Annotated in this window: 232 protein-coding genes, 6 tRNA genes, 1 rRNA gene and 1 pseudogene (1 of these 240 cut by a window edge); 97 read left to right on the top strand and 143 right to left on the bottom strand. The window is 43.4% G+C overall.

The annotated features are described in order from the left end of the window. Positions 1-384, top strand: partial view of a DNA polymerase II gene (locus tag KEJ24_05010; GenBank protein MBS7647175.1) — the end only. The gene continues 2,013 nt to the left of window position 1, outside the view; the window shows 384 of its 2,397 coding nt (coding positions 2,014-2,397); the start codon falls outside the window, past its left edge; the stop codon is at positions 382-384. Here the strand turns inward: KEJ24_05010 and KEJ24_05005 are convergent. From KEJ24_05005 to cofE (KEJ24_04970), 8 genes are all read right to left on the bottom strand, one after another. Then, entirely contained in the window at positions 381-1,535 is a 1,155-nt protein-coding gene (locus KEJ24_05005; protein ID MBS7647174.1) for a DNA primase, read from the bottom strand. The two genes, KEJ24_05010 and KEJ24_05005, sit on opposite strands and share 4 nt — an antisense overlap. A 161-nt stretch (positions 1,536-1,696) precedes the next feature. Further along, positions 1,697-1,915 carry a hypothetical protein gene (locus KEJ24_05000; protein ID MBS7647173.1) on the bottom strand — a complete coding sequence of 73 codons (219 nt, stop codon included), beginning with the start codon at positions 1,913-1,915 and terminating at the stop codon, positions 1,697-1,699. A 104-nt stretch (positions 1,916-2,019) separates the two neighbouring features. Then, positions 2,020-2,436 (bottom strand): toprim domain-containing protein, encoded by a 417-nt coding sequence (locus KEJ24_04995; protein MBS7647172.1) that lies wholly within the window; start codon positions 2,434-2,436, stop codon positions 2,020-2,022. A 5-nt stretch (positions 2,437-2,441) separates the two neighbouring features. Beyond that, positions 2,442-3,518 (bottom strand): tyrosine--tRNA ligase, encoded by a 1,077-nt coding sequence (locus tag KEJ24_04990; GenBank protein MBS7647171.1) that lies wholly within the window; start codon positions 3,516-3,518, stop codon positions 2,442-2,444. A 354-nt stretch (positions 3,519-3,872) separates the two neighbouring features. Next, positions 3,873-4,802 (bottom strand): deoxyhypusine synthase, encoded by a 930-nt coding sequence (locus KEJ24_04985; protein MBS7647170.1) that lies wholly within the window; start codon positions 4,800-4,802, stop codon positions 3,873-3,875. Positions 4,803-4,818: 16 nt separating this feature from the next. Next, positions 4,819-5,862: a deoxyhypusine synthase gene (locus KEJ24_04980; protein ID MBS7647169.1), complete on the bottom strand. Its 1,044-nt coding sequence runs from the start codon at positions 5,860-5,862 to the stop codon at positions 4,819-4,821. A gap of 100 nt (positions 5,863-5,962) precedes the next feature. Next, positions 5,963-6,940, bottom strand: a complete 978-nt coding sequence (locus KEJ24_04975) for an MBL fold metallo-hydrolase (protein MBS7647168.1) — start codon at positions 6,938-6,940, stop codon at positions 5,963-5,965. 11 nt (positions 6,941-6,951) lie between these two features. Continuing rightward, positions 6,952-7,710 (bottom strand): coenzyme F420-0:L-glutamate ligase, encoded by a 759-nt coding sequence (gene cofE, locus KEJ24_04970; protein ID MBS7647167.1) that lies wholly within the window; start codon positions 7,708-7,710, stop codon positions 6,952-6,954. 157 nt (positions 7,711-7,867) lie between these two features. Between cofE (KEJ24_04970) and KEJ24_04965 the strand changes: the two genes are divergently transcribed. Beyond that, positions 7,868-8,596 carry a hypothetical protein gene (locus tag KEJ24_04965; GenBank protein MBS7647166.1) on the top strand — a complete coding sequence of 243 codons (729 nt, stop codon included), beginning with the start codon at positions 7,868-7,870 and terminating at the stop codon, positions 8,594-8,596. A gap of 69 nt (positions 8,597-8,665) precedes the next feature. Here the strand turns inward: KEJ24_04965 and KEJ24_04960 are convergent, their stop codons facing one another. The 12 genes from KEJ24_04960 to KEJ24_04905 form a co-directional block, all read right to left on the bottom strand. After that, on the bottom strand, positions 8,666-8,860 hold the full coding sequence (locus tag KEJ24_04960) for a 50S ribosomal protein L38e (protein MBS7647165.1): 195 nt from the start codon (positions 8,858-8,860) through the stop codon (positions 8,666-8,668). A 43-nt stretch (positions 8,861-8,903) separates the two neighbouring features. After that, entirely contained in the window at positions 8,904-10,088 is a 1,185-nt protein-coding gene (locus KEJ24_04955) for a carbohydrate kinase family protein (protein ID MBS7647164.1), read from the bottom strand. Continuing rightward, positions 10,081-10,890, bottom strand: a complete 810-nt coding sequence (locus KEJ24_04950) for a prepilin peptidase (protein ID MBS7647163.1) — start codon at positions 10,888-10,890, stop codon at positions 10,081-10,083. Before KEJ24_04950 ends, KEJ24_04955 begins: the two co-directional genes overlap by 8 nt. 111 nt (positions 10,891-11,001) lie before the next feature. Then, positions 11,002-11,433, bottom strand: a complete 432-nt coding sequence (locus KEJ24_04945; protein MBS7647162.1) for a hypothetical protein — start codon at positions 11,431-11,433, stop codon at positions 11,002-11,004. 80 nt (positions 11,434-11,513) lie between these two features. Continuing rightward, entirely contained in the window at positions 11,514-13,967 is a 2,454-nt protein-coding gene (locus KEJ24_04940; GenBank protein MBS7647161.1) for a hypothetical protein, read from the bottom strand. Further along, the gene (locus KEJ24_04935; protein ID MBS7647160.1) at positions 13,945-15,258 is read right to left on the bottom strand and encodes a hypothetical protein; all 1,314 of its coding nucleotides are present in this window, start codon (positions 15,256-15,258) and stop codon (positions 13,945-13,947) included. The genes KEJ24_04940 and KEJ24_04935 overlap by 23 nt, the downstream gene beginning before the upstream one ends. Beyond that, positions 15,258-16,475 carry a hypothetical protein gene (locus KEJ24_04930; GenBank protein MBS7647159.1) on the bottom strand — a complete coding sequence of 406 codons (1,218 nt, stop codon included), beginning with the start codon at positions 16,473-16,475 and terminating at the stop codon, positions 15,258-15,260. The genes KEJ24_04935 and KEJ24_04930 overlap by 1 nt, the downstream gene beginning before the upstream one ends. Positions 16,476-16,482: 7 nt before the next feature. Continuing rightward, entirely contained in the window at positions 16,483-16,965 is a 483-nt protein-coding gene (locus tag KEJ24_04925) for a hypothetical protein (protein MBS7647158.1), read from the bottom strand. 12 nt (positions 16,966-16,977) lie between these two features. Beyond that, positions 16,978-17,829 (bottom strand): hypothetical protein, encoded by an 852-nt coding sequence (locus tag KEJ24_04920; GenBank protein MBS7647157.1) that lies wholly within the window; start codon positions 17,827-17,829, stop codon positions 16,978-16,980. A gap of 13 nt (positions 17,830-17,842) precedes the next feature. Continuing rightward, on the bottom strand, positions 17,843-19,546 hold the full coding sequence (locus tag KEJ24_04915; protein ID MBS7647156.1) for a type II secretion system F family protein: 1,704 nt from the start codon (positions 19,544-19,546) through the stop codon (positions 17,843-17,845). Next, positions 19,524-21,152, bottom strand: coding sequence for a type II/IV secretion system ATPase subunit (locus KEJ24_04910; protein MBS7647155.1), 1,629 nt, complete (start codon positions 21,150-21,152; stop codon positions 19,524-19,526). Before KEJ24_04910 ends, KEJ24_04915 begins: the two co-directional genes overlap by 23 nt. Before the next feature lie 76 nt (positions 21,153-21,228). Next, a complete protein-coding gene (locus KEJ24_04905) occupies positions 21,229-23,886 on the bottom strand; it encodes a PKD domain-containing protein (GenBank protein MBS7647154.1) in 2,658 nt (885 codons plus the stop codon). Positions 23,887-24,059: 173 nt separating this feature from the next. Between KEJ24_04905 and cofE (KEJ24_04900) the strand changes: the two genes are divergently transcribed. Beyond that, complete coding sequence (gene cofE, locus KEJ24_04900; GenBank protein ID MBS7647153.1) at positions 24,060-24,833, top strand: coenzyme F420-0:L-glutamate ligase; 774 nt, start codon at positions 24,060-24,062, stop codon at positions 24,831-24,833. Here the strand turns inward: cofE (KEJ24_04900) and KEJ24_04895 are convergent, their stop codons facing one another. Then, on the bottom strand, positions 24,834-25,475 hold the full coding sequence (locus KEJ24_04895; GenBank protein ID MBS7647152.1) for an MBL fold metallo-hydrolase: 642 nt from the start codon (positions 25,473-25,475) through the stop codon (positions 24,834-24,836). 115 nt (positions 25,476-25,590) lie between these two features. On the opposite strand from KEJ24_04895, the gene KEJ24_04890 reads away from it, so the two are divergent. Further along, positions 25,591-25,785, top strand: coding sequence for a hypothetical protein (locus KEJ24_04890; GenBank protein ID MBS7647151.1), 195 nt, complete (start codon positions 25,591-25,593; stop codon positions 25,783-25,785). Positions 25,786-25,825: 40 nt separating this feature from the next. On the opposite strand, the gene KEJ24_04885 is transcribed toward KEJ24_04890, so the two are convergent. Further along, positions 25,826-27,241 carry a hypothetical protein gene (locus KEJ24_04885; protein ID MBS7647150.1) on the bottom strand — a complete coding sequence of 472 codons (1,416 nt, stop codon included), beginning with the start codon at positions 27,239-27,241 and terminating at the stop codon, positions 25,826-25,828. 41 nt (positions 27,242-27,282) lie between these two features. Continuing rightward, positions 27,283-29,592 (bottom strand): hypothetical protein, encoded by a 2,310-nt coding sequence (locus KEJ24_04880; GenBank protein ID MBS7647149.1) that lies wholly within the window; start codon positions 29,590-29,592, stop codon positions 27,283-27,285. 156 nt (positions 29,593-29,748) lie between these two features. Between KEJ24_04880 and KEJ24_04875 the strand changes: the two genes are divergently transcribed. Beyond that, entirely contained in the window at positions 29,749-30,876 is a 1,128-nt protein-coding gene (locus KEJ24_04875; protein MBS7647148.1) for a site-2 protease family protein, read from the top strand. A gap of 86 nt (positions 30,877-30,962) precedes the next feature. Next, a complete protein-coding gene (locus KEJ24_04870; protein MBS7647147.1) occupies positions 30,963-31,193 on the top strand; it encodes a hypothetical protein in 231 nt (76 codons plus the stop codon). A gap of 19 nt (positions 31,194-31,212) precedes the next feature. Here KEJ24_04870 and KEJ24_04865 read toward each other — a convergent pair whose 3' ends face one another. Beyond that, a complete protein-coding gene (locus KEJ24_04865; GenBank protein MBS7647146.1) occupies positions 31,213-31,464 on the bottom strand; it encodes a hypothetical protein in 252 nt (83 codons plus the stop codon). 393 nt (positions 31,465-31,857) lie between these two features. Here KEJ24_04865 and KEJ24_04860 point away from each other — a divergent pair, with 393 nt between their 5' ends. From KEJ24_04860 to KEJ24_04825, 8 genes are all read left to right on the top strand, one after another. Next, positions 31,858-32,361, top strand: a complete 504-nt coding sequence (locus KEJ24_04860) for an Lrp/AsnC family transcriptional regulator (GenBank protein MBS7647145.1) — start codon at positions 31,858-31,860, stop codon at positions 32,359-32,361. A gap of 55 nt (positions 32,362-32,416) precedes the next feature. Next, on the top strand, positions 32,417-33,775 hold the full coding sequence (locus KEJ24_04855) for an NAD(P)/FAD-dependent oxidoreductase (GenBank protein ID MBS7647144.1): 1,359 nt from the start codon (positions 32,417-32,419) through the stop codon (positions 33,773-33,775). 6 nt (positions 33,776-33,781) lie between these two features. Then, positions 33,782-34,462, top strand: coding sequence for a TIGR00289 family protein (locus tag KEJ24_04850; protein MBS7647143.1), 681 nt, complete (start codon positions 33,782-33,784; stop codon positions 34,460-34,462). Between the two features lie 122 nt (positions 34,463-34,584). Then, the gene (locus KEJ24_04845; GenBank protein ID MBS7647142.1) at positions 34,585-35,160 is read left to right on the top strand and encodes a 50S ribosomal protein L15e; all 576 of its coding nucleotides are present in this window, start codon (positions 34,585-34,587) and stop codon (positions 35,158-35,160) included. A 5-nt stretch (positions 35,161-35,165) separates the two neighbouring features. Then, positions 35,166-35,444, top strand: coding sequence for a ribosomal protein L13e (locus KEJ24_04840; GenBank protein MBS7647141.1), 279 nt, complete (start codon positions 35,166-35,168; stop codon positions 35,442-35,444). Positions 35,445-35,453: 9 nt separating this feature from the next. Continuing rightward, positions 35,454-35,900 carry a hypothetical protein gene (locus KEJ24_04835; protein MBS7647140.1) on the top strand — a complete coding sequence of 149 codons (447 nt, stop codon included), beginning with the start codon at positions 35,454-35,456 and terminating at the stop codon, positions 35,898-35,900. Continuing rightward, on the top strand, positions 35,897-36,634 hold the full coding sequence (locus tag KEJ24_04830) for a hypothetical protein (protein ID MBS7647139.1): 738 nt from the start codon (positions 35,897-35,899) through the stop codon (positions 36,632-36,634). Before KEJ24_04835 ends, KEJ24_04830 begins: the two co-directional genes overlap by 4 nt. Continuing rightward, positions 36,631-36,960, top strand: a complete 330-nt coding sequence (locus tag KEJ24_04825) for an Rpp14/Pop5 family protein (GenBank protein ID MBS7647138.1) — start codon at positions 36,631-36,633, stop codon at positions 36,958-36,960. The genes KEJ24_04830 and KEJ24_04825 overlap by 4 nt, the downstream gene beginning before the upstream one ends. A gap of 153 nt (positions 36,961-37,113) precedes the next feature. Here the strand turns inward: KEJ24_04825 and KEJ24_04820 are convergent, their stop codons facing one another. Next, complete coding sequence (locus KEJ24_04820; GenBank protein ID MBS7647137.1) at positions 37,114-37,800, bottom strand: rhomboid family intramembrane serine protease; 687 nt, start codon at positions 37,798-37,800, stop codon at positions 37,114-37,116. Between the two features lie 71 nt (positions 37,801-37,871). Next, positions 37,872-38,237 carry a hypothetical protein gene (locus tag KEJ24_04815; protein ID MBS7647136.1) on the bottom strand — a complete coding sequence of 122 codons (366 nt, stop codon included), beginning with the start codon at positions 38,235-38,237 and terminating at the stop codon, positions 37,872-37,874. A gap of 239 nt (positions 38,238-38,476) precedes the next feature. On the opposite strand from KEJ24_04815, the gene KEJ24_04810 reads away from it, so the two are divergent. Together KEJ24_04810 and KEJ24_04805 are read left to right on the top strand one after the other, a co-directional pair. Continuing rightward, on the top strand, positions 38,477-40,108 hold the full coding sequence (locus KEJ24_04810; GenBank protein ID MBS7647135.1) for a TCP-1/cpn60 chaperonin family protein: 1,632 nt from the start codon (positions 38,477-38,479) through the stop codon (positions 40,106-40,108). 39 nt (positions 40,109-40,147) lie between these two features. Beyond that, entirely contained in the window at positions 40,148-40,405 is a 258-nt protein-coding gene (locus KEJ24_04805) for a DNA-directed RNA polymerase subunit K (protein MBS7647134.1), read from the top strand. Here the strand turns inward: KEJ24_04805 and KEJ24_04800 are convergent. From KEJ24_04800 to KEJ24_04785, 4 genes are read right to left on the bottom strand one after another with little or no spacing between them, the layout of a single operon-like run. Next, on the bottom strand, positions 40,402-40,887 hold the full coding sequence (locus KEJ24_04800; protein ID MBS7647133.1) for a Mut7-C RNAse domain-containing protein: 486 nt from the start codon (positions 40,885-40,887) through the stop codon (positions 40,402-40,404). The two genes, KEJ24_04805 and KEJ24_04800, sit on opposite strands and share 4 nt — an antisense overlap. Further along, positions 40,884-42,233, bottom strand: coding sequence for a dihydroorotase family protein (locus tag KEJ24_04795; GenBank protein ID MBS7647132.1), 1,350 nt, complete (start codon positions 42,231-42,233; stop codon positions 40,884-40,886). The genes KEJ24_04800 and KEJ24_04795 overlap by 4 nt, the downstream gene beginning before the upstream one ends. Positions 42,234-42,290: 57 nt before the next feature. Beyond that, on the bottom strand, positions 42,291-43,694 hold the full coding sequence (locus KEJ24_04790) for a DUF402 domain-containing protein (protein MBS7647131.1): 1,404 nt from the start codon (positions 43,692-43,694) through the stop codon (positions 42,291-42,293). A 3-nt stretch (positions 43,695-43,697) separates the two neighbouring features. Further along, positions 43,698-44,735 (bottom strand): RNA 3'-terminal phosphate cyclase, encoded by a 1,038-nt coding sequence (locus KEJ24_04785; protein ID MBS7647130.1) that lies wholly within the window; start codon positions 44,733-44,735, stop codon positions 43,698-43,700. A 96-nt stretch (positions 44,736-44,831) separates the two neighbouring features. On the opposite strand from KEJ24_04785, the gene KEJ24_04780 reads away from it, so the two are divergent. Then, positions 44,832-45,239, top strand: coding sequence for a hypothetical protein (locus KEJ24_04780; protein MBS7647129.1), 408 nt, complete (start codon positions 44,832-44,834; stop codon positions 45,237-45,239). A 12-nt stretch (positions 45,240-45,251) separates the two neighbouring features. Here KEJ24_04780 and KEJ24_04775 read toward each other — a convergent pair whose 3' ends face one another. Beyond that, positions 45,252-45,527: an acylphosphatase gene (locus tag KEJ24_04775; protein MBS7647128.1), complete on the bottom strand. Its 276-nt coding sequence runs from the start codon at positions 45,525-45,527 to the stop codon at positions 45,252-45,254. Positions 45,528-45,684: 157 nt separating this feature from the next. On the opposite strand from KEJ24_04775, the gene KEJ24_04770 reads away from it, so the two are divergent. Continuing rightward, complete coding sequence (locus KEJ24_04770) at positions 45,685-46,014, top strand: hypothetical protein (protein ID MBS7647127.1); 330 nt, start codon at positions 45,685-45,687, stop codon at positions 46,012-46,014. Here KEJ24_04770 and KEJ24_04765 read toward each other — a convergent pair. Genes KEJ24_04765 through KEJ24_04755 form a run of 3 tightly spaced genes read right to left on the bottom strand, consistent with a single transcriptional unit; the run spans position 45,998 to position 48,030 of the window. Then, a complete protein-coding gene (locus KEJ24_04765; protein ID MBS7647126.1) occupies positions 45,998-46,309 on the bottom strand; it encodes an arcadin 1 in 312 nt (103 codons plus the stop codon). The two genes, KEJ24_04770 and KEJ24_04765, sit on opposite strands and share 17 nt — an antisense overlap. Before the next feature lie 56 nt (positions 46,310-46,365). After that, positions 46,366-47,565 carry a GMP synthase gene (locus KEJ24_04760; protein ID MBS7647125.1) on the bottom strand — a complete coding sequence of 400 codons (1,200 nt, stop codon included), beginning with the start codon at positions 47,563-47,565 and terminating at the stop codon, positions 46,366-46,368. A gap of 3 nt (positions 47,566-47,568) precedes the next feature. After that, positions 47,569-48,030, bottom strand: a complete 462-nt coding sequence (locus KEJ24_04755) for a hypothetical protein (protein MBS7647124.1) — start codon at positions 48,028-48,030, stop codon at positions 47,569-47,571. A 281-nt stretch (positions 48,031-48,311) separates the two neighbouring features. Between KEJ24_04755 and KEJ24_04750 the strand changes: the two genes are divergently transcribed. Together KEJ24_04750 and KEJ24_04745 are read left to right on the top strand one after the other, a co-directional pair. Further along, the gene (locus tag KEJ24_04750; GenBank protein ID MBS7647123.1) at positions 48,312-48,665 is read left to right on the top strand and encodes a hypothetical protein; all 354 of its coding nucleotides are present in this window, start codon (positions 48,312-48,314) and stop codon (positions 48,663-48,665) included. Positions 48,666-48,718: 53 nt separating this feature from the next. Continuing rightward, positions 48,719-48,871, top strand: a complete 153-nt coding sequence (locus KEJ24_04745; GenBank protein MBS7647122.1) for a ribbon-helix-helix protein, CopG family — start codon at positions 48,719-48,721, stop codon at positions 48,869-48,871. Positions 48,872-48,873: 2 nt separating this feature from the next. On the opposite strand, the gene KEJ24_04740 is transcribed toward KEJ24_04745, so the two are convergent. Next, positions 48,874-49,671 (bottom strand): orotidine 5'-phosphate decarboxylase, encoded by a 798-nt coding sequence (locus KEJ24_04740; GenBank protein ID MBS7647121.1) that lies wholly within the window; start codon positions 49,669-49,671, stop codon positions 48,874-48,876. Positions 49,672-49,682: 11 nt separating this feature from the next. Next, positions 49,683-50,384 carry a hypothetical protein gene (locus tag KEJ24_04735; GenBank protein MBS7647120.1) on the bottom strand — a complete coding sequence of 234 codons (702 nt, stop codon included), beginning with the start codon at positions 50,382-50,384 and terminating at the stop codon, positions 49,683-49,685. A 26-nt stretch (positions 50,385-50,410) separates the two neighbouring features. On the opposite strand from KEJ24_04735, the gene KEJ24_04730 reads away from it, so the two are divergent. Next, positions 50,411-51,343 carry a DMT family transporter gene (locus KEJ24_04730; GenBank protein MBS7647119.1) on the top strand — a complete coding sequence of 311 codons (933 nt, stop codon included), beginning with the start codon at positions 50,411-50,413 and terminating at the stop codon, positions 51,341-51,343. Between the two features lie 73 nt (positions 51,344-51,416). On the opposite strand, the gene KEJ24_04725 is transcribed toward KEJ24_04730, so the two are convergent. Together KEJ24_04725 and KEJ24_04720 are read right to left on the bottom strand one after the other, a co-directional pair. Continuing rightward, entirely contained in the window at positions 51,417-52,265 is an 849-nt protein-coding gene (locus KEJ24_04725) for a carboxypeptidase regulatory-like domain-containing protein (protein MBS7647118.1), read from the bottom strand. Between the two features lie 2 nt (positions 52,266-52,267). Further along, the gene (locus KEJ24_04720; GenBank protein ID MBS7647117.1) at positions 52,268-54,829 is read right to left on the bottom strand and encodes a molybdopterin-dependent oxidoreductase; all 2,562 of its coding nucleotides are present in this window, start codon (positions 54,827-54,829) and stop codon (positions 52,268-52,270) included. A 198-nt stretch (positions 54,830-55,027) separates the two neighbouring features. Between KEJ24_04720 and KEJ24_04715 the strand changes: the two genes are divergently transcribed. Then, the gene (locus KEJ24_04715) at positions 55,028-55,495 is read left to right on the top strand and encodes a RidA family protein (GenBank protein ID MBS7647116.1); all 468 of its coding nucleotides are present in this window, start codon (positions 55,028-55,030) and stop codon (positions 55,493-55,495) included. Positions 55,496-55,710: 215 nt separating this feature from the next. Here the strand turns inward: KEJ24_04715 and KEJ24_04710 are convergent, their stop codons facing one another. Continuing rightward, positions 55,711-56,547, bottom strand: coding sequence for a cyclase family protein (locus tag KEJ24_04710; protein MBS7647115.1), 837 nt, complete (start codon positions 56,545-56,547; stop codon positions 55,711-55,713). A 344-nt stretch (positions 56,548-56,891) separates the two neighbouring features. On the opposite strand from KEJ24_04710, the gene KEJ24_04705 reads away from it, so the two are divergent. Then, positions 56,892-57,659: a helix-turn-helix domain-containing protein gene (locus KEJ24_04705; GenBank protein MBS7647114.1), complete on the top strand. Its 768-nt coding sequence runs from the start codon at positions 56,892-56,894 to the stop codon at positions 57,657-57,659. Positions 57,660-57,688: 29 nt separating this feature from the next. Beyond that, on the top strand, positions 57,689-58,603 hold the full coding sequence (locus KEJ24_04700) for a DUF72 domain-containing protein (GenBank protein ID MBS7647113.1): 915 nt from the start codon (positions 57,689-57,691) through the stop codon (positions 58,601-58,603). Between the two features lie 3 nt (positions 58,604-58,606). On the opposite strand, the gene KEJ24_04695 is transcribed toward KEJ24_04700, so the two are convergent. The 3 genes from KEJ24_04695 to KEJ24_04685 form a co-directional block, all read right to left on the bottom strand. Then, the gene (locus tag KEJ24_04695; protein MBS7647112.1) at positions 58,607-59,206 is read right to left on the bottom strand and encodes a uracil-DNA glycosylase; all 600 of its coding nucleotides are present in this window, start codon (positions 59,204-59,206) and stop codon (positions 58,607-58,609) included. Positions 59,207-59,292: 86 nt separating this feature from the next. Further along, the gene (locus KEJ24_04690; protein MBS7647111.1) at positions 59,293-59,472 is read right to left on the bottom strand and encodes an NAD(P)-dependent oxidoreductase; all 180 of its coding nucleotides are present in this window, start codon (positions 59,470-59,472) and stop codon (positions 59,293-59,295) included. Continuing rightward, complete coding sequence (locus KEJ24_04685) at positions 59,472-59,939, bottom strand: NAD(P)-dependent oxidoreductase (GenBank protein ID MBS7647110.1); 468 nt, start codon at positions 59,937-59,939, stop codon at positions 59,472-59,474. The genes KEJ24_04690 and KEJ24_04685 overlap by 1 nt, the downstream gene beginning before the upstream one ends. A 315-nt stretch (positions 59,940-60,254) precedes the next feature. Between KEJ24_04685 and KEJ24_04680 the strand changes: the two genes are divergently transcribed. Beyond that, the gene (locus KEJ24_04680) at positions 60,255-60,857 is read left to right on the top strand and encodes a CDP-alcohol phosphatidyltransferase family protein (protein MBS7647109.1); all 603 of its coding nucleotides are present in this window, start codon (positions 60,255-60,257) and stop codon (positions 60,855-60,857) included. On the opposite strand, the gene KEJ24_04675 is transcribed toward KEJ24_04680, so the two are convergent. Together KEJ24_04675 and KEJ24_04670 are read right to left on the bottom strand one after the other, a co-directional pair. After that, positions 60,854-61,144: a 30S ribosomal protein S26e gene (locus tag KEJ24_04675; protein ID MBS7647108.1), complete on the bottom strand. Its 291-nt coding sequence runs from the start codon at positions 61,142-61,144 to the stop codon at positions 60,854-60,856. The genes KEJ24_04680 and KEJ24_04675 overlap by 4 nt on opposite strands. Positions 61,145-61,193: 49 nt before the next feature. Next, on the bottom strand, positions 61,194-62,084 hold the full coding sequence (locus KEJ24_04670) for a DUF4438 domain-containing protein (protein MBS7647107.1): 891 nt from the start codon (positions 62,082-62,084) through the stop codon (positions 61,194-61,196). Positions 62,085-62,253: 169 nt separating this feature from the next. Here KEJ24_04670 and KEJ24_04665 point away from each other — a divergent pair, with 169 nt between their 5' ends. From KEJ24_04665 to KEJ24_04650, 4 genes are read left to right on the top strand one after another with little or no spacing between them, the layout of a single operon-like run. After that, on the top strand, positions 62,254-62,856 hold the full coding sequence (locus KEJ24_04665) for a CBS domain-containing protein (protein MBS7647106.1): 603 nt from the start codon (positions 62,254-62,256) through the stop codon (positions 62,854-62,856). 13 nt (positions 62,857-62,869) lie between these two features. Continuing rightward, on the top strand, positions 62,870-63,655 hold the full coding sequence (locus tag KEJ24_04660; GenBank protein ID MBS7647105.1) for a CBS domain-containing protein: 786 nt from the start codon (positions 62,870-62,872) through the stop codon (positions 63,653-63,655). A 16-nt stretch (positions 63,656-63,671) separates the two neighbouring features. Beyond that, positions 63,672-64,580, top strand: coding sequence for a CBS domain-containing protein (locus KEJ24_04655; GenBank protein MBS7647104.1), 909 nt, complete (start codon positions 63,672-63,674; stop codon positions 64,578-64,580). Positions 64,581-64,600: 20 nt separating this feature from the next. Beyond that, positions 64,601-65,671 carry a class I SAM-dependent methyltransferase family protein gene (locus KEJ24_04650; protein ID MBS7647103.1) on the top strand — a complete coding sequence of 357 codons (1,071 nt, stop codon included), beginning with the start codon at positions 64,601-64,603 and terminating at the stop codon, positions 65,669-65,671. Here the strand turns inward: KEJ24_04650 and KEJ24_04645 are convergent. After that, entirely contained in the window at positions 65,668-66,093 is a 426-nt protein-coding gene (locus KEJ24_04645; GenBank protein MBS7647102.1) for a DUF371 domain-containing protein, read from the bottom strand. The genes KEJ24_04650 and KEJ24_04645 overlap by 4 nt on opposite strands. Positions 66,094-66,166: 73 nt before the next feature. Beyond that, positions 66,167-67,132, bottom strand: a complete 966-nt coding sequence (locus KEJ24_04640) for a helix-turn-helix domain-containing protein (protein MBS7647101.1) — start codon at positions 67,130-67,132, stop codon at positions 66,167-66,169. Between the two features lie 135 nt (positions 67,133-67,267). On the opposite strand from KEJ24_04640, the gene KEJ24_04635 reads away from it, so the two are divergent. The 4 genes and pseudogenes from KEJ24_04635 (at position 67,268) to KEJ24_04620 (ending at position 72,216) form a co-directional block, all read left to right on the top strand. Beyond that, positions 67,268-68,248, top strand: coding sequence for a hypothetical protein (locus tag KEJ24_04635; GenBank protein ID MBS7647100.1), 981 nt, complete (start codon positions 67,268-67,270; stop codon positions 68,246-68,248). Between the two features lie 2 nt (positions 68,249-68,250). Continuing rightward, positions 68,251-69,405: a hypothetical protein gene (locus tag KEJ24_04630; protein MBS7647099.1), complete on the top strand. Its 1,155-nt coding sequence runs from the start codon at positions 68,251-68,253 to the stop codon at positions 69,403-69,405. A 196-nt stretch (positions 69,406-69,601) separates the two neighbouring features. Continuing rightward, the gene (gene glmS, locus KEJ24_04625; GenBank protein ID MBS7647098.1) at positions 69,602-71,431 is read left to right on the top strand and encodes a glutamine--fructose-6-phosphate transaminase (isomerizing); all 1,830 of its coding nucleotides are present in this window, start codon (positions 69,602-69,604) and stop codon (positions 71,429-71,431) included. Between the two features lie 39 nt (positions 71,432-71,470). Further along, positions 71,471-72,216: pseudogene (locus KEJ24_04620) on the top strand (protein-L-isoaspartate(D-aspartate) O-methyltransferase). Between the two features lie 46 nt (positions 72,217-72,262). Here KEJ24_04620 and KEJ24_04615 read toward each other — a convergent pair. From KEJ24_04615 to KEJ24_04585, 7 genes are all read right to left on the bottom strand, one after another. Beyond that, positions 72,263-73,915 carry a hypothetical protein gene (locus KEJ24_04615; protein ID MBS7647097.1) on the bottom strand — a complete coding sequence of 551 codons (1,653 nt, stop codon included), beginning with the start codon at positions 73,913-73,915 and terminating at the stop codon, positions 72,263-72,265. A 1-nt stretch (position 73,916) separates the two neighbouring features. Beyond that, positions 73,917-74,648, bottom strand: a complete 732-nt coding sequence (locus KEJ24_04610; GenBank protein ID MBS7647096.1) for an ABC transporter ATP-binding protein — start codon at positions 74,646-74,648, stop codon at positions 73,917-73,919. A gap of 241 nt (positions 74,649-74,889) precedes the next feature. Continuing rightward, positions 74,890-75,924 carry a flap endonuclease-1 gene (gene fen / locus KEJ24_04605; GenBank protein ID MBS7647095.1) on the bottom strand — a complete coding sequence of 345 codons (1,035 nt, stop codon included), beginning with the start codon at positions 75,922-75,924 and terminating at the stop codon, positions 74,890-74,892. Between the two features lie 52 nt (positions 75,925-75,976). Continuing rightward, entirely contained in the window at positions 75,977-76,639 is a 663-nt protein-coding gene (locus KEJ24_04600) for an amino acid ABC transporter permease (protein MBS7647094.1), read from the bottom strand. Beyond that, a complete protein-coding gene (locus KEJ24_04595; protein ID MBS7647093.1) occupies positions 76,640-77,377 on the bottom strand; it encodes an amino acid ABC transporter ATP-binding protein in 738 nt (245 codons plus the stop codon). Between the two features lie 11 nt (positions 77,378-77,388). Next, positions 77,389-78,051, bottom strand: a complete 663-nt coding sequence (locus KEJ24_04590; GenBank protein ID MBS7647092.1) for an ABC transporter permease subunit — start codon at positions 78,049-78,051, stop codon at positions 77,389-77,391. Positions 78,052-78,069: 18 nt separating this feature from the next. Then, a complete protein-coding gene (locus KEJ24_04585; protein MBS7647091.1) occupies positions 78,070-78,900 on the bottom strand; it encodes a transporter substrate-binding domain-containing protein in 831 nt (276 codons plus the stop codon). Positions 78,901-79,055: 155 nt separating this feature from the next. Between KEJ24_04585 and KEJ24_04580 the strand changes: the two genes are divergently transcribed. The 7 genes from KEJ24_04580 to truD all read left to right on the top strand — a co-directional run bounded on the left by KEJ24_04580 (position 79,056) and on the right by truD (position 85,097). Continuing rightward, positions 79,056-79,244, top strand: coding sequence for a DUF1610 domain-containing protein (locus KEJ24_04580; GenBank protein ID MBS7647090.1), 189 nt, complete (start codon positions 79,056-79,058; stop codon positions 79,242-79,244). Between the two features lie 19 nt (positions 79,245-79,263). Beyond that, on the top strand, positions 79,264-79,539 hold the full coding sequence (locus KEJ24_04575) for an elongation factor 1-beta (GenBank protein MBS7647089.1): 276 nt from the start codon (positions 79,264-79,266) through the stop codon (positions 79,537-79,539). Between the two features lie 70 nt (positions 79,540-79,609). Next, entirely contained in the window at positions 79,610-81,793 is a 2,184-nt protein-coding gene (locus KEJ24_04570) for a CDC48 family AAA ATPase (GenBank protein MBS7647088.1), read from the top strand. Between the two features lie 9 nt (positions 81,794-81,802). Then, positions 81,803-82,030, top strand: coding sequence for a hypothetical protein (locus KEJ24_04565; protein MBS7647087.1), 228 nt, complete (start codon positions 81,803-81,805; stop codon positions 82,028-82,030). Positions 82,031-82,061: 31 nt separating this feature from the next. After that, a complete protein-coding gene (locus tag KEJ24_04560; protein MBS7647086.1) occupies positions 82,062-83,282 on the top strand; it encodes an NAD(P)/FAD-dependent oxidoreductase in 1,221 nt (406 codons plus the stop codon). A gap of 57 nt (positions 83,283-83,339) precedes the next feature. Further along, complete coding sequence (gene pth2, locus KEJ24_04555) at positions 83,340-83,705, top strand: peptidyl-tRNA hydrolase Pth2 (GenBank protein MBS7647085.1); 366 nt, start codon at positions 83,340-83,342, stop codon at positions 83,703-83,705. A 21-nt stretch (positions 83,706-83,726) separates the two neighbouring features. Then, positions 83,727-85,097, top strand: a complete 1,371-nt coding sequence (gene truD, locus KEJ24_04550) for a tRNA pseudouridine(13) synthase TruD (protein MBS7647084.1) — start codon at positions 83,727-83,729, stop codon at positions 85,095-85,097. On the opposite strand, the gene KEJ24_04545 is transcribed toward truD, so the two are convergent. Then, positions 85,081-86,274 (bottom strand): DHH family phosphoesterase, encoded by a 1,194-nt coding sequence (locus KEJ24_04545; GenBank protein MBS7647083.1) that lies wholly within the window; start codon positions 86,272-86,274, stop codon positions 85,081-85,083. The two genes, truD and KEJ24_04545, sit on opposite strands and share 17 nt — an antisense overlap. A gap of 391 nt (positions 86,275-86,665) precedes the next feature. On the opposite strand from KEJ24_04545, the gene KEJ24_04540 reads away from it, so the two are divergent. From KEJ24_04540 to KEJ24_04525, 4 genes are all read left to right on the top strand, one after another. Further along, on the top strand, positions 86,666-87,874 hold the full coding sequence (locus KEJ24_04540) for a methionine adenosyltransferase (GenBank protein MBS7647082.1): 1,209 nt from the start codon (positions 86,666-86,668) through the stop codon (positions 87,872-87,874). A 29-nt stretch (positions 87,875-87,903) separates the two neighbouring features. Next, entirely contained in the window at positions 87,904-88,161 is a 258-nt protein-coding gene (locus KEJ24_04535) for a hypothetical protein (protein ID MBS7647081.1), read from the top strand. 101 nt (positions 88,162-88,262) lie between these two features. Continuing rightward, the gene (locus tag KEJ24_04530; GenBank protein ID MBS7647080.1) at positions 88,263-88,646 is read left to right on the top strand and encodes a hypothetical protein; all 384 of its coding nucleotides are present in this window, start codon (positions 88,263-88,265) and stop codon (positions 88,644-88,646) included. Positions 88,647-88,725: 79 nt separating this feature from the next. Continuing rightward, the gene (locus tag KEJ24_04525) at positions 88,726-89,355 is read left to right on the top strand and encodes a DUF4443 domain-containing protein (protein MBS7647079.1); all 630 of its coding nucleotides are present in this window, start codon (positions 88,726-88,728) and stop codon (positions 89,353-89,355) included. 3 nt (positions 89,356-89,358) lie between these two features. On the opposite strand, the gene KEJ24_04520 is transcribed toward KEJ24_04525, so the two are convergent. The 8 genes from KEJ24_04520 to KEJ24_04485 form a co-directional block, all read right to left on the bottom strand. Then, positions 89,359-90,120, bottom strand: coding sequence for an ATP/GTP-binding protein (locus tag KEJ24_04520; protein ID MBS7647078.1), 762 nt, complete (start codon positions 90,118-90,120; stop codon positions 89,359-89,361). Between the two features lie 72 nt (positions 90,121-90,192). Then, positions 90,193-91,185, bottom strand: a complete 993-nt coding sequence (locus tag KEJ24_04515) for an Ig-like domain repeat protein (GenBank protein MBS7647077.1) — start codon at positions 91,183-91,185, stop codon at positions 90,193-90,195. A 265-nt stretch (positions 91,186-91,450) separates the two neighbouring features. Then, positions 91,451-92,311 (bottom strand): nicotinamide mononucleotide deamidase-related protein, encoded by an 861-nt coding sequence (locus tag KEJ24_04510; protein MBS7647076.1) that lies wholly within the window; start codon positions 92,309-92,311, stop codon positions 91,451-91,453. Positions 92,312-92,399: 88 nt separating this feature from the next. Beyond that, a complete protein-coding gene (locus tag KEJ24_04505; protein MBS7647075.1) occupies positions 92,400-92,618 on the bottom strand; it encodes a hypothetical protein in 219 nt (72 codons plus the stop codon). Between the two features lie 56 nt (positions 92,619-92,674). Then, entirely contained in the window at positions 92,675-93,766 is a 1,092-nt protein-coding gene (locus KEJ24_04500) for a radical SAM protein (protein MBS7647074.1), read from the bottom strand. A 31-nt stretch (positions 93,767-93,797) separates the two neighbouring features. Next, positions 93,798-94,847: an AmmeMemoRadiSam system radical SAM enzyme gene (gene amrS / locus KEJ24_04495; protein ID MBS7647073.1), complete on the bottom strand. Its 1,050-nt coding sequence runs from the start codon at positions 94,845-94,847 to the stop codon at positions 93,798-93,800. Positions 94,848-94,989: 142 nt separating this feature from the next. After that, positions 94,990-95,565 carry a hypothetical protein gene (locus KEJ24_04490; protein ID MBS7647072.1) on the bottom strand — a complete coding sequence of 192 codons (576 nt, stop codon included), beginning with the start codon at positions 95,563-95,565 and terminating at the stop codon, positions 94,990-94,992. A 435-nt stretch (positions 95,566-96,000) separates the two neighbouring features. Continuing rightward, positions 96,001-96,645 (bottom strand): PAC2 family protein, encoded by a 645-nt coding sequence (locus KEJ24_04485; protein ID MBS7647071.1) that lies wholly within the window; start codon positions 96,643-96,645, stop codon positions 96,001-96,003. Between the two features lie 98 nt (positions 96,646-96,743). On the opposite strand from KEJ24_04485, the gene KEJ24_04480 reads away from it, so the two are divergent. Beyond that, positions 96,744-96,822 (top strand) — tRNA-Met (locus KEJ24_04480). A gap of 73 nt (positions 96,823-96,895) precedes the next feature. On the opposite strand, the gene KEJ24_04475 is transcribed toward KEJ24_04480, so the two are convergent. Both KEJ24_04475 and KEJ24_04470 read right to left on the bottom strand, forming a co-directional pair. Beyond that, positions 96,896-99,529 carry a S8 family serine peptidase gene (locus KEJ24_04475; GenBank protein MBS7647070.1) on the bottom strand — a complete coding sequence of 878 codons (2,634 nt, stop codon included), beginning with the start codon at positions 99,527-99,529 and terminating at the stop codon, positions 96,896-96,898. A 91-nt stretch (positions 99,530-99,620) separates the two neighbouring features. After that, a complete protein-coding gene (locus tag KEJ24_04470; GenBank protein MBS7647069.1) occupies positions 99,621-99,851 on the bottom strand; it encodes a hypothetical protein in 231 nt (76 codons plus the stop codon). 163 nt (positions 99,852-100,014) lie between these two features. Here KEJ24_04470 and KEJ24_04465 point away from each other — a divergent pair, with 163 nt between their 5' ends. Further along, the gene (locus KEJ24_04465) at positions 100,015-101,550 is read left to right on the top strand and encodes a radical SAM protein (GenBank protein MBS7647068.1); all 1,536 of its coding nucleotides are present in this window, start codon (positions 100,015-100,017) and stop codon (positions 101,548-101,550) included. Here KEJ24_04465 and KEJ24_04460 read toward each other — a convergent pair. From KEJ24_04460 to rpl7ae, 3 genes are read right to left on the bottom strand one after another with little or no spacing between them, the layout of a single operon-like run. After that, positions 101,547-101,744 (bottom strand): 50S ribosomal protein L24e, encoded by a 198-nt coding sequence (locus KEJ24_04460; protein ID MBS7647067.1) that lies wholly within the window; start codon positions 101,742-101,744, stop codon positions 101,547-101,549. The genes KEJ24_04465 and KEJ24_04460 overlap by 4 nt on opposite strands. A 33-nt stretch (positions 101,745-101,777) precedes the next feature. After that, positions 101,778-102,011: a 30S ribosomal protein S28e gene (locus KEJ24_04455; GenBank protein MBS7647066.1), complete on the bottom strand. Its 234-nt coding sequence runs from the start codon at positions 102,009-102,011 to the stop codon at positions 101,778-101,780. Beyond that, a complete protein-coding gene (gene rpl7ae, locus KEJ24_04450) occupies positions 102,008-102,388 on the bottom strand; it encodes a 50S ribosomal protein L7Ae (protein ID MBS7647065.1) in 381 nt (126 codons plus the stop codon). Before rpl7ae ends, KEJ24_04455 begins: the two co-directional genes overlap by 4 nt. Positions 102,389-102,544: 156 nt before the next feature. On the opposite strand from rpl7ae, the gene KEJ24_04445 reads away from it, so the two are divergent. From KEJ24_04445 to KEJ24_04430, 4 genes are all read left to right on the top strand, one after another. Next, entirely contained in the window at positions 102,545-102,787 is a 243-nt protein-coding gene (locus KEJ24_04445; protein ID MBS7647064.1) for a hypothetical protein, read from the top strand. Beyond that, the gene (locus KEJ24_04440; GenBank protein ID MBS7647063.1) at positions 102,788-103,747 is read left to right on the top strand and encodes a transcription initiation factor IIB; all 960 of its coding nucleotides are present in this window, start codon (positions 102,788-102,790) and stop codon (positions 103,745-103,747) included. 116 nt (positions 103,748-103,863) lie between these two features. After that, positions 103,864-104,274, top strand: coding sequence for a hypothetical protein (locus KEJ24_04435; GenBank protein ID MBS7647062.1), 411 nt, complete (start codon positions 103,864-103,866; stop codon positions 104,272-104,274). A gap of 77 nt (positions 104,275-104,351) precedes the next feature. Beyond that, positions 104,352-105,089 carry a DUF116 domain-containing protein gene (locus tag KEJ24_04430; protein MBS7647061.1) on the top strand — a complete coding sequence of 246 codons (738 nt, stop codon included), beginning with the start codon at positions 104,352-104,354 and terminating at the stop codon, positions 105,087-105,089. Between the two features lie 213 nt (positions 105,090-105,302). Here the strand turns inward: KEJ24_04430 and KEJ24_04425 are convergent, their stop codons facing one another. The 3 genes from KEJ24_04425 to sucC are packed head-to-tail and all read right to left on the bottom strand — an operon-like array spanning position 105,303 to position 107,568. Further along, a complete protein-coding gene (locus KEJ24_04425) occupies positions 105,303-105,464 on the bottom strand; it encodes a 50S ribosomal protein L40e (GenBank protein MBS7647060.1) in 162 nt (53 codons plus the stop codon). 38 nt (positions 105,465-105,502) lie between these two features. Further along, a complete protein-coding gene (gene sucD, locus KEJ24_04420) occupies positions 105,503-106,414 on the bottom strand; it encodes a succinate--CoA ligase subunit alpha (GenBank protein MBS7647059.1) in 912 nt (303 codons plus the stop codon). Beyond that, entirely contained in the window at positions 106,405-107,568 is a 1,164-nt protein-coding gene (gene sucC, locus KEJ24_04415) for an ADP-forming succinate--CoA ligase subunit beta (protein ID MBS7647058.1), read from the bottom strand. Before sucC ends, sucD begins: the two co-directional genes overlap by 10 nt. A 250-nt stretch (positions 107,569-107,818) precedes the next feature. Between sucC and albA the strand changes: the two genes are divergently transcribed. The 9 genes from albA to KEJ24_04370 all read left to right on the top strand — a co-directional run bounded on the left by albA (position 107,819) and on the right by KEJ24_04370 (position 117,070). Continuing rightward, positions 107,819-108,097 carry a DNA-binding protein Alba gene (gene albA, locus KEJ24_04410; protein ID MBS7647057.1) on the top strand — a complete coding sequence of 93 codons (279 nt, stop codon included), beginning with the start codon at positions 107,819-107,821 and terminating at the stop codon, positions 108,095-108,097. A 73-nt stretch (positions 108,098-108,170) separates the two neighbouring features. After that, a complete protein-coding gene (locus tag KEJ24_04405; GenBank protein MBS7647056.1) occupies positions 108,171-108,680 on the top strand; it encodes a hypothetical protein in 510 nt (169 codons plus the stop codon). Positions 108,681-108,700: 20 nt separating this feature from the next. After that, positions 108,701-110,020, top strand: coding sequence for an aspartate--tRNA(Asn) ligase (gene aspS / locus KEJ24_04400; protein MBS7647055.1), 1,320 nt, complete (start codon positions 108,701-108,703; stop codon positions 110,018-110,020). Positions 110,021-110,197: 177 nt separating this feature from the next. After that, complete coding sequence (locus KEJ24_04395; GenBank protein ID MBS7647054.1) at positions 110,198-111,706, top strand: amidophosphoribosyltransferase; 1,509 nt, start codon at positions 110,198-110,200, stop codon at positions 111,704-111,706. A gap of 45 nt (positions 111,707-111,751) precedes the next feature. Then, complete coding sequence (locus KEJ24_04390; protein MBS7647053.1) at positions 111,752-113,164, top strand: hypothetical protein; 1,413 nt, start codon at positions 111,752-111,754, stop codon at positions 113,162-113,164. A gap of 104 nt (positions 113,165-113,268) precedes the next feature. Next, the gene (locus KEJ24_04385) at positions 113,269-114,246 is read left to right on the top strand and encodes an HAD hydrolase family protein (GenBank protein ID MBS7647052.1); all 978 of its coding nucleotides are present in this window, start codon (positions 113,269-113,271) and stop codon (positions 114,244-114,246) included. Continuing rightward, positions 114,247-115,218, top strand: a complete 972-nt coding sequence (locus KEJ24_04380) for a hypothetical protein (protein MBS7647051.1) — start codon at positions 114,247-114,249, stop codon at positions 115,216-115,218. 20 nt (positions 115,219-115,238) lie between these two features. Beyond that, positions 115,239-116,156: a formylmethanofuran--tetrahydromethanopterin N-formyltransferase gene (locus KEJ24_04375; protein ID MBS7647050.1), complete on the top strand. Its 918-nt coding sequence runs from the start codon at positions 115,239-115,241 to the stop codon at positions 116,154-116,156. Then, positions 116,153-117,070, top strand: a complete 918-nt coding sequence (locus KEJ24_04370; protein MBS7647049.1) for a carbohydrate kinase family protein — start codon at positions 116,153-116,155, stop codon at positions 117,068-117,070. The genes KEJ24_04375 and KEJ24_04370 overlap by 4 nt, the downstream gene beginning before the upstream one ends. Here the strand turns inward: KEJ24_04370 and purQ are convergent. The 7 genes from purQ to KEJ24_04335 all read right to left on the bottom strand — a co-directional run bounded on the left by purQ (position 117,053) and on the right by KEJ24_04335 (position 124,240). After that, entirely contained in the window at positions 117,053-117,856 is an 804-nt protein-coding gene (purQ, locus tag KEJ24_04365; GenBank protein MBS7647048.1) for a phosphoribosylformylglycinamidine synthase subunit PurQ, read from the bottom strand. The genes KEJ24_04370 and purQ overlap by 18 nt on opposite strands. Positions 117,857-117,874: 18 nt before the next feature. Further along, a complete protein-coding gene (gene purL / locus KEJ24_04360; protein ID MBS7647047.1) occupies positions 117,875-120,253 on the bottom strand; it encodes a phosphoribosylformylglycinamidine synthase subunit PurL in 2,379 nt (792 codons plus the stop codon). After that, positions 120,250-120,501, bottom strand: a complete 252-nt coding sequence (gene purS, locus KEJ24_04355) for a phosphoribosylformylglycinamidine synthase subunit PurS (protein MBS7647046.1) — start codon at positions 120,499-120,501, stop codon at positions 120,250-120,252. The genes purL and purS overlap by 4 nt, the downstream gene beginning before the upstream one ends. Before the next feature lie 59 nt (positions 120,502-120,560). Further along, on the bottom strand, positions 120,561-121,640 hold the full coding sequence (gene purM, locus KEJ24_04350; GenBank protein ID MBS7647045.1) for a phosphoribosylformylglycinamidine cyclo-ligase: 1,080 nt from the start codon (positions 121,638-121,640) through the stop codon (positions 120,561-120,563). A 100-nt stretch (positions 121,641-121,740) separates the two neighbouring features. Beyond that, complete coding sequence (locus KEJ24_04345; GenBank protein MBS7647044.1) at positions 121,741-122,283, bottom strand: 2-oxoacid:acceptor oxidoreductase family protein; 543 nt, start codon at positions 122,281-122,283, stop codon at positions 121,741-121,743. Beyond that, positions 122,276-123,100, bottom strand: a complete 825-nt coding sequence (locus KEJ24_04340) for a 2-oxoacid:ferredoxin oxidoreductase subunit beta (protein MBS7647043.1) — start codon at positions 123,098-123,100, stop codon at positions 122,276-122,278. Before KEJ24_04340 ends, KEJ24_04345 begins: the two co-directional genes overlap by 8 nt. A 3-nt stretch (positions 123,101-123,103) precedes the next feature. Next, positions 123,104-124,240: a 2-oxoacid:acceptor oxidoreductase subunit alpha gene (locus KEJ24_04335; protein MBS7647042.1), complete on the bottom strand. Its 1,137-nt coding sequence runs from the start codon at positions 124,238-124,240 to the stop codon at positions 123,104-123,106. Positions 124,241-124,316: 76 nt separating this feature from the next. Between KEJ24_04335 and KEJ24_04330 the strand changes: the two genes are divergently transcribed. After that, positions 124,317-124,392, top strand: a tRNA-Gly gene (locus KEJ24_04330). Positions 124,393-124,526: 134 nt separating this feature from the next. Here KEJ24_04330 and KEJ24_04325 read toward each other — a convergent pair. Continuing rightward, the gene (locus tag KEJ24_04325; protein MBS7647041.1) at positions 124,527-126,179 is read right to left on the bottom strand and encodes a TCP-1/cpn60 chaperonin family protein; all 1,653 of its coding nucleotides are present in this window, start codon (positions 126,177-126,179) and stop codon (positions 124,527-124,529) included. A gap of 365 nt (positions 126,180-126,544) precedes the next feature. Between KEJ24_04325 and KEJ24_04320 the strand changes: the two genes are divergently transcribed. Together KEJ24_04320 and KEJ24_04315 are read left to right on the top strand one after the other, a co-directional pair. After that, a complete protein-coding gene (locus KEJ24_04320; protein MBS7647040.1) occupies positions 126,545-126,838 on the top strand; it encodes a MoaD family protein in 294 nt (97 codons plus the stop codon). A gap of 104 nt (positions 126,839-126,942) precedes the next feature. After that, positions 126,943-128,058: a radical SAM protein gene (locus KEJ24_04315; GenBank protein MBS7647039.1), complete on the top strand. Its 1,116-nt coding sequence runs from the start codon at positions 126,943-126,945 to the stop codon at positions 128,056-128,058. Positions 128,059-128,075: 17 nt separating this feature from the next. Here the strand turns inward: KEJ24_04315 and KEJ24_04310 are convergent, their stop codons facing one another. Then, complete coding sequence (locus tag KEJ24_04310) at positions 128,076-129,071, bottom strand: hypothetical protein (protein MBS7647038.1); 996 nt, start codon at positions 129,069-129,071, stop codon at positions 128,076-128,078. 340 nt (positions 129,072-129,411) lie between these two features. On the opposite strand from KEJ24_04310, the gene KEJ24_04305 reads away from it, so the two are divergent. Further along, the gene (locus KEJ24_04305) at positions 129,412-130,347 is read left to right on the top strand and encodes a hypothetical protein (protein ID MBS7647037.1); all 936 of its coding nucleotides are present in this window, start codon (positions 129,412-129,414) and stop codon (positions 130,345-130,347) included. 333 nt (positions 130,348-130,680) lie between these two features. Here the strand turns inward: KEJ24_04305 and KEJ24_04300 are convergent. The 3 genes from KEJ24_04300 to KEJ24_04290 form a co-directional block, all read right to left on the bottom strand. Continuing rightward, positions 130,681-130,755 (bottom strand) — tRNA-Glu (locus tag KEJ24_04300). Positions 130,756-131,046: 291 nt separating this feature from the next. Beyond that, on the bottom strand, positions 131,047-132,192 hold the full coding sequence (locus KEJ24_04295; protein ID MBS7647036.1) for a CoA transferase: 1,146 nt from the start codon (positions 132,190-132,192) through the stop codon (positions 131,047-131,049). Between the two features lie 76 nt (positions 132,193-132,268). After that, entirely contained in the window at positions 132,269-133,066 is a 798-nt protein-coding gene (locus tag KEJ24_04290; protein MBS7647035.1) for an enoyl-CoA hydratase/isomerase family protein, read from the bottom strand. Positions 133,067-133,270: 204 nt separating this feature from the next. On the opposite strand from KEJ24_04290, the gene KEJ24_04285 reads away from it, so the two are divergent. Then, entirely contained in the window at positions 133,271-133,684 is a 414-nt protein-coding gene (locus KEJ24_04285) for a Zn-ribbon domain-containing OB-fold protein (GenBank protein MBS7647034.1), read from the top strand. A 1-nt stretch (position 133,685) separates the two neighbouring features. After that, positions 133,686-134,918 carry a hypothetical protein gene (locus tag KEJ24_04280; protein ID MBS7647033.1) on the top strand — a complete coding sequence of 411 codons (1,233 nt, stop codon included), beginning with the start codon at positions 133,686-133,688 and terminating at the stop codon, positions 134,916-134,918. A 110-nt stretch (positions 134,919-135,028) separates the two neighbouring features. On the opposite strand, the gene KEJ24_04275 is transcribed toward KEJ24_04280, so the two are convergent. The 9 genes from KEJ24_04275 to KEJ24_04235 all read right to left on the bottom strand — a co-directional run bounded on the left by KEJ24_04275 (position 135,029) and on the right by KEJ24_04235 (position 144,177). Further along, the gene (locus KEJ24_04275) at positions 135,029-135,799 is read right to left on the bottom strand and encodes a glucose 1-dehydrogenase (GenBank protein ID MBS7647032.1); all 771 of its coding nucleotides are present in this window, start codon (positions 135,797-135,799) and stop codon (positions 135,029-135,031) included. Positions 135,800-135,811: 12 nt separating this feature from the next. Continuing rightward, positions 135,812-136,678 (bottom strand): cyclase family protein, encoded by an 867-nt coding sequence (locus KEJ24_04270; protein ID MBS7647031.1) that lies wholly within the window; start codon positions 136,676-136,678, stop codon positions 135,812-135,814. Between the two features lie 200 nt (positions 136,679-136,878). Then, a complete protein-coding gene (locus KEJ24_04265; protein MBS7647030.1) occupies positions 136,879-137,724 on the bottom strand; it encodes a carboxypeptidase regulatory-like domain-containing protein in 846 nt (281 codons plus the stop codon). A gap of 6 nt (positions 137,725-137,730) precedes the next feature. Next, positions 137,731-140,430, bottom strand: coding sequence for a molybdopterin-dependent oxidoreductase (locus KEJ24_04260; protein ID MBS7647029.1), 2,700 nt, complete (start codon positions 140,428-140,430; stop codon positions 137,731-137,733). 124 nt (positions 140,431-140,554) lie between these two features. Further along, positions 140,555-141,256: a molecular chaperone TorD family protein gene (locus tag KEJ24_04255; GenBank protein ID MBS7647028.1), complete on the bottom strand. Its 702-nt coding sequence runs from the start codon at positions 141,254-141,256 to the stop codon at positions 140,555-140,557. After that, complete coding sequence (locus tag KEJ24_04250; protein ID MBS7647027.1) at positions 141,241-142,302, bottom strand: succinylglutamate desuccinylase/aspartoacylase family protein; 1,062 nt, start codon at positions 142,300-142,302, stop codon at positions 141,241-141,243. The genes KEJ24_04255 and KEJ24_04250 overlap by 16 nt, the downstream gene beginning before the upstream one ends. 84 nt (positions 142,303-142,386) lie before the next feature. Next, positions 142,387-142,833 (bottom strand): DUF1284 domain-containing protein, encoded by a 447-nt coding sequence (locus tag KEJ24_04245; protein ID MBS7647026.1) that lies wholly within the window; start codon positions 142,831-142,833, stop codon positions 142,387-142,389. Positions 142,834-142,852: 19 nt separating this feature from the next. After that, positions 142,853-143,704, bottom strand: coding sequence for a CoB--CoM heterodisulfide reductase iron-sulfur subunit B family protein (locus KEJ24_04240; GenBank protein ID MBS7647025.1), 852 nt, complete (start codon positions 143,702-143,704; stop codon positions 142,853-142,855). Next, positions 143,701-144,177 carry a (Fe-S)-binding protein gene (locus tag KEJ24_04235; protein MBS7647024.1) on the bottom strand — a complete coding sequence of 159 codons (477 nt, stop codon included), beginning with the start codon at positions 144,175-144,177 and terminating at the stop codon, positions 143,701-143,703. Before KEJ24_04235 ends, KEJ24_04240 begins: the two co-directional genes overlap by 4 nt. Before the next feature lie 96 nt (positions 144,178-144,273). Here KEJ24_04235 and KEJ24_04230 point away from each other — a divergent pair, with 96 nt between their 5' ends. Together KEJ24_04230 and KEJ24_04225 are read left to right on the top strand one after the other, a co-directional pair. After that, positions 144,274-146,373, top strand: a complete 2,100-nt coding sequence (locus tag KEJ24_04230) for a molybdopterin-dependent oxidoreductase (GenBank protein MBS7647023.1) — start codon at positions 144,274-144,276, stop codon at positions 146,371-146,373. Continuing rightward, the gene (locus tag KEJ24_04225) at positions 146,373-146,897 is read left to right on the top strand and encodes a 4Fe-4S dicluster domain-containing protein (GenBank protein MBS7647022.1); all 525 of its coding nucleotides are present in this window, start codon (positions 146,373-146,375) and stop codon (positions 146,895-146,897) included. The genes KEJ24_04230 and KEJ24_04225 overlap by 1 nt, the downstream gene beginning before the upstream one ends. Here KEJ24_04225 and KEJ24_04220 read toward each other — a convergent pair. Beyond that, the gene (locus KEJ24_04220) at positions 146,889-147,719 is read right to left on the bottom strand and encodes a methyltransferase domain-containing protein (protein ID MBS7647021.1); all 831 of its coding nucleotides are present in this window, start codon (positions 147,717-147,719) and stop codon (positions 146,889-146,891) included. The two genes, KEJ24_04225 and KEJ24_04220, sit on opposite strands and share 9 nt — an antisense overlap. Then, positions 147,716-150,067: an FAD-dependent oxidoreductase gene (locus KEJ24_04215; GenBank protein MBS7647020.1), complete on the bottom strand. Its 2,352-nt coding sequence runs from the start codon at positions 150,065-150,067 to the stop codon at positions 147,716-147,718. Before KEJ24_04215 ends, KEJ24_04220 begins: the two co-directional genes overlap by 4 nt. Before the next feature lie 199 nt (positions 150,068-150,266). On the opposite strand from KEJ24_04215, the gene KEJ24_04210 reads away from it, so the two are divergent. Further along, entirely contained in the window at positions 150,267-151,169 is a 903-nt protein-coding gene (locus tag KEJ24_04210; protein MBS7647019.1) for a 4Fe-4S binding protein, read from the top strand. Positions 151,170-151,192: 23 nt separating this feature from the next. Here KEJ24_04210 and KEJ24_04205 read toward each other — a convergent pair whose 3' ends face one another. From KEJ24_04205 to KEJ24_04180, 6 genes are all read right to left on the bottom strand, one after another. Next, the gene (locus tag KEJ24_04205) at positions 151,193-151,540 is read right to left on the bottom strand and encodes an oxidoreductase (GenBank protein MBS7647018.1); all 348 of its coding nucleotides are present in this window, start codon (positions 151,538-151,540) and stop codon (positions 151,193-151,195) included. Positions 151,541-151,543: 3 nt separating this feature from the next. After that, complete coding sequence (locus KEJ24_04200; GenBank protein ID MBS7647017.1) at positions 151,544-154,006, bottom strand: molybdopterin-dependent oxidoreductase; 2,463 nt, start codon at positions 154,004-154,006, stop codon at positions 151,544-151,546. A 76-nt stretch (positions 154,007-154,082) separates the two neighbouring features. After that, positions 154,083-154,937, bottom strand: a complete 855-nt coding sequence (locus KEJ24_04195) for a carboxypeptidase regulatory-like domain-containing protein (protein MBS7647016.1) — start codon at positions 154,935-154,937, stop codon at positions 154,083-154,085. Between the two features lie 5 nt (positions 154,938-154,942). Then, the gene (locus KEJ24_04190) at positions 154,943-157,519 is read right to left on the bottom strand and encodes a molybdopterin-dependent oxidoreductase (protein ID MBS7647015.1); all 2,577 of its coding nucleotides are present in this window, start codon (positions 157,517-157,519) and stop codon (positions 154,943-154,945) included. 69 nt (positions 157,520-157,588) lie between these two features. Next, positions 157,589-158,194: a hypothetical protein gene (locus KEJ24_04185; GenBank protein MBS7647014.1), complete on the bottom strand. Its 606-nt coding sequence runs from the start codon at positions 158,192-158,194 to the stop codon at positions 157,589-157,591. A 199-nt stretch (positions 158,195-158,393) separates the two neighbouring features. Then, on the bottom strand, positions 158,394-159,860 hold the full coding sequence (locus KEJ24_04180) for an ABC transporter substrate-binding protein (GenBank protein ID MBS7647013.1): 1,467 nt from the start codon (positions 159,858-159,860) through the stop codon (positions 158,394-158,396). A 161-nt stretch (positions 159,861-160,021) separates the two neighbouring features. Here KEJ24_04180 and KEJ24_04175 point away from each other — a divergent pair, with 161 nt between their 5' ends. From KEJ24_04175 to KEJ24_04160, 4 genes are read left to right on the top strand one after another with little or no spacing between them, the layout of a single operon-like run. Then, the gene (locus KEJ24_04175) at positions 160,022-160,903 is read left to right on the top strand and encodes a branched-chain amino acid ABC transporter permease (protein MBS7647012.1); all 882 of its coding nucleotides are present in this window, start codon (positions 160,022-160,024) and stop codon (positions 160,901-160,903) included. Between the two features lie 4 nt (positions 160,904-160,907). Then, complete coding sequence (locus KEJ24_04170; GenBank protein MBS7647011.1) at positions 160,908-161,912, top strand: branched-chain amino acid ABC transporter permease; 1,005 nt, start codon at positions 160,908-160,910, stop codon at positions 161,910-161,912. A 10-nt stretch (positions 161,913-161,922) separates the two neighbouring features. Beyond that, entirely contained in the window at positions 161,923-162,645 is a 723-nt protein-coding gene (locus KEJ24_04165; protein MBS7647010.1) for an ABC transporter ATP-binding protein, read from the top strand. Between the two features lie 9 nt (positions 162,646-162,654). After that, positions 162,655-163,362, top strand: coding sequence for an ABC transporter ATP-binding protein (locus KEJ24_04160; protein ID MBS7647009.1), 708 nt, complete (start codon positions 162,655-162,657; stop codon positions 163,360-163,362). A gap of 13 nt (positions 163,363-163,375) precedes the next feature. Here KEJ24_04160 and KEJ24_04155 read toward each other — a convergent pair whose 3' ends face one another. The 3 genes from KEJ24_04155 to KEJ24_04145 are packed head-to-tail and all read right to left on the bottom strand — an operon-like array spanning position 163,376 to position 166,306. After that, positions 163,376-164,446 (bottom strand): molybdenum cofactor guanylyltransferase, encoded by a 1,071-nt coding sequence (locus KEJ24_04155; GenBank protein ID MBS7647008.1) that lies wholly within the window; start codon positions 164,444-164,446, stop codon positions 163,376-163,378. Between the two features lie 11 nt (positions 164,447-164,457). Further along, positions 164,458-165,009, bottom strand: coding sequence for a molybdopterin-guanine dinucleotide biosynthesis protein B (gene mobB / locus KEJ24_04150; protein MBS7647007.1), 552 nt, complete (start codon positions 165,007-165,009; stop codon positions 164,458-164,460). A gap of 19 nt (positions 165,010-165,028) precedes the next feature. Further along, entirely contained in the window at positions 165,029-166,306 is a 1,278-nt protein-coding gene (locus KEJ24_04145) for a molybdopterin molybdotransferase MoeA (GenBank protein ID MBS7647006.1), read from the bottom strand. Positions 166,307-166,378: 72 nt separating this feature from the next. On the opposite strand from KEJ24_04145, the gene mobB (KEJ24_04140) reads away from it, so the two are divergent. Next, positions 166,379-167,149, top strand: coding sequence for a molybdopterin-guanine dinucleotide biosynthesis protein B (mobB, locus tag KEJ24_04140; protein ID MBS7647005.1), 771 nt, complete (start codon positions 166,379-166,381; stop codon positions 167,147-167,149). Here mobB (KEJ24_04140) and KEJ24_04135 read toward each other — a convergent pair. Genes KEJ24_04135 through KEJ24_04120 form a run of 4 tightly spaced genes read right to left on the bottom strand, consistent with a single transcriptional unit; the run spans position 167,136 to position 170,614 of the window. Then, positions 167,136-167,930, bottom strand: coding sequence for an ABC transporter ATP-binding protein (locus KEJ24_04135; GenBank protein MBS7647004.1), 795 nt, complete (start codon positions 167,928-167,930; stop codon positions 167,136-167,138). The two genes, mobB (KEJ24_04140) and KEJ24_04135, sit on opposite strands and share 14 nt — an antisense overlap. Further along, positions 167,923-168,945, bottom strand: a complete 1,023-nt coding sequence (locus tag KEJ24_04130; GenBank protein ID MBS7647003.1) for an iron ABC transporter permease — start codon at positions 168,943-168,945, stop codon at positions 167,923-167,925. Before KEJ24_04130 ends, KEJ24_04135 begins: the two co-directional genes overlap by 8 nt. Next, the gene (locus KEJ24_04125; protein MBS7647002.1) at positions 168,917-170,014 is read right to left on the bottom strand and encodes an ABC transporter substrate-binding protein; all 1,098 of its coding nucleotides are present in this window, start codon (positions 170,012-170,014) and stop codon (positions 168,917-168,919) included. Before KEJ24_04125 ends, KEJ24_04130 begins: the two co-directional genes overlap by 29 nt. A gap of 15 nt (positions 170,015-170,029) precedes the next feature. Next, complete coding sequence (locus KEJ24_04120) at positions 170,030-170,614, bottom strand: hypothetical protein (protein ID MBS7647001.1); 585 nt, start codon at positions 170,612-170,614, stop codon at positions 170,030-170,032. Positions 170,615-170,731: 117 nt separating this feature from the next. On the opposite strand from KEJ24_04120, the gene KEJ24_04115 reads away from it, so the two are divergent. Next, positions 170,732-171,520 (top strand): DUF364 domain-containing protein, encoded by a 789-nt coding sequence (locus KEJ24_04115; GenBank protein ID MBS7647000.1) that lies wholly within the window; start codon positions 170,732-170,734, stop codon positions 171,518-171,520. 2 nt (positions 171,521-171,522) lie between these two features. Here the strand turns inward: KEJ24_04115 and KEJ24_04110 are convergent, their stop codons facing one another. Continuing rightward, complete coding sequence (locus KEJ24_04110; protein ID MBS7646999.1) at positions 171,523-171,882, bottom strand: LysR family transcriptional regulator; 360 nt, start codon at positions 171,880-171,882, stop codon at positions 171,523-171,525. Between the two features lie 129 nt (positions 171,883-172,011). Between KEJ24_04110 and KEJ24_04105 the strand changes: the two genes are divergently transcribed. Further along, positions 172,012-172,284 carry a hypothetical protein gene (locus tag KEJ24_04105; GenBank protein ID MBS7646998.1) on the top strand — a complete coding sequence of 91 codons (273 nt, stop codon included), beginning with the start codon at positions 172,012-172,014 and terminating at the stop codon, positions 172,282-172,284. Here the strand turns inward: KEJ24_04105 and KEJ24_04100 are convergent. Then, the gene (locus KEJ24_04100; protein ID MBS7646997.1) at positions 172,256-173,653 is read right to left on the bottom strand and encodes a radical SAM protein; all 1,398 of its coding nucleotides are present in this window, start codon (positions 173,651-173,653) and stop codon (positions 172,256-172,258) included. The genes KEJ24_04105 and KEJ24_04100 overlap by 29 nt on opposite strands. Positions 173,654-173,959: 306 nt before the next feature. Between KEJ24_04100 and KEJ24_04095 the strand changes: the two genes are divergently transcribed. From KEJ24_04095 to KEJ24_04085, 3 genes are all read left to right on the top strand, one after another. After that, entirely contained in the window at positions 173,960-176,521 is a 2,562-nt protein-coding gene (locus KEJ24_04095; GenBank protein MBS7646996.1) for a molybdopterin-dependent oxidoreductase, read from the top strand. Between the two features lie 161 nt (positions 176,522-176,682). Next, a complete protein-coding gene (locus tag KEJ24_04090) occupies positions 176,683-178,842 on the top strand; it encodes a molybdopterin-dependent oxidoreductase (GenBank protein MBS7646995.1) in 2,160 nt (719 codons plus the stop codon). Between the two features lie 2 nt (positions 178,843-178,844). Next, positions 178,845-179,309 (top strand): 4Fe-4S binding protein, encoded by a 465-nt coding sequence (locus tag KEJ24_04085; protein MBS7646994.1) that lies wholly within the window; start codon positions 178,845-178,847, stop codon positions 179,307-179,309. Positions 179,310-179,603: 294 nt separating this feature from the next. On the opposite strand, the gene KEJ24_04080 is transcribed toward KEJ24_04085, so the two are convergent. From KEJ24_04080 to KEJ24_04070, 3 genes are all read right to left on the bottom strand, one after another. Beyond that, entirely contained in the window at positions 179,604-180,689 is a 1,086-nt protein-coding gene (locus KEJ24_04080) for a (Fe-S)-binding protein (protein ID MBS7646993.1), read from the bottom strand. 70 nt (positions 180,690-180,759) lie between these two features. Further along, the gene (locus KEJ24_04075; GenBank protein MBS7646992.1) at positions 180,760-181,956 is read right to left on the bottom strand and encodes a U32 family peptidase; all 1,197 of its coding nucleotides are present in this window, start codon (positions 181,954-181,956) and stop codon (positions 180,760-180,762) included. Between the two features lie 404 nt (positions 181,957-182,360). Further along, entirely contained in the window at positions 182,361-182,780 is a 420-nt protein-coding gene (locus KEJ24_04070) for a CBS domain-containing protein (protein MBS7646991.1), read from the bottom strand. A 442-nt stretch (positions 182,781-183,222) separates the two neighbouring features. Between KEJ24_04070 and KEJ24_04065 the strand changes: the two genes are divergently transcribed. After that, complete coding sequence (locus tag KEJ24_04065) at positions 183,223-184,425, top strand: isopropylmalate synthase (protein MBS7646990.1); 1,203 nt, start codon at positions 183,223-183,225, stop codon at positions 184,423-184,425. Between the two features lie 11 nt (positions 184,426-184,436). Here the strand turns inward: KEJ24_04065 and KEJ24_04060 are convergent, their stop codons facing one another. The 3 genes from KEJ24_04060 to KEJ24_04050 form a co-directional block, all read right to left on the bottom strand. Then, complete coding sequence (locus tag KEJ24_04060) at positions 184,437-184,964, bottom strand: 3-isopropylmalate dehydratase (protein ID MBS7646989.1); 528 nt, start codon at positions 184,962-184,964, stop codon at positions 184,437-184,439. A gap of 7 nt (positions 184,965-184,971) precedes the next feature. After that, positions 184,972-186,180: a 3-isopropylmalate dehydratase large subunit gene (locus KEJ24_04055; GenBank protein ID MBS7646988.1), complete on the bottom strand. Its 1,209-nt coding sequence runs from the start codon at positions 186,178-186,180 to the stop codon at positions 184,972-184,974. A gap of 83 nt (positions 186,181-186,263) precedes the next feature. After that, positions 186,264-187,502, bottom strand: coding sequence for an NADP-dependent isocitrate dehydrogenase (locus KEJ24_04050; protein ID MBS7646987.1), 1,239 nt, complete (start codon positions 187,500-187,502; stop codon positions 186,264-186,266). Between the two features lie 362 nt (positions 187,503-187,864). Between KEJ24_04050 and KEJ24_04045 the strand changes: the two genes are divergently transcribed. Continuing rightward, positions 187,865-188,101, top strand: a complete 237-nt coding sequence (locus KEJ24_04045) for a hypothetical protein (GenBank protein ID MBS7646986.1) — start codon at positions 187,865-187,867, stop codon at positions 188,099-188,101. A gap of 89 nt (positions 188,102-188,190) precedes the next feature. On the opposite strand, the gene KEJ24_04040 is transcribed toward KEJ24_04045, so the two are convergent. From KEJ24_04040 to KEJ24_04025, 4 genes are all read right to left on the bottom strand, one after another. Continuing rightward, positions 188,191-188,871, bottom strand: coding sequence for a hypothetical protein (locus KEJ24_04040; GenBank protein MBS7646985.1), 681 nt, complete (start codon positions 188,869-188,871; stop codon positions 188,191-188,193). Between the two features lie 13 nt (positions 188,872-188,884). Next, the gene (locus KEJ24_04035) at positions 188,885-190,717 is read right to left on the bottom strand and encodes a hypothetical protein (protein MBS7646984.1); all 1,833 of its coding nucleotides are present in this window, start codon (positions 190,715-190,717) and stop codon (positions 188,885-188,887) included. Positions 190,718-190,852: 135 nt separating this feature from the next. Next, a complete protein-coding gene (locus tag KEJ24_04030) occupies positions 190,853-192,514 on the bottom strand; it encodes a phenylalanine--tRNA ligase subunit beta (GenBank protein MBS7646983.1) in 1,662 nt (553 codons plus the stop codon). After that, positions 192,505-194,013: a phenylalanine--tRNA ligase subunit alpha gene (locus KEJ24_04025; protein ID MBS7646982.1), complete on the bottom strand. Its 1,509-nt coding sequence runs from the start codon at positions 194,011-194,013 to the stop codon at positions 192,505-192,507. The genes KEJ24_04030 and KEJ24_04025 overlap by 10 nt, the downstream gene beginning before the upstream one ends. Positions 194,014-194,300: 287 nt before the next feature. Between KEJ24_04025 and KEJ24_04020 the strand changes: the two genes are divergently transcribed. Further along, positions 194,301-195,407, top strand: coding sequence for a tryptophan--tRNA ligase (locus KEJ24_04020; protein ID MBS7646981.1), 1,107 nt, complete (start codon positions 194,301-194,303; stop codon positions 195,405-195,407). Positions 195,408-195,424: 17 nt separating this feature from the next. Next, positions 195,425-195,991 (top strand): flavin reductase family protein, encoded by a 567-nt coding sequence (locus tag KEJ24_04015; GenBank protein ID MBS7646980.1) that lies wholly within the window; start codon positions 195,425-195,427, stop codon positions 195,989-195,991. Positions 195,992-196,007: 16 nt separating this feature from the next. Here the strand turns inward: KEJ24_04015 and KEJ24_04010 are convergent, their stop codons facing one another. Then, the gene (locus KEJ24_04010) at positions 196,008-196,679 is read right to left on the bottom strand and encodes a metal-dependent hydrolase (protein ID MBS7646979.1); all 672 of its coding nucleotides are present in this window, start codon (positions 196,677-196,679) and stop codon (positions 196,008-196,010) included. Between the two features lie 80 nt (positions 196,680-196,759). Between KEJ24_04010 and map the strand changes: the two genes are divergently transcribed. After that, positions 196,760-197,656 (top strand): type II methionyl aminopeptidase, encoded by an 897-nt coding sequence (gene map / locus KEJ24_04005; protein ID MBS7646978.1) that lies wholly within the window; start codon positions 196,760-196,762, stop codon positions 197,654-197,656. On the opposite strand, the gene KEJ24_04000 is transcribed toward map, so the two are convergent. The 5 genes from KEJ24_04000 to rrf all read right to left on the bottom strand — a co-directional run bounded on the left by KEJ24_04000 (position 197,648) and on the right by rrf (position 200,312). After that, complete coding sequence (locus KEJ24_04000) at positions 197,648-198,073, bottom strand: hypothetical protein (protein MBS7646977.1); 426 nt, start codon at positions 198,071-198,073, stop codon at positions 197,648-197,650. The genes map and KEJ24_04000 overlap by 9 nt on opposite strands. Positions 198,074-198,091: 18 nt before the next feature. Further along, the gene (locus tag KEJ24_03995) at positions 198,092-199,231 is read right to left on the bottom strand and encodes a DUF1512 domain-containing protein (protein MBS7646976.1); all 1,140 of its coding nucleotides are present in this window, start codon (positions 199,229-199,231) and stop codon (positions 198,092-198,094) included. Positions 199,232-199,274: 43 nt separating this feature from the next. Next, on the bottom strand, positions 199,275-199,511 hold the full coding sequence (locus tag KEJ24_03990) for a sulfite exporter TauE/SafE family protein (protein MBS7646975.1): 237 nt from the start codon (positions 199,509-199,511) through the stop codon (positions 199,275-199,277). Continuing rightward, positions 199,456-200,088: a sulfite exporter TauE/SafE family protein gene (locus KEJ24_03985; GenBank protein MBS7646974.1), complete on the bottom strand. Its 633-nt coding sequence runs from the start codon at positions 200,086-200,088 to the stop codon at positions 199,456-199,458. The genes KEJ24_03990 and KEJ24_03985 overlap by 56 nt, the downstream gene beginning before the upstream one ends. A 104-nt stretch (positions 200,089-200,192) precedes the next feature. Next, positions 200,193-200,312: ribosomal RNA gene (rrf, locus tag KEJ24_03980) — 5S ribosomal RNA — on the bottom strand. Between the two features lie 110 nt (positions 200,313-200,422). Here rrf and KEJ24_03975 point away from each other — a divergent pair. From KEJ24_03975 to KEJ24_03960, 4 genes are all read left to right on the top strand, one after another. Then, a tRNA-Trp gene (locus KEJ24_03975) sits at positions 200,423-200,595 on the top strand. Positions 200,596-200,813: 218 nt separating this feature from the next. Beyond that, positions 200,814-201,104: a hypothetical protein gene (locus KEJ24_03970; protein MBS7646973.1), complete on the top strand. Its 291-nt coding sequence runs from the start codon at positions 200,814-200,816 to the stop codon at positions 201,102-201,104. Further along, complete coding sequence (locus KEJ24_03965; GenBank protein MBS7646972.1) at positions 201,086-201,286, top strand: DUF2283 domain-containing protein; 201 nt, start codon at positions 201,086-201,088, stop codon at positions 201,284-201,286. Before KEJ24_03970 ends, KEJ24_03965 begins: the two co-directional genes overlap by 19 nt. A 98-nt stretch (positions 201,287-201,384) precedes the next feature. Continuing rightward, positions 201,385-202,149: a coenzyme F420-0:L-glutamate ligase gene (locus KEJ24_03960; GenBank protein MBS7646971.1), complete on the top strand. Its 765-nt coding sequence runs from the start codon at positions 201,385-201,387 to the stop codon at positions 202,147-202,149. 4 nt (positions 202,150-202,153) lie between these two features. On the opposite strand, the gene KEJ24_03955 is transcribed toward KEJ24_03960, so the two are convergent. From KEJ24_03955 to KEJ24_03940, 4 genes are all read right to left on the bottom strand, one after another. Then, positions 202,154-202,864, bottom strand: coding sequence for a hypothetical protein (locus KEJ24_03955; protein ID MBS7646970.1), 711 nt, complete (start codon positions 202,862-202,864; stop codon positions 202,154-202,156). A 116-nt stretch (positions 202,865-202,980) separates the two neighbouring features. After that, positions 202,981-203,235 (bottom strand): TRAM domain-containing protein, encoded by a 255-nt coding sequence (locus KEJ24_03950; protein MBS7646969.1) that lies wholly within the window; start codon positions 203,233-203,235, stop codon positions 202,981-202,983. Positions 203,236-203,275: 40 nt separating this feature from the next. Continuing rightward, entirely contained in the window at positions 203,276-203,566 is a 291-nt protein-coding gene (locus KEJ24_03945) for a DNA-binding protein (GenBank protein ID MBS7646968.1), read from the bottom strand. A 21-nt stretch (positions 203,567-203,587) separates the two neighbouring features. Continuing rightward, complete coding sequence (locus KEJ24_03940) at positions 203,588-203,773, bottom strand: TRAM domain-containing protein (protein MBS7646967.1); 186 nt, start codon at positions 203,771-203,773, stop codon at positions 203,588-203,590. A gap of 320 nt (positions 203,774-204,093) precedes the next feature. On the opposite strand from KEJ24_03940, the gene KEJ24_03935 reads away from it, so the two are divergent. The 3 genes from KEJ24_03935 to KEJ24_03925 are packed head-to-tail and all read left to right on the top strand — an operon-like array spanning position 204,094 to position 209,268. Then, the gene (locus KEJ24_03935; GenBank protein ID MBS7646966.1) at positions 204,094-204,798 is read left to right on the top strand and encodes an ABC transporter ATP-binding protein; all 705 of its coding nucleotides are present in this window, start codon (positions 204,094-204,096) and stop codon (positions 204,796-204,798) included. Positions 204,799-204,825: 27 nt separating this feature from the next. Beyond that, complete coding sequence (locus KEJ24_03930; GenBank protein ID MBS7646965.1) at positions 204,826-208,050, top strand: hypothetical protein; 3,225 nt, start codon at positions 204,826-204,828, stop codon at positions 208,048-208,050. Between the two features lie 15 nt (positions 208,051-208,065). Continuing rightward, on the top strand, positions 208,066-209,268 hold the full coding sequence (locus tag KEJ24_03925) for an ABC transporter permease (protein ID MBS7646964.1): 1,203 nt from the start codon (positions 208,066-208,068) through the stop codon (positions 209,266-209,268). Positions 209,269-209,287: 19 nt separating this feature from the next. On the opposite strand, the gene KEJ24_03920 is transcribed toward KEJ24_03925, so the two are convergent. The 3 genes from KEJ24_03920 to KEJ24_03910 are packed head-to-tail and all read right to left on the bottom strand — an operon-like array spanning position 209,288 to position 213,193. Continuing rightward, the gene (locus KEJ24_03920) at positions 209,288-210,433 is read right to left on the bottom strand and encodes a hypothetical protein (protein ID MBS7646963.1); all 1,146 of its coding nucleotides are present in this window, start codon (positions 210,431-210,433) and stop codon (positions 209,288-209,290) included. Positions 210,434-210,478: 45 nt separating this feature from the next. Beyond that, positions 210,479-211,987 carry a hydroxymethylglutaryl-CoA synthase gene (locus KEJ24_03915; GenBank protein MBS7646962.1) on the bottom strand — a complete coding sequence of 503 codons (1,509 nt, stop codon included), beginning with the start codon at positions 211,985-211,987 and terminating at the stop codon, positions 210,479-210,481. Continuing rightward, positions 211,988-213,193, bottom strand: a complete 1,206-nt coding sequence (locus tag KEJ24_03910) for a hypothetical protein (protein ID MBS7646961.1) — start codon at positions 213,191-213,193, stop codon at positions 211,988-211,990. Between the two features lie 91 nt (positions 213,194-213,284). Between KEJ24_03910 and KEJ24_03905 the strand changes: the two genes are divergently transcribed. Then, entirely contained in the window at positions 213,285-213,599 is a 315-nt protein-coding gene (locus KEJ24_03905) for a TIGR04076 family protein (protein MBS7646960.1), read from the top strand. Positions 213,600-213,650: 51 nt separating this feature from the next. Here KEJ24_03905 and KEJ24_03900 read toward each other — a convergent pair whose 3' ends face one another. Beyond that, on the bottom strand, positions 213,651-214,388 hold the full coding sequence (locus KEJ24_03900) for an HAD family hydrolase (protein ID MBS7646959.1): 738 nt from the start codon (positions 214,386-214,388) through the stop codon (positions 213,651-213,653). A gap of 116 nt (positions 214,389-214,504) precedes the next feature. Between KEJ24_03900 and KEJ24_03895 the strand changes: the two genes are divergently transcribed. Then, positions 214,505-214,924, top strand: a complete 420-nt coding sequence (locus KEJ24_03895; protein MBS7646958.1) for a hypothetical protein — start codon at positions 214,505-214,507, stop codon at positions 214,922-214,924. Here KEJ24_03895 and KEJ24_03890 read toward each other — a convergent pair. Together KEJ24_03890 and hypA are read right to left on the bottom strand one after the other, a co-directional pair. After that, on the bottom strand, positions 214,905-215,642 hold the full coding sequence (locus KEJ24_03890; GenBank protein MBS7646957.1) for a P-loop NTPase: 738 nt from the start codon (positions 215,640-215,642) through the stop codon (positions 214,905-214,907). The genes KEJ24_03895 and KEJ24_03890 overlap by 20 nt on opposite strands. Position 215,643: 1 nt before the next feature. Next, a complete protein-coding gene (gene hypA, locus KEJ24_03885) occupies positions 215,644-216,042 on the bottom strand; it encodes a hydrogenase nickel incorporation protein HypA (protein MBS7646956.1) in 399 nt (132 codons plus the stop codon). Positions 216,043-216,349: 307 nt separating this feature from the next. Between hypA and KEJ24_03880 the strand changes: the two genes are divergently transcribed. Together KEJ24_03880 and KEJ24_03875 are read left to right on the top strand one after the other, a co-directional pair. After that, entirely contained in the window at positions 216,350-217,174 is an 825-nt protein-coding gene (locus KEJ24_03880) for a DUF362 domain-containing protein (GenBank protein MBS7646955.1), read from the top strand. Between the two features lie 72 nt (positions 217,175-217,246). Then, positions 217,247-218,662 carry an MATE family efflux transporter gene (locus KEJ24_03875; GenBank protein MBS7646954.1) on the top strand — a complete coding sequence of 472 codons (1,416 nt, stop codon included), beginning with the start codon at positions 217,247-217,249 and terminating at the stop codon, positions 218,660-218,662. Positions 218,663-218,886: 224 nt separating this feature from the next. Here KEJ24_03875 and KEJ24_03870 read toward each other — a convergent pair whose 3' ends face one another. The 8 genes from KEJ24_03870 to KEJ24_03835 form a co-directional block, all read right to left on the bottom strand. Then, complete coding sequence (locus KEJ24_03870) at positions 218,887-220,323, bottom strand: acetyl-CoA decarbonylase/synthase complex subunit gamma (GenBank protein ID MBS7646953.1); 1,437 nt, start codon at positions 220,321-220,323, stop codon at positions 218,887-218,889. Between the two features lie 25 nt (positions 220,324-220,348). Beyond that, positions 220,349-221,560: a CO dehydrogenase/acetyl-CoA synthase subunit delta gene (gene cdhD / locus KEJ24_03865; protein ID MBS7646952.1), complete on the bottom strand. Its 1,212-nt coding sequence runs from the start codon at positions 221,558-221,560 to the stop codon at positions 220,349-220,351. Positions 221,561-221,575: 15 nt separating this feature from the next. Then, on the bottom strand, positions 221,576-222,991 hold the full coding sequence (cdhC, locus tag KEJ24_03860; protein MBS7646951.1) for a CO dehydrogenase/CO-methylating acetyl-CoA synthase complex subunit beta: 1,416 nt from the start codon (positions 222,989-222,991) through the stop codon (positions 221,576-221,578). A 23-nt stretch (positions 222,992-223,014) separates the two neighbouring features. After that, positions 223,015-223,551 (bottom strand): CO dehydrogenase/acetyl-CoA synthase complex subunit epsilon, encoded by a 537-nt coding sequence (cdhB, locus tag KEJ24_03855; protein ID MBS7646950.1) that lies wholly within the window; start codon positions 223,549-223,551, stop codon positions 223,015-223,017. A 9-nt stretch (positions 223,552-223,560) separates the two neighbouring features. Further along, positions 223,561-225,873, bottom strand: coding sequence for a CO dehydrogenase/acetyl-CoA synthase complex subunit epsilon (cdhA, locus tag KEJ24_03850; GenBank protein ID MBS7646949.1), 2,313 nt, complete (start codon positions 225,871-225,873; stop codon positions 223,561-223,563). Positions 225,874-226,007: 134 nt separating this feature from the next. Then, on the bottom strand, positions 226,008-226,778 hold the full coding sequence (locus KEJ24_03845) for an AAA family ATPase (protein MBS7646948.1): 771 nt from the start codon (positions 226,776-226,778) through the stop codon (positions 226,008-226,010). 68 nt (positions 226,779-226,846) lie between these two features. Continuing rightward, entirely contained in the window at positions 226,847-227,626 is a 780-nt protein-coding gene (locus KEJ24_03840) for a P-loop NTPase (protein MBS7646947.1), read from the bottom strand. Positions 227,627-227,736: 110 nt separating this feature from the next. Further along, a tRNA-Arg gene (locus KEJ24_03835) sits at positions 227,737-227,811 on the bottom strand. Positions 227,812-227,898: 87 nt separating this feature from the next. Between KEJ24_03835 and KEJ24_03830 the strand changes: the two genes are divergently transcribed. From KEJ24_03830 to KEJ24_03820, 3 genes are all read left to right on the top strand, one after another. Beyond that, a tRNA-Leu gene (locus KEJ24_03830) sits at positions 227,899-228,018 on the top strand. Between the two features lie 54 nt (positions 228,019-228,072). Next, positions 228,073-228,612, top strand: a complete 540-nt coding sequence (locus KEJ24_03825; GenBank protein ID MBS7646946.1) for a hypothetical protein — start codon at positions 228,073-228,075, stop codon at positions 228,610-228,612. Beyond that, positions 228,594-229,550, top strand: a complete 957-nt coding sequence (locus KEJ24_03820; protein ID MBS7646945.1) for a tyrosine-type recombinase/integrase — start codon at positions 228,594-228,596, stop codon at positions 229,548-229,550. Before KEJ24_03825 ends, KEJ24_03820 begins: the two co-directional genes overlap by 19 nt. Before the next feature lie 457 nt (positions 229,551-230,007). Here the strand turns inward: KEJ24_03820 and KEJ24_03815 are convergent. After that, a partial coding sequence (locus tag KEJ24_03815) for an aldehyde ferredoxin oxidoreductase C-terminal domain-containing protein (GenBank protein ID MBS7646944.1) occupies positions 230,008-230,686 on the bottom strand: 679 nt, incomplete at its 5' end.

The raw sequence follows: 230,686 nt of genomic DNA, 5'->3' as shown, positions 1-230,686 counted from the left end.
CAAGAGCTTAGACAGAAGCGTGTTCCATACCGAGACCTAATAATATGGAAAACCTTAACCAAGCCTATTGGGGAATATGAGGTAAGAGCACCTCACGTGGCGGCTGCGAAGATGTTAATAGAGAAAGGTTGGGAGCTCGCCATGGGTGACAAAGTCGGCTATGTCGTGGTCGCTGGAACTGGACGGCTTTATGAGCGGGTTAAGCCATACATGTTCGCCAGCTACGACGAAGTGGACGTGGAATATTATGTAACTAACCAAGTTGTACCAGCTGCCGCTAGAGTTCTTGAGTGCTTTGGCATAACAGAGGAAGATTTATTGAAAGCTAAGGCAAGCGAAGAAGAGGAGGGAGAAAGAAAGCTTACAGACTTTTTTGGAGGCTAATCTTCTATAATTTCTGAGAATGTAGTCAACTGCACGTTTAACGGCGGTTTTACGGCCTCTGAAATGCGGGAGGCTATTATGGTTTTTATGTTTTTCTCACCGGCTATATCTACTATTCGCTGGGTTATTATGCCGTCAAAGACAACGGTGTCCACACCACTGACATGTTGAAGTTTTTCAGCTAATTGACTTACTGGTAACCGCTCTATCGGCTCCAGTTTCTCGTTTAAGAGGACAGCTTCCAAAGTGCCTTCCAAACTTTTTGCCAACTGAACTATTTCCCTTGGAACCTCTATTCGGCGTTTTTCTCTTCTGGACGGTTTGAAAAGCTCTTCTACGGGAACCTTTGCAGCAAGGGCTTCGAAAATTTCTTTGCAATTAAGCTCTTCAACCTCTTTTCCTCTGGGCGCACGTGCAACATATTTTACATCAGTTACTTGCAACAGTTCTTTGAGAATCAAATCTCCGCCTCGATCGCCATCAAGGAAAGCTGTCGCCTCTTTTTCCCGGCATAGCTTTTTTATGGTTTCGGGAACTTTGGCGCCTTCAAGAGCTATTACATTGTGGATTCCACATCGCATTAGATTGATAACGTCAGCTCTGCCTTCAACAATAATTATTTCTTTTGCACTGCCCACCTCTGGACCGGCCGAAAGCTCTTCCGGCCCGTATTTTTCCACTTTTGCCACTTTCAAAGTTTCAGCTAACTCTTTAAAGATTTCATCCACGGTCGGCATTGATTCAATAGTCCACTGGTGAAGAATCTCCTTAGCCCTGTCAATTATGGCTTTTCGTCTGGCTTCACGTACATCCTCAATTTTTTCAAGCGTCACCTTTGCGGAGCATGGGCCCACCCGGTTTATGCTTTCTATGCTTGCCGCCAAAAGAGCGGTTGAAACGCGATCTAAACTCGTTGGAATGATTATCGTGCCTGTCGTCCGGTCATTTTTGGACTGAAGTTCAATTTCTATTCTACCGATACGTCCAGACTTTTGAAGTTCCCTTAGGTCTAATTCTGGTCCGAATAGGCCTTCTGTCTGGCCGAAAACTGCACCTATAACGTCTGGTTTTTCAACTACCCCTTCAATTTCGAATTTTGCACGGATTACATACTTTACGGTGAGGGTTTGTGATGATCCCGTAAGCGTCACCTCCTTTACATCCAGTTTTTATTGTATTAGGTTAGTTTGATTGTGTGATGAGAGAACCGTACTCTCAACGCTCAGAATACTAAAACGCTGTCGATATATATTACCTTTATGAAATTAGTTTTATTACCGAAACCCATTCTGGCTTGGGTTTAGGCTTTGTATTATGGATGCAGCGGCGAAGTTATCTCTCGCTGAGTTTGATTAAGCAGCGTGTCAGTTTGGTTCAGTATGAAGCTTTCTATTTTTCTTATCCTGTCTGTGTAGGGTAGGTTAGAAGTTTGCAGAGTTTGCTCGAAAATTGAAATTGCATATTCCACCACCACACATGCAAGCACGGTGGCTGATACTACTAACAGTAAGGTGGCTACTGTAGCTTGCATGCCAGCTTTCTCCTTTCTCACTAAAAACTGGCGTTGGTTTGCACTCATATAGGTTATTCCAATTCTGTATCTATTTTGTTTCCTGAATTGTGGGCAAGATCTTTTTAAGGAATGCCGGCTTTGCCTTTTAATGTTCTCATGTAGGTGGCTAAGCCTTCAACATCCTTGACTTCTCTGCCCGTCAAACTTAAAAGTTTAAGCCAATAATGGACGTTTACTTTTACGCCAGTTTTTTCTATGTGGTTTTTCAATTGTTCTGTTAGTCGTTTGCCTTCTCTGTCGAAATCTAACATCAGCAGGATTTCATCAGCGTTCAAGTTTTCGATTTCCGAAACTACATTCATGAGGGTTTTTAGGCCTCTCTTAGCGAATATTATTTTGCCGCCTATTCCTAAGATTTTTAGAGCTTCAGCATCCTTTTTCCCTTCTACGAGGATGGGTTTCCCGTTTTTGTTTTCTTCTGCCAACTGCTCTAGAATTTGTTGGATTTGTTCAGCTTTATCTCTTAGATGAGTGGACAAGACTTTTACCTTGTTAATTCTGCCTTTTTAACAACCTCTAGGCTTTCGCGGGCTTCCTTATCCGTTTCAAAGTATCGCCTTACGGGTTCCAGTATGCGGGCTAGTTCTGTAGCTACAGCGTTTTTCAAGTCTTGCGGATGAAGTTGACCAGCCTCATAGGCTTTTTCAAGCGCGTCATAATTTTCAAAGGTTATCGTGCCACCAAATTTGGATGGACGTTCTACAGTAAAGGTTTTTGTCTCATGGAAAATAATGTATTTGGCTATTTCTAAAACAGGGTTCATTTCCGTCTGTCTTTCCGGACACCACGCCTTTTTTAGTTTGGCTCGGATTTGTTCCTCAGTGTCATGGATGAATATAGCCGTCCATGGTTTGGATTTGCTCATTTTGCTAGCAATAACTTGCTCAAGCTTGTCTTTTGTTGAGAGTTTAACTGGTTCCGTTAAGCCCATTAGCAGATGATGATGCACCGCCACTGGTTTTTTCCAGCCCATTTTTGGAAAGATTTCACGTGCCAACACATGGGCTTTGCGTTGGTCCATACCACCGTGGGGAATGTCAGCACCTATGATTTTTATGTCCACGGCTTGCATAGGCGGGTAAAAATACTGCGACAAGTCAAGCTTCTCAGTTTCGCTTCGCCCCATTATTGTGAGACAACGCAAGGTGCGGCTTAGAGTCATATGTTTTGCAAACTTTAGCAGGTTCCGCCAATACTCATCGTTGTTATGATAAAGTTCCGAGCCAACAACAATCTTTACACCTGGACAGAAGAACTGGAAAGCTTTCGCATAATATTTTGTGGCTTGAAGAATTTTATCCCAGTCTCCGCCGAACTTGTTGTTTATGAAGCTGTGCCAGTCTGCCAAATAAACTTGACAGCGGACGCCAGCCTTTAGAAAATCGTTTATCTTAAAACCAGCCATGACAAGATTTCCAAGATGTAACAAACCGGAAATCTCAAAACCTATATAGTGTCCAGGATGCTCGTTGGTTTCTAGAAGCTCCCTTAGCTCGTTTTCGACAAGAATCTCTTCTGTCGGCGGACGTTTGATTAGTTCAATTTTGGTTTCTACGTCCAAGACTGGTCAAGCCGTCTATTTTATGCAAAAGCAAAACTTAAAGGTTGTTTCGCGGGCGCCCTTTTTGTCTCCCACGTTACCTATCACTTAACTTCATTGTGGAGCCATGCGCTCCCCTTAGTTAAGCTCTCTCCGGCGTGGGAAGTTTTTGGGCGCCCGCGCCCGCCGGTGTCCCATGCTTGGGTAAACCCGCCTTCACAGCAACAAGCACTTGAACTGCTTGCCGCTCGGTTGGGTCCGTCGGCATGGATTTGTCCCGGCGGGATTCACAGAAGGCTCGTATGAAAGAGTCATCGCCAAAGTAATTTGAGGCTTTTGCGGAATTAAACGTTGCTATCCAAAACTGGCATGTTTTTAACTGCAAAGTCTTTCAAGAAGTGCTGCAAACAATAACGGCAAAGCAATGGTAGCGTCTGCCTCTACAGTTACAGTTTTTGCTTTTTCACGTATTTTACCCCATGATATAGCTTCTCTTGGACGAGCCCCAGAGAGGCTTCCATCATATTCAACGGCCGTTGTTATGTAAACTGCATAGTCTAATCCTTTCTTGAAAAGGTTCCACCACAGAACGTGATGTTTTGATATACCCCCGCCTATTATTAGGGCTCCGGATTTTTCGGCTTGCCAAACCATGTCGTTTAGAAGCTGCTCGTCTTTTAACACGTTTATTTTCAAGTCCTTATGGTCTTGGCTGAAGAGCCAAAGCTGATAGCCTACTGCGCCGTCGGTTATACCAGGCACTATGACGGGTATATTGTTTTTCCAGCACCAGTACAAGATTGAGTTTTCGTTTAAGCGTTTTCCGATTTCCCAACAAAGTTCGTAGGTAGCAAGATCCTGCCTGCCCTCAGCATAGATGCTATTCAAAAATTTCATCATTTTTTCTTCGATTATTTCGCCGTAACTTTCGTTCGGCACCAGTACGTTGCCTATTCGGCTTACGCCTCGTCTGTGAAGTTCTCCGTCGTTCATGTAGAAGTCGCCTTGAAAATAGTCGCGGTAACATCTTGCCAAATCATGATCCAAAGTGCCGCATGTCGTGACTACCACATGAAACCATTTACGCTTAACCATGTCGCGAATTATGCCACGAGTGCCTGTGGCAACAATGCACGCGGGGAAAGAAAGAAAGTTAAGGATGTTCTTTTCCTTCAGCATGTTTTCAACGATGTCAACGGCGATGGCGAGGTTTTTGGCTGTAAAGCCTCCGCTTTCAAGCATCTGCCGCACAAGTGTATCGGCGGATACACTCTTCGAAAGTTCGAAGTCCTTTACTTTTTCCATGTTGTTGCGCCGAAGTTTACTTTAAATCCTTAAACAGCCAAGAGAGGTCTGGAACTTTCGCTCTTTTTTCAACCTTCTCAGCCAAGGCATGAACGACTATTGGCAAAGCTATAGTCGCGTCACAGTAACATTGCACATTGCGTCCTCCTTTGGCTTCTTTGCCCCAGCTGATGGCTTCTTCAAAAGTACATCCGGACAAACCGCCCCAATGCGGTGCGTCTGTAGTGATCTGTATGGCGTACTTATGCGGGTAGACTCTTTCATATTTTCTGGATTCTGTTAGGCTTCTGCCAACAGTTGTAAGCTGGATAAAGTCCTTTGGAACACCACCGCCAATATATATCACGCCGCTTTCAGGCGCCGCCTTGGCTTTTATATCCACAAGTTGTTCAAAATCCCGCATTTGATCTATGGTTATGTCGAAATTGCCTTCACTTTTCCTGTTAAGCAGATAGGCTATACCGTAGCCGCTGTCAACTATTGCAGGACAGAAGACTGGCACTTTGTTCTCGTAGGCTGTTGCAACTATGCTTTTAATCCCCATTTGGGAAAGTTCTTTTCCAAATAGGTGAAGGAACTCAGCTGAGGAATATTTACAGTTTGGATTCAATTTTTTCATGAAATTGGCAATGAGGCGCTCCATTTGACGGTATTCAAGCTCGTCGGCAAAAACATCATAAAACCTGTCAATCTTGTACTTTAAAAGCTGATCATCGTCGACCATGTGGTGGCCTTGCCAGTACGTGCCCCCCATAGCCTCTAAAATGTCTTCTGAAATATTTGCGCCCGTGGAAACAATTGCGTCTATAAAGCGGTGTTCAATAAGCCAGTTAACAATCTTCCATTGACCAGTGGTGCTCATGGAGCCTGCAAACCCGAAAAAGATTACAACATTATCTTTAAGCATTTCTTCCCAGACTTCGACAATTTCGCCAAGTTTTCTGCCTTGAAAACCTGTTTTAGCCATTTCTGCAAGCAACTCCGAAATTTTTTTAGGAGTTTTAACCTCTATTGGCTCAAGCTTCCTTTTAAAGAAAGGAGTTTGCCTTTTCTCCCTAATCACCGCCTTTCAACTCCACAACTTTGGGATGCATATTTTCAAAAACCTCACTTTTAAATCTTTAGTTTTTTGAAAGACGCAAATGAATTTTACATCAAAGTTAGAGAACGTAGAGGTTTCCAACACTGTTCCATACGAAGGCCTTCGGCATGGCTTTAGCGATGGCGAAGGCAGCCTTCCAGCCTGTGCAGTGCATTGGCACAACAATGCTAGGGTCAAACTGTTTCAGCACCTCAACGGTTTGGCCTATTCGATCTTCACATCCCCTTCCAGACAAGTGGAAACCGCCAATTATTGCATAAATTTTTGACGCGTTAGTTATTTGTTTCGCATATAAAATTGTGTTGATGATTCCAGCGTGGGCGCAGCCGGACACTACAACAAGCCCTTTGCCTTTCACATTTACAGCCAGCGCACGGTCGTCCCAAATCCATGGGTCGGGCTGCCAGACACCGTTTACAAGAGCGCGTTGCTGCATAAAGCCTTTTTCAAATTCTGTCTTACGGGGAATCTCGCCGGTAACTAGTATTGTATTTTCTGCCAACAAATAGGGATGTTTTGTTTTTACGAAAACGGCTGGCTTCACTTGACTTTCAGATGGAAAAGCCGGGTGTTGCCTTATACTGCCATCTTCGCTTACTACACCGCGAGTTTTAAACATGTCATCATGTACTATTATTGGTAAACACTTCTTGCCAACAGCTTTGATGAAGCTTAGCAAGCCGCCACAGTGATCATAGTGGCCATGCGATAAAACTATAGTCTCAACATCTTTGAGGTTTAAGCCCATGCCTTCAGCGTTTAAAATAGCGCCACTAGGGCTTACGCCAGTGTCAAAAAGAACAGTATAAGAATCGCCGTTGCGGAAAACTTTAACAAGCATGGACAAGCCATGCTCCGCTATTGGGAGACGTAAATTTTTGTCAACCCATTCTTTACCCATGCGCTTTTCAATCCAGCTTCTTACATTTTGAACTTCTTCTCTTTCAATGGATGACGTGAGATCCACACAGTTGTCCATTAGACAGATTATCTCTAAACGGTCAACACCTTCAAGTTTAACAACATCCTCACTCACATGACATTCCCTCAAAAGAACAGATCTTTCTCTCTTGGTCTAATTAGCTCCGTTGCCCTAGCGTCTTCCGACTTTATGAACTTGTATCCGCGTATTATCGCTGCCGGAACTCCTTCATTCGCTTGGCCTATCACGAGCTCAGCTGCTGAAGCCAACTCGTCCGCTACAGCGGTCTGTTTAACTCGCAAGACATAACCGAACAAATCTTTTTCGCCTCTCCGGTCTCTTATAGGCTTTAAGCCGGAAACGCCTATCGCAACATTTATTTCGCCTTCCCGTAAAGGACGGCCATGTGTGTCAGAAATTATCACAGCCACATCGCAGCCAGTTAACCTTTTAATGTCTAATCTAATTTTTTTGGCTGAAGCATCAGGGTCTTCTGGCAAAAGCGCCACATAGTTTTCCCCTGGCACGTTTGATTTATCTACACCGGAATTGGCGCAAACAAAACCATGTCGTGTTTCAGTTATTATTTTGCCATCAGCCATCCGCCGGATGCTTTTGGCTTCTCTTAGAACAACTTCAACCAAAGCTGGTTCTTTGCCGTAAGGTTCAGCTATATTTCTCGCAAAAGCTGATGGTACAACCTCGTTCAAGTTCACGATTCGTCCTTCAGCCCTAGACACAACCACATGAGTAATCACTATTATATCGCCGTCCTGTATGGGGGTGCCTTGTTTTTCTGCAGCCCTGCACACCAGTTCGGCAATGTTGTCTCCAACCTTAACAATGGGTATGCCTTTAATTCCAATTATTTGAATGATATCCATGGTCTTAAACCTTTTAAAGACTATTATTGCAGATATGAGGTTTCTAACGATTTCGCTATTGAAAACTTTCGACACGCATTAATAATCATGATTTTCCGCAATATGTATGCAAAACTTTTATTTTAAACAACACGCCTCTCTTAAGGCGAGATGATGTTTGATGAAAATATTGCATGAATTTGTTCCAACCCGCAAATTTTTGAAGTTAGCTGAAGAAGTTAAAGACCTTGTTGACGGATGGAACATAACAGACAGCGCCGCCGGTATGCCAGCGCCCAGCGGAACAGCAATAGGTTGTGTACTTAAAAGCAAATATCCAGACAAGATAGTGATACCAATCTTTATATTACATTACAAGGGCCCCGTGGAGGTTGGAGGCTTAGCTCTAGCCGCAGACGCTGTTGGCCTCGACGGACTTGTCCTAACAATGGGAGACATACCAAAATATGGCGAACCAATAAAAATGCTTAAGTCCTCTGAGGAAGCCAGAGACTTTCTGCGTAACACAATACGCTTGAAAAACGTTAAGCTGGGATGTTTGCTCACAGCCCGCAAAACCGTTGAAGACACATTAGCCCGCGTCAAAGAGCCATGGGACTTCGTCTTCTTTATGCGACTTGAAGACAAAACCTTCCAAATGCTGGAGCAAGTAGCCAAAGAATGTAAACGACTAAACAAGCCAATTTACACATACTTCCTCATTGGGACGCCGAAAAACGCTGAAATGGTCAAAATGATAGGCTGGCCAACCACAGCCACAATGGAAAAAGTCGAAGAAGTTGCCAGCAAACTTGATGGATTAGTGGATGGCGTAATAGCCACATGCGCCGGAGACTATGAAGGCGACAAAGAACTTTTGAGAAAACTACAAAAGTTTAGAAGCTAAACGCTCACCCCCTTTCTTCTATTTCACCAAAAGTGTCAAAACGACTTAACTTTTAAATTAAAGAAGCAATTATATTTCGCGGATTTCGCATAAAAGCCTTTTAATAACTTCTTCAGCTTTCGAAGGCTCAACTTTTAACGTGTACAGCATTTTTGGCGTACGAAGTTTCAATTTCACAATGTCTTTTAGTCGTTTAACTGCACAGTACTCAGCTTTCTCACTGATTTCCACAAATTTGTCTAAATCAAAGATTTCTGTTGGCATGACGCATCCCTAAACTTTGTTTCGCTTTTTCTAGAGGGGGAGGCTAACTTTTATCTGTTTTGGTCTTCCATTTCCCTTTAAGCTTGTCGCAGAACCTTATAAGCTGTTTACGAGTAGGATGTTCTCCTTTCGAATTTGAAATGTAGTAAGCAGCTGTAGCGTTTGCCAACGTTAACCTGACAGCATCTGGAAGGTTGTAAGCATCACCAACGATGTTTCCAGCGTTCCAAGCGTCACCAGCTCCCGTAGCCCTTGAAACTAACACGTTAAAAGCTGGAACGATCGTGTAACTTTTTCTCGTGAAAGATGCTGAGAGGCTGGTGGTGTGCAAGTCTATCCTCGCACTTAAATGGTCAGCCAATATTTTGGCGGATTCCAACGCCAACTCTTCAAAGCTAAGCGTTTGTTCAAGGCTTTTTACATTTGAGCTTAAACATGAAGCATAAAAGACTGCTTCGTTCTCGTTTAAGCTTAAAATGTCCACCAGATTCGCCTGCAAAACCATCTTTATCAAGCTTAATGCTTTCTCCTTGTTTGGAGTCGGATCGGCTGAATCAAAATAGGTTTTGCCCCTGCCCTTTGACTTGGCATATTGGAAAACTGTTTGAGCAAGCTCTGTTCCAAAATTTTTTGTTCCAGCCCAATTGAAAACACATACGTAGTCAGCTTTTTGAATTACTTCAAAGTCGTCGCCAGCTAGATTCTGCGGCCCAAAATCTGCCAGTGAGCCGACATCTCTTAGCATAACGTTGGTCTTTCCATCGGCTGCTTGGAATTCTAGAGCGGTTGTTATGGACGGCTTTTCCACGATCTTTACATGGGATAGACTGATTTTTGGCGATTTAAGGTAAGACTTTATGAGTTGCAATCCTAACTTGTCAGTACATATTATTGGCGTAACTTTCACTCCTAGACGAGCCAGAGCTGAAGCAACATTTACAGCATTTCCGCCTCTAAAATCCTTTTGAATTATTCCATCTATACTCCCGCCCTTACGCTCTATGACGTTTGCAACAGACCTTGAGAAAGCTTCCAAATTGAAGTTTAAACTGACAAATCGGTCAAGGAAAAAGTCAGGCATAACAACAACAGCTATCTCCCTTTCGATGTCCAGCCTTTTTAAAAAGTCTTTGACTTCGTTCAGATATTCATCCAACAAACCCGTCGCATCCTCCATTAAACAGACTAGAAAAGTTGGCAAATTAAAATTTTGGAACTTTTCAGCCAAGAAGAAAACGAACCATATTCCAAACCATGTCGCCGTATAGTATGGCGATTATAAGCCCAGCTGTCATATAAATGAGCATGGGCAATCCTGGAGAAGCCCAAACCTTTTCCTGGATTTCTCCACTTTGAAAGGCTTCCTCCAGCCTTTCAACTATGGCGTTTCTGCTTTCATCCTTCGGAAAAATCACAAGTTTCCTTCTGACGCCATCGTCGGTTTTCTCAACGTCCTCTAAAGGGTAGATATGCCATTTCTCCTTAACTTTCCAGATTGAAATTTTGTAGCCTGTTAAGAGCACCAAAATTTTCTTGCCGAAGGATTCGCTTTTCTGTCCGCCTTCAAATAAGGCTTTGTCTGTTCTCAAGCGCCACACCAGGTTATGGAAGAGAATATAGATGGCTGTTAACGCAGCGAGTACTACAGCATTGCTGAAAACCGTCAACGGAAAAAACATTTGCATAAAAGGCGAAATTTCGCAGGAAAACGGCCAAAAAAGCCCTTGCGGATAGAAGGGAAAAGCCAGAGCCAAACACATCAGAGCCTTTGCGTCTGCGCCGCCAAAACCGCCTGCATAGAATAGAATTATGGCGAAGACTGCGGTTAAACCGAAACATAAACCGAAAAGGGGTAAAGTGGGAAAATCAAAGAGGAAAAGTTCAGCAAAGGTTAAAGCGAAAGCAGGTGGAGCGAGAAGAATCCAGACGCTATTAGCGACTTCACGGGTTTTATAGTCGCTCCAAGAAGCGTAGAGAAAAGCACCAAGGGTTAAGCAAACCTTCGCAGCCTCAATGAACACTTGCACCACCAAATCACCACTTAGGTCCCGTACAGTAATGTCATTCCATTCACGCTTTTAAAGCAAAAATAAAAACAGATAGACAGAAATTGACTAAGTTCTAGACCATTACTTAAAGGCTTATGGAGCCTTTCTGCTGAACTCCAATGGAGCACCAGTCTTTGGAACAACCTTGAAGTAGTAGGTCGTTCCACTTGTCCACTCCTGGGTTACGTTAATTGTTAATGTTCCACCATTCGCAGGAACAACGCTGTTTTCTGCGTCATGAGTTGCTGGTTGGAGGTTGTTCGCCGAATCGCCAATATACACCTTATCTATCCTAGCGTCCGCGGTTCCAGCATTTCTAACATACAATACTATGGTTTTGTTGTTTGGCCAGCCCACGCTGTCGAGAGTGAGCAGTACGCTTCCCTGTTGTTGGGCGCTACTCATGTATGTCATTATCCAAGCATATGTTACGACAATAGCTGCTACGGCGATAACAATTAACAGGAGGGTTGCAAGTATCGGGGATATACCACTCCTAGACTTTAACAGAGTTCTGGAGTTCATGACAGCCACCTTTCACGCCAGTTTAGGAGATTTGGCGATCGCTTATTTAACCCATATGAACTTGAAATACACATTTGAAATCAGCCTCCAGGGGTAACGCTTACAACTGGTGGATATTCCACGAGAACCCACAAACCCTTTGGGACACCGTTTAACGTTGTATAGATCGGCAAGGTGCGATCGAAGGTTACCACGGCGCCGTACCAGCAGATATCCAATGGATGAACATGGTTTATCACTGGCGGTCGTTCGTGACTTACTGGGAGAAGTTCAATCGTTCTTTCGGTGGTGGAATTTATTACTTTGAGTGCGCCTCTTAATGTTTCGTTATCGAAGGAGTATAGCATTTTGTTAGCTTCGTCCGTGAACATTATTCCAAAACCCTTTAGGGAAGATTCTAGTTGTGCCCAGCGGTGTTGCCAGCATGAAGCTGAAAAGTTGTAGAAGAATCCGCTTCCACTCACCCTTGGATAGCCTGTTGGAAGCGTGCCATTTTCAGTTAAAGCAGAAAACGTGCCGGAGGCAGTTATTCTGATTAGGCGAATTTGCGTTATGGTTCTTGGTTGGTCCGTGGAGTTCAGGAATATTAGGCGTAGTTGGTAAGTGTAGTAGGTGGCGTTAGCTGGCAATGTAATAACGACATGCGCATAAATGTTATAACATGTACCGTTTCTGTCAGCACCACCAAAACCGTATGTGGTTCCCCATTCTGGCTCACCCTGCACAATATCTCTTACAACACCGTTATACAGCGTCCATCCCCACTCTGGATTGGTAGTGTCCTCCTCGTCATTTATACGCATTAAGTCCGCGGTGCTTGTAATGCTTCCCACGGTTGCATCAACGTGGAAGCCTGAAGAACCAAAACGTAACGTAAGTATTCCGTTGCTGAATGTTGGAGGATTATCTTTGAAATACCGATTAGTATAAGCATATGGTGTCTGTTTAGCTGCGTCGCTTCCATTCCACCATATGGTAACTTTCGAAACTTTTGGGTTTACTAGGAAAACTAGCATATTTCTGCTGCTGAAAATGCTTGCATTATTTGTTAAGCCAAGTGGAACACGGTAATCTGAAGCCCAGTCCTCCACTTGGAAGGGTACTTCTTGGTCTACGCCATTTATGGTTTGATTTACGCGTATTGCCTTAACCGGGATCGGTGGTATAGGCTTAGCTTGCGTTATCAGTTGCAAATGTTCGCCTAACCAGCGTATTGTTCCATTTTGCAGCACTTCAACAGTAATGGGCGAAAAATCTTCAGCACTTATTATAATTGTTTTAGTTGCCACAACTGTGACGTAGTCAACATAGGCGTGCTCGTCCCTTTCTAGATGAGCGTACCAGCGGATTCTAAAGTTAGGCTTGAAATATTGGCTGTCTGTAATTGTTTGTTTATAATTGAGCCACTGGTTTTCTGTGGAACTTGCACCCAAGTCAGCAATGGTTATCCATGCACTGCCATTATAGTATTGAAGTAGAAAATCTCCCGCATCGCATCCCTCATCTCTATACCAAAAATCCACATAAATCATATTAACGCCATAACAATTAAGTCCCGGTGTCGTTAAATACCCTGAAGCGCTTCCACCGTTTGGGCCATCAAAATCCGCCGACCATCCACCATCATGTGCCTGATCGTTTTCTTTTGCCCACCTCCCAGTTTCAGTCCATCCAGAGGGGGGCCAAGTGCCCTCAAAAGATTCGCGGTCGATGAGCGACTCGTTTACTGTTCTTGTTATTGCCCCAATTGAGGAATAGATTGTGGAATTCCATGTTAAAGTTAGCGTGTAGCGGCTAAAGGATGAGGCTACGACAACTATGCCTCTAGAATCTTCTACTTGCACCACATATGAATATTCATCTACTCCTAAGGGGATATCAACCGCATATGTGCCGTCTGAAAACACTGTAGGTTCAGCGCTGGGGCTTACTGTCACCCATGTTAAATTTGAAAATTGGTAGAGGTAGAATTTGAAACTGCTTTTTCCGAGATTTATGATTGGTTCAGCACTTTCATCAGCAGTAACGCGCATGTATGCTTTACCCTCATTGGTTCCAAGGACATCCACGTTTAGCTTGCATGATGATGTGTAGTTTATTCCATATATTTCAAGACCAGCCAAATCGTATTGCACCGTGATGTGTCCTTCGCTGTAGCTTTGACGTGCAAACCAAAAAGTCTGTAAATTCAAATTTTTCAAACTAAATGATGCAGCCCGTTCAGGATGCATTCTTGCAATGTACTCTAAACCGCTCATCAAATATTTGTAAGCTGCCTTGTAGGCGTACTCTCTATCACCAGTAACCTGCAATATGGAGCCATAATAGCCTACCGTAAACCCGAGAATCTGTTTTAAAGCAAGGTTTGTTTCATCTATGGCGCTTAAAACTTGGGGCTGCTCCTCCATAGGAAGGTTGCGAATAGTCGAGTAAGTAACAATAACCGTGGCTATAAGCACAACAGCGACAAGCAGAGCCGCAATAAGCGAGAACTGCCCACGCTTATCCATCTTAAGTTCCTCCCACTTGCCCAAGCTGCAAAACCACAAGCTTAGAAGCACCAGCAACATTAAACTCGGAACGGTAAAGCCTAGGCTGATAATATGAAAGAAGCCCAATAGCAGTCAATCGAATATCTGGAGTTCGAGTTAAACCCAAAGCTAATAACGATCCTTCAATCTTTGCACCATTTTTATGGTTGTATATAGCGCCTGGATAACATCCATCTTTTTCATTGAATATAAGTAGGCCAACGACTAGATTAGGGTATACATCTAGTTTAGATTTCTGTATTGCTCTAGTGGAAGTTTGGTAAGGTGAAGGATATATCCCGTAGTAGTTACAACGTTCTAAAACTTGCGGTGAAAGGCTAACAACTCCAACTGACTTGTAGATATCGCTGGAATAACTTGCATCATAACTTATATTGTTTAATCCTTGGAGAAATGCGTACATCCCGGGCTGTCTGACATCCTTCATTCCATAGATTCCCCAGTTATTTTTACTGTCTTTAAGGGCTATCGTGTTCGAAACATAGTAAAACGGATAACCCACTATGCTGACCCAAGTCCAATTATAACGGCGGACTTGCTGTCCTAAAAAGTAACAGTAGTAGGCATAATTATTATTGGAATAGGGCGCCGTACAATACTGTGAGGGGATAGGTACAGCCTCTCCGAAAGTGTTTATGAGCACAGCATTCATGACAGTTTCATCTTTTAGAGATTGATTATTTAATATCTGAGCGAACTGTGCTGTGTTTTGCACTATTACTGTTTTTGTGAAGTATGGTGAGAGAAGCTTGTATAAGTCTTCTGCCAGGCTGTGGGCTGTGTAACCTGTAATCCACCATCCGCGGGCGTCGCTGCAGTTTAATATGTATAAGGTTATTCCGCTGCCGCTGCGTTCACCAATCTTTTCTGGAATAACTTTGAAAGTGACGTTTGAAGAAGCAACTAGGTAGGAAGCAGCTTCGGACTTTATGCCTAAACTTTCAGCGTTCGAAAACGATTTGTATGGTACATAAATGGTTCCTTCGCTTCCACTTTGTACATCATAGACCGTTAAGTTGTAGACGATGTTTGGAGGTAATAATGCAGAAAGCGCTGTTTGAAGCATAGCCCAAGATGGGTCGTCTCTAGGCTTAAACACTGTCACACTCAAATTATAATCAGCATCTAAAGATTGTAATGTTGTTAAAGCTAATCTTTTAAGATTCACGGGCGAAACCCGACGTGGTATGGGTAGAACAGCGTAAAAAGAAGCTATGATGAATGCCCCGGTGATTATGATTATTACGAGAAACACTTCAATAGTGCGCATCATTAGCCCATCACCCCGTAGCCTTCAAGGCTCCATAAAGCAAGCTTAGCTTGATAAGCAACATTGCCCACTATAACCTGCCTAATATCGGTGGCAACCCATTCTTTACTTAAGGGGTCCTCGCCAAAAACCACTGGAAACGCCATGGAACTTACCCCCCAAGGCATTAAAGCAACGCCCGCGTTACTTCTTTCATCTTGATATGCTACTACTAAAATTCCAGCCTCAAAGGTTGGAATCGTCAAGTTTGCGCACTCACCTAAACTTAACTCTCCAACTGAATCTTCGATGGTTAACAGGCGAAGCGAAAAATCTTGGCTCAACATCATAAACGTCGCGTTAAAGTACACATGGGACGCTCCAAATCCGTATATGTCATAGCTGTGAGCGAGAACAATCCTCCTCTCTGAAATACTTTCTACAAGGGGAATAGCATGGCTGCCAGCTCTTATACGCTGATAATAACCTACCCCCACCAATCCGCCAAAACGGGCATACGCTATGAATGCATACGATTCGTTTACGCCTACATTCTGGAAACTCAGAGTACATATGCCATTATTGTCTGTATGTGAACTATTAGTTAAAGTATGATATGATGGAAAGTCTCCAGTGGTTCTAACCATTATAAGCATACTGCTTACCGTGGCATTTGCAAAGGGAATACCATTTCCAGTAACCTTCAAACTCATAACGAGCGGGCTTCCAGCATTATCTTCACTTATAGAAACATCAACAACTGGTGTTAAGGTAAGTTGAAAGCCATAAGTATTGTTGATTCCAAGCAATTTTGCCACAGAAGAATAATTTAACGTCTCAACAGAAGATACAAATAAGAAGCTGCCAAATCCGACGGTAACATTGCTGTAGTAATGACTGGTAATTTCATAAAGAAACTGTTTCCCTCTTGATGACTCTAAACGCATTAAAGAGAAGGGGCTAAGCCGGTATTGACTGAATTCTGGATCTTGCAAGCCAAAGATTGTTGGGGAGTAGCCAAGCTTCCCCCATTCCACTGGACGATTTCCTTCATATTCTAATGGATACCCAGGATTAAGCAATATATTGTCAAGGAGATCGCTGCATTTTGTTGCAAGGGCTCTGTTACGCTGGTAGAGCACAGCCGTTTGAATAGTTTGATTAAAAAGACTTATAAAAATCAGCATTGCACCCAAGAAAACGGTCATGGCGATTAAATGATCTATCGTTGAGCCCGCCATGACTAGATCACGCCCCGAAGCGTAGGAGGATTGTTTTGTTTTGAAGTTTTTGGGCAATTATGCAAGCGTCTGGAGAGTTGCTTATGAAAGTGGATTCTTGCCAGACAACGTTTGGCCCCAAGAGAACAGTTGTTGTTACGGTTGTTCCCGTTTCTTTTAGTCGAAGTGTTATGGTTAGAATTTTGCTGGAGTTTATTGATGAGTCTAGAACTGCTTTTAACGTCGCGTTTCCAGTGTAGGGAAGGTTCTCTATCAATGGCGGCACGTCAGGTTTCTGGATCATGCTGCCAGTCGTTATAGTCTTATGGTTTAGTGTGAAGTAGACTTGTTGGATGACGCTCCCAAGGTGGCTTGCGGCCTCCTGAAGTGTAAGGGTTCTTCGCGAGTCCACCCATACGTTCATAAGCCAGCTTGCCGTTAATGGGAATAGGATAATCTGCATTATTAGAATGGGAAGCATTATAACATATTCAATGGTTATATGCGCCAAAGCAACCACCTCCTAACCATGTAGTCCAAGCGAAACCACCACTCTTGCGGTGTAAAACTCTATTATTGAGCCGTCTGGGACATCAAAAATTTCGGTGATATTTTCAAACCTAAAGAAATCCTCGCTGAACCCTCCTTTTTGAAAGCTTTCCCTTGGAAAGTTGACAGTTATCTTCACAGCATTACATACTCGAGTTTTAACCGAAACCGATGTGCCAGCGAGAGTTACCGACTGGGAAAGCCTAGGATGATTTCCTGAAACAAGAATGGGTAAAAAGAATCTGAAGTACTTTGTCGTGCCCAAAGTTGAATTTAAGACTCTTATACATGGCGCAACGACAATTCTAATGTAGTTACCATCACCCATAGGCAACTTTTCAACAATAAAGACATGGCATGTTGGCGCTGACGTACCTTTTTGCATGAAGCAACCGTTTGATGGAAACACCCTCTCGTGATAGTTATTGCCCATAGTGTAGCTGCTTATAGGCACATTAAACAACAAGATGCCAGTGGTGAAGTTTTCAAAAAACCTGTAGCTTGTTCCATCATGAATGTAAACGCTATAAGTTAATGTGTCATTTTCAAACTTTACGTGTCCATACTTGCTTGCATAACGAATTGTTTGGGTGCGTCCAGGTATCCATGCCACGTCGTCTATTTGGAGGGCTACTGTTTGCATGAATTGTTTCATGGCGCTGAACTCGTTTTCAGTCATTCTTGCACTTAGGAAGTTATTTGCAAAGACTATTGTGACAAGCAAAAGCACTACTATGGCACCTGTTAGTATGACTGTAGATATTGCTGGGCTTACACCCTTGCTATTATTCTTCAACTTTGTACATGCCGGATTTTTAATTTTCAAGATTTTACCCCCTTTATGCGCCAAACTTCACGAACATGGGCACTAGTTTGGCGGCTAAAACAGCGATGATAACGAGGATTGCAGCGTGTTTGAAGCCTGCTGCAATGGATTCCTCACTTATTTTTCCAGCCACTATGCCTATTAAGTAGCTGTGGAAAATGGCGGATGTGACAAAAGTTGTTATCATGGGACCTAAATCCTTCTTTTGTCCTGTTTCAGCTACGCCTAACGTGCCGGAGGTGAAGCCGATCATCATCACGGTTGTTGCCACAAGAAGAATGGCAGCGAAGTACGGCATCATTATGTAGGGGCGGACAGCCATCTTCTTCTCTTTTTCAACTTCTTGGGTTAGGTTGTTGAATCTGGCAAGCGACTCGATCATGGCTATGGTGCCGCCGCCCACGTCTATCGTTTCTACAAGGAGGAACATGACAAGCTGAGTCATCCAGCTTTTAACCCGCTTAACAAAGTCCATGATCACTTTTCTAACCGGGACGCCCCATGAAATTTCGGAGCTTATTTTGCGAAGTTCCTTGCTGAACTCGCCGTAGTCGCGGTTTGCAAGGCTTTCAATACATTTTTCCGGAGATAAACCTGTTTTTCTAACTTCTGTTAAGTCTCTTAGGAAGCTGGTTATGCCTTGTTCCAAGCTGGCTTTTTTGCTGCTTACTTTCTGGTGTACAATGGCGGCTGGAAAAGTGGCTACGAACAGCGCCAAAGCGATTGCTACGGGCAAATCAACTATGCTTTGAAGTTGGCTGAAAAATGGCAGCGGTATATAGCCAAAAAAGTTTGTCAGCAGTAGCAGCAGCATTATGCCGAAAACGCTTGAAATTCCAAAGGCTTTGTACGGCCGCATTTCTACAACGGGTGTTTTAGGCTGCATGCTGTGAGCCAAATAAACAAACATTAACGAAAGCATAGGTGTAAAAATATATGTGTATAAGATTATGCCTGAATACATGGAAATGCCAACACTGTATATGGATTCAACACTGAACAAAATGTAGAAGCAAAGCGACATCAAAACCATGACTATTATGAAAGTTTCAAGAAGCATGCCAAGCCTTTCCGCTGCAGCCTTAACCCGCAAAGCCCTTGTTTTAAAAATGTCTTCAGCCTTCCTCTCCAAAAAGTGGCCTATGTCTCCGCCGATTATGACTGTTGAAGCATAGCCGGCAAGGAAATCCCGGAAAATGTCTAGGGGATTTCTTTTAGCAGCATTTTCTATGGCTGTAAGCGGGTCTATGCCGAAAATCTCCACGTCTTTTATTATTTCTCTTGCCTCGGCCCGCATGGCTGGCATAAGCTCTACTTCCGCCAGCCGTTTGAAGCTTGTGTATGGGGCTATTCCTCCAGAAGCCATAACGCTGATGTAGGCGGCGGCAAATGGCATCTCCCTTTCAAGGTTGGCGGCTCTTTCTCCAGCCCTCGACAACGGAATTAGGAAGAAGCCTATCATGACGTAGATTGGGAGGGGGACCAGAAAAACAAACGGTATAAAGCCGTAAAAATACAGCAGAATTATGGAAAGAATGGAGACCGGAGCAGTTAAAACTGCTAGGAAAAGCATTAATGAAACGTAGGTTTCGGGATAGATTTTGATTTTCGCTCTTTCCAAATAGTCCTTAAACTCAACTACATGTTTGAGAAAAAAGGGAGCTACCCGTCCGAAAATGCGGAAGGACCAGGCTTCAAGCGCTTCCAGCAACGGCAATAGCCTTCACCTCCCCTCCAGCGAGAACTTTCTCGTAAATCTGCTTTGGCCTTGCATAGTATTCTGCAATTATTGCAGCTACGTCGCGGTAGCTTCTTATATTGCGCTCTCTCATCCATCGGAGGATTTGTTTGCGTCTCTCGATTTCTTCAAGCAAGTCCTTTTTGCTGACGCCCAAGCGTTCTGAAATGTTGGCAAGCATTATGCTCTTGTTTAAAGCTGGAATATGTTCGTCTTTGGCTGGGTGCCATTTGAAAACCGTTCGGTAATCCTCGTAGTCAGCTATTTCGTTAACGTTCATCACACGTCGGTAGGCTTTTTTCTCACCGCCTTTCATTAAGTGAACACGCTGAACAGATAGAACAATGTTCATTAAAGGAATGTAGGCTGGCGCTATGTCCATGGGTTTTTGCGTTAAACGTTTCACTGCAGAATCCAAGTTTTCAGCGTGCATTGTACACATGCCACCGTGGCCTGTGGCTAATGCTTGAAAAAGCACGTAGGCTTCTTGTCCACGCACCTCGCCGACTATCAGTATGTCGGGACGATGTCTCATCGAGGTTTTTACGAGATCGAAGAGAGTGACTTCGCCGACACTGCTTCCGCCTAGGCCGTAGCTTTGCCGTGCTATTAATGAAACCCAGTTTTCGTGGGGGAGGTTAAGCTCCGCCGTTTCCTCTATAGTTATTATTTTGCTTCCAGGCTTGATTAAGCATGCCAAAGCGTTTAGGGCTGTTGTTTTTCCGGCGGCGGTTCCGCCCAAAACCATTACTGAGGCCCTGTTTTCTAGGCACATCCAGAAATACGCGGCCATTTCTTCGGAGAATGTTCCCAAGTTTATCAGGTCTATTATAGAGTATGGATCTTCTCTGAACTTTCGTATTGTGAAGGCTGTTCCGAAGGGTGTTACTTCTCGCCTATAGCAAACGGCCAGCCTATGTTTTCCTGGCAGTGAAGCGTCCACTATGGGAAAGGCTGAGCTTACGTGTTTTCCAGCCATGTGTACAAGCTTTACAACCATGTTGTCAAGCTCTTCATCTGTTTCGAATTCAAGGTTTGTTTCGATGCTTTCGTAGGTTCTGTGCCAAACGTAGACGGGTTTGTTTACACCGTCACATGAAATGTCTTCAATGTTCGGATCCCTCATCAGCGGGTCGATTCTACCAAAGCCCACAAGGTCTCTTTCAGCGTGATAGAGGATTTTGTACCATGAAACATCTGGAAGCCAACCTAGGCTTATGCGATATTTATCAACGATTTTTTTGGCTTCCTCGGCGAAGAACTTTCTAGGATCTTTTATCTCCTCCTTGGGAGACTCTATTTCGGCTAAAAGGATTTCTAGTATGCGGTTGTAGACACTTCTTTCAAGCGGATCCAGTTGTAGCTCATCCAATATGTACTTGTATTCGCCCGTCTTTGGGTTTTGAACTATAGCTACATGAGCGAAGGGTTCGTAGAGAGGATAACGCTCAACAACTTTGAAACCTTTTGGCAAGGGTTTCGGCGGAGGTGGCGGGATGGCTAAATGTTTAGGCTTTCCAATGTTGAATTTTATTCTTATTTTCTTAAGTTTCGAAAGCTTGCTCTTAAGTTGCAGCTTGGGCATCTTTCTCCCGTATTTCTGTTATATATTTATACACGTGGGTTATTAAATATTACGTCTTACGAAATCTTCCAAGTTTTTATTCCGTCTCCTCCACTTCCTCGCCAACCGAGATTGTGATGACTCCAAGCTTAACAAGCACCACAAACATTATTGCAAGCACCACTGGAATCAACACCAACAATAGAGTCGTCCAAGGAATGCCGCCAGCCTCTGGGATTACTTGCAAGCCTATTTGCTCAACCTTTTCAATGTATCCGGATTTCGCTGCGCTCACGCTAATAATTACAGAGATAGATTCATGTGTTTCTGGAGCCCAAAATGTAAAGTCACAGCGGCCCTCTTGATCAGTTGAAGCTGACGTCTCAGCGAACATTCCACCACTGGCCTCCACTCTAACGGTGGCGTTCGCCACCGGCCGGCCGTCACATTTGACATAAACTGTTATGCTAACCTGTTCTCTAGAAGCTACAGAATAGGTGTTTGGAAGAATGGCTATTGACAGGTTTCCAGGTTTAACCGTTAACAGCGTAAAGCCTGCAGCGCTGGCGTAGCCGAGCTTTGAAGCGATAGCTGTTATTGTTATGCTTGTTTCTTGCAGTGCTGGGGGTGCCCTAAAAGTGAATGTTGCGTTTCCACGGGCGTCTGTCACCATTGTTGCTGTGAAGAATTCGCCGTGATCCGCTGAGATGGTAACGCTTACGTTTTCAACTGGAAATCCCTCATGTTTAACGTTGACCGTTACATTTACAGTTTCTTCCGAAATTATCGTTTCTTTCTCGGCAATAACTTGCAGTGAGAAAAGCTTTGGTCTAACAGTTATAACGGTTTGTCCTTCCCCATCCAAGTAGCCGGTCTTGGATGCGTGCGCTGTGATTGCTATGTTTGTTTCATTGGATACTGGTGGAGCTTTGAAGGTGAACACTGCCTCACCCTTTGAATCTGTCAATTTCTCAGTTTCAACAAATTCTCCTCCACCAGCTGATGATATGGTAACTAGCGCCTCTGGAACAGGAATTCCGCTCCATTTTACTTGGACATTTACCGTTGAATATTCTTCCGACTGAACTGTTTGAGGGGCTGCATAGGCGTTAACTGTCAATGGCGGAATGACTTTTAAATAGACAAAGCTTGAGCCGTCCGCGTAGCCCTCCATGGAAGCCCTTGCAATAATGCGAATTTCAGTTATATCCGTAACGTTCGGAGCGTGAAAAATCGCCGTGAGACGGCCAGACGAATCGGTTAAATTACTTGACGGTGAAACCCTGCCCCCTTTAACCGAGAAAAATGTGACGTTTGCACCTTCCACCGGCCCGTTATTATTTGATACGTAAACTGTTATCGGAATTTCTTCGTTACTGTGAACAGTGGATCTGTCCGGAGTTAACTTTACATTTAGAGATGGTAGATTGACAACGTAAACTGTTGCAGAGGCCGTTTGGCTTATGTCTCCAAAGTCATCCATAACTCTTAAGCTTGCATGATATTCTCCGGTACTGCTGTATTTGTGAATGAAAAGCGACAAAGTTGTCCAATCGCTATTGCTTCCATCTCCAAAGTCGTAGAAGTACTGGTCAACTCGCCCATCATCATGAGAAAAGGAGCCGATAAACGTGACTTCTTGGCCAGAAGCCACTACAGTTTTATCTGTCCACAACACCGCTTTAGGTGGAGAGTTTGTATAATCTATTGGAGCGGTTAGGAAGAATAGGAAGTCTAGGTTAACTCCGTTGCCGCCTACAGGGTTTCCTTTTCCAAGCGGATTTAACGTCGCATGGTATGGTCCACTCCTGTCGCCCCAATAATTCTTGGAGGCGTCTACAGTAGCGTTGGACGAAATATCCATGCCTAAACTGTTGTCATAAATGTCGTTGAATCGTATTACGTGGTCTTGACCTTGCTCATAAAAAGCACCTATGGCATTATTGTAAATATAGTTGCGCGTTATGAAGGTGGCAACATCGGTTGAAACGTGAAAACCGTAGAGGTTTGAATATATCCTGTTGTTTATGATTGAAATGCTACCTCCATAATTCATGGTTATGGATACACCGTCATTTTTGTTTGAAAAGATGTTGTTCTGATACACGGTTACACTGGATGTTGACAGATTACCGGTTAAAACTATGCCATCCTCATTCAATGTCAAATCGTTTCCGTGTATGGTTACATCTCCACCAGAAACAGTTATACCTGCTTCGTTGTTTCGTATAACATTTTGTTCTACGGTGATTGAGCCTTTCAACACTTCAATTCCATTTTTGAGGTTAAGTTGGATAACGCTTTTCCGAAGTGTTACCGTGCCGCCATTCACGGTTATGCCGTTTGTTCCATACTCCACAACACAATACTCTAAAAGTGATGAAGATTGCCATGTTCCGTTAAACAGCAGTGTTCCCCAATCTCCAGTTTTGGAATCGTCTTTGTTGGACGTAAATCTTACCCATTTATCATCAGTTCCCTTTGCAACCAGCTTTCCATTAACTATGAGCGAGAAAGGTCCGCCAAACTTTATTTCGACTCCCGGTTCTATAGTTAAAGTGACCCCTTCGCGAACAGTGACATTTTTAGAAACAACAAATGGACTGTCTACAAGGGTCCAAACGGTGTCTATCCCGATTTCGCCTTCTACATATGTTGCTTTTGCGATTGGAAACAGGTTCCTGAGGGGGCAACAAAGAAGACTAAAGGCCAGAGTAAGTAGAATGATTAAAACGTTTATCTTCCTTTTTGTCATGCGGATGCATCCGTCCAGACTTGGCTAAACTATCCTTCCGTTAAAGCTTGTTTAAAGGTTATGAATTTCGAATTAAACTTGAAAATATCGACGCTCAATCTTTTTAAAGAAGGAGATGTGAGGTAACTGTTTTAGCTTGAAAACTTCCATTAGGAAAGAAATGGTGTAAAACGTTGAAGAGTTTCACTGCCATAGCCCTTGAAAATTTTCCCCTAATAAAGCCGGGGGATAACCTTGCAAAAATAATTGTAGAGACCGCTGGGAAAAATGGTGTAAAAATAGAAGACGGTGACGTGATAGTTGTTGCCCAAAAAGTTTTCTCGAAGGCGGAGGGGCGCGTTGTAAGACTTCAAGACATCAATCCATCAGAAAAAGCTGAAGAGATAGCGAAAAAAACTGGCAGAAACCCAAAGTTTGTGGAACTGGTTTTAAGGGAGACGCGGAAACTCTTGAAGGTTTCAGCTGAAACATTGCTTGTAGAAGACAAGCGTGGGCTAGTTTGCATAAACGCGGGGATAGACAAGTCAAACATTGAAGGTTTTGACGCTTATGCGCTTCTCCCCGAAAATCCTGACGCTTCAGCTGAAAGATGCCGTGAAGAAATAAAGCGTTTAACTGGCAAGGATGTGGCGGTAGTTATATGCGACACTTACAGTCGCCCCTTTAGGCGTGGACAAGTGAACTTCGCAATCGGTGTTTCAGGAGTTAAACCACTCAAAGACTATAGAGGAAAACAAGATCTTTTTGGCTATATTTTGAAAGTTAAGAATGTAGCCGTCGTCGACGAAATTGCAGCTGCAGCTGAACTTCTCATGGGACAAGCCACAGAAGCTACACCGGTCGTGGTTTTCAAGGGTCTACAAAACCTCGTGGAATACTGTGAAAAATCAAGTATTAGAGGACTGCAGATTACACGTGAAGAAGATCTTTTTAGGGACGCTTTATAGTTACAGCCAGTCCAGGTTTAGAAATGGGTTGTTCCATTTTTCTTCGCCAATTGTTGTCGCCGGCCCGTGTCCAGGATACACAACTAAAAAGTCGGGGAGACTTACCAGTTTTTCAAGGGAACGCCTCATTTCTTTGTCTGAGCTTTGCGGCAAGTCTGTTCTTCCTATCGAACCAGCGAAAAGAGTATCTCCTGTGAAAACTTCTTTTTCGCCTAGCAGAGATATGCTTCCCGGGCTGTGTCCCGGAGTGTGTAGGACTTTTAAGGATGATTTCCCAAAGTTTACGGTATCTCCGTCTTTGAGGAGTTTGTCCGCCGGTGGCGAGAAGGCTTTAAAGCCGAAGTATCTTGCCATGGCTCTGCCGACAGTTTCAAACATGAAGTTTTCCTTTTCATGAACAAGAATTGGAATGTTAAATTTCTCTTTAACTATGCCGTTCCCGCAAACATGATCTGGATGACCATGAGTGTTCACAATAAACTTTAATTTTAATGCGTTCTCCTCAACAAACCTGAAGATTTCAGCTGCTTCGGAGTTTTTCTCGAAGCCTGGATCAATTATTATTGCTTCTCTTGTTTCTGGACAAGCGGCTATGTAACAGTTTGTGTAAAGTTTTCCAACCGTGAATGTTTTAATTTTCATCGTGGCCCTCTCAAGCAGCTTAACTTTGATACCCTAGAGATAAAAGAATATTTTGGTTTAAGCAGCAACCTATAAATTGTTAGTTTGGCTTTCTCCTTTTAGGAGATTGGAGAGCTTGAAGTTGGAGGAGGTTTTGGCTTCTTCAGCCCAGATAACTTACTGTCCAAAATGCGGCTCCCGAGAAGGCTTTTGGCTTGGCTTTAAACGTGAACATGTTTATGTTCAATGCAAAGGCTGCGGCACATGCTTTGAACTCCGCCAAACCTACCCGATAGGCAACAAGAAGAAAAGAAAATTTTTCGGGAAATAAAATGGATTGTTCAAATTGAGACTTGAGAAAAAGAAGAGGGTTATGAGCTATTTCTTTTCCTCTTTTTTGCAAGAGCGGTTATCAACGTGATTGCTGACAGCAGGGCTATTAACACGGATTTTTGATATTCAGGCACTATATGAGATTGGAAGTAGACTCCTGCTGTTGGAGTTTGGACTTTGTTGTCCGCAGCGTCCACAGCTTCAATGTAGTAATAAAGTTTTGTGCAGACAGGTAGCTGGCTTGAGGGGATGGTTGCTTCGTATTGGTTTGAGGTGGTTTTTGTCATTTCTATTGATTGCCATTGCTGTGTTGTAGTGTTGTAGTATATTTTTACAGTTTTTATTGGATTTGCATCTGTTACGTTTACACGGATCGTTATATTTTGGCCGGGTTCTATGTCAACTATTTGGTTCGGCTGCACAATTGCACCTGGTGGATTTTGATACGGGTTTGAAACAGTTGGAGCTTCGTTGTCGACTATTACAGCGTCTGCTTGGACGACTGTTGCATTTAAGTTGTAAATGTTTGAAAGCACCACGCGTAGGTTGTAGTTTCCGTCGGCTGTTCCAGCGGGTATTGTTATTTCATCGGTTCTTTGGACATCTTGTCCACCTAATAGCTCAGTTACAGTTTTAGAAGCTATGGTGTGGGTTGCATTGTAAACTGCTAATGTTACATTTTTGGGGTTTTCTTCGGTGTAATTGTATGTTACTTGGATGGTTTTTCCGGATTGAATATATAATGGGTTTGCAAATGTCGGGTTGATGATTGTTACTGTTGGCGGAATAATTTCAGCCACCGTGAAGCCCCATGTTTTGGATGCGTTGTTTCCAGCCAAATCTTCAACAAATACACTTACATTGTATAGCCCGATGCTTAATGGGCTTGTTTGGCAGTAAAGCATTCCAGTTTCAGCGTCGTAGGTTGGTGTTAATTCGGTTTCGTTTAATGTTAGTTTTATCGTCTCATTAACTAGCGCAAAGTCTTCTATTAACGTGACATTAATCCACACAGGCTGGTTTGATGGAAGTTTTTCGTTCGGCTGCGGCGACACTATTTCAATTGTCGGCGGGGTTGTATCAATAACTGTTAAGTTTAGTGTAAGAAAGGTTCCTTGGTGGAAAGTTATTCTTGTAACGTTAACGTTTTTAACCCAAAGGTCTATCTTCACACCGTCGGAAGATGCGGCGGCTCCCAATACAAAATAGCCGTTTGAATCTGTTATCGACCTATTCTGCGGATCTTTTACATTGATCACTGTTGTACCTTCTTTTGCATAGACAGCAAATCCCGCTGGAACTGTTTTGTTTGTACCATCTACTCTACGAACCAGCACATAACCGTCTATTGTCATGGGGATTGGTGGCACTTGAGACTTAGCCAACGAAATAAAAAGAGTTACAGCTAACAATGCTGTTAGGGCAACCGTTATAAACTTTAGGGGTTTCTTCATATCTTTGCCTCCATATTTGGAAAGGGTAAAGAAAAGTGGGGCTATGGTGAGATTGGCGGGATCAAGTCTTGGTCTTGGTAGAGGTATATCCAGAAGGCCTGCCCTGGATACAGTGTATCAGCAGACCCTGATTTAGTGTCAATCATGGTCCAGCTTTGCGTTGCCGCATTCCACACGTAAAGCCATCGGAAGTAGCTTCCCGGTTCAAGGCTTTCCAGATACTCGTCTGCAGCCATGTCGGTTGTTTCGGTGAATCCTGCAAGACACCATCCTGCTGGCAGATGGTACGTGGTTGGCAGGGCCGGCGGTTCTGGTGTTGGCAAGCCTTGCACTATTAGGACGTCGTAGGCTTTCATGTGGATCCAGTAGCCTTTCCCATCGGTCATGGTGGTTGGGTTCATGATCCATGATTTAGCCGTGTTATCAAAGTTGTAGGTGACTGTTACTCCATCTTCTCCCTGCTTTAGTATCAGCGAGTAAATGTCAGATGCCGCCGTGCTGTTTGGAATCAGAGGGAGTGAAATCAGATTCCATCCTGAGTAGAGCTCAACTGGATGCCATGTGCCCTTTGGAACTGAAATTACCGTGGAGACTGCTGAACCCACGTTAGAGCCGTAGTCCACAGCCGCGATAGTTATGTTTGCAGCTTTGCCAGCATAGCTCTCCAAATTGAGGACTAGGAAGCCGGAAAATGTTCGATGATCGCCTACATTGGTTAATGTTGATGCCTTAAGTTCCATAAGAGTTACTGTTACAGGGGTTCCATTAATGTAAACTTTGAAACCTAAAACTCCAACGTTATCTGTTGCCGTCAAAGCCTTTACTATTGCTCCGCCGCAGATTGGCTGAACCGTAAACGTTGGAGCGGACGGTTTTACTTGGTCTCTTTTGATTTCCCATGTTCTCGTGAAATTGTTTTTGGTTGGCGTGGCACTGTCAACTAGGGTTATTTTGAGAATCACATAGTTGGAGCCAGTCACATTAAGGGCTGGATTTGTGGCAGTTTCGTTACTAAAATCATAGCGTGTCGAGTTAAGGTAGATATAGCCAGTTATGGGTATGGCGGGGTTATAGAATGCAGCTTTAACTCGTATATGTGTTGTGTTTGCTCCCATCCAGTATACGCCGGAAACGTATGGCAGTTCGCCATCACCTTGATCTAGAACTTTAATGTATACCGGCTTTGGTGCAGTGTTGTCGATTGTAGTTGTTCTCTCCTCTGACTTGGTACGCCCAGAAGCATCCACAGCAGTTATCTTTACAACAAGTTTGCCGTCTGGAATTGCTGTTTTGTTGGCAAAAGCGAATTGGTATATGGAGTGGTTGGCGCCCATTGTGTAGACCACACGCTCGAATCTTGTATCATTAATGGTCAAAGTTATTCCATACTTTGTTATGTTTAGGTCGTCTTTCACCGTCCCATTTATCCATATTCTCTTCCCAGCGCCGACACTATAATAACCACCAGATGGAGGCTGGCTTATTGCGATAGTTGGAGGGTCTCCGTCAACGGTTACGGGGAGGTTGCGGGTTCCGAGAGGAGTTCCACTTATATCCCAAGCTGCGACAGTCCAATTAACGGGATCCGCAGTTGACGATTGTGTGGTCATGTTGACTAATATCCAGACGTATTCGCCTATCAGTAGGTTTGGACCTGAAAGCTTAAAGGTTTTAGCAGATGCGTCGTGGATTGCTGACCACGGTCTGCTGCCGCCATAATTCACTATAGCGTTAAAAGTCCACCCGTCTGGATAAGTTATGTTAACCACTCCGAGACCGGTACTCGAGGCTAGGTTCTTAACTGTTACATTGAAATTGTAGCTTTTGCCGCCCTGAACAAGGGATGGTGTTATTGTGGCGGCGAATTGAGGGTTAAAGGTTACGGTAAGCCAAATTGTGTTGTTAGCACTTGCAGTAGTCTCACTAAATGTGTCTACACCAAACTTGACGGTTATCGGTGGAGTAGCCGACCACTGCACAGTGACCTCAAATCTAGTCCATTGATTTGCTACCAAATCTGGGACATTGCTACCCGCCCCTATGGAGAAGTTGTAAGAATTTGTCCCACTTACCCACGAGCAGGTCCAGTTACCTGTGTCATTTAAGGCACGTGCGCTTATCCGAGTAAAGCCTGTCGGTAGAATTATGCTTGTTTTATTTATAGATTCAGCCTTACATGTTACGTTAAATGTAAGTTTGACTGTTGGAACAGTGGTTGTTGTGGGTGTGACTGTTGCTGTGTGTTGTGGATCGGGGCTACCGCTCACGATGCCTTGATATGCAACTACTAGCAGTGTTGATATTATTAATAGGCTGGTCATGACTAATGGTGCTAATTTTTTCTTATTCATTTTGTTTCACGCTCAGATGGTTTGTGCGATGTTTTGTTATTAAAAAGTTTTTAGGGGTTCAGAATCCGAACCTGAAAACGACGATCACCATCCAATAAACTTTTCTATCACGAAACATTTACTAAAACAGTCACAACCTCAAAGGAAAATAAAGCCATGACCGAAGAAACAAACATAACAACTCAAGCAGAGTTTGAAAAACTAAAGGAAACGGTTTCCATGCACTTCCAGATAGAGGATGCCCTATTAGAACACAGTGTTCCAACCTTCTATTTAAAACAGCCCCAGGAAACAAAACAGTCCTTTCTGCGCTTGCTCAAAACTTTGGAACCAATGGGTTTAATGGCAGTTCTGCGAAAAATCGACGGAAGAATCATCTTAAAGATTTTGCAGAAACCGCCATCCAAGCCGAGTAATGTTCTCGTTAATTGGTTGCTTCTGTTCGCAACCATAGGAACAACATTTGTAACTGGATACATTTTATCCGAAGGACTTATTGACCCGCTGGTCGGCGGATTAACCTTCACCATAGCCATAATGGCGGTTCTTGGACTGCATGAAATTGGACACAAATTGACAGCTACCAAAGAGGGAGTGGAGGCTACACCACCATACTTTATACCCGGGCCGCCACCATTAGGCTACTTTGCGGGTATAGGAACTTTCGGAGCAGTGATAATGCAGAAGTCGCTTCCACCGAACAAAGACTCGCTCTTCGACATCGGCGTAAGCGGTCCAATATTTGGCTTCATAGTATCTGCCATAGTTACAGTTATCGGGTTACACTTTTCAGTTTACGATTGGGTTCCGCGAGAAACCTCAACTCTTCCAGCATTACTTTTTTTCAGAATAGCCCTGCTTTTTGTAAAACCACAACCTCCAATGCAGAATCAGCCTGGACCAGACTATATTCAAGTAATCAAATTGCATCCAGTGGCTTTTGCTGGATGGGTAGGCCTATTTGTCACAATGCTTAATTTGATGCCAGCAGCCATGCTTGATGGAGGCCACGTTGCCAGATCCCTTTTCGGCGAGAAAACCCGTGCTGTTTTAACAGTTCTTTCGATAGCATTCCTAGCCTTCGTAAGCCTACCAATGGCCATTTTTGTCATGTTTATGTCCATGTTTAGACACCCAGGCCCCCTTGACGATGTCTCAGAACTCTCCGGGAGTAGAAAGCTTTTGGTGATCATTCTAGTGGCAATTTTCGTTCTCTCCTCATTTCTGTTTGACTTAGTGTACGAGTTAATTATCTTTCTCAAAGAGTTTTTCTTGGGATTGTAGTTTTGTTCTTCAATTGTACAGTAATGTTTATTAAATATCAATATGCTGGAAACATATGGACATAAACAAACACCCAAGTGAAAACTTTGAAAGGAACACCCATCCTACTGGTTTTCTTCATAATTTTCTTAGCAGCGTCGCTTCTAATCCCGACGCCTATGTTTCCAGGAAACATCTTTTGCAGCTTAATCGGAAACTTTGCAACTGAACATCGAGAGTGGATCGGCGCAGTTTTCAACGCTGCCTTCTATGGGGTTATATTATGGCTTGTTTTTGTTACTGTAAGCCGAAAATTTGAAAGAGAAAATAGTTTCTAAAAGCTGCCAATTTTGCAGGCTAAATTATGGTTTGTTGTTGCAGGAAACCAACCAGCCTTATGGTGCTGCCACATTTCTTGCACTGTAGAACAAGCTCCGCCAACTCTGTTCCTACAACTTTCGTGTCCACTATCTCGTATATTTCATCACTTTCATCGTCTGGAGATATTATCACCCCACATTTGGGGCATCGAAATGCACCGTCTCCATCAATTTTTGTCAAGTCAATTAGGTAAACCGCCGTTTTTTTGGCGGCAACTCTTTTCATCATCAGCCCTTACGCCTTCCTTTTTGGCTTTACGTTCCCCACTTCACCCATAAATATAATTAACAATTATGAATCACTAATCTAGATTGCAAATAAATACTTTAACACAATTTTGTCATAGAAATGATATTCCAGCAGCCTTTGGGAATGGAACGACGTTCAAAACGCTTTCAAATCCGCAAATAAACCTGTTAGTCTTTAAAATGCCCAAGCACCCTTCTGATTCTGAGAATCTTCTCGGAACTTTTGGGGTTTCGCTGCATCTGAAACGTCTGTAGCGTGGCAACCTCGGTAGGTTTAAATTTATACAGTCAGTAATTATTAAATTTTTCATTTAAATTATGCACTTTCTCAAATGGATAACTATTTAAGCTTGAGTTTCTGTAATTTTTACACATGGAAGCTAAACTTGACGAAAAGGACTTAGCCATATTAGCGTTGCTGCAAGAAAATTGCCGCATGACAGCTAGAGAAATAGCCCAAAAAATAGGCTCGCCTATAACGACGGTTTTCGCAAAAATGAAACGGATGGAGCAGCAAGACATAATAAAGGAGTATAGGGCAATCCTAAACCATAAAAAACTGGATTTCGGAGTAACAGCATTCATTTTGGCGTCCTTCTCCTACAGAACAGACAAGGAAGAGGCACCTTTATCCCAGAGGGCTATTGCAGAGCAAATATCAAAGTTTCCAGAAGTTCAAGAAGTTCACATAATATCTGGGGATTGGGATATCCTAATAAAAGTCAAGGAGAAGGATGTAGATGCCGTTGGAAAGTTTGTGGTGGATAAACTCCGCACAGTTAAAGGCATAGAGAAAACTTTGACTTGCATGGTTTTTGACACTTTAAAGGAGACAACCGCTATACCAATATCATTGAGAGGACTTAAGAAGAAGTAAAAGTTTAGTACTAGGCGAAAAGTTGTAAAATCAAACCGGAAAGGGAGACTTGCAAATGAGGTACGACGTCGTAGTCGTAGGCGCCGGGACAGCTGGCTGTTTAGCCGCAAAAACAGCAGCCGAGGCCGGATTAAAAGTTTGCATAATTGAAAGAAAAAGCCAAAGAGAAATAGGTGAAAAAATCTGCGGGGATGCCCTAGGTGAGCATCATCTAAAGGCTTTAGGTTTGACGCCGCCCCAACATGGCGAACTTGAAAAACAAATAGAGGGGGTCAAAATTTACTCGCCTGACTTAGAAACCGTTTTCACTGTTAAACACGAAGATTTTTCTGGTTACTTGCTGAATAGACGACTTTTCGGGCAATGGCTTTTGAAGTTGGCGATGGATGAAGGCGCAACACTGTATGACTCCACTCAGTGTCTTGAACCAGTAATTGAGAAAGGCTACGTGATTGGAGTCTCGGCAAAAAACATGAAGACTGGTGAAAAACTTCGATTTGAAGGAAAAACCATTGTGGATGCAAGCGGTTTCTTAGCGGTTATAAGACGAAAGCTTCCAAGGGAAATGATGATAGAGAACGAAATTTTAAAAGAGGATGTTGAGGCTTGCTATAGGGAGATAAGGCAGTTAAAGCAGGAAACCACGGACAAAAGCTATTGTGAAATCTACCTTAATCAGAAAGTGACACCAGGAGGCTATACTTGGATTTTCTACAAAGGCAGCGCAAAAGTAAACGCTGGTTTAGGCATCTGCATGCGGGGTGACTTTCCACATCCAAAAAAACAGTTTTATGATTACGTTTTAACCAAACCCATTTTTGAAGAGTCGCTGTTACTGCATGCTGGCGCGTGGTATGATCCTACTCGTAGACCGTTGGACAACATGGTTGGAAACGGCGTAATAATAACAGGAGACGCAGCATGTCTTGTAAATCCAATTCATGGCGGTGGTATAGGGCCATCCATGTTGAGCGGTTATTTGGCTGGAAAAACCATAGTTGAAGCCTTAGGAAAGGGCGACGTTAGCCAAAACAGTTTGTGGTCATACAACCTTAAGTATATGGAGAATTACGGGACTAAGCAGGCTGGGCTTGATGTTTTCAGGCTGCTGCTGTTAACATGCAAGGATGAGGATCTAAACTATGGCATGAAATATCAATTGCTAACAGAAGAGGACGTTTTAAGGGCTGGTCTAGGCGAAGACTTTAGCCTCAAAATAACGGAAACAGCCAAACGGGTGTTTAAAGGGATCAGGCGCATCGGTTTCTTAAACAAGTTAAGGATCACCGTAAACCTCATGAACAAAGTTAAGGCCCACTATAGGAGTTATCCAAAAACGCCGAAGGATTTTGAAAAGTGGCGTCTAAAAACTGAGGCGCTGTTTAACGAGGCAAAGTCAAAACTTTTAGAGTAGAAAATCATGCGAGTAGCAGTTTTAGCCACTGGTGGAAAAGACTCCACCCTCGCCCTCTACAGGGTTCTGAAAGGCGGCTATGAGGTAAAATATCTTGTAAGTATGATTCCGGCGAGGGAGGACAGTTGGATGTTCCATTATCCCAACATGCATCTGATAAATTTGTTCGCTGAGGCTGTAGGGTTGCCCCTTATAAAAGGCGAAACTTCAGGAATAAAGGAAGTTGAAGTTGAAGATCTGAAAAATTTGGTTGCCAGACTTGACGTTGAGGGACTAGTTTGCGGTGCTATCGCATCCAACTACCAAAAAACAAGAATAGAGAAGCTCTGTGAACAATTAAACTTAAAGTTTATAGCCCCACTTTGGGGGGAAGACGAACAGAAAATTTTGGAAGAAATTTTAGCTCTAAATTTTGAAGTTATTATCACAGGCATCTACGCCTATGGATTTTCAAAAGAATGGCTCGGCAGAAGAATTAACGCGGATACAGTTAAGGCTTTAATTGATTTGAAAAGAGCATTCGGTGTTTCTCTTGTGGGGGAGGGGGGTGAGTATGAAACTTTAGTGCTTGACGCCCCATTTTTTAGTAAAAAACTGAGAATTGTCGAAGCTGAAACTGTTTGGAAAGGCCAGAGTGGATATCTACTTGTTAAAAATGCCAAGCTTGAAGACAAGTTGGGTAAGTAAGCGTTTGCTTTTTGGAAAACTTTATTTTGTAGTTGATGAATCTTGAAGCCCGTGAGCGGATGAAAAATCCGCTGGGATGTAACCGGTTTGGTTGAACCATAAACTAGGGGCGAGGTGAAAGATTGGCATATAAGTATATTGCGGAAGCTTGGAAAAAGCCGGGAGAATCCTTTGTTGAAGAGTTGATGCGGCAGAGACTCATAGATTGGCGTAGACAACCTGCGGTGGTTCGCATCGAAAAGCCCACACGTTTAGATAGAGCCAGAAAGCTTGGATACAAGGCTAAGCAAGGCTTTATTGTAGTCCGCGTACGCGTGAGACGAGGAGGGCTACGCAAACAGCGGCCAAGGTCTGGAAGAAGACCAAAAAGGATGGGTGTTAGAAAATACAAGCCAGCTAAAAGTTTGAGGCTTATAGCTGAGGAACAAGCTGCAAGAAAGTTTCCGAATCTTGAGGTTTTAAACTCTTACTGGGTTGGCGAAGACGGACGCTTCAAATGGTTTGAAGTTATAATGGTTGACCCCAGTCATCCAGCTATAAAATCGGATAAAGACGTAAACTGGATATGCCAAAAACAGCACAGGGGCCGCGTCTTCAGAGGGTTGACAAGCGCAGGCAAAAAAGTTAGGGGCCTACGGAAGAAAGGACGAGGTGCAGAAAAAGCTAGACCAAGCAAAAAAGCAGCTACAAAGGAGTAACATTTATGCACATTGTTAGGCCATTGGTTTTCAAGAAAAATGGGAAACAGCGTACGGGGAAGGGCTTCAGTCTAGGCGAGTTGAAAGAGGCAGGATTAAACAAAAAACAAGCCTTAATGCTTAGAATACCAGTGGACTCAAGAAGGAGAACAGTGCACACGGAAAACATTGAAAACCTCAAGAAGATTTTAGAAAAGGAAGGTAAAAGCGAAAAAACTAAATCCAAAAAAGAAGAAGCAAAGGAGAAAACTAAAAGAGGAAAGAAGGAAAAGAGAGAAACGTGATGAGCAGTTTTGTCCTCTAAAGTCCCCATAAATTACATTGAAATAAGAGTATTCGCCCATGCAACGGAAGACGAAGACAAAGTTCTTACAGCTGCACGGAACATATTTCCACCGCAGGTTTCTGAAAACATAACTTTTAAAAAGTCAAACTTGAGTGGACACCATGGAAACCCGATAACGCTTTTTGAAGCAAAAATAAGGGAGAAGGAGACCATCCAAGCTTTTTTGCAGAAATTGACTTCAACCCTAAACAGTTTAGACAGGAAAGTTCTGGCCAGCGAAATTGAACAACATCTTGATAAGGGATGTCTATATTTGAGACTTGACAAACAGTCAGCCTATTTAAACGAGGTTAAACTTTGCATGGCAGACCCCATACATTTACGGATTCACTTTAGAAGGGCAAATCCGAAGGAAATAGTGGAATTCTGTAGAGAAATTGGGTTAATTCCATGAAACGACGTTTTGCAGACTTGCACTTGCTGCCAAACCTAAGCGATACAGAAAAGACGGAACAAATGCTTATAAAGGCTTCGGAGCTTGGCTACCGCTTGGTGGCTGTGCCGCTTCCAATAGTTTCAATAGAAGCTTTCGCCCAAAAATTAAGGTCAACATGCAGAGAGGCCAACCTGGATTTTGCATCCCGTCTCGACTTAAAACCAAGAACAGCGAAAGAACTTTTGCAACAATTGAGGAGGTACAGAAGAAAAGTTGAATTAATCGCAGTAATATGTGAATCGAAAGAAGTTGCACGGCAAGCCGCAAAAGATCACAGGGTAGATATCCTAAACTTTCCATCAGCGGATCCCAGAATAAGGTTTTTTGACAAGGCAGAGGCGGAGCTTGCCTCAGACAGCAACGCTGCCCTTGAAATTGACATAAAACCATTGCTCACTCTGAAAGGCCCAGCTAGAATTAGGCTATTGGCAACCTTGAGGAGAGAAGCTGCGATAGCCAAAGATTACCATGTGTCGATTGTCATTTCAAGCGGTGCTACAAACTCATTACAGATGCGGAGGCCCCTAGAAATGGCGGCCATAGCATCACTCTTCGACCTTGACAAGCTCACAACTTTAGAGGCTGTCTCAAAGAATCCATTGGCTATAGTTGAGAGGAACCGTGAAAAGCTAAGCCCGAGGTTCATTGCGCCTGGCATCCGCTTAATACGTGAGGGAAGCGACTGTCCATGAGGGACAAAGTTAGACGCAGATACTTTGCGCTTAAAATCGATTCAAATGAGAAAATAAGCCAAAAAGAGTTTATGGACGCTGTTTGGGAGACCATTTTGAGGCTTTATGGTGAATATGGTGCAAGTAAAATGGGTCTAACATTAATTAATTATGACGCAGACAAAGGACTTGCCATAATCCGTGCGACCCACACTGAAATTGATAAATTTAGAGCAGCCATAGCCTTCATAACTGGAATGGCAGCTAAACCAGCAGCTGTGCGGATCATAACGGTTTCTGGAACCCTTAAAGCACTTCACAAAAAAATTGGAATCAAGACTCATTGAAGCTGTATTGCTTTTAACCTCAATATCTTTGACCGCAACACATTAATTAGTCAAATCACGTATTAGGCTTGGGGGATGATGTAGCCGTCCCAGTCTGATTGATGCCCTATGAGGAACTCATGACGGGCGGACCCCTTTTCCCTAATCAATGTCTTACTGGTGGTGTTTTCGTTCTCTTTTCTGTTTTCTTTCCAATCCGAAGGCAGTTGCCAAAATCATGCCCATTATGAAGCCGCCTATGTGCGCCCAGTAGGCTGTTTGGCTTCCGATTTCAAACAATCCGTAAAACCATTGGAGCAGAAACCAGAAACCAAGAAACAAAACAGCTGGAATTGGCAGTATAAAATAGATAACCCATGTTAGTATTTTAGCTTTTGGAAAAAGTACGATATAGGCGCCTAACACTCCGGAAATCGCGCCGGAAGCTCCAACAACGCCTCTCGTGAAATCCGCAGGAGAGGTTAAACCCAAATATAGGCTTAGTATATGGGTGAAGGCTGCTGTTACGCCACAAATTATGTAAAAGACAAAATAGCCGCCGTGACCGAAAATATCCTCAATGTTGTCTCCAAAAATGTAAAGAAAGAGCATGTTGCCGAGTAAATGCCACCAGTCAGCATGCATAAACATGGACGTTACAAGCGTATAAAGTCTTTCTCCTTGCACAATCTCTTGGGGATACATAACAAACCTACGTTCAATTTGGCTGGCAATTTTTGGAAGGAAAAGTCCCTCTTCTGAGAGCCAATATAATAGGAAGATGAGTATGTTAATCATAAGGAGCATACGGTTTACATGGGGTGTCCTTGAAGGACGGTTTAAGTCCTTAAGCGGAAGCAACTTTAAGTCCTCACCAGATTGCCTTATACATTACTGCACTTAAGTCTAGCGTATTGTTTGGCTGTAAACTTTTAAGTTAAACATTCAATCATTCTAACACAAGTCAAACACCCGTCTGGAATTGGCATGTTTTTGGGACGTTTCTTCAAAAACCCGAGAAAATGCGGACAGCCTTCTTTAGTTTTCCCACAGTCCTCACTTTTTGAAACTTCAATCGAACCTTTTATGTTTGCCTCAACATCTGGATGCGGGGCTGCTTCTTTAACTTTTGTCAGGCAACGGGGGCAAGCATAATAAGAAGTTTTTGAAAAGCTGTTGGAAGAAACTGTTACTAAGATAGGTTTTCCGAAAACCTCTCCACATTTATCACACGTTAAACTGTTCGCCTTATCCTTTTCTTGAAAGTACGGGTTTGATGCATGTTTTGTCGACGTCATGTGAACAGCTCCACGTATTCAAAATCTTAATATTTAATAAACTTTTTTGGATAAACGTACAACATAAAAACACAAAGCCGCATTGAGCATTTTGGAGCGTTCCAAACAACGCATTACGTGAGTCTACGTTGAAAAGTTACCTTTAATTGTCTCTGGAAACATGTCTAACTAAGCGTAACTAAGGAAAAATTTATATTGTAATGCTGTTTTTCATTGAGACGCATTAGGAGGTTGTTGGTTTGTCTTCACCCGCATCTGGAATCCCAGTTCTAGTGTTAAAAGAGGGTTCAACCCGTTCGAGGGGCAGAGAAGCCCAGCACACCAACATCATGGCGGCGCGCATAATAGCAGAAACAGTGAAAAGCTCCCTCGGCCCGAAAGGCATGGATAAAATGCTTGTGGATAGCTTCGGCGACGTCACGATAACCAGCGATGGACGCACAATTTTAGATGAAATGGATGTACAGCATCCAGCAGCCAAGATGATGGTGGAAGTAGCCAAAACTCAAGACAATGAAGCTGGAGACGGTACCACAACGGCGGTTATTTTGGCTGGAGAATTGTTAGCAAAAGCTGAGGAACTTATAGGAAAGAATATTCATCCAACAATCATAATTGATGGTTACAAGAAGGCCATGGAGAAGGCTCTTGAAACCATCGAGAAAATAGCCATACCAGTGGACATAAAATCGCCAGAATATCTGAAGAAAGCGGCTATGACTTCCATGGCAAGCAAGCTTGTAGCTGAAAGTAGGGAATATTTGGCTGAACTGGCTGTTAAAGCAGTCCTGCAAGTCGCCGAAAACGTGGACGGCAAATACAAGGTAGACATTGACGATGTGAAAGTTGAGAAAAAGCCCGGCGAATCGATAAGGGATACAATGCTAATAAACGGCATAGTCTTGGACAAAGAAGTCGTTCACTCCGGCATGCCTAAACGCGTGGAAAACGCAAAAATCGCCCTGCTTGACGCGCCGTTGGAAATTGAAAAAACAGAATTTGACGCAAAAATTAACATTGAAAGCCCAGAGCAAATGGAAGCTTTCCTTAGACAGGAAGAAGCAATGCTAAAGGAGATGGTGGAGAAGATCGTCGCAGTGGGCGCCAACGTCGTCTTATGCCAGAAGGGTATAGATGACATGGCACAGCATTTCCTAGCCAGAAAAGGAATCCTCGCTGTGAGAAGGGTCAAAAAGTCAGATATGGAAAAGCTTGCCAAGGCTACTGGAGGAAAAATAATAACAAACTTGGATGACATGACACCAGCAGATCTAGGGTTTGCAAGCGTTGTCGAAGAACGCAAAGTTGGCGATGATAAAATGACTTTTGTAGAAGGATGCAAGAATCCCCGCTCAGTAACCATCCTCATCAGAGGCGCAACTGAACGCATTGTGGATGAAGCGGAACGCTCCCTACACGACGCCATCTGCGTAGTCCGAGACGTTGTCGAAGAGCCAAAAATTTTGGCTGGCGGCGGAGCCCCAGAATTAGAAATAGCCCGCATTCTAAAGAAGTATGCGGAAACCCTTCCAGGCAGAGAGCAACTGGCTGTAAAAAGCTTTGCAGATGCCTTAGAGGTTATACCGGCGACCCTAACTGAAAACGCCGGATTAGATCCAATAGACATTTTGTCAGAGCTAAGGGCAAAACATGAAAAAGGCGAAACATGGGCCGGAATTGAAGTTCACTCTGGAAAAGTTCAGGACATGAGAGAAGCGGGAGTCTTTGAGCCAATATCAGTAAAGAAGCAAGTAGTGAAATCTGCAACAGAAGCTGCTTCGATGATACTCAAAATTGACGATGTTATCGCTGCTGGAAAAGCCAAAATGCCCCCAACGCCGCCCAAGGGCCCGCCTGAAGGCGAATTCTAGGCGCTGGGGTAATGGAAGACGTCCCAAAAAGAGAAAAAAATCTTGATAGGACCCCCAAAGCTCACCCGCTTCGAGAAAGCAAGGATAGTGGGGGCTAGAGCCTTACAAATAGCCATGGGTGCCCCTATTCTTATCGAAACGCCGAAAAGCTCTGCAAGCCCAATAGATATAGCCCTCCAAGAGCTCGAAGCGGGAATACTGCCAATAACTATTAGGCGAACGCTGCCCGACGGCACTTACCAAGATATACCGTTAAAGTGGCTTTTGGAAGGCGAAAAGAAAAAATCCGCCTCCTAGACTTTTTTCGCATTTTTACTTAATTCCTTAGCAGTTTCAAGAGTTTTCCTTATTCTAGTCCAGTGGGCTCCTTGCCAGTAGATTTTGCCGCATTTTGGACATTCCCAGAAATCGTTGTAGTGAGTGTATGTGTTCTCTTCAACTTTGCCCGCAACCTTTTCCTTTGGTATTGGTTTGACTTGAGTATTACATTTTGGACAACGCGACCGCGACATATCCACGTCTAGGCTTATGCCAAATTTTTGGGCTATTTTCGCCAAGTTTTCAGTTTCCGTCGGCCCATCAACGTAGAAGGCTTGCACGCCTTTTGCTGTAGCTTGTTGGTAAAGCTCTAAATCCCTTGTTAGGAGAATTCTCCGCTCTTTTTTGGCTATGCCTATAAGTTGGGCATCGTCCAGCTTGTTAGAATACTTCACGTTATGTCCGAGCATGCGAAGCCAGCGGGTGAGTTTTCCAAGCATACTATCTGCAATAAATTTCAAGTCTTAGCACCTCCTCCAAGGATTACTTCGCCGCATCCCGTCTGAGCAACTATTTCGCCGTCATCCATGACAAGTCTTCCGCCTACAAAAGTTTTCACCGGTTTACCCTTAACACGTTTACCATGGAAAGGCGAAAACTTAGCCTTTGAATGGAACCTGGACGTATCTATGAAATACTCCCTTTCCAAGTCAACAACCACCAAGTCAGCCTTGCGGCCCTCCTCAATAACTCCCCGCCCCTTCAGTTTGAATATTTTGGCGGGATTTTCAGCCATCAGCCTAACAATATCTGCAATTCCAAGCAATCCGGCATTAACAGCGGTCAGCATTAACGGAAGCGACGTTTCAAGTCCAGGTATACCAGTTTTGACTCCCCAAACATTTTCGGCATTTTTCTCAGCGAACACGTGGGGCGCATGGTCTGAGCTAAGTATATCAATTATTCCATGCCTTAAGCCAGCCCATAAGGCGTCAACGTGGCTTTTGTCTCTAAAAGGGGGAGCAGTTAAAGCCATGGCTCCCAAATGCTTTAAGTCTTCAGCAGACAAAAATAGGTGATGGGGGGTAACCTCGCATGTTATCGGCAGCCCTGCCTTTTTCGCCTTGTAAATTGTTTCTAAGCTATCTTTTGTGCTTATGTGGCAGAAGTGCACTTTGGCTTTGGTTTTTTCGGCAATCTCTACCATGCGCCTCACAGCTTTAGCTTCAGCCTCCACCGAGTGAACCTCAAGAAAAGCCTCAACATCACCACGTCCCTCCCTGGTAAGCCTTTCCTCAACGTTTCTAAGCAAACTCTTATCTTCAGCGTGTACTGAAATTGGCACTCTGGACGCAACCGTTTTAAATGCCTCCATCAAAGCGTCATCGTCGTCTATATTTAGTCCGCCTATCTGTTCGCCTAGGTAAAGCTTGAAGGCTACAGCACCTTCCCTGATTATAGTGTCAATTTCCTCCACTCTTCTGGGAAACTCGGAATAAAAACCTACATTAACCAGAATTTTTCTCTTCGCTGTTTCCATCCGCCGACTTAAGGTTTCAGCGCTCATTGTGACTGGAGTGTTGTTGGGCATATCCAACACTGTTGTGAAGCCACCGGCGGCGGCCGCCGCTGTTCCAGTGTAAAAGTCTTCTTTGTAGGCTTTTCCCTCATCCCTCAAATGCACGTGAGCGTCAATTAAGCCTGGCAATATTAGAAGCCCTCCAAGGCTGAGCATGTTATCAGCCTTGGGCATTTGGGCTTCTCGTCCAACCTTGTAGACAACGCCATTTTTAATGGCTATGCAACATTCTTGCACAGCGCCATTTACGTAGGCCTTTAGGTCCTTTAGAATCAGGTCAACAATCAACAGTTTTCGCCTCTTGTTGGAAAAGAGGCGCTTTATCTAGATAAAACTAGCTTAAGGTTAACGTGGCACAGCCGGTTTATTTTCAAGGACTTCCTTAACTTCAGCGTTTACCCTTTCATAGAGCAGCTTGCCAATCAAACCTTGTTCTAAGGCTTTATCCAGTTTTTCCATATCGAGTATTTTGGTTTCGCCGTCTGGACGGATGCAAATGTCAACCTCTAAATCCACATAGCGTAAGGCGTTTGGATAAACCTCTACTGGTGTATTTATGTTTATGTAGGCTCCTTTCCACACACTATCCTTCGAGTAATAGTTTGTTATGATGTGCCACTCGCCGGTTTTTGTCTGGCTCACCGCCCGGTCGCCAGCCTCCTTAACAGTGCCCAGACCATCGTAAAAGCCGTCAGTCTTCATGGTCCTACAGTAGCGTATCTCACCGTTGTCTAGGACTTCAAGGATTGCCTGTCCAAGGTTAAAGACCGCACCGCTAAGCTTTACATGCTCCACACTCACAGTCACGCCTTCTTCTGGAAACTCAGCGGCTGTCTGCTCCACGAAAAGCTTTTTCACTTCATCTAGGCTTTGCCCTTTCTCTAAAAGTTTTTCAGCCATCTCTAACGCGGCGGAAACTCTGCCGCCACAACTCTTATAGAAGTGATGCCCATCTAAGGTTGGCGTGACCAAAGTCCTCAAAGCATCCAACTTTCTTTTTGAAATGCTTGGAAACTCAACGCTCATGAAATGTAAGCCTTCAACCAGGAGGGATGGCGCTGTGGCTGAGGAAGCCTTCTCAGCTAAAACCTTGGCTTTTTCCACAAGCATCTTCACCTCGTTTTCTAAGACTTCTCTTGGTTTATGGGCTGCTGGCTTCCGCCAGATTATACCCCAGCCTTCAGGCGCCAGCTGCTTCCCCAAAGCGTAAAGCTCCGCCCGTTTGGCGACGTCTCGGATTTTTAGGCTTACGCCTACGCGGCCATTTTGGATGAGAATGGCACAGTCTCCGACAATTTTCAGTTGCGTCGTCAGGATTGGAGTTTTTCCGCCAATACGTTTCCGTTCAACTTGCACAAGGATTTCATTCTGATTTTGGATTGAGGCTTCGTTTTTTGGGAGAACCCCCACGGCTTCGTTTCCAATTTTCACATAAAGGCCCATCTCGTCTTCGCCAATGATGCAGCCTTTGTATATGCCATCCACACTTACGCCCCATTCTCTTGTTATAGCATCTTCAAGGATTGCTTGTAGGATGGTCTTGAAGGCTTTTACGGCTTCCCTCTTGCCTAGCACCACAACTCCTTGGAGGTCATGTCTATCTTCAATTTTAATGTCTGGAGGCTCACTGTTGTCAGCCATGCCGAAACGCAACTTTATAGCTTGGGATGGCTGGACAACTTTAAAGCCGTTTTCCAACAACAACTTTGTTAGGGCTGTGGCGTATATGCCTCTAACTCTCGCCTTCAAGGCCTAGCCAACCTTTTCAACTCTGTAAAGGCCGTTGACCTTCTCTACCTTAAACCTAACACCTAAAAGGAGTTCGGCCAGCCAAATGTTTGTCTCTAAATGGTCAGAAAGCTCCCTCGTGTAGTAGACGGATCTCCCCCTTGCTAGGGTTATGTATGGAATCAGCATATCAGCTAAATGCACATCAACAGTGGCTCTCGAATTAACCTCCATATATAGTTTTTCAGCTGCCTCCACACCCACCGCTTCACTGGTTTTCCGCAGTTCACCTATAGCGTCTGCGCCTAGGACAGCGCCTTTGTCGGTTTCAGCCCAAAGGACAAGCGAGCTGCCCTTCTGTAATGGATTAGAGTGATCATTTATTATTTGGATGTCCGCGGTTAAGCCTTTGCCGCGAAGATAGTTGTTAGCGGCTTCCGCCTGTCGTTCAGCAACTCTTCTGTCAGCTAGAAAAGTACATACAGAAACACCTTTAATAGTTTTTAGTATGCCGAACTCTTCTATGGAAAGAGGTTTAAGCTCCTTGCATGGCTCGACGGTTAATATAGCTTCACCCATACCTTTCGGATAGTAGCCGTACTTACGAACAGTTATGGCTGCATTTATGCCCATACGCCTCAACACTGGAAGGAAAACGTTTCGCATGTAATTTATCGTCGGTGAGTTGGAAACATCAGTTCCGCCCTTCGAAACGTGCAAACGAACAGTGTTTTCAGCAAAGATACATATGGGCAAAACTGTCATTATCAACATAGGAATGCTTCCAGCTGTGCCAATTTCAGCCTCAAACCTTCCGCCCTTAATGCTTCTAGGCATGAACCAAAGTTCTCGAGAATTTAAGACAGCTCCTTTCACTTCTGCGTCGCAGAGTTTCGCTGCAGTTAAGACAGCTTCTAAATGTTGGGGTCTTAAGCCTGGCTGCGGCCTGTTCTGCCTAATATTGTAAATGTGGATGGACTCACCGATTATGGAGGCTAGGGCTACCGAAAGCCTCAGTATTGTGCCGCTTCCGCTTTTCTGGCTTCCATCAATTTCAATCAAGCGTGGCTAAACCCCTTTTGTCTAGACCTATTGTTTTACAAACAATTAATAAATAGGGCTATGGGTATTAAGGGTTTAAAGGGCGTGAACTCAAACATGAGTGAAGAAAAAGAGCGCATTGAAAAGCTCGCCGAAAAAGTAGACGAGCTGCTTGTTGTTTTAAATAACATCGCCGAGGACCTAAGAATAGTTGCAGCATCGCTGAAGTCCATAGCCGTTTCGCAGCTTGGCCAACAAAAACCCCCACCAACACAGATAACAACTCCTGAGCAACCGCCACTCGAGAAGCCTTTAGGTATAGAGGACGTTAAAATGATGTTTCCAGAAGATTTGGAGGGGCTTTTAAACTTTGAGGACAAAGGTGAATACATCAAGATTACACCCCGCCAGTATTTGGGCGCTGAAAACTTCGCGAAGATAGCCCAAATAGTGCGTGGCGCGGGCGGCGACTATGTCAGCGCTGGAAGAGACAGCCACTTCCGCATACCAAAAATCAAGTCATAGCACTGTTTAGCTTTAGTATTTTATTTCAAAATCCTTAAACTCGCCAGTATAATTCTCCCATTTGACATCTACGCCTGTTACCCTTGCACCCGGCGGTCCATGTTTGCAAAACTCTATGAGTTGTTTAACGGCTTCTTCTTCGCCTTCAAAGACCGCTTCAACTCTGCCGTCAGGGAGGTTGCGAACCCAGCCCTTCACCCCGCGCAGCTGAGCTTCATGCCTAGTTTCATGCCGAAAAAATACACCTTGTACTCTTCCGCTTACAAACACATGTGCCCTAACCTTCATAAACCAGCACCCTTATCCATCCTAATTTAACAGCACGTTAAATTTTAGTCGTTAAAGCCTCTCACTTTAACTTAACTCTCTCCTCATAGGGTTTCTGACAATTCACCACTGGCTTTAAAAGCAAAACATCAAAACCCAAATTTCGGAGGCTTAAGGCTTGGAAGCCAGCTATGGAAAATTTCTGGTTTACGCTCCGAATTTAGCATCACGTAGGAAAAGACTGAAAGTTGTGAGAGCTGCTGTTGAGAAAACCGCCAGAAGATTAAACCTAAACTTCGAAGTCGTAGCGGTTAATGGCAACACGCCGGTATACGTGTACTATAAAGACGGAATTAAGGAACCTGTGCCGCTTTACTGTGACAAAGACGAAGAGCAAACCTTAGAGCAAGTGTGCAGTGCGCTGCGGAGCATGATGTTTGTCCTATCCTTCCACCCGAAATACTCCACCCTCAAAAAGATTAGAAGGGCTCTCATGAAGTTTTCCTAAACTTTATGGACTGATTTTCAAGGGTTATCTCATAAACCTGGTTAACGTCAAAGTCTATACCTAGACTTTCATACTCTTGTTCAGTCAAAAATAATATTATCTTCGGGACACTAAACTGCGCCCTTGCCGGAAAAATGGGCAATTGCTGTTGCAGAGCCTGGAATACCTCTTGGACAACCCTAGCTTCTTCAGTTTGAGGTCTAATGGCAAACTGTGGAATAGGCCGTTCTTCAACAAGTTCTATGCGTTTTCCAAGGTTTCCGTCAAGGTCGCGTATTGACTCAATCTTGTTCACTCTAACCTGGAACATAAGCATTCACGGAAGAAAGAATAGGTTGCTACTATTTAGGTTTATTCCATTTCTATAGTAGCCGGCGGCTTAGGCGTAACATCATAATAAAGTGTTGAAACGTTTGGACATTCTGTAAGAACTTCTTCAGCTATTTTTTTCAAGGTTTTCCATGGTAGTTCTGAAACTTCTGCTGTTAGGAAGTCTTTCGTTTGAACAGCTCTTACACCTATAACGTAGGGCTTCTTCTCTGCAACATCGCCGACAGCATACAACACTCTTGTAACGGCTGGATTCTCGCTGGTTATCTTCGCCTGTAAGGAAACAAGCTTTGAAACGGGTGTTTCAAAGACTTTTCCATTGACTGTTTCAACTTTTATCCCTACAATTTTGCCATAGCGCCGTTTGCCGCCTTCCACGCCAGTAGCCATATCCTTGAAGACTTTCACGTGAACATTTCTAGAGGGAACATTTAGTAGTCTTGCCATCGATTCCTGAATATGAGTCATGGAAGGTTCTCGGATTTCTTCGTTATCAATTATGACGGCGAAAAACTGGCTTGGCTTATGCTCGGCAAGCAAGCCTTCAACAATTGACGTCGCTTTTTTGAGGGTTTCAAGCTTGTCTCGGCGGATTTCGCCTACAATACGCACTGATAAACCTGGACCTGGAAACGGTTGCCTTTCAGAGACTTCTGGCGGCAAGCCTAGATATCTCGCAACCATGCGCACTTGTTCCTTGTAAAGCGTGAGCAACGGCTCCACAACTTTGAAGCCGAATTTTTCCACGGGATTTATGCCAATCTGTTCGAGAACATTATGCTGGGTTTTTACTCCGCCAACAGTTTCCACAACGTCAGCGCGGATTGTCCCCTGCACCAGAACTGTGCAGCCCTCTTTCCTAGCTGTCTCGCTTAAGACATTGTAGAAAGTTTCACGAAATTTTTTCCGTTTCTCCTCCGCGTCCCTTAAACCTTTCATGGCGTTTAAAAAGCGTTCGCGGACATTTACGATTTTCACCGGCACGTTGAAGGGTTCTTTTGAAAGAATATCCGCCACTTTTTCGGGCTCGCCTTCTCGCATGAAGGCGTCATCTAATATCACGCAAACCAAGTTTTCACCTATAGCCTTACGCGTTAAAACAGCGCATGTGGTACTGTCCACACCGCCAGAAACTGCCACAAGCGCTTTTTGATCGCCTATAGCCTTGCGTAAGGCTTCAACCTGTATTTCAACAAATTTTTGGGGGTTAAAACTATTCATGTATTAAACCGCTCCATTTTTAACTAATAGCTGTTTTAGCGCCTTGTGGCTTATGTATTTACCGCCTCTTGGTATCCTCGAGATACTTAAAACCTTTTTCATCGCCTCCGTCGAAATTGGAACCTTAAGCTCTTGAAAATTTGTAAACCTTATGAATGTGGCGTTCTTTCGGCCTTTCAAAAATTGGATATAATCCTCAAAAGAGCCCAAACATGTCTCGCCGCCGTACTTCTTCCAAAGCTCGTCAGCGTTGCCGGCTGCACGCTCCACAAAGTCAGCAATGCCTCTAATTTGCATGAAAGGCCGCTTAACATAAAAAAGCAGCTTTTCAGTGTAAACTGGACCCACAAGGCTTCGACGCACAAAAGTGTGAAAACTTTGGTTGCTTTTTGTTCTTTGGCAAAGCTTTTCCCACCAATTCGCATCAGAAATCAAAATAAAGCCATAATGTTCTTCCGTTGACATAGCGATACCGCCAAGGCGTGACATTCTTTTTGAGTTGTTTTGCTCGAAAAATAACGCTTTCGGTTAGAAGATGCTTGTGGATTTTCTCAAATTTTAACGGGTAAAATACAAATTTTAGGGAAAAGGCCCTGCTGAAATTTGGATGAGACTTTAAAAAACAGCAACCTTAAAAAAACGAAAAACCCCGTATATGACCGCTGTGGCTGGTCAAAGTTTTTCTGCAATTCATCCTATTATTACCATCACCCAAGAAGGCAGAACCCCTTCGTGGGGGCTCCAAAATGGAAACTAAACAGTTGAAAGCCGTTTCAGATGCATTAAAAGAATTAAATAAAAGTTACAGTGACTTCCTATGCTCTATGAAGGACACTGTGCAGGAGGTAAAAAACGCGAAGAAACTCTGGCATAATGGCCAAAAGCCTTGGCTTATAAAGCTGGGATTGGCTCTACTCGTTTTTCCAGACCCCACTATAAGCGACGTTCTAGGCGCCCTTCTGATAGCAGCTGGATCTGTCCAAGAGGGCATTCGTCGCCGTGCCCTCTACGTGGAGGATATCCCAAAAACCTTTAAGAGCATGTTTAAAGAGCTTCAGGCAATGCAGGAAAGCGTTAACCTTTATGGAAAGCTTGGTTAAACTCTTATATTTACAACATGTTATAAACATAATATGTTTGGAGGGGAGATAACGTGAAGCTTGTAACAGTCTTGTTACCTGAAGCCTACTTGGAGGGTTTGGATGAGCTTGTTAGGGCGAACATGTATCCAAGCAGAAGCGCTGCCATAAGGTCAGCAGTCAGGGACCTTCTTAAAAAGGAACTTTGGGAAAGAAGAGAGAGATAAGACTAAACCTCGGCTCTATGACATGACGTGGTTAGACACCGCCACGCAAGACGCTTAACTTTTTCCGCGACTTCAGCTGGGTTTTCCGCGAGGGTTATTGCTCGACCCACAATTAGGTAAAACGCTCCAGCCCTTAAAGTGGATTCTATTTCACCTCCTTGCACGCCAATGCCGGGTGAATAAATTGGGATTTTTCCTTGGAGAACAGCGTGCACCTCTTTTATTTTTTCTGGGTAGGTAGCGCCGACCACAACACCGTCTGCACACCACTTTAGGGCTTTTCTGGCGAAAACCATGTATTGAGTTGTTTCCAGTCCGCTTTCAGCGTCTATCACCCTCTGCCCATAGCCTTCACAAGCCCCTTTATGACTCATGTAAACGAGTAAAATGACGCCTCTGCCCTGATTTTTTGCAATTTCAAAAATTGGCTTTAGACCCTCCTCCCATCCCACAAAGGGATTTGCTATTAAAGCGTCAAAACCTGCTTCAAAATAGTATTCCGCTATAACGCGGTTTGTATCGCCTATATCGTTTGCCTTGCAGTCCATTATTGTAGGAAGCTCTAGCTCATGTGCTCTTTCTAAAAGTTTTTGAATGCCGTTGAAAACACCAAGCGGCAAAACCAAGTGATGGTTAAATTTGACAGCGCAAACGTGGGGACTAATAGTGTTGATGATCTTTTCTGCTCTCTTGTAAAGGGTTTGGCGATTTTCTAGTTTTTCAAAAGGAAAATCTAGAGCTAAAACAACGTTTGTCTGCTTATTTTGGGCAGTTCCTCTGATTTTCTCACGAAAAGCCACACCAGGACACCCTAAACTTGTTTGAGCGTGGAGCTAAAAACTTTTACCGTCTCTATTTCACCACCGCAAGCCAACTTAATATAATCTAAGGCTGTTTTTACAGCTTTTTCAAGCTGTTGTTCAGTTATGCCAGGTGCACCATAACCCACCAGCAGAACATTTCTCGTTTTCTCAGTTATTTTTGTTTGGTCTGCATCTCTATGCGGATAAATACACAAAACTTGTTTTGCATCAGCTAAGACAAGCATGTTACTTTTCAAGACTAAAGGCTTGTCCATACCGATCCCGATGAAGAGTTCACCTTCCCCGGCGAAGCGAATGTTGAAAGGTGGATGAAGCATGTCCCGATCAAAGCCGCTTATTGGAATTATTGTCATCATTGAAGCCAAGTTGTAGGCGTCAACAGCCGTTGAAATAGTTGGTAATTCTCCGCCATGTAAAACGCGTCGCAACAGAGCCTCGCCGGAAGGTCTTGTTTTCGTCGGATCTATGCCAAGTTTCCAGTAGAAGTCTCTATACGCACGAACGACAGGATCATCCTTCAGCTTTTCAACATCATGTTTTGCTCTAACTTCGACGCATAAAGCCCTTTTAAGTTCTCTGATTCTCTCGTTTTCTCTCTCCACTAAAATATTGTTTATTATGCCAATGCATATGGCCAGTTGTGGAAATTTGGTTGATACTTCAGCGCACCAGTATACTTTGAAGCACATTTTAACACGTCCTTTTCACAAGGTTATTGAAAATTGTTAAATATCTAGGGCTTTACGTTTTTCCCTCCATGATAGGCGAGTTTGCAGCTCTCGGAGCAGCCCTCTGCTGGACGTTTTCAGCCATCCTTTATAGGCGGGTTTTGTCCTCGACTTCATCCATTCAAGCGAACACCGTGCGTTGTTTAGGAACAAGTCTCACTCTCATTTTGTTTTTAGTAATTACCAGAAAAAATATGATTCTTACTGAACTGCAAACTCGAGATATCTTTTTAGCAAGCGTCAGCGGAGCCATCGGTTTAGGGCTTGGCGACACACTCTACATGTTAAGCCTAAAAACATTGGGTGTTTCAAGGGCTGTTCCGATAACATGCACCTACCCGCTTTTTAACCTTATTTGGGCTTTTTTCGCTGGCGAAACCATAACTCCTCAAGTGATCATGGGAGCTACAACGATAGTCGTGGGTATGTGGCTTTTAACAAATGAAAAAACAGAGGCGAATAACGAAAAGTTCGTGAAGAAGCCTCATCTAAAGGGTTTAGTTTACGCCCTTTCAACAGCCATAGCATGGTCCATAAGCATTTCTCTAATCAACATAGCCATAAAAAGTGCAAAAAGCCTCGAACAAGCCTACGCCGTGAACACAACGAGACTTTTTGCCGTTACAGTTTTGCTACTTGCTTATTCGCTAACTAATGGAAAGAGAATTAACTCCTTAAAAGTTGGATGGAAAAACGCGGCTATGCTCGTGTTCGGCGGCTTGATAGCAATAGGTTTAGGGTGGTTCCTTCTAACGTTCAGCTTTACTCTAATACCAGAATCACAAGCTGTTCCCATCTCCTCGACAACACCACTATTTTCAACATTAACTGGAGCAGTTTTTCTCCATGAAAAAGTGACAGCCAAAGTCGCAACCGGATCTATAATTGTTGTTGGGTTATTCATGGTATTTGTGGGTTGACCCACCTAAAGTTGGAGACATAAAATCCACAGAACAGTTAAAATCAACTATTAGTCAACAAAAGAAAAAGGGGCTATTTAGTCCTTTCAAGAAAAACGTAGCCGATGTATGTACTTTTATCTAATTTAACTTCTATACTCTTCGCTTGGTAGTTTGAATACTCAAAGCTTATCGAGTATTCGCCTGGATTTAATCCGTCAAACTCGAAGTCTCCAAACGCGTTCGTAAAGGTCGTTCTAGTTTCGCCGTCTTCTTTGTTAATAAGAGTTATTTTGACGTTTTCTGCGCATTCGTCGGTGTCTTTGAAGGCCACGCTTCCTGCGATGAATTCTTTAGTAAATCTGTACAACCCGATATAATATACCCTTGGATTTGTGCCAAGTTCCGGTTTAAACGGTTCGGCTTTTCCAGTCGCAACCAGCTTGAATACTTCACTGTTAGGGTCGTCTAGGTCTCCGAATATCAGTGCTCCAGTTGGACATGCCTGCACACATCTCGGCTCTTTCCAGCCTTTGTCAAGGAGGTGGGCGCAAAAAGTACATTTCTGCGGAATTCTTCTCTCCTCATTCCAGAAAATAACGCCATAGGGACACGAATTGACTAGATTTTTCTGGCCGATTGTCTTTTGTGGATCAATTATCACTATCCCGTCTGGTCTTTTGTAGATCGCGTTATCTTTAGCTGCCTTAATACATGGCGCGTTGTCGCAGTGCATGCAGGGTACGGGCATATATGCCACGCGCACATGGGGGAATTGGCCTCTCTCCCTTGTGAAAACTTGCATCCAGAAATGTCCATGCCTAGGTTGTGGCGCAGAGTAGGGCAAATTGTCATTGTCCCAGTGTTCATCCTTACAAGCTAAGAAACAATTGTAGCACCCATTGCATTTCGTTATGTCTACAACCAAACCCCATTTAACCATTTTCAACCCCTCCATTTCTCAACCTCAACCAAACAGGAGTTAGGCGCCATACCGCAAGCATTTTTAGATATAAACCTTGAGGGGGTTAACAGGTTAAGGCAGCCTCCTTTATCAATTGATTTTGGATCTCCCGGTTCACCTATGGGTTCATAGACGTTGCACGATTCCCAACCATGCACAACACCAGGCCGAATTCTTTCAGTGACTCTTGCAACACATAATACAGAACCCCTGTCATTATAAACTCTAACTATGTCTCCGTCTTTAATTCCTCGTGGTTCAGCGTCCTTCGGGTTTATCCTTATAACCCAGTAATAGTGCCCATCCTCTTTAAGGACTCTATGTTCAGGAATTTCATTTATCCACGTTCCCTTGCCATCATAGTGTGTATGATAGGAGAATCGAGGATGTGTTGAAATTAGCTGAAGCGGGTACGTCTTTGCTTTTTCGCACAAATGGCCTTCCCATGAAGGGATGAAATGTGGTACTGGGGGCCTCTCTTTATCTCCGGGGTCAAAACGCATAAGTGATTGAGAGACAAACTCTATTTTCCCAGTGGGCGTCGCCAAGCCCACCTTGTTAACTGGAGCATCCCGTGGAGCCGGACCCCAATCAGGAGTGTCACGGGGTCGGTTTTCGTAGAACCAACGTAAGGCTGGTGTTGACCTATATGGTTTTGGAAGAGGTACAACAAAGTATCCCTTCCTCTTGAATTCCTCCCAGGATATATACTTTGATATGTCGGTTACATTGAACATTCTTCTAACCCAATCCAGTTCAGTCATTCCGCCCTCGGTGAATTCATCGTAAAAGCCAAGTCTTTTAGCTAGCTCAGCGAATATTGCGTAGTCACTTTTAGACTCTCCTAAAGGTTCTATACATTTCATCTGAAGTACTATAACCCGATGGTTGGTTCCACAAGAGGAATGCGGGACGTAACCGGAGCAGCTAGCCCATTCGCTTATATCCCAGCGTTCAAAGTTTGTACACGCGGGAAGAATTATGTCAGCAAATTTTGTATCCGGTTCCTTAACGAATAAAGTCTGACTTACGATCAAGTCCAGTTTTGGACTCCGGTACATTTTAGCCCACCTGTTGGTTTCAGTCATCGTGCCAATGTATGCCCCGCCAATCCTGTACAGTATTTTAGCTTCACTGTACCCTGTTGCTGGATACCTATATAGTCTAAGTTGATGCTCTATTGACTCGCCACAGAAACCTCTTCCTCTCCATTCAACGGGTGGGTTCAATATGCATTCCGGCAACAATAGCCTAGGTATGTGATGATTATCATGGACTGGGCAAGTCGTAGGCTTTTTGGTCATTCCCCTGCCTAAAAGTTCAAAAGAGGCTGCAGTCTTTTGCGGGTCGCCTGATATCCCGCCTTCTGCATATCCCGGGAAATAGAAGTCTGCGTTGAAAGGCGCGCCTTGGGTGGTGCTCCAAATGTTCACTCCTGGTTTGCCTAGACCTTGCATAGCGACAAGCGCAACCATCATCCTAGCCCATTCAGTTGCATATGCTGCTCTGCAAGCGCCTCCCCATCCGCCAAGTCCTCCAGCAGCCAACATTGTTCTTTTGGACGCCCATTCCCTCGCCAGAGCTCTTATTTCCCTAGCAGAAACTCCAGTAAGCTCTTCAGCCCATTCAGGAGTCTTCGGCGTTTTGTCTTCTTCTCCGAGCACATACTTTTTAAATTCATCGAATCCATACGTATGCGTTGCCACGTACTCTTTGTCATACCTATTTTCAGTTATCCACACATTAGCAATAGCTAAGGCCAACGCGGTATCCGTTCCAGGTCTAGGCGCAAGCCATTTATCCGCAAAAAGGACAGCAGTAGAGTTATAGTGAGGGTCTATGAAAATCATTTTCACTCCAAGGTCCTTCAACCATTGCCTCCAAGGAGCAGATTCGTATCCCTGATAGCCTATAGCACGAGTTGAGTCGGGATCCGACGACCAGAAAACTATCATTTCACAGTGCTTTAAAGCGTCTTCAAGCAGGTCGTATTGTTCTGGAACGCCTAGCCTCCAATAGAAACCCCACATGTGCATTGCCCCCCAATGCCATCCTTCCCAGCTGTCCGGGTTGTGGTCGATATATGTGAAACCTAAAAGGTTGAAGAATCTAAAGAATGCACTATGGCGGTATCCTATGTTTCCCCATTCATGATGAGAAGATGCAGTTGCAGCTATGGCCGCTGGACCGTACTGTCTTTTTACACGTTCGATCTCCTTTGTAATTATATCAAAAGCTTCCTCCCAGCTTATTCGCTCGTATCCTGACTTACCCCTGTTCTCTGGGTGCCTATCACCATCAGGGTTAAAATCAACTCTTTTAAGCGGGTAAAGAGCTCTTTCCGGCGAATAAACCCTAGATCTAGCAGCAATTACGTAGGGCGCAAGTAGCGACTTTCTTGGAGGTTTGAAACACTTTCCTCTAGCTTCAATGACCCAAGACTCCGCATCATCAGGTCCAAACTCGATTGGGGTTACCCGTATAATTTTTCTATCTTTGACGTATACAAAGACAGGCCCGCCAACAGTGCAATTAGTGAAGATCTTGGTGCCGTCTTCGAGTGTTCGCCCAAAACCAGCCTCAAACTCGTGCACTTTCCCCACCACCTCTTTCTTAAAGTTTGTTGTTTACGATATAAAATTTAAAAATACAAAAAATTTGTGCGAAACAAATGCCAGATTATCTAATTAAAAATTTTTAATGTAAAAAGCCTTTTAATCTTAATAATTCGGAGGCAAAGTATGGTGAAGGATGCACGTATAAAAATCAAAGCAAGGGATGAAGTAAGGTATTATCCTGAGTATTGGGCTGGCAAGAAGTTGGCTTATCCCCATGTACCTCCACAGCATCCTAAATTTTCCAGATCAGTGGTCGTTGGCAACCTAATATTCATCTCTGGATGCCAAGGCCAGAATGATGAGACTCTAGAAATACCTTCAACATTTGAAGAACAAATGATCAACGCGCTTGACAAGGTAAGAAAAGCCATGGAGGAGGTGGGCAGTTCTATGAACAACATTGTCAAAACTTTGATACTTCTTAAGAATTTGGAGGATTACCCTCGCATGCGAAAAACAGAACTAGAATATTACCAAAAATACGCTCCTTTCCTAGTTGAGAACCCACCGGCAAGCACGGTGGCGGTTGTAGCAAGTTTAGCAAGGCCAGAGTTTCTCATAGAAATAGATGCTATTGGATACATCCCTTGACCAACTCTGCTTAATATCTGGAAGAAAACTGTCAGAGATAACTAAATAGAAATATTACTCCGCGAAGCTATACTACTCCGAACCTCTAGGGTATTCCATCACAAACAGAGAAAAACGATTTTGACGGGGAGGAATTTACGTTTACTTGAAGCGACAAGCACCTAGCGCCTCAAAAACAAAAATTGAGAATGTTGCTGAATCGGTTGTTTGGGTTGCTATCTTTTTTCGACGATTGCTATTAGCCTTACTATTGATCCGTCTCCGCCTACCCACCTTAATGGTAGGCCTATGATTGTGCATCTTTTGCCTGTGACTTTGTCTATGTCGCCTCCAACGTTTTCATAGCCCATTATGCCATGCGTCAGTAAAAGCCTGTGGCATGGCTCCCAATATGGGAAGTCCTCAGTTACATCTCTTCCCGTCTCCTTTTTATATTCGTCTGCAAGCCATGGTAAAACACGGTTTCGCTCGTCACCTCCAGGCTGACACCACACCTCCCTAGTTGCAAGAGGATGATCAAGCGCCTGTGTGTCTGTGCCCACAGCCTTGACCTGTTTTTTCACGAACCATTCTCCTGCCTCTTTGTAGAAGCCTGGTGCATAACAGAAGTATTTGACGGTGTCGCCCCAATAACGGTGCCAGCCAGTGTTAACTATTACTATGTCACCCTTTTCTATCGGCGGATCAGCTTTTTCAAGATCTTCAGGAGTGATTATTTCCCATTTGCCCTTTGGTATGGACACGACGACGCCTTTTCCCATGTACCTTTCTATTGGTATTTGCTCAGTGGATGGGAAGCCTTCTTCAACATGTATTGGAGAGTCAGCATGGGTGGAGACATGCATCGTATGTGTAAGCACTTGCGATAACACACGGGACTTTGCATGATAATGCATCCTTTCAATTTTAATATCCTCGAAGTATGGCCAAAGCGGTACACCTGGTCCAAACGGCTGCGATAGATCGTATACTTCAACTTCCTTGCCCAATATTTCGACGCTGACCTTTTTTAGAACATCTTCTGGTTTGCCAATGTATTTTGGATCTAGCATGCCATGCAGGTATTTAGAATCAACTTCAAACTTTTTCATCTTAACCACCGTTCACCTTGAAAGATTTCCATCGCCTACAAAATAAGTTTTGCTATCAACAAGAACCTTTTGATGCGTTAACATTTATTACGTTGTTGGATCCACATTGATGTTTAATGCAAGTTTTTCATGGTGTTTAGGCTCATCTAGTTTCTAGTTACAAGATTTTCTATGCAGGCGCAGCACACATGCACTGTGACGATTTGTCTCTTCCTTCTCCAATGTTGTTTGCATAGGAGCGGTACAGTTTTATATTTGGCATGTTTATGGGTGAAGATGGCGGACTGAAAGGGAAAGGCGTTTACATGTCTGTGTCCCCTAACGTTCGCGAGGTTCTCGCAAGGCGAATCGCTGGCGAGATCATCCTCTCCAATAAGCCGGGCGCCGCCATGCGGAAGTGGCGGGAGCTTTTCGGTGTTTCGCAGACCACACTTTCTGATAAGATGATGCTTTCGCCTTCTGTTATAAGTGATTATGAAAGTGGACGGCGGAAAAGCCCAGGTACAAAGTTTGTGCGACGTTTTGTTTGGGCTTTATTGCAGATTGACGAGGAGAGGGGAAGCCGTTTCATTCGCGAATTCGCCAAGCTTACAAGTTCGCCAAGCATGGCAGTTGTGGACTTGCGGGAGTTCCCAATTTCAGTGCGGGTTGAATATTTGTGCAAAGCCATTAAGGGCGAAATTGTGGCTTGCTCTAACCTAAAAGTTAAGGAGATCTTGGGCTACACTATTGTGGACAGCCGTAAAACCATAGAAACACTTTCTGGCTTTGAGTACGCCCAGTTGTTTGGCGCTACAACTGAACGGGCGCTTATTTTTACAAATATTAGTAACGAAAATTCACCTATGATGCTTGTGCGCATGAGCAGCCTAAAACCGCGAGTTGTCGTCTTCCATGGCATGAGACCGGACGATTACTCGATTAGATTGGCAGAGTACGATCATATACCCTTAATTTATTCGGCACTGCCGACTGTTGAGCAGCTTGTGAAGTCGCTGCGGAAACTGTACCGTATAGCATTACGAATAAAGCTTGGCAAGGCAGTCCGCCCGCCCCCAAAGGTAAGCACGTAAATTAAGGTAAATGGAAGGCTGATTTAGCCTTGATTAAAGTGGGATGTTGCGGGTTTCCAACTTCGATGAAGCGTTACTTCGAAAACTATAGTCTCGTCGAATTGAACAGCACCTTCTATGAGTATCCGAAGCTGGAAACTGTTCATGGATGGCGAGAAAAAGCCCCGGAAAACTTTGAGTTCACGGTTAAAGCTCATCGAGACATAAGCCACAAAGCCAAAATGCGGCTTGATGAAACAAGCAGACAAGCCTTCGAAACCATGAAACAAATATGCAAAACATTAAACGCAAAAATACTGCTGGTACAGACACCCGGCTCATTCAATCCAGACAAACTCAACGAAGCTGAAAAATTCTTCGAAAACATAAACCGAGAAGACTTAACCATTGTCTGGGAAACTCGCGGGCAAGAGTGGGAAAAGCCAGAAATCATGAAGAGACTTAGCCAAGTCCTAAGCCGCCTAAACGTGGTGCACGTAACTGACCCCTTCCGAATTCTGCCAGCCTACACAAGCCAAACCGTTTATTTCCGACTGCATGGTTTAGGCAAGGAACTCTACTATTACCAGTACACGGATGAGGAACTGCTGTGGCTTGGCGAAACAGTCAAGAAGTTTGAGGCGGAAGACAAAACTGTTTATGTGCTCTTTAATAACCTCTCCATGTTCGAGGATGGCCTACGCTTCATGCAATACCTTTCAGCTGGAACATTCCCAAAAATAACGGGTTCTGTGGGGCTGGAATCCGTGAAAAATGTAATAGAGAAGATGCGTTATCCAGCGGCCAAAAGCATGCTTGTCAAGAAAGTTGGCTGGAGGCTTGTGGAAATGGAGGAAGGCAAACAGGTTAGGCTTGAGGAGTTGCTGGCAGAACTGCCATCGAAAACCTATAAAAGCGCAGACGAAGTTCTAAAAGAGTTAAGGGCTGCCAAAAAGTTGGACTAAGTGCTAAGCCAAGCATAACTCGTGAATTTTACCCTTCAACAGCCTAAAGTCTTCGATAAGCAGTTGCTTATACTTGGCGCTGTAAAGCCCCGCAGCCGGATGCAAAGTTGGAAAAACCACAACAGCCAAACCTAAAACGTTTGCTCGGTGAAATTTTCCTCTGGCTTCCGTTATGCCCTTAAAGGGCAACCCAGCCTTAGAGAAAATGTAAGCCGTCGAATAATTTCCAAGCGTGACAATCAGTTTTGGCTGGATAGCTTCTATCTGCCTATCCAAAAAGGGCGTGCAAGCCTCAATTTCGGCAGAAGATGGTTCACGGTCCCTCGGTGGACGACACTTCAAAACATTCCCAATGAAGACTTGACTACGTAGTAGACCAGCCTCAGCCAGCAACACGTCCAAAAATTTCCCGGCAGCTCCAACAAAAGGCCTGCCCTTAACATCTTCCCAGAAACCCGGCGCCTCACCCACGAACATAACCTTGGCATTCGAATTTCCCTCACCGGGAACAGCGTTTTTACGGTTTCTCCAAAGACTACACTTTTTACAGGCTTTAACCTCCGAAGCAACAGCCTCTAAAAAAGCCTCCCTTGAAGAGCTCATACTTTTCAGCCAGTTTTAGCGGTATATTGAAGCCGCTTATTAGAATTTTGAAAATGGAAAGAGAAATCGTCGATTACAGAGAAAAATCAAAATGTAAAGCTATTCAGTTTGGCTAAAGCTCTATTTAATGTCGCTTGGACGACGTCATCTACGTGGATTTCGCCTTCACTGGGCGGTTCAAAAACATATCCTATTCTTAGGACTGTTACTGGCAACCCATATTCGATGAAATATAGGAGGCATAGCCGCTCTGTTGCAAGTTTCATTATTGCGTATGCTGGTCCGGGGCTCCGTTGAAAAGCTCTAGTTTTACAGCGCTTTCTTCATCTACAACTTCAGCGTTTCCATCTCCATAAACTGCAGTGCTACTTGCAAACAAGAAGTGTTTAACACCTTCCGACTTCGCCTCCTCTAGGAGGTTTAGGGTTCCCTTAATGTTGACATCGAATAAGTCTGCTAAGGGAACTCTATGTTTCCACGTAGCTCCGTCCCAATTCAAAGCTAAATGATAAACTACATCCACACCTTTAACAGCTTGCCTCACAATATTTCTGTTAACCGTACCACCACGTAAATCATTGCTTCCAACACCGAAAAACTTCAGCCTATCCTTGCAATCCACTAGTTCTCCGTATCGAATGTCAAGAACTCTGACAACCCAACCATTATTCAGCAAGGCACGTACAAGCCTAGACCCAATAAAACCTCCTCCACCGGCAACAAGCGCCTTCATTACATTTCCCACTCTCATTTTTTCAGCAACGAAAATATTATTTTCACTATCCAGCTGCTTGCCGACATGATATCAACACTTTAGCACAACCATCTTCGACAGCCAAAATCTAGAGAATGGTATCAATTTTGCAGTTTGCTACGCAACAAAATTAATGTTTAAAGCGCTGCGCATATGAAGCCCTTTTCGCAGCGATTAACACTAGCGGAGGCGACTCTGAAGTTCAACCTTAACTGAAGCTACGTTAATCAAGGTTACACCAATAAGCAGACATTGTAATTTTTAAATAAGGATTGATACAAAAAGCGGAACAAGATGCTGACAAAACTTAAGGCGAAAGTGCAGTCAGCCATAAAAGCCCAAGCGGAAGCCGCCAACAAAATAGGGTTAACGCCAAACGCTATAAGCACACTTGGCATAATTTTTGCATTCCTATCTGCACTGGCATATGCGAGCGGACGGCAAAACCTCTCTTTGGCTGTTGTCCTACTGTTGCTTTCAGGATACTGCGACATGCTAGACGGTGCCCTGGCAAGGCTATGCCAAAAAACCACACTCTTCGGCGGCTTCCTAGACTCGCTGTTGGACAGATATGCAGACGCTTCCATTTACGCTGGCATAATGCTCAGCGGACTATGCACGCTCCACTGGGGACTGACGGCGCTTGTGGGCTCATTGCTTGTAAGCTATGCTCGCGCCAGAGTCGAATCCGCCGACGTAAAAATGGAGGGCGTGGGCTTAGTTGAACGAGCCGAACGCTTGATAATAATCGCAACGGCAAGTCTGATTGAAATTTTCTGGAAGGGTTTCTTAGAAGCCGGCGTAGCAGTGTTGGCTGTACTCACAAACCTAACAGTGATCCAAAGGGGCTATCACGCCTATAAAGCCTTAAAGAAAAGGGAGAAAAACGAATCCTAAAACCTTCTGCTCATTCGAAGTTTACGTTCCTCTCTAGCGCGAACCTTCACAATACCATAATGCACAGCACAGGAAACACAATAATACTTAGTGTCCACTGGCGCAGAAATATAGGCGCCTTTCTGGCGGAGTTCCCTAGCCAAAGCGGGATCCACCAAAGAAAGCCGACGTGTAACCTTTTTCGCCTTGTCTCTAGGCACAAGCTCACCACAGTTTGCGCACTGTACGAAACCACTTCTGCCCTTTGCACCCTTCGACCTTCCACGGCTCTTCCGCTTGTACGGCATAACCAAACATCCCACAGTAGTCTTCTAGCAATGAAAGTACTGTTCTTGCTTATATATCTGTCCTTAGCTTAAGCAGATAAGCAATGTTAGCCTTCGAATCTATCTTGGGGACTATTTTGCCCTTCGAGGATGTGAAAAGCGTGGTGACGCCCGGACCGTGTCCGGAGGTTACACAGTTCGTGTGAACCACAATGCCCACTGAAACAGCGCCTTTACGGTAAATCCTACCAAAGGAGTGATCCGCATCCAAAATAGCCACCAAATCGCCAAGTCGCAAATCCTCAAGCCCATATTCGCGGCGTGTCGCTTCATCAAAAAGTTGAATATCATAATCGCCGGAATAAGTCTGGTTTGCGCCTAAACCAGAACCCATAATCGCCGCCGGAATCACATGGGTCACTGGAACCTCAAGCTTGTCGCCCACAGGCTTTGGATTTAAAGCCTCCAAAAAACGAGGGTCCATATTCATGACTTTTATGTCTGGAAAATCCAGAAGTTTTAAGCCTACGCCGAAAGCCTTCACCAGAACCTTGTCGCCCAACATGAGCTTTTCAAGAATCTCAGGCTGAAAATCTACAAGCACATGCTCAATCCCACCATGTTTGCCAGTAACAACTCCCCTCGCGCCTTTCGCGTCGCCTGAAACAACGACAGCCTCATTTCCAATACATGAAAGCACATTCAAAGCCGTGTTGGCGCCACGTCCAAAACTCGGGTCATTCTCCTTGTTTTCTATGCTTACGCCCGGCTCAACATGATCTGCTTCCCAACCGCATGCAGGATCACCAACACGCACGTTGTATGTTATACCGCCCACACCAGGCAAAACCATAGGAACCCCTTCAGCTGAAATGTTGTACACGCCTCTTCCATAAACCGGACTGGCCACTTCACCTACAACCGAAATTTTAACAAGCTTATCAACATTTGTTCTAAGCATACATCCTTTCCCTCAACCTTGCATAAAGACAAGGACAGCTAAAATAATAAGTTTCCCAGAGTAAAACCGTGGGGCACATGGAATATGACAAGTTTTAAATGTCACTTTCTAGTTTTGAGTTGAGTGAAGCATTACAAACAGCCAACAAGGAGTCGACGGTTGGAGGAAAATGGCTGAAATAGGTTTAAGGTCGAAAATGCTTGTCAGGGATGTGATGAGCAGCCCGGTTATAACAATCGATGAGGAAGCCCCTGCAAACCACGTTGCAGAGCTCATGGACAAGCATGAATTAGGCTGCATTGTAGTAACAAACAAAGAGGGGAAACCCATAGGGATAATAACTGAAAGAGACCTAGTCACAAGAGTGCTAGCAAAAAACCTCAAACCAGATAAGGTTAAGGCCAAAGACGTGATGACGTCGCCGCTAATAACTATAGAGCCAGGCGAAACAATAAATGAGGCTGCCAGAAAAATGAGTAGACTAAACATCAGAAGACTCGGTGTAGTCTACAAGGGCGAATTAGTCGGGCTTATTTCAAGCAAGGACATTTTGGCAGTTATGCCGGAACTAATAGAAACCATGCAGGAGAAAGCCCTAATAGAAGGCGAAAACATGGCGCAAACCATACCTGAAGAAGAAACAAGCGAGGAGGAAGCATCCCTAAGCGGATACTGCGATCGTTGCGGAGGATGGTCGGACAACCTAAAAGACGTTGATGGTGCTTACCTATGCGAAGACTGCCGAGCCGAAATGGAGATTGAAGAAGAGTAAAAGGGGAGATTGCTTGCGTGTAGAAGAAATAGCCAACCAAAAACACCCGTCCATTTATGAGGATGAACTTGCCACAAAAGCTCGCGCCATTATCCGCGACTTCTCTCTGAGAATTCTTCCGGTAATAAACGCTGAAAAAAGACTCGTAGGAGTGGTCTCCCGAAGCTCAGTGATGACCATATCTTCATCGATTTCACCAATAAAAGTGAAAGGTATAATGACGAACCCAAAGCATATAGCCACCATGGACGACGACGCATATCAAACAGTCAGAGAAATGATACGCCTAGACGAATGGAATATACCAGTTGTAAATGCTCCGACAGAGAAACTTTTGAAAGGAGTTTTAGGCTTGGAAAACTTTATAGAAAACATTATAAAAACAAGTCCGGAAAAACTAGCCAAACCAGTTTCCGAAATAATGTCGACAAAAGTTTTAACATGCAGTCCAGAAGATGAAGTGGATAATGTCTGGCGTCTAATGCAGGAAAAGGCTTTAGCCGGGCTTCCAGTCGTCGCTAAAGACAAGCTTGTAGGGATAGTCACACAAAAGGATCTCCTTGAAAGCGGAGCACTGCTTCCAACATTCGAATCCCACAAGGGTAGACATAGATCCCCAACAAAGATTTCCGCGGTTATGAAGACAAACGTGATAGCGGTTCAGCCCTCGATAAAGGCGATACGCGTCGCAAAAATAATGGTTTCAAAAGATATCGGACGAGTTCCAGTTATTGATAAGGACGGAAGACTAATAGGCATAGTGGACCGCGAGGATATAACCAAACCTATTGTAAAGTAGATTTAAGGTTGTAAAATTGAGTAAAGAAACTTTCAGGCGGACATTAAGAGGAAAAGGTCCAGTTTCTCTTAAAAGCCCTGCAGCGAAAAAACGGGAAGGCGAAATATTTCATATAGCCAAAAGCCCAGTCATAACAACGGCGCCTACAACACCCATCTACGATGCCGTCAAAATAATGGCGAAAGAAGGGTTCCGAAGAATCCCCATAGCTGACCCGGGAGCAAAAACCCTCACAGGAATAGTGACAGCCACAGACCTCGTTGATTATCTTGGCGGAGGTAGAAAATTCGAAATTATTCAGCAAAAGTTTTCTGGAAACATCTTCAAAGCCATAAATGAGCCGATAAAGTTGATAATGACCCAAAACGTTTTCGCTGTTAAAACTACCGCGGAGATAAGCGAAGCAATACAATTAATGAAAGAGAAAAACGTTGGCGGCTTACCAGTTGTTGATGAAGAAAACCGTGTTAGGGCAATAATTACAGAGAGAGACATAGCGCACATGTTTGCAGACCGCATGAGCGGAGTAAAAGTCGCCCAGCTTATGACAGACCGTGTAGTGACGGCGCTTCCTCAAACAACCATTTTCGAAGCAGAAAAAACCATGATCACTCAAGGCTTTAGAAGGCTTCCAATAATTTCAGACGACAAAGTCCTAGGCATAATAACAACCATGGATATAATCCGCTTTTTCGGCACTGGCGAAGTCTTCAAACATTTACAATCTGGAACAATAACGCAGGTGCTAAACACTCCAGCCCTAAAAGTAGCTACAACAGAGGTTTCAACGATTGATCCAGAGGCGGATGCTGGACAAGCAGCAAAAATAATGAGAGAGAGAAACCTCGGCGCTCTACCAGTTGTCAAAAACGGAAAGCTTTTGGGCATAATAACCGAGAGAGATTTCTTCAAAATAATAGAGTAGCCAGCTAAGGCGTTTAACAGTTGCCCAAAACTGCGCCTTGCCTAAAATTACCCAAGTTTTACGGAGAGAAGGTAATAATCTCTGCTCATAAACTTGGAATAATTGACAAGGAATTGAAAATTCAAAGGGACAACAACTACATTTATGTGCCATTAGTTAGAAGCCCGCAATCAGATGAATTTGAAAAACTTAGAGAATACAGTCCAACAATCGAAGTTTTGACGTATACTTTTCCAGAACAGCGAAAAAAGCCTAAAACAATTCATGAAGCTTTGGAGGATAAAATGCCTCCACACTTATTGGCTTGTCTTCCACGCGCCATAGACTTTGTAGGGGACATAGCTATAATCGAAATTCCACCGGAACTTGAAGCTTACAAGACTGAGATAGGAAACGCCGTACTTCAGGTGCACAAAAACGTACAGACAGTTTTGGCGAAGGCTGGAGCTGTTAAAGGGGAATATCGCCTAAGAGAGTTCCATGTGATCGCTGGGAAAGCCAAAACCGAAACCATCCATAAAGAACATGGATGCCAATTCTACATAGATCTAGCTAAAGCTTACTTTTCGCCACGTTTGTCACACGAACACATGCGAGTGGCATCCGCAGTCAAAGAGGGCGAAACAGTCATAGACATGTTCACCGGAGTTGGACCATTCGCAATACTTATCGCAAAAACACATGTAAACGTCAAGGTTTACGCTATAGACATAAACCCAGATGCAATACAACTACTAAAAAGGAATGTTAGACTAAACCGTGTCAACGGAAAAGTCTATCCAACACTTGGCGACGCAAGACAAATCATTAAACAGCAACTCTGCGGAATAGCAAACCGTGTGATAATGAATCTACCAGAAAAGGCCATAGCATTTGTAGACGCTGCATGCGAAGCGCTAAAACCGGAAGGTGGAGTCATCCACTTCTACAGTTTCGTGAAAGGCTTAAACGGGTTAGAAGACTTAAAAGCCAAGTTCATAGCAGAGGTAGAGAAACATGGACTAAGTGTTAGGACAATCCTCTTTTCAAGACTTGTTCGCGAAACAGCCCCCTATGAGTGGCAAGCTGTCATAGACGCCGAAATATGTTAAACTTCAACAGTTATGGTTATTCTCACTTTTTGTGATGGATTCTGCAGCACCGCCACAAGCTCCCTTGAAAAGTCGCATGCGGCCTTATCTGCCTTTATCGCCAACGTCCTGTCACATACATAATCGCTTTTTCTAACCACTAAATCCGTGGGATGTGCCAGAACAAGCTTTGAACATCCAAAGGCGTATATGGTTTCAGCCATCCTTCCCGCATCAATATTGATAATCACTCTTGCACTGTCCTTACGCAAAAACTCCTTAAACTCGGACTTAAAATCTTGAAAACTTTTATCGGCTGAAACTGCGACGATGCAGTCCCCTCTAACCGAAAGTTTCTTCTCCTTTGTTATTTCAAATGTTGATCTATGGGTAGCTCTAATATTTTCATGCCCGAAGGCGTTAATAACCTCTACAACCTTCATAGAATACCTCTAACAGTAGGGCTGTGATTGTAGTCACAAATTCTTCATTCCAGCTTCTTTAACCTTCACAATTTTACTCCAAAACTTCCACCGAATCCACTTTACCGTCTCCATCCAAGTCAAGGCCTTGTATAACAGCCGCGAAGGGCTCGCCATCTCTATACTTTTCCAGAGTTTTCTTCCAAAAGTTTGTTAACGCCAACACACATGCTTTTGTGCCAACCGCTTTGTTTCCGGCTAAAACAATAACCCACTTGCTGGAATCCCATGGATTAATAATTTTCGCTATAAGCCCAACGCTGTCAGCTGTGTAAACCCGCCCAGTTTTAGCAGAAACAAGTCCACCAAACAGGAAACCTTGCTCAGACGGTTGCATGTTAAATTTTATGGGTAGGTACTCGTTAAGTTCCTGCGTCAACAAGTTTGTTCCAGGTCCGCCCACAAGAATGAGATTATTTTTCTCTTCTTTTTCCGCTTTAACATCCACATCAAGCTTAACTGTGAAATCCTCGGGCACACGGGCGAACTGTCCGAGAAAGAGAGCCAGATGAGAAGCATAATGCCCATCCCTCGCGCTTGTCCTAAAAGGTCCATGCGGTAAGGGACTACCCACGACAATTTTTCCATTAAAGACTCCGTCTTCTCGTAGAAACTCTCCAAAAAACTTTTGAACAGGCTCTTCAAGCCACGATGGCAAAACCATACCCACTGTTTTATATCCATTTGGTAGCTCTATCCCAAAAGCCGGCGAAGTCGCCCTATAATATTTAGCTATGGCGCCTTTCTTTCCTTCCTGCCGCACAACTGTTATGGCTCCGGCTTTAGCAAGTTTTCTAACGTGATAGTATACCTTCTGCTCATGTACTCCCAACTGTTTGGCTATTTGAAGGGGATACATCTCCCTCTCAAAAAGCATGACCAAAATTTTCCAGCTAAGTCTATTTAGAACTAGCTTAAGCCTTTGAGGATCATCAAAAACCACGATTTCCTTAACCATACGGGTCTTGCCATCATCATAAAGTAACAGTTTCTTTTCCATAATAATCAATAGCATAAAAGTTATTCCACTATTAAAATTTTCATTACAATAAAGACGCTTGAGCAGAAGCTTAAAATGAAAACAACCTTAATTTACGATATCACACAAACTATGGAAGATTAAGCTGGTTACAAAATGATTGGATGCTATGTTACCGGAACTCTTCCGAGACCAAAAGAGCTCGTGGAGGTTACCAGGGCCTACGATAGAAAAAAAATATGTGAAGATACATTGGAAAAGGCTTTCCAAGAAGCTACCATTAAAGTTGTAAATGCCCAAACTTCTGCAGGACTTAGCTACATTACCGATGGAATGCTTAAATGGCAAGACCTTTTAAGACCTTTCACAGAAAATTTGCAGGGCATAGAAGTTGGAGGGCTCGCCAGATGGTTCAATAACAACACATTCTATAGAAAACCAATAGTTTTAAATGAAATCCGTCGAACAAAGAACGTGATACCAACAATGTTTACAAAATTTTTGCCTAAAGAACTCCCATGGAAGGCTATCTTGCCAGCACCATACACTTTTGCTAAGCTTGCAGACAATAGATTTTACAAGAATCTAAGGGAGGTTATGTTTGCATACTCAGAAGCATTAAATGAGGAAATTGAAAGCTTAACCGCAATAGGCTTCAAATATATCCAACTAAGCGAGCCAGCACTTGTTTACAACCCCCAAAAAGAAACTATTTCAAAAGATGTTTTTGCAGATGTTCATGAAGCCTTGAGAACGGCTTTAAAAGGCGTGGAAGCCAAGACAAGCCTCCAAACGTTTTTTGGAGACTTCTCGCAACTATTGCCGGAAGCACTAGACTTTCCCGTCGACGACCTTGGAATCGACCTATACGAGACAAGCTTGGAAAAACTAAAGGACTGCAAATTTGACAAAGGCATTGCCCTAGGGCTCGTGGATGCACGTAATTCTTCAATTGAAGATGAAAATGAACTTGTCCAAGTAGCAGAGAAAATGATTGACGCAATCTATCCCTCAAAAAGTTATGACATCTTCGTATGCCCCAACTGCGATTTAGAGTATCTACCGTGGGAAAGAGCGGAGGAAAAGTTAAAAGTCATAAGTAGTGTGGCTAGACGCCTCAAAGACAAATGGAAATGAGCATGAACAAGCTTTTCCCAACACAGGAAATAGGAAGCTTAGCCAAACCAGTTTGGAGAATCAAAGCTTACAGAGGCGAGGTGCTCTCAAAAGATGAAATCATGGAAGCCGTCGAGTGGGGACGAAGACTAAGTATAGAAAACACGGAGGAACTTATAAATCTTTTAACTCGCCGCGAACGCACAGCAGAAGATAAAAAAGCATTACTCCAATGGTCGGCAAAATACGCCATACGTCTTTTTGAAGCAACGGGTCTTGATATAGTTTTTGATGGAGAACAATGGCGCTCAGAAATGTATGAACATGTTATACGCAACGTTGAAGGTTTCAAGTTTCTAGGCTATGTTAAATCCTTTGACTACCGTTACTTTAACAAGGCAGCATGCATAGATAAACCGAAATATCTTAAACCAATTTACGTGGACGAATTCCTTTTTACAAAAGAAAACACAAAAAAAGTTGTGAAAGTGCCGTTCACAGGACCCTACACGATCGTCGACTGGACCTTTAACGAGTATTACGAGCAAAAAACGTGGAAACGGACAAAGGATTTAAAGAAAAGGAAAACTGAGGCGAAGAGAGAATTTATCTTCGACTTAATAAGGGAGATTTTGAGGCCAGAAATAAAAAGGTTAATAGAGGCTGGAGCCTCATGGATACAGATAGATGAGCCAGCAGTAACTACGAATCCATCAGACGAAGAGATGCAACTTTTCATAGAAGCCTTCAATGAAACCGTTAAAGGGTTCAACTGCACTTTCAGCCTCCACAACTGTTACAGTAACTATAAAGTGTTAGCCAAATACGCATGTCAACTACAAAATTGCAGACAGCTAGCCCTCGAATTTGCTAACCGAGACAGCCTACAATTAGGAACGACAGAAGAAGTAAGAGTGGGATACAGAGAACTGAAAATTTTTGAAGATTACGGATATAACGGGAACTACGGCCTAGGAGTAATAGACGTTCACACAGACCTCATTGAACCACCAGAGCTTGTGAGGGATAGAATCCTTTACGCCTTAAAGATCGTAGGCGACCCGAGTAGGATATATGTCAGCACGGATTGTGGATTAAGAACACGAACATGGGAAGTTAGCTTCCGAAAGTTAAGGAATATGGTTATAGGAGCTGAGATTGCAAGGAAAATGCTGTAATAGAGATGCAACCATTATGAAAATGTTCCAAATAATGTTAAAAAAACAACAACAAAAAGAGAAAAATCTTGGTTAAAGCGGTAAAAATATCCACAAAAATCTTAGAAATGAAAAATTTCTTTCTTAAAAATACTTATTAAACGGAAACAACGTTAAAAAGCGTGCAATAGAGCATAAGGCTTCAGAGGCCCAATCAATGTGTGGAATATTTGGATGTATTCTGAAGGAAGGGAATGCTGCACCAGTAATACATCAAGCCTTAAAAAGGTTGGAGTATAGGGGCTATGATTCGGTCGGTGAAGCAACCATCTGCGACAGTAAACTCTACATAAAAAAGGATAGTGGCAAAATAGATGAAGTTCACAGAACCCACAATCTCGACGATTTACCTGGAAACATAGGTATAGGCCACACAAGATGGGCAACTCATGGCGCACCGTTACAAGTTAACGCTCACCCTCATGTAGACTGTAATGGACAAATAGCAGTAGTTCACAATGGAATCATCGAAAACTTCTCCGAGTTAAAGCTTGAACTGGAAAACAAGGGACATGTTTTCGTTTCAAAAACAGATACCGAAGTCATCGCCCATCTAATCGAGGAAGCTTTAAAAAACAACCCCTTTTTAAGCCTTGCAGATGCAGTTCTTGAAGCCGTGCGTAAGGTTGAAGGCTCTTATGCCATTGCAATAATTTCCCCAAAAGAGCCGGGCAAAATAATATGCGCTAGAAAAGAAAGTCCACTAGTACTGGGAATAGGTGAAAACGCACTTTATTGCGCCTCAGACATCCCAGCCTTTTTACCACTAACCAACAAAGCAGTGTTTATAGAAGATGGTGAGCTTGTAATTCTATCCCAAGAGGGGTTCGAAATCAGAAATATTGCAGACTCAACCCTCGTCGTACGTGAACCCAAAATTATTGAATGGACCCCTGAAATGGCTGTTAAGAAAGGCTATCCTCATTTCATGTTGAAAGAAATCCACGAACAACCAGCATGTTTACGGAATACTTTGAGGCTGCAAGAACATTATCTAGATTTAATGGCAACGTTTCTCGACAGGGCTCGCGAAGTCTTTTTGGTGGCTTGTGGGACATCATACCACGCTTGTCTGGCAGCGTCTTACATGTTCTCCAAACTTGCTTATCTAGCTACATACCCCGTGATAGCCTCAGAGTTCATCGAACAACATGGTAAGTCTGTGAACATTGAAAGCACGATTTTGGCTGTAAGTCAATCTGGTGAAACAGCGGACACTATTGCAGCGGTAAACGTTGCCCGCCAGCGAGCCGCCACCATTCTAGGCTTGACAAATGTGATAGGCTCAACGCTTACAAGAATTTCACGGGTATACATAAGCCAGCAGTCCGGGCCTGAAATAGGTGTCGCGGCTACGAAAACTTTTACTTCTCAGCTTTCGGTTCTAGCGCAGTTGGCTTTAAGACTCGCCAAGAAAAGAGGGAAAATATCTCAAGATGAAATGGACTTTATAGAGGCTAAGCTAAAAAAAATTCCAGATATTGTACAGACGGTAATTGCAACGCAGGAAGAAAAAGTTAAAACTATCGCGAGAAAGTATAGAGATGCCAAGGTCTTCTTTTTCCTTGGAAGGGGAATAAGCACAGCCACAGCTTATGAAGGCAGACTCAAATTAATGGAAATAGCATACATTCCGTCGATAGCATTCCCCGCAGGTGAAAGTAAACACGGCCCAATAAGCCTAGTGGAAGATGGTTTCCCAGTGGTTTTCATATGTCCTAAAGACGATACCTATAAGACTTCTCTTGGAAATATAATGGAAATGAAAGCAAGAGGAGCCTCCATAATCGCCATAATGGAAGAGGGCGATGAGGAAGTGAAGCGACTAGCTGACGACTACGTAGAAATACCAAAAGGGATTCCTGATGTTCTATCGCCTATCCCATATGTGGTTCCATTGCAACTGTTGGCATATTACATGGCCTTAGAAAAAGGATACGATCCAGATAAACCAAGAAATCTAGCGAAATCTGTAACAGTAAAATAGAGAATTTTAGCTTCAAATAGATGCATACAAATGTGTTAAATGCCATTTCCACAATACTCTAGTGTGGTGTGTTGTTTGGAAAGAGAATGGGAAAAACTCATTGAGAACCTAATAAAAGAAGGGGTTCTGAGAACCCCCAAGGTAATCAGAGCTTTACGCTCTGTGCCTCGGGCAAAGTTTCTGCCTGAAAATATGAGGCAATATAGTGCCGTGGACACGCCGCTTCCAATTGGTTTTGGGCAAACAGTTTCAGCGCCACATGGTCTCAGCCATATTCAGCTGAGACTAGGCGAAACATGGTAGCCATCATGAATGAAGCCCTCCAATTGGAAGTAGGCCATAAAGTCCTAGAGGTAGGGGCAGGATCAGGGTGGCATGCTGCTACAATAGCGGAAATAGTGGCGCCTAGCGATGCTCCAAGAAGCGAATGGGGACACGTTTACACTATAGAAATAATTGAAGGGTTAGCTGAATTCGCCAGAAGGAACATCCTACGGGCTGGCTATGGAGATCGAGTAACAATAATATGCGCTGACGGATCAATGGGCTACCTAGAAAAGGCGCCGTACGACAGAATTCTTGTAACAGCCGCTGCGCCAGATATCCCTTCACCACTAATAGAGCAGCTAAAAACTGGTGGAATAATGCTTATCCCCGTCGGAAGTATGCATTTTTTCCAAAGCTTGATAAAAGTGACGAAAAGCGTTAACGGAAAAATTAGCCGAGAAAACCTTGGCGGAGTTGCTTTTGTACCCTTGACTGGACGCCATGGACATAAAATTTAAAAATGAAGAGCTTCACGGGCACTTTAATCAGCTTGACTACTAGTTTTTAGTCTTTGATTAATATTCTAATGAGGAATGCCACAGTTACAAATTCCACGACAGCGCTTGCAACAAAAATTGCTAAAGTATGCAAGATATTTGTAAAACCGACAATGAAGCATATGGTGATAGGTGTCAAGCACAAAATAATTCCGGGGATAAGCACAATTATAAAAGCACCCAAATTAGTATAGATGCCACCAGGCGCAAGTTTCACGTCCCAAAACTTTTTCACAAGCAGAAGCAATTCCGCTAAGCAACCGGCAGACACAGAAATAGTTTGCCCCAGTCCGAAAGCGGTGAGAATAATAGGCTCTTTCCTTAAATATAGTGCGATTATTGTCAGCACAACCACACAACATAGGTACGTCACAGTTGACAAGAATGTTTTTGCAGCTATGACCGTGCTTCTTTTTAACGGTAGACTTCGCGTGTAAGCCGACGCTAATGTTTCAGCCGAAAACAACGTAGGAGTTACCATAAGCGATAACAATGAAACCCCAGTTAGAAAACCAAGAACCGTCACCAAGTTTATGCCAGTTATTCCCAGAATCGACACAACAACAATTAAAGTCTGTAATGCTGGCAGCATCAAAATGCTTGCATAGGAAGGAGATCTGGACGCAATTCTAATGTCTTTAATAATTATTCCTAAGATGGCAGATTTAGGTTGAATGATTAGATCCTTAACAAAAGCCTTTGAAACGGCTATTAGTCCACTTGAACCGACACGTTTAATAGTTGACTTTATGTAGTTTAGTCCAAAATACCCCAACGCTACATATAAGATGATGGAAACAATCAAAACAGTAACGAAGGCTAAGCTGATTTTTTGCGGAAACGTCGCAAAAGCCACAGCAAAACCCAACGAAAATGGATACACAAAAGCAAACACGAGAATGTGAACGAAGGATAACTGTGTTAAAGAATAGGCGAAGATTTGTAAAATTCGTGTTGCAAAGTTCATAATCAAGTAAATACCGAAAGATGGAAGAATCCATACAAGCATGTAGATAAACCGTATGATTGTCTTATACTTTGAGCCTCCCCCTCCGCCGACAATCCTTGAATAAAAAAATTTTGCTAAACCAATCGTTAAAGCCAAAGCGAAAATTTCTGTGAGAACAGCAGCAAACAGAGCAACCAATCCTCCAAAAAATGAGCGGACAACAATGGAAAAGACCAGGGGAAAAATTACAAGGACAGCTGTTAACGGAATATCAAAAATTCTTAGGAAAGATACCAGCGCGATTCTAGAGATATCTTTTCGTGATATTGGAAGGTTTCCGAGGATTTCAAAAGCTTTCGTCGATATCAGCGAGGTAGTAGCTTGAAGCCCAAGCATTACCAGAAGGAAAAATAGGGAGGCTAGAAAAACTGAAACACAACTAACGACAGCCAACTCCTCTGCCAGTTTTAGTTCCATAATGAAATATGACCAGAAACCTAAGGGCAAAACAGCTAGAACAACCACAAAAATTGTAATTAGAATTTTGCTGATTAACATGTTTATTTCTGCCTGTTTTGCTATTCTGTTGATTTTCTGGCTATCCATTTGTGGAAGAGCAGCACCTAAACGGAGGGAAAAAATAGATTGAAAGCACACTTCCCTGTAGACAACGCCGGAAATTTTCCATACTTCAGAAAATTTTTCCGCCACTTTATCTTTCCTCTAAGGCTGCGATTAAATCTCTTATTCCATTCTCTTGCTGGGTAACCTTGAGAAATATATCCTCCAAAGAGCCTTCTGCACTTCGAATAAGCTGTCTAAGCTCATTAACCGTTCCCTCACCTACAAGTTTACCCTTGTTAATTATTCCAACTCTGTGGCAGATTTTCTCAGCAACTTCCATAATGTGGGTCGAAAAAATGACCGCCCCGCCCCTACTTGCATGGTGGACTATGAGTTCCTTCAAGATTTTAGATGCTCGGGCATCCAGTCCTATCAATGGTTCATCTAATATTAGAAGAGATGGTTCATGCAGAAGGGCAGCGATGACCGATACTTTGCGTTTGGTTCCCATAGATAATGTTGCAATAGGAGTGTCGAAATATTCGGCGAGTTCAAAAGCTGATACTAGCTTATAAAGTCGAGAGTTAACTTCTTTGCCTAACTTCCTTACGGAGGCAACGAATTCAAAGAATTCCCTAGGAGTGAGAGATTCCAAAAGCACGGTTTCTTCAGGAACATAACCAATAAGCCTTTTAACTTCAACTTCTTCGGAAATTGGTTTGCCAAAAATTTCAATAGTGCCGTAAGTAGGTTCTAATAATCCAGCCAAAACCTTCAGCGTGCTGCTTTTCCCGGCACCGTTTGGACCAAGCAATCCGTAGATTTCTCCGCATTTAACTTTAAAACACAGACCATCCACCGCTCTAATAGAACCATACATTACACACAAACCTTCAACATTGACAGCAAGTTCACACACGTCTTTCACCAATTATTCTGAACACATTTATCATCTTTGAAATCTCGATTTTAGCCTTTCCGTGCATACGGTAGTAGTCGGTTAACCATAGTTAACATTTGGAGGTGGGGCCAACATAAAAACTGCTTAAACATATTTTATTATCATTGTTCCATCCTCGATGAAAGTGGCCGCGGGCTAGAATTATCAAATATAGCGTGTATTATCCAAACCATCTCTCTAATGTTGTTTTACCCTTAAGTTTGGTGAAACCTTTCTGCATTTTCTCAAGGGCTTTTCTTACACGGTCTTCTGAAAAATCCCTTTCGTGGCAAATAAAATCTATTACACCTTTCACATCAGGCTCTCTCCAATCTATCTTGTAGTTGTTGGTTACCTTCGGATGCAAGAAAATCTCCTTGATTTGATGTGGATCGACCGGAAAGTCAGCGTCCTTAATATGGGGCAAAGCGTTTTCCAGACTTCCATACTCCTTTATGAGTTTCAAAGCAGTTTTAGGTCCAAGTCCCTTTATGCCTTCAGGGTTGAAGTCTGTCCCGACAAGTATTCCTACATCAATCAGCTGTTCATGAGTTATGCCGCATTCTTTTAAAACACGATCGAGTTCCACAATTTCGGGTTCGACTTCCACGTAGACATTTTTACCCGGAAGCTTTCTCCGTCCGGAAATTGTGACGTTTCTGACAAGTCTTGGAGCGCCAAAAAGTAAACTATCATAGTCTTGGCTTGCGCAATAGTCTGCATCTCCACGTTTTACGATATGAGCTGCTTGGGCTTCACCCTCGCTGGGAGCTTGAATCCATGGGATTCCCAAGAGGTCTAAGAGGTGTTTGCTGTCTTCAGCCATGTAATCTTTAAGGCTTGCAGTGGCTTGAGCATACATTCTTGCCTCTTCAATTCTTCCCTCTTTCAAAGCCTGTTCATACTTGACTAAGGCTTCTTCTTTGGCTTTCATACGTCTCTTAATCTCAGCCTCTTTTAAGGCTGGTGGAGTACCATCAAAAACATAGATAGGTTTAATTCCCAATTCCACAAGGTTGCTTGTCCGGTAAAGCAAGCCACTCAGATGGCTGGTGATACGGCCGCTACTATCCTTTAATGGTGTGCCATCTGGCTGCCGAATTATAGCTAAGAACTGGTAAAGCGCATTATAAGCGTCTATTGCAATGGATTTACCACTCAAATCCTCAAGCTTAATTACCGTTTTGGGAACCAAGTCGCGAAGGTTAACACCCAAACTTTAACGCGCCCAATTTTCTAAAAGCAAAATTAACAATAAAAGCTTTGCATTAGGCAGATATTTCGATTCCCGGAATCTTCACTCGTTCATAAACTTTGTCAGCTATTTTCGTAACAACCGTAACCCAGATAAGGTAAATGACCGCAATAACTAGAAACGTTTCAACATAACGGAAATAATGAGTTGCGATCATAAGGCCAACAGAAGTTAAGTCCGAAACTCCAATGACGAGCAATGCCGCAGTGCTCTTGGTTAAAGAGCAAAACTCGTTGCTCCACGCGGGTATAACCAACCTTAAAGCTTGAGGAAGAATGACGTAAAATATTGCTTTGACTTTTGAAAGACCCAATGATAAGGCTGCCATCATTTGATCTTCTGAAATAACAGCTATGGCTCCTTTAATATACCCTTTCTGGTAGGCTGCGCTGTTTAAAGCAAAAACAACAAGCCCAACTATAAAGGCGTCAAATGTGGTTTTAAGCAAGGAAGGTATTGTGAAATAAAAGAAAAACAACTGAACTATAATTGGGCTTCCCCTAAAAAACTCTGTGTAGACTCCGATAATTGTGGAGACAAGTCTTCCCCCATATAAGTCGCCGATAGCCAGGAAAATGCCAAGTACAAGACCAGCAAACACGCCGAATAATGTAATCTCGACTGTAACAGTAAACCCTTGTAGAATATCTCCCAGATATTTTAGTAGAAACTCCATTTACTCCCTTCTCGTACGCTTAATAAGTCGCATCATAAACTTTTTGGCTCTTTCACTTGAAGGGTTAGTGAAGAAATGTTTCGGTGTTCCAGTTTCAACTATTGTTCCTTCATCGAAAAATATCATTTCATCAGCAACTTCCCGAGCGAAAGGCATTTCGTGGCTAACTATGAGCATTGTTGTTCCCTTTTTCGCCAAGTCCCTTAAGGTGTCTATTACCTCCCCTGTTAACTCTGGATCTAACGCTGATGTAGGCTCATCGAGCAATATGATATCCGGGTTTCTCGCTAACGCTCTTGCTATTCCAACGCGTTGTTGCTGTCCACCGGAAAGTTGCGAAGGATAATAATTTGCCCATTTCTCCATTTTAACCTCTTTAAGAGCCTCCATAGCTCTCCTGCGAGCTTCCTCCCTCGGCATCTTTAGCACATGCCTCAGCGCTAATTCAACATTCCCAAGAGCAGTTAAATGATGAAAAAGATAGATATGTTGGAAAACAAACCCTATCCTCGCTCTCGCTTTGTTTAAGTCAACACCAGGTCTCGTTAAACATTCACCTCTAAGGAAAACATCGCCCTTCGTTGGAGGTGTCAACATGGCTAAGCACCTTAGAAGAGTACTTTTTCCGGAGCCGCTTGGCCCAAAGATTAGCTTTATTTCACCTTCTCTAATTTGAAGGGAAACATCCCTCACTGCAACAACATTCTTGTAGAGCTTCCAAAGATTTTTACATTCCATTACTATTTCTGTCATTTCCGCTCCAACCCGAGTTGTCTCTTTTTCCGACTTCCCCACTTATCCAGATATGTTGCGATCGGGAATGTTAACAAAATATACAGAAATGCCGCAGTAATATAGGGGGTAACCGTATCTCCTGTTGCTTTTCTAAGCCAATCAGTGCGGGCCATTATATCAACCGCACCAATTAGATAAGCATACGCCGAATCCTTAACGAGGAGGGCGTATTCGCTTCCAAGCCCAGGTGTGGAATAGATAATTACTTGGGGCAACATCACAAAAAGTATAGATTTCACTTTTGAAAGTCCAAGAGACAAAGCGGCCACTAATTGCTCGTCTCCTATGCCTCTTATTGCTCCCCTGAAAATCTGGGACTGGTTTGCAGCGCTTCTTAACCCCAAAACAAAATTCGCGGTAAAGAAAACGTTCTTGAAAGTGAAAGGAAAATACAAGCCAACACCAAAATAGAATAAGAACATAAGCACTAACTCTGGGATTCCCCTAAAAAATTTTTCAAAGCCGTCTATCAGAAATTGAATGCCTCTCGTTCCATAAACACGTAAAAACGAAAGAGGAAGGCCGACAACAACCCCTATGAAAAAAGAGGCTATGGAAATAGTTATGGTTGAGGCTACCCCATTTAGTATGAGCATCAGTTGTTGAAGAGCATCCAACGTTTATCACATTAAACTTTAATCGCACTTCCATTTTTGTTTTAACTCGTCAACTTTTGCAGATGCAATAAGTTCAGCAAGTACACCGTTAATTTTTGCTACAAGCACATCTGCGTCCTTGTGGGCGACGAAAGCTACCGGATAGTAAGGTCTTCTATAGACAACCACTATAGGCTCCTCGCCCTTCTGTTCAGCCTCAAGTATCCAGTTGGAGGTTATCGGGGTCTCTGCGTAAACACAATCAATAACGCCCCTCTTCATTTCTTCAAGCGCTAAAAGAAAGTCTCTGTAAGTCCGCAAAGCGTTAGGAGCCACTTCTTTCAATTCTTGCTCCTGGGTTGTTCCAGACTGCGTTCCACATTTCAGGCCTAAGGTGTTCAACATTGAGAGAGAAGATAGACCAGTTATCCCCAACTCTTTGGCTCTGGTTTCCAACATTATAACTTGTCCTTCTGTAATGCTGTGAGGCATCGTGAACTGAACCTCTTCAAGCCTCTCAGGGGTTACTGAAAAACCACTAACGCCAAGATCTATATCCATAGCTTGTACAGCTGGAATTATAGCGTCAAAAGCCATGTTCACCCACTCCACTTCCAAGTTTAACTCCTTTGCAATCATTTCCATAAGCTCAATTTCAAATCCAATAATACTTCCATTTTCAGCCAAAAACTCATACGGTGGCCATCCGGGTTCTGTGCCGACCTTGATCTTGCCAGCTTTCGTAATCCTGTCCCACACCGGATCTTCCGGACCTAAAACTTGTGGGAATATATGTGGGCTCAAGTATAATCCTGCGATAAATGCTATGATCAATGCTATAGTCATTCCAATGGCGGTTACATATCTCAAATTAATTGCTCTCCCTACTCTCCCTAACCGGTTTTAGACTCGTTGTTGCTTATTTAAGCTTAATGGTTAAATCTGTACACTGTTTTGAGATTTAAACCACATAAGATATAAGGAAGCTTAACAATTACAAAACATCACATCACGAGGAGTTTAAGATGACTGAAAAAGCAGTCACAATAACGTTAGTAACATGTACAAGCTGCGGTAAGCCTATTCCACCGGGAGCTGAATCCACAAAGTTCCTTTGTCCAAATTGTGGGGAGATACTGATAAGACGCTGCAAAAAATGCAGAAAATTTGGGCGACCGTATAAATGTCCAAAATGTAGTTTTACGGGCCCATGACAAAGTGGAGGTGCAAAACATGGGAAGCGTTGTAATTACATATAAAATATTTCCGACTGATATAAATGTGAACTTTGAAGAGTTAAAGAAGAAAATTGAAGCTTCTTTACCGGAGTTTGCCGCAGTGTATGGTTACGGCGAAGAACCCATAGCGTTTGGTTTGAAAGCCCTACTCTGCGCTGTCCAAATTCCGGAGGACAAAACAGGTGTTTTGGAGGAGCTTGAAAAGAAATTTGAACAGATAACCGAAATAAGCCAAGTGCAAACGGTAATGGTTAGGAGGATAAGTAGATAAGGGTTAAACCTTTATATGAGAAGTATATGTGTTTCGAAACAGAGTACGCTTGTTTATGGATGGGTTCTAGGTGAACGAAAAAGTAAGTGAGGTTCAGCTACGCGTTGGAGATGCTAGACAAAGAGACGTAGGACGGGGCATAGCCCGTATAGATCAGAGGACAATGCAAAAATTAGGTATAAGCGCCGGTGACGTCATAGAAATAGTGGGTAAGCGAACCACTTCAGCCATAGCTTGGCCAGCCTACAGTGAAGATCAAAACCGCGACATAATACGCATAGATGGTTTCACACGAAAAAACGCAGGAGTAGCCATAAACGAGTATGTCATTGTGAGGCCGGCAAAAGTTAAAGAAGCCTTAAATGTGACGCTTGCACCCGTTGACATGCGCCTAAATGTGGACGAAGATTTCACTAATTTTGTTAAAAACCGTCTTATGGAAAGAACCCTAGTCGAGGGAGATACAACCCTTGTCATGATGCTTGGTCATGCTATACCATTTATAGTAGCGAAAACCCGTCCTCATGGTATAGTCAAGGTTACAGCGGATACAAAACTCACGATTTTAAGTGAGCCAGCACCAGAAGGAAAGGGGGTCCCAAGAACCACCTACGAAGATATTGGAGGGTTACACGAAGAAATCCAAAGAGTAAGAGAAATGGTGGAACTGCCCCTGCGACATCCAGAGCTCTTCCAGAGATTAGGCATAGAACCGCCAAAGGGAGTGCTACTGCATGGACCGCCTGGATGCGGTAAAACCTTACTAGCCCGAGCTGTAGCAAACGAGTCGGAAGCCAACTTCTTCTCAATAAACGGGCCAGAAATAATGAGTAAGTTCTACGGTGAATCAGAAGCTAGACTCAGAGAAATCTTCCAACAAGCCCAACAAAATGCGCCGAGCATAATTTTTATCGATGAGTTGGACGCTATTGCGCCAAAAAGAGAGGAGGTAACAGGTGAAGTCGAAAGACGTGTCGTTGCACAACTCCTCGCCTTGATGGATGGTTTGTCCGGAAGAGGAAACGTTATAGTTATTGGGGCGACAAATAGGCCTGGTGCATTGGATCCTGCGCTTCGAAGACCTGGACGGTTTGACAGAGAAATTGAAATTGGTGTGCCGGACAAGCAGGGAAGATATGAAATTCTCCAGATTCACACGAGAGGAATGCCACTTGCTGAGGATGTAGACCTTAAAAAGCTTGCTGAAATGACACATGGATACACTGGTGCTGACTTAGCGGCACTCTGCAGAGAAACAGCTATGAAAGCGTTGAGGCGATATCTCCCGCAGATAAACCTTGAAGAAGAACGTATACCGCCAGAAGTTCTAGAAAAAATGGAGGTTAAAATGGAGGACTTTTTGAACGCTTACAAAGAAGTAACGCCTACTGCAATGCGTGAAGTGTACATTGAAGTGCCAACAGTTCACTGGGATGACATAGGAGGGCTAGAGGAAGTAAAACAAGAGCTTAAGGAGGCTGTTGAATGGCCATTGAAGAATCCGGAAATTTTCAAAAGAATGGGGGTAAAGCCGCCTAAAGGTATATTGTTGTATGGTCCTCCAGGTTGTGGTAAGACTCTTTTAGCTAGGGCAGTTGCAACGGAAAGCGAAGCCAACTTCATAACGGTTAAAGGCCCAGAAGTTTTCTCAAAGTGGGTGGGAGAATCTGAGAAAGCAATTAGAGAAGTTTTCAGGAAGGCGAGAATGGCAGCTCCAGCCGTGATATTCTTTGATGAAATAGACTCTTTAGTACCGCGTAGGGGTTTGGGATTTGCTGATAGTGGTGTGACGGAACGGGTGATAAGCCAACTGCTCACAGAAATGGACGGCATAGTGACATTAGAAGATGTTGTTGTCATAGCGGCAACGAACAGGCCAGACATGGTTGACCCGGCAGTGCTTCGTCCGGGAAGATTTGACAGACTTATATATGTGCCGGAGCCGGACGAAAGAGGTCGTCTTCAAATATTCAAAATCTACACAAAAAATATGCCGCTGGCTAAGGACGTGAATCTAGAAGCCTTAGCAGCTATCACAAAGTATTATTCAGGTGCAGATATAGAGGCTGTCTGCAGAGAAGCTGCCATGCAAGCGTTAAGAAGAGATATAAATGCTAAGGAAGTTACAATGAGAGATTTTGAAGAAGCATTGAAGAGAATTGGCCCATCAATAACGCCGGATATGGAAAAGTGGTACAAGAGTTTTATGCAGCAAGTTAGACAAGTACAGAAACCGGCTACACCAGTAGCGTAGGGAAATATTATGCCGATGAAAATATGGAAAACATATCCAACGTACTACGTGATCCTAGAGATTTTAAGAAAAAAGGGTGCTTTGACAGATGTAGAACTTTTCGAATACGTGTCAGAGGAATATAAGGACATGGGCTTCAAAGAGTTTAATGAACTTTTAATGCGCCTTGAAATCGCTGGAAAAATACGTACAACATCACTTGCCCGCGGGAAAAGAAGAGTTGAACTTATATCATAAGGGGCACTAAACAAGCTAACGTGCCAATGAAATGGAAAACTTTTCAGACATAATTGTTGTTGGGGCTGGCCCAAGCGGTTCTTTTTGCGCTTTGAACATTGCCAAGGAAGGCATTAAAGTAACGGTTTTTGAGGAACATAATGAGATCGGAACCCCATGCCACTGCGCTGGACACTTGAGCATTATAGGCCTAAAAAACCTTGGGCTTTATCCGCTACCTAAAGGAATTGTCGAGAATACTTTTCATGGAGCTAAAATTTACTCGCCTAGAGGCTCAGAATTTTCCGTTCATTTTCCTTCACCGATCACTTGCACCGTTGACCGCGCATCATTTGACAAGCATATTTCGCGATTAGCTGAGAAAGCTGGCGCCAGATATTTCTTGGGTTCAAGGGTTAACTCTTTAACGTTTAGGGAAAACTGCATAGAGACATCTGTATCGAAAATCAGTGGCGAAAGGTTCAATTTTTCTGGTAAAATAGTCGTGGATGCTGAAGGAGTAAACTATCGCATTCTAAAACAAGCTGGCTTGAACCCGCCCAAAAACGATTTTGTATACTGTGTTAATGCTGAAATTGAAAATGTTAAAAACATTGAACTTGATATGGTTGAAGTTTTTCTTGGAAACGATTACGCGCCGGGCTTTTATGCTTGGCTGATTCCTAAAGAAGAAGGCAAAGCAAAGGTTGGACTTGGCGTTAAAATCGGTAATCCAAAAAATGCCCTCCGAAAACTTATGCAAAAGCATCCAGCCGCATCCGAAAAACTTAAAAATGCAAAGATTCTGCGAGAAATTTTTCATTCAATACCCTTAAGCGGTCCAATAAAAAGAGCTTATTGTAACCGCTTCCTCGCAGTCGGTGATGCTGCATCACAAGTTAAACCTACGACCGGAGGAGGTGTTATACTAGGGTTAAACTGTGCAAAGATTGCAGCGGAAGTCGCAGTAGAAGCCGTGAACCTAAGAAACTTTTCATCAAAATTCTTGAGCAAGTATCAAAGGCGTCTTATAAAGCTTTTAGGTTTTGATATGAAGATAATGTCAACAGCAAGAAAAATGTTAAACAGAATTTCCGATGAAAAACTGAATGACCTTATAAAAACGTGCAGGAAATTTTTTGATGAAGAAGATTTTCAAGATTTTTGCGACATTGACTTTCAAGGGCGCATGTTCGTTAAAGCGCTTCGGAAACCCAAGATTGCAGTTGCAATTGCGTATTTCGCTTTGCTCAGTCTAGAAGCATTTAAGTAATTGATTAATACAACAAAATAAGCCCAAATTCAAACCATCATAAGCGTGGCTGGGAGATTGCCGGACAATTTTCATTACAAGCAAGTAATAGTGTTCCGGGCTGACTTGAAAATGAGCAAAGGCAAAATGGCAGCCCAAGCTAGCCATGCGGCGGTTTCAGCAGCAGAGGAAGCAAGAAAGCACAGCAAAGAATGGTTCAGAGCATGGATGGAAGAAGGACAATGCAAAATAGTTGTCAAAGTCAAAAGCGAAAAAGAGCTTTTAGATTTGGAAAGAAAAGCAAAAGAAATAGGACTCCCTTGTGCGTTAATAATTGACCGGGGGCTCACGGAAATCCCCCATGGAACGATAACATGTCTGGGGATAGGACCAGCCCCGACCGACCAAGTGGACAAGATAACGGGTAAACTTCCACTTTTATAGTCTGAGGATTGAGGGTTCGCCTTGCTTGTTTCAAGACTGGAGAAAAGCCTAGGAATCGAAGTCTACGCAACTCGTTCCTTAGGCATTGGGGGAGTCATTAAACGTTTTCCGGAAGACTTCTTAGTGGAAGAGATTCTGGTAGACGGTACAAGAGCTGAAATCCACCCGAAAACGATCACACAAATAGAAGAGTCGCCCATACAGCGATACCTCTTATGCGTCTTGGTTAAGCGCAGTTGGGATAATCTGCAAGCCATAAGAGTTATTGCAAGAAATTTGGGGATCAAAACGCGACAAATAAGCATCGCCGGAATAAAAGATGCAAACGCGGTTACAGCACAACATATCACAGTCGAAAGCGTTACAAAGGAGGATCTCCAGAAAATCCATGTTAAGGATCTGGAAATTCACCCAATACGCTACTTTAATGTGAAACTTTCACCACACTATCTTCGTGGCAACCATTTCAAGATTACCATTCGTGCTATAAACTATAGTGAAAAAGTCACAAGGAATCGAATTTCAAGAATTATTAAAGAAATCCAAGCGCTCGGCGGTGTACCAAATTTTTTTGGGCATCAAAGATTTGGAACGACACGTCCAATAACGCATTTAGTTGGGAAAGCTCTTGTTAAAGGGGATTTTCATAGAGCTGTGATGCTTTTTCTTGCGAAGCCAAGCCCAAACGAACATCCACAATCAAGGAAAGTGCGAGAAGAACTGTGGAAGACGCAGGATTTTAAGAGTGCTTTGAAATCATTCCCGAAAAGTCTTCATTATGAGCACTTTGTGTTAAGACACTTGGTGAAAAGGCCGAAAGACTACATCGGTGCCCTTAAACGGTTGCCAACAAAACTCCAAGTGCTTTTTCCACAGGCTTATCAGGCTTACCTTTTTAACAAAATCTTAAGCAGAAGAATGAGTCAAGGACTCCTAATTAATAAAGCTGAAATTGGAGATTACGTCATAGAAGTTGAACCTTCTGGAAACCCGAACACTCTAAAATACAAGATGGTGAGCTCGGAAAACATCTCAGAGATTAACAAGGCGATAGCGAATGGAAGAATGGCTTTAGCGGTTCCATTAGCTGGTTTTAGACAAACTTTATCCCAAGGAATCCAAGGCGAAATTGAAAGAACGGTTCTAGAAGAAGAAGGTATCTCACTACAAGATTTCAAGATAAAAAAACTACCAGAAATAAGCTTAAAAGGAGAATTACGCGCAGCTCTAGCACGTATAAAAGACTTTATGTTGCATGAAATATCAAAGGATGAAACAAGTCATCACAAAAACCGGGCGGTTATGAGTTTTATGCTTTATAGGGGATCCTATGCTACTATAGTACTCAGAGAGATTATGAAGCCCCGAAATCTGGTCAAAGCGGGCTTTTAAACCTTTGTTGTAGAATCTGCTCAGCGTTTTCCAAGAGTGCCAATTTTTTGTCTTCGGGCAGAACTACGTTCGCAGCGTATTGGTGTCCATCCGCAATTCCAAATGGTTCAGATGCTTTTTCCAGAAAATTCACAGCACCAAGCATTTTTCCATCATCTATCAGTTTCTGCATCGGTTTGGGAACTCTAACCGAAGCCTTTACAAATTTCTCTTTTAGCTGCCCCCATTTCGGAATTTCTCGCGGTACATTAATGAAACCTAATAGGTATTTGTGGGGCTTTATTAGACGCGTCTGGTATGAAAGGAACGAACAGAACTGTCCAATCACCTTTGTTCCCATACCTTTGTACATATCTTCGGCGTCGAACCATTGAATATGCTCTGTTTCTTGAAGTCCCTCACGATAAAGTCTTCCAAGAAGTTTTCGGTTAGCCTCCTTTCGTCTCTCTTCTAAAACATTTATTTTCGCTTCGACAGCTTCGCTTATCCCTTCCAGACATGCACTTACTCCTATTTCTGGACCATTTTCGTAATATCCAACCGCTCCAAGAATCTGAAGTTTCGAAAACAAAGTGTCGACTTTAACGCCTAAATGAGGTATTTCTAAACTTTTGCCCTTTTTTCGGATAATTGCCTTGTTTAAGGCTTCTTGTAGCACCGCTTCGTTTATGGATTTGAAACCTTCAGGGATTTCGCTGCTTCCAACGACAGCTAGGTAGCTCAAGTCGATGTTGTCCTCGCTAAGTTCTTTGGCAAAAAGATAGCAACAAGTGGCACCAGAAAAATGAGTTTCACCTTTAAAGCCGAAATGTTCCAAGTTTAAATCAAAAACCATAGGATCCTTCGACGGTTTAGGATCATGATGGTCAAGTATTATAGTTAGATTTCTACCACAGTTTAGCTCAGATATCAAATCTGCATGAGATGAGCCTATATCAGCATAGAAAAAGATCACACCCATTTTTGAATGTAAATCGGCTATAACTTCTGTGTAAACTTTTTCTAAACAGAAGGTTTCAACGTTTAGTCCTTCACGTTCCAACATCCTTTTAATTATCGCTGCAGAACACAAACCATCGGCGTCGTCATGATGCACTATAATCGCTCTCCTTGCAGACTCTCTTTTGAGCTGCATCATAACATGTTTTGCTTTCTGTCTAAAATCTTGTAAAGACATGGACCACACCTTAACACATTGTTTTAAGGGATTCTACAATGAATTTTTATGACTAACTATTTTAAGAGTTGTTCGGCACTGGTGGTTGCGATATAGTATTGCGAACCACTATTTCATTTACATTCAAAATGAAAGATTAATGGCATATTCATTTATTTTGTTTTCGTCTGAGAGACTTCCAAAATTTTGTTTAACCGTTGAAAAGCTTAAGCTTTTAACTTTTCCCACCCTTTTGCTATAGGTACTTGTGAAACTCGACAAGTTTTTATCTTCTTCAGCATAAAATTGTTACGATTAAAATATAACCACCAGTTACTACTGATATAATTCAGCAAAGTATATATCTAATTTCCACACACACCAAAAATTCATTTATAGCGAGGAGCTTAAATTGAGAAACATAATAGTCGAAAGGTTAAAACAAACCCCCCTTGAAAAGCAGAGACTTGAAATCGTGGAAAGAAAAGGCTTGGGCCATCCGGACTCTATCTGCGATGCAGTTATGGAGCAAATTTCCCTCCGCCTGAGCAGGGAATACTTGGAGAGGACAGGTGCAATATTACACCATAATGTAGACAAATCACTACTGGTTGCTGGGCAGTCTGAAGTTAGATTCGGCGGTGGCTTTGTCAGACAACCCATGCTTTTCGTTTTCGGTGACAGAGCAACAACAGAATTTGACAGCACAAAAATAGATGTTGAAGAAATCGCTATAGGCGTAGCGAAAGAATGGTTTAGGAAAAACATGCGTTTTGTAGATCCTGAGAAACATATAAAATATCAAGTTGAACTAAAACCAGGCTCAGCAGGCCTTGTTGACATATTTAAACGTAAAGGCAAGGTTCTAGGCGCCAACGACACCTCTGCAGCTGTGGGTTATGCACCCATGACCAGAACGGAGAAAATCGTCTTGAAAACTGAACAGTTTTTAAATTCTAAAGAGTTTAAGCAACGCTTTCCAGAATCAGGTGAAGACATAAAAGTTATGGGGTGTCGGCATAACAGCAATCTAAACTTGACCATTTCGATGGCTTTTATAGACAGATACATAAACAGCGAGGAAGATTATTTCGAGAAAAAAGCGAAAATATTAGAGGAAATCAAAAAATTTGTCCATTCCAACACGGACTTCGAAAATATAAACGTTCAGCTGAATACTCTTGATGTCCGTGGCCGCGGAATCGATGGAGTTTACTTAACAGTTTTAGGAACAAGCGCAGACAGTGGTGACTCTGGGCAAGTAGGTAGAGGAAACCGTGTGAACGGTTTAATTTCGTTGAATCGGCCGTTTTGTTCCGAGGCCGCAGCGGGTAAAAACCCAGTAAGCCATGTTGGAAAGATTTATAACGTCTTAACCTTCAGAGTTGCTCAACATGTATATGAGGAAGTCCCCGAGTTAGAGGAAGTTTATATTTGGCTTTTAAGCGAAATCGGAAGACCTATAGATCAGCCAGCAATAGCTGCAGCACAAGTGGTTATGAAAGATAACAGCTCTATAGATAAAGTTAGAAACAAAATAGCAGCAGTGCTGGACTACGAGCTAGAAAACATCGACAAATTCTGCTTAGAACTAGCCCAAGGCAAAATATCAATATGCTGATTGCACCAATTTTAACTGGTTGAAACTATATGAAAACAGACGAAAAATTACCTGTATCGGAATTCTATAAGGTGATAGATTACGTTACAATTTTTAAAAGTGAAAAGTGGTGGGAAGCGATCGTAGTGTTCGAATCTTTTGGAAGACGTTCAATAGGAATGTACCTTTGGCAAAAGAGAAATGGAAAATGGAAGAGAAAACATAAGTTTAACATTAGAAACTTTGACGAATGGAATAAACTTAAAAATGCCGTAGAAAAATTAGCACCACAACTGGCACTGAAATAAAGTTTTGTTGTGAAACTTGAATTCGTATTCTGAATAATAATCTAAAATTGAATAATTTTATTAATTCATGTGCTGAAAATCCAGAGAAGGGCGCATTAACCATGGAAAGTGAACAAGCCGCATTTGAAGAAACGCAATTAAGTGAACTAGAAGAATCGGTACAAGAAATTGAAAAACAAGTTGAGGTATGTACGGACGAAGAAAAAGTTGATGTTAGTGCTGAAAAGCAAGATGAAGAAGCGGGATCAGATCGTGAAAAGGATAGAAGCAGTTTCATACACGGGTTGTCCGTGGGATTAGGCATGGGATGCATCGCAACCTTCATTATGATGTGGATAACAGTATTCTTCGCTCCGATGTTGCCGCCGACAATGACCTATGAATCCTTGCTTTCAATTTTCATTTACCCACTACTGTACCTCTTGGCAGTGGGACTAATCGCACTGACAGCGGGCATTGTAAGAGAGTACTATGCTGGAAAATAAAGCGTGACCATCTAACTCGTATCTACATGGATAATTCTTATAATCGAAGGGTGGTCAATAATTACTAATTGTGGCGCATATGCCTCCTAACTTTAAAAAGCTTCTGGAGGAAATCGCAAAAGAAAAAGCGCCTGGCCCAGTTCCGACTTTCTCAGTTTTACATATACTAAAAACATTAGAGCTTATCGCTGAAAGGCCTATAGGACGTACAAAACTTGCTATGAAGCTTAAAATAGGTCAAGGGGCTGCACGAACAATAATAAATCGTTTGAAGGAGGCGGACCTAATTTCTACATCAAAAATGGGGTGCACTCTTACAGAAAAAGGTTGGAAGCTTTGGAACGAATATAAGGAGATCTTCCAGAAAAAAATGGAAATTGAAAGATGCAAGCTTGTTGACGCTACCTACAATTTTATGATGTTAGCAAAAAATTGCGGGCATAAAATTAAATCAGGAATGGAGCAACGTGACGCTGCGGTCAGAGCAGGTGCAAAAGGCGCCGTAACAATAGTTTTCAAAGATGGTCGCCTTACAATACCTTCAGTAAATATGGATTTTGCACGTGATTTCCCAAAGGTTGCAGATCAAATAATTAAGTCGTTACAACCAGAAGAGAATGATGTGATAGTCATAAGTGGTGCTGACGCATCGGATTTAGCCGAATATAGCGCTGCTGCAGCGGCTTGGACCCTTATCGATGACTGTTAAAGCTTAATATGTATACTTGTCTCCACCTGTGAGAACCCTTTCTAACGCCATGTTAAAGTTAACCATCCCATCATTTGTTTTCGCTGAAACGGGTATAAGTAGAAATCTCAGACCAAGCTGGTAAATTGCCCTCATCATGTTTCGGCTTAACAGGCGTTTTGTTCCTTCAAGTTTTTGTTCTATAGCTTGTTCTAATGCTTTTGGGTTTGCAGACCAATCCACGATTTTGTTAACGTCCTCTTCTGAAAGTAGATCACATTTGGAAAGTACATGTACCTGAGGCAGAAAAAAGCGGTTGTAAACTGCTGCTGAAAGGAAAAGATTTGACACATAATTTAAGGGATTAAGCGAGAAAACAGCGTCAAAAAGGTATACAATGGCTTTCGGGGCTCTTGTAAGTTCATGGGCTAAGTAGGTTCCGCTGGCTCTGAAGGCAAAAAGTTCCATTTGGCCTGAGGTGTCAACTAAAACTACGTCAGATTTTAAATCCTCAATTTCTTTTGAAAGATTTTCAACTTCTTCTGCCAACAAATCCGCAGCCATTATCAGTGCTCCATTCGGTCCTAAACCATATTCTTCCATGAGATTTACTACATCGACATAGTCACGGGCATCAATATCAGGTGTATACGGCAAGGTTAAAGCACCGGGGTCCAAATTCACAATGGCAACATCCTGTTTTGACATTCTCAACCATTCGCTAAATGCTGCCGTAAGCATGGACTTCCCGGACCCTGCGGTTCCAATGATAAACACTAAAAACATTTCACCACCTTAAGAGGACAAGGATTGATGTTATAACTGCAAACAAACTGGACGGTAAAAAGCTTTTCTTTGCTATGGAATTCTTGGTAGTTCAAGTTCTTGAGTCCCGCGATGTTTTTGAGTTGACTTGAGAAAGATAATGACACCTAAGCAAATTAGGATGACTATCCCCAAAAAGAGAATCAGGAAGAACGTTGATATGATAATTATATTTATTGTCTGGCTGTCTGCCCCCGCATAGTTGTCATCTCCGGACCAGCTTGCCCGAAACTGATACACACCGGCTTCTTCTGCAACCCATGTCAAAGAAAATCTTCCTTCAGAATCTGTCTCCGTAACGGCCATAACATTCCATGTGGAGTCGCCGACTTTGAAATAAATTGTTATTGATTTGCCTGAGAGTTTAGGAGAAATTTGCCCGCGAAGTATTACGGTGCTTCCTTGTATACCAAAATACGACGAAGGGAATAGCGATATGGCTGAGAATTGCAGAGTTTTATAGCTCGCAGACACTTGTCCCGGAGCCCACTCTTCGCAGTTTTCAAGTGAGATTACTTGACATTCTGCACGCCATAGCTCCTCTGGACATTCGCCAACTCTCCATCCCATCGCCCAATTGCCGCCAGTGCATTCAGCTATGTAATAGCGGACATCATTGTAAGTTACATAACGGACTGGGAATCTTGCATGTTGAGGAGCACTAGGAAGGTGAACACCAACGTTCATGTGAGCCTCACTCGGGTAGTATAAAAGCACGACATTCAAACCTCCAGCTTTCATTATGGAAGCCGCAACATAACTGAATAAGTCGCAGTCTCCAACATTTTCCACAATAGTTTCAACGGGATATTTGGCTGGCACTGTAAGTTCGTATCTCATTTGATGCACTATCATTAAAACACCATTTGCAAAGTCTTCAAGGTCACCGTATATTTCCCAAAGTTTGTCAGCGATAGGTTTCAAGGGGTGAGGGGTGACAAATTTAGCGAAGTCTGTAACAGAAACTTGCTTATGATCCCTTCCACGATAGTATTCGTAGAGTGATTGTGAAACAGCAACGTTCAATTTATACTGTTCTGAACTAGTGAAACTTTTCAAAAGATTGTATGACACGGTGTAAAAGTCAGAAGAGTAACATGAAGGTATATGAAAAAACGCAATTAAAACAATTATCACTAGAAAGGTTGTGAAACTTTTCCCCATCATTTTTCTCAAGATATTTTTAGACATCACAAATTTATGGTTCTTGTGAACGTATAATCATTAGTTGAGACAAGTTTTGGCTGGTTGCTTCGGGTACCCGGATTTTCAATCATCAAGACTTCAGAGTCTAGCCTGCCCCCTCATTGCAACCAAGAATAAAGTCTGCGTTAGAACCTTTAAAAGTTTTAACTTTTCCGCCTTTCTTTTTGATAAGTTCAGAGAGTTGTATTATGGCTTTTCCTAAACGGTCTTTCGCAGTTTTAGAATCCTTAGCTGTCGTTGAAAAGTGAATTTCAATGTGAGGTTTCTTTTCTTCGCCCTTTGGATGAGATTTAATGTAAACATAAGGATTGTCATGCATGGTTAAGTCTATTAAAGGAGCCAGCGTTGACTCCATAATTTTGTCGGCATATATGCTAGCTTCAAAAAACATTAAGCCTTCAGCTTCTTTTTTAAACATAGTAACAAGACAACTCTCAAAGATTGCCTCCATCTCGGCTGGAACGCCAGGCAACGCGATTATATCTGTTCCGTTGACAGTTAGCCGTACACCCGGCGCTGTGCCTACGGGGTTAGGTAAAGGCTCCGCGCCTTCTGGAAGTTTTGTCATCTTAATTCGATGCGGAGTCAACTCTGCAGAGTCCAGTTTACCAGCTTTTGCATATGCCTCATACTTCTCTTTAACCATTTGCAAAGCTTTATTGTTAATCTCTAAACGACGATTTAGAGCCTTTGCTATACCTTCCAACGTTTTGTCATCAAAAGTTGGCCCCAATCCGCCAGTGGTCACTATGAAGCGAGGTTTCCGCTCCAGAGCTTCACGTATTGCCTTAGCAATTTCATCAACATCATCTCCTACAACTGTTATTCTGTGGACAGTTAGTCCAAGCGATGTAGCTCGCCTAGCGAGCCATTGAGCATTTGTGTTTAAGGTTTTTCCAATCAAAAGTTCATTGCCGATGCAAACTATTTCAATTTGTGTACTCATCTACACCGCCTTTAATGCAAACACAACGAGCAAAGCTAAACTTTTATGCTTTATGCCAAGCTGATGCCTCGAAACTCTTTCCAGCAGTTTACTTTTTCTTACTACTTAGCCACCATTTTAAGTACTCTTTTCTTCGTTTCTCTCTTTCTTCTTCATCGCCTTCAGTCGGAGTCCTCAGCTTTTCTCTTAACTCGATAAGCTCTTGTTGAGTGACAGACAGGCCGCAGCTTTGACAGACGTAATGTTTGGTGGCTGCGATGTAGCGCATTTCTCCACCACATTCTGGACAATATGGCATTTCAGACACTGTCCGCCTTTAGAATGGAAACGGCATAAGAAATAGCTTTCGATTGAACTTGAGTCCTAAGTTATGAAGTTGGTTAACCCCGCTTCTTTTGCCAGCTCAATTGCCTTATCCATTTCGCCCTTTGTCAACCTTCTCCTAAGCTCTGGAACCTCATAGGCTCGCCATTCTGGCCTATACTGAAACATTACGTTTACCCGAGTTTCTCTGCCAAGGTTTTCAGCTATCCAAGCAAGTATAGGTTTTGTGCAACATTCAAGGTGCCCCGGTAGAACTAGGACTCGTATTATAAGTTCGCCATATTTGTTGGCTGTTAAATGGTTCTGAGTGCAGACTGTCCAATAGTTGGGAGCTTCTGAAATTTTCTCAGCACATTCTCCCGGCCCATATTTGAAGTCTAAAAGATATACATCGACAAAACCAGCGAGGAGTTCGGCTGTTTCCGCACTGTAATACGTGTTAGAATTCCAAATCACTGGTATGTTCACTTTTACGTGTTTGAATGTTTTAAGCCACTGTTCAAGCCATGGAGTTGGTTCTCCGCCCACAAGATTTGCATTTCGACAACCACTCCTACGCAAAGCCTCAACCTCACACGCAAGTCTCTCCGGCTCATAGACTTCCCCCTTTTCTATCCACTGAGATATTGTCCAATTTTGACAGTGCTTACACTTCATTGTACAACCCATCGTGAAAATTGTACCTGAGGGAACGAGCTCCGGCTCCTCACCAATGTGTTCGAAGATGCTTGAAACGGTGATGGCTAGCCCGCATTTACAGAAGCCCAACTTGCCCTTAAGCCTGTTAACTCCGCATTTTCTAGCGCAAAAGCGGCATTTCTCGAGCATGCGCCTCGCAATTTCAATCTTAAGGTCCAGATAAGAGCTCTCTGGGATGGGTAAACTTTCAAAGTTTTCCAGTTTCGCATTTACATCTTTTTCAAGTTGATAAAATTCCCGTGTAAGTGCCTCATGTTTTTGCCATAATTCCTCCATAGAGTCCTCTTTCTTGAAATCCGCTGGAAGTTTCTTGGCTATTTGAAATTTGGCTGGTTTTTCATCTTGCATCACAGCAAAATACCTAGCTAAACTCCTTCTCGCAGCTTTATTATTTAACACAGCCACGGCATCTGGACGCAAAAACTTCCACATAAAGACTCAACCACAATTTTTTAATAATCTTTTAAAATAATGCGTATGGATAGGCGTAGCCGCTTGGGTGAAGTTTTCCCTTTATTGGGATCTCACGCCCGCAAACGGGACAGCGCATGTCCTTTGTAAGGTTCCATTTGGTAATCTCGAAACTGAAACGTTTAATCAAAAGCTCGTTACAGTTTGGACAATAGGTGTTTTCAGCCGGGTGTCCAGGTACATTTCCAATGTAAACGAAGTTTAACCCGGCACTTTTGGCGGCTGCATAAGCTTTCTCTAACGTTTGAATTGGTGTCGAGGGAATATCAGTAAGTTTATAGTCAGGATGGAAACGGAGTAGGTGAAAAGGAGTGTCCGCACCCAAAGCTTCTTTAACCCATACCGCAAGTTTCATAATCTGATCTATTGAGTCACCTATTTTCGGTATCACTAGGTTTGTGATCTCTATGTGAATGCCCTGGCGCTTCATTTCCTTTAAGCATTCAAAAATGGGCTCAACCGATGGAACAGATGAAAAAGTTTTGTAGAAATCCGGGTCTCCGCCGCCTTTAAAGTCCACAGTGGCCGCGTCGAGGTAAGGTGCAATAGTTTTAATAGCTTCAGGCGTCATGTATCCGTTTGTTACAAAAGTGTTGAAGAAGCCAAGATGATGTGCAAGCTTCGCCGTTTCGTACGCATATTCAAAAAATATTGTGGGTTCTGTGTATGTGTAGCTTATCCCTTGGCAATCGTTATCTCTTGTTGCTTTTACAACTTCTTCTGGAGGAAAATCTCTACCAGCAATTTGCTTTTCTTGGCTGATCATCCAGTTGTCACAGAATTGACAGCGAAAATTGCATCCAACAGTGGCGATGGACATAACAGAGGCGCCGGGATTAAAGTGTAGAAGGGGTTTTTTACCTATTGGATCTACACAGGCAGATATGGCTTTCCCATAAACAAGTGTATAGAGAATGCCTTCCTCATTCTTTCTAACAAGACAGAAGCCTATTCCACCATTCTTTATCGTGCATCTCCTACCGCACAAAATACACTTAACCTTTTTTCCTTCTAAACGTTCATAGAGCATAGCCTCTCGCATATCATTTCACCGCCTTACAATAGATTATTAAGAGTCCTTCTGCGCCTGCCGATTGTTTCCGCAGCATTTGTCCATCAAATTCATAAACGGAATACTAACTAATTTAACTGTTCCTATTAAGCTTAAAGCGTGGCTTATTCTTCTACCCATGCGATTTAACTTCCAAAACGAAGGGAGCTGTGAATGTTTTAATGTCCAATTCCACGCCAAGCAAACCTTCCAAGAAACCAGCCCATATTTCGGGTTCACTTATAAATGGAGTCTTGATCAGTATATATTTATCTTTAACATAGAAATCTCCGAAACCTTGAATTCTCAAGCGTTTGAAAACATCTTGCCACTTCTCCCGATCTGCTGTTTGAATACCTAAAGTTGCCTCCATAGAGACTCTTGCTGCGTCACCCATCCTTCGACCAACTTCCCGCCACTTTTCCTTGGGAATGTTCTGAATTAAAATGTTTAAGAGTTCTACGTTAACAAAGGCTATGCGGCTTATTCCACAATAATACTCGCCTGGAAATCGCCAATCATAAATCATCATACTGCGGTAAACATCCAACATTTTAGAAATTAACGGCTTTATACCAGGTTCTTTCCCCTCTCGGATCAGTTTGTCTATAAACTCCCGTTCCTCTTCTTCCAGAATTATTGTCGTCCTTTTCGCTGAACCCTTTCCTTCGCTGAGGACTTTTTTAGCTTCTTTATTTTTTTCCTGCATACCTAGTACATCTTTCAGCATACTTTATATGTTTTGTTTCGAAAACCAAAAGCATAACTGAACATTTTTAAATCTCAACACAAATGTAATATTGCCGATGAAGAACCTAACTGCTGAAAATAATGATGCGCCCTGGGGTATCTGAGGCGCACAGCAATTCAGGAAACAATTTTCTTTTTAATCAGAAAAATGAGTAGACTAAACCCTATTAGGAATAAAATGAAGCCAGAAGCCATTGACAATGCATAATCTATGTCTAATCCTCTCCACAAGACTAGAACAGCGTAAGTGGGTCCTATGAAAATTAGTGCTGTTGAAAACAAGGTGAGAATGGTTCTCCAAAACTTTGAACTTAGGCGAGAAGTTTGTTTTTCCTTCTCGTTCAAGTCTGCATCCCTTCAATTGTCAATAATTCAAACAAGTTGACGTTTCCATTTATAACCCTTCCTTCACTTCGTTTCCCAACGCTTTCATTAAAAATTTGAAAACCGAAAAACCAGCTCCACGATCCGCTCTAAAACCAGTAGTAGCCCCTAGGAGACATATTCCGTCTAAACCGTGTTCCTTTGCTAGTCCGAGCATTAATCCAGTGGCACCCACTATCCTGCCCTTTGCATATAGGACTGCACCCTTTTCCATAAACTCTATGGCCAGTCTTGGCGAAGTGGCGGCAACATACACTTGCCCGGTGGTTTCTGTAGACGGAACACCACCCATGGTTATTATGAGGCTGCACCCGTATTTTTTGATGAAATCTAATACTTCGCTGCAAAGTATGTAATGGGCCAAAACATCTTCAAAAGAAGGTTGTGTGTCACCAGTCATTATTATAAAGTCGTTTTTCTCCATTGGAGCGGCATAAAACTCATATCTAGGTAAGCGACAAATCCCATCAGAATCAACAGAGACATAGTCTGGGAAAAAAGGTGCATACATTTCAGCAAACGGTTTAGCTCCACAAAATTTTATCAAGAGATGAGCTGCAATCTTACCAACGTTACCGAAACCAGGAAGCCCTTGAACAAAAATTGGGCTTTCAAGGGTTGGAGCGAAAATCTTGCGGAAATAGGGCCTGTCCATAGACTTACTTCCAACATCCAAAAAAGTAGACTGTGATAATAAAGGTTTCCAGTCCTCCTCCTAAAAGAATTTAAGAAAGTTTGCTTCAGCATACATGTAGCGGGGTGGGGTAGCCAGGATTAACCCGCTGGGCTCATAACCCAGAGATCGGTCGTTCAAATCGACCCCCCGCTACCATCCTTAAAATCAATAACTATGGCTTCTATCATATTTATACCAAAGAATAAAAACTGTGAAATGAACCAGAGTTCTAAGATCTCTTACATCCTCTTTGCGTTTTGGCAATATTTGCAAATCCACCAATATACCATGCGTCAAACTCAGCATCATACAGCCAGATGACTGCTACGCCATGTTTTGGCGATTGAACAGAAGCCATGTGCTTTAAGTTTATAAGTGACGAGTACCATAGAGGCTTCGTTTCTGCTAGATATACGATTTCTAGTCGGTAATATTCTGTTTTGTCAAAGTAGACTTGATATCCGCCTATAAGGATTGTATATTCTCCAGGTCCAGCTGTTAGCATCGCTGCTTCTGGTGATGCTAGTGTTGCTCCGTCTATATTCCATGAACCGTTTGGATTGATTATTATTACGTCTAGGTCGCTTGTCGCCCATTTTGTCCAGTCCCTGTACCAGTAGAGGAATACTAAAGCGAATCCGTTGGTGTCCTTTATCTCGAACGTGTATACGTCTGTTTCACCTTGTTTGACTGCTCCATAGTATCTCTCGATCCTTCCCGGATAGACTTCAACGAGGGCGGTTGTTGGGATTCCATTGTTGTAGAGGATTACTTTCTTGTCTATGCTTGTGACCAGGACTTCTGTCACTTCGATTGTCATCTCGCCAACAATCACTTGGTTGTAGCTTGAGAAGTCACCTACAAGTGCAAGCCTAATGATACCTGCCGATATTGGGACATCAAATGTTACGAGAAGTTCGCCGTCTCCATAGAAGTACAAGCCCCAAGCATAATAGCTGTCAGAGCCTCCTCTCTCTGCTGTGCTTAGGTATATTACTCCAGCGTCGCCCCAGAACGGGTTTTGCTGCGCTGGGTCTGCTAGGACTACATCTGACAATATGATTTTGATTGAGTCAACTTCGCTCGAGACCCAGAAGGCGAAGTATTGATATTTAGTAGGTTCTAATACTATGTTACTGAATGTTGCTTTTCCTTTGTATAGGCATGTTACTTCTATTGGTGGGAACCATAGGTCGCCGATGTGGTGTGGCCACGTTGTTGGCAAGGTTCCAAATGTGCCTGATTTAATAACGTTTAGTGCGTTTGCAGCGTTAACATAGCCTGCGCCTTGTTCTTCCGCTGTAAAGCCTGGAATTGGAACAGCGCCGTCTATTATGGCTTGTTTAATCTCTTTTGGCCCGTAGGGTAATCCCTTGGCCTCTATATAAGAGTTGAGTAGCGCAGCTACTCCGGCAACTTGAGGTGTTGAGAAGGATGTGCCTCCACCTAATCTTATGCGCCCATCTGGAAATGGTCCAAGGAAGCACCATGAGCCAGTGGCAACAACTTCCGGCTTTAGTCTTCCATCTGCCGATGGTCCTCTGCTGCTGAAATCAACAATAGCCAGATAGTCATGCGGATACCAAAGCTCATCGCCTAAACCATTTCCAGCAGGCTTTCCATAGTAAGCCCAGAAGTATATATCCCCAAAAACCCATTCATGGATCGGGTCCATTGCGGCACCTACCGTTATCGCCGTTTTTGCACTTCCAGGCGAAGCTACTCTTAACAATGCTGGACCCTCGTTGCCAGCTGCCGCTACCACTGTTATGCCCGCTTCGGCAGCAGCATCAACAAGCAGGTCTTCTGGGTCTTCGCCGTCAGCACCTATCCCACCGCCAAGGCTCATACTAATAACGTCTACGTCTAATGTTCCGCTGACCTTCATTTGTATTGCTATATCAATTGCCTGCATTATAATCGAAGAGGGGACCCCAGCACCAGTGTGCGGAAACACTTTTATAGCATATATTGAAGCAGCCGGAGCTATTCCAAAGCAGTATGTGTAAATATATCCACTGTTGTTCTTCCATGTCCCTACCGGGTCATAGTTGTAGATGGCTTCTCCCCATGGATGCCCAGGTTGGAATATCAAAATGGCGTGGGCTGCTAACAGATGGGCGCATGCCGTTCCGTGGTAGTGGTTTGTTGTGGCGTTCCATCCTTCATACGGTGTTCCCACATCTGGACTTATGTCAATTCCGCCAATCACATTTCCAACAAGCAAAGGGGAAGCGGACCAAACACCAGTGTCTATAATGACAACAACACTGCCTTGCCCGACAGTTTCGCTCCAAACAGTACTAGCGCCTGTTAGATTGGTGTTCGTGTATATCCCGGGCTCGACGGAAGTTATGTACTCGATAGCAATGGGTTCAACTTCTATACCTTCAAGTTCATAGGCAAGAACAGGCTCACCCGTAACAGGATCTCGTGGAACACTGTATTTCAAGTTCTCGGTTATTGCGCCATGGTAATATAATTCTCTAATCGAGTCCTTATAGATGCGAACTACGCGACCGTCTGAAGCCAGTTGCAAGAGACAGCTGGCAGGGATGGAAGCCGCTAATACCTCAGCACTTTCATACATTATCGATACTTGTCCACCAAACTCTTCAATTACCCTCGCTATCCCGGCTTTATCCGTAACTTGAATAACAACATTAACTTGTCCAGCGTCGCTTGCAGTTTGCAACATTTGAAAAACGTCCTTCGTTATTTTTTGTACAACTCCCTCTGAAACCTCGTTAGGGGAGTTGAAGGCCACGGGCGTCACAGCAAAAATAGACATAGCCAAGACGATCGAGAGCATTACTCCTTGCAACGTTAATGCATGCTTAAAGTTGAAACATACGCTTAACATGTGAAAATCTCCTTTCTCCTTACCCTTGCTCAGAAGTGTATGTTGCTAAAGGTTGCTATAAGAACATTGTGGAACATTCTTCTACAAGCATCTACAAAAAGTCTGTCCGCAACGTTAACCCATTCAAGGAGTTGCTTTCAGAAAAAACTACGTGCCCATTTATTGTAATAGTCTCATATTGAAGCAAAATTTTCAATAATTTTGCCTCGATAATGGACTGCCGTAGATTTTTCCTGATTTTTTCTACAACTTTTATTCTTTGAGCATTGGACATCTCCAAGATGTTTACTTTTCTTTGCGCCTTCTTGTTTTTTGCTGCCATATCGTTTCCCTTGTTTGTGTATTTTGTATTATATCTTAATAAATTGGTTCCTTCAATACGGAAAACATTTCAATAAACGACATATTCTATAAACCAACATCTGCCAGGAGAAAAAGTTAAAGAGACATAACCTTTGATACATTATTCTGCAAAGTGATTACTCATGCAGACCGACGCTTTAGAGAACGCCTTGTTTACTGTAACCGTGAACCCGCTATTAAAGGGGCTAATAAGCCGTTTCGACATCGAATGCCCTACAGACGGGAGCCTTCTTTTAAATTCTTTAAAGGACTTTCTCGGAGAACCGGTTACCCTTTGCCCTGCCTGCAGAAGCATAAGCCGAAACATCGCCAGACCATTCTATGAAGTTGGAAGCCGTCTCTTGAGGGCTGACAGGAACTTTATGAAGAAACAGTTTATTAAAGACAAGTATGGCGGAGCATGGTTTAAAGGCTTTGGTTTAATGATGAAAGGTATAGAAAAATACGGTATACGTATACCTTTTGTACCAGCTGGCCCTTTTGAGGTTGTTTGGAATTTTACTTACAAATGCAATTTGAAGTGTAAACATTGCTATGAAGATGCTGGAAGTGGGAAACGCCTAGAGCTATCAACAGACGAGGCTAGACAAGTTATTGACATACTCTCAAAAATTGCTGGGATAGGTTTGCCAGCCCTTTCCTTCAGCGGAGGCGAACCACTTGCAAGAAAAGATTTTTTTGAGTTGGCATCCTACGCCAAGAAACGTATCCCATATATTAGCATAGCCTCCAATGGAACTCTGATAACCAAAGACATAGCAAAGAAAATCAAGGATGCTGGAGTAGATTATGTAGAAATAAGCATCGATGGCGCATCGCCGAATGTACACGACGAGTTCAGAGGCATACCCGGCGCTTTTGAAAAAGCTTTGCAAGGCGTGAAAAATTGTGTAGAAGAAGGCATAGACACATGTATCGCCACAGTTTTGCACAGGAACAATTTTGCCGAAACGGAGAAAATCCTACAATTAGCCAAAGAATTGGGTGTTCGATTCATGCATTTCAACTACATTCCAACTGGCCGGGCTAAAATGCATGTGGAACTTGACTTAACTCCAGAGCAAAGACTATACATCTTGCAGGCCATAGGCAAAGAAATAATCAGCTTATATCTACAAGCTAAAGAGGAAGAACTTAAAACTGGTAAATCAAACATAAAAGTGGATAGATTTTTCAGCACGTGTCCCCAATATGCAAGTGTCACAAAAAAATTGTCCCAACAGGTTGGTCAAAAATTTATGGTTGAAGCCCACTACGCGGCGAAAAAGGGTGTAGAAAATGTTGCAAACTTCCTAGGCGGATGTGGTGCCGGGCGTCTATATTGTGCAATAGAACCGAACGGTGACATAAAACCATGCGTTTTCTTCCCAACAAACAATAAAACAGTATTAGGTAACATGTTAAGAGATAACTTTGAAGAAGTCTGGGACAAAGATCCGCTATTGTGGCAGTTGCGGGTTAGAGAAAACCTTGAAACGTATAGTATAAATGGCAAGAATGTAGGTTGTGGGAACTGCCCAGACAAATACATATGTGGAGGATGCAGAGCAAGGGCCTACGGCTATTTCAGCGGAAACGTTAAAGCACCGGATATCGGATGCATACACAACAAGCCTTTATGGGAAAAAATGGTAAAAGAGATAATCTGCAAACACTAGGCTTTTCCTTTTTCTTCCTTACCGAAGTATGTTGTCCATTTAAGTTTACGTGCATCTCTTTGAAGTTTTAGGGCGTTTTTTCTGCATTTGCTTGAACAGAACCAAAAAATGGACCCATCGTTTTTGACATACATCATACCGGTACCATGTGGAAACTCATTACCGCAAAATGAGCATTTCCTTGTTTTCGGCACAGAACAGCCTCCTAGCTTCTATGCTTTTGACAATCATCTTGTGATTTTCTTTGCTTCCCTCTCAGTTTCTCTAAGCATAAGAATGTCTTGTAAACGTACAGGCCCTTTGACATTTCGAGTTATTATTCGTCCCTTGTCTTTTCCTTCTAAAATTCGCACCCTAACCTGTGTGATTTCCCCTGTTACACCAGTTCTTCCAATGATTTGAATAACCTCTGCAGGTGTCAATTCTTCCTCTGTAGTGGCTGTCTCTTTTTCTTTGCTCATTTCGCTCCTTTCCTTATCTGGTCAACTCTTTTGGCAATCTCTTTAATAAGCCCCACGGCGTCTCCTTCATTGATGATACATGCAGAAGCCGCTGAGACCTCTATTCCAACAGCTTCACCAAGTTTCTCTTTGCTTGGAACATATACATATGGAATTTTTCTCTCTTCACAGAGGATGGGTAGATGAGCCACAACCTCTGGTGGATCCACATCCTCTGCGATGACCACAAGCTTTGCTTGCCCTCTCTCAACAGCCTTGGTCGTTTCATTTGTTCCTTTCTTTACAGTCCCAGTTTTTGAAGCTATTTGCAGGGCTTCATAGGCTGCATCTGCAACTTCTTTTGGAACGTCAAATTTTACGTAGAATGGTTTGGACATAAGCCTCACCCTCAAATGCACTGTCTTAATCAACAACACCTATTTATCAATGTTTCGACCGAAAATCCCGGAAAACTCTTTGCACAAAGTAATGTAGAAAGATTTAAATAATATGCCTCGTTTGAACTTTTTGTTTTTCGAGGGGAAATCAAAAAGTTGATCAGACTAGGCCGTGTGCTTCACATAAGTTCAAGCAAAAACATCATTGTAAAGGTTGAAAACATACCAAAATTGGGCGAAAGAGTGGTGGATGAAAACTTAAAACTCATAGGAGAAGTTTTTGACATCTTCGGCCCAGTTTCCAGGCCATACGTGGCCGTTAAACCGCAAAACCCTAGGTTAAATATCATAGCGGACAAAGCGTTGTATGTGTTCCCCTCGAAAAAGAAGGGAAAATAAATGAGTGATATGGAAGTTGATGATTTAAATCCTACGCTACACGCTCAACAAGCTAGAGTACAAGTATGCCCAGAATGCGGCAGCACAAAGCTAATGCGCGATTACGAGTGCGCGGAACTTGTCTGCATGAACTGTGGATTCGTGATAGCCGCAAAGTTAGCGGATAGAGGCCCAGAATGGAGAGCCTTCGATGACGAGCAAAGGGCCAAAAGAACCCGTGTTGGGGCACCGTTAACCTATACGATACATGATAAGGGCTTATCCACAATGATTGATTGGCATGACAGAGACATCTACGGAAAAGGATTGTCCCCCGGACAAAAAGCTCAAGTTTATCGGCTTAGAAAGTGGCAACGCCGCATTAGAGTCTCTGATGCTACTGAACGCAACTTGGCCTTCGCACTCTCAGAAATCACTAAAATTGCAAACACCTTGAATTTGCCAAAGAATATACTGGAGACAGCCTCTCTTATTTATAGAAAGGCCGTGAAAGAGAGACTTATACGCGGAAGATCCATCCAAGGGGTGACATCTGCAGCTATATACTTAGCGTGCAGACAGTGTGGTTTACCAAGAACATTAGAGGAGATAGCTCAAGCTTCAAACGTTAGCAAGAAAGAGATAGGCCGCAGTTACCGCTTCTTGATAAAGGAGTTAAACTATTTTATTCCACCATTGAGACCAAGCCAATACATAACAAAATTCTCAAACCAGTTAACAATGCAAGGCAAAGTTGAAGAAATAGCCCACAAAATATTAGCAGCAGCTAAAGAGTTAAAGCTCACCTCTGGCCGAGGGCCCACAGGCATAGCCGCAGCTGCAAGCTACATAGCCTCCGTGTTGACTGGAGAAAGGAAAACGCAGAGGGAGATTGCAGAAATAGCACAGGTGACCGAAGTCACTATTCGCAATCGTTACAAAGAACTCGTTGAACGCCTGATGTTTAATATAAGCCTATAAATGAAAAGCAATCCTCTTTTTTATTTTAATGTTAAACCTCGCTTTCCTGGCGAGGGTGTTCTGCGGCAAAACACATTTTAGTCCCGTGAGAGTATAATTATTAGTAGGGTTGTAGGTTGGTAAAATGCCCAAAATGTGGAAGCGAACCAGCTGCCCTCGTTAAGACTTGGGGTATTACTTTACGTGGAAATTCGGAGGGTACATCTAAGTTGATGGGGCTTTTTGAATGCCTAAACTGCAAAACAAGATTCAGAACAACTGTAGAAAAAGCTGAGGAAACAGTAAGCATTAAAAACATGGTTGAAAGAATAAAAGAGATAAAGGGAGAACTCATGCAGACCTTGAAAAATTTGCGAGAAAAAATAAAAACCCTTGAAACCGAACGGGCAAATTTAATGATTGAAATTGAAAAGCTAAAGAAGGCGGCAGAATCGAGAGTAAGCGCTCTTGAAAGCGAAGTAAACATGCTGCGAGAAGAGGTAAAATCCCTAAGGGAATTATTAGGTTACACAGAAGAAAAACACTAAAAAATGCCACCGCCATTTTTCCTCACACTCCATAATTTAAGGAGTTTCCAGATCTCTTGAGTCTTGAGGGTATCTTCTTGTCGGTTCTTCAAGACATGGGGCAACTCCCTGTAACTTGCCCAGCATACATTCAAATGTGTAGTTTTAAGCTATGTTCAAGAAGAGTTAATCTTAAAGGATTGTTTGCTAATTTTTTGGTTATGCCATACAAGTTCACATTTGATCTTTCAAGAATCCCGCGTCTCTTTTTTATGGAAATAGCCAGGATAAGTTATGAGAAGAGAATGCATAAGAAAATGAGTGACGCTTTACAAGATATTATTAAGAAGTTTAGAATCGAAGAGCTAACGGGTTTAAACGTATCTGACGCTGTTCGTCTTCTAGAGGATTTAGTTGATGTAGAGACAAAGAATTTTCTTGAAAAGGAAAAATTTGAGAGCACAAAAAAGAGGGCGCTCTTTTTGCCGCATTGTTCAAGGAAGTTCATGGATAACCGATGTAAAGCCATATTTGAACAAGAAATACCTACATATGTTTGCACTCACTGTTCCTCAGATTGTTTGGTCAACAAAGCTGTTTCCGTTGCGGAAAATAAGGGTTACGATGTATACATTTTACCCGGGGGCTCTTGTATCTCAAAAATTTTGAAAATAAAACGTTATGAGGGTGTGATTGGTGTTGCTTGCGGTGAAGAGTTAAGGCTTGCCGGAGAAGTGTTAAGCCAGATGGACATTGCGGGTCAAGCTATACCCCTTCTGAAGAACGGATGTGCTAACACATATTTTAACATGGAAACGCTGTTGAAAATTTTGTGAGAAAAACGTGGGTTTTTGAGGAACTGTAGTTAGGTCTTCACTTCTTTTTTTCTTCTTCCTTAGTCTTCTTTTTGGTTGTTTTCTTCTTGCAAGACACTATAGTACACCTCAAAACAAGTAAATGGTTTGTTGTAAACTGTAAGTTAATATGCTTTTTAGAATTTTTCTTGTAAAATATAAGTGTAAGCATATGTGAAATTTTAAAGAAACTGTTTACTTAATTATTTCTCTTTTCTTCCAGCGAAGGTTTTTACTACGACATCTTCTACATTTAACTGCTGTTGTGGCATTTCTTGCGCCACATTCTCTACAGATTTTTACATAAAGCCTACGCTGCTGGGCTAGTGTTTTTTTAAACGGGTCTAATATTGGCATTGTTTAGCCCTCTGCAGCTACAACACACGGAACACCATCTAGATATACTTTTTGCTGTAGTCCCAATTTCTTTGTTTAACGCTTAAGTAGTTTTTTAGTAGGGAAACGACATCGCTTGGTTTTTCAGCAACCTCAACACCAGCCTTCTTGAAGGCTTCGATTTTACTTTCAGCAGTTCCGGTTTTTCCCATTACTATCGCTCCTGCATGACCCATACGTTTTCCCGGCGGCGCCATGCGTCCGGTCACGAAAGCTACGACTGGCTTAGGATATTTTTCTTTAACTATGTATTCAGCTGTTGCTTCTTCTAAGTTCCCTCCTATTTCACCTATCAATATCACAGCTTCTGTTTGCGTGTCTTTTTCGAAAAGCTTTAGAACGTCAATAAAATTTAAACCAACTATGGGATCCCCGCCTAAACCGATACATGTAGACTGCCCTGACTCTCTTTTGGTCAACTCTGCAGCTATCTCGTAAGTTAACGTTCCGCTCCTTGAGATAATACCTATCTTCCCGGGCTTGAAAATGTGAGCCGGCATTATTCCAAGCTTACATTGTCCAGGAGTTATTATTCCCGGCGTGTTGGGACCGATTACTGTAGCGCCTGCGCGTCTGGCATAAGCCATAATGTTTATAGTATCTTTAATCGGAATGTGCTCCGTTATTATAACGACTGTTTTTACTTCATTCTCCAAAGCTTCTAAGGCAGCATCAGATGCTAAAGGAGCTGGAACAAAAATTATTGAAGCGTTCGCTTCATGTCTTTCCAAAGCTTCTTCGACGGTGTCGTAAACAGGGATTCCGTGGACAGTTGCTCCTCCCTTACCAGGAGTTACACCTGCTACTATTTTTGTTCCGTATTCAAGCATTAGTTTTGTGTGGAACCTTCCTTGTGTTCCAGTTATGCCTTGTACTATTGCCCTTGTTTCTCTTCCAACTATTATCCCCATGAGGTGTTCCCATTCTTTTCAAATTTTTTGGCTATTTCTACAACTTGTTGCGCTGCCTCTTCCATGCTAGCTAACACATGTATTCCAGCTTCTGTTAGCATTCGCTTTCCCTCTTCTTCGTTTGCACCCACCAGCCGAACCACCATTGGTTTTTCTATTCTAAGTTTTTCTTTTGCTTGAATAATGCCTTCTGCAACCTCGTCGCATCTTGTTATTCCGCCCACAATATTCACAACAAGTGTTTTCACATTTGTGTTAGAAAGCACTATCCGCAAGGCTGTAACTATTTTCTCGGGGGGAGCCCCTCCGCCTATATCTAGGAAGTTTGCCGGTTTCCCACCGTAAAGGTGTATAGTGTCCAGTGTTGCCATCACAAGCCCGGCACCGTTGCCTATCACACCTATGTTTCCATCAAGTTTAATGTAAACCAAACCATTTTTAGCTGCTTCAATTTCCTCTGGTGAAAATTCTCCGTCCTGAGGTCTCTCCTTTAATTCCGAGTGACGGAACAAGGCATTATCGTCGATTATTATTCTAGCATCTACAGCCACAAAGTTTCCTTCAGAGGTTTCAGCTAAGGGGTTTGTTTCAATTAATTCTGCGTCGCATTCAATTCCAGTCTTATATATGCCGTGAAAAATTTTTGCAAGTGTTAAAAGCTTGTTTCCGAAGTATCCCATGCGTTTTGCCATTTGTCTGGCGTGATATGGTTGAAAACCATACAGCGGATCCACTGGAAAACGCAAAATTTTCTCAGGCATTTTTTCCGCAACATCCTCTATATCCATTCCGCCTTCAGTTGCCCCAACAATTACGTATGATTTGTTAAGTCTGTCAACAGTCATTCCAAAGTAAAGTTCTTTTTGAGTGTAAACTCTCTCCTCAACCAATACGCTCCGAACTAGGATTCCCTTTATTTTCGAGTTTAAGAGTGTTTCAGCAGCTTTTTCAACTTCCGCAGTCGATCCCACAAAGAGTATCCCACCGGCTTTCCCTCTACCAGCCACGGGAACTTGCGCCTTAACAACAAACGGGGGTTTTAGTGTTTTAGATACTTCTCGAGCTTCAACAGGGTTTATTGCTAGACTCCCTCTGGGTATCGGGACCCCATGTTTTTTCAGGATTTTTTTGGCTTCATACTCCAGAAGCTTCATTTAACGACGCAGCCTTTCCCTTTCCACCCCTAATCCTTTAACTTCAGACAACACCTATAAAACTTCTTTAAGCAAGAAACCATAGTTCGGGAAGTTGACATTTAACCAGTTTGACGGATTTCCATGATTTAAAACTACTATTGTTTAAGGATATGGGCAAACTAAAATTTTTACCGTAACATATTTATTTATCGGTAAAAAAGGTTATGAAGCTATAAAGAATGTGAGAACAAGGAGTGAGGCGGTGCAGATGTCTGAAAGCAACTCAGTGTTGATCGGGAAGAAGCCAGTAATGAACTATGTACTGGCTTGCATAACCCTCTTCCACGGCGGAGCAAAAGAAGTAAACATCAAAGCCAGAGGAAGAGCCATAAGCCGCGCTGTGGATGTTGTTGAAGTCGTGAGACGTCGATTCCTACCGGATGTTAAAATAAAGAAAGTGGGCATTGGGACTGAAACAGTGGCACCCAGAGAAGAGGGTGGCACGCCCACAAACGTTAGCACTATTGAAATAACACTGGAACGCTAAAACATTAACAACAATTACACAACGTTTCGAGGCTCCGCCGCCCCTCCTTTATTTGTGGAGGGCGCTTTCACAGGTGAAAACAGCACTATGCAGTTTCTGCTTAAAAAGTGGAATCCTATGTCAAAAATGTTCGGAAAAAGTTAAGTCTGGAGAAGTGACAGAATTAGATTTGAAGATCGCTCGGTTACTTTTATCTTTGGAGGAAACTTACCCTTCCCTTCAAAACGTTAGTTTTTTTAAGGCGGTAGACGCTGGGAAAACCCTGGCCATACTTGTCGGTAAAGGGGACGTCCCGCGTCTTCTTGGTCATGGTGGGAAAATAGTTAAAGCATTGGGAGAGAAAACTGGAAAATCAATTCGTGTTTTAGAGTATGGGGTTGACGACAGAAAATTTTTAGAAGATTTGTTTGCCCCGTTGAGCATAGTCACAATAAACACTATTTGGTTGCCGGACGGATCAACAGAAACTAGGGTGATTTTGAGAAAGAAGGGTGGCAAACAACCTCCGTTCGACGTGAAGGCTTTAAAGGAAATTGCTCGTAAAGTTCGCAACATGACGTTACGTATAGAGTTTACAGATTAGCTTGAAGCCGTGTGAAGTTAATGAAAGTGGATGTTATTGGAGACTGGCGTAGAACTCACTACTCTGTAGATGTGAAACCAGAAAATGACGGGCAAGAGGTCACTCTCTTCGGATGGGTTCAGGAAATTAGAGATTTAGGCGGTATCCGATTCATAATATTGCAAGACAGAGAGGGCACTGTCCAAATAACGGTGCCACGAAAAAACGTTGGCGTCGAAGTTTTATCGAAAACAGACATTTTACAGAGAAGATTCAGCATTGGTGTAAGGGGGGTTGTGAAGAAAACTGATAAGACTCCTAGAGGAGTCGAAGTAATACCGAAGCAAATAAAAATTCTCAGCCCAGCGTCACCGCAATTGCCCATCGACATAACCGGAAAAGTGCATGCGAGACTTGATGCTCGCTTAGACGCTCGCGCATTGGATCTTTGCCGTGAAGAGAACGTGGCAATTTTTAAAATTCAACACACAGCTGTTGAGGCAATTCGAGACTTCCTCTTTGAAAGAGGCTTTATAGAGGTCCACACTCCCCGCATAATTGCCTCAGCTACTGAAGGCGGGGCAGCACTGTTTCAATTAGATTATTTCGAAAGGAAAGCTTTTCTTGCTCAAAGTCCTCAACTGTATAAGGAACAGCTTGTGATGAGTTTAGAGAAGGTTCTTGAAATAGGGCCATTTTTTAGAGCTGAGGAATCTCACACCCGTAGACATCTAAGCGAATTTGTGTCCATAGACATTGAGCAAGCTTTTGTAACGGCTGAAGATGTCATGCAGTTGCTGGAGCGGCTAATGCAGCACACGTGTAAGGTAGTTAGTGATAAATGTCGTAAAGAGTTAGCTTTGCTGAATTATCAGCTCGAAGTGCCTGAAATACCCTTTAAACGTTTAACATATGATATGGTTTTAGAAGATTTGAGACGAGAAGGAGTGGAAATCCCATGGGGTGGGGACATACCGACACCAGCCTTCAGAACATTAGGCAAAATTCATCCATACTTCTACTTTATAACGGATTGGCCAACGCGCTCAAAGGCTTTTTATATAAAACCCAAAGATGACAACCCGGAACTATGCGAAGGATTCGACCTCATGTGGAGCTGGATTGAACTTGCTTCCGGTGGGACGAGAATAGCTTCAAAAGAACTCCTAATAGAACGCCTAAAAGAGAAGGGACTGAATCCAGAATCTTTCAAATACCACCTGCAAGCTTTTGATTATGGTATGCCGCCCCATGCCGGCTGGGCTATAGGTTTAGAGAGACTCACAATGATGTTGACTGGTAAGAGAAACATAAGGGAAGTCACATTATATCCTAGAGATAAATTCAGGCTCACACCATAATTTTGGCATCAATTCTTATGGTAGCAACTTCTTAGAATGATGTCTACTTAAATTTTTAAACAGCATAACTCTCTGTTTTCGCGCTCTCAAAGTTTTTCCAAGACATTGAAAGCCATTGTGCCTTTTATTTGAAATTGTTCTAAAAGTTGATAAAGAACTACCACTTTTATCACTGACATGGGAGAGCATCCTAAAATAGCGTGCGGTGTCTTCGGCGCCTTAAGCTTTAGGAAGCAACTGGTATTCCCGTTTATTTACTGGGGGTTGAGGGCACAGAATCATAGGGGCCATCAGTCCCACGGTTTCCTCACGTTTCTAGATGGTGAATTTTATGTCTACAGAAGTTTGGATCTTATTCCGAAAATAAGGGCAAGCGCCCTCCATGAATGGTTTGGGCGTTTGCCAGGGCACATAGGAATCGGAAATGTTAGATATACAACTTCTGGAAAAACTGATGAAAAGTCGCTTTTGGCGGGAACTCAGCCTGCTACAGCTTCTAAGAATGGTTTTAAGCTTGCTATCTCTTTTAATGGGAATGTTGTCAACACAGCTCAGCTTAAAAAAGCGATTTGTAAAGATTTTCCAAATTTTATTTATGAATGTGATGCCGACTTAATATGTCGTAAATTGCTTGCGGAGTTGTTAAGACGGAAAAATCTAGAAGATGCTGTTGAAGCATGCATGAAAGAGATTGAAGGAGCCTTTTCAGTTGCGGGAATAACTAAGGATGGAAAGTTTTTCGCCTTCAAAGATCCACATGGTATAAGGCCTTTATGCGCTGGTCACAGTCCAGACGGGGACATCCGTGCTTTTTCATCTGAAACCGTGGGCTTGGATATAAACGGTTTCATCAGAGACTTTGAGCTTGAACCAGGCGAGCTTGTGACCGTTTCAGAAAAAGGTTTTGAAAAAACACGGCTAATAAGTGGCCGTAAGGCTTTCTGCGCTTTTGAATTTGCCTATTTTGCCAGGCCTGACTCCTTCTTTAATAGTAAATACGTCTACGAAATTCGCGAGGAGTTCGGCAGAAACCTTGTCAAAGAAAACCCGGATATTGTAAAGGACGCGGACATGGTGATTTCAATGCCTGAAACCGGAGATGACGCGGCTTTTGGGGTGCATGAAGAGTCTGGTCTTAGATGGGAAAGAGCCACAAGAAGACACCGGTATGTAACGGAGCGTGCCTTCATTCTCCTAGAGAAGGAACGTTACGCCACTATTGATAAGAAGATTAACATCTTGGCTTCCAAAATTAAAGGGAAGAAAGTCATCGTGGTAGACGATAGCATCGTGAGAGGAGACACGACAAAAGTCACCATTGAAAAACTCCGAAGAATGGGCGCCAAAAAAATTTACATGTTTATAACGTTTCCACGCATAATTGGGCCATGTTTCTACGGAATAGATATGGCAACTTACAGCCAGCTCATAGGCGCTAAGTATACGTCTGAGGAGGTCGCCAAGATGATAGGGGCAGATGCTGTATGTTACCAGTCAATTGACGGGCTTGTGAGAGCAACCGGCTTCAAGAGGGATGAGTTATGTCTTGGATGCTTGACAGGTGAATATCCAACACCACTAGCCCAAAAAATTGCCAACGAGATGAGGAAAAGGTTTCTAGAAGGGCACGAAGAAACGGGGAGACTTTATGAGACCCCGGAGCTTTTCAGCGAGAGCGGTGGATAAAAAAGATTAAAGGCTTAGGGATTAGCGTTTAAAGGTGGGTGGACTATGGTAGAGAAAGTCGGTGTGCTTGTTGTTTCATATGGGGCGCGGGAAGCTGCTATGGTCGACGCATTCACAAGAAGCACTAATTATAACGTGGAAGTTTATGTGGTGGATAAACAGCGAAACCCCTTCAACGTGAAGAAAGCTACAGCGCATGTTGTTATCCCAGACTTGAACGTGGAGGATATATGCAAGTTCGCCGAGGCCAACAAGGACAAGATAGATTTCGGCATTGTTGGCCCAGAAAAGCCTATAATTGAAGGGGTTCGCGATATTGTAGAGAAGCGTACTGGCATACCCATGATTTGTCCAACAAAGGAGTATGCTATAGAAGCCAGTAAAGTTCAGCAACGTCTACTTTTCCAAGAAACGGTGCCAGAGGTTAACCCGCGTTTCAAAGTCTTCCAGCCGGAGGATTATAGAACGAGGGACGATGCCAAAAAGGCTCTTTACAAATGGCTTGACGAACTTGACAATACAGCAGTTGTTAAGCCAGATAAACCCGCGGCAGGTAAGGGTGTAGGTGTCTGGGGGGATCACTTCACAACCCGCGAACAACTTTTTGAACATTTTTGGGAAAACTTGAAACATGGCGCGGTCATAGTTGAAGAGAAGATAGAGGGGGAGGAGTCCAGTTTTCAGGCTTTCTGCGATGGTAAACATTTGGTACCGCTGCCAGAGACCCGCGATTACAAACGCGCCTTTGACGGAGATAAAGGACCAAACACCGGAGGAATGGGCTCCTATAAAGATGCGAATGATATCTTGCCCTTCATGACAGCGGCTGATCGAGAGAAAGAAATATCAATTGTAAACAGGATTTTTGAAAAGTGGAAAGCCAACAATAACCAAGCACTGCGTGGCATTCCATTTTATGTGGCGTTTATGCACACGGGAAAGCAACCTAAAATCCTTGAAAATAACAGTCGCCCAGGAGACCCGGAGATAATAAATATCCTGCCAATCTTAAAAGACGATTTTGTCGACGTATGCTTCAAAATCCTTGAGGGAAATTTGACTAGCGTAAAAATTGAGAAAAAAGCCACGGTTGTAACCTATAAGGTGCCGCCAAACTACGGTGGGTTCGGAGAGGTTTTTCCAGACCGTGTCAACAAGGCGGAAATCGGTGCCCCCGTGGATTTGATGAAAGCGTACGAGCTAAGTAGGAAATATGGTGACAGAATCCGCGTTTATCCTGCGTCTATGGAAATCCGTGGGAATGAATTTTATGCGTTAAAGTCGCGGACTGTTTGTGTCGTCGGTATAGATGATAGCATAGAAGCTGCTAGAAATATTTCCTTGGAAGGTGTAAACGCCATAAGGGGTGGTGCCCTTTGGCATAGGACTGATATAGCCTCGAAACAACACATAGAAAAAAGCATTCACCACATGGAGGAACTTCGGAAACGAGATTAAAAAACAAGGTGTATATTTCAGATTGTGAAGGACCTATCTCAAAAAACGATAACGCCTTTGAACTTACAGCTTACTTTGTGCCAAATGGCGCGCACATTTTCACTGTGATAAGCAAGTACGACGACGTGATAGCAGATGTGCTTAAAAGATGTGGATACAAGGCAGGCGACACCTTAAAGCTAATATTGCCTTTTCTTAAGGCTTATGGCATCACAGATAGGAAAATGCGCGTTTTTTCGGCTAAAAACTTGGTTCTGATTCCGAAGGTTAAGGAAGCTCTCGGATTTATTAGGGAAGTGACTGACGCATACATAGTAAGCACAAGCTACGAACACTATATCAAAGCTTTGTGTCGTGCCATAAACTTTCCGTTTGAAAATGCCTATTGCACAAAGGTTGAAATCGACAAATACACGTTAAAAGAAAGAGAGAAAAAGAGGCTCAAGGAACTGGCGGCGGAAATTGCCAAAATGCCCATAATCGAAATTCCATCCGGTGCAAAAACTCTTGAAGACTTTCCAGAAAAATATAAGCAAGTCATCCAACGCTTAGATGAAATCTTCTGGGATGAAATAGCTAAAATGGAAATTGGAAAACTCTTTAACGAAGTTAACCCGATTGGAGGGCGCGAAAAAGCAGAAGCAGTTAAGCAGATAATTGAACAATTGGACTTAAGCCTTTCAGACACCGCCTATGTCGGCGATAGCATAACAGATGTGGAAGCCTTTAGAATGGTTCGCCGGGAAGGTGGTTTAACCATATCATTCAACGGCAATGAATACGCGGTGAGAGAAGCTGAAATCGCTATAATGGCTGAAAATGCGCTTATTACAGCGGTGCTGGCGGAGACTTTCTGTAAATATGACAGAGAGGGGGTGCTAAAACTTGTGGAAGCTTGGAGCAATAATTCGCTGAAAACACTAGAGATTAGCCCGAAAATAAAAAACATGTTTTTTGAAGCTTACAGCGGGAGATTACCAACCGTTGAAATTGTTAAGAAAGAGAACATGGAAAGGCTGATAAAGGAGAGCACTAGTTTCCGGAAAAGCGTGAGGGGCGAAGCCATAGGAAGGCTCGGATAAGTGGCTTCGCTTAACAGAATTACAATTTCAATAATCCTTGCAGTTATCATTTTGGCTACTGTTATCACAGCTTACATTCGAGTGAAACAGAAAACTTTGAATTGGATTTATTGCGGCGTAATAATTTCGCCAGACGAAGATGTTAAAAGCATAAAAGACCCGGAGTTTGTGCGGTACCCCAACCACACGGTTTTCACGGATAGGGACGGGCATCACTACATTGTGGCGTCCTACTTCAAAAAAGATAACTTATGGCTTATCGGTGTTCTAAGGACTAAGGATTTATTCTCCTACGAATTTATCGGCTTCACATCCATTCAAATGGATGGAAAAATAGCACCTTATTGCATATACAATCCGGACGATGAAAAATTTTACATGTACTACAGCGACTGGAAAAACACCATTATCCATAAAGATACTCGCCTTGCAAGATTGGGACTAGCTATTGGAACAGATATCAAAAATCCGTCAACCTTCGTAGATTATGGATATTTAGTTATAGAAAATATGCCACAGACGCTGGCTCCACACTTTGGTTGGGACCCATACATAGTGAAAATTGAAGATACCTATTACATGCTAATATCAGCCGCAAAATACAAGGTGCATCTGGCGACCGCAAAAACCCTTGAAACACGGTGGAATTACATAAAAATCGTTATAATAGACAATCTCGAAAACCCAACATTGTTTTATTTCAACTCAAAATGGTACATGATGCTCGGAATGTGGAACGGAACAGGCTACGATCTATACTCATCGGAGGATTTCAAATGCTGGAACATTGTTGGAAAGAACTTTTTCCATGACGAAAAGTACAGTCAACTGCCAGCTGGTTCAACAAGCATAATTGTTAACAACACGCTTTATCACATCTACCAAACTCCAAACGGACAGGACACGTTCCAGTTGTCTATGGCTTACATCAAGATTGAAGATTTAATAGCTGAAATTAACAAAGTAAAATAATTCCATAAAACGGAGAGAATATTGATTTGGTTAAAGGAAAACTTGTAGAGAACACTTATGCCGAGGCTTTTGAAGGTATTTACAGCCGGGTAGTGGTTACGGCTGACGATGATGAAACACTGCGTAAAGCGGCCATGCACGCAACAGCCACACCATCCATAGTTATAGGCAGAATTGAAGGAGGTATAGAAAAGTGGCTGAGCGAGAAGGAAACTCCTGACGGACGTAAGGGTGTGGTGCTCCAGTTTTGGGGAGGCATAGACCCTAAAAAGCCGTTTTCAGAGTCTCTTAAAAAGTTTGAAATTGAACTCTCATATAGGATAAGGCAGGATATCCTCGTCAAGCCATTCACGGCTGTTTTTGACGCTCTGCCAAGCCCGTTGGGCAAGATTGACATGATGGAGCGGGTTGGCCACTGCGGAGACGGATACGAATGGGTGGAGAAACGATTTAACCGTGAAGTGATCGTCGTGCCGATAATGGTTCCAGACTTCATTATAGAAAGGTTTCTGGGCTACGCTATGGGCGTCATGGGCGCCAACTTCTGGATAATGTGCCAAACAAAAGAAGCCGTTGAAGAGGCTGGAGCAAAAGCGCTTGAAGCCATCCACAAAGTTGAAGGCGTCATAACACCGTTTGACGTGTGCTCCGCAGGCTCGAAGCCTGAAACCCGCTTTCCATGGATAGGCCCGACAACAAACCATCCCTACTGTCCTTCGCTGAAACAACGTTTAGGCAAGGAATCCAAAGTCCCAGAAGGCGTCGGCTATATTCCTGAAATCGTGATTAACGGTGTTTCCCTCGAAGCTGTTGAAAAAGCCATGAAGGCGGGTATAGAGGCAGCCCTAACGGTTAAAGGTGTTGTGAGAATTTCGGCTGGGAATTATGGCGGTAAACTTGGCAATTATAAGATTTATCTACGCGAGTTGTTCCCATGAAAAAGCTTTTCGACGTGATTGGCTTCGGCGCCCTAAACGTGGACAAACTCTACAAAGTAAACAAAATAGCTGGACCAGAGGAAGAAGGCTTCATAATAAGCTGTGAAGAGACTTGCGGCGGCTCAGCAGCTAACACCATTGTAGGCTTGGCAAGGCTCTGTTGCAAAGTCGGCTTTATCGGGAAAGTTGCCAATGACCGCGAGGGCAAAATGCTCCTAGAAGACTTCCGCAGGGAGGGCGTGAATACGAGAGGTGTGGTAAAAGCTAAGACTGGACGGAGTGGCGTCGTTATGGGTTTCGTGGATCAGAAAGGTGAACGTGCCCTATACGTGGATCCAGGCGTAAACGACACGATAAGCTTTGAAGAAATAGACTTGAACTATGCCTTAAAAACCAAGTTCTTACATTTGACATCATTTGTTGGAGAAAAATCCTTCGAAGCTCAGAGAAAACTCGTGGAGAATCTTCCAAATCACGTGAAGGTCAGCTTAGACCCCGGCGAGTTATATGCCAGAAAAGGTCTTGAAAAGCTTAAACCCATAATCGGAAAGTGTTTTGTTTTGATGCCAAACGCAAAGGAAATCACACTGTTAACAGAGGAAAGGGATTACGTGGCTGGAGCTGAAAAGCTACTTGAAATCGGAGTTAAGGTGGTTGCTGTCAAACTTGGCAGCCGCGGGTGCTACGTGACAGATGGACACGAGAGCCATCATGTCGAAGCCTTCACTGTGGAGGTTGTGGACACCACCGGTGCCGGCGACGCTTTCTGCGCGGGCTTTCTATACGGCTTGCTCAACAATAAAAGTCTGAAAGAATGTGGAAAACTTGGCAATTTTTTAGCTTCAAAGTGCATAATGAAAATGGGTGCCAGAGCAGGTTTACCACGTTTGGAGGAGCTAAAACTTCTTATCTAGATACTCGATCATGCTTTCGAAAATGAGTTTTCCGTCGCCATAAAGTGGCATAAACGTTTGCTTTGTCCAGTCAGGCTGCTGCCACCAGTAAAAGGCCCTCTCCGGATGGGGCATTAAACCAAAAACCGTTCCCTCTGGATTGCATATTCCAGCTATGTCGTGGAACGAGCCGTTCGGGTTTATTGGGTATATACCATTGGCATAATTTCCAGTCTTGTCGCAGTAGCGGAAAACAAGCTGATCGTTCTCGTAAAGCCTCTCCAAGCATTGCTTCTCTTTCTCTTTTGGAAATAGAAAGCGCCCCTCAGCGTGAGCCACCGGCATACGTAGAACCGTTCCCGCCGGGATCTTAAACGTGAAGATGCATTTTCCACGGTTTTCATGTTTTAGGTAAATCCAGCGGCAATGATACCCCGGCGGATAGTTTGTGGCCAGCGCAGCCTCTGGGTAGGGAGTTGTTCCCTTAAAGGCGGGGAGAAGACCGGCTTCCACAAGCACTTGAAAGCCATTACAGATGCCGAGGACTGGGTGCCCCTCTTCAACGAAGGCTTTCAGCTCCCTGCCCAGTTTTGCGACAAGCCACTTCGCCCATATCGCCCCGGCTCTTACATAATCACCGAAGGAGAAGCCTCCGGGAAACACTAAGGCGTGATAGTCCATGAGATTTCCCCGTTTAACCACTTCATTGGCATGCAGTATCTCGGCTTGAACGCCAAGAGCCTTAAAAGCCATTTGGGTTTCAGTATCACAATTGGTGCCGCCAACCCGCAGAATGCAAACGCGCATCTCCTCACGCTTCAAAACTCATTCACCACCAAGAAAACTCTTCCAAGCCCTAAGCAGTTCGTCAACGGCTACGTCCACAACCACATCACCAGTCAACCCATAAACACACAGCCTCGCATCTTTGGTCGCCCTGCCTATTCTCGCATGGGCAACGTCACTCATCACCAGCTCAAAGTCTTGTTCGCATCCGCTTGGAACCTCTACAATGAAGCGGCTGTTGGATGCTGAAAACAAGAGAAAATCGTTTCTTTTAATTCCATCGGCTGGAACACGCCGCAAGTCAAGCTCCATACCATAGCCGCCGGAGAAAGCCATTTCAGCCGCCGCCACGGCTAAGCCGCCCTCAGATAGATCATGACAGGCACTGACAAGCCCCAAGTCAATAGCCTTTGTTATGGCACGGAAAACTTGCCTAGCTTGGGTTGGGCGAACCTTCGGCACAGTTTTTCCCAGAAAGCCCATAAGCCTATAATACTCTGAACCGCCAAGTTCATGGTAGGTTTTTCCGACAAGGTAGATGCTGTCGCCCGGCGCCTTAACATCCAACGAGATAGTTATGCGAATGTCCGGAATAATTCCCACAGCAGTTATTAATAGAGTGGGCGTCACAGGGCCTACTGGAGACTCATTGTATAGGCTGTCTTTTCCGGATATGAAAGGCGTTTTGAAGGCTTTGGCGAACCGATAGCATGCTTCACATGCCCTGACAAGGCTGCCAAGCCTATCGGGCTTCTCAGGGTTGCCCCACGTGAAATTGTCAAGCAACGCTATCCTTCTGCCGCCCACAGCCACATTGTTCCTTATAGCCTCATCTATGGCTGAGGCCGCCATCCAATATGGGTCTATTTTTCCATAGCGGGGATTCACACCGCAGGAAACAGTTAAACCACGCCAGGAATCTCTCAAAGGCTTGAGAACAGCAGCATCGCTTGGTCCGCCCACTTCACCATATAACGGCTTAAGAACAGTATTGCCCTTAACTTCATGGTCATATGTTCTAACTACACTTTCTCGGCTGGCAATGTTCGGCGAAGCAAGCAGCCGCATTAACACGTCTGCCAAGTTATCCGGTTCTGGAAAAATAGGCTCTTCCAGTCTTGGCGGATTGTACTCGGCGATACGTACAGCTCTTGGAGGCTCAAAAAGGCATGGGATATCTATTTCTGCAACTTTTTCGCCCATGTAAAAGATTCGCAGAACCCTATCGTCCGTATATTCGCCTATAGCAGTGGCTTCAACATCCTCGTTTTGGAAAACCTCCAGCACCCTGCTCAAGTTTTCAGGTGGAACAGCCAGAAGCATTCGCTCCTGGGATTCGGAGACGTAGATTTCCCATGGAGCTAACCCGGGATACTTTAGTGGAACCTTTTCGAGATGAACAATGGCGCCGCAGCTAAACCTCTTAGCAGTCTCCCCCACAGCTGATGAAAGACCTCCCCCACCCAAATCAGTTATGGCTGAAGCAAGCTCCAGGTCGCGGATGGCAATTATAGCCCTCTTAAGCTTCTCTTCCTCGATGGGATTTGCAATCTGCACCGCTGGCCTTGAAACCTCTTCAGATTTTTCTGTAAGCTCAGCTGAAGCAAATGTAACGCCGTGAATCCCATCCCGTCCAGTTTTCCCTCCAGCCAAAACTATTATGTCGCCGGGCTTGGCGTTGCGCCTAAACTTTTTCAGTGGTAAAAGTCCAATGCAGCCGCAGTATACGATAACATTTCCAACATAGCTTTCGTCAAAGTATATTGCGCCATTCACCGTTGGAATGCCCATATTGTTGCCATAATGCCCAATACCAGCTACAACACCCATAAAAATGTACTTGGGATGTTTCACGCCTGGCGGAAGCTTCTCGTAAGGATAATCCAGTGGACCAAAGCCTAATACATCCGTGCATGCAATGGGATCAGCCCAAACGCCTAGGATGTCACGGATGACTCCGCCAACTCCGGTGGCGGCTCCCCCGAAGGGTTCTATGGCAGATGGGTGGTTATGGGTTTCAACTTTAACTGCGATTCCATAATCCTTGTCGAAGCGTATTATGCCAGCATTATCCTCAAAAACGGAGAAACACCATTTGGCATTAATCTTCGAAGTTGCCTTCGCGATGTAAGTTTTGAAAAGGCTATCGATTTTCTTTCCATCAAATTTCACCAAGCCTTTAAAGGTTTTGTGAAAACAGTGCTCAGACCAAGTCTGCCCGAAAGTTTGAAGCTCCACATCTGTGGGGTTTCTTCCCTTTTGCCTAAAATATTCCCGTAGGGCTCTCATCTCTTGAAGGTTTAAGCCTAACCCAAGCTCTCGGTTGACGTCGAGGAGCTGCTCGTCTGAAGCGTCTAATAGGTTTATCTCGTAAAGTGGGAAAGGCGTATTCCTTCGAATGTAAAGGTTCTTAGTCATTTTTCCTCCTCAACAATTATTGTGTAATTGTCCTTTGTTGGGTTAGCCAGAAGCCGCCTACACATTTCATCAGCCATTGCCGTGGCTTCCTCCCTCGAATTTGCCTCAAGCAAAATCGTGTAAACTTTGCTTACGTTTACCTCTTCAACCTTATACTCAAGTTCCCTTAATAAGCGGGCTGTAGTTTCGCCCTCTGGATCACTGTGCCCGGGTTTTAAGCCGACTTCAACCCTCAACCGAAATTTCATAGGCTAATCTCTGCATGAGAAGATTTAAGCACTTTCACCACTAAATACGCAAAAGAACATTAGTTCAAGATGATCCGCTTACCCTTGTATAGTATTCGGATCCCCCTAGTACTTGTCACGTGGCCTATTTCTTCCGCGTGTACATTTGCCTTTTCCAAAATGTCAAGAGCCTCATCTTTTTCCTCTTTGTCAATTATTATTGCGAAGCCCCATCCCATGTTAAAGGTTTTAAACATTTCATCGTCCGGAATTTCGCCTCCGAGCTCTTCAGCAGTCTTCTGGATCAAATCGAAGATAGGCTGGGGCTTAAAATTATTGAATTCAAAGCCTATGTCTTTCGAAAAGAGGGTTAGGCGATTAAACTTCAAGTATGCATCGCCAGTTATGTGGACTGCAGCCTTAACCTTCACATGTTCGGCAACATTTAGAACCGGTTTAACATAAATTCTGGTTGGCTCCAGAACTTCGTAGACAAGTTCCCTATCTAAGGACTCTGGAACGTCAAAAGGTTCGTACTTACCGCCCCACTGCTTAAACAGAATTTTCCTCGCCAAGGTTATGCCATTACTGTGTAAGCCAGAGCCCCGCAAACCTACAATCACATCGTCGGGTTTCAATTCCCTGCCGGTGATCACCCTATCTTTTGGAACTTCACCTATTGCCGCAAAAACCATGTCGAAGCCCTTTCCCTCAACTAAGCCTCTGATGATTTCTGCCACGTCGCCTATTTCCCCGCTTGACACCACACACTCAGCCTCAGCGGCGCCTTTGGCTATACCCTTCATCCACTCCTCGACGAGAAGTGGATCTGAAACCTGGGCATGAATATTATCTGCAACTGCCAGAGGCCGCGCACCAGAACGAATAACGTCATTTACAGCCATCGCCACCCCGTCAATGCCTATGGTGTCATACTTGTCAGCCAGCTGAGCAACAAGAACCTTCGTGCCGACACCCTCAATAACAAGATCTAGATAGCAGTCATTGCGGAACGGAAAAATGTTTCCAAACGGAAGCTTCATAATCTTGCCGTAAGAGCTAAAACGGTAAGTGCCTTCTAGAAAACGCAAAGCCCTTTTCGCTTCGGCTCTCAGTTTTCTGTCAACGCCTGCAGCCGCATAAGTTATTTTCCGCTTCAACCAAACTCCTCTAGGCTATACACCGCAACTTAAAAGATAACAATTTCCCTCAAGGGTCCTCCAAACACCCGCCTTTCCAAGTAAGCGAAACGCAGATAATTCAGATAAAGTAAGAGTTTTCTAGCATTCTTCCACTTTTGTACGCTTGCAGGTTTACGGCGGCAACATTTTTTGGCACCGTATCAACTATTGCCTTTTCCATAGATTCCTCGCTAACAATTTTTGTTAGTGCATTCAAAGCACCTAGAATCACCATATTGGCGTATAATCGTTCTCCAAAGTTTTCCTCCGCAATCCTTGTTGCTGGTACAGCGTAAATTTTCGCATTAACATTGGGCACATTCTTGACTAAGTCTTCGTCGAACAAAAGGAGGCCGTCTTCCTTCAAGTCCCTAATATTCCTGTCTAAGGCTTCCTGGCTCACGGCCAATAGTATGTCGCATTTCCTCACCGCTGGAAATCCTATTCGACCGTCAGATATTATTACCTCGCTTTTGGCTGTTGTACCTCTGGCTTCCGCTCCATAGCTTTGGGTTTGCGCAACATTCCAGCCATCATAAACCGCCGCTCTGCCGAGAATCTGCCCAGCCAAAACCACACCTTGCCCGCCTAGACCGCATATCCTTATCTCAGTTCTACCCACCTTCCTGCGCCTCCTTTACAATGGCGTAAATTGTTTCAATTAATGTTGGCCTTTGCCTATGGACAAACTCGCCCACAACAATTTTTGTTTTCAAGTCCTCCTCGCTTAACCTCACGGCTTCCTCTAATGTTATGGAATTTTCCCTAAACCACTTGACCATTTCCCCGGCAGTTTTAAAGCCAACTCGTCTTCCAAAGGCTGTCGGACATTGGCTTACAGCCTCAATGAAGCGAAAACCCTTAAGCCCCAATGCCTTTTTAATGGCTTCTTTAAGTTCATTCGGATGGGCTGTTGTCCAGCGGACTGCATAGTTTGCTCCAGCGGCAACTGCCAACTTAACGGCGTCGAGTGGATGCTCAAAGCTACCGTATGGCGTTGTGGTTGTCTTCGCCTTGAAAGGCGTCGTAGGCGCCACTTGCCCGCCAGTCATCCCATAAACCATGTTATTAACCATTATCACGAGGACGTCGAGGTTCCGCCTTGCCGCATGAATAAAATGGCTTAGGCCTATGCCAACTATGTCGCCGTCTCCGCCAAAAACAACCACGTTTAGGTCCGGTCGCATGAGTTTCACGCCCGTAGCTACAGGTATGCTTCTTCCGTGAAGGGTATGAATCGAATCCGCCAAAAAATATGGTGATGGAATCCAAGAAGAACAGCCAATTCCGCTGCAGAAAACGAATTTCTCCAAGTTTCCGTAGCCCAGTTCATGAACAGCCCTTAAAAAGGCATTCATCACGGTAAACGCACCACATCCCGGACAGAAGGGCAGTTTCAAGTCTCTGAGGTATTTCTTAACCGAGAACATTTCAGACATTTCTCACACCTCCTCCAGAATCTTGTTAAGCAGCTCTTCAGGAGTTATGAGTTCACCTCCGCCGATTTTGTTAATGGGAATAACTTTTGCCTCGCCCCCCACAGCTCTTGCGACTTCGTAGAAAATTTGGCGTAGGTTCATTTCTGGAACAATTATTTTCTCAGCTGTTTCAGCAAGTCCTCTGACAACCTTCTCTGGAAACGGCCAAATAGTTTTAAGTCTTACATAACCTACACTTATGCCTCTGGCTTCAGCTTCATCAACTGCATCATACACTGCCCGCGAGGAGCAACCGTACGCCACAACTCCAATCTTGCAGTTTTCAATGTTGTAGGCCTCCACTTCAGCGATTTCGTCAACATGATTTTGAATTTTTCCATTAAGTCTTTCCACCAGCCGTCGATGCACAACCGGATCAGCCGTGTATCTTATGCCAAATTCATCGTGAGTTGAACCTGTAACGGCTACATTGAACCCTTCGCCGACACTCGGCATTGGTGGGACCTCTTCATGACCAAAGAAGGCCTTTTCGCCAGGCTTGGGTTTCCGCCTATTCAGTATCTCAAGTTTCTCCACCGGTGGAACCACAACTTTTTCACGCATGTGGACAACCACTTCGTCTGAAAGGAGAATCACCGGAGTGCGATATTTTTCGGCGAGGTTAAAGGCTCTTGTGGTTAGGTTAAACATTTCCTGAACAGAGTTTGGCGAAAGCACAATAGCCGAATAGTCGCCATGGGTGCCCCAGCGAGATTGCATAACGTCACCCTGCGCACATTTTGTGGCCTGCCCGGTGCTTGGTCCAACCCTTTGCACGTCAACTATAACACATGGTGTTTCAGTCATGAACGCGTATCCTATACCTTCCTGCATCAGGCTGAAGCCCGGGCCAGATGTTGTAGTCATCGCCTTCGCTCCAGCCCAACTAGCACCTATAACAGCTCCGATAGAGGCTATTTCATCTTCCATTTGAATTGCTATGCCGCCTACTTGTGGAAGTCGCTTCGCTAAATGCTCGGCAATATCAGTTGCCGGGGTTATAGGATATCCAGCAAAAAAACGGCACCCTGCCACTAACGCGGCTTCAGCGCACGCCTCGCTTCCCTGCCAAAAGTAAACACCAGGTTTGGCGAACCTCATTACACAGTCCTCTTTAGCCAAATTCTGGAGGAGTAACGATTAAAAGTTTAGGTTAGCTATCTTCTTTTGCTCAGCTGCGGCCGTAGTCTAGCCTGGTAGGACATCGGCCTCCCGAGCCGGCGACCCGGGTTCAAATCCCGGCGGCCGCACCAGCGTCTTGTTTTGATGGGGATTACGTAGTGCGCTGGATATGGCGAATGAGTCAAAAGTAAAGATAACCATGCACTGAAAGTTTCACATCTCAAAGAGTAAAGCGTTTACTTTAATTGAGAGAAAAATTAGGGGGTTAGAATTCTTCGCTTTCAGTTTCGCTTGGCGTTTTCTCTTTGCCCTTTTCTTCTTTCGGTTTTGATGCTGCTATGACATCGTCTATACGCAGTATCATGGAAGCAGCTTCTGTTGCTGATTTTATGGCTTGTTCTTTGACTATGGCTGGTTCGACGACGCCATTATTGTACATGTTTTCGATTTTTCCTGTGAAGACGTTTACACCCATGAAGTGGCCGTCTGTTTTCTCGTGGGCTGCTCTTAGTTCAACTATTATGTCTATTGGCTCTAGCCCAGCGTTTTCTGCTAGGGTTCTTGGAACTATTTCTATGGAGTCTGCAAAAGCCTCTATAGCAAGCTGCTCTCTTCCTCCAACTTTGGCGGCGTAGTCTCGTAATTCTTTGGCAATTTCTGTTTCAACGGCGCCTCCACCTGCTATGACTTTGCTGTTTTCTATGACATCTGAAACCACCGAGAGAGCGTCCGTCATAGCGCGTTCTGCTTCATCCACCATTCTTTCAAGGCCAGCCCTTATTAATATGGCGACTGAACGTGGGTTCTTGCAATCTTCAACGAAAACCATTTTGTCCTCGCCGATTTTGCGTTCTTCCACTAGGCCAGCGGTGCCCAAGTCTTGGGGCGTCAAGTCATCGAGATCTGTGACTATTCTGCCTCCCGTGGCCCTTGCAAGTTTTTCCATGTCTGATTGTTTGACTCTTCTAGCGGCCAGTATACCTTCTTTTGCCAAGAAGTGCTGTGCCATGTCGTCTATGCCTTTCTGGCAGAAGACAACGTTAGCGCCTGCTGCTTTAATCTTTTCAACCATTTCCTTTAGCATTTGGGTTTCCTGATCTAGGAAAGCCTTCATTTGAGATGGATCGCGAATGCGTATTTCTGCGCTAAACTCTGTTTTCTCAATCTCTAATGGACAGTCTAGCAGTGCGATTTTAGCGTTTTCAACTTTCTTAGGCATTCCAGGATGGACAACTTCTTTGTCTATGATTACGCCTTTCACAAGCTGGGATTCAAAGAGACCTTTACCTGTCTTCTTTATGATTTGGATGTTGTCTATGTCTGCGATTCTTCTGTCGCCCCTTTGTTCAACTATTTGTTTTACAGCGTCTATGGCTATTTCCGCTAAATGTTCTTTGGCCGTGCCTACAGCTTTGCTTGCCATGGATGTTAATGCCACTTTGCGTAGAGTTTCTCTGTCTTCAATGTCAACGGGTTTGGCTATGCGATTTATAACTTCAACGGCTTTTTGGGCGGCTTTTCGATAGCCACTGACAATTATTGTTGGATGTATATTTTGGTCTAGGAGCTCCTCGGCTTTTTTCAAGAGTTCGCCTGCTAGGACGACTGCGGTTGTTGTTCCGTCGCCAACCATGTCGTCCTGGGTTTTGGCTACTTCCACCATCATTTTGGCCGCTGGATGCTCCACTTCTATCTCGTCTAAGATGGCGGCGCCGTCATTAGTTATAGTTATGTCACCTAGACTGTCAATTAACATCTTATCCATTCCACGTGGTCCAAGAGTTGTTTTCAAAACTTCGCCTATTATGCGGGCAGCCATAATGTTGTTTCTTTGGGCTTCCCTTCCACGGCTTCTGGCGGTTCCCTCTTTGAGGATTAACACGGGCTGTCCTGAGGCTGTTGTTGTTAAGTAAGCCATACTTATTCCTCCATTAATGGTTAAAAGGCTTATGCGTGGTTAAGCAAAAATGCGGTAACATATAAACTTTTACCTTCTGGAAGAGTTAACTTAACATTAACAACACATAAGCGGTTAAACGTTTTAGCCCTTTTCAGCCTTGTCGCGTCTTACTGCTTCATAAACAATTTTGCATCTAGTTAGAGCAACTCAAGGCAATCCATTGTCAAGTCCGGCTATGAGGCCGTTACTTTTTCGCCAGTTATCCAACAATGTTGGCATAAGCATTTGAAATGCTCTGAAGGATGAGGTCATTTTCAAGGCGTTCACTTTAGAACAGTTTAAATCTTGCTGTATCTCACTATTGATTTTGGTGAAGTGTAGTCATGCGGATTTCGGTGCGCTTCTTCACCACGTTGCGGGAGATAACTGGCAAAAGAGAGGAAACCTTAGAGTTTCCAGATGGTGAACGCATAACTCTAGCGAAGGTTTTAGAAAAGCTGGCTGAATGCCATGGAAAAGGCTTTATAGACTACGTTTATGACGGTAAAACCGGCGAAGTTAAAGGTTATCTCCAATTCCTAATAAATGGACGAAGCGCCTCAGCCATCAAGGGGCTTGAAACAGAACTTGTAGACGGTGACGTCTTAGCGATTATTCCTCCGGTGGGCGGTGGCTGAAAGGGAATAGTTGCCGAGTCAATTTTGTGCTGTCGAGCAGTCGCAAAGTCACTAGCCCTCTATAGATTTTTAGGTCTGCCCGTATAGTTTATTTTGAGTCTGTTATGGGGAAATGTCAGGTTTGCGGCGAGGTTTCGCCTTTAATTTCTGGGAAGCTTGGCGTTTGCTTAGGTTGTATTAGGCGGAAGCCCGGGCAAGCCCTTGAAGTTGCGAAGGTGGCGCATGCAAGAAGCCGGGCTGTTTATGGTTTGCCGCCTGAACCGCCTCGGGACAAGGGTGGTTTACCATGCGGTGTTTGCGCTAACAATTGTATTATTGGGGCGAGCGGATGCGGCTACTGTGGGCTTGTCTGGAATGTAGGCGGTCGACTTGTGCGTTTCGGCGGCACCGTTGAGCGGGGCATTTTAGAATGGTATTATGATGGATTGCCAACCAATTGTGTTAGTTGGTGGTTTTGTCCCGGTTGCACGGGAAGCGGCTATCCCAGATACGCCTACAAACCGGAGCCAGAATACGGCTACTACAATCTGGCGGTTTTTTATGGTGCATGCAGCTACGACTGCCTCTTCTGCCAGAACTGGCATTACCGCAACCTATCCGTCAAACATAAACCAGCCATGAGCGCCAAAGTACTAGCCGGAAAAGCCTTCGACCAAAAGGTTTCATGCATATGTTATTTTGGAGGTGATCCCTCGCCGCAGATGCCGCACTCGCTGGAGACAAGCCGCATAGTCCTAAAAAGGGCTGAAGAGGAAAAGCGTATACTTCGGGTTTGCTGGGAAACCAATGGCTACATGAATCCACACTTAGCTGAGAAAGCCGCAGAACTAGCCCTACAAAGTGGGGGCAACATTAAATTTGACTTGAAAGCATGGAGTGAGCCATTAGCCATAGCCCTATGCGGAGTTTCTAACAAACCTAGCCTTGAAAACTTCAAGTTAATAGGCGAAAAATACTATGCAAAACGTCCAGAGCTGCCAGTATTAACAGCGAGCACGTTGCTTGTGCCGGGATATGTGGATGCAGAAGAAGTCGAAAAAATAGCCCAATTCATAAGCCAAATAAGCCCAGAAATCCCTTACACGCTCTTGGCGTTCTATCCATGCTATGTTATGAATGATTTGCCAACCACGAGTCGAAAACAAGCAATAGAATGTAAAAAAGCCGCCGAAAAACACCTGCAAAAAGTACGATTGGGCAATATTCACTTGCTGTCATAAAATTCTACGTTCATATTTTAACAGCGTTTTAATTTTTCTATATTTCTATAGTTTAAGACTGTAAACGCAGCAAGCACCGCCACGGCTATTGCTTCAGCTATAATGCCAACAGCCATATAAGTTAGCAGTTTCTCTATTGCAGCAGCATTTTCTCGATTGTAAAGCCATTGGCAGGCACTCCAACCGCTGAGCCTCAATGTTCCGTCGTTGTTTACCAGTCCCCAGCCTCCGTCTCCATCGTACATGGCGAAATAGGTTATTATTTCAAAGCAACCGCTTGCAAAATCAAAGTATTGCTTGATAAGCTCTGCTTTGGCGGCTTCGCATGAAACCATACCAAAGTCCCAATGGTGCGCTGGTTTCCACGTTCTAAAGCCGTACTCGCCTATGAAGACTTTTTTCCCGCTTTTCTCAAAATACGACGCGTAATCGAGAATGTGCTGAGCATCAATATCATCTTTTTTGGTTGAAAAAGGCTGTATGAAGTAACCATCAGCATTCTCGATAAACTTAACTGGAAAATCCCACGGGATGCCCTCACTTTCCACTGTGCATTTTACGCTGAAGCTTTTAACAAAAGAAACAATGTCCTTCAAGGCATTGTTGAATTCATCACTGCTGATACGCTGTAAGCATTCATCATATGTTATGCCAGTCACGGCTGGAAACGGTATTGGATAAAAGACTGAAACGTAAAGTACATGTGGATACTTTGCAGAAGCGTTGGCTATCACACGCAATTCAGCCTTATAGTTCTGCACAATAGTTTCGTTTGGAAAATCCCGCGTTGGGAACTTATTGTTCCAGTAGGTGGCATGCGTAGCCCAAATAACCTTTAATCCCAAACGTTGCGTATGCTCCAGTAAAGGCTCAACCAAACCAAGTTCAACCACATACTCATAGTGAATGCGGACACCATCAAAGCCCATCAATTTTATCAGTTCAAGGTCTCTAACAACATGAGTCCAATTGTTGCCCCTGAAATACTGAAACCAGTAAGGCGAATACGCCAAAAACACAAGCGCTTTCGGTTGAGAACCGAAAAAGCAACAATGACCCAAATTAAACTGAGAAAAACCAAGTAACCCAAATAAAATTAAACACGTAAAGTTCAACTTTAAATTCATAAAACCTCACTTAAAAATTGATGGTAACCATTTAACTTTTAAACTTTTACGTTACAACAGCATCTCCACTGCGGTGTCTGGCAAGGCTAACCGTGCAAAAACGGTACGTTTATTTTTAGGGATTTGGATAAGTTGTAGGGTTCGACCGAAATTTGGACAATTCGTAAGCTTCCTGTCCTGAAAGAATGAACTTAATAGGAAGTAGGTTGGGGATGGTGAAGAAACAATGCGTCACATGAAAACGGTAATTATCACTATTCTAATCCTGATATCCACTGTTCTCGCCTATGAAAATTGGAGTTTGGAGAATGTCCTTAACGCCACAAAGGAAGCACTTGAAGAGGAGACCTCCAGATGCAAGGCGCTTGAAGCCTCCATCACGCAACTATTAGAGGATTATGATAAGATTGCCTCAGATTATCAAAAGGTTTGGAACGAGAAGCTCGCGTTGCTAGAAGATTATGCTACATTGCAGCAAGACTATGCATATTTGCTCAGCAATTACAGCATGTTACAAAGCAATTACACAGCGCTGAATGAAAACTATTCGAGGCTGTCCATGGAGCTTGAAAACCTAATGGAAGATTATGTTGAGTTAACGGTAGCCTACGCTAGGCTCAACGACACTTACACGGCGCTGCTCCAAAACTACACGGTGCTTCTGAGCTACAACCTTTCAGAGCTACAGAGCAAATACGAAACGCTTCTAGGCCAGTATCAGGTGCTTGAGGCAAACTATTCAGCGCTCAAGGAGGCATATAGCCAAGTTTGCTTCGCCATTTATAGTCCACTCTGGGCTAATGAAACAGTTACGCCGTCGATAAGCGAACTGTCCCAGTGGCTTGAAGAGGATGACACGGATAGGCTGCCATATTCAATGTGGGATTTCGTTTGCGGCGACTTCTCCGTAATGCTTTCAATGCGTGCCAAACTCAAACGTTGGGACATGGGAATAGTAGCTGTTTTGGGACGTGACGCACAAGGCAACGAGTTTAACCACGCCTTTAACGCAATAAAATGCAAGGAAGGCCTCGTCTACGTTGAGCCGCAAAATGACGAGATCTTCTACGGACCGATCTATGAGGGCGGCTGGTACAATCATCCAGGATTCGGAATGGTGTACGTGGACCTCTTCATAATAGTCGTGCTCTACCAGTGGTGAAGTAGATATTGCATCTGCCACAGCGTGCACCACAGTCATAGTTTTCTAGTCGAAAGCACAAACTTCCTTGCATTTAGGACTATAGCTGAGCGCGATTGCCCAACACCTTTACAGCAATAAGGACGACGCTAAGGCAGGAACCCCCCTCAACGTTATGGAGACACGGCTCAGCCTAACTACGCTGGATACATGCTAACACCCAGTAACATGTTTTCGGCATCGCCTAAGGATCGTTATTAGATGGTCTGCATACTTCGCAATGACGTCTTAGAAATGTTTAAGGACTCAACGTGATCGAGGAAGGAAAAGTGAGAATTGAACCGAGAAGGTAAGTGCTCCGGCCGGGATTTGAACCCGGGTCCGCGGCTCGAGAGGCCGCTATACTTGACCGGACTATACTACCGGAGCCACCACGTGAAATGCTGCTAGCCATATCTATTTCGGTTTTTACGTACTATAACATTTTTCTTTTTCACTTATCTAACAAATTCAAATATTGCTTCAATTAATTTTTTGCTCTTTCAATCTTAACTGTTGCTGCATGTCATCCGTCGTTATTAGAGTTTTTGGCATCTACATTCAGCTAACGTCACATAATTGATGCATAGAATTAGGCCAAGGTGTGAGGATCAAAATCATGAATAGACACATATGTCATTATGAAACATTCGCGAGAAAAATTTTGGAAAATCATGTGAGCTATTGTTTTAGCCCGAGTTCACGGAGAACTTCTTCTGTGTGTTGTCCCACGTCCGCTGGTGGGAGATGCCTAATTTTTAGCGGACATTCCGAGAATTTGAAGGGTATCCCTGGAATTTTTACTTTCTGTCCCTTGTATTCGATTTCGACAATCATGTTTCGGTGGAGCAGTTGCGGGTGGTTTGCCACTTCCAACGTATTGTTTACGGGGGCACATGGCACGCCCACAGCAACTAGAGCGTCCACCAAATCTTTAGTGTTCCATGTGCTGATTATCTTGCTAAGCTTTTCTATGAGGGTTTTTCTGTTCGTAGCTCTGCTTTCTCTCGTTGCATATAGAGGGTCTTTTAAAAGGTCTTCTGCTTTTATAACTTGGCAGAACTTCTTCCAGTGCTCATCTTCAAAGGCTGCAATGAAAATGTATGAATCCTTAGTTCTGAAAACTTGGTAGGGTGCTCCAACTGGTGCAGCGGAACCCATTCTTTCCCTGACTTCCCCTGTTATTGAGCTGTAGGCAATCCAGTATCCAGCCCATAACGCGGAAACATCCAACATTGAAAGGTCAATCATCTGTCCTTTCCCGGTTTTCTCTCTGTATAGTAAAGCCGAAACTATTGCTAAAGCTGCATAGACACCGGCGCCATAGTCTATGATTGAGGCAGGTATCCTTGAAGGCAAACATGGTTCAGGGTCTCCAGTAAGCGACATCAACCCAGACTCAGCCTCGATGATCGGATCCCACGCCGGACGACTGCTGTACGGGCCGTCTTGCCCATACCCTGAAATTGAACAATAAACTATCTTTGGGTTAACCTTTTTGACGCTTTCATAATCTAGGCCAAACTTTTTCAAGGTCCCGGGAACAAAGTTTTCAACTAGGACATCAACTTTTTTTGCCAATTCAAACGCTATTTTTCTTCCTTCTTCGCTTTTGAGGTCTAAAACGATACTTCTCTTGTTTCTGTTGTTTGTTATGAATATGGTTTCTTTCATGCCGACCCAGTGTCTTCCTCTGTCGCCTCTTCCCGGTACTTCGACTTTGATTATTTCAGCGCCAAGATCACCCAAAAGCATCGTACAGTGCGGTCCAGCTACTTCATGGGTAAAATCTAGAACTTTTATTCCTTCTAGTGGTGCCTTTATCATGTTGGATCACTTTGGGTAAGTTTCTCACATCAAGGATTTATAAACGTTCCTAGAGCTTAATGCATCCTCAAACGGGCTATTTTCCTTTCCAGACAGGCTTTCTTTTTTCAAGGAAAGCCTTTGCCCCCTCCTTTTGGTCTTCTGTGCTGAATAGCTGTGCAAAGAGCTGTGCCTCGTATTTGAATCCCTCGGACAAGCTTGTTTCTAATGACTGGTTCACCGCCTCTTTGGCGACTCCAATAACAAGTGGACTTTTACTTTTAATTTTCCCAATGAACTCGTTGACAACATTCATAAGCTGATCCGATGGAACAACCTTGTTAACAAGGCCTAACTCAGCCATTTCTTTGGCAGATAGTCTATCTCCGGTAAATATTAGTTCCTTGGCCTTCTTTTCTCCAATAAGCCTTGGCAGCCTCTGGGTTCCACCACCACCAGGGATTAGTCCAACGTTTATTTCAGGTTGGCCGAAAACAGCGTCTTCTGAAGCAAATATTATGTCGCATGCCTGCGCCAGCTCAAACCCCGCTCCGAGACAGTAACCGCTTACGGCGGCTATGACCGGTTTCGGCATGTCACGGATAATTTTTCCCAAAACAAATGCTGTTCCAAGTTCTCTGATCAATTCTAGAACATCAAAGGGCTTCATTTCTGCGAAAGCACGAACATCGCCTCCAGCGCTAAATGCTTTTTCTGATCCTTTAATGACAACTGCAACTATATTGTTGTCTTTGCCAGCGTCTTCTAAAGCAATTTTTAAATCCTTTCGCATTTCAGAGTCAAGGGCGTTATATCGCTCAGGGTTGTTCAAAGTGATCCATGCAACACCGTCTTTCTTTTCATATATTATGCGTTTAAATTCAAAGCTCAACATTCAACACCTCTCACCAGATTGAACATTCATGTATCTTGTCTTTTGCTAATTTAGCTTTCTGTTCCAAGCGGAGAGCCTTGATTTTACAAGTGCTTGTTGTACACTCTACGTTCCTGAATGGTTTCTTGCCAAAATTTGGAGATTTACCCAAAAAGTTAAAATTAGACCCTAACTTCACTACCTCGATAAACGGGGTTGGTTAATATGAAGAAAGAAGTTCCTATTATGGATGGACTTTTCGAGTGGCCCTCTGAGAAGCCAAGGTTAATTGGCAGCCGTTGTCCAAAATGCGGAAGCATACAATTTCCAAAATCTACCGTGTGTAACAATCCAGACTGCGACCATAGCGCCAACGTAGAGGAATGCTTCTTAAGCACTGAAGGAACACTTTACACATACACGGTTCACGCCTATAGTTTGCGTGAACCATTCCAGTACCATAAGGGACCATACATAGTCGGTGCGGTGGAGTTACCCGAAGGCATAACTGTTGTTAGCAGAATAAAGGCCGACGAGAAAATGTTGAAAATTGGTATGAAGTTAAGGCTTAAAATAGACAAACTTTACGAGGACAACGAAAACGTGTATTTAAGCTACTTTTTTGAGCCGGTGATGTAGTATGACGCAAAGCGCAGTTGTTGGTGTTGCCATAACCGAGTGGGTTGAAGCTGGTCACCCAACACCTCTGCTAATAGACAAACTTGCAGATGTAGCTGTAAGGGCTCTTAGAGAAGCAAAAATGAAGCCGGGAGAACTTGACGCCATAATCACTAACACCACAGCAATCCCCTTTGACAGCCCGTCCTATATTACAACAAGCGCTCAACACTTTGCTCATCGACTTGCAGAGAGAATAGGTTCAAGCAAAGCTCAATGTATAAACGTTTGTGCAGCATGCGCAAGCGCTTCAATATCTTTTGCAGTTGCGGATTCCATGATAAAAACTGGCACGCTTAAAAAAGTGCTCGTTGCAGGTGTAGACAACTCACCGAAAGGATTTTACCTACCGGGACAGTCAGTTTTGGATCCCGACCCCTACGCTGCTGCAATAAAGGTTATTGGTGCAACTAATCCAGCTTACTGGGCTATGTGGGCGCGACGCCGCGCATATGAAATGGGTAAAGACGTCAATGACATAAGAGAACTCATGGCGCTGGTGAAAGAAATTCAAAGCGAGTACGGTGCTAGAAACCCATATGCACGATACAAAAAGGTGTTCACAACTCAAGAAGTTCTAAACTCGCCAGTTGTATGCGACCCGTTACATCTCTACATGATATGCGCTACCAGCAGCGGTGGAGGAGCGACGGTTATAACGGATATGGACACTGCAAGAAAAATAACAGATAAACCCGTAGCAGTGGCCGCTTCAGCTGTTGGTGGCCCAGTTTACGGTGAGCCTATACCGCGACTTCGGGTCTTCTCAACACAAGGTGGAGCTAAGGCGCTTAAACCCTTCACCGAATGGCGTAAACCCATAGAAAAGGCTTATAAACTAGCAGGAATCACAGCTGAAGACATCGACATTATTGAATGTCACGATACAAGCTGTTTCCACACTATAAACTGGATCGACCAAATAATGGGATGGGAAAGAGAAGAAACGGACAAACTCATCAGAAAAAGACAAATCAGACATGATGGCGAACTGCCAGTGAACCTAAGCGGTGGGACAGCATCCTTCGGCGAAGCGGTAATGAGTCAAGCATTTATAATGATCCATGAGCTTTTCAGGCAAATCAGGGGAGAAGCGCAAGAACGACAAGCAAAGAAAAACCTTAAAATTGGAGCATGCACCGCCTACGGTGCATATGGCGCCTACGGATGCATAATTCTCGAAAAAGGATGGTAAGTTTCCCTCACTTTATCTCGTTTTCTTTGTTTTTCTAGATTTCTGCATACCAACAATAAATTTTACTTAAAAATTGTCAGAATAGAGAAAAAGTTACGGAATGGCTAATGTCACCCTATGAGAGTAAGTCCACCATCCACATAGATTATTTGGCCAGTTATATAGTCAGATGCGGGTGATGCGAGGAACACGCATACGCCGACGATATCTTTTGGTGTAGCTATTCTTCCCATGGGTATGCTTTCTAAAGCTATTTTCAAACGTGCAGGGTCTCTCAAGCTTGGAGAAAATCCTGTATCCACCCACGCTGGAGCAATGGCGTTAACGTTAACGTTATATTGAGCCCATTCAGCCGCTAAAGCCTTGGTAAGCATGTCCACAGCGCTTTTTGTTGTGCAGTAGCCAAGGTTACCAGGCCATTTTGTCGCCCGAATTCCTCTTACTGACGATATATTGATTATCTTCCCCTTTCTTTTTTCAATCATTACCTTTCCAAACTCTCGACAGGCCAGCATTGTGCCTTTAACGTTAATGTCAAAAAGATTATTCCACTCTTTTGTTGGAAATTCCACTGCGGAGCTTTTTACATTGTATCCCTGCGAATTTACTAGAATGTCAACAGTACCGTATTTTGACACAACTTGATCTCTTAGCCGCGCTACACTTTCATCACTTGTAACATCAACCTGAAAAGCAGTAACCTCGCCGTTGAAAGTCAAGCTTATTTCCCTAGCCACTTTTTCCAGGTTTTCCAGGTTTCTGCTAGCTATGACGACCTTTGCACCGTACTGAACTAATCCCTCAGCAAGGTTTCTTCCGATGCCTCCACCACCGCCTATCACAACAGCAATCTTGCCATCAAGCCTGAACAAATCTTTCACGGGTTGTCCTCCCTACTTTTTCTCAACCATAGCTACAACGCGAACCATTGATCCGTCGCCGCCAAGCCATTTAAGCGGAAAAGCCGCTATAACACATCTTTTGCCAGTAACCTTATCTATATCTCCTCCAACATTCTCTATTCCAAAGATTCCATGTGTATATAGTATTCTGTGGCACGGCTCCCAGTATGGAAAATCTTGGTAAACATCCCGCCCAGTAACTTTTTTGTACGCATCAATCAACCATGGTAGAAGAGGTTGGAAGCCTCCTGCGGTTTGGACAAGTCTTGTTCCAAGCGGATGGTCCATAGCAGGTTGATCAACGCCAACGCCCTTGACTTTCTTCTTAACAAACCATTCAGCCGCATCCTTGTATAGTCCCGGAGCATAGCAGAAGTAGCGGGTGCTGTCTCCATAGTAAACATGCCAGCCAGAGTTGATTATCACTATGTCGCCCTCTTGTATTGGAGGGTCAACTTTCTCAAGGTCTTCAGGGGTAATAACTTCCCATGCTTTCTTAGGAATAGCCACAACAACACCTTCGCCTATGTAACGCTCCAGAGGCATTTGGTCAATTGATGGATAATCCTCTTCAACGTGAAGCGGTGCATCTACGTGTGTCGCAGTGTGCATTGTATGCGTTATCGAATGCGCTACGACACGATCGTGGTTATGGGAACGTAGCCTTGTGACCTGCGGGTTTCCAGCTGCATAAGGCCATATCGGCGTCATTCCACTGAAAGGCTGCGTTAGGTCGAAGACTTCAACGTTCTTTCCAAAGATTTTCACTGATGGTTTTTTAAGAGCTTCTTCTGGACTGCCAAGTGCTTTCTTGTCTAAGAACCCGTGCAAATATTTTTCAAGTATATCTTCACTCATACATTCACTCTCCGCCATAAGTGAAAATGAACCACCCTTATTTTGTTTTTGGTTTAACAATGTAAATAATTAACACGCTTGCCAACATGTTAGGTTTTTACTAAGGAACCGTCTTCTTCGGGTGCTATATGCAGACATCTGGCTACTCCCATAAAAAGAAAATGGGAATAAATCGATCAAAATTTTTCCAAACTGAAAATTTAATGTTTCTTGGTTTTATCTTTAAGCAGTGTTATCTCGCCTAGGTTTACGTCTTTATCCGTTTTTACCTCATCCATCGACCATGGAATGTAGCCTTCCTTTATTATGTTAATTTTGTATGTGCAGCCCCATTCCAAGTTTTCTAGCCAGAAATCTCCAAACTCGTCGGTTTCTGTGGAATAGGTTTTCCCAGTTTTCGAATTTATCGCCGTTACTTTTGCGCCTTCAATGCATTCATCCAGCTCCGGATCGTAAACCTCTCCAGCTATGAACGGTTTCGGCAAGTTTAGATAATAAACCCTTGGTTTAGTATTATATTCAGGATTCAGAATCTCCGCCTTTTCAATAAGGTTTTTCAGTTCTGCGTATTCTCCGAAAACTATTGCATTGTGCGGACACACCTCTACGCATCTTGGAATCTTAACAAGCGGATCTTTTCCATCCAATATATGGGCGCACATGGTGCATTTCTGAGCGATCTTAAACTGGTCGTTAAAGTATATGGCACCGTAGGGGCAAGCGTTAAGGCACTGTTTGCATCCATTGCATTTTACTGGATCTATGAGAACTATTCCATCTGCTCTTTTGGATATCGCCCTTACAGAACAAGCTGTAATGCATGGTGGGTTGTCGCAGTGCATGCAGAGACGCGGTATGTATGTTACTCTCACCTTTGGGGTACTACCTCTTTCACGTTCCTCAATTTTCAACCAAAAATGTCCAGTGTCCGGCTGCGGTTTTGCATAGGGACTCCAGTCGTTGTCTACGTGCTCATCCTTGCAGGCTATTTGGCAACAGTAGCAGCCGTTACATTTAGCCACGTCTATAACAAAGGCTTTTCCCATTCATTTTCACCCCATAACCCATGTTTCATAATATGGACCGACATCCGGATGTATTGGACGCTTAAACACCTCAGGATACTTTTTCATAAGTTCAGAAATGTCCACTTTTTCAACCTCCACGAGGATGCCGCTGCACACTTGGCCCACAGCATTCCTCGACATTGGCTTAGGTGGAACAATTAGGTCAATGGCTCCACCCCTGTCTATAAGCGGATCTACAGATATTAAGTCAGCCCTCGCCCCATGATGCACAAGAACGCTTCCAGGCATTATCCGCTCCGTAACATAGGCTCCGCAGAGCACTGTTCCTCGTTCGTTGTACACTTTCACTATGTCTCCAGTTTCTATTCCCCTCTTGGCGGCGTCGCTTGGATGAATCCAAACAGGCTCGTAGAGGTAACCGTCAGGCCCCTTTACTTTACAGGTGGGAATTTCCCTCAACCAGGTTATGTCGTCTCCTTGCGCGTGGAATCTCCATTTTGGATGGTTTGACTCCAAAAGTAATGGGTATTTCTTGGCTCTTGGATGAAGTAGGCTTTCTTGATGGGTTTCACCATATGGTATGTAACGTGGTAGAGGGGGTCTTTCATCGTCGTCTGGAAAATGTTCAGCTAACCCTTTAGAAACGATTTCAAGTTTACCAGTCGGGGTTTCAAGGCCCTTCCCTTCTGGCAATTCGTAGAACCATGTCAAGCCGGGCCTAGCACCCCATGTTAGGCCGTAAGTCGCAGCTATATTGTTTTGGATTTGCTTCCACTCTTCCCATGTTGGATGGTCTGGAATGACTATTTTTTTCTTCTTCTTGAATTCGTCCCAGCTTATCCCATATTTTGTGAAAGCATAAGACGCTTCATATAAGCTCTTCATGAGTTCTTCTTGCGAGGGAAATGCGTTTCCAATGCCCATCCTTTGGGCTACTAGGCGACATATTTCATAATCGCTTTTAGATTCACCTATAGGCTCTATGCATTTTTCCTGATATGTGGTCGCACTTACGGCGGATCTGCTTGTTATAATCAAGTCTTCATGCTCAAATATTGTCTGCGCTGGAAGTATTAAATCAGCAAACAAGGCCTCGTTTTCAAGCCATGGGGTAACCGCTACAATAAACTCTATTTTCGGGCTTCGATAAGCCTCTAATATTTTGCTATTCCAACAGGTTATGTAACAGCCATTAGCATTCCAAATCATGCGTATGCCGGGATGCCCCTCCGGTGGAAACGTATATTTCTTGAATTGATCTTCACGTGTTGCAGCTATAGCTCCTGTACCATACCAGGTTATCGGCGGGTTCAAGATGGCATCAGCCACAAGAACCTTCGGAACAATCACTGGGGAAACCGCCGTGACCGTATACCTAGCCATGTGACTGCTGACGAAAGTTCTAGTGGTCTCTGGGTACTGGGGGATAGGCGCTATTCTTTTGCCGGTGGCTGCTGGATAAAATCCTCTTAGGAGCTGTCTTCCAGGTTTGCCTAAGCCTTGCATTGCTAAGCATATTACCTCAAGCCTCGCTGTTTCATGCGAATATGGCCCCCTGATTTTTGGACCGCCAAAGAAAAGCGCAAGAGACGTCCGCTTTTTAACCCACATTTTAGCCAGCGCCTTTATTACTCTAGAGGGTATTCCAGTTATTTTCTCAGCCCATTCTGGTGTTTTCGGCACCCCATCTTCTTCTCCCATAACGTATTTCTGGAACTCTTCAAAGCCAACGCAGTGAGTTTGAACGAAATTTTTGTCGTATGTCCCGTTTTTAATCCATAAGTATGCAATTGCTAAATATAACGCTCCGTCCGTATTGGGCCTTATTGGAATCCATTTGTTAGCGTGTATTGCATTTGCAAAGTTGCAGTCCGGAGATATTGCTACTATTTTAATTCCAGCTTCCTTAAACCATCGGCACATGATGCTTCCGATTTGACCTGCAAACCCCGCAACTGTTGCTTCAGGATCGCATCCAGTAAAGATTAACACTTCAGTGTTTTCAAGGATGTCATCGAATATGGCGTCTTGGTGAGGAAGACCTGCATGCGGGCCTTCCATGCCCCACACGTGCTTTGCGCCCCAGTAGTAACCTTCCCAGCTGTCTGGGTTCCTAACTTGTTGCGTCCACCCTCCGAGTTGGCGGAATAATTCATGATGGACCCCGTGAGGTGTCTGTACCGCTCCACCCTGCCCATGGCCGTCGTCTTGCACGAGCACTGACCACATTCCGTATGTTTCTTTTATACGTTTCAGTTCCTTCTCGATTATGTCTAAAGCTTCATCCCATGTTATTCGGACAAAACCACTTTTACCCCTGTTTTGTGGGTTCCTGTCCTCAGGGCTCCAATCCACCCTCTTTAGAGGATACCTAACCCTGTTTGGTGAATACACGCGTTTCTTGTATGCTAAGCTAACCCAGTAGGGCAAAGTTTTAGCGGGCTGGGTGAAGGTTTTTCCTCGAGCCTTTATCTCGTAAAGTCTCACACCGTTGAAATGGAGAGGTTTTATCCTCAATATCCTGCCGTTTTTAACGTGAACTTCTAAGGGTTCAGCAGAACCAGAAATGCCACCTAAGCCATGGCTTACGTAGCAAACTCTTACGTTGTCAGTGCTAGGGTTCCGCACAGTTTCCTCTTTTAACGGTGTTTCTTGGACGGAAACCGCTCCGTCAAAGGCAACACCCAAAGCTGAAACTATATTTGATAATTCTTTAACATTCATTTGCCTGCTCCTCTACCCTTTATTTTTGGAATAACATTACGGGTTAATGATTTAAAAAACTTCCCGTAGATTTTGTCTATAAACTTGCAACGAAAAAGGGCTTACGCTCATTTTGTTCCATGTATTAAAGTTTGAACACACGTTTTATTAAGGTCCTGTTAAGCTCAATGAACCTTTTAGTAATTACAGCGACGCCTTTGTAAAATTCTGTTTCAGCCGACTTTAGAACATCCTCGGTAAACGCATAAATCCATGAAAGGAGATGCTTTTCCAAAAAGTTTTGCATGATCTGCAAACATTTTTTCGCTTCGTCCATATTGTTGTCAGCTATTCTTTCCGCGGTTTTTTGGCAGAGGTGCGCCATGAAATAGAGTTCAACTGCAATGTGGTCTGCGGGTTCTATATAATTCTCCTTGAGGTTAAGGTTTGCTTTCTGATAGATTTTAAGCACTTCCTCGCTTGGGTTCGCCATCATGAAGCCGCATTTATAGGAGGATTCTGATGGGTGAGGTAGCCCTTTTACCCCCAGAAAAAGATTGGCATAATCAACCGCTAACTCTGGCTCGGCGTTTTTAAAGCCACGACTTTTCCACGCACTTAAGTAACTACCTAATAATCTTATACCCCTTTCCAATTCCTCGTCACCAATGTTTTGGCTCTTGAGAAGCGCCATGCGTTTGCTGAGAGCTTCAAGGAAGTCGGTCTCCACCTCTTTCTCATAAATTCTTCCAAGTAAAGCGTATATGATACAGCAGTTTTTTAATACGTCTAGTAAGAGATTGCCTTCAAAGTCGCTTTCCTTTGAGCCCATTACGATAGCACACAATCCCCTTGTAGTGATTTCGCAAGTCTGCCGCCATAATGAATGAGGAATGCTTCCTCTCCAGAACCTATGACGGGATATGTTCTCACAAGTTGCACGATCCCATCTTTAGGTGCAATTAGTTCCTCTTTCTTTCTACCGAAAATATCTGTTATAATGCCGAGAATGTCGCCTTTGGAAACATCTTGGCCGAGGTTAACTTTAGCTTCGAAAAATCCCCCCTTGTTCGGCCTTACCCAAACTCTCCCATCAAAGATTTTGGCTTTAGGATGGAATTCAGCCTTTCCAGGAATCATTCCATAGTACCTCATTATGTTTAAGATCCCCTTGTATCCTATCTCCGCCCATGAGTAGCCGTAATTTGAGAGTACACCCCATCCACCAATGTCTGCGATTATGGCAGGTATTGCATGCCTCCCACAACACGCGTCCAGTGTACCAGTGACCCGCCCAGGTTCCTCTGTTGACAAAAGTTCCTTTGATATTTTGGTGTTTAATTCAACCCCAAAGGCAAGAGCCAACTCCATAGAGGCTTCGACAACTTCTGTTTCCGTGAAATAAGTGGCCGGATAAACTTCGCAGTAAGGTCCCCCTCCATGAAAAGACACTACATAGTTCGTTTTCATTTTCCGTATTATTTTCTCAAAAATCGCGTAGGCAATCCTCTCACTTGGGTATCCATCTGGGCGTCCCGGAAAGATTCTATTCATGTTCATGTAGTCTAAGGGGCTTACATGTAGGGGTGGATGTGATCCAAACCCAAAAGATGGTGGATTCGCTATTGGAATTGATATTAAGGTACCTTTCAACTTTTCCGGGTCTGTTTCCAACGCAATTTTTCTTGCTGCGATAGTTCCTGGAAATTCGTCGCCCATAATAGATGCAACAACACATAAAGTTGGGCCGTCTTTTTTCCCAGAGATTATCAATATTGGTAAGCGTAGTGCTGATCCATCCCAAAGTTCCAGCAACTTCAAACTGTAAAAATGTTTGCCGGGTTCTATTGAATCTGGTAGCTTTTCAATAACATTTTCAGACATGATCTCCATGTCCAACACACCTCATAAAAGAGGCCTTCCTCTATAAAATTTACCTATTATTGCGGGGCCTAAATAACCTAAGACGGCAGTTTATTAAATGTTGGCGGAGGCCAGTCTTTCACGGCATCTGCCATCCAAATTAAACAAGCATCCTTGACATACTCCTGGCATGTTTTTGGGGTCAACTTTCTCCTTGACAAGCCTAACCAAGTCTTGCACTTTTATGACGTCATTTACTTTCAGTCCTAAAATAGAAAGAATTTCCCTATCCCAGTTAGCAAAAACCGATGCATATGACGAAACACATCTACCATCGATGTAGTTACTGCAGTGTGCACATGTATCGTCACCCATCGGTCTGTCAAGAACTCTTATTTCCTCGGTTCTATTTGTGCGAGCGATGTTAAATGCCTTCATGTACGCGTTAATGTAATTGTCTGTGTATCCTTTCTCTTTGAATTTCTTTCTAGCAGTTGTATTAAAATCATTGAAATCCGGAACAATTAAGCAAAGCAGATGGTGAGCTCTCAGGTTTAACATTTTATACCTCCTAACTAAGTTATACCACTTTTTTAGCCAATAATGGATATGGATTAACAAAATGTTGCTCAAAACCCAGGGATTCTTTAATCCCTAAAGCTATTGCAAGCAATTGTGTGAAATAGAATATGGGCACTTCGTTTAATCCCTTATATCTTGATCTAATTTTTTCCTGAATTTGGTCAAGATTGAAATGGCAAAGTGGGCAAACCACGGCTATGGCTTCTGCCCCGCTCATCAAAGCCGAATTAATTATTGTATAAGAGTGTTCTATCACGGCGTCGAAGGATACGGCGGCCAAATAAGATCCGCAACACTCGGTTTTATATGGGAAGCTCACTGGCTCGCAGTCTATGCTCATTAGGAAATCTTCGAAAATTTTTGGATGCTCTGGGTTATCAAGTTTTATCGCTTCATAGGGTCGAAGAAGCAGACAACCATAGTATGGAGCTATTTTTAAGCCGTTAAGGCTTACTCTAACATAATCATTCAGCTTGTCAAAGCCGATTCGGTCTCTTAAAAACTCTAGAAAATGGAGAACCTTCACCTCACCGTTGTATTCCTCGCCCAAAAAGGCAGTAATTTGTTCGCGTTTTTTGGAGTCTCGCTTAAGGGTAAGGTTTGTCTGTGTGAGCACATTGTAACAGAGGGCGCATGTTGTCATAAGCTCATTTCCAACTCTCTTCGCGTCCAAAAGTGTGCGAACTGCACCGTACATGTCCGCAGGGTTTGTTGTGAAAAAGGCTCCACAGCAAACACCTGGAACCTCTACAAGTTCCAGTTCAAGGGCTTTTGCAATGGCTTTCATGGGCAAATTTAACCCAATAGTCCGCGAGTAGGGGAGACATCCCGGATAATATGGAATTTTCATTTGCGAGTTTCACCTTTAATTAAGGCGAATATCCTTTCGCGAGTGAAGTATTTCTCCAGTCTCATACTTGGATGCACAGATGGCAAGTTAACCGAGGTGTACCTGTTTCGTGCAGCAACCATTGCTTGCACAGGAAGCAATGTTAACAAATCCGGAGTATATTCAAGGAAATCCGTTCCCTTTGACAGAATCATGATTCTGAGAGACTCCATCAGCTTGGGGATATCTATCTGTTTGGGACAACGGGTTACACAAGCAAGGCAACATGCGCAAAGCCATATCGCTCTAGAGTTTAGCAGGATCTCAGGTTCTATTTGAACCAGCCTCACGACCTGATGAGGCTTTATATCCATAACCTCTGCGATAGGGCAGCCTGCTGTGCATTTACCACATAAGTTGCATGAAAACACGTTTTGCCCGCTTATCTCAACTATTCTTTTTGTCAGACTTTCTTTGTTATCCTGCAAAGCCATCTAAAACCACTTATTAGCTTGTAAACTTTTTATTAATGAATCAGCAACTAATAAATATTCCCACGTTTAATGTACACAATCTTCAAGGCGGTGAACATGGAAGCTGCAGAGAAGCTGAAAGGTTCCAAAATGGTTAGGTCGTTTTGCCACGTTTGCCCTTTCAGGTGTTCCATAGAAGTTTACGTGAAAAATGGGAAAGTAATATACACGAGGGGTAATCCAGACAACCCGAACACAAAAGGCAAAAGATGCGTGAAAGGTTTAGCCAGCATATGGTTCGCCTACGATCCAGATCGGTTAAAATATCCCATGATGAGAGTTGGGGAAAGAGGCGAAGGCAAGTTTAAAAGAATAACATGGGATGACGCTTTCACCATAATAGCCCAAAAACTTAAAGAAATAAAAGAAAAATATGGTCCAGAATCTGTTGTCTCAATAGACCATGGCCAAGGATGTGTCACCTTTTACAGAAGCTTTTTGTACCTCCTTTACGGTTCCCCGAACCTTTATGATCACAGTGCTGCATGCGACGCTACGTTTGATGCTGCTTGCACAACGCTTTTCGGAACTTTTTGGGCGATAGAAGACTATGAAAACGCAAAGTACATTTTATTATGGGGTAAAGAACCGCTGGAAGCCCCTAGAATTGTAGGGTTTTTGCAGGGGTTAATGGAAGCTAAAGACAAAGGAGCCAAGCTTGTGGTGGTTAATCCGCGTCTTTCAAAGACGGCTGAAAAAGCAGATGAATGGATCCCCATAAGGCCGGGCACGGACGGTGCCTTAGCACTAGCGATGGCCAAAACGATAATTGATGAGAATCTCTATGATAAAGAATTTGTAGAAAATTATTGTTATGGCTTTAACGAATTCAGAGAACATCTTAACGAGAAGGGTTACACAGCTGAGTGGGCTGAAAGTATAACTGGAGTGCCAGCCGCCACCACAAGGAGAATAGCCAGAGAATTTGCCACAACAAAACCAGCTGTCTCCAGTGCATACCACGGGTTTGCATGCTACACGAATGGCTTCGACTCAATGCGGGCTGTCCTTCTGTTAAATGCTTTAACTGGTAACGTTGATAAGCCGGGTTCTCTTCTGCTCACGGGCGGTCCTCATGGACTTGATCCACCGCTTAACCCGCCAATTAAAGTTCCCGAAGAGGAAAGGGCAAAAATAGAAAAGCCTTCTCTGCGTGAAGCTATGGGATTTTCCATCGCGCCTGACTTTCCTTCAGCGCTGTTGCCCAAAGTTATACTTGAGGGGAAGCCCTACCCGGTTAAGGCATTAATTCTCTCCCAGATTAACCCGGTTATGAGCGACGCTAACACAAAGCTTTGGATCGAGGCTCTTAAGGCCCTTGAATTTTCAGTTGCTGTTGACATTTACCTTAGCGAGACAGCTATGTATTGTGACATAGTTCTTCCGGATGCTTGTTATTTCGAGAGGTACGACATTCTCCAAGGATTCAATCATGCGCCTATGGTTTTGTACTCTGAGCCCGCTGTGCCGCCCCCCGGAGAAGCGAAACCTATCTACGAAATAGTCAGGGGGATAGCTGAGAAAATGGGTTATGGGAAGTATTTTAACTGGAAATCAGAAGAGGAATGGATGAGAAACATAATAGAGGGCTTGCCGTTTACGCTGGAAGAGCTTAAACAGAAAGGATTCTGGATCGGCCAACCAAAATATAGAAAATATGAGGACGGATTAAAAACTCCGTCAGGCAAAGTTGAAATATATTCAATGTTAATGGAAGTTATAGGCCAAAACCCAATGCCAGAATTTAAAGAACCCAAGGTTGTTCCTGATGAAAAGTATCCCTTTAGATTGATAAGTGCAAGGTTGCCCTTCCAAGCGAATGCTGTAACACAAAATATTCCAATGTTGATGGATATTGAAAAAGAGAATTGGGCGGAGATAAACCCGAGAGACGCTGAGAAGTATGGAATTAAAAACGGAGATTACATAGTTGTAGAATCTCCCTTAGACAGCATAACAGTTAAGGCTAAAGTGACTGAGGGCATCGTTCCAGGCGTCGTTGCAGTGGTACATGGTTTTGGTTTTGGCCATTGGAGTATGGGAAATACCGCGAAAGGGAAAGGTGCAGGTATCAATAGGCTTATAGACACCTATGTGGATCCCATTAGTGGGGCCGTAGCCTATAACGAATGTAAAGTTAGAGTGAGGAAGGCTTGATGTCGACACGTAAAGGATTTTTTGTTGACATCGAAAGATGCATAAAATGCCATGCTTGTGAAATAGCATGCCGCGTTTGGAACGGTATAAATGTTCCTTCTTACCGCACAGTTATGGAAATTGAAAACGGTATTTTCCCAACTGTTGAAAGGACAAATGTCTCTATTGCATGCATGCATTGCGAAGAGCCCTATTGCATGGCTGCATGTCCCGCCAAAGCCATCTACAAACGAGAGGACGGAGTCGTCTTGGTTGATAAGGATAAATGTTTAGGCTGTAGGCTTTGCAGCTGGGTTTGCCCCTTCGGTGCACCCAAGTATGGACCCGACCTTAAAATGCAAAAGTGCACATTTTGCAGTGATCGCCCAGATTGGATGCCAAGGGCCTGCGAAGAGGTTTGTCCCACTGGTGCAATAGTTTGTGGAACAGTAGACTACCTCGAAAAAGTAGCTAAAGAGCGAAAAGGGCGGAGACTAATCTCTCTTTTGAAAGGGAAAAAGGCAGCCCTGTACATTCTACCTTAAAAACTTTGGCTTTTTATCGTCTTTCTTGACGCCGCTGATCATATAATAGCCTATTTTTCCAGTAAGCCATAGGTAAAAGGAGATTGTCTGAAGAGTTTTCATGCTGCACTTCTCCGGAAAACTTTTAACCATCGATTCACCGGCACTCACCATTTCTTCGGGGCTTTTTTTGCGACCCTCTAGGTATTGGCAGATTTGCCTGACAACTTGATGAGAAAGATCTGCAGTTACAATCTTTGTTAGGCCTACCTTCTCAAATTCAGCGACGTATTCATTTAAAGTTTTGGCACTGGCGATGCAGCTAGCGTACGACAATAAATTGTTTAAATTAAGAGGAAGTTTTTCTTTTAATACAACATCCGATACAACTATTTTGGCTCCCAGCTTAATCACCCTCCACATTTCGGATAATGCCTTTTGCATATTTGGAACTAGACATAGTGAGCATTCACTTATGGCCGCGTCAAACACGCTGTCTTTAAAAGGAAGATTTTCAGCATCAGCCATTAAAAATGTAATTTTAGAGTCAAGTTCAACCCCCTTCGCCAAAGTATTCGCATATACAACCATTTTCTGCGATAAGTCTATGCCAACAACATTTGATTCCAGGTTCGCCGCCAAATAAATCGCAGTGTCACCCATGCCTGACGCAACATCTAAAACGTGAGCACCCTTACCTACATCCACCTCTTTTAGAATTACTTCAGTTGTTTCTACTCCTCCCGGATGATAGCATATTGGAACAAAACTTTTAAAGCTCTTTTTTAGAGTTTCCTCGTAGAAATTTACAACGGAAGTTTTTAGTTCCACTTTTTCCTTCATTGCAGGTTCCTAAGCGCAGCTTTTACTTTTTCTCTTTCATTCTGTGAAATTTTACCTAGACGGGAAATCCTTGCACTCATGGTTTGTAGAAAGTCGACGGTTTTATCGTATTGCGGAACAGTTGTGGTTGTGGACTGTAGCCTAAGCGGGTTTACTCCATAACGTCGCAATTCGTCCTTAAGTTTGGTGGTGTATTGACGTAGTTTTTCACCGGAAAATGGACTGTCGTCACCTTCAATTAAGCCTACTCCATCGGCGCCGTAAGCAAACGCTGCTAAAACATGCTTTATTCCAACGCGCATGCAGCTTGGCACTGGTATCGGCCTAACGTTGGCTATGTAATTATACCTCCTTGTCCCGGCGAGGTCAAGGGAAGCGTAGGCGGTAGTTTTTTCGACAAAAACTATTATTTTCGGCTCAGCAATTTCTCCTTCACATACACCTTTAATCTGCTCGATAAACTGTTCTTCAGTGAAGTTTGCAAGGTCCACAGCTTTTTGAGGGCATGCCGTCACACATGCACCACAACCGATGCAGGCCACCGAAACAACTTTAACCATTGAACCTTCAAGCAGCAGTGCGTTGGTTGGGCATATCGCGACGCATTCACCGCAGAGATTACACTTGTCAACATTTATTCTAGGCACTTCTGGAGGATGTTCTAGCTCTCCTTTGCCAATGAAAGATGCAACTCTGGAGGCTGCCGCCATGGCTCCTTCAACAGACTCTCTTATGTCCTTTGGGCCAAGTGCGCACCCACACACAAAAATTGCTTTTCGTAAACTGTCTACTGGATCAAGCTTGTAATGTTTTTCAAGGAGAAAACCGTCAGTTCCTATGCTGATACCGAAAACCTTTGCTATGGCTTCTGTTCCCGAGCTTGGAACTATGGCTGCGCTTAAAACCACCATATCAAAGTTTTCTTCAATCGGAATCCCAGAAATTGTATCAACAGCTTTAACCACCAACCCATTCTTTGTCGGTATGACCCTTGACGGTAAGCCTCTGATGAATTTTACACCTTGATCTTTGGCTCTGCTAAGGAACTCTTCATACCCTCTTCCGGCTGCTCTCAAGTCTTGGTAAAAAATCCAAGGTTCAGCTCCTGCCACGGCTTTCATGAGGATTATGGATTGTTTAATCGCGATCATACATCCTATCTTGCAGCAGTATTCTTTCGAACCTTCTCGAAGCGCTCGGCTTCCAGCACATAAGATGAAGGCCACTTTTTTGGGGATTTTCCCATCCGAAGGTCTGCGAAATCCTAAACGCATTATGCGTTCGAACTCTAAGTTCGTTACAATATCCGGATGCGTTCCATATGAATACTCACCCAAATTTCGCGGGTCTATTAAGTCATAACCTGTGGCAATTACTATCGCGCCAACGTTTAACTCAATTTCGATAGGCTCTCTTGAAAAGTTTATCGCCTTCGGACCGCAAACATCCACGCATCTGAAACATTTAATGCAACGATCAGCATCAATCGCATAGACACGAGGAACAGCCTGAGGATACGGAATGAATATGGCCTTCCTCAATTCCAAATTCTCGTCAAATTCATTCAATATTTGGACAGGACAGACTTTCGCACATTCATCACAGCCTGTGCACCTGCTCTCGTCCACGTACCTGGGTTTAACCCTAACCGTAACCGTGTAATCTCCTGGTATGCCTCTTATCGCAACAGGTTCTGCCATGGTGATTATCTGTATGTTTGGGTGTTGGGAAACCTGAACCATTCTCGGCGCCAATATACAGTAAGAGCAGTCTAAGGTTGGAAAGGTTTCACTTAATTGCGCCATGTGGCCTCCAACGCTGGGGTTCCGCTCAACTAAGTAGACCTTGTGGCCCTTAGCTGCCAATTCAAGGGCCGATTGAATCCCAGCGATGCCTCCTCCGACAACAAGCACGTCCTTCTTGACTACGGTTTTGATTGATTGTAATTCCTCTAAATGCCTTGCACGGTTAACTGCGCCCCTTATTAGGTCTATGGCTTTAAAGGTAGCTTTATCCACATCGTTGTGAACCCAGCTGCAGTGTTCCCTTATATTCACCATTTCAAGAAGGTAAGGGTTTAAACCAGCATCTGAAACAGCCTTTCGAAAAGTTTCAAGATGAAGTTGAGCCGAACATGCGGCCACAACAACTCTATCGACACCTTTTTCTTTTATTCCTTCCTTAATTATTTTTTGCCCCGGTGTACTGCAAAGATAATCATACGTTTCAACCACCTTAACATCTCTGAAGCGTGAAACAGCATTCTTAACCCTTTCAACGTCTACTGTTCCTTTAATATTGCGGCCACAGTGGCAAATGTAAACCCCTATCACTCCATTCAGCTCCATTTAGGTTTTCTGGCAATGTCTTGTATGTTTTCCCTCATCAATTCTTATATGTCTATCTGATTCATAGGCTGGTTATCCCCATTCTTTACTCAAAATTTGTCGCCTATTTTTATTTGACACCATCGGAAGCTAGCGATTAAAGCAGTAAAGCTTTATATCATAGAATAGTTTCCTAAAATCCTCTAAGTTGGAAGCTTAAATGGTTTCAAGAGCGACCGTTAAAGTCAGATCACGTAAAAAAGTGGCATTAGAAAGGGCTACGCTATCAACACGTCAAGTTCTAACATTAGACTCTGAGCTTTGCATCGGATGCGGGATTTGCGAAAGAATTTGCCCAGAAAAAGCTGTGACAAAATCATCAGCAACAGTTAATGAAGGCAGGTTAGCAAAAAAATGTCAAATTGACATAGATGCTGGAAAATGTCATTTCTGCGGTGAATGTGTAGTTTTATGTCCTCTAAACGCGATTAAAATAGAAATTGATGGAAAAGAAAGAATACCGGTCATTGAGAGTGAGGCTTTCCCCAAGATTATTAAGGATATTTCAGTTGACATCAATTTATGCAATCCTGTTTGCAAGCTGGCCTGCCAAGAAATTTGCCCAACAAAGGCGGTAAAGGTAATCACAGATGGTGAGGGGCCCATCGAAAACCGGAAAATTGTTAACGTTCAAGTGTATAAACAGCTCTGCATTTTCTGTAAAAAGTGTGAGGTAGCATGTCCGCTAGGCGCTATTAACGTCGTTAAGCCTATTAACGGAATCATAAAAGTGAATACAAGTTTATGCCCTGAAAAGTGCCAAGCTTGCGTTGACGTTTGTCCTTCAAAGTGCATAAGCCTTGATAAAGAAGGAAAACCATTCGTGGATGAAGAATTCTGCATATACTGCGGAGCTTGTCAGGAGGTTTGCCCACAAAAAGCCATAGCCCTCGAGAGAACAAGAATCTTACATTCAGAAATAAAATCCGGTGCATGGAATGAAGCCCTAGAGAAGCTTACGTCATACAAGACTCTGGTTAAAGAGTTAAGTGTTAAGTGTAGGAAAAAAGTGTGCACCAGAGCATCTGCCGTTGAAGCCAGCATCGTTTCCGCTACGAAGTAATTTGGATACAGGCTTGCGAAACTTTATTTTGGCGCCCAAAGCACTTGTCTGGGTTTCTCTTTGAGTTTTTCAGCCAACTTGTCGACGGGTCCGAAGCTCATACAGTTTGCCATGCAATGCTTTACGCAGGCTGGCAGCTTTCCTGACTTAACACGTTCCACGCAGAGGTTGCAAAGCTCCGTAGGGAACGGTATATATGTAATGTAGAGTTTTTTGCTTGGCAACTGCTGAATAACTTCGAAAACTTTTATCCCCCACTCCCCCACCGGAAGATTATTCTCCTGCTTGCATGCAACCTCGCACGTGTGGCAACCTGTACAATACTCATAATCGATGAGCAGCCCATACGTTACTTTGGAAGTTTTGCTCATGTGTTACTCCTCCTTGACTTTATATATTTTGCAAAGCATTGTCTTGTAAGGGGCTCCAAATCCACCTTCACCTATATAACCATAGGGCACCAGCTGGTTTACGTTTATTTCCCATGTTCCATAAAGGCTTGGCTCTGCGGCAGGCTTTTCCGGAAGCCACCAATTATGAGGAGCCATAACCATCCATGGAGGAATTATCGGTGTCACCACAGCTTTTCTTTTACACTTTCCTAAATGATTTTCAATCCACACCCAATCTCCGTCTTTAATGCCATATTTGGCTGCAGTTTCAGGATTAATTTCCACGATGGGATCCGGATCTAGCTCTCTAAGCCATGGAATTTGTCTATGCTCTGAATGGAAAAACGCCCATGATCTCCTTCCAGTTCCCAGAATAAGCGGGTATTCCTTGTAAAGTTCAGGCGTTCTTATTGGGCTGAATGGTGGTTCCTCATAATATGGCAGCGGTTCTAATCCCCAATCCTCTAATAGCGAGGACCATAACTCAATTTTTCCGGATGGTGTTTGAAAACCAGGCTTACCGTCGGACCTTAACAGAGCCCTTTCATATCTTTTATACGGCCTTGATGGGTGGCCTTTTGGCGTGAACATCCAAACTTTTTCGCATAGCTCGTCATAGTCTATGCCAGCGGCTTTTGCGAGATCTGTAAACATTTCTTTAGGATCTTTCCACTTGATTTTGGGGTTAAATCTTTTTGCGAGCTCTAAACATATTTCGTAGTCAGATTTTGTTTCTCCTAAAGGTTCAACAGCCTTAACCATAGCTTCCAGCGGGGTCCACCATGCTCTAAGTCCATATCGCTCTATAAATGTGCATACGGGCAAAACTATGTCGGCACACGCAACCGCAGTGGGGGTCATGAAAGCATCCACGACAACCACGAAGTCGCATTTTCTTAAACCTTCAAGAAGTTTCCGAGGCTCAGGACTTTGCCCTGCTATCGGGTTACACGTTTGCATCCACACCGCCTTTATTGGGTAAGGTTCACCAGTAAACATTTGCTCTAAAGCCGTGTCAGACAAAGCCCAGGATCGGAAATTTTTGATAATAGGATATTTCCATACACCTGATCTCTTTGTATAGAAAGTGTCTGGTGGAGATACTGGACCGACTCCAGCGTGGAATGGATAAACAATAACTCCAAAAGCGTATCTTGCAATTGCATTTCCACCAGGGATGTCTAGGTTGCCCGTGACGCACCAGAGATGAGTTATTGCTTGGGCTGCTGGAATAGCATTTGGTCCCACATGGTCTGGTCCCGCTACTCCCCAGTGTATTGCCGACGGCTTGTTTTTGGCGTAAAGCCTCGCTGCTTCAACTACGTCCTTTGGATCTGAAATCCAAGTAATATCTGCAACTTTTTCCGGTGTGTAGCTTGCTACCCTTTCTTTTAATGCAGTCCACACAGTCTTACATTTAACAGTGGTGCCATCTGACAAAGTAACATTGAAATATCCCTCTAAGGCAGGCTCAACGTCTGCGGGTTCATAGGTTAGGTTCTTTGTGTTCCATACAGCCACATTATTTTCACGTTTGTTCCAAACAACAAAGTTTTCTCGTTTACCCCTTGAGTTTATATCGCTTTCTCTGAGAAGCTTTTTAGAGTCTGTTCTAACCAGAAAAGCGGCGTTCGTCCACTTCTTAACAAACTCTTCATCGTAAAGCTTTTCATTCATAATCACCTTTAACATACCTAGAGCTAAAGCTCCATCTGTTCCTGGGCGTATGCGCAGATGAACTTCTGCCCTTGAAGCCAGCCATGTTACTCTTGGGTCGACTACTATAAGCTTTGATCCTCGTTTCATTAGGTCAACTATCCAGTGTCCAAAGAAACCATCTGGGCATGTGCTTGGCAAGTTGTAACCCCAAACTATGATGTATTTTGGCGGGGTATACTCTGAATCATCATATCTCTTCTCTAACCATTGGGAGGCATCTAATACCTGATATTCGCCGGTTGTTAGCCACATGGCGGCAAGTCTTGGAGTGTAACATGCATGTCCGCTTAGCCCAAGCTGAATCCAGTTAGGGCTTCCGACAGAATATGCAAGTAACGTGATAGCGGCGCCTATATCTCTGCCCGTTCCCTGACAAAAAAGTATACTTTCAGGACCATATTTCTCGCTTATTTCTCGAAATTTCTTCTCTATTATATCAAAGGCTTCGCTCCATGAGATTCTCTGCCATTTATTTTCACCGCGGTTTCCCACCCGCTTCAAAGGGTACAACAGTCGTTGGGGGTGGTAAAAATATTGTTTCATCGCCAAACATCTAACGCAAACTCTGCCCATGTTAAAGGGATTCTTTGGGTCTCCTTCCACCTTCTCAAGCTTTCCGTCTCTTACGTAAACCTCGACTCCACAACCCCCGTGGCAACCAGGACCAGCTGACCAAGCAAAAGTACGCACAACTTTAACGCGAGACTGACTTGACAACAATTTCATCTCCGAGACTTAGAAGCATAAGAAAATGGGATTAACTAAATAAATCTTTATATATTCAGCATTTTGAACCGCATTGTTATCTATTAACTTTTTCTAGAAATATGTATCCAAGGTATATGTCTGCCTCGTCAAGTTTCAGCGGTATCTCTTTAGGTGTGTATCCTGGATGATCCAGTCTTATTCGGTATCTCGTGTTGGGTTCTAGTCCGTCGAATTCGAAGCTTCCGAAGGCATCAGTCTTTACTTTTCTGCTTTCACCAGTTGCCTCATTTATCAAGGTAACCTCTACACCTTCTGCACATTCGTCGCTTTCCTTGAATGCAACATCCCCAGCTATGAAGTATTTTGTCATTTTGTAGAGGTTAATGTAGTAGACATTTGGCTTGGTGCCGTATTCCGAGTGAAACGGCTCTGCTTGATTTGACTTCAAGATTTTACCTACTTCACTTTCTGGGTCGTTTAAATCACCAAATAACAGTGCCCCACTTGGGCATGCCTGCACGCATCTAGGCAATTTACCCTCCTCAACTCTGTGAATGCAAAAAGTACATTTTTGTGGTAGGTTTTTCTCGTCATTCCATGAAACTGCGTTATATGGACATGCTTTCAATAACTCTTGCTGCCCAAAGGCTTTCACCGGATCTATTATCACTATTCCGTCTTCCCTTTTATATACAGCATTATGTTTAGCTGCTTTCATACATGGAGGATTGTCACACTGCATACACAGAACTGGCATGTATGCCACTTTTACATGTGGAAATTTTCCCCGTTCCCTTTTCTCAAGCCTTATAAGTGTTTGCTCCCGTTTTTTTATGCCAGCAGAGTATGGCGGATAGTCATTGCCCCAGAATTCGTCTTTACATGCAATAAAGCAAGCATAGCAAGCTATACATCTGTCCACGTTTATAACCATAACCCACTTTCGCATAGCTTTCACCCTCCAAGTTTACATACTTCCACCAGACAAGAGTTAGGCGCCATTCCACTGGCGTTTTTAGACATTAGACGCGAAGGAGTCAAAAGGTTTATGCATCCTCCACGATCCGGGGATTCCCCGGGTTCACCCACTGGGTCATAAACCGCGCTTCCCTCGTAGGCATGCACAACTCCGGGACGCACCCTTTCAGTAACTTCCGCCATGCATACTACGGCGCCTCTGTCGTTGTAAACTTTCACGAGATCTCCGTTGCAAATGCCCCGCTTATCTGCATCCACGGGGTTTATTCTGAGTATCCAATAATAGTAACCGTCTTTGCCTTTACGCCTGTGATCTGGGATATCATTAACCCAACTGTCCTTCCCATCATATTGCGTGAAGAACGAGTACCTTGGGTGCGGCGAAATCAGTTGAAGCGGATACTTTTGTGAAATAGAACTTTCCGGGCCCTCCCACGAGGGGATATATTTCGGTATAGGCGGCCTTTCAGGATCCTCTGGGTTAAATCTTTTTAATGTACTTGCTTCGAATTCTAACAAGCCGGATGTTGTTCCTAAACCATACCCATCGGGTATACCCATCATTCTTCCTCCTGCAAGACCTGTATCTGGAGTATCCCTTTTTCTTCCCTCGGCAAACCATCTCAATGCTGGAGTGGACTTGTATGGTTTAGGCAAGGGCACGACGAAATATCCTTTCTTAAAGAATTCTTCCCACGTAATGTACTTTGACAAGTCGGTGACCTCAAACATTCTTTTAACCCAGTCTAACTCAGTCATACCACTCTCTGTATATTTTTCGTAAAATCCAAGTCTTTTAGCAACCTCGGCGAATATTTGATAATCAGATTTCGACTCTCCTAGAGGTTCCATGCATTTCATTTGTAGTACTATGATGCGGTGATTTGTCGAGTAGGATAAGTGTGGAGTGTAGCCGCCGGACGTTGCCCATTCTCCGATATCCCATCTTTCAAAATTTGTACATGCCGGAAGTATTAAATCAGCAAATTTGGCTTCTCCCTCGAACCATATTGCTTGACAAACTACAAACTCAAGTTTTGGGCTTCTGTACATTTTAACCCATCTGTTGGTTTCCGTCATTGTTGAAATATACGATGTCCCATATCTCCAGAACATTTTAGCCGGCGAAAAACCATCCTCTGGATACTTATACTCTTTAAATTGAGCTTCCGGGAAGGCTCCTGCAAAACCCTTTCCCCTCCATTTCACTGGCGGATTTAAAATTGCTTCAGGAATTAGAAGTCTCAGGACATGCTGTCCTTGCGGCTCGTTAAGAGTCCATCTGACGGGCATCTTTGTTATTCCTCTTGATAGCAATGTGGATGCTGCCGTGTTTGTTGCATCGCCTGATATTCCCCCTTCAGCATAACCTGGAAAGTAGAACTTTGCATTGAACGGTGCGCCCGCCGTTGTCCCCCAAATGTTCCGCCCAGGCTTCCCCAAACCTTGCATAGCCGACAGTAAAACCATCATTCTGGCCCATTCATGGCCATATGCAGCTCTGCAAGCACCTCCCATTCCACCGCGGCCACAGGCAAGCATTGTGCGTTTTTTCGCCCATTCCCTTGCGAGAGCTTTTATTTCGCGGGCGGGCACGTCACATATTTTTTCCGCCCATTCAGGAGTTTTTGGGACCCCATCCTCTTCGCCTAAAACGTAGCTTCTCCATTTTTCGAATCCTAAAGTGCGCTTTTCAATGTAGTCCTTGTCATATGTACCTTCTTTTATCCATGTATAGGCAATTGCCAAAGCTAAGGCTGTGTCTGTTCCAGGCTTTGGAGCCAGCCACTTGTCGGCGAAGTTAATTGCAGTCCAATTGTAAAACGGATCCACAAAAACCATTTTTACGCCTAGCTCTTTGAGCCAAAATCTCCATGGAACGGATTCATGGGCTCCATATGTGCCAAGGGTTGCGTGTGGGTCACATGACCAGAAGACTATCATTTCGCAATGTTTCAGGGCGTCTTCGAGAAGGTCATACTGTTCTGGTATTCCAAGCCTCCACGAAAATCCCCAATGGTGCATCGCGCCCCAGAACCAGCCTTCCCAGCTGTCTGGGTTGTGGTCTGCGTAGGTTGCGCCTAAAATCGCCATAAACCTGTGATATGCGCTCGTTCTGTAACCTATGTTTCCCCAGCTGTGATGCGAGGAAGCTGTCGTCAATATAGCGGCGGGTCCATAATTTTTAGTTATACGTTCAATTTCCGAAGCCAAAATGTTTAGGGCCTCTTCCCAGCTAATGGGCTCATATACAGATTTGCCCCTGTTCTCCGGATTTCTTTGCCCATCTGGGTTGAAGTCTACCCTTTTAAGTGGTTGTAGAACCCTATTTGGCGCGTAAACCTTAGCCCTTACAGACAGGGTCCAAGCCGCCACGTTGGCTCTCCTTGGTGGTTTGAACGTTTTTCCTCTCGCCTCGATGGTCCATGATTCAGGATCTTCTGGGCTTAATTCAAGAGGTTCAACGCGAACAATTCTTCCATCCTTGACGAATACAAATACTGGCCCACCTTTAGTACAGTTTGTATAGCGTATTGTTCCATCATTCAGCATACTCATATTGTTGCCACCATATCCTAGTTAATCATGGCTTTTGTATTTACGCCTGTTCAAATTTAATGTTTACGTAACAAGTCTTGAAAAGCCTAGCCTAAAATTTTTTATTCTACGTTTTGGTTTGGCTGCAGTTCCATAAACGAGTATGGCAAGCCCTGTCAGAACAACTAGTGTACCAACACTTAAATATGGATATTTGGTTTTAACGACTTCTCCAAATACTTTCACATTTCCTGTAATATGTACTGGGGTATTCCCCTCATTTCTTATTTCTAAAAAGTCAGCCTTCGTATCTTTCACCGGAATTCTGTTATTAAAAAATTTGCTCGAGTCGTTAAACACTACGTTATCAAATGTGTATGTATAATCGTCCAAAGTGATCACCGTGCCCACCGTTACTCTAACCGGCTGCGATGCTGTTACATTCAATTCAAGTGCTGTAACGTTTTTTAGGCTTGGGAACTTTCTTATAACGTCTTGAGTTTTCGTGATAGCAATAAATGCTATACCAGTTTTGCTTGTGTTCTCTGTTTTCGGCTCTAACGTTTGTGGTTTTATGGGGTTCCAATCATACACTACAACTTCTTCATCGTATTGTATTGGCATTGAAAATGCAACGAAAAATCCGGCTATGAGGACTATTAATGCGATGGCCACTATTGTTTTCTTCACGTTAATTGCACCATCCGGTTTTTACAGTCTTGTCCTACGTCTTGTTCGTTTACTTAATTAACAATGACTGTTTTTACTATTTACTCTTGAAGAAGCAAAAGCTTTGCGTTTCCTTATTTTTGGAAATGAGAATTTAGGATAATATACAAAGAGTAAAGTGGCATGAAGGAAATAAAAAGTTGAGGAGTATGTAATGTACTCAAGTTCTAGGTGGGATTATTGGATCTGCAACCTTATAGACCGATGAGAACACTGTGCGGAAGGTGTATCCCTTAGTGGACCACAGATCATCCGGTGTTGCTGGTTGAACCTGTATTATTGTGCATCCCATGCTTGGACCGGTCAGCGAATACGCCATTTGTCCGTTTGGTTCAAAGTATAACTCCCCAGTCCAGTCTAAGTAAAGCTTTAGGGTTGCCAACCCGTCTCTGGTCATGTTCCGTATAACTTCTACTTTATCATCTTTGAAAGCATTCTTCAAGGCAGTAGACTGAGTTTCCGCCAATTTCTCGTAGAGTTCTTTGAGCATGTACTGCCCAGCATAACCTGACCATCCTTGGAAGTCTGGAGGAACACCATATCTGTCCATAAATGCTTCAGCCACCCTTCTTCCAGCTTCGCGGCTTGGATATGCTCTATCCCACCAGTACTCGTTAGCCACAAACCAGTATGCCACATCTTCTCCCGCTAAGTCAATTAGCGCCGGGGTTTGCATGCCAGCTCCACCGATGCTTATAAATAATGGGTTTAATCCAACTTCTTTTGATTGTTTAGCAATTAACACGCTGTCTGTGAGATAACCAGACATGGCTAAAACGTCTGGTCCAGCTGCCTTTATAGCTTCTAAAACTGGCTTAAAGTCCAATGAACCGGCAGTGTAATCTTTAACGGCCACTATTTCCCAGTTCACTCCCGACGCATTAACGGTGGCCAGAAACTCGTTTTTGTCTGAAACACCCATCAAGGTGTTTTCATGCAGCACCGCAACTTTTAAAGGTCTTCCAAGGTTCAATTTAGGTACGATTTCACTTTTTAGGAATTCTACAGACACTTTAGCGAACATTGTGCTGTTTGGTGGTGTCTTAAACCAGTACTTCCATCCTTTTTGGCAGAGTTCTTTGGCGCTGCTGCCTATAGAGAGCACGGGACACTTATAGCTTTCAGCAATGGGCACAGCTGACATGGCTCCGGAACTTGTGAAGTATCCTCTTACAACATGAACTTTGTTAACTGTTATGAGCTTCTCCGTTGCTGAAACCGCAACCTTTGGGTCTCCGGCAAAGTCTTCAATATACAGTTTGATGTGGGCGCCCAGAATACCTCCAGCCCAGTTAATCTCGTCTGTGGCTAACTCTGCGCCACGTAACCCAGATTGACCGAAGGCAGCCATAGCTCCCGACAACGGCAAACATATTCCAACCCTCAACTCATAACCCGATAACAGAGGCTTTTGCGTCATTATACCAAGCTGCTTCTCAACCTCAGAAAGTCTAGACTCTAGATCTGACAACGCATCCTCAAGGTCTGATATTCTGTCACTAAGCTGGGATATTTCCCCACTTAATCCGTAGAGGCCGCTAAGCGTGGACAGATAGCCCAAAGACACAATAGAAAGGATCAAAGCAATAACGGCGATGACACCTACAATTGCTTCAACTTTTTTCATAATTACCCCGAGAAGAAGATTTGAGAGCACTACTTATAAAATTTTCGTGAGTTTTCACTTGGAGGGTGAAAATTCCATTGAAATTGTATTACCGCACATTTTATATAGAGAATCCTAGAATTATATACGCTAAACTAGACAAACCTCAAGGGGGTCAATTGATGCTAGATTTGTTGATATCAACTACAGTTCATGGCTTAATTTTGGGTATAATCTACTCAACTATAGCAATGGGGATGAGCCTAATTTTCGGCGTTATGGGTATAAAGAACTTGGCACATGGCGACTTCGCCGTACTAGGAATGTTTACTACATATTTCCTCTTTGGATACCTTATGTCATCGTTCGGCATTCCACCTTCTCTGCTGTCATTTGCCCTTTCTTTCGTGGTGGTGTTTATCCTATTTTTTGTAATCGGAATGACTTTAACGAGATTCATATTCAAACACCTTATAGGTGAGATGCTTGGATCAATAATCTTAACTTTTGGAGTGTCCATCTTTATGGAAAATGTCATGTTGCTTGTGTGGGGAGGTGACTACCGGATAATTGATATTCCATATGAGACTTATCGGTTGGGCCCCGTGTCTGTCAATGGCGCTTATTTGGTTGCTTTTGTAGTAACATTGGCATTGATAATTTCAACGCAGCTTTTTTTGTCAAAAACCAAGTTGGGCATTGCTATAAGAGCCGTAAGTCAAGACGTAGACGCTGCGGAATCTCTTGGAATATCTTCTGATACAATTCGGCTAGTGGGTGGTGGACTTGGCATTGCGTTGGCTGGTTGCGGAGGCACCATTCTTGCCATTATCTACTACATATATCCATACCTCGGCATACTGCTTACATTGTATGCGATGATAATATGTGTCCTTGCGGGATTAGGTAATGTTCTCGGAGCATTTTTTGGAGGAATAATTATAGGTGTGGCACAGTCTGTGGCTACAATCTGGATTCCGTATGCTTTAACTCCAGCTGTTGGATTCGCCCTTTTCGTTTTGATACTAATATTTAAACCAAAAGGGCTATTTACAAGGGGTTAATATCATGGAATACCTAAAGAAAAAATCAAAGTTTATTGTTACAATAATTGTCCTAGTAATAATTGCTTTGATAGCGCCAATATCCATAGCACATCAAACCTATCTCATGCATATATTAATACTGATTTTGTTATTTGCCACACTTGCACAGTCATGGAACCTACTCTCAGGATTTGCAGGTCAGTCATCTCTTGGACATGCAGCCTTCTTCGGCATGGGTGCATACACCGTTGGATTGCTGATATTTTATGTTGATTATTTCCGAGCAAGCCCATGGCTTGGCATGATCCTCGGCGGCATTGTTGGCTCACTGATAGGTTTGGCTATAGGCGCCATATGTTTTAGGGTTAGGGGACCATACTTCGCCCTTGCAACTTTGGCATTAACCGAGGTTATAAGGCTTATAGTACTAAACACAGAATTTACACAAGGGGCTCTAGGCATTTCAATACCACGTCCAGCATCTGTGTCCACACCCTTTTTTGTAATCAACTTTAGTGAAAAGCTTCCCTATTATTACCTAGCCTTTGTACTACTGTTTGTGTCATTTTTCGTTGTCTGGCACGTATCTAAATCTCGTTATGGGTTAATGCTTCAATCAATTAGAGAAGACGAAGATGCCGCAGCTACGCTTGGAGTGAACCCGTTTAGGTTAAAACTATTAGCAATGTTTATAAGCGGGTTTATCGCTGGTGTCACGGGAGCTTTATACGCTGTTTACATTTCGTATATAGACCCCTCCATGGAGCCTGGAGGTGTGCTCTCGTTGTTTACCTCCATTGAACCAGTTTTAATAACCGTAATTGGAGGGGCACAAACAATTATTGGCCCTATAATAGGCGCGCTAGTAAGGATAGGAATTGGAGAATATCTTCGGGTTTCCTTCGGGTTTAGAGCTGGAATGGACCTCGTCGTGTTTGGAGCAATCTTCATTGTGATATTCTTCCTTGCAAGAAAAGGCGTATGGGGACTTTTAAAGTCAAAGCTAAGCTTTCTTAAGGCTTTATGAGGTGAATTAAGTGGCTATTCTTGAAGTAAAAGGGGTTTCAAAGCGGTTTGGTGGAGTAGTAGCCTTGGATGATGTAAATTTTGAGGTTGAGAAAGGAAGCATAGTAGGGCTCATAGGTCCTAACGGGGCGGGCAAAACAACTTTGTATAATTGCATTACAGGCTTTTACAAGCCAACCTCTGGAAAAGTAATATTCAACGGAAAGAATATTGCGGGACTACCAAGCCACAAAATATGCAAAGCTGGAATTGCCAGAACATTTCAGATACCACGTCCATTTTTAAACTTGACACTGCTTGAAAATGTTACAGTTGGCGCCCTCAGTACGAATCTTTCCCTAAGAGAGGCAAGAGAGAGCGCAAAAGAAATATTGCGCTTTTTGATGCTTGAAGAGTACGCGGATACACCTGTTAGTAAATTGAACTTTAACTATAGAAGACGCTGTGAATTGGCTAGAGCCCTTGCAACCAACCCGAAAATTTTGTTGCTCGACGAAACTTTCGCTGGATTGAATCCAGCGGAGACTAATGAGATGATAGAGACTGTTAAGAAAATTTGGAAGGAAGGCGTAACAATAATATTGACAGAACACGTAATGAAAGTCGTAATGTCACTAGCGGAACGTATAATAGTCCTTCATCAGGGTAAAGTTATTGCTGATGGCCCGCCTGAGAAGATAGCTGCCGATATAAGAGTGATAGAGGCCTATTTAGGTCATGCGCATTCCACGTGAGGTGATGCCATGCTTGAAGTGGAGAAGATTAACGCTGCATATGGAGACTTGCAAGTCTTAAGGGATGTAAGCCTAAAAGTTTCAGAAGGTGAACTTGTCGCAGTTATTGGAAGTAACGGTGCAGGTAAAACGACACTGCTAAGAACCATAAGCGGCCAGTTATATCCAAGAGAAGGACGGGTCAAGTTTTTTGGTAAAGACATATCTACGTTAAAACCGCACAAAAGGGCAGCTCTAGGCATAGCCCATGTTATGGAAGGCCGAAGACTTTTCCCAAACTTGACAGTGGAAGAGAATCTGAAGATGGGCGCATACTTGCCACAGGCGTGGAGAAAAAGGGATGAAACATTCGAGATTGTTTTTAATCTCTTTCCAAGACTTAAGGAAAGAAGAACACAGCTGGCTGGAACACTAAGCGGAGGTGAGCAACAAATGCTTGCCATCGGAAGGGCGTTGATGTTAAGGCCGAAACTGCTCCTGTTGGATGAACCGTCCCTTGGAATAGCGCCCAAACTAGTTGCATCTATATTTGAAACCGTGAAGAAAATAAATGAAGTAGAGAAAGTTGCTATTTTATTAGTTGAACAAAACGTGCTTATGTCTCTTAAGCTTTCAAAGAGAGCTTATGTCATTGAAAACGGAAGGATAGTTTTGGAGGGAAACCCCGAAGAGCTTCTAAACAACGAGCAAGTCAAAAAGGCTTACTTGGGAAGATAAACGGACAAAACGCTTAGTAATCTCGAGTAGTTTGTTGCACGCGTCGTTTACACCAAGTTTCATCTTCTTTTGCTCGCCGCGCCAAGAGGTGAATTTGCTTCTGAGCAAAAAATTCAGCTTCTAGGGCATAGTTTTGCGCAGCCTTTATGAATGCTTGCCTGCTTTTCTCTTGCAATTTGCCCCTCAGTTGGGCATTTTTTTCTATGTTCAAATAATCCTGTATAATATTGCCTTCTTTTTCTCGGCAAAGCCCAGCCCAAAAATAAAGTTTTTCTTTTTCAAAACGGTCGGATATAGTAGAAAAAACGTTAACTGCATCGATAAACCTCTTCTCTAAATATTTTCGGGCATTTTCTCTCAGGAATCCCAAGTCAGAGTTTTCCGGTGCGCCTAAATTCACTTGTATGCTTCTTATTGGTCCATTTGCAGTAACTCTTGTCCTCAACTCGATTAAGTCTCTTTGAAAGTTTATATTAATGAAGCTTTTAAACTCAGGATCCAAGTCTTTTAACTCGCCAATTGTTGAAATAAACTTCACTTTAGGCAATCCCCTTAAGAAGTCATCCGGTCTATCGCGCCCAAGCCAGCACAGCGTTTCTGACACTTCAGCAGTCTTTTCTCTTTCGCAGGTGAACATTAATGTCTCCACACTTCCATCCGCATGAATTGGAATAGCTACACTTGCATCCTTAACAGCGCTAAAAAGGTAATCAACAACAGCTGGCTGTATAAAAGGTGTATCGCATGGCACCACAATGCAGTAATCAGCGTCTGTGCTTCTAAGCCCGGTTACGATCGCCACGGCTGGACCGCGTATAAATGGGATTTTAAGATCTTTCACTATTTTTAAATTGTCACATTTAATTGAAAAGTCCCGCAACACTTTCGTGTATTTGCACTTTCGCGCTTCGTTGTTAACGCATATTATGATTTCTTCGACAACAGACTTTAACCTTTCAATAACATGTATTAGCAGCGGTTTGCCTAGAACATTCGCTAATGCCTTATCTATCCACGGACTACCATTTACCTGAAACCTTTCAGCTTTTCCTCCAGCAAGCACTATTGCACATCTTTTAATCAAAGCTTTTCCTCTTATGCTCCACTCGATTTCTTGGAATCTATTTGATTTTTAACAAGATTCAGCAACGTAGTGCCCTCATTATTTAAGTCAATCAGCGGGACGCTAATTTTACCTATTTCAGTTTTCTTTTTGGTTATAACTCCAGTGACTGCTAGCACTGGTTCAGTGCCCTCTAATGTTTTCATGAGATCTTGATCATTTTTTGCAGTTACTATTTTCGGAATATCTTTCCTTTTAGCTGTTAAGGAATGCAACCCCTCAACGAATATCACGTCTAAGTTTTCATTTTTAAAAAGTTTGATGACATCGTCCAAATCACTTGGGATGTTATCTGTTTTTTTAATAATTACCGTTTCTTTGGGAGCAAGAGCAACTGTTACTTTAGCACCCGCGTGCATGTGCCTCCATGTATCTGTGCCTTCGGTGTCTATTGAAAAGTCTTGGTGGTGAATATGCTTTATTGAACCTACTTTATAGCCTTCTTCTGTAAGCTTTGATGTTAAGTATTCTATCGTTGTTGTTTTGCCGGATTTGCTTATCCCAACGACAGATACTACGAGCATATCTTCACCTTCTTCTTATTTAACCATGAAATCTGCTGAATTCTTCCTTACTGAACAAGGTAACATTTACTTTTTCATTTTTCTTTAAACCTTTTTTCGGAGGAATTAATATAAAACCATTGGAGTTAAGAAATCTGCTTAGACTGCTAGGGCTTCCAGAGACAATTTCCGCGTAGAATTCTCCTTCCACAAGTTTGACGCGAACTGGCAAAAACCTATGACGGTGTTTCATATCTGGATCTAAGTCTTGACTCATTTTAGCTGAGACTGTGGGGAGCAGATGCTCCATCGTGACGCCTGTATACAAACCAATCAATGGCACGAGAATCAGATAGAAGCCAGCCATGGTGGATGCAAATAGACCAGGCAACATCACTACCGGTTTTTCTTTAACCATCCCAAATCCAGTAACTTTCCCGGGTTTCACTTTTATTCCGTGAGTTAATACCCCTGGAGGGCCGAGCGCATTAATTGCGTCTGGAACAAAATCTTTTTCGCCCATGGAACAGCCCCCTATAGTGACCACTACGTCAGCATTTTCAAGGGCTTCGCCAATTTTCTTCTTCGTTTCTTGCAGATCGTCGGGTGCTACACCAAGCCTTGCAGGTTCTCCCCCAATCTTAGATATTAGCCCTGAAATTATCAAGGCATAGTTATCAACAATCCTCGTTGGGTCTTCTCGACTCAATTCAATGAGTTCGTTTCCGGTGGCGATGATTGCCACCCGCGGTTTTTTGAAAACTTTAACTTCTTTAATTCCTAAACCTGCCAAAATTCCAATGTCCTGCGGCCTTAGGATGGATCCTTTTTTGAGGAGTAAGTTCCCTCTTTTTACATCTTCTCCGGCATAGGCTATGTTTTCTCCTCTTCTAACTGGGTTTCGTATTTCAATTTTTTCGCCATGCAAAATTGTGTTTTCAACCATTATTACTGCATCAGCTCCATTAGGTACTGGTGCCCCACACGTGACGTAAACTGCTTGTCTATCTGCCAATTCAACGTCGGAAGGTTTACTCCAAGGATAGAGTTTTCCAGCAACCTTTAACAAAATGGAATGTCCTACCGAAGCTTCAGCAACGTCTTTGGATTTAATAGCGTACCCATCAACTACCGCAATATCAGTTTTGGGAATCTCTACATTTGCCACAATGTCTTCAGCTAAAACTCGGTCCATTGACTTTTCAATTGGAACGAATTCGCAGTCCAGAGACCTTTTTTGAAAGGTTTCGTAGAGTCTTGCTAAGGCGTCTGGATAAGAAGTTAGTTTGAAAGTTCTTTTTTGATTTGTTCTCTTCATATAAGCCCGCTCAAGCGAGAAAAGTTAAATGCATATATATAGTTTGCGTGAATGATTCTTGCGTGATCTTCAATGACGAAAATTGTGGCAGTTGTCGGCGGTAAACATTCCGGAAAAACAACGATTATTCAACATATAGCACGTGAGCTCAAAAGCAGAGGCTACAATGTTGGGTCTGTGAAGGAAATGCCGAACGTCAGATGGATTGACGCCCCAGAAAAAGAGACCTGGAAGCATGGCGAAGCTGGGGTTGAAATTGTAGTGGGTGCTGCAACAAATGAAACGGTTCTTTTCATAAAGAGAAAACTCGCTTTGAATGAAATTGCAGCTTTCTTCAAAGGGTTTGACTACATTCTCTTGGAGGGTTTTGAAAATGAAAGAGCTGTGGCGAAGATAATTGCAGCTAAAGATGCGTCTGAAGTGCGAACATTTTGCGACGGTCTAGCTATTGCAGTTTCTGGAATTATAGCCGAATCCAAAGAGGAAGTAGAAAAAGCTTCAACATTTAATGTTCCAATACTTAATTGCAAAGTTGAAGTCAATAAACTTGCAGACTTGGTTGAGCAAAAGGCCCTCCCGCTTTTCCCAAACCTTGCGCATTGTAAGGAATGCGGATATGACACGTGTCATGAACTTGCGAAAGCCATAATCGCCGGAGTCGCAGATCTTAGGGGATGTCCACTTTATGGCAGAACGAATGTAGTTTTAGAGGTAAATGGACAAGTTGTGCCGCTAAAGTTTTTCCCAAGCCTTTTTATAGAGAGAACCTTAATTGGGATGGTTTCTTCCTTAAATGGTGTCAATCATGTGACAGAAATAAAACTCATAGTTAGGAAGGCCTAAAGCCTTGGAGGTGAATTCCCACTAAAACCTGCTTATCATCTATCCTATGTACTGTTACAGGTATACCATAAACCTTTCCCAACGATTCCTCGGTTATAGCTGTAGCTGGTGAACCTTCACTTATTATTTCACCACCATTCATTATGGCCACATTGTCAGCAACAAGAAAAGCTTCATTAGGGTCATGCGTCGAAAATATAACTGTTTTTCCAGAATCAGCCATCTTCCTAATAATGTTAAGCACCTTCACTTTGTTTCCAATATCTAGATGCGCTGTGGGTTCATCCAAGATTAGAGTGTCAGATTCTTGAGCAAGCGCTCTAGCTATGGAAACAAGTTTCTTTTCTCCACCACTTAATGTTGTAACCTTTCTATGGACTATGCTAGACAAGTTTAGTTGTGTCAAGATGTTGTGTGCGATTTCCTCGTCTTTTTTACTTGGCATATTAAAAAAGCCGAGATGTGGAGTTCTGCCCAAAAGCACGTAGTCTAAGACCGTATAGGGAAAAAGCGAATCTTCCTCTTGGGGAACCCATGCTATTGTCTTGCTTAAGGAGTCAACGTTAATATGTTTTAGCTCTTCACCGTTTATATAGACGTTGCCTTCGTAAGGTGTTAAAACTTTTATTAAAACTTTGAAAAGAGTAGATTTTCCCGATCCGTTGGGTCCTAAGAGTGCGGTGACTTTACCTTCTGGAATTTGTAGGGATATTCCTTTTAACACATCTACTTTGGAAATTGGATACCGGTACTTCAAATTTTTGAAGAGTATCTTACTCATGCGGCACGCCTCTTGAAAGGAATAATACAAAGAGAATTGCGCCTAAAAATGATGTAACTATGCCCAGAGGAATTTCCCCAACCGAAGCAGCCCGCGCTATGTCATCAAAAATGATCATTAATATGGCACCTAAAAGTATGGACGCTGGTATCACTTTGCTACTTTCAGCTCCGAAAAGCTTCCTACAGACATGAGGAACCGTTAGCCCAATCCAGCCTATAATTCCAGCTACAGAGGTCACGGCGGCCGTAGCAATCACAGCCAACGTGACGACTGATGCTCTAAGTTTTTTAGGGTCTGTTCCAAGCGATGTGATTACGTCATCATCTAGTGTTAACAGGTTTATTCGCCATCTAACAATAAATAAGATTGCAATAGCTGTTGTGGCTAAAGGAGCCATATAGAGAAAGTCTCTCCATACAACACCTGATAAGCCGCCTAAAAGCCAAAAAGTTAGCTCGGGCAACTGTTTAAGAGGATCCGCCATATACTTCATAACACCGACGCCTGCTGAAAACATGGCTGAAACGGCCAAACCGGCTAAAACAAGTCTAAGTATTCTTCCACCATACTTTATCGCCGAAGAAAAAGCGTAAGAGGCCACGAGTGCTGATAGCCCGAAGATCGTTGAAAGAATCTCAAGTTTCAATGGGTCTCCTGGCAGAAAGAGTATTGCAAATGCTGCACCAAAAGCTGCTCCTTGGCTTACACCTAAAATTTCCGGCCCCACCAACGGATTCTTAAATGCAGACTGCATGACTGCCCCAGCCACGGATAAAGCCATGCCAAGCATCATCGCCGCTAATACTCTGGGCAACCTAATTCTCAAAACTATGTTTAAGGCTAACTCGTCATTCATAAGCTGAAAAATATTAAACGTGAATCTACCGACAAAAAAAATGGAAATGATGAAGACGAGGGCTAAAACGCACACAAGCGCTAGAAAGCGTTTGGCGTATCCGCCCACAAGCGTCACCTTTAAGCCACTATAGGAAATCTCCAGTAATTTGGCCAATGATTGTTTCAGCGTCTGACCGGCTTAGGCCATACATTTCTACATAAAACCTTTTAGTTTCCTCTCTAATGTCTAATTCGCTGAAAAGCTCTGGGCATATTTTCTTTGCCATCCATTCTAGCCCAAGGATCCAGCGTGAACCTGGGCAATCCCAGCTTCCCAAAGCGCCAACACTACAGTCGTCAGGAAAGGCGTAAACCATTCCACTTTTGATGGCAGATATCTCATTCCATGTAGCGTTTTCTAAAAGCTGTTTTTTCACCATGCTAGAGGTCGGAGAGTTTGAGTAGGTGACTAGAAATATTATGTCAGGGTTCCATTCTGCAATATGCTCAAAATTTACAGGGTTCCATCCGGTTCCAGAAACTTCCTTTGACAAGGCGTAGCCACCTGCAGCCTCTATCATGAACGTTTGCAGCCAACTGCTACCAGGCACTTGAAAGCCATTTTTGATGCTATAGTATAGGAACAAGACTTTTTTGCGTTCAGATTCTGTGAGTGTCTTTGTTTTTGAAGCAATAATGTTGTATGTTTCGTTGTAGTATTTTGCTAGTTTTTCGCCTCTTTCCTCGTCCATGAAAATTTTTCCTAGCACTTTTAGGTCTCGAATGTAGCTTTCTAAGTTTTCAAAATCAACATAAACAACGTTAATGCCTAACCCTTCAAGCTGGTCACCTAATTCCTTCATTGAAGGTGTAGACTTGAGTATAACAACGTCAGGCTGTGCCTTGGCTATTTCTTCAACACTAAGTTCAGTTGTTGGAACAATCTTGGATGCTAGGTCTGGATCAATTTTTTGGAATAGTGAAACGTTTATGCTTGCACTTAAACCATATAAAACGTTTTTGGCGTTTGGAAACATATACGCTACTGTTGTTATAGGCCATGCACTTTTTCCGGTAATTATCACCTTATTTACTGGCATTTTAATTTTAACGGTCCTGCCGAGAGCGTCGGTGAACACGATAGTTCCTTCATTGAGGTTTGGAGAAAGCCAAGCGTAATAGGCTGTCAAACATAGAACCAAGAGTAAGAGAGAAAGTATCAAGGCGATAAAGCTTTTCCGCATTTTCAACCCTCCCTTTTAAAGGTTTGTTTGGGAAGGCTTGAGCGGTTGGTAATATCTTGCACCACTGCATGCCTTACAAATGGTTTTTCCCTCAGCCTTGATTGCTTTTGTTTCGACAACCCATTCGCCGCACACGTCGCACTTCACTATTTCAGCTTCATCAAACTTTGAAAACGGCTCGACGGACACTGGTTCAACGTGGAAAGACTCCTCGTCCAAATGCAACAGTTCTTTGGCAATTTTTTCCTCCTCGTCATGGCTAAACTTTTTCTTGCGCATCACCCAATCCTCAACAACTGGAGGCATAGACCCATGTTTAAGGGATATCCGCACACCCTCTTTTGTGTCGGATCGGGCTATACAAACGGCGAGTTTCCCGAAATCCTCAACACGCAAAGAAGAATGCCCCAGTGTACAACCAGTGCTGGCCTGGACACCATCAGCCAAGCATAACGCCGTTTCAACTATAGCGAAAAGCCTTTTATCACCCTTTGAAAGGCCGAGTGCTTTCAACCCAATTCGACCCATTCGAACCCCAAGGGCAACCCCGGGAGAAAAGTGCCCATGAAGCACCTCAGCCAACTTTACATCATCTTTCATTCTTCAACCTCCTCTGGTTTTCAATGTGGACTTCTTTAAAGCGATATTATAAGTTTGTAACATCGGTATAAAAGCTTTAATATTCCGCGATCGAAATTCTCACATTGAGGTTTCATAATGCCTGGAAGAATAATCAGAGAATTATTACAATCAGTTAAGGCTGAAGTTGAGAATGTAGATGCGGTAGAAGCTAAAAAGGTTGTTATAGGGCTGGGTTACACAGCAGTTCAGCTTAGTACGCGACACGTAGGTTTATGCTACACTTTTAGTAGCGAAATAGCACCGAATTGTTGCCAAATTTGGAGAAGAGCTGGAACATTGGCTGGCAACCCAGCCATAAAAATTGCTGAATTATCTTTGTCATGGGATTTAAGCGAAGCGGTTGTAGGCGTGGCGGCTTTAAACGCTCTTTCCCAGCTGGCTATTGAGAGAAATTTGGATAGATACGTGATTACCGAAGGAGATCTTATTGATCAACTTGAAATTAGACGAAACGATATTGTCGTCCTTGTCGGAAACATTCATCCCTTTATCCCAAAGATCATGGAGAAAACAAGAAACATTTTCATAATAGAGAGAAACCCGAAACTGCGCGAAGCAAATGTTTTTCCAGACACGGCTATCGAGGAGATTCTTCCACAAGCCACAGTCGCAATAATCACCGGCACAGCTTTAGCTAACGGAACAATAGATCGCCTTTTGGAACTTTCTAGAACTGCAAGAGAAGTAGCTCTCGTAGGCCCCACAGCAAGCATGCTTCCTGACCCCTTATTTAGACACGGGGTGTCAATTATAGGCAGCATAAAAATTACAGATAGCGAAAAGATTTTGCAAGTAGTATCAGAGGGAGGGGGAACACCGAGTTTTAAAGGAGCCTGCAAGCAGATAACAATCAAGCCCAAATAATATTAAGGATCTTTCTCTTTAGCTTTGAATTGATATTTCCCAGATTTCAAAAATTTGGTTATATCCTTCTCTATTTTCTCATATTTTACAAGAAGGGCTTTTCCTTCACTTGTTAACTCTGAAGAACCTCCAGAAGCCCCGCCGCGACTTCGCTTAACGATTTTGAAACCTAAACGTTTTTCTGCTAGGGAAATTCTGTGAAGGGCGTATCGATATGACATGTTTAAGTTTGAAGAAGCTTCAAGGATTGAGCCACATTTTTCAACCGCTTCTAAAAGCCTCGCCAAGCCCTCACCTAATACAGCCTCATCATTTTCGTTGACAAGCCATAGCTTAATTTTCGGATATAATGCGGTGGACATTCTTCGTTATTCCTCCCTCACCAGGCTTAGCCTACTTTTTTATTTTCGGTGTTAATTTATTAAAAGTTGTGCAGTTTTATCGAAAAGCTTTAAATTTGTTTGGACACTCCTTACTGAGAGGATGCAACAATGATATTCCTACCAAGATCAAATCTTCCGCCCAAATTGTTAGTAATCGTCAAGAAGGTTGCCGATAAAGACTATGAAATAACGACGGAACCTAAACTTGAGCCAATGATTTTCGCCACTTTCGTCATGACTTTTAAACAGTGTGCTAAGGGCTTCACTGTTAAACTTGCGGGGGGTAAACTTAACCTTTCAGGTGAGAACCCAAACTTTAACGCAATTGTTGATTGTATAAATCAGCAGTCACCTATACCCGTTGAGCTCCAGACAGCTTAAGGAATAGATTACTATCTCTATATAGCCTTTCGCCATTTACCGATGTAATGTTATAGAGGCAGAACGGTATAAGCCTCCCATTTTCTCTCAACTCATGGACACAGCACTTGGACAGTCTCTCTAAATCAACTGTCCAAGCGTCTTGAGCGAAGTGGCATCCTACAGAGAAAAAGCCTTCTGGCTTTATATGTTCCAGCAAAAGCCTAAGGGATGAGCCGATTGCTTGAGGTTTAAAGTGTCTTAAAATGGCGTGTGAAACTGCAAGTTCATCAGCGACAGCTTTCAGTAGTTTGTCAAATTCAACAAACTCGTTTTTAAGCGAATATTTATCTATCAACTGTTCCATATCCGCAAGTGTGCTGATAGTGCTTAGCTCCTTGTCTGTGCGGTAATAGGCATAGAGAAGCGATGAACACCTAGGGTCTGGACATGGCACAGGCATGAAATCAACGGCTTTCACTTTTCCACCGCTTTGTTGTTCAATCCCGATTTGCACGTCACCTACTGTTGTTCTGTTTAATGGGTCGAATAAATTAGGTGGGTATCTCCCAAGGGCGGCGAAGGGTTGAAAGTTAACTCCTATGGCTTTCCTCGACACCGCATACTTAATTATGTCCCACAACTGATGTTCGTTAACGCCTTTCAGAACAGTTACCGCCAAAGTTATGCTCAAGCCTGCATTCAGACAATTTTTAATAGCTTTTTCCTTAATTTTTGTTAAGTCACGCCCTCTTATAATTTGATGGATTTTTGGCGACAGACCATCAAATTGTAGGTATATCCCGCTGACTTCAGCGTCAGCCAAGTCTCTGGCAAGGCCTGGATTTTTTGCAAGTTCGATCCCATTTGTATCTATCTCAATTAGTTTAAAACCCAGATCCTGGCATAATCCAACTATGTCAAGGAGGTCTTTTCTAACGGTTGGTTCCCCTCCCGACAGTTGGATGGCTGTAGGTTTGCCCTCACATTTCAAAAGTTCTTTAAGCATTATTTCAATGTCTTCAGTTGTAGGGTTCCATTTTGGGATACTCTTGGAATCCGCGAGGCATATGGGACACAATAGGTTGCAGGCATCCGTAACTTCCAATATGGCTAGGCAGGTATGTTGCCTGTGAGATGGACAAAGACCACAATCGAAAGGGCAACCCCTTACAGTTTTTTCAACATATGGTTTGGCAGGTTTACCCGGCCTAGAAAAACGTAACGCCCGTGTGTAGAGTTTAAGATCATTCCATATCAATGCTGTTTTTTCTCCGTGTTGTCTGCAAAATTTCTTCATGTAAACTCTTGTGCCGTCAGCGACTATCCTAGCAAAGACAACTTGCAAACATTCTGGGCATAGACTACTCGTCTCAGCAAGTGTGTTCATAAACTATATTTCATGATTACGGCAAATAAATCTTGAGGGCTCTCACCCTTCGCAGATAAACAGTATCCCAGAGCATTAATAGCAGGCCGCAAACACTAAAAATTTTAAGTTAATATTATGTTTTCACGTAAACGTCCCTCAAAAGATTGAGTGCTTGTTCAAGCATTGTATCCCGCGTTAGTTGCAGCCGGTTGAACACTTAAAATTCTCATCATTGGTACATTGCCATTAAAGAAATAATAAAGTTACCGAAATTTTTTTATGGAGTGTTGCCAAACCTTCTCCTCCTATGGGAGAATATTAGTTATGGTTGAAGAAGAACTAGAAGTTAAAAAAATAGGCTGCCACAGTGGTGAGCCAGGGTGTTGGTGCCGTTGTGGCTTGTTAGCTTATGTAGATAAAAAGACTGGGCGTCTTGTAAAGGTTACAGGCAACCCGGAACACCCTGTGAGTCGAGGATTTGTATGCGAAGAAAGAATACGCCATATGGTGGACTTTATTTACCATCCTGACCAACTTAAGTATCCTTTTAAACGTGTCGGCGAAAAAGGTTCAGGGCAATGGCAAAGAATATCGTGGAATCAAGCCCTTGATGAAATTGCTGCCAAACTTAAGGAGTTAATTAATAAGTACGGTCCAGAATGCATAGCCGTTGCTGAAGGAACCTATCGAACTGATCTTTATTGGGCAAGATCTAGATTTTTGTTTGCAATAGGCAACCCTGGTAATGTTACTTCGCCTGGAACCATATGCTCTACGTGTGATGTTTCTATGCAATATTGCATTTACGGTAACAATACGCATACACCGGATATAGCTAATTCAAAATGTATCGTTCTGGATAGTAGACACCCTTCAGAGTCGCTACCGCAACAATGGAATAACATAATGAGACGGAAGGCAAGCGGAGAAGAGGTTCACCTCATAGTTTTGGATCCAAGATTTACTGAAGAGGCTAGAGTGGCGGATTATTGGCTTCAACTGAGACCAGGAACAGACGCTGGAGTTTTCTTAGCATGGATGTACGTCATACTCAAAGAGAAACTGTATGATCAAGAGTTTATTGAGAGATGGTCTAACGGGCCATTATTGCTTAGAATAGACAAAGATTGGTGGCTCACTGAGAAAGACCTTGTTAAGGGCGGCAGGGATGACAGATATGTAGCCATAGACAAAAAGCGAGGCCCTGTCATATGGGATCCAGTTATGCAGCAATTCTACACACTGAGCGGTGAGCCTATTCCAGACGGGGACGTTAAAGTTGAACTGGAAGGATACTTCAAAGTGGAGGACATCGACGGGCAAACTGTTGAATGTAAAACTGCGTTTACAGCCTTTAAAGAAAGAGTTATGGAGTATCCTCCAGAGAAAATGTCCGAGATTACGTGGGTTCCGGAAAAGCTCTTAGCGGAGTCGGCTAGGCTTTACGCCACGACAAAGCCTGCATGCATGTATAGAGGTGTGGCTCCAGACCAGCTAGGCAGGGCTTCAATGTCTGTTGAAATAGCCCGCTGCATGCTGAGAATACTCACCGGAAACCTAGACGTGGTTGGCGGAGACATTATGACGCAGCCAGGTCCAGAGATAGGCGGAAGAATGTTTCTGAGGGAAGCTTTGCTAGACTATCAAGATCACCTTTCACCTGAAATGAAAAAGAAGCAGCTTGGAGCAGACATATTCCCAATAATGGCTTGGCCTATGTTCGACCTTGTGAAACCTCATTATAAAAGGGTTTGGAGAATTAATCCGTGTGTTTCAGGGCACATGTTCGGTGTGAACTGGCCAGTCTTGGCTAGGGCAATAATCACGGGTAAGCCATATCCAATTAAAAGCCTAATAATATGGGCTGGAAACCCAGCTGTGTGGGCCCCCAACACCAAACTTGTCTATCAAGCATTAAGTAGCCCAAACCTAGAGCTGACAGTTGTGATAGATCGTTGGATGAACCCGTCATGCACTTTTGCAGACTACGTGTTGCCCGCTGCGACAAAGTCTCTTGAAAGGCCTTATGTAGCAACGTTTGAAGACTTCCATCCAGGATTAACCGTTTGGGAGAAAGCGATTGAACCTTTAGGCGAAAGAAAAGATGAGTATTGGATGTTTAGAGAGCTTGCAAAAAGACTATTGCCGGAAGAAAAATGGAGAGACGCTTTTCCATGGGAAACTTTGGAGGAGGCTGACAATGCTAGGCTTGAACCTATTGGGTTAACTCTTGAAGAGGCTAAAGACCTTTACGTAATAGCTACATGGAAGCCGAGGAGCTATGAGCATATCAACCCGGACACGGGTAGGCCGAGAGGCTTTGGCACCCCCACTGGTAGAGCTGAAATCTGGGTGACAATATTTAAACAACTTGGAAGAAGTCCTCTTCCATACTACATTGAACCTTATGAAAGTCCTGTGACGCAACCGGAATTAGCTAAAGAGTATCCATTAATACTCACTACTGGAGGTAGGTTCAGGCCACAATTCCATTCTGAGCTGAGACAATGGGGAATGGGAATGCGGGAACAACACCCAGATCCGCTTGTTGAAATACACCCCGAGACAGCGCGAGAACTTGGTATAGCTGAAGGCGAATGGGTTTGGATAGAAACAAAAAGAGGCAAAATACTCATGAAAGCAAAAATATCAAGCGCAATACATCCCAAGGTTGTTAACGCCGAGGCCAGCTGGTGGTACCCGGAGCTTCCGGGAGACAAGTACTGGTGGTATGGCAACTTTATATCAAACACCAACGTGCTTGTGCCAGACGACCTTGAAACTCTAGATCCCTACACTGGCTCTTGGCAAAACAGGGCTCTCTTATGCAAAGTTTACCGAGCAGTAGGCTTTGCGCCCTTCATGCAATTCCCAGCGAATAGATAGTAAATCAGATACAACCATCACATACTTTTTTATTACATTAACTAGACTTTGCTTTTCTTTAGCGTAAGCATCAAAGCATCATTAGAGCGTAGAAATTTCAAAGAAAAAGGATATATCACCTTTTACCTCTAAGGTGTCTTTCCTTAATAAAGATGGTTATTATGGCCAAAGTAGTGCGGACTGTATGCGGAGGTTGCATGTGCGAATGCGGAGTACTAGTTCACATCGATGACAATGGGAAAGCCTTTAGAATTGAAGGAGACCCTCATCACCCCTTGAATGAAGGCTACATGTGTCCTAAGGGTTTAGCTTTCTTGCAACTAGTTTATCATTCGGAAAGGCTAAAGTATCCTCTTAAAAGAGCGGGAGCAAAGGGGGAAGGACTGTGGAAACGAGTAACATGGGAAGAAGCGTTAAATGACATAACCAGAGAGCTCTTAAGAATAAAAAACGAGTACGGACCCGAGGCCATTGCGGTTTCATATGGAACGTATCCGAAAAGGGCGGCCATTGGGTTAAGCATATTCTTAGCCGCAGTAGGCTCGCCTAACCAACTCATTGGAAATTGCCACTACTGTTATACTCCTCACTTAACCGCCGACTTGCTTACTTGTGGCGAAGTGTACACGTGTGAGTTTGGTGTGCCAGACTATAGAAAGAGCAAATGTATAGTTTTGTGGGGATACAATCCGCTGCACACTTACCCGCCATTAGGGAAAAAGATTATTAAAGCAAAAAATAAGGGCGCAAAACTTATTGTTGTTGATCCGCGCTTAACCGAGCTGGCAGCAATGGCTGATGTTTGGTTGCAGATCAGACCTGGAACAGATGGAGCTCTGGCTCTTGGTATGCTTAACGTTATAATAAACCGGAAGCTTTACGATTCTGATTTTGTGGAAAAATGGTGTTATGGTTTTGATCAATTAGCTGAAAGGGTTCAAGAATACCCGCCAGAAAAAGTTGAGAAAATCACTTGGGTGCCGAAAGAAGACATAATCGAGGCGGCTGAAATTTATGCAACTTTAAAACCTGCGTCGCTTCAGTCTCACCTTGGAGTGTCAATGAGTTACAATTCGGTGCAAACCAGCAGAGCGTTGTCAATTCTTGTGGCCATAACGGGCAACATAGACATAAGAGGAGGTGCGGAAATTTCAAATTACCCGATAAAGCTCACTTACATGAACATCAAAAAGCAACTGCGCTTAAGCAGGGAAATGGAAAAAAAGGCGATAGGCTCCGAAACTTATCCACTTCTTTCTGGACCTAACTCTTTTAGATGTTTAACTCACCCGCCAAGCGTTATTGAGGCCATGTTAACTGGGAAACCATATCCAGTCAAAGCGTTGATTGCAACTTCCAATCTTGCGGTTAGCTTTGAAGATAGCAGAAAGGTTGTGGATGCATTCAAAAATTTGGAATTGCTGGTCGTAATGGATTTCTTTATGACTCCAACTGCTGAGCTTGCAGATTACGTTTTACCATCAGCAACATACCTTGAATGTGACGATATATGTGATGCATTTTGTTATACAAATTTTATAGCAGCACGCCAGAAAGCTATAGAACCTATTGGTGAATGTAGAGACGACAACGAGGTGCTCTTTGAACTTGTGAAAAGAATGGGCATTAAACTGCCCTTTCCAGTATCCACTTATAAGGAGTTTTTAGACTATCGCCTAAAAGAGTTGAACATGGCTTTTGAAGATTTTAAGAAAAAAGGATATGTGTTCTCTCAAGTTATTGAGGAGAGATATAAGAAAGGCTTGCTTCGAGAGGATGGTAAGCCTGGTTTTAGAACACCCACTGGTAAGTGTGAGTTATACTCAACTCTTCTTGAAAAGTATGGATATGACCCACTGCCAAATTATGTTGAGCCGCCTGAAAGCCCGTACTCTACTCCTGAATTGGTGAGGGAGTACCCGCTAATACTGATAACAGGTGCGAGACACATATCCTCCTATCAAACAATGGGCCATAATATCCCATACTTACGGGAGCTTTTACCATATCCCTCGGTTGAGATCCATCCTGAAACAGCCGAAAAACTTGGTATTAAGGATGGAGACTGGGTTTACATAGAAACTCCCAAAGGCAATGGACGCGTAAGGATGAAAGCTGCGCTAACCTATGGCATTCATCCACAAGTTGTTTCTGCTCAAGCTTTATGGTGGTATCCAGAGGAGAAAAACTATGAAAAGAAAACGTTCGAACCAAACATAAACGTGCTGATACCGCTAAAACCTACCTACGGCTATGAAGCAATAGTTGGGACAACGGTCATGAGGGGGCTTCTCTGTAAAGTTTACAAAGCGGAGGACTAACCATGGCGAAGAAAACCATAGTGGTGAATCCCCGACTTTGTGTCGGATGCCACTCCTGTGAGGTTGCTTGCAAGCAGATTAACAAACTACCCATTGGAGTTTTTCGAATTAAAGTTGAAAGAAACGGGCCTTGTTACGATAAAAATGGAAAATTGACTATTAGGTTTAGGATAGTGCGTTGTACGCAATGTGAAAAGCCAAGATGTGTGTTTGCTTGTCCTACAAAGGCCTTAAAAAAGCAAAACAGCGGCGTAGTAACTGTCGACAAAGATTTGTGTAATGGATGTGGAGAATGCATAGAGGCATGCCCGATTCATGCTATATGGCTCAATCCGGAAACTGGAAAAATTGAGAAATGTGACATGTGTGTAGATAAAAACTTGGAAATACCCCCGTGCGTTAAACACTGCATGAGCAAGGCTTTATGCTATAATGATCCATATTACCCTTTAGGGATCCCGTGGTAGCCTTTAAAAGCAGACATTTCTTTGCGGACAATACAGAAAAAGCATAGCCGTGATTAAGACACAAGCTCAAATGTTTAAGAAAAAACACTAACTTAAATGGTAAACACAAAGATACACTCTTTTTGATACAAGTTTAATTTAATACCTTTGCACTTACAGCAGCAAAGACCAATCTTATTGCAGTATAGCCAAAAATCATCTGCAAAAGAACAATACTGGCTTTTTCTAATCATCCTAACCTACTTAATTTAACGGAACAAAAAATCCATGCCGACGTTGAGTTTAGGGCCAAAATTAAATTCTTCCTATTAACAGCCCCTCTGCAAATTTGCTAACCTCTTGATTTTTAATGTTTTCTGACGCGTCTTTGGTTTTCAGAGCTAGATCTATAACGTGTTTTGTTTGCACCATGGGCTGGGAAGCCCAAAATACTTGTGCACATGTATAACAGTAAACAATCATCAGGTCAGCTCCAGATTCCAAAAACTCCCCCACTCTAATTAATGAGGAAGCGACTGTAAGGTTTGGGTCAGCGCATGAAACAAGTCCCCCCGCTCCGCAACACACAGACCTTTCCTTATTATGGGTCATCTCTACAAGTTGATTGTCTCTGAATAATTCTCTAACCTGTTTAGCGAAAATTCCTTTAAATCTGTCCGGACAACTGTCGTGGACTGCGACTTTTAAATCAACTGTTTTTATACTTTCTCTAAAGAAATCCCGTAAAGTTTCGTAAATTGTGACTATGTGAAATTTACCTTGAAAATTGGACTGTAAATAGTAATAACACATAGGGCAAGCTGTCACGATGTCCGTGCAACCATGCTCTTTCAGATATAACTTTAGCCGCGTAAGCCATTTCGAGGCTCTATCGCTTAGGCCCACGTCTGTTAATGGTTTACCGCAACATTGATCAACCAAGCTTACATCATTAAATCTTTCTACAAGCTTTTCGTAAACTTTTACAGTGGCTTCCGGAGAATAACATGACATAGCGCAGCCAGGAAAAAAGGCATACTTGAAAAATTCTCTCTTAAGTGAATCATACCGCAAGTTTTTATGCGTTCTATACGCTGTTGGAAAAAAGAGGCTTTCATCGGGTAGAGAAAGCTTGTAACATGAGTTGGCGGCAAGTTCACGCGCCAGCTTTTGTCTTGCTTGTGAAACAACTTGAGGAAAATCTAGATCTAAAGGGCAAACTGCCCGGCATAAGCCGCATAAAAAACATTCCTTAACATAATTTTTACTTAATTTAACGTTTTCTGCAAGTTCTTCTGCAAGTTTCTTTGGCGTTTTGTTATGTTTCAACAAAAATGGGCATTCTTGAACGCAAAGTTGGCATTCAGTACAATTCTCAATTATACTGGTTAATGTATCCATTTTCAAATTGTCCTCTTTTGATGCAGAGTATTACAAGGCAGTAATAGACTTTAAGCTTTCGTTTCAGCCTTCAGGTATACGTTACAATTCTTCCCTTATCGCTTTGTTGTATTTTTATTGGAGGTTTAGTTGACGTAATCTTGCCTATAATCTTCTTTATTCTCTCAATATACATCTTTTCGACGTATGGATCTGTTTTAACAACTTTTTCGGCAATCTTCCCACAGTAATTGCAGTCTCCACATCCAATTAAACATGGTGGATTGTTATTCACGAAATATTCATACCAACCGTCTAAAGATCGGTTATCAATAGATATTTTCAATGGTGGCAACGGCTCGGCTGTTGTGTCAAACATGTCCCAGCAAAAATGCATGTAAGAATTATCAATTAAGGCATAAATATCGCCATCGTACCCGCCTGAAAGGTAAGCTTCAACAAGTTTTAGTAAGTCTCTTTCAGGCAACCCGCGTCCAGCTATTTTGATGTAATCTATTCCCAACATGGAGTAATATTTGACATCTTCCGGTCTAAACCATGGTGCCTTGATAATCTCCTTATGATTACTCAATCTTTCCAACGTGCATCTCATGAAAGGGTAAGGTTTGTATGTGAATCCTATTGAATCAGAAATGATATTTTGCGATACATGGGCGGTTATCGTGTTATGATAAGTTCTGAAGGGACACTTAAGTAGACAACCGTTGTTGGCTATAACTTCCAGTTCGACTTTGACGTTCTCTCTTATGAGCTTTATTAAGCTGAAACAGCGATTAACATCCTCGCTCAATGTTAGTCTGGAAGCTCCTAGACTTTCATAAACGCGGGCTCTATTCAAAGAGTCTATGTAACACAGCGAAGAAGCGTTAATTTTGAATTCTGGATAGTTGTTTGCTATATAATCGATAAGGTAAGGTATTGCAACTATCAAAATGTCAACTTTCATTTTCGAAAGTTTCTCTAAAAGCTCGTTAAGGGCGCTTCTCCCCTCTTCGGTATATTCAACCAAGTTCATACAAACAGCATTTAAAGTATATGCAAACTTAAAACCGCAGGAATGGGCTTTCTCAACGTGGCGAGCAAGTCCTTCTTCGTTAATTTCTGGGAGGACCGTTGAGGGCCACCCTGTTCCTAGAATCGACGTTTTAAGCGAACCGTATACTTCATAAATTTGAACATTTGTTTGTGAATATTTGTAATTTAACTCCTTTAATTTTTCTAAAAAGGAATCCTCAAAAGTTGTGGGTATGCAGAGCTTCACAGTCATCTTATTTAAACCTCGAATAAAATGGAGGGAGTTACGGTTTAATTTATATTGTGGAGAATGTTTTTAGAATCAATACCAAACTCCGAAGGGCTTGGAGAAGACTAAGCTCTCAATTAAGTGGACTTGTCACTAATACTTTCATCTTTCTTTTGTACGCTATATAAGACACCGTCCTCTGACAGTATCAAAACACAACCGCATTTTAAACATCTGTAATAGCGATTAGCTCCTTTTTCGCCTTTCTGCTCTCCAAGGAATTCCGTTTTATCATGGGGACATTCTTTAGACATAAGGATAACTCCATTAACTCCATACACATAGTTTTATATCAGTTATATAGCTATAAACATTTTTATAAAAATGCTAGGCATTTAGCTACAAATAAAAAGGATTTCAGAGAATGTTTATAGTGTATATTTTACAGACGCTAGCGCTAACAATACATCCAACATCTTTTTGAATAAACCTGTCTGTGTGACCCTACCTATAATCTTTCCACCTTCGACAACGTACAAGCGCCTAACATTCTTCTCGGCCATAAGGTCCCATGCTTCGCCAATAGGCGCGTCTGGTTTTATGGTTATTAAAGGACATGACATTATATCTTTCAATAGCACCTTTTTGATATCGAGGTTTTTGGCGATGATCCTCCTCAACAAGTCCCTCTCGGTAACAACCCCTGTTGGAATACCATCAACACTAACAATTATCGACCACACATTATTCTCCATCATCTCTTTCAACGCTTCTCCAGCCGTGCGTTTGCCATCGAGAATCACAACATTGCTCTCCATAACATCTCGAACTTTCAAGGAAAGAGGCATCAATAATCACCAAGCATATTTTTAGCTGTACATGTAATATAAAAGGTTTAGCTTATGTTAGAGCTAATGGAGGATGTTGTCTTTTGTATTTAGACGGATATTTGCAGTAAGGCGGGCTGACAAACATTAATGAATTGATTCAACTTTCCTTATCCATAAAGCTCAACATAGTGATTGCGAAGTCTCGGTTAAGAGTCTAAACGTCCAATTATTGATAATCATTGCTAAAATTTTGTATGTAATTTATGATATTTTATTGAACATTTATTCATATAGCGGTTTTAGCAATTTTATAAAAGTTTTCTTAAACAAAATATTTTTATACACCCATTGAAATTTAAAAACGGAATTGTTAATGCATGGTGAAAAAGCGAAGGATAATGAGGGAGTCATACGATCTTAAGCAACCGCGCAAAACCGTTTTACACGTGAGGCTACCTAGATGAGCTTTAGAGATTTCTATTTTAAAATGTGCTTGAAAACGGACCCAATAATCGATGATACTACGCTGAGAGACGGCATCCAAATGCCGGGTTTAGCAGTGGATCCCGAGGATGCGGCGAAAATAGCGCAACTTCTATATGAAGTTGGTGTGGAACGCATTGAGCTTTTTCATTATCAGAAAACAGACAAGAAGGCGGCAAAACTGATTCTCGATATGGGTTTGGATTTCAGAGTTGCCGGATGGTGCAGAGCTGCTCGAGAAGATATAGACAGTGCGCTACAATGTGATTTTAAAGAAGTTGGGATATCCCATCCAGTTTCTTATATTCATTTTAAGGCGAAATGGCCGGATAAGACACCTGACCAACTTTTGGAAAAAGTTGTTGACGTAGTTGAATACGCCAAGGACCACGGGCTTAGAGTTTTTGTCCATGGAGAGGACAGCACCCGAGCTGACTGGAACTTTGAGAAAAAGTTCGTTAACGCTATAGCCGATGCAGGTGCTGAATGCTACCGCATCTGCGATACTGTTGGGATAGGGCTCTCTGATCCAAATGCACCGTTGCCCAATGGTATTCCAGCGAAAGTGAAAGCTCTTAAAGAAACAAAAATCAAGAATATTGAAATTCATGCTCACGATGACTTTGGAAACGCTGTTGAGAACACTATTGCTGCTATAAGGGCTGCCTCTGGAGTGTGGGATAAAATCTACGCAAGCACAACTTTTCTAGGTATAGGTGAACGTGCCGGAAACGCGGAAACAGAAAAAGTTCTTATGAACCTTTACATGCATTACTGTGTCAAGAAATTTGAAGGGAAAACTCAAAAATTGACACAGCTCGCCGATCTTATAAGCCGTGCAACTGGCTACGTTATTCCGCCAAACAAGGCGATAGTGGGCAGCTATTGCTTTGCCCACGAGTCCGGCATTCACACCCACGGAGTTATAAACGACCCACTAACATATGAACCATATCCACCGGAGCTTGTAGGAAATGAACGACGGATAACAATAGGTAGAAACTCTGGAAAAAATGTCATTAAATATAAGATTATTGAGATAACCGGAAAAGCTCCAAGCGACGAAGCCTTGATGGCTGTTGTGGAAAAAGTTAGGGAGCTTTACGAGAGCGGGCGGAAAGCTTCTTTAAAAGAGGAGGAATTCAAGTCCATATTGAGAACGTTGAAACTGCTCGCTTAGTTTTCAATAACTTACCAGATTGAAACGTCACTGTCTAGCTCATTAAGAGAAATTTTCTTTTTCACGTATGAGACGAGCCCTCCGGCCTCCAATATTTGTAGAAGCTGTTGCGGGAACGGCTTAAATTTTGCTTCTATGTCTTTTGTCAAGTTTTTAATAGTGTTTTTTGTAAGGTCTATTTCAAGCAAGTCATACTCCGACGTGGAATCCACAAATTTTCCTTCAACTACAATGGCAGGTAGGCCGACATTTATGGCGTTCCTGAAAAAGATTCTGGCAAAAGATTTTGCAATAACTGCGGAAATTCCTGCTTTCACCATAACTCTTGGAGCTTGCTCTCTGCTTGAACCGCAACCAAAGTTTTTTCCAGCAACAACTATGTCGCCAGGTTTTATTCGAGAGGCAAGGGAGGGGTCAATATCCTCGAATATGTGTTGCGCCATTTCTTCGATGGAAACAGATTTAAACTTATACCTGCCAGCAATGACTAGATCTGTGTTAATGTCATCTCCAAGTTTAATTGCCTTACCTTTAATCATGAATACTTCACCCCAAATATTTTCTTGGGTCAGATATTTTTCCTTCCAGAGCTGAAGCCGCGGCCGTTGCGGGACTTGCTAGAAATATCTTGGCTTTTGGGTCACCCATTCTTCCTGTAAAGTTTCTGTTTGCAGTTGATATTGCAGTCTCTTCAGGACCGAGCAGTCCCATGTGAGCACCTACGCATGGCCCACATGTTGGTGGTCCTATGACACAGCCTGATTTAACCAGCGTTTCTATTATGCCGTTTTCGACAGCTTTTTCGTAGATCTGCCTTGACGCTGGAATAACAATGCACCTCACATTTCTCTTAACCTTTTTCCCTTTCAATATCTTGGCAGCTATTTCTAGATCTTCAAGTCTACCGTTTGTACAGCTTCCTATGAACACTTCATCTACCTCTAAGCCTTCAATGTCTGAAACCGGAACAACATTGGATGGAAGAGGGGGCTTGGCGATTAGTGGCTCAAGCCTGCTGCAATCTAGGTCAATTTCTGAGGCATAAGAGGCATTTTTCTCGGGAGTGAAAGGCGCTGCCGGAAATATGGCGACTTTTGCACCCATTTCCGCTGATAGATTTGAAATTGTAGCCCTTGAAGATTGGGAAAGTTTTGGTGAAAGTTCATCGTGATACTCAATAGCCATGTAGCTGGCGCCATCGGTTCCCAATTCTTTTAGCAAAGCTAAGGCTATATCCTTTGAGCTTACTCCAGGATTTAATGTACCTTTAAATGTTATTTTTATGCTTTCAGGAACCTTAAACCATAATTTTCCAAATGCAATTGCAAAAGCGGCATCCGTGCTGCCGACGCCCACTCCAAAGGCACCTACAGCTCCATGGAGTGTTGTGTGTGAGTCTGCACCGACTACGATGTCTCCAGGCTTAACAAACTGGTGATCCATAATTACTTGATGACAAATGCCTTCTCCAACGTCAAAGAGTTTAACTCCAAATCGATTTGCGAACTCCCTCATTTTTATGTGAAGAATAGCATTTTGTACGGAGGGGCTTGGTGCCGCATGGTCTATGAATAGAGCGCTTTTGCCGGCCATTTTAAGGTTTTTCACCCCAAATTCGGTTATTACATCAATCATTAGAGGCGCTGTTCCGTCATGAGCGAAGACAAAGTTAACGTCAGCAACAACGAACTCTCCGGGAGCAACACGTTTTGCTCCCGAAGCCTCGGCGAGGATTTTTTCAACGGTTGTTGTCATATTGAATACTCTCCCACTTACTGTTCTTTTTCTTTTCAATGATCATGTAGACCATATAACAAGCGATTATATCGCACGTCCTTTTAAATATTCGCAAATTTATGTTTCAGAATCGTTTCAAAATTCTTTTTAACAGCTTCTATGAACTCTTGTGTTGAGGCGGCGTTAGCCACAGCAGGCTCCGAAATTTTTGCTATATCGGCGGTCATTATTCCGTCTTTTTCAACAGTAACTCTTACAGCTTTTTCCAACATGAATGCAAAATTTACCAGTTCTTTTGTTCCATCCAGTTCACCCCGTCTTCTAAGAGCAGCGGTCCAAGCGAATATTATACCTATGGGATTTGTCGAAGTTTTCTCGCCTTTCAAGTGTTTGTAATAATGCTTTTGTACCGTGCCGTGAGCTGCTTCAGACAAGAAGTGGCCTTCCGGCGAAAAAAGAATCGAAGTCATTAAAGCTATGCTGCCTCCATAGGCAGATGCTATTAGGTCTGAGATTACATCACCATCATAATTTTTACAAGCCCAGACGAAACCTCCTGGAGATCTAATCGCTCTAGCCACCGCGTCATCCACAAGAAAGTAGTGAAACGTCAATCTAGCTTCTTCAAATGCTCTTTCATACTCCTCCTCGAAAACTTTAATGAAAATTTCCTTAAATCTGCCATCGTAAACCTTTGAGACAGTATCCTTTGCAGCAAACCATAAGTCCAGCTTGTTTTCTAAAGCAAACCTAAAAGATGTCTTGGCGAAGCTTTCTATGGAAGAATCTAAATTATATATTCCTTGGAGGACACCAGCGTCACGGAAGGCGGGAAATTTTATTCGTGTTTCTTTACCGCAATGTTGTTTAACAACGATTTCAGCCTCAGCAGGTCCATCAAATCTGAAACCTACGCCATCGTATATGTCTCCAAATGCATGCCTTGCTACAACTATTGGTTTCTTCCAGAAACGTACTGCCGGAACAATGTTACTCAACATTATGGGGGTTCTGAAAATTGTTCCGTCCAAAAGATTTCTAATGGTCGCATTGGGACTCTTCAACTCTCTTTTTAAATTATACTCCTTTACTCTTTCCACATTCGGTGTTATTGTAGCGCACTTAACACCAACTCTCCATCTTTTCACTGCTTCAGCTGCTTGCACGGTAATTTGATCATTGGTTTCGTCCCTGTTTTTGATGTTAAGATCATAGTATTCAACTTTTAGATCCACGTATGGTAAGATGAGTTTCTCTTTAACCCAAGCCCACATAACCCTAGCCATTTCGTCTCCATCAATTTCCACAATGGGATTTTCCATTGTAATCTTTTCAGTCAAATCGATCTGAAGCCTTCCTTTTCATGTTTATAGGTTATTGACATGCTTTTTCTCTTAAACTTTTTTACAATGTTAAAAGGCCCCTATTATATCATAGAAGCAAAAAGTCGGTTTGTTTTAGATTATTTCTCCAAAAGCTGGTTCCTTTATAACAGTAAAGTCTGTATGATCCGAATTTCTTGTATGAATTCTGGGTTCATAACCCTAAAGTGTAAAGTATTTTGACTATTACGCATTTGCAAATTTGAATAGTGATGGATATGGAGATTATCAGTGTCGTGCTAAATGTAACCGCTTTGGTTGTAAATGTTTGCCTTGTCTATTTCGCTTGTCGATTATTTTCTGTTTTTAAAGGAGGAATCATGGATAGGCCGTGGCGCTTTGTTTGCATTGGAGTTTTATTTCTTGCCATCGGCTCATCTATTTTCTCGCTTAGGTACATCTTAAATGTTGGGAGTTTTTGGGTTTATGTCATCGGAGGTTTGATCATGCTTTTTGGCGGTACATTCGCGCTAATTGGCATGTACATAGAATACAAAAATTGGGCTATTCCAAAAGATTACGAGCTAGAATCTATCAATGAGCAATCTTCTGAATAGATACAACAGAATGAATAAGCATTTAAAAAGCGAGTTGCGCAATAGTGGCAGGGTGATAAAAAAGAGAAAAATGGATCTGAATTACTTGCTTAGTTTCTTTTGTGTTTTGTGTAGACTATGGCTGCTGTTATCATGGCTATTGCAGCCATCACGGAAATGCTAATGGAAAGCGTTTCTATTGGCAAATTTGACAGACTTGGAAGTGACAGTGGATTTGACGACGACTGCCAAATGTTTGTGCTGGTCGCCTTGTAGGCAATTGATGCGGAGCCTTTCGTGCCGCTTACTTCTAAGAGGATTCCTGTTTGTTTGTCCCAGTGGTAAGTATACTGCCCATCCTCTTCAGCCACGCTTGCGTATACGTATGTTCTGCTCGCTCCAGCGTATGTGCTGGTTGATTCTCCGGCAATTGTTAAACTCCTGTTATTCACTAATTGGATGGTGTCTCCTGTTTCCGAGTTTGCCGGGATAATTATTTGGAAAGCTGCGTTTCCGGAACCAGTTGCGATGCCGATGGTCCAAGTTTCCGTGTGCTCAGTTCCATCGCTCATGTGCATGGTCATTTTCAAAGTTACTGTCGTTCCAGTGATGGATGTGCATTCTGCTTTAGCCCACTGAGGCATGTCTGGTGGAGGAGTAATGCCGCTAGCTGTAAGTTCATATTTTACCCAGTCGCCCACTTTGACGCCTACTTGCGCTTCTGCATAGGCTATGTTTAGGCAGAGCAGAAACGCCATTGCAATAACTCCAAGGACGGCGATTGTCTTCATGTCTCATCCTTCCTTATCCGCGTTTAACGATTATGACCGCTATGACAGAAGCCACTGCCACGATGGCAACTGACAATATCAGCCACCAGTAGTTTAATATACCTGCTAGGTCCACGCCGCCAACTCCGCCGCCGCCACTTAAGTGAGTGGTCAACTGGTGATAGCTGTGATGATATTGCACAAAGATTTGTGCGTATCCGCCAGCTTGGCTTATTTGAAACTCTAGGGGTTGATTGTCCAATGTGACTGTTACAGCTGAAAGGGAGCTAATCATATCTATCGGCACTGTTATGTTGGCTACTCCTGCTGTTCCATCGGGACCGCCAACGTTGACGGTTAAAGCCATGCTCGTAGAGTTGAAAACCACGCCAAGAACAGAAGAGTTTGTTGAAACATACATTCTCTTGTTCCGCCACTCGAGCTGCATGCGAATCCATCCCGCGGGCAAAACAGAGACGAAAGCGTTCAGACCAGTCGCTGCAGCCTCAAGGCCATCATCTACGCCGTCGCCATCCGTATCCCGCTTCATCGGATTCGTCGAGAAAACTTTGATTTCAACACCGTCGCTGAGCCCGTCTCCATCGGAATCACGGTTGAACATTAATGTACCATAAGTAATTTCTTCAAGGTTTGTTAACCCATCATCGTCATAGTCTTTATGGACGTCTGTGGGGTTGCATGGATTAAGATGATTCCGAAGCTCATCCATATCTGGTAAGCCGTCTCCGTCGCTGTCTGGATTGGGTGTTATTGGAAGATTTCGATTTAGAAGGTATGGAACGAACTTCAAACCCTCAGCGTCTGAAAATTGCAGAAAGGCGACCAGGCCATCATCGACTGGTGATGGTGAACCGCAGAAACCCTCACAAATTATTCGCTTGTTGCTTCCATCTACATTTACAGCGGTTATATTGGCAGTGGGTGCCCATTCATACTCGTTATAGCTCGTTAATATCTTGTTTGACACCTCGGTATATGTTAGTGTTTCGTTAGACGCCCAATTAACCCAAAGTGCAACGTTTGCATCTGCGACAGCGGGGACTCTCGTCACGTTGGTTCCATCTAAATTAACAATATAGAGGCCCTCGTAGCTATTTTCGGAGCTGGATACAAACGGATTTTTGTTTGCTGTGAAAGCTATCTTGTCGTTTGAGGGTGCAATCTTCAAACTTGTGATGCATCCCTCAAATTCAAGGACCAAAGATGTTTCGTTCGTGTTAAAGTCGAACTTTTTGATTCGACTGAAAAAGACTGTTCTATAGTCCTCGTAATCGTAGAACGAGCCTCTTTCCGTGTAAACTAGGAACGAGCCGTCTCGTGCAACGTCAATGATGGTTTCGTAAAGTTGATCCTGAACTATGGAGATTCTTTTTATGATTGTTTGGCTTGAACCGTCAAGATTTGCTGAAACTATTTCCACAGAGTCCCTGCCGCTGTTCGCGAATAAGATTCTTGTTTCATCTGGGGATATGGCAAAACTGCTCCGCATGCGGTCACAAATGGCGCTCGGAGCTGAAAATTTGTGGATCACTTCCATGTTGCTGGCATTAATCGCCACAACTTTGGTCACATAAGAAGGACCGTAAACTTCCATTTCGTTAACTACTAGCAAAAGCATTCGTCCTGAAGGGGACCACATAATGTGATATGCATTTGGGTTGGGATAGAACCACCAACTTAGGCTAGTCCCATTGACAAATATATGATCTGCCCAATAAACAATCCTTGGATTGGCACTAACACTAGGTGGAGATGCGCCCACAAAAGAATTTCCGCAGAGTCCGAGTATTGTTGAAGCTAGAATCGTTGCTATTGTGGCGATGGATAAAATTTTATTTTTTAGCATTTTTTCACCCATTTATCGTATGTATTACGAAAAAATATATTAAAAAGGTTCCGTCGAACGATTACATACAAAGAATTCTAAGAAATCCTAGTAATTCTGAATTAAACCTATAAATCAGTCGCTGAGTTATTTTCGCTATCTTAACAGCAGCATTTCTAGGTCTATTTCAAGGGCTGCTGTTGGATTTTCGATTTCAAAGTTGTTTAAGACTTGCGGGTGAATCTCGCCTAAAAAGCCAACTTGCTTGTTGCCGACGTAGAGGGCGGCTGTTCTCCCCGTCAAGAAGCTTGAATGCTTAGCTTCCCTTACTTGCCAGTTGGTTAAGCCCATGTTGGCTAGGAGTGCCTCGCAGACAGCCCTTATTTCTGTGTAGTTGGCTGTGGAATGGCATGTGACGGCCGCCAAGTGCAAGCGTCTTTCGCACATGGTTTCTTGGCGGCGGTTTATTTTTGCGACATCCGACACCTCGAAAAGCTTTTGAGGGTAGCTTTCATGCTTGTTTTCGGCCAGGTTCTTCAATAGTCCCGGCAGAAGCATCTCCCTCACTATGGTGTATTCAGCTGAAACTGGGTTGGCTATGCGCACAGAGTTTTTGGGCTTCAACCTCATGAACTCATAATGAATCCGCTCATTTGTTAGCGTGAAGTTCATAACTTCCAGGAATCCCAAGCCCACCATGATTTGACGGATAACTTCCGCCAGCTTGTTAACTGGATGCTTTTCGCCAACTGTTATGGTGGCTGGTATTGTTGGTTCAAGCCTGTAATAGCCGTAGCCTATGGCAACCTCCTCCACGAGGTCTATTTCGTGGAGTATGTCGATGCGGTAGGGTGGAATGGCAACCTCCAGGACATCCTTTCCAATAGCCCTTGTGTCAAACCGGCATTTCCGTAGGCAGTAGGCAGCCTCATCTATGGAAAGCCTTAAGCCAAGCATTCTGTTGGCGTAGCCCAACCTAAGCCTCATTTTCTCCGTTTCAAGGTTCGGCGAAACCAATGTGCGGTCTGGATAATGCACAACCACCTTCTCTAGTCTGCCGCCCATGTCCGCCAGCGCCGTTGCCAAAACTTTTAGACTTTTCTCCACCGCCTCAAAGCTTGGACCCGTAACATCCAAGAAGAGATTTCTGGTGTTTTCGTCTACTCTTGTTAGCTCGCCGTTTATGATGGGCGGCATGGATAAAACTCTTCCATGCTTGTCTATGAGAAGTGGATATTTGGGCGCCCAATCGATTAGGTGGCGGTACGCTATTCCCTTCTCGTGTTTCTCCAGAATCTCCTTAAGCGTCATCTCTTCTGTTTTGCCAAGAGGTACAAATTTCACGCTTGTGGGTTCCACAGCCGTGTAGGTAAAGGGCGGCTCAACAGCGTCCAAGTTGTGGATGCCTATAGAAGCCTTTTTGCGGTTTCTTCCAATACCCCAGTGAAGGTCCTCTTGCATCTCCATAAGCTCCACAACCGCCTCTCCGTCCAGCTTGACGTCGCGGACCACAGCAGCCAACATATATGGCCTAATGCTGGAAACTGCGTTGTCAACGTTCAACGTTATTTTCGGCGGGTCAGCATAATATTTTGGTATCCCCGTCTCCAACTCCAAGAAGCCTTTCAAGGCACGAGCGACGCCAGCATGACTGCAGAAGTCTATGCGGTTTGGGTTGTATTCCGCCTTAACATAATCTTTGCCAATTTCCTCAAAATCGAAGCCGAGCCATGGCAGCCACTTAGCCAACTCTTCGCTAGTGACGGTTTTACCGAGAAAATTTGACAATTTTTCCACATCGAGGTTTATTACCGGCATAATGGAATCCTCCTAAGCCAGCCAACACTGTTCGCATATAGCGTGCGGATATCATCTAAACCAAGCTCAATCATGGCTAAACGCTCTAAGCCTCCGCCCCAAGCCAGCACCGGATATTTAATGCCCATGGGCGCTAAAACCTCTGGGCGAAACATGCCCATGCCGCAAAGCTCTATCCAACGCTTAAGTTTTGGGTGATAAGCCACTGCCTGGGCTGAAGGCTCAGTGTAGGGGAAGTAGCTTGGCCAAAACTCAATTTTTTCAATGCCAAACTTCGTGTAGAACGTTTTCAAGGTGCCCATTAAATCCCGCAATGTGACCCTCTTATCCATGATTATGCCTTCAATTTGGTGAAATTCGGCAAGGTGCTTGTACGTGACTTGCTCGTTTCTGTAGACCCTATCCACCGAGAACACTTTTATCGGCGGCTTCCTGTGGGTTGCCAAATACTTTATTGTTTCAGCCGTTGTATGCGTCCTCAAAACAAGCTTTTTGGCTTCTTCGCTGCTCCACTTGTACCCCCAGCCTTTAGAACCCGTGATCCATCCGTCCTCATGGGTTTTCGCCACAGCCTCCACAAGCCTTTGAGACGGCAATCTTCCAGTTTGCGGATTAGCTAAATAAAAAGTGTCCATCATTTCGCGAGCAGGATGGTCTTGAGGCTGGAATAGGGCATCGAAGTTCCAAAAGGCCGTTTCCACTAATGGACCACGGATTTCAGTGAAACCCATTTCCAAGAAAATCTCTCTGGCACGCTGAATAATCTGCTGCAATGGATGCATTTTACCCGGGTAAACAGTGGGTACGGGAGCAGCTACATCAAACTTTGTAAGTTTCACGTTTCTCCAACGGCCAGAAACTATGAGTTCAGGAGTAAGCTGCGTAACTTCTTCAGTTATTTCTAAGCCTTTTTTGGCTGCCTGCCAGCCCTCTTCAGTCAGCTCAAGTTCGCGGTGGACTTTTTCCTCAATCTCCACCAAGTTGCGCTTTCGAAGAACTTCTAAGACTTGCCTCAAGTCTTTGTCTAGGTCTTCAACTTTTATGGAACGCTTCTCAAACATGATGGCTAAAAGTTTCTCGTCGATACCAAATGGCGGCTCAGAATCCACGTTTAATGTGCATTTTTTTCCTTTTATATCGCCCCAGTTTTTCCGTTTAAGCCAGCCTAGAGCTATTGGAACCATTTTTGCATCTAGGTCAGCCTCCTTGGCAGCTTCATCCACGTCTGCCTCGCCGCCAAGCCTAAGCAGAGCACGGAGCAAACGGCGCTCCGGCAATCCGTATTGGGCGTAATTCTCGCCCTCCTCGCTTAGGATAGCAACGTTCCATTTCCGCTCTTGAATTCTTACAAGGTTCCTTTCCGAAAGAGTTAAGGCAGCTCTCATAACCGCAGCATGTGCTAAGCCGCTTTTTTCGGCTATATCATCAACAGAGGCTTTTCCATCAAGTATTCTCAAAGCAATTAAAGCCTTCTTTTCATGAAGTCTTAAACCAGTCATTTTTAAACACCCAAATCACGTTCAAACCTTTAACAGTGCTGGAATGTTTACATAAAAAGCATTGAAGACTTTTTAAGCTATGCCCGTCAAAAATCGAGAAAGCACCACTTTCTATTGAAATTGGCGTAACATCCCTTCACCAGCAACAAGGAAATGGAAACATCAACCGCATATTTATAGCTTATTCCAAAAAGCCGTCTCACAAAGCTTAATACGGATAGCCGGCTTGTATTAGAAGCCAGAAAAACCAGAGAGGAGCCGGGTTGACCAACGAAGATAAAAACGAAATGATCGTCACTCCCTGGGAAGTTAGGGGCAAAGTAGACTATGAACGCTTGATTCGCGAGTTTGGAACTCAACCACTAACTGAAGAACTATTACGAAAAATAGCCAAATACACTGGTGAGCTTCACCTTCAGCTTAGGCGCAGAATCTTCTTTTCCCACCGAGACCTAGACACAGTTCTAGACTTATATGAGGAAGGGACACGATTTGTCCTTTACACGGGCAGAGGACCATCCGGCCCAGTTCACATTGGACATTTAGTTCCATGGATTTTCACGAAGCACTTGCAGGAAAAATTTGGAACTAGGCTGTATTTCCAGATGACGGACGACGAGAAGTTCGTTGTAGACGACGAGCTTAAACTTGAAGACACGAGAAGATTTGCCTACGAAAACGCTTTAGACCTAATCGCTTTAGGCTTCGAACCTGAAAAAACCTTCATAATCTTCGACGTGGAGGACATTGGCGTACTTTACGACATAGCTCTCGAAGTGGCCAAACGCGTAACTTATTCAACGGCAAAAGCTACCTTCGGCTTTCAAGAAAGCACCAACATAGGCTGGATTTTCTGGCCGGCCATTCAAGCAGTTCCATGCTTTATCCACGCCAAACTAACAGGCGAAAATGTTCCAGCATTGATCCCGGCAGCCATCGATCAGGATCCCTACTGGAGGATAACCCGCGACGTAGCGCCTAAGCTTGGCTACTATAAGCCCGCCCAGATTCACTGCCGCTTTTTGCCAGGACTTGGTGTCGGTGGAAAAATGAGCGCGTCAGAGCCTGAAACATCCATATTCACCATAGACCCGCCTAACGTTGTTAAACGTAAAATTTGGAATGCCTTCACCGGTGGCAAACCCACCGTGGCCGAACAGCGGAAAATGGGCGGAGACCCCAACATCTGCTCTATCTTTCAATACTTCTATTTCCTTTTCGAAGAGAATGACAGCAGACTTGTAGAAAGAGAAAGAAAATGCAGAGCTGGAGAAATCCTCTGCGGCGAATGCAAAACAGAATTAACTGAAAGAGTTGTAAAGTTTTTAACTGAACACCAGAAACGAAGAGAGAAAGCCAGAAACATAATAGACAAGTTCCACTTGAAACGTTAGAAGGGAGAGAAGCCAAAATGAAGGAAAAAGATGTAGTTAACGTTGGCTTGTCAAACGCTTACAGACTTGTTCACCCTATGCACACGGTTCTAGTGTCATGTGTTGGTAAGGAGGGAAACCCCAATATTATCACTTTAGCTTGGGCTATGCCAACGTCCATTAATCCACCGCTTATCGCAGTTAGCATCGCGCCTGGCAGACACTCGCACAGCCTCATTGAGGAGACCGGTGAGTTTGTGGTGAATATCCCAACCATGGACATTTTGAAGGCAACACTTTACTGTGGACGGGTAAGCGGGAGAAGCCATAACAAGTTTAAGGAGACTGGTTTAACACCTCTTCCAGCCAAGAAAGTTAAGCCACCCATTATAAAAGAGTGCATTGCCCACTTAGAATGCAAGCTTCACAGCAGATTTCCAACGGGGGACCACACAATTTTTGTCGGCGAGGTTGTTGAAGCCTACGCTGACAGAGACTGTTTTAGCGAAGCAGGTTACAATCTCGAAAAGGCTAAAATGATTTTCCACATTGGCGGAAACGAATTTGCAACACTGGAACCGAAAATTTTCACCGCTAAAATCTAAAAAGAAAAACAGAAGCTTAAAATTCGAAGCTTTCACCGGGATTTAGAACTACAATCTTAATCCTAGGTGCTTTTTTCTTCACTCGTTCTACAAATTCGTCAGCCGATTGCGCCAGCACTGGAAAAGTCTTATAGTGCATTGGAATAACGGACTTAGGCTTTAAGAGTTTAACAGCTTCGGCCGCTTCTGAAGCGCCCATGGTGTAGTAGCCTCCTATAGGTAGGAGCGCCAAGTTCGGCTTGTAAAATTGTCCAATAAATTTCAAATCACCAAAAAGTCCAGTATCCCCTGCATGGTAAACCGTTTTATCTTCACCTTCAACAATAACTCCTGTGGGAGCCCCCCTTGAACATGTGTGGAAAGCATGCACAACGTGTAGTTTTATGCCTTTAATTTCCACTGAGCCCCCAATATTTAGTCCAACAACATCTGGAACCCCGCTTTCGCTGGCATAGTTGCCAAGCTCGAACGTTGACACAAAAGTGGCACCTGTTCTTTTGCATATTGCTATTGCGTCGCCTAAATGGTCGCCATGATCATGTGTAACATAAACAATGTCCGCCTTGTCTATTTCAGAGGCTTTTATAGGCGATGTTGGATTACCGTCAAGCCAAGGATCTATCAAAACTGTTTTATCAGCTAACTCAAGCTTAAAGGCTGCGTGTCCAAACCATGTTGCTTTTGCCATTATCTAAGCATCCCTCCAATCAAACCTTTTAAGGCTCTTGTTAGGTTAATAAAGTTTAAAGTGGAGGCGCACCGAAAAGCTTGGAAGAAGAAGCCCTAAAAAAGCTTCGCCAGTCTGGCAAAATCCTTCGCGAAACTCGTGAAGAGCTCAAGGGCTTCATCCGTGAAAACATGCTTGTCATAGAGATCTGTGAAAAAGCGGAAGAACTTATTAGACGGAAGGGTGGAAACCCAGCTTTCCCATGTAACATTTCAATAAACGAAGTTGCAGCCCACTATACTTCGCCACCAGGTGACGAAAGACGAATCCCAGAAAACTCCCTAGTAAAGGTGGATATAGGTGCCCATGTGGACGGTTACGTGACTGATACAGCGGTAACAATATGTTTCAATCATGAATTAAAGGATATGGTGGAAACAGCTGAACATGCTTTGAAAAAAGCTATTGAAAATATTCAGCCTCACATGTCAACTTCAAAACTCGGCGCCATTATCGAGCATGCCATAAAATCTAGAGGTTATAAGCCAATCTCAAACTTGACGGGACATCAAGTTGGCCGGTTTTTAGTACATGCCGGCACATCATTACCAAATGTGGCGCATGTTTCCATCGCAAAAGTTAGGCCGGGAGAAGCTTATGCTATTGAACCTTTTGTAACAACGCAAAACGCTATTGGAAAAGTGGAAAACAGCAGCGAAGTTACGATATTCCGTTTCGTGAAACAAAAGCCCATGAAAAACCACTACGCGAAAAAACTTTTGCAATATATTGAGGAGACCTTCAAAACATTACCATTCGCTGAAAGATGGCTTCAAGGTGTAATACCTCAACAACATTTTAGAGAAGCCTTTAGAGAACTCTTACTTTCGAAGGCTGTTATGGGTTATCCGGTTTTTGTAGAGGCAAGCGGTAAACCAGTCGCCCAAGCGGAGCACACTGTGTTAATAGTTGAAAATGGCTGTATAATGTTAACGTAAAAATGGAGAGGATGCCTTTACTTTTTCGCGAACCTCCCGGTAGATGGCGGTTATCAACATTTTCTCGTTACATTTTTGGCAGATATCAACCTCCTTAAAAATATAATCGCCTCGCTGGAAAGCCCTAACGGTTTTAAAGCCGCATTTTCGACATTCAATAGTTGTTGTTATCGGCGGTGCCTCTATTCTTAACCGTATTATACGCTGTCTCATTTGGAAAAGGACGTAAGTGCATGCACCCACACCTATGAACCCTATTATCAAAAGAACTGTGGCAACTTCTAAGTTTCCATTAAAATAGGCTTGAATTGCATTCGCAAGCGCCATGATGGCGACAACTAACGTAACAATTATTGCAATCAAAACGAATGATGAAATTTTTACAGCAGGCGAAGGTTCAGAGGAAGCTTGACTCAACAGATATCTCCTCCATCATTACTGTCCTATGCCTATCGTATTTCCAACACCGCAGATTATAACCTTGTCACCTTCTTTTGTTCTTTCAAGTATAAGCTGCTTAATCCTTTCAATGGCTTTATCCGCAGCCTCAAATATTTCCCTTCGCATAGGGGAAACCGCGTCGCCAATGTCCTCTTTAATTATTACGGCGTTTATTGGTATTCGATACTTTAATATTGTTTCTTCAATCTTAAACTGGTCTACACCAGGTCCGCCTATAGCCGCACCGACACCATCGGCCACATCACCTATTTCTTCACCTTCAAGTTTCAAAGCAGCATCAATCATGATAATGTTGGCAATTTTACCCTCATTTTCTTCAATGATTGCTTTAATGGCGTCTCCTGGTTTGCCAACGTTGCCACCTGGACCCTCAGCTTTTATCACATAGGCGGTTCTTCCCTCTATTGGAACAGTTGCTACAACACAGTCTTTCGGCACTTTTCTAATGGGGTAGCCATGCATAAGCTTAGCAGCTACAAGGGCGCCAACCCCGTCACCTATGGGCTGGCCATAGGCAAAAGCTTTAAGGGCGCTGGCGTAGGCTTCAGCCTCCCGCATCACCAGGGGCAGTATCATTTGAATTTGCATTATAACGTATAGGCTTAATGTCTTCTTTCCAAGCAAAAAGTAATGTCTAATAACCTTGTAAATATAGTTTAAAGCCATAGCAGCTTCAAGGGTGTTCTCTAAATTATTCACCTGTGTTTCATCAGCAGAAGGCGCCAAGAGCTTAACTTCATCCTTAAACCGTTCATCCCTAACATCCAAAATGTGCTCTAACTTCCAAACGATACCAACCGGGTCAAGACTTTGAGGCGAAATAGTGAAATATTCAAGGAAACGGTCGACCCTAGGCGTAGGATCGGCTTGAGGCTTTCCAATCTCCTTAATTGCATCAATGGCTATTCTCCGTCCCTCATCCCTAATATACTTCAGTTTGTAGAGAGAACCTTCAATCTCCTTGAGCCAAATATGAAGCTGAAGCCTCTGACCGTAAAACATAGAAATAAACAACATGATTATGAACACAGCTGAGAAAATCTGGGAGAGCAGGTCTCCCGGAATCTGTAACAACCAACTTTGCAGTACGACCCATACGACCGCGATGATCACAAACTCACCTTCCGTGAAACTAGCAAAATCTTAGTTATAAGTTTTAGGATATTCCAAGTAGATATGCAAAATTCAGATTCTTAAGCATCATGTTTACACTTGCCACAATAAGCATGGCAGCAAAAATAAAACTTAAACCTTTACTTGAAAGCCGCTTGCTGATGTAGGCACCCACCGGAGCACCAACAACCGAGCCAATGCCGAGATAAACAGCATAGAGCGAATTAACATGCCCTTGCTGCAAGTGATTGGCCACGCCGAAAATAGACGTAAAAACCATTATAAACATGGATGTGGGGATCGAAAAATAAATTGAAAAACCGAGCGAATAACACATAACTGGCACAAGGACGACCCCCACCTATGCCCAAAAGCCCTGAGGCAAAACCTCCAAAAAAACTTAGTAACAAACCCAAAAACATCCGTTTCAAGTCTTTAAGAAGCATCTCCTCAAAGGCCGGATCAATCATTTCTGAAGCCTTCACAGATTTTGCCCGCAAAGCTTTATACGTTATTTGAAATGCAACAAACATTAAAAAAACTCCAAAAAGTACTCCAAGCCACATTTTCACCGCTGCAAAAGCTGTAATTGCCGCCCCAGTGTAGCCGCCTAGAGAAGAGGAGCAAGCTAAAACTAGCCCGGCCCTAACGTAAACACGTTTCTGTCTTAAGTAACTCGCCGATGAAGCCAAGGAAGTGATAATTATTACGGCCAAACTTGTGCCAATAGCTACAACCGGCTCAAAATTATAGAGAAGCGTCAACAAGGGCACAATAAATATTCCGCCTCCAACACCAGTAACTGCCGCAGCAATGCTTATAATAAAGCCGAACAAGGGCAATAGCCATTCCAACATGCCAAAGCCTCAAGCAGATTATGACATCAGAGAAAGAATATGTTTAACGTGTCCACTATTTAAGGCATGCCTAAATAAAGATTAGAACAAACAAGTGAGAACAGGGCTGCCGGCTTTCCCGGGTTCGCGTGGCCGAAGACCACACTACTGCCGGGAACGGAGCGCGGTTTAACTTCCGAGTTCGGAATGGGATCGGGTGGGTCCCGCGCCCTATGGCCGGCAACCCCAAAATACACCCTAAACCATTCCACATTAACTTTTCGGTAACGCCTAATTCAAAAAGAATAACACATATATCTGTTCTTTTTCAAGTAGATTTTAAGCGAACCATCAAGGGGCCGTAGTCTAGGCAGGTATGACGACGGGCTCCAGAACACGTCTACACGGGTTTGCGGACCGCTATGCGGAGTGAAGAGGTTCTGGAGCGGTCGGTAGAGAAACCCGTAGAAACAGCCTTCAGATGGCTGTTTCGGGGAAAGGTCGTCGGTTCAAATCCGGCCGGCCCCACATTTTTAAGCAATTTCAAAGTAACTTTTATGCAGCGGCTTCGCAAAAACAGAGTAAGAAACTTGCCTAACACGAGACGGCTGGATTATTTTGACCATTTAAATTTTACAAAAGTCAATGCTAATTCGTATTTCCCTTTTAAATAACGTAAGCCAAGTAACCTCTTGTAGCTTAGAAATATTGCAACCTAAATAATCTAGCATATGAAGATGAAAGCAATGAGCATAAAAATATCTAGAAAGGTTCTTAATCATATTGTTAGTAGGCATCCGGAAGTTGCACGTTACACGCATGAAATAGCTATGGCGGTTCAAGATCCTGGTTTAATTATTAAAGGGTTGAGGGGCGAGTTTAAAGCTTTAAAATTTTACGCCAACCTCCATATTAGACCGAAGTATCTCATTGTTATTTACCGTGAAAAAGGCGAAGAAAAGGTTATTATAACCGCCTACTTCACTTCTAATGTAGCTAGGGCTAAAGGCGAAATAGTATGGAAAAAGTTGCGGTAAGCCTAGAAAAAATTGATTTGGACTACGACGAAGAAGCGGATGTGCTATATATAAGCTTTGGAAAGCCCAGACAAGCCCAAGATAGCGTTGAAGTTGAGGATGGAATAATCTACCGCATAGCAGACAACGAAATAGTAGGCATAACCATAACAAACTTCAAAGCCAGAGCACTCAAAAAATAATTTGATTTGTAAAATTTAAACGTAAGTTTTCATCTATCCGGCCCCACCATTAATGTTGATTCGTAAAATTAGTTGTATGGTAAGGTGATGATTGACACATGAAGTTGTACGCTATTAGGACTAAACTTGTGCGAATTGGCGACAATCTTGTTGATATAGTTTTGAAGGCGCTGTCTGAACAGAAGCTTCCATTGGAGGATAATGATGTTCTGGTTTTTGCATCAAAGATTGTGGCGTATGCACAGGGTCGTATTGTTAAATTTGGTGATGTGAAACCTTCTAAAATGGCAGTGGAACTTGCTGAAAAGTTCTCTCTTCGAAAGGAGTTTGCAGAGTTGATATTACGTGAAGCGGACGTGATCTACGGTGGTGTTGAGAAGGCTGTTTTAACACTCAAAAATCATGTGTTAACGGTTAATGCAGGTATAGACAATAAGAATGCACCATTGGACCATGCTGTTTTGTGGCCTGAAAACGTTAAGGAGACAGCCAAGCAGTTAAGGGAAGAAATCCTTCGCAGAACTGGAAAGAAGGTGGCAGTTATGATCGTTGATAGTGGCTTAATACCGTTGAGAAAGGGAACTATAGGTATCGCTTTGGCTGTCGCTGGCTTTAAACCTATAGAGGACTATCGAGGATTAAAAGACCTATATGGAAAAGAGATAGTGATCACGCAACGCGCAGTTGCCGAAGACTTGGCATCCGCCGCTCACTTGCTCATGGGCGAATCTGCTGAAAGAAACCCTGTCGTGCTTGTTAAGGAAGCCCCTCTAAAGTTTGATGATGGTTTTTACGGTCCTGAAGATTTGGCTTTACCTAATAACCAATGCGTTTTTATGAGCGCATTCGGCCATGGCTATTAAACTCTTAAACGAGCCCAACATTCTGTAGGGCTTTGTGGACTGCAACTCCAATAATGGTAGAGCCAAACGCTATGAGAATACGTTCCACGGGATAGATGAACGTCGTCGCTTGCCATATTGCCTTCCAAACATTCAAGTCAGGCAGAATAAATGGCCAATAAAGCACCTCGAAAGTCAAGGAACCTGCAATTTGGCCAGCCAAGGTTGATGCCATGGAGAGCATCAAAAACTTGACAGGGAGGTTTATGTTGCGTCTATTCCGAGCCAGCCAGATTAGAATTAAAAGCCCCACCGCTTGAAAACACATGTAAGGCGGAAATAGCCAAACTGGTCCCACAAGCGGATAAAGACCGAAAACAAGAAGCAAGACTATGTAAAAGAAAATACACAATTTTCTCTTCCTCACTTGAAGGAAGCCTGCAAATAGTCCGGCAACTACGCCAGAGACAAGGCTTGGTGGTGATAGAGCCCCTGCAAAAAACCCTATAAAGCCGCCAACAAGAGTAGCCGTTGCGCTTACCAGAGGCCCGAACAAAATTCCCATTATAGGGGCAAGCACAGCTGCTAATGTTATGAAGTTTTGTGAACCAACTATTCGGAAGATAGGAATAAAACATGTGATCGTGTATAAGCCTGAAAAGCAAACCGCTAAGGCTAGTTGTTTTGAGGTTGTTATATGCCGATTTTTGGTAGTGTTTGCTTCAGCAACTTCCATTTTAGCCTACCCTTGCCCGTGGGGCTTATATAAAATCGGTAATTAATTTTGCGGTCTGAAGTTGAAAATAAGGGTGTGTAAAACAGCGGTGATAATTGGTTTGTTGTGTTTTTCTCCTAGGGGGTCACTACTTCGGCTTCGGCGAATCTCCGGCTTATTCTTGTTATTTTTATTTTGACATGATCACCTGGTTTGGTGTTTGGTATGAAGGTTACTAGTCCCTGAATTCGGGCTATTCCTTCGCCTCGCCGACTTGTTTCTGTAACGTCTACTTCGTATTCCTTGCCTATCTCCACTGGTTTTGGTGGGAAGCGTCTTGGTCCGCCTCTTCCGAAGCCTCTCTTTCCGCCAAACCCTCTTCTTTCTTCCATACGTGTTCACCTCTTATGCGTGGATAAAACGTTCCGCGAGCTATTCGACTGTAAGTTTTCCATATCTTCCAACGTTAAGTTGAATTTCGCCTTTGAAACTTGTCACGTAACCATTCTCCACTTTGACGGTGTCGTTGATGTTTACTTGATCTACTTGCTCGTTCCAAAGTGTCAGCTTTACGGTTCCTGTTTCGTCTGCGATTATGGCTGTTGCCACCTTGTGAGTTGTGTCTTTGAACCTTGAGATGACTTCGCGTGGGGTAGTTTTATCTATGACTTTGGCTTTAATATTTACACGTTTCATTCCATTTCGCAGTTCCTTAATTTTCACTTATTCACCATCCAGCTAGGTTTATGTTATTCTTTCCGCGATAGCAAATTTTCCGCCGACGGACAGAATACGCACCCTGACGCGTTCACCTATCTTGCTGTTTGGAACAAAAATCAAGTAGCCTTGAATACGTGCTATGCCATCTCCCCTGCTTCCAATGTCATCTATAACCACTTCCAGCTCTTGGTTTTCTTTAACAGGAGCCATTTGAAAATAGGGTCTACCGGGGTTGAAGCGTCTACTACTCCCAAACCGTCGCGGTTTTCTTTCAATGTTTTTTGTCTTTTCTGGAAGCCTTCGTGGCATACTGTTTTTTCGTCCTTATCGCGGAACAAGCCTTCAAGCCGAAAACTCAAGTGCCTCGCTGGAAACACTGAGTTTTAGGCTGAGGCTTGTTTGTACAGACAACATCCATGCATATAAATCTTGCTAGAGTAAACAGTATATAACATGGCATCTTATTAGGCTTAATACCAGCGACGGTGTGAGGCTTAAAATTGCAAGAAAAAACGGAGACAAAACCGATAATTCAGCTAGTGGACGTTTACAAAGAATACAGAGTTGGCGCCATTTCAAGTGTGGCTTTAAAAAGAGTGAATTTTCAAGTGTATAATGGGCAGCTCATCGCCATAATGGGGCCTTCAGGCTCCGGGAAAACGACCCTCCTAAACATGATAGGGCTCCTGGACAGACCCTCGAAAGGCAAGATTTTCTTTGACGGAATTGACGTTTCAAGGCTTGACGACAAAACTCTGGCGAATCTGCGCAACACTAAACTTGGTTTTGTCTTCCAAACGTTTAACCTTGTCAACAGGTTAACAGTATTTGAAAATATTGAGTTACCTCTTATACCTAGAGGTATACCACGCAGTATAAGGGCAAAGATGGTCCTAGACGCGTTATCCAAAGCGGGTGGAGAAGAAAGTTGGCTTTACAAAAAGCCAAACCAGCTTTCCGGTGGACAGCAACAAAGGGTCGCGATAGCTAGGGCCATTGTTGGAAAACCTGTTGTTTTGTTGGCTGACGAGCCGACTGGCAACTTGGACAGAGCCTCAGCTAAAACGGTGGTGGAAACTTTCCTAAACCTCAATAAGGCTGGCCACACCGTGGTTGTTGTTACACATGATCCGGAGGTGGCGAACTGCATGGATAAAATATATGTCATAAGAGACGGAGAAATTAGAGGTGAGTTCCTTGCTAAAAAGTCGGAATCCCTTATAAGCAAGGAATGAAAACCAGCCTTTAGGGGGGAGTAAGCCTTGGAAGCTCTAAAGAAAATCTTAATCATCATGTTGATTGCGGTTTTCACATTACAGTTTACATACACGCTCATCAACGAAATAGCTTTTGGAAACTCTTCAGATTTCGCTATAAGAAGTTATTATGCCAGATCTTCAGCGGGCACTTCAAACATTTACCCTGGCAGCAGGAGAGTTTACTTGAAAATTGAGGTAGAATATCAAAATAGCATAGCCAGCGCTACAATGGTTTTCGGACGGCTAATAATAGAACATGAAGGCATCAGTTTCAGTTCTGGAAGCGACATATCCTCTCCGGCGAGGTTCAATGGAAGCGTGGTCAGAGAAGTTAGCTTCGGCATGGTTGTAACTTTTGAGTATTTACTAGATTTTTCTGAAAGCTTACCTCAAGGCGATCATGCATTAACTTTAAACATAACTTATCTGAGAGGCACCACTCAGCTTTACGATTTACATTCAAATGAAATAAAAATTAACGTTTCACCATACCCGGAGATTTCATTGAGGGTTGTGGATTCCTATTTTTCGCCAGCCGCCTATCCTGGATCTGTAGACACAAACCTATACGTGGTTTTGGAAAATAACGGCAGCACTATAAATTCTGCATATTTTAAACTCACCAGCCTAAATGGGTTCACCGTTAAAAATCCACGGGCGAGCACCGGACTCGTTAACAAGGGAGAACGTTTCACCTTAACTTTCACGGGCATATCTATACCATCAAACGCTTCCGTCGGAACATACACAGCGGTTATCTTTGCTGACTGCAGCGCCAGAACTGAAGACGACGTAACCTACAGCAAAAACACAACATTAACCGCCTCAGTAAATGTGGAAGCCCCACCTCCAGAAGAGCCCGTTATGTTAGCGTTTGTGAATACACTCTATAACGGAGAGCCATCTCCGCTATTGCCTTCAGCTAGGGGTGTTGTTTTGAGAATCTACCTTGTTAATAGGCTACCAGAAGCCATAAACACCATGATTGTGAACGCCACATTTCCAGAAGGCATAACGCTCAGAGCCATTTCAGGAACATACATAAATGGCATGACCGCGGGCGGAACATGTTTTGTTGACTTGACCGTGGATGTCTCCCCAAACATGAACTTGACTAAGCGTAATGGCATTTTAGATATAATCTACTTCAAAATTGTTGGCGGATCCTCTTTTCCCATGAATCAAACCGTTTTCTTCCCAATAAACATTGAAAGCCCACACAGCCACATTTCAGAGTTAACGCTTGTTGAGGCTTATTGGGGTTCTCCAGATCCCGCACCAGTTTATTCAACTTCACGCTACGTACCCTTAACTTTAAGGTTTGCCAATAAGGGACGCTATCCGGTTTGGGGCGTTACGGTCAACGCTTTCTCTCAACATCTTACGCCAATTAAGGATTCAGAAGTTTGTGCCACAACCGTCGCAAGCGGCGGTTCCTGCACGGCGATCCTTTACTTCGACATAAACACAACCTCACCGACAGTAACCGTAAAAGTTTCTGCGAGTTACTTGTTCACCGAATTTGGAACTCACATAAGCCTTGTTAGAAATTTCACAACTTTTTTGCCCGTTGAAAATTATCCAGCCTCCGAAAGCGTGTTATCTCTTATTAGCGCTGGCTGGCAAAACAATTTTAACGTTTTTCCAAAGACTAGTAACACCACCTACCAGGTGACATTGGCGAATCGAGCACCATATTCTCTTGGTGGAATAAATCTCAAATTTAAACTTCCATACGGCATAACCTCGAAGGGACAGAGCGAAGCCACCGCCTACATTGAAGGGCCAGTTAGAAGCTTAGCCACGTTCACGGCATCCTTTACAATATCGGTTGGGGATGTGCCACCAGGAAGCTATAACGCAAACTTAACTGTTGACTGTATACTGCTTTCCGGCGGTCCCGGTGTTAGATGCGTCGAAGAATTTGATGTGCAGATAATGGTTAACGATGACAACTCAGCCCTTGAGCATGTGGAAACTAGATGGTATGAGGGTAGTGTCGGGCCATACACCTACGGCGCCCACCTTATGATAATGGTGAGAAACGTCTACGTGGATGGTTTAAGGGGTGTCGTGCTTGAGCTTGAACTGCCAAACGGTTTCCGCAATGCGGTAAATAACTCCACAAGAGTTAAAACTCCGCCTTTATCAGTGCAGTTACCTCAACAATTGCAAACATTGGATCTTACGGAAATTCTAAACGCTTTTCTTAGCGCTCAATACGCAAACCCAACGCAGACTTACAGCCGAGGTGACATTTTAACCTTCATGGCTAGCTTAAATATTTTCAACGTTGAAGTCGGCGACTACAAGTTTAACGGAACACTTTCATACATTGACTCATGGGGTGGAAACAGAGAAATCCAATTGACAGTCCCAGTCACAGTGCTTGGCAGAGCGGGCTATATTGAAGTAGCCGTTAACAAAAGCGTGAGCGTTAAAAGCCGCTATGTAAACACAACTCTTACGATCGTGAATCATGGAAGCACACCCATGTACGACGCTTACATAGTAGTTTCACCATACCAAGGAAACCCAACTCTGATAGCCTCTCCGGCAGTGAACTACATTCATAGAATAAACCCTGATGAGCCATGCACAATACCATTAACATTGGCATATAACCCGCTAGGATTTTACACTCAAACTGGTGCTGCATCCTACATAACGTACGGGCCGGTCCCACTTATGGTTTCAGTCGTCTATAGGGACGCAAGCGGATACTATCGAACCTTCAACAACTCCGTAACGATTGTCGTGGAACCATTCATAGAACTCGTCATAAGAAGTGTTAAGGCAACTGGAACAAACGTATCATCAACCGTGACTGGAACCATAATCAACTATGGCTCCTCAACCGCCTACCGAGTTGAAGTAGAACTGAAAATAGGAGATACAGCAGCTTCTGAAAATATAGGTGATATTGGTCCAGGCGAAGAGATTGCCTTCAGAGTGGACATAAATGAGTATAATGAAAACGCCATTCTAACAGTACGGTATTACAATATTTTCAACGAGGAAGAATCAAAAGAAATTAGCGTCACCATAGCAAAGCGAGAGGAAGCGGTATCCCCAACAGCAGAAGAGGAAAAATGGCCGATTGAAAGATGGGTTATTGTTGCTGGGGTTATTGTCTTTTTGGTTGTGTCAATCCTGCTAATTTATAGAATGATGAAGAAAACTAGAATTGAGGGAAGCATGCCTCCCGAAATGATGGGGCAACGGTGAAATGCGGAAATGTTTATGGACTTTGTTCGGCTTTCGCTTAAAGCTTTAAGCGAAAGAAGGATGAGGGCGGCTCTAACGATAGCAGGCATAGCCATCGGCCCACTAGTCCTAGTCATGATGAGTTCGGTTGTTGGAAGCTATTCTAATTACATAGAGGAGAGAATAACTTCTTTGGGACAAAACGCGATTGCAATCTTTCCAACGGAAAACTATCGACTTGATGAAGAAGATCTAAATTATATCAGAACTATAGAGGCAGTTAAGAGGGTTGAACCTTTCTACAATACCCAAGGGATAGTGAAACGTGACACTGAGGACGTTAGAGTTTCAATATTCGCAGTTGAATATAGCCTGCTTTTTGAAGCTATAGGAAGCCTAGAAGTCGATGAGGGTGTTATACCCGCAGAAACAGAAATCTCAAGGGCAATTATCGGTAGAAAGATAGCATACAGAGATAATGAGAGATGCTTTTACATAGACGATGGTATATCTTTAACAGTCCCAAGGATTAAGGAAGGAAAAATAATTGACAGAATGTCCAGATACGTTATAGTGGGTGCTATATTAAAGGAGTATGGTGGCGCATTAATCGTCGACCCGGACTCAACAATTTTTGTATGCCTAGAGGCTGGCAAGAGGCTTCTTGGGATGGACCGGTGGTCGGGAATTCTTGTTTTGGCTGACAGCCCAGCCAACGTTAAACCCATAGTCTCCATTCTACGGCAGCATTACGAGGATAAAGCCCAGATAATTGCGTTTAGCTCCATAGCAGAAGCTGTTTCCAGCGTCACCGGAGCGATAAATTTCATAAACTTTTCAACCTCGCTTTCAGCCTTTGCAGTTGCTGTAGCAGGTGTGGCTGCTACAATGATTACTTCAGTTATGGAACGCACCAGAGAAATTGGGGTTATGAAGGCAATAGGTTACACCAACGGGCAAATTTTGCTGTTAATTCTTATGGAGTCTATCGTTATGAGTCTAGTGGGTGGCGCGGCTGGCATATTTCTAGGAGTTGTTGGTGCTTACATACTTTCATCAAGAGGTTTCACGATAGGCGGGATAGGGGAGGGCATAACCTTACAGCTTAACCCATTAATAACACCAACACTTATAACTCAAACTCTGGCCTTAACGGTTTTAATAGGTTTGGCTGGTGGTGTTCTTCCAGCTTACAGGGCATCAAGAATACCGCCAGTAGTAGCCCTAAGATATGAGTAACTGTGCGAAAGGCTAGCCCTCACATTAGAAAACTTTCAATGAAAAGAGCTGCAAAGTATGCTGTAAACGCTATTAAAAAGCTTGACGTCCATGGAAGCTCTGCTGTCAAGCGAATGGCGATAGCGCACAACACTATAGTCCACATGATCATGACAATTTGCAAGATATTATAAATTTGAAACACAAGTGAGGATTCTTCTAAAATTCTATTGTAAGCCTCTTGGGATTCGCCTTCGACTCCACCCATAAGTTCGAAAGAATATTTGATCGTCGGCAACGCCGAGAAGACCGCTGCACCTATTACAGCTTGAACAAGCATAGTTATTAACGCGAAACCGGACAGAATTAGGGTAACACGCCAAACGGTTTTAGCTCTAAAAATTCTCATAAAAACGTGAATCACCCCGCCAAATAAAAACCACCTTAAAAAGAACTGCATGAACGAGTAGACAGCTTGGTTGGCAAGGTAAATGGCTTTGTCCTCCACGAGAGGCTTGTAAGGACCACCGAAGAATAGTCCGTCAATCAGAACTCTTATGTTTGACTTTTGGCTCCACATGAACCCCAGCTTTAAACCGGTGATGTTCCTACAGTTAATATTTTCAAGCAGACTCTCTGGAAGCGAAATTGTCAAGTTGTTCCAAACATCAAAGGCAGCATTGGAAAAGTAATCAGTTATGTCATGGAAAAAAATTGCAGAATCGGAATAAAGATGTAACGAAACATTATTTGGCGAACTACTTGGACTTGTCCATTTCACCCTTAAATAGAGCCTTGTATAGCCGCCTTTAAGGGAACAGTATACTCCGGTAATGTTGCGCAGTTCCATGGCGATTTGGCTGTTTTGATCAGCTGAAAATTCGATGCTTAGATTTCCATAATATTTTCCGGAAATATGATCAACAAAGTTTTCTGAGCATTTTGCATTATCAACCGGTTGCCAAAACGTTGTGCTTTCAGTCCATAAATCTTTTTGCTCCAGTGATAGAGGGGGCACCGTTGCCTCCACATAAGTTTTCGCCGCAAGTATGTAGGCTGATCCAAGGTTTATTGCAATAAAAAGGATCATTACTAATAATGGCCCAAGGTATTTGGGGTTTTGAGCTATTTCTTTAAAGGCTTCGCGAGGTGCATATATGACTTTGAATATTTCACCGATAACCAATGCTTTTACCCGCGCATGATTTGGCTAACTTTTTATTAAAGGTTCCTACATGCCGAGTTTTAGCCGTCGATAGGTTGTGTAGTCCACATATTCAAGGAACGGGTTTTCCGCCTGATACCTAACAGTCATTTTTTGACGCCGCCTTTTCTCGACGATTTGACTTGTCGTTATGAAAGAATAGGCGTCGCTTCCAGCTCCAGAACCATAACTGACTATCAAAATGCGCTCATTAGGCTTTGCAATGTCAAGAACTGCTGCCAAACCTATAGGTGATGAACCTGAATAGGTGTTGCCAAACTTTGCCACTTGTAAGGATGGAAGATACTGTTCCTCCTTAAAGCCAAGTTCTTTGGCTACCCGAACGGGAAAGGCAACATTAGGTTGATGAGCCACAAAATAGTTTATGTCACTTGGCTGTAAACCCAGCTTTTCCATAAGTTTCATTGCCGCCTTTCGAACGTGTTTAAAATAGGCAGGATCGCCTGTAAAGCGTCCGCCATGCATGGGATAGAGTTCGCCATCCCGTCGCCAAAAGTCTGGAGTATCGGAAGTGCAAGAATACCAGCCCTCAAGTTCAGCTATAACGTCTGTTTTCCCGAAAATATAGGCGCATCCGCCAAAACCAACAAAGAAGTCAAGTTCCCCCCCTGGATTGTCTCTTGGAGCTGCCTGTGAGTTATCCGCTCCGATAACCATAGCGTATGCTACACCCATCTTTGGAAAACTTACAAGGGAAATAGCATCCTTGAACATGCTTGTAGCTGCCTTACATGCAAACTCAGTATCTACAGCATCCACGCCTTGAACATCATCGTCCTCCTCTCCTAATTTGAGAACTTGGGCGACCTTTGAAGCAATTGGCTTAACAGCATAGGGGTTTGATTCCGAACCCACGTAAACTTTACCGATAAGTGAACTGTCAACGCCCGAGTGAATTAATGCAAGTTTTCCAGCCTCAACAGCCGCGGTAATAGCGTCCTCGTCTATAAATGGAACAGCTCTTTCCATGTTGCTCTCTTTTATTCTAAACTTTGAGGTATAAACACCGTAACCGACAATGCCGGGGGTGGCATATTCCTTGTTAGGTTTCATTGGACAATATTCCTGATGTGGATAATATTCATCGGCAAAAGTGAAAGCCAACGAGATTGTCGGGATTATTTCGCTTTTTTCAACGGAATAGCGTCTCCTAAACCTTGGGACAACTTCTCTACCTTCAAGACTTGAGAAGTCTACAACTTCGCCTTCTCTAATTATTTTGTCGGTTAGTCTGCCGGGGAATCTGATTTTTCCGTTATGAAATGAAATTATGCCGTAAATGTAATTGCCAAGCTTTGTAAACTTGTTTGTAGGCTCGGTTATTAAAGTGCAAAGTTCAAGCCGTCCTTTTTCGTAGAAAAAGTCAATGTCCTCCATTTTTCCGAAGCTTTTCCTACCGCATCTACCACAGTAGTTTCTTAACTCGAAGTATTCTTTTCCACAGATCTGGCAACGTTTACCTCTAAGCCTATCGCCTAAATACGAAACACGTCTTTCAATAGGTTCGCTGCTCATCTAGGCACCCCCTAATCCAAAAATGTGAACGTGAGCCTTGGTGCCAAAACCTCCAAGTTCAAGTGCGCATCCATACTTTAAAGGCTGATCATCCACAACTTGACGCCCGCCAGCCTCGCCTCTCAATTGCTTAAAAATTTCGTAGATCTGGGCGCCACCAGTTGCACCTAACGGGTTTCCATCGGCTTTTAAGCCGCCATTCATATTTACAAAAAGCTTCTTTTTTCCTATCGCGTAATAGCCTTTATACTCTTGGCAACTTTCAAAAACAGTTCTCCAAGCCGTTCCACGGTCACAGAAGCCCAAATCCTCCAGGGAAACCATTTCCATGACTGTTGACTGGTCATAAAGCTCCAAAATCTGTATGTCCCAGAGGCTTATTCCCGCCATTTTCAGAGCCTTGTCCATGGCTAGACGGCTTGCAAGGAAGCTTGTTAAATCTTCCCTCGCCGGGTAAGTTAAATAGTCAGTTGCCGAGGCTGAACCCAGCACATAAACAAGTTTATCCGTCAGCTTTTTGGCAATCTCCTCACTGGCTAAAATCACAGCTGTAGCACCGTCGGATATTGGTGCAAAGTCGTAAAGCCCCAACGGTCGCCTAGCGGCTTTTCTAGCTTCTAACACCTGCTCTACTGTTATTTTTCTCTGAAGCTGGGCGTATTCGTTTTTTAAGGCGTTTAAATGATTTTTAACAGCGATTTGCGCCAAGGCGATGTTAAACTTTTCAAGGTTTTCGCCGCTGGTTATGCCGTAACGCTTAATGTAAGCTCTAAGCATAAGTTCGTGGTTAGCCTCAGGTGTGCACCCAGCATAATAGCTCCAGGGGTCTTCAAGGAGCATAAGGTCGTCACGAATCTTATCCCAACGGTCGGCCATCTTTTCTATTCCACCCACAAGCACCAAGTTGTATTTTCCAGCTTGAATAGCATTACAAGCATTAGAAAAAGCTGAACCAAAGGAGCGCACCACATCCATCGGAACATGTAGTTCGGTCAACTCGGACAGGAAGCCTTCCTCAAGTCCAAGCTTATTTGTTAAAAGCAAAAAATAATCTGACAAATAGCAAGCCTCTAAGTCTTTGCGCTCTAACCCAGCTTCTTCCGAAGCCCTAAGCCAAGCCTCCTCAATTAAGCGTTCAGGCTGCTTCTCGTAGTGCTCGCCAAACTTTGTCCTTCCAGCGGCAACAATCACTGGACGATTTCCCATCACCCAAGCACCTTTCAACAATATCCATAAAAGACTTTTAAGTGTTTGCCAACTTAGTGTCCATCGACAAAACCGGTTATGAGGCAACGGAATGAAAAGAGGAAAATATCGCTTAACTATAACGGTTAAAGAGATAAAGGGAAACTGTCCAGTCTTTAAGGTCGGTGACAAAATAGTCGTAGAGCCTCCAAAGATAATAGTTAAAGAAACAGACAATCTATGCATTCATGCTCTAGGCTGTATGCTGTCAATGTTAGTACCACTAGGCCGTGGAATAAGCTTCAAAGACTTAGGGTTGGCAAAGGAAAAAGACGAAATAGGATACTTACAGTGCCTAGATCCAGGGGAACCATACACAAATGGGGGAACAGTGATCTTCGAAGTAAAAAGAGAAACTATTCATTAAGAAAGCTTATGTGTAAAATCATTAAGAAAGCTTATGTGTAAAATGGAAAATTTAGCCTAGGCATATTTCACTTATCTTTTTAAACGCTTCACATAAACTCCTTGCCGTGGCATCGGGCTTTTGTCCACTTTTGCGCAAGGCTTCAAATGTGTGAAATTGGGATGCTACAAAAATTGTTTTCATTCCAAGCTGTTTTGCCCCTTTAATGTCTTCATCGGGACTGTCTCCGATATAAAGGGTTTCTCCAGCAGTGACTCCTAATTTTTTTAGGGCTTCTTCAAAAATTTTCGCGTGAGGTTTGCGCCATCCCACAGCATCTGAAACTAACACAGTGTTAAAGAATTTGTTTATTCCAACTTTTGTAAGCCCAGCGTATATAACTGGTGCGTAAGTGAAATTTGAAATTAGGCCAAGCTTATAATTTTCAGAAAGCACCTGTAAAACCTTTTTTGCACATTTTCTAAGTCTAAATGAATTCACATAGTCTTCGAAGAAAATGTTGACTGCAGCTTTTATTCGACCATCGTCGGGGTTTGTTGCAAAACCTAACGTGTTTAAGGCTTCAGAAATCCAAATAGCGTTTGTAACTTCCACGAGCTTTTGGTAGCGTATAACCCGATATTTTTCATGCGCTCGCGTATAGGCATCTAAAAAGTCTTTTGAATTTACCTTGAAGCCAGCGTTAACAATAGCCTTGTACAACTTCACTTTTGAAACTTCTAAATTGTATCCTCTAACGTTTATTAGCGTGCCAATAAAATCAAAAATAACTGCCTTTACTTTTGACAAGGCATATCCTCTTCTCTTTCATATTTGCAGTACTTCTCTGCAATACTTATTCCAGTTTAATAAGATTTAGGTACATCCTCAATTTCAATCATTTTCTAAATAGAAACGTGTTACCTATGTCATTCAGAGATTATCTACACGAAAAAGCCGAAGAATCAAGACATAATGAGATAACTGCCTACCTCATGTTTTTAGCGGGAACCGTGTTCTTCATAGGCGGAATCCTGGAAACTTTGTTCATATACCAGTTTATCGGCGCATCCCCGGAATGGTTCATTTTTATTCCCTACTATACAAAACCTCATGTGGGTGCAGTAATGGGGCTATCTCTAATTATTGGCGGTTTGGTTCTCATAGTCTATGGAATAATGGCTGGTATAAGCTATTCAAGAGATAGAAGTTGGTACATGAATGAACTTCGTAAAGCGAACTCTCTAGAAGAAGCTTTACTTTCAAGAAAAACAGTTGCAGTCGCAGAAGAACATAAAAAACAGAAAAACACATCAAAGAAGCTGCCTAAACCTGCGGAAAAATAATCTTTAAAGCGATTTCAGCCATTTTTCCAGCGAAAACAGTTTGAGAGAGAGACGCTACATTACCCAAGGCATCTTCAATTTCTGGATCAAAGGGTATTTCACCGAAGAATGAAACCCCCGTTGCCACAGCTAAGTTCTTTATGAAAGTTTCCTTCTTCGTTTTCATGTTTTCAATAACTCCCAAAACTGGCACTTTTAACTCTTTAATGAGTGTTAAAAGTTTTTTAACAGTTTCCCAAGCCAACAATGAAGGTGTACTAACGATCAAAAACTCCATTTTTTTAACAAGCTTAATCAAGTCGAGAGTTACATCGCTTATCCCAGGCGGCATGTCGATTATTAAAAAGTCCAGACCGCCCCACAATGTCGTGGATAACAGCTCAATCAAGGCATTTGAAATATCAACACCCCGTAATGGTAAAGCTTTTTCACCGGAAAAAGCAACAATAGACATATACTTTATGCCGTGAACAAGTGACGGAATTATGCCTTTTTCTTCTTTAATCTGGAGTTTTTTGATGCCTAAAATTCGGTGAGTTGACGGGCTAGTGAAATCTGCATCAAAAAGCCCAACCTTGTAGCCTTTATCCGCGAGGGTTAAGGCAAGGGTTGAGGCGACGAGACTTTTGCCCACACCGCCTTTGCCGCTTGAGACGGCTATCACACGCTTTACATCTTTAAGCCTTTTGTTTATGATGTTTACCCGCGGATCCACCATTTTATTTGATTCCTTTAACGCTTTCAAGCAGCACACCCCTCCCATCAAGAATTTCAAAATCAGGACTGCCACAGTTTGGGCATTTAATGTAAGCATGGACAGTTTCAGGAACGAAGTGTATGGCGTCTATAGACTGTTCATCAAGTTTGTTTCGACTGAAACCCCACAGGTTTCCGCAGACGCGACAGCGCAGCTTGGCTTTAACCATTTCTATTACAAACTTGGCGCCTTTTAACTTACCAGTCTTAAGCTCTGACAAAGCGAATTCTAAAATTTCAACTTCTATTTGTTGAAGCTCACCAACCTTTATCTTAACCTCTTTAATTTCAGTTAGCCCTTCTTTTTCAGCTAACTTATTAACAGATGAAATTATAGCTTCAGCTAATGCCCACTCATGCATAGGAAAGCCTTCGCATGGTGAAATTTAAAAATATTGTAGAAAACCGCTGGATCCTCCGAGGAAAAACGAAAAATTTTTTAAGAACCAACTTTTTCAAACCAATGTTGGTGATGGCTATGCCAAAGAAGAAGAAGGAAGAGAAGAAAGAAGAAAAGAAAGAAGAGAAGAAGTAAATTCTCTCAACACGTTTTGGTTTTGGCATCGCCATCTAAAAAATTCAAATAATGCTTATACCCCGCATTTTTATTGTAAAAAGAGAAGAGCTAAATCCGTCTTCTAAATTTAAAATTAATTGGCGCAAATATCAATGAGCATAGTTGCGGTAGTTAAAGGTGTAAATCCGGTTGAGATAACGGTTAAAGCTCTAGAAATGATAAAGCCCAATTTAATTGAAGTTCTTTCGTCTAAAAAGCCTATTTTGATAAAACCTAACTATATAGCTGCTAAACATCCATCCAGTGGGTTAACAACCGACGGCAGAGTCATCGAAGGTATCATAAAATTTTTGAAGGATCATGGGAAAGATAAGCTTATTGTCGGCGAAGGAAGCGGTTGGGCAGACACTTTTGAGGCTTTTAAGGTTGCAGGGTTGGATAGGATGGTTGAGAAAACGAATGTAAAGCTAATTGACCTCAACAAAGACCGATTTATTGAGGTTTATCCGAAAAACCCTTTAGCTCTTAGAAAGGTTATGGTGGCGGAGACCGCCCTTAAAAGCTTGATAATAAGCGTTCCAAAACTAAAAATTCACAGACTTACAACCGTCACGCTCGGCATTAAAAATATGATGGGTGCCTTAGCCTCGAAAGGTTCTATGCACGATGGAAATTTACATAAAAACATCGCAGACTTAGCTTCAGTTTTAACACCAAGCTTAACAGTCATAGATGGAATCATCGCCGGGGAAGGGCATGAGACGGACGGGAACCCCGTGGAGATGAATTTAGTTATCGCCGGCACAGACCCTGTAGCGGTGGACGCTGTAGGCGCAGCGGTGATGGAAGTGCCCCCAACAGAGGTTAAACATCTCGTTTTTGCTGAGAGGAAAGGTCTTGGAACATGTCGGCTAGATGAAATAGAGATTGTCGGAGAACCGATTGAAAAGGTAAAGCGAAGATTCCGAAGACCATAGCTGAATCTTTAAAGAAGATTCAAATTTTAAAGGAAAGCTTTTAAGTTTCTTCAATAGCCATAAAAGGAGCCTATGGCCGAAGAAACGGGGCATATTGGAATTAGCCGATATAGAGACCAAATCATTAACGGTCCAATTATCCGTACAATCTTTTGGCTTGGCACGCCACCACTTTTGAATCAGCTTGTACTAGTAGTCTATAATGTTGCAGACACTTATTGGTTAAGCAAGTACAGCGAAGTGGCTGTTGCTGTCCCAAGGCAGATGTGGCCGATTATTATGCTTTTTCAAGCGTTGGTAAACGCTCTAACATCGGCAAGCTTAGGGATGATATCCCAGTACATAGGGAGTAAATCTTACAAAGAAGCCAGCATATCCGCATCACGTTTCTTTACTTTGGCTTTCCTCTCCGGAGGAGCCTTAAGTGTGATTCTTCTAACGTTCAGACATTCGATTTTTACCATTATTTTATCCACACCTCTGGAAATCTTTGACTATGTGATGGCTTATTCGGGCGTTATTGCCTTTGACGTATTTTTTAATTACATAGCATTAATGTACACCACAATTCTTCAAAGTATAGGAGATACCAGAAGCCCGGCAGCGGTTAATGTGTTTGCTGTCATAGTTAACATTGTTCTAGATCCATTCCTTGTTTTAGGTATAGGTCCGTTTCCAAGGCTTGGAGTTGTAGGTGCAAGCCTTACCGATGTTATGGGAAAAATTATATCAATAGTAGCCCTAGTATACGTTCTTCGTAAAAGTTACCCTGAACTCAAGGTAAGATTCGCTAGGAAAGTAAATGTGGAATGGATATGTCTTGTTTTGCGCATAGGGCTACCAATTTTAACGCTTGGCTTAATGAACGGTTTCGCTTTTCTCATGCAGTTGAAGCTTATAAACATGTTAGGTGTGGTGACGGCTACAGCCTTTTCTATAGGATTTGTGGTTTTTGATATTGTGGACGTTGTGCTCTGGGGTTTAAGCGGAGCCCCAGCCATAATGGTCGGTCAGAGCCTTGGAGCGGAAAAACCAAAGAGAGCAAAAGAGGTTGCCTGGAAGGCAGCCCTGCTCATATTTCTTCTGATGGTAATTGGAGCGGCTGTGGTTTACCCAATAAGAAGGAGTATTGCGGATACATTTGCAGACGACATAAACATTATAAACGAAACCGACTTTTTCCTTCAAACAATGTTGCCCACCCTTCCGTTCTTCGGCCTTTTCATGGTTGCCTTATCCGTTGGAAGAGGTTCTGGACACACTCTTTTCCCAACAGTTGTTGGGATTTCTAGGCTTTGGGGACTCAGAGTAGCATTAGGCTACATCTTAGCCTTCACGCTTGGAATCGGCTCCTTTGGGATATGGCTGGCCATAGCAATAAGCAACATTGTAGGAGGAATTATAGCCACACTATGGATAAGATACGGAAACTGGGCTAAAGCGGTGGTAAAAGAAAGAACAACAGAAGAAAGATCATTAAACAGCTAAAATCAATACCTTTTTACAGGTTTTGACTTAAAAATGATCAATAGCCTCTCTAATTTCCAGTATTCAACTTTTATAACATTTCTAAGTTCCTAATTTTGTTTGCAGCTCAGCAATGAAAATGCTAGAGAAGGAAAGATCCAAAGTAGTATTGTTTGTAAGATGCATTTTCCTTTTCAAAAAGTCAAAACGCGGTTGGTTGAGAGATAAATCAGCTGAAAATAGGTTTATGGGTTTTGCCATTTCTCCTGTAAGAATTTAGGGATCTCCGAAGAGTCTCTTGGGCCGACCAGCACTTGCCAGCCGCTTAGTTCTTCTATTTCTCCGCTTAGACGCGCTGCCTTGCCGGGTATGATGATTTTTCTGTGTTTTACCTTATTTTCTATGCCGGAAATTTTTATTGCTTCAGCTACTTTTTCTGCTGTGAGTTTTCGTCCAGCAACACCGCTGTCTACCGCTGTGCCTTCAGTGTCTATAACCAGTAAATAGGCGTTTATTTTTGCTGATTCTATGTCTGAAGCAACAGTGTAGTATGTTAGGGCGAAGTTTGTTGTGAACATTACTGGTGAGTTTTCGTCGGGTGTGCCAAACACTTTCAAGCCCGGTTCGACGGCTACTGGTTTGCGGGGATCTGTGTAAACGTTAGCTCTCAAGACGACGTCGGGCAATAGAGCCCATCCATCTAGGCTGTGCATTATAAGAATGTCAGCGTACCGCACTATTAGCATGGCTGCCAAATAGGCTTCTCGCCACTTCACAATTTCTTGGGCTAAACCAGCACTGTTAAGCCAAACAGTCATAGGAACGCCCATAAGCGGGAAACCTAAAAGTTCATCGCCTTGTTTGCATGCAGCCCGCCTTATCATTGTGAAGTTGTTTAAAGTGTCAGCTAAACCATCGCCTGCAAAAGTACCCGGATCCAATACAAGGTCTTCAACACCATATTCGACAAGAGTCTTCGCTAAAGACTTTAACAATTTAGGGTTGTTAGGTGCGGAAACTGTTAGTGGACATCCGTACATTAAGGCAAGTTCAGCCATCTCTCGCCAATTATCCTTAGTCGCTGCATACAGCAACGGCCGCGCTTTAGGCGCAGCCATTAAGCCAGCCTCCAGAACATTTGGGTTTAAAGAGCATAATATCATGGGCAGTTTGGTGTTTTCGGCTACTTTTCGCACTGTTGCCTTAAATTTGTCCGGATCGTTGGATGTAGAACGTACTGCGATCATGTCGAGCTTTAAAATTTGCCCGATGTATTCATAGCGGAACTCTTCGACGCGTCTTATGCGGCTTATAATTTCGTCTTCGGGCATTTCATCTGCGACGTCAATGGCTATGGCTGTTGGGTTGAAGTATGTGAGTTCGTGACGATACATGACGAGTTTTCCGCCGATCTTTACAGTTTTGTCGCCAGCGCCAACCACAATCTCTTTTATGGCGGGTTTCAGCATTTCTTTAAGCTGTTTGTAGGCTTTTTCAAACTCTTTCTTTAAAAGCGGTTTACACTTTTCAATTGATACTTCGCGGTTCACGATTTTTGTGGCGAAGGCCATACAGTTTTCTTCGCCGCACTCTTTACAGTTTGTGCGAGGTAAAAGCTTGTAAACGTCTATGGGACTGAGCTCTTTAACGCCGACCTTGCCTTTATCTTCTTTTCCACTCATCTTGTCGCAAGCCCCCTTAAACGGTTTAAATCTTGGCAGTAACCCATTCCATGAGACTCTCAGAGTTGCCAGACTTGCCGCCCATTAACTGGGCAATAACATCTTTGACTGTTTTAACTGCCGCTGGATGCATCATCATAAACAGGTCAACGCCAGCTAACAGTAGTGTCAAGGCGGTAACAACCTCCCATAAGGGTCCTCGAAGTTCGCGAGGCTCCCACTCCGGAGCCATTTTCAGCCAAGCCTCACGAGCTGCCCAAGCGTTTGTTGTCCCGGAAGACATTGGATGTGCCAGTTCAGGATCGCCCATCAAAGCCGCTAAGCGGGCACGCTCCATGTTTGTGAAAGCGTACTCCAGTCCGTAGCCAAGAGCCGCTGTCGTCAAGTCCATTACAATGTCTTCTTTGGGCAGAAAATCGTATAGCCGACGGTTCAATTCTCTAGCAATGTTTAGGTCCATTGGCGTAAACGCTAAAGCTGCTTGTCCATTCTTCTTGATGAATTTGGCGCATCGTTCCACGTCCATGTCCCTTGTTATGGAACTTATTAGAAAACGTTCACCGGCGAAGGTTTCACAAACTTCTTGAAAAACATCTGCATCTTTGGCCGGGTCACCGCAACCTCCGATTACAAGGGGTACGTCTACAGCTTGGGCGACAGCCTCAACTGTTTTAACGGCCTCTTTGGGCGATGCATTCTTTACAAGCGGGTCAATGCTAATAAGGTGAATTGTTATTAGGTCTGCGCCGAACTTGTCCACAGCTAGTTTAGCCCAAGCCGCCGGGTCGCCTATAACGTCTTTAACGTGCATTTTCACAGCCTTAGGTAATGGTACCTCCATGTCGAAAACGTCTAACGATATAACTGGTGGATGGGGAGTCGGCCTCTCAAAAGTGTAAAAGGCTGGAGTGGATTCGCCGCCAATAACAATTGATTTGCCGTTTACACGACCAAGCTTAACCTCAACAACTTTGCCGGGATAAGTTTCAACAGGTGGAACAAACTCCGCCTCCAAAATCTGTGTCGGTTTAGCCTTAGCCGGTGGAGCAACAGCCTTTTGTGGCGGCGCAATCACCGGAGCGGCAACAGCGCCGGGTTGAAACCAAATTTCCAAATCACTGGCTTGCAACTCGAAGTCTTCAAGTTCAACTTCTTGGATCTTAGCTATAAGCTCTAATAGCCGTGAATCCAGCTTCAACCCTACAATGGTTTCGTCTTTCTCTTTCTTTTCAGCCAAACTTTTTCACCTTTCTCATTTTTTCTCAGGTTTCTCGCTTTTGACGGCTCTGATTATGACACGTTTAGCATAGATTTTTGCATCTTTAAGTATGATCTTATATCCGCCAGCAGTGATTGGCAGCGTCGCCGCCGTAACCACAGGTGCCATCGCAGGCACAGCCTCTTCCTTTGCCTCGGCTTCCGCTGGAACAGCCTCTGGAACCGCTACAGCCTCTTCTTTCCAACGTTCAACAACCGGATGACCGCGAGCCTTCAGAAAAGCTTTCAACTCATCAATAGTCTTGGCGTCTTCCTCGGTGGCGATTTTGTCCACAAGGTCCGCTGGAATGAAGTTTTTGACACGTTCTTTCACTTCTTTAGGCATCCAGACGACACGTTTATAGCCGCCGTCAGCTTGCAAGAACTTCGGAGAACGCATGTACTCAATGGATACGCCGTGAAATCCATCCACTTGTCGGCCACCGGCTGTTGAATCTGCAAGAGTTGAAAAGGCCAGCCCGTTCACTGTAACATCCTTGTAGCCTCTGTGAACTATGCCGAAGCCGTCTACCTCTGGAATATAGAAAGCGACAGCCTCGAAGCATCCGCAAGAAGTGTGCGGGTAGCCGAAAGCTGTGTAGAGCCAAACTCGCGTTATTTCGCCCAACGTCCTCTTCTTGACAGCTTCGTTTACACCGGAGAACTCGCCTTTAGCTGGGTCCAGAAGCTCGCCTCTATTGATCTCAAAGATAGGCCCTTTCGGATCGATGTTGGCTGATGCCCGTGCATCAAACCAGCTTATGGCGCCGCAGTTAGAATATCGCTGAGGCGTTATTACACAGCAATGAGTTGGCGCGAAAGACTGGCATAAGATGCATCCGTAAAATCTGTCCACTTCCTCGTCTTTGAGACCTCTTGCCCTCGCGTCTCTAGCCTCGTAAATCTGCAAGGCTTGAGGATAAAGCTCCTTAATCTTTTCAACATCAGTTATGAAAGTTACTTGCATTTTCTCAACAATAGGTAGTTCGCTCTTAAACAACCTATGCAAAACTTTCCCAATGTATTGAAACGAATTTAGGCCTTTCTGGAAGGATTTTTTGCTAAGCCTTAGCCAAATATCGTAACGCTGGTTTAAGTGCATAAAACCTTCAATGTAGTTGCAGTATGCGTGGATTCGCCTTTCAATGACACCTTCCAGTTCTGGCTCAAGTTTGGCGCCTGCCACCTCAATGAGGATGCCAAAGGGGTAGGATTTACCCTCCTCCATATCTTTAAGATCTGGTCCAATGATTGTTATTTTTCCATCTTCAACTTCTTCAGGCTTTTTGACTCTCGCTAGCTCAAACTTCTCTTTGACGTCCGGTCCGCCGAGTTCTACGTACATGTCTTTTCTGCGGATACGTTCGCCCTCGTAGACTACGCCCACATCAACCGGTATGTCCTGAAACATACTCATTTTCTGTTCGCCTCCTTTCAAACTTTTTCCATTATAACTTTAAGGTTTTTCACCCACTCTTCGTGGGAAAGGTTGGGGAAGGACCAACTTGCATGAGGATGATAAACATTATCCAGCGAAACTGTCTTCAAATGTTTGGCAAAATGTTTCAGCCCCGACAGAATTGTCCACTCCATGTAATAATAAAGCCCCACAAACAAGGCTAGGTCATGCGGCCCCTTGCCATCCACACCAGTCCACGATGGGTCAACAAGCCTATTTCCAATGTCGACTGCAGGCATGAAAGCCGCTGGTTTAAAACCTCGCTTGGCGAACTCGCCAATCATATGAGCGGTGGCTACAACTGGAATGCCTGTTTTCTTTGAAAACTCTATAATGAAATCTACGAGTTTTCCACCCTCAAAGTCTGTTTCAGACGCTTTATGGCCAACCACAAGCACCGGGTGCTGCGCCCGTTTAATCATGGCAGCAACGACCTCAGGCTTCGTTATAACCAAAGCCTTTTTAGGTCCAGGGATTTCTGCCGTCTGCCAAGGTTCAGCAGACATTACCATCTATTCCTCCTATTCCTTCTTCTTCCTTATGAGTCTAGACAACAGCGTTGGATCTGGAATCACCGTCTCTTTCCAGCCTTTTTCTTCAAGGATCTTTATTATTTCATCTTTCATTGTAACCGGAATGTCGGCAATTGTGCGCACGAAACGATGGATATCTTCCGGCATGGTTCCGTATAAGCGTTTATGCAAATCAATATAGTGGGTCAGTTTTATGGCTCTGCCCTTTGTTGTGTCATTTGGGCGCATGCAAAGCTTGGCAATCATGACCATGGCTTCCTCTTTGGTTTCGGCAGCGTAGAATAAGTGTTCGGGTGCCGGCCCAACGTGCACCTTCTCTCCTGTCCTAGCGTCGTAAACGTACCAGTCTTCTTCACGGTCAGCCCTTCCCAAAAGCATCCGCCTATACTTAATACCATGAGGCCCAACAATAACCGGAACGCCTAAACGCCAGAAGCCGGCAGCTATTGAAGCAGCCTTTTGAGAATAGGCGCCCCACGCGACACCCACGGCGCCTACACGGTTAAGGATATAGTCGGCAATTTCCTCATAATTGGCGCGGAGATTTCTTTTAGCAAATATATTGGCAATTTTTATGGCTGCTCCGGCTATGTGAGCATTAGCCACGCACGAGCCAACGTTTACTAGGCACCCAGCAGTGAACTCACCTGTAAACTCCTCATAGGGTGTTTTGCCCTCCTCATTTTTGTACATGCCAGCAGTCATGGCTGAGCAACCGGATGTAACAACAATATAACGTCTGTTGGCGAATTCGCGGCACATCTCCGCAACGTCCAACCCGCCTTTTGGATAGTTGGAGCATCCGACAAAGGCCACTACACCTGGAATCTCGCCAAGCACTATTGGGCTTCCAACGTTGCGGATTTCCACATCTTGAATTGGTCCTCGCCCAGCCCGCACTTTGTAAGTTTCCTCTTTAAGTTTTTTCTCGCCAGCCTTGATGATGAAACTGTGAACCTGCAAACCTGCTGGGCATGCTTCTTCGCAACGGCCACATCCAACACACAAGTCGTATAAATCTGCAAGCTTCGCCAAAGAGCCTTCCATGGCGGCTTTCATGGCTTCTGGAATGTGCAAGTCTTGGGGGCAAGCCCTACGGCAGTCGCCACATTGACGGCACTCTTTCACTATTTGAAGAATCTCGTCCACTTCTGGGATGGCTTTAAACTTCTTCCTTAATGGTGTGACTTTTAAGGCAACCTTAACTGCAACTTCACCCACCTTCTCAGGGTCAAGAATTAAAACGCCCGGAGTCTTGCCGCTTACGAGATCTTCAACTATGGCGTCGGCTGAATCGTTGGTGCGGTTTGGCAGGCCCATGCAATTCTTTTCAGAAGTCACAATAACCGGAGCTTTTATTCGCTGGGCCTCGTAAAAGGCATCTGTCCGAATACACTGTTCGTCTAAAACAACAACGTCTGGAACACCACTTCTTATGAAGCGCAACTGCCAAGAAATCGGCCCAATAATCTTACCCCGGTTATAATAGCGGGTCATATCATGGGCGGTACAGCACAAGCCGCAAACCTCTATTTCACCATCCAGCCCGTTCTCCTTCATGTAGTCAATTATACCGACAGACGGAACAACATTATGTCCTATACATAGGATGACTGGTTTTTCAATGTTAACCGTACCGTAACCTAAATCTACAAGGGGTGCGTCTGGATCTCCCTTCGGAAAACCGTAAGCCGCTATTTGGGCTATGTCCGCCACTTCCATGCCCACGTGGTCCAACATGCCTACATGGAACACTTTCGATTCAAAGTCTAGGTTGCCGCCTTCTTGTCCAGTGTGACAAACGGACAGACAGTGGGTAATTTGTTGCTCTACATAATCAAGTATCTCCTCCAGGTCGCCGAGGGTCTCGGGTTTGACCCCGCAGACTAGCCTTGTGATTGGAGCTTCTACCTGAATATTTAATCCACCAACGTCCAACGGCATTCTTCTACCATATTTTTCGATAAGATGCTCCACTAAGTGGCGGGCGTGGCCAGTGTGTGTTGCCGCTCCAATGCAACATGCCAAAAGCACTATTCGAGACTGTTGAGCAGCCATGTCTATGCCGCATGCTCCACGCTTTCCGCCTGTTAAGTCACATTTGCCGAAAGTGCACAGGCAACATACATCACAGAAAGGCAAATAAAACGGCTTATAACGCTGTAGAAGCTTCATGTCCCATTCACGAAGAGTTGTAAGCGACGGAAAAGGTGTAGGCCCTACGGGCTCCGTCCATGTTTCTTCAACTATTTTGCCAATGGATAATTCAAGGTTTTTAATAAGCCCCAAATCTGACCTCATTTCGCCAATTTTGACATGTAATCCTTTTTTGCTCAAAGCAAGCACGACCTTGAATAGAAGGTTTAATGTTAACGCTCTATGCTTTAAGCTTTTCTAAGAAAAACATACGCTAAACTTATGGTATAATGGCTAGTCTATGTTTTGCAGTAACCAGCATTTTCCATTATCTTTTTAACCGAAACATATGCAGGCGTGTCTGGCGAGATTTCCAGCAGTGATCTTCCGGCAAGTACATACTCCTCCACATTTTCGTCGTAGGCAACCCTTCCTAGAAACCTGAACTGTAGAGTTTTCTTGGCTTTTTCTTCTAAGCTTTCAGGAAAGCGAAAACCACCGACAACATAAAAGTTTCTAAACGCTATTTTCACTTCTCTTGCCACTCGAAAGGCCCGTTCAACATGGTCAAAAGATTTCTTAGAAGGATCAATAACGTCAAAAATATCATCCACCTTGGAGGTTATTCTCCTGTTAAGGTGTTCCAATCCGGCTGGAGAATCTATTAGGACGTATTTGTAGTTCTTTGTAAGCGACTCTAAAGCTCCTTTTAAAGCTGCGTTTGGGAGGCAATAGCAACCCTCAACCCATTTTGTTCCAAGAGCTATGAAATCGAAATGTTCACTTTCATACATTCCCTGAGCCCAAATGCGGCTTTCAATCCGCTCGGTTGGCGGAACACCGACAGTAGTTCCGCCTTCTTCAAGAAATGTTTCCACAAGAAGCTCTGAAATGGATTTTTTGCCGGCCGCGTGAAGATCTACGCCTACCATTTCTCCCAAGTTTTGGTCAGGGTCGGCGTCCACTAAAAGTAGCGGACTCTCCCCAAGCTCAATAAAGTATTTTGTCACTAGAGCTACAAAACTTGTTTTGCCCGTTCCACCCCGTCCCATCGTGACTAATATTTTCACGTTATTATCAGCTCCTTGGCATTTTTTCTAGTATTGGAGGCCATCTACTTAAATATGCTTCAATCTTATTATATGTTATCTTGCAAAAGTTTGTCACATAGTCTCTCAAGAGCTCTCACTACTATAGCATCGTTATATTTTAAGGGGGTTTCCCCCCGCATTTCAGCCTCAACAACTTTGGGATCAAAAGGCAGATAATCCAAGACTATTAAACCGTTTTCCACTGCAAATTTTTCGATAGCCTCTTTCTGAGCCTCATTTTCGATCTTGTTTCCAACCAATAGAATGCGTTTCATTCCAGCTTTTATTCCTAATTCATGGATACGTTCTGCGGTTTCAAGAGATTTCATGTTCGCGTTAACAACAACAAGCATAACATCCACATGTCGGGCCGTGCCACGTCCCATATGCTCGACACCAGCTTCCATGTCCAAAACAACCGCCTCGCCACGTTCAACAACCAAATGCCTCAAAAGCGAACGCACAACAGCATTAGCCGGACAAGTGCAACCAGCACCCACGGAACGTACAGTTCCCATCACTATCAAATTCACACCTAAAGGAGTCTCAACAGCATAATCGCGGACAATATCGTCTACGGTAAAGGTTAGGCGGTAAACACCTGCATAACCAGTACCGGTCTTCGCCTCCACAAGCTCTTTATTCTCAGATATAGGCACAATGCGACGAGCTTCATCCGACGATAAACCCAACGACAAAGCAAGGTTAGGCGAGGGATCAGCATCAATAGCTATAGTCTTAAACCCCCTCTTAACAAAGGAAACAGCTAACCCGGCAGCGACGAGCGTTTTACCAACGCCACCCTTACCAGAAACAGCCACTTTCATAAACACCACTTCAAATCAAGATCCATTTTACCAGCTTTTTCACTCAACAACCATTGATTAACCATGCTCTAGACAAACCCTAACATCTCATTTCTAATAAGCGTTATTAACGGGCGGGGTGGGATTTGAACCCACGACCACAAGCTTAGGAGGCTTGCGCCCTATCCTTGCTAGGCTACCCGCCCCATCCAATAGAAGAACAGCATCTCAACTTAAATGTATCTTGACACGGAAAACTTAAACCTTGGAAACTCTTTGAAAGTATTTGCCGGGCGGGGGTACCCGAGCCAGGTCTAAATAGGCTATTTGGGGCGCAGACCAGCCTAAGACAAGGGGGAGGACTTAAGATCCTCTGGCGTAGGCCTTCGTGGGTTCGAATCCCACCCCCCGCACTAATTTGCTGGTAAATTATAAATACTTGTGCGCTGTTGTTTTTGTTGGTGGTTGTGACGAGGCCTAATAGGGGTAAAACGCGTACGATTAAGGATCGTGCGGTTTATGTTTATCTGCCGTCTGTTGAGATGGTTGAGGATTGGCGGCGTCGGGCGGAAAAGGCGGGTGTGTCGATTTCTAGGTTTGTTGTTGAGCGGGTTGAGGATTCTATCCGGCGTGAGGAAGGCGAAGAAGGCTACTTAAGCCGTGCTGAGCTTGTTAAGCGTTTACGCAGCGCCGAGGAGGAGTTGAAGAGCCTACGCGAGGAGAATAGGCTTTTGAAGAGGTTAGCGGAGAACTTGGATAATGAGCTTAAGCGTTACAGGGCTCAGCCATTTATGCAGGAGGCTTTTGAGGGTGTAAGGCGATTCGATAAAGACCTTATAGAACTCTTGAGGAAAGGCGAATCTTACACTCAGGAAGAAATCTTGGCCCGTCTGAACATTGGCCCGTCTGACGTGGATTTGGTTAGGGCTGTTGATAGGCAGCTTCAAGCCCTTGAAGCCTATGGGCTGGTTGAGTATAAGGGTAGGGGTTGGCGGTGGACGGGCTAAGCCTGAAAACCATGCAGAAACCATCGGCTTTGATTGAGGATTTCAGCAAGGACTGCCATCTCAGGGGCATGACTAAAGAAAGCATAAGAAGATACATTTCAAGCCTAAGAATCTTCGCAAAATTTCTCGAGAAACATGGCTTGAACATCAGCGATGTGAACGTTAATGTTCTCAGGGATTTTCTCCAACACGTGGTTTATGAACGCAAAGCAAAGCATAAGACTGTTGAGAACTATTTTTCGGCGCTTTCAGCCTTCTATGACTATCTGACATTTGAGGGCTATGTTGCCAGCAACATTGTCCTGCCCTTCAGAAAACGGTATCTTAAACGCTATAAAGCGGGTTATGATGATCCTGAAAGGAGGCTTTTAAGCGTTGAGGAGATGAGCCGACTGGTAAACTCCATTCTGGATCCAAGGGACAAGGCCATAGCCATATTACTGGCCAAAACAGGGATAAGGCGCGGCGAACTTTTGAGGCTTGACGTTGAGGACATAAATTGGGCTGAGTATTCCATTACGCTTAAGCCCACGCCTAAAAGAAGCAACCGCACGGTTTTCTTTGATGAGGAATGCGCAGCCGCGCTACGAAGATGGCTTAGGGTTAGGGAGAAGCTTAACCCGCCTACAAAGGCGCTTTTCATAAGTTACCAAAGTCTTGGGAGGCTGGATAGAAACGGCCTATACACGGCCATAGTAAAGTATGCGAAGCGCCTTGGCTTCCACAACCCAGACTCGCCGAGGCTGGAGGACCACTTCGGCCCCCACTGTTTTAGGCACTGGTTCACAACTTGGCTTTTACGGAACGGTATGCCCCGCGAATACGTGAAGGAGCTTAGAGGCGACCGGCGCAGGGAAGCCATAGACATATACCACCACATAGACAAAGAAGAACTAAGAAAAACATATTTGGCCTGTATACCAAAACTGGGGATTTAACACCTCTTTTAAACAACCAAAAATCTAAGTTTATTTTCAACCTTCCAAACAAGCAAGATTTAGGCTTCTCTCCAAACCTAAACCAGCAAAAACACCCGAAAAACTACAACTTTTAAGTCAAAAGTGGTAGCCTCTCCTCAGAACCTTAAAACCAACTAAACCCATCTCGGAATCTATCTTCGCTTAGCTGCAACTAATGGAACACTTCAAAAATAAATGCTGTGGGAAGGAATTTTGTTTTTATGTTGAGAATGAAAATCGCGCGCGCAATTAAGCCAGCTACAAGTCCAACTATCACAAGCAAAACTCCATTAAGAAAGTTTATGGATGGCAACCCATCTTTCATGCCAAACCCTGCGTGAGGGAACAAAACGCCAGCCCTATCATAACGATTAATAGAACAAATACCGGAGCATAACTTTTCATAACCGCTTTAACTCTCAACTGTTATAACCTCCTAAGCCTTGACAAATTTTGCGTCAACAATGTTGGCGAACTCCTCTAAGCCCAATTCTTTAAGTTTTTCAAGCTTAGGCACTCCTTCCTCACTCCATTCTCTAGCCAGGTAGTAGTCTTCCAGCATCATGTTGAGTTCTTGTTGGCTTATGGATGCGATGTGAGATGGCCCTTTACCTGGTATGGGAACGTTCATAACCTTCCATGGAAGCATGTCATCTCTTCTTCCAAGTCCTTCGCGTATGTTAAACAGGCGTGTAAGGTTAACTATTCTTTCAGCTGTGAGTCTCATTTCGTCGGATGTTATTTCTAAGCCCGTTACAAGCGAGTACAGCTTGGCAAAATCGTCATAGCCCGAGTAGGCTTCACTGCAGAACTTGCATAGTATCAGCGAGTCCATCAACGCGTATTGATCCTCCATGTCTTTAACAATTTTAGCTCTTCCCGCCTCATACTTGATGCGGCTAAGCTTTCCAGCCAATTCCAAAGTTTGGCAGCCATGTGTGGTGTGGTCTCCTCTGAAAGAAACCGCGCAACCTAGAGCAGTCGTCTTTAATGTTCTAAGGTCGTAGCCGGTTATTTCAACACCTTTAGTATGTAGTGCTAATTTCTCCGAGTCTTTGCCAATTTTTTGGGCTGCAATTTTAACTCCTTCAGATAATATTTCGCCTATCCCCTCT

This window comes from Candidatus Bathyarchaeota archaeon, assembly GCA_018396705.1.
Classification (GTDB): Archaea; Thermoproteota; Bathyarchaeia; order Bathyarchaeales; family Bathycorpusculaceae; genus DRVP01.
The sequence above is the reverse complement of the archived record's forward strand: the minus strand, read 5'-3'. Positions and strand labels throughout refer to the sequence as shown.

Excerpts from the sequence above, each read along its gene's own strand:
- KEJ24_04780 (MBS7647129.1), top strand. The coding sequence starts at position 44,832 with ATGAGTGAAGAAAAAGAGCGCATTGAAAAGCTCGCCGAAAAAGTAGAC.
- amrS (MBS7647073.1), bottom strand. The coding sequence starts at position 94,847 with ATGCGAGAGGCTATGCTCTATGAACGTTTAGAAGGAAAAAAGGTTAAG.
- KEJ24_03870 (MBS7646953.1), bottom strand. The coding sequence starts at position 220,323 with ATGAGTGGAAAAGAAGATAAAGGCAAGGTCGGCGTTAAAGAGCTCAGT.
- KEJ24_04545 (MBS7647083.1), bottom strand. The coding sequence starts at position 86,274 with ATGTCTTTACAAGATTTTAGACAGAAAGCAAAACATGTTATGATGCAG.
- KEJ24_04120 (MBS7647001.1), bottom strand. The coding sequence starts at position 170,614 with ATGAAAGATGATGTAAAGTTGGCTGAGGTGCTTCATGGGCACTTTTCT.
- KEJ24_04690 (MBS7647111.1), bottom strand. The coding sequence starts at position 59,472 with ATGAAACTTGCAACAGAGCGGCTATGCCTCCTATATTTCATCGAATAT.
- aspS (MBS7647055.1), top strand. The coding sequence starts at position 108,701 with ATGAAAGTGGATGTTATTGGAGACTGGCGTAGAACTCACTACTCTGTA.
- KEJ24_04510 (MBS7647076.1), bottom strand. The coding sequence starts at position 92,311 with ATGAGTACACAAATTGAAATAGTTTGCATCGGCAATGAACTTTTGATT.
- KEJ24_04865 (MBS7647146.1), bottom strand. The coding sequence starts at position 31,464 with ATGATGAAAAGAGTTGCCGCCAAAAAAACGGCGGTTTACCTAATTGAC.
- KEJ24_04115 (MBS7647000.1), top strand. The coding sequence starts at position 170,732 with ATGCCTGGAAGAATAATCAGAGAATTATTACAATCAGTTAAGGCTGAA.
- KEJ24_04815 (MBS7647136.1), bottom strand. The coding sequence starts at position 38,237 with ATGACGTCGACAAAACATGCATCAAACCCGTACTTTCAAGAAAAGGAT.
- KEJ24_03880 (MBS7646955.1), top strand. The coding sequence starts at position 216,350 with ATGAGCATAGTTGCGGTAGTTAAAGGTGTAAATCCGGTTGAGATAACG.
- KEJ24_04675 (MBS7647108.1), bottom strand. The coding sequence starts at position 61,144 with ATGCCGTACAAGCGGAAGAGCCGTGGAAGGTCGAAGGGTGCAAAGGGC.
- KEJ24_03960 (MBS7646971.1), top strand. The coding sequence starts at position 201,385 with ATGAAGTTGTACGCTATTAGGACTAAACTTGTGCGAATTGGCGACAAT.
- KEJ24_04960 (MBS7647165.1), bottom strand. The coding sequence starts at position 8,860 with ATGCCAACAGAAATCTTTGATTTAGACAAATTTGTGGAAATCAGTGAG.
- glmS (MBS7647098.1), top strand. The coding sequence starts at position 69,602 with ATGTGTGGAATATTTGGATGTATTCTGAAGGAAGGGAATGCTGCACCA.
- KEJ24_04895 (MBS7647152.1), bottom strand. The coding sequence starts at position 25,475 with ATGAAAATTAAAACATTCACGGTTGGAAAACTTTACACAAACTGTTAC.
- KEJ24_03895 (MBS7646958.1), top strand. The coding sequence starts at position 214,505 with ATGTCATTCAGAGATTATCTACACGAAAAAGCCGAAGAATCAAGACAT.
- KEJ24_04055 (MBS7646988.1), bottom strand. The coding sequence starts at position 186,180 with ATGACAACAACCGTTGAAAAAATCCTCGCCGAGGCTTCGGGAGCAAAA.
- purS (MBS7647046.1), bottom strand. The coding sequence starts at position 120,501 with ATGAAATTTCGGTTGAGGGTTGAAGTCGGCTTAAAACCCGGGCACAGT.
- KEJ24_03890 (MBS7646957.1), bottom strand. The coding sequence starts at position 215,642 with ATGGTGGATCCGCGGGTAAACATCATAAACAAAAGGCTTAAAGATGTA.
- KEJ24_04705 (MBS7647114.1), top strand. The coding sequence starts at position 56,892 with ATGTCTGTGTCCCCTAACGTTCGCGAGGTTCTCGCAAGGCGAATCGCT.
- KEJ24_04475 (MBS7647070.1), bottom strand. The coding sequence starts at position 99,529 with ATGTTAAGCGTATGTTTCAACTTTAAGCATGCATTAACGTTGCAAGGA.
- KEJ24_04885 (MBS7647150.1), bottom strand. The coding sequence starts at position 27,241 with ATGAAGAAACCCCTAAAGTTTATAACGGTTGCCCTAACAGCATTGTTA.
- KEJ24_03950 (MBS7646969.1), bottom strand. The coding sequence starts at position 203,235 with ATGGAAGAAAGAAGAGGGTTTGGCGGAAAGAGAGGCTTCGGAAGAGGC.
- KEJ24_04930 (MBS7647159.1), bottom strand. The coding sequence starts at position 16,475 with ATGGCGGGCTCAACGATAGATCATTTAATCGCCATGACCGTTTTCTTG.
- KEJ24_04305 (MBS7647037.1), top strand. The coding sequence starts at position 129,412 with ATGCGTCACATGAAAACGGTAATTATCACTATTCTAATCCTGATATCC.
- KEJ24_04470 (MBS7647069.1), bottom strand. The coding sequence starts at position 99,851 with ATGGCAGCAAAAAACAAGAAGGCGCAAAGAAAAGTAAACATCTTGGAG.
- KEJ24_03940 (MBS7646967.1), bottom strand. The coding sequence starts at position 203,773 with ATGGCTCCTGTTAAAGAAAACCAAGAGCTGGAAGTGGTTATAGATGAC.
- KEJ24_04600 (MBS7647094.1), bottom strand. The coding sequence starts at position 76,639 with ATGGAGTTTCTACTAAAATATCTGGGAGATATTCTACAAGGGTTTACT.
- KEJ24_04025 (MBS7646982.1), bottom strand. The coding sequence starts at position 194,013 with ATGACTGGTTTAAGACTTCATGAAAAGAAGGCTTTAATTGCTTTGAGA.
- KEJ24_03925 (MBS7646964.1), top strand. The coding sequence starts at position 208,066 with ATGGACTTTGTTCGGCTTTCGCTTAAAGCTTTAAGCGAAAGAAGGATG.
- KEJ24_04580 (MBS7647090.1), top strand. The coding sequence starts at position 79,056 with ATGACTGAAAAAGCAGTCACAATAACGTTAGTAACATGTACAAGCTGC.
- KEJ24_04530 (MBS7647080.1), top strand. The coding sequence starts at position 88,263 with ATGGAAAGTGAACAAGCCGCATTTGAAGAAACGCAATTAAGTGAACTA.
- KEJ24_04075 (MBS7646992.1), bottom strand. The coding sequence starts at position 181,956 with ATGACTGTGAAGCTCTGCATACCCACAACTTTTGAGGATTCCTTTTTA.
- rpl7ae (MBS7647065.1), bottom strand. The coding sequence starts at position 102,388 with ATGTCCAAACCATTCTACGTAAAATTTGACGTTCCAAAAGAAGTTGCA.
- KEJ24_04200 (MBS7647017.1), bottom strand. The coding sequence starts at position 154,006 with ATGAAATTGTTGTCAAGTCAGTCTCGCGTTAAAGTTGTGCGTACTTTT.
- KEJ24_03905 (MBS7646960.1), top strand. The coding sequence starts at position 213,285 with ATGAAAAGAGGAAAATATCGCTTAACTATAACGGTTAAAGAGATAAAG.
- hypA (MBS7646956.1), bottom strand. The coding sequence starts at position 216,042 with ATGCATGAGTGGGCATTAGCTGAAGCTATAATTTCATCTGTTAATAAG.
- KEJ24_04195 (MBS7647016.1), bottom strand. The coding sequence starts at position 154,937 with ATGCGAAAGTGGGTTATGGTTATAAACGTGGACAGATGTATAGCTTGC.
- KEJ24_04225 (MBS7647022.1), top strand. The coding sequence starts at position 146,373 with ATGTCGACACGTAAAGGATTTTTTGTTGACATCGAAAGATGCATAAAA.
- KEJ24_04685 (MBS7647110.1), bottom strand. The coding sequence starts at position 59,939 with ATGAAGGCGCTTGTTGCCGGTGGAGGAGGTTTTATTGGGTCTAGGCTT.
- KEJ24_04535 (MBS7647081.1), top strand. The coding sequence starts at position 87,904 with ATGAAAACAGACGAAAAATTACCTGTATCGGAATTCTATAAGGTGATA.
- KEJ24_04180 (MBS7647013.1), bottom strand. The coding sequence starts at position 159,860 with ATGAAAAAAGTTGAAGCAATTGTAGGTGTCATCGCCGTTATTGCTTTG.
- KEJ24_04160 (MBS7647009.1), top strand. The coding sequence starts at position 162,655 with ATGCTTGAAGTGGAGAAGATTAACGCTGCATATGGAGACTTGCAAGTC.
- KEJ24_04910 (MBS7647155.1), bottom strand. The coding sequence starts at position 21,152 with ATGCCCAAGCTGCAACTTAAGAGCAAGCTTTCGAAACTTAAGAAAATA.
- KEJ24_04245 (MBS7647026.1), bottom strand. The coding sequence starts at position 142,833 with ATGTTAAACCTGAGAGCTCACCATCTGCTTTGCTTAATTGTTCCGGAT.
- KEJ24_04220 (MBS7647021.1), bottom strand. The coding sequence starts at position 147,719 with ATGAAGGAAAAAGTGGAACTAAAAACTTCCGTTGTAAATTTCTACGAG.
- KEJ24_04760 (MBS7647125.1), bottom strand. The coding sequence starts at position 47,565 with ATGAATAGTTTTAACCCCCAAAAATTTGTTGAAATACAGGTTGAAGCC.
- KEJ24_04015 (MBS7646980.1), top strand. The coding sequence starts at position 195,425 with ATGAAGGAAAAAGATGTAGTTAACGTTGGCTTGTCAAACGCTTACAGA.
- KEJ24_04575 (MBS7647089.1), top strand. The coding sequence starts at position 79,264 with ATGGGAAGCGTTGTAATTACATATAAAATATTTCCGACTGATATAAAT.
- KEJ24_04295 (MBS7647036.1), bottom strand. The coding sequence starts at position 132,192 with ATGATAAAGGCACCACTAGAAGGAATAAAAGTTCTAGATTTTACCCAT.
- KEJ24_04085 (MBS7646994.1), top strand. The coding sequence starts at position 178,845 with ATGGCGAAGAAAACCATAGTGGTGAATCCCCGACTTTGTGTCGGATGC.
- KEJ24_04695 (MBS7647112.1), bottom strand. The coding sequence starts at position 59,206 with ATGAGCTCTTCAAGGGAGGCTTTTTTAGAGGCTGTTGCTTCGGAGGTT.
- KEJ24_04640 (MBS7647101.1), bottom strand. The coding sequence starts at position 67,132 with ATGGAAAAGAAACTGTTACTTTATGATGATGGCAAGACCCGTATGGTT.
- KEJ24_04335 (MBS7647042.1), bottom strand. The coding sequence starts at position 124,240 with ATGAGGTTCGCCAAACCTGGTGTTTACTTTTGGCAGGGAAGCGAGGCG.
- KEJ24_04775 (MBS7647128.1), bottom strand. The coding sequence starts at position 45,527 with ATGAAGGTTAGGGCACATGTGTTTGTAAGCGGAAGAGTACAAGGTGTA.
- KEJ24_04840 (MBS7647141.1), top strand. The coding sequence starts at position 35,166 with ATGCACATTGTTAGGCCATTGGTTTTCAAGAAAAATGGGAAACAGCGT.
- cdhA (MBS7646949.1), bottom strand. The coding sequence starts at position 225,873 with ATGAGGTCAGATTTGGGGCTTATTAAAAACCTTGAATTATCCATTGGC.
- KEJ24_04340 (MBS7647043.1), bottom strand. The coding sequence starts at position 123,100 with ATGTCTGAAATGTTCTCGGTTAAGAAATACCTCAGAGACTTGAAACTG.
- KEJ24_03910 (MBS7646961.1), bottom strand. The coding sequence starts at position 213,193 with ATGGGAAATCGTCCAGTGATTGTTGCCGCTGGAAGGACAAAGTTTGGC.
- KEJ24_04860 (MBS7647145.1), top strand. The coding sequence starts at position 31,858 with ATGGAAGCTAAACTTGACGAAAAGGACTTAGCCATATTAGCGTTGCTG.
- KEJ24_04260 (MBS7647029.1), bottom strand. The coding sequence starts at position 140,430 with ATGAATGTTAAAGAATTATCAAATATAGTTTCAGCTTTGGGTGTTGCC.
- KEJ24_04030 (MBS7646983.1), bottom strand. The coding sequence starts at position 192,514 with ATGCCGGTAATAAACCTCGATGTGGAAAAATTGTCAAATTTTCTCGGT.
- KEJ24_04265 (MBS7647030.1), bottom strand. The coding sequence starts at position 137,724 with ATGGGAAAAGCCTTTGTTATAGACGTGGCTAAATGTAACGGCTGCTAC.
- KEJ24_04045 (MBS7646986.1), top strand. The coding sequence starts at position 187,865 with ATGGATAGGCCGTGGCGCTTTGTTTGCATTGGAGTTTTATTTCTTGCC.
- KEJ24_04830 (MBS7647139.1), top strand. The coding sequence starts at position 35,897 with ATGAAACGACGTTTTGCAGACTTGCACTTGCTGCCAAACCTAAGCGAT.
- KEJ24_04060 (MBS7646989.1), bottom strand. The coding sequence starts at position 184,964 with ATGATTAAAGGTAAGGCAATTAAACTTGGAGATGACATTAACACAGAT.
- KEJ24_04390 (MBS7647053.1), top strand. The coding sequence starts at position 111,752 with ATGGTAGAGAAAGTCGGTGTGCTTGTTGTTTCATATGGGGCGCGGGAA.
- KEJ24_04440 (MBS7647063.1), top strand. The coding sequence starts at position 102,788 with ATGAGTGATATGGAAGTTGATGATTTAAATCCTACGCTACACGCTCAA.
- albA (MBS7647057.1), top strand. The coding sequence starts at position 107,819 with ATGTCTGAAAGCAACTCAGTGTTGATCGGGAAGAAGCCAGTAATGAAC.
- KEJ24_04905 (MBS7647154.1), bottom strand. The coding sequence starts at position 23,886 with ATGACAAAAAGGAAGATAAACGTTTTAATCATTCTACTTACTCTGGCC.
- KEJ24_04680 (MBS7647109.1), top strand. The coding sequence starts at position 60,255 with ATGCTGACAAAACTTAAGGCGAAAGTGCAGTCAGCCATAAAAGCCCAA.
- KEJ24_04875 (MBS7647148.1), top strand. The coding sequence starts at position 29,749 with ATGACCGAAGAAACAAACATAACAACTCAAGCAGAGTTTGAAAAACTA.
- KEJ24_04565 (MBS7647087.1), top strand. The coding sequence starts at position 81,803 with ATGCCGATGAAAATATGGAAAACATATCCAACGTACTACGTGATCCTA.
- KEJ24_04455 (MBS7647066.1), bottom strand. The coding sequence starts at position 102,011 with ATGAGCAAAGAAAAAGAGACAGCCACTACAGAGGAAGAATTGACACCT.
- KEJ24_03990 (MBS7646975.1), bottom strand. The coding sequence starts at position 199,511 with ATGGTTTTTACGTCTATTTTCGGCGTGGCCAATCACTTGCAGCAAGGG.
- KEJ24_04285 (MBS7647034.1), top strand. The coding sequence starts at position 133,271 with ATGAAGAAAGAAGTTCCTATTATGGATGGACTTTTCGAGTGGCCCTCT.
- KEJ24_04715 (MBS7647116.1), top strand. The coding sequence starts at position 55,028 with ATGGTGAAGGATGCACGTATAAAAATCAAAGCAAGGGATGAAGTAAGG.
- purL (MBS7647047.1), bottom strand. The coding sequence starts at position 120,253 with ATGACTAAGAACCTTTACATTCGAAGGAATACGCCTTTCCCACTTTAC.
- KEJ24_04035 (MBS7646984.1), bottom strand. The coding sequence starts at position 190,717 with ATGCTAAAAAATAAAATTTTATCCATCGCCACAATAGCAACGATTCTA.
- KEJ24_04560 (MBS7647086.1), top strand. The coding sequence starts at position 82,062 with ATGGAAAACTTTTCAGACATAATTGTTGTTGGGGCTGGCCCAAGCGGT.
- KEJ24_03985 (MBS7646974.1), bottom strand. The coding sequence starts at position 200,088 with ATGTTGGAATGGCTATTGCCCTTGTTCGGCTTTATTATAAGCATTGCT.
- KEJ24_04070 (MBS7646991.1), bottom strand. The coding sequence starts at position 182,780 with ATGCCTCTTTCCTTGAAAGTTCGAGATGTTATGGAGAGCAATGTTGTG.
- KEJ24_04395 (MBS7647054.1), top strand. The coding sequence starts at position 110,198 with ATGGGAGAGCATCCTAAAATAGCGTGCGGTGTCTTCGGCGCCTTAAGC.
- KEJ24_04665 (MBS7647106.1), top strand. The coding sequence starts at position 62,254 with ATGGCTGAAATAGGTTTAAGGTCGAAAATGCTTGTCAGGGATGTGATG.
- KEJ24_04610 (MBS7647096.1), bottom strand. The coding sequence starts at position 74,648 with ATGTATGGTTCTATTAGAGCGGTGGATGGTCTGTGTTTTAAAGTTAAA.
- KEJ24_04320 (MBS7647040.1), top strand. The coding sequence starts at position 126,545 with ATGCGGATTTCGGTGCGCTTCTTCACCACGTTGCGGGAGATAACTGGC.
- KEJ24_04235 (MBS7647024.1), bottom strand. The coding sequence starts at position 144,177 with ATGGCTTTGCAGGATAACAAAGAAAGTCTGACAAAAAGAATAGTTGAG.
- KEJ24_04935 (MBS7647160.1), bottom strand. The coding sequence starts at position 15,258 with ATGATGCGCACTATTGAAGTGTTTCTCGTAATAATCATAATCACCGGG.
- KEJ24_04080 (MBS7646993.1), bottom strand. The coding sequence starts at position 180,689 with ATGGATACATTAACCAGTATAATTGAGAATTGTACTGAATGCCAACTT.
- KEJ24_04645 (MBS7647102.1), bottom strand. The coding sequence starts at position 66,093 with ATGAAGGTTGTAGAGGTTATTAACGCCTTCGGGCATGAAAATATTAGA.
- KEJ24_04065 (MBS7646990.1), top strand. The coding sequence starts at position 183,223 with ATGAGCTTTAGAGATTTCTATTTTAAAATGTGCTTGAAAACGGACCCA.
- sucC (MBS7647058.1), bottom strand. The coding sequence starts at position 107,568 with ATGAAGCTTCTGGAGTATGAAGCCAAAAAAATCCTGAAAAAACATGGG.
- KEJ24_04280 (MBS7647033.1), top strand. The coding sequence starts at position 133,686 with ATGACGCAAAGCGCAGTTGTTGGTGTTGCCATAACCGAGTGGGTTGAA.
- KEJ24_04735 (MBS7647120.1), bottom strand. The coding sequence starts at position 50,384 with ATGTGCTTCAAAGTATACTGGTGCGCTGAAGTATCAACCAAATTTCCA.
- KEJ24_04755 (MBS7647124.1), bottom strand. The coding sequence starts at position 48,030 with ATGTCAACGGAAGAACATTATGGCTTTATTTTGATTTCTGATGCGAAT.
- KEJ24_04290 (MBS7647035.1), bottom strand. The coding sequence starts at position 133,066 with ATGTTGAGCTTTGAATTTAAACGCATAATATATGAAAAGAAAGACGGT.
- KEJ24_04175 (MBS7647012.1), top strand. The coding sequence starts at position 160,022 with ATGCTAGATTTGTTGATATCAACTACAGTTCATGGCTTAATTTTGGGT.
- KEJ24_04010 (MBS7646979.1), bottom strand. The coding sequence starts at position 196,679 with ATGGCAAAAGCAACATGGTTTGGACACGCAGCCTTTAAGCTTGAGTTA.
- KEJ24_03840 (MBS7646947.1), bottom strand. The coding sequence starts at position 227,626 with ATGAAAGTGGCTGTTTCTGGTAAGGGTGGCGTTGGTAAAACGCTCGTC.
- KEJ24_04490 (MBS7647072.1), bottom strand. The coding sequence starts at position 95,565 with ATGCAGGAAAAAAATAAAGAAGCTAAAAAAGTCCTCAGCGAAGGAAAG.
- KEJ24_04595 (MBS7647093.1), bottom strand. The coding sequence starts at position 77,377 with ATGGAATGTAAAAATCTTTGGAAGCTCTACAAGAATGTTGTTGCAGTG.
- KEJ24_04110 (MBS7646999.1), bottom strand. The coding sequence starts at position 171,882 with ATGTCCACCGCATTATATCCGAAAATTAAGCTATGGCTTGTCAACGAA.
- KEJ24_04145 (MBS7647006.1), bottom strand. The coding sequence starts at position 166,306 with ATGAAGAGAACAAATCAAAAAAGAACTTTCAAACTAACTTCTTATCCA.
- KEJ24_04520 (MBS7647078.1), bottom strand. The coding sequence starts at position 90,120 with ATGTTTTTAGTGTTTATCATTGGAACCGCAGGGTCCGGGAAGTCCATG.
- KEJ24_04250 (MBS7647027.1), bottom strand. The coding sequence starts at position 142,302 with ATGGAGATCATGTCTGAAAATGTTATTGAAAAGCTACCAGATTCAATA.
- KEJ24_04425 (MBS7647060.1), bottom strand. The coding sequence starts at position 105,464 with ATGCCAATATTAGACCCGTTTAAAAAAACACTAGCCCAGCAGCGTAGG.
- KEJ24_04985 (MBS7647170.1), bottom strand. The coding sequence starts at position 4,802 with ATGGAAAAAGTAAAGGACTTCGAACTTTCGAAGAGTGTATCCGCCGAT.
- KEJ24_04485 (MBS7647071.1), bottom strand. The coding sequence starts at position 96,645 with ATGGACAGGCCCTATTTCCGCAAGATTTTCGCTCCAACCCTTGAAAGC.
- KEJ24_04215 (MBS7647020.1), bottom strand. The coding sequence starts at position 150,067 with ATGGAGCTGAATGGAGTGATAGGGGTTTACATTTGCCACTGTGGCCGC.
- KEJ24_03915 (MBS7646962.1), bottom strand. The coding sequence starts at position 211,987 with ATGAGCAGCGAACCTATTGAAAGACGTGTTTCGTATTTAGGCGATAGG.
- KEJ24_04370 (MBS7647049.1), top strand. The coding sequence starts at position 116,153 with ATGAAAAAGCTTTTCGACGTGATTGGCTTCGGCGCCCTAAACGTGGAC.
- KEJ24_04135 (MBS7647004.1), bottom strand. The coding sequence starts at position 167,930 with ATGAGTAAGATACTCTTCAAAAATTTGAAGTACCGGTATCCAATTTCC.
- mobB (MBS7647007.1), bottom strand. The coding sequence starts at position 165,009 with ATGCTCGTAGTATCTGTCGTTGGGATAAGCAAATCCGGCAAAACAACA.
- cdhB (MBS7646950.1), bottom strand. The coding sequence starts at position 223,551 with ATGGTAATGTCTGCTGAACCTTGGCAGACGGCAGAAATCCCTGGACCT.
- KEJ24_04500 (MBS7647074.1), bottom strand. The coding sequence starts at position 93,766 with ATGTGGAAGTTTTTGCGTCCAGATGCCGTGGCTGTGTTAAATAATAAA.
- KEJ24_05000 (MBS7647173.1), bottom strand. The coding sequence starts at position 1,915 with ATGCAAGCTACAGTAGCCACCTTACTGTTAGTAGTATCAGCCACCGTG.
- KEJ24_04020 (MBS7646981.1), top strand. The coding sequence starts at position 194,301 with ATGATCGTCACTCCCTGGGAAGTTAGGGGCAAAGTAGACTATGAACGC.
- KEJ24_04725 (MBS7647118.1), bottom strand. The coding sequence starts at position 52,265 with ATGGTTAAATGGGGTTTGGTTGTAGACATAACGAAATGCAATGGGTGC.
- KEJ24_04190 (MBS7647015.1), bottom strand. The coding sequence starts at position 157,519 with ATGCTGAATGATGGAACAATACGCTATACAAACTGTACTAAAGGTGGG.
- KEJ24_04100 (MBS7646997.1), bottom strand. The coding sequence starts at position 173,653 with ATGAACACACTTGCTGAGACGAGTAGTCTATGCCCAGAATGTTTGCAA.
- KEJ24_03955 (MBS7646970.1), bottom strand. The coding sequence starts at position 202,864 with ATGGAAGTTGCTGAAGCAAACACTACCAAAAATCGGCATATAACAACC.
- KEJ24_04710 (MBS7647115.1), bottom strand. The coding sequence starts at position 56,547 with ATGCTAGATCCAAAATACATTGGCAAACCAGAAGATGTTCTAAAAAAG.
- KEJ24_04825 (MBS7647138.1), top strand. The coding sequence starts at position 36,631 with ATGAGGGACAAAGTTAGACGCAGATACTTTGCGCTTAAAATCGATTCA.
- KEJ24_04095 (MBS7646996.1), top strand. The coding sequence starts at position 173,960 with ATGGTTGAAGAAGAACTAGAAGTTAAAAAAATAGGCTGCCACAGTGGT.
- KEJ24_04230 (MBS7647023.1), top strand. The coding sequence starts at position 144,274 with ATGGAAGCTGCAGAGAAGCTGAAAGGTTCCAAAATGGTTAGGTCGTTT.
- KEJ24_04325 (MBS7647041.1), bottom strand. The coding sequence starts at position 126,179 with ATGGCTTACTTAACAACAACAGCCTCAGGACAGCCCGTGTTAATCCTC.
- mobB (MBS7647005.1), top strand. The coding sequence starts at position 166,379 with ATGACGAAAATTGTGGCAGTTGTCGGCGGTAAACATTCCGGAAAAACA.
- KEJ24_04630 (MBS7647099.1), top strand. The coding sequence starts at position 68,251 with ATGAACAAGCTTTTCCCAACACAGGAAATAGGAAGCTTAGCCAAACCA.
- KEJ24_04125 (MBS7647002.1), bottom strand. The coding sequence starts at position 170,014 with ATGCGGAAAAGCTTTATCGCCTTGATACTTTCTCTCTTACTCTTGGTT.
- KEJ24_04945 (MBS7647162.1), bottom strand. The coding sequence starts at position 11,433 with ATGAACTCCAGAACTCTGTTAAAGTCTAGGAGTGGTATATCCCCGATA.
- KEJ24_04315 (MBS7647039.1), top strand. The coding sequence starts at position 126,943 with ATGGGGAAATGTCAGGTTTGCGGCGAGGTTTCGCCTTTAATTTCTGGG.
- KEJ24_04240 (MBS7647025.1), bottom strand. The coding sequence starts at position 143,704 with ATGAAAATTCCATATTATCCGGGATGTCTCCCCTACTCGCGGACTATT.
- KEJ24_04170 (MBS7647011.1), top strand. The coding sequence starts at position 160,908 with ATGGAATACCTAAAGAAAAAATCAAAGTTTATTGTTACAATAATTGTC.
- KEJ24_03875 (MBS7646954.1), top strand. The coding sequence starts at position 217,247 with ATGGCCGAAGAAACGGGGCATATTGGAATTAGCCGATATAGAGACCAA.
- KEJ24_04880 (MBS7647149.1), bottom strand. The coding sequence starts at position 29,592 with ATGAATAAGAAAAAATTAGCACCATTAGTCATGACCAGCCTATTAATA.
- cdhC (MBS7646951.1), bottom strand. The coding sequence starts at position 222,991 with ATGTTTCAGGACATACCGGTTGATGTGGGCGTAGTCTACGAGGGCGAA.
- KEJ24_04525 (MBS7647079.1), top strand. The coding sequence starts at position 88,726 with ATGCCTCCTAACTTTAAAAAGCTTCTGGAGGAAATCGCAAAAGAAAAA.
- KEJ24_04105 (MBS7646998.1), top strand. The coding sequence starts at position 172,012 with ATGATATTCCTACCAAGATCAAATCTTCCGCCCAAATTGTTAGTAATC.
- KEJ24_03965 (MBS7646972.1), top strand. The coding sequence starts at position 201,086 with ATGGAAAAAGTTGCGGTAAGCCTAGAAAAAATTGATTTGGACTACGAC.
- KEJ24_04750 (MBS7647123.1), top strand. The coding sequence starts at position 48,312 with ATGGAAACTAAACAGTTGAAAGCCGTTTCAGATGCATTAAAAGAATTA.
- KEJ24_04465 (MBS7647068.1), top strand. The coding sequence starts at position 100,015 with ATGCAGACCGACGCTTTAGAGAACGCCTTGTTTACTGTAACCGTGAAC.
- KEJ24_03970 (MBS7646973.1), top strand. The coding sequence starts at position 200,814 with ATGAGCATAAAAATATCTAGAAAGGTTCTTAATCATATTGTTAGTAGG.
- KEJ24_04210 (MBS7647019.1), top strand. The coding sequence starts at position 150,267 with ATGGTTTCAAGAGCGACCGTTAAAGTCAGATCACGTAAAAAAGTGGCA.
- cofE (MBS7647167.1), bottom strand. The coding sequence starts at position 7,710 with ATGGATATCATTCAAATAATTGGAATTAAAGGCATACCCATTGTTAAG.
- KEJ24_04670 (MBS7647107.1), bottom strand. The coding sequence starts at position 62,084 with ATGCTTAGAACAAATGTTGATAAGCTTGTTAAAATTTCGGTTGTAGGT.
- KEJ24_04090 (MBS7646995.1), top strand. The coding sequence starts at position 176,683 with ATGGCCAAAGTAGTGCGGACTGTATGCGGAGGTTGCATGTGCGAATGC.
- sucD (MBS7647059.1), bottom strand. The coding sequence starts at position 106,414 with ATGGGGATAATAGTTGGAAGAGAAACAAGGGCAATAGTACAAGGCATA.
- KEJ24_04040 (MBS7646985.1), bottom strand. The coding sequence starts at position 188,871 with ATGAAGACAATCGCCGTCCTTGGAGTTATTGCAATGGCGTTTCTGCTC.
- KEJ24_04855 (MBS7647144.1), top strand. The coding sequence starts at position 32,417 with ATGAGGTACGACGTCGTAGTCGTAGGCGCCGGGACAGCTGGCTGTTTA.
- KEJ24_04850 (MBS7647143.1), top strand. The coding sequence starts at position 33,782 with ATGCGAGTAGCAGTTTTAGCCACTGGTGGAAAAGACTCCACCCTCGCC.
- KEJ24_04635 (MBS7647100.1), top strand. The coding sequence starts at position 67,268 with ATGATTGGATGCTATGTTACCGGAACTCTTCCGAGACCAAAAGAGCTC.
- KEJ24_04205 (MBS7647018.1), bottom strand. The coding sequence starts at position 151,540 with ATGAGCAAAACTTCCAAAGTAACGTATGGGCTGCTCATCGATTATGAG.
- KEJ24_04270 (MBS7647031.1), bottom strand. The coding sequence starts at position 136,678 with ATGAGTGAAGATATACTTGAAAAATATTTGCACGGGTTCTTAGACAAG.
- purQ (MBS7647048.1), bottom strand. The coding sequence starts at position 117,856 with ATGCGCGTTTGCATTCTGCGGGTTGGCGGCACCAATTGTGATACTGAA.